This is a genomic window from Mesorhizobium sp. AA22, assembly GCF_001672375.2.
In the GTDB taxonomy this organism is placed as follows: Bacteria; Pseudomonadota; Alphaproteobacteria; order Rhizobiales; family Rhizobiaceae; genus Mesorhizobium; species Mesorhizobium wenxiniae.
Map to the genome: position 1 here is coordinate 3,818,790 of NZ_CP048406.1, position 227,660 is coordinate 4,046,449.

The window sequence follows — 227,660 nt, forward strand, 5'->3', positions numbered from 1 at the left end:
CGCCCTTTCGGGGTGTTCGCGCAGCGTCGGGAATCCGTTCCCGCGCGGCCAAACGCATACGTCAAGCTTCAGGTCTACAATGAAAATCGCAAGCTCCGCGATGCTCGCATCGCTGTTAGTTGCCGGATGTGCGGCAACCACGCCGCCGGACATCCTTCCCGCCTTCAATCCGGCCGATCCCGCAATGGGCATCCGTGATGCACGCTACCACCCGGTCGTGGTCGACTATCGCCACCGGGAGCCGGTGGATCCGCAGAATTGGCGGCGTCTCAATGAAGACCGCTCCTCTGCGAATCCGGGAGAGGGATCATGAAGCGCCGACCCCTGACCATAGCTGTGGTGGTAACCATCCCGCTGATCGCAGCCGGATGCACGACCAGCGGGCCCCTTGATGGCATTTCAGCCCCGATGGCCGGCTTCACGACGGTCGCGGCGCGCGCGGAATCCGTGATCGGCAAGAAAACCGTGTGGGTGCAATCCAGCGAGGAAGCGCGGGCAATTTCAGAGCGCCTGAAGCGCCTCGTCCAGAAGAAGACGATCGGCCCGGACACCGCGGTGCAGGTCGCCTTGCTCAACAACAAGGGCCTGCAGGCCGCCTACGCCGAGATCGGTCTGTCGGCGGCCGACATGTGGCAGGAATCGATGCTCGTCAATCCGACGATCTCTGTCGGCATCATCGGCGTCGATCCTGTGCGGACGATTGAAGGAGCGGTGGTCAGCAACATCCTTGCGCTGGCGACCCATAAGCGGCGCGTCGCAGTCGCGGATGCACGTTTCCGTCAGGCCCAGCTCCGCGCCGCCGAAGAGACACTACGACTGGCCGCGGACACGCGGCGGGCCTGGATCAATGCTGTCTCGGCCTGGGAGAGCGTTTCGTATCTGAACAAGGCGCAAGCCGCCGCCGATGCTGCCTCCGAACTCGCTCAAAAACTTGGCGAGACGGGCGCGTTCACAAAGACCGGCCAAGCCCGCGAACACGTCTTTTATGCCGAGATCACCGGTCAGGCGGCGGAGGCGCGGCTCGCTGCGCGAACCGCCAAGGAAGAGCTCACCCGGCTGATGGGTCTATGGGGACCGGATGTCGATTATTCAGTCCCCAACATGCTTCCAGCCTTGCCGAAAGGAGCCAAGGCCAAACGCGCGATCGAGGCGGAGGCGCTAAAAAATCGCGTTGACCTTGAGATCGCGAAACTTGAGCTGGAAGCGCTGGCGAAATCCTACAGTCTGACCGAGGCGACCCGCTACGTCAGCGATCTGGAACTACTTTCCGGCGTGGAGGTGGAACGAGAGGAGGCGGAGGAGGGCGGAACGGAGACGAGTGTCTCACCCACTCTGGAGGTCGAGTTCGTCATTCCGATTTTCGATACCGGCAAGGCACGCATGCGCAAGGCCGAGCTTGCCTACATGCAAGCCGCAAACCGGATCGCGGAAAAGGCCGTCAACATCCGGTCGGAGGCCAGATCCGCCTATGACAGCTACCGTTCGACCTACGACATTGCCCGGCACTATCGGAACAATGTTGTGCCGCTGCGAACAAAGATCGAGGCGGAGTCGGTCCTCACCTACAACGGCATGATCACCAACACGTTCGAGCTGCTGGCGGACACACGCGCGAAAATCAGCTCGATCATGCTTTCCCTCAATGCCAAGCGCAATTTTTGGCTGGCCGACGTCAACCTCGGAACCGCCATCCACGGTGGCGGCGCAAGCTCGTCCGGAGGCGGCGATGCACCGGCCGCGGTCGAAGCGGGCGCCGAAAGCCACTGAACTCAAGGAGAAGAGATATGCTTTCAAGACGTCAGTTGCTAGGCGCGGGAGCCCTGCTCGCCGGCGCCACTGCATGGACCAAAACGTCCGCGATGGGGCTGCCCGACGCTCCAATCATGGAGTCCCCCGACATGCAGCCTCCGATCTTCCCGACAAGCGGACCGGACTACCAGCCGGTCGTGACGCTCAACGGCTGGACCCTTCCGCATCGCATGAACAACGGCGTGAAGGAGTTCCACCTCGTGGCCGAGCCGGTCGAGCGCGAGATGTCGCCCGGCATGACGGCCTATCTCTGGGGCTACAACGGTCAATCTCCCGGTCCGACGATCGAGGCGGTCGAAGGCGACCGTGTGCGCATCTTCGTGACCAACAAGCTTCCCGAGCACACCACCATCCACTGGCACGGCATGATCCTGCCAAACGGCATGGACGGCGTGACCGGACTGACGCAGCCGGGAATTCCGTCGGGCAAGACCTTCGTCTACGAGTTTGACCTCGTGAAGAGCGGAACCTTCATGTACCACCCGCACGCCGACGAAATGGTCCAGATGGCCATGGGTATGATGGGCTTCTTCGTCATTCATCCGAAAGACCCGAAATTCATGCGGGTGGACCGCGATTTCGTGTTCCTGCTGAACGCTTTCGACATTGAACCGGGGTCGTACGTCCCGCGCATCATGGAGATGACGGATTTCAATCTCTGGGCATGGAACAGCCGGGTCTTTCCAGGGATCAGCCATCTTCCCGTAGCAAAGAATGATCGGGTCAGGGTCCGGGTGGGCAATCTGACGATGACCAACCATCCGATCCACATGCATGGCTACGACTTCGAGGTGACCTGCACCGATGGCGGCTGGGTCCGCCCGGAGGCGCGTTGGCCCGAGGTGTCGATCGACATTCCGGTCGGTGCGATGCGGGCGTACGAGTTCGATGCCAAATACGAGGGCGACTGGGCGATCCATTGCCATAAGTCGCATCACACAATGAACGCCATGGGCCACGAGGTGCCCACGTTCATTGGCGTCGACAACTCGAAGCTCACCGATAAAATCCGCCGGGTCCAGCCCGAATACATGGCCATGGGTGACCGCGGCATGGCCGACATGGGCGAGATGGAGATGCCGCTTCCCGACAACACGATCCCGATGATGACCGGCTGGGGCCAATTCGGCGCCATCGAGATGGGCGGGATGTTCTCGGTCGTGAAGGTTCGCGAGGGCCTTGCCTCGAACGATTACGCCGATCCGGGCTGGTACCAGCACCCGGAGGGAACCGTGGCTTACGAATGGAAGGGCGATGTCCCCGCTCCGACGAAATCAGGCGACGCAAAAATGATGGCCCCGGCAGCGCACGGCGGTCACGGCAAACAGGGATGAGAAACCGAAACCCCTCAACCTCAACAATGAGAGAAAGTGCAGCATGAAACGTATAATCGCAGCGGCCGTCTTAATGGCGGTCAGTTCGGGTACAGCACTTGCCGGTGGAACCCATGCCGGAGGCCATGGCGACAAAGCCGCTACGATGCCGATCGGCAACCCTGGTGAAGCTGGCAAGGCAAAGCGGACTGTCAAAATCTCGATGTCGGAGAAGGGCGACGGGACGATGTTGTTCCAACCGGCCGTCCTCAGGGTGAAGAAGGGCGAGACCGTTCGCCTGAAATTCGTCAACAAGGGCCAAGTCGACCACGAATTCGTCATGGACGTCCATGAGGGGATCATGGAGCACAAGGCGCTGATGGAGAAGTTCCCCGAGATGGAGCACGCCGATCCCAACTCAATCCGGCTGGCGCCCGGCGCCAGAGGCGAGATCATCTGGACGTTCGCCAACGCCGGCGAATTCGGCTTCGCCTGCCTGATCCCGGGTCACTTCGATTCCGGCATGAAGGGCAATATCACCGTCGCCCACTAACCCCCAAAATCGCAAAGGAAGCAGATCATGACACTATTGGTAAAGGCACTCTCGACACTCGCGCTCATGCTCGCCATCGGCGGAAGCGCGCTCGCGCAGGAATACGTGAAGGGCGAAGTCATCAAGGTCGACGCCAAACAGAAGAAACTGACGATCAAGCATGAGCCGCTGACCAATCTCGATATGCCCGCCATGACGATGGTGTTCGTCGTCGCGGAGGGCGGTATGCTCGAGAAGGTCAAGGCGGGGCAGGCGATCGAGTTTACAGCCGACCGTGTCAACGGACGCATAACGGTCACCGGCATCAAGTGATCCGGGACCAGCGCCGCGGGTTGAAAAATAAATCCGATGTCGGAAAGTTCGCAGGCAGCCTATGTGGCCGATGTCCGAACTAGGCGGCGTAACACCGGCGGCGCAATTGCGCGGCCCAGTTCCGCGGCCCAGCGCCGCGTCGGTCAGACGGCGGGCTGGGCTGCGCAGACTTGTCGGATGCACCGCAATCCCGGTCCTGATATCATGCCCGTCATGACGCTTAGGGCGAAGTTGGAGGCGACGAGATGAAACAACTCCTGGGAATTCTCGTCGCGAGTCTGATTGCGGCCACCTCGACCGGATCGGCTGCAGGAGCCGAGGCCGTCTCCGTTTCGCAACTGAAGGAGCGTACGCACATCCACGGGCTGGCCGTAGATAGGGATAATTCCGGCAAGCTCCTGATAGCAACGCACCATGGTCTCTTTCGTGCCGGGCCGGACGGGAAGGCAGAGCTCATTTCGCCGGTGCAGGATTTCATGGGATTCACTCCCGACCCATCCGACCCGAGGTCGCTTTACGCCAGCGGCCACCCCGCAGGCGGCGGTAATCTCGGATTCATCGCCTCGACCGACAACGGCGCGACATGGACGCAGATCGCGCCGGGTGCAGACGGGCCGGTCGACTTTCACCAGATGACGGTCAGCTCGGCCGATCCTCAGGTTCTCTACGGCGCCTACGGCGGCCTACAGGTGAGCCGCGATGCCGGGAAGACATGGTCGGTGGTTGGACTGCTGCCCGAAAAGGTGATCGACCTCGCCGCATCGGCAAAGGACGCCGACACCATTTACGCCGCGACTGAAGGAGGTCTGTCGGTCAGTAGGAATGGAGGCCTGATCTGGGAAACGGTCGTCGATGGCGCGCCCGTCAGTCTCGTTGAGGTGACGGCCGACGGTTCCGTCTACGCGTTCGTGGTGGGACGAGGACTTGTCCGATCCGCGGAGGCTGCTCTGAACTTCGCGCCTCTTTCCAGCGGCTTGAGTGACCGAATCCTGCTGCATCTCGCGGTCGATCCGGCCGACAAGGATCGGATATTCGTGGCGTCTCACCAAGGTGATATCCTGGCCAGCACCGACGGCGGCGTCAACTGGACCGAACTCGGTCGTTGATGCGGTGACACAGTGGATCGTAGGGTGACTGGAAAGCTGGCGCTGGCGCTTGCTCTCGCCGCCTTGGTGGCGGTCTGCGTGGTTCTAGTTTTCGGGGGCAAGTCGGGCGGGATCCTCAAGGCCGACGATGCCCGTGTCATTGCGCGCGGCGAGGCCGTTTACGTGGCGCATTGCGCCTCTTGCCATGGCAAGAACCTCGAAGGTCAAACGGGCTGGAAAGCGCAGGACAAGGATGGATTCCTTCCGGCCCCGCCCCACGACGAAAGCGGTCACACCTGGCACCACCCGGACACACTGCTGTTCAGGATAACGAAACTCGGCGTCGCCGAAGCCGCCAACCTCAAGGATTACAAAACGCGGATGCCAGCTTTCGGGGGACTCCTGACCGACGCCGATATCATCGCGGCCTTGTCCTATATCAAGTCGCGCTGGCCGGACGACATGCGCCGTCGCCACGACAAACTGAACCGCCTCTTTGCTCGGCGAGAATCATCCGCACGATGAGCCGCATTGTGGCGGCACATCATCGCCGACGGGCAAGCTCCCGATAAAACGCCTCCGGCGTAACGGCGATCTCCGACGCAACGTGATGCCAGCGTCCCTTGGGCGGCAAGACGCCGCCGTTGCATTCCATCCAGGCACTAACTTTCGCCGCGACGGATTTCAGGGATAATATCTCGGCTCGCGTTCGCGTCCGGTGGACCTCGCCCGCCAAGTGTCGCAGCAGTGAGGAGGCCAGCGCGCGATCGCTTTCGAGCACCGCCTTGGCCCTGGTGATCGATACAGCGCGCACCGTCGATTCCTCGGTCGCCAAGGCGTCGCAATGGTATCGATCCGCAAACAGCGAAGCCTCGGCCAGGATCGAAGCCGAGCCGGCACGCTGCAACGTCAGCTGGAACCCGTCAGGAAGTGCCCGGACAAGGCGCAGTTCTCCCGCGGTGACCAGGAAGAGCGACAAGACCGGGTCGTCCATACGAAACAGGACGCTGCCGGCAGGGAGAGATTGCTCGCGTTCCGCGAGTTCAAGGAATCGCTCGAAGAGGAGTTCAGACATGATCGCAATCATGTTTCAGTTCCCGCGGCCGTGTCAAACCCCGCAAGAAGAAACGCCGGAGATCGCTCGATGAACCGCATCCCCATTGCCGTGCTGTCTCTCATGCTGACTTTTCTTGCCGTCCCTCACGGGCTGGCACAGCAGCATGGCAGCATCAACCATCACAAGGCCGCTGAAGGAAAGGATCCAGCCACATCTTCTTATTCCGGGATGGAGAAACGCCGCGTGAAAGCGCTCTCGGGCGAGCAGATGGCTGATCTTTTGGCCGGGCGAGGGATGGGTCTGGCGCTGGCGGCCGAACTCAACTCCTATCCGGGTCCGTCACATGTCCTCGAACTGCGGGATGCCCTTGGCGTCACCGATGAACAGGCGTCGCGGACCAAGGCCCTGCTGGATCGGATGAAGGCAGAAACCATCCCGCTCGGACTACGCATCATCGAGAAAGAGACCGAACTTGACCGCTTGTTTTCCGAACGAAAGATAATTTCGGCACAACTCGCTGAACTGACAAAGACCATCGCCGACGTGCAAGGCGTGCTACGGGCAGCGCACCTGCGCTATCATCTCGAGATGGCCGAATTGCTTACCCCTGAGCAGATCCGCCGGTACTCACAGCTTCGCGGATACTCTGGGCAGGTCGATTGAACAGGGCTACGCCTTGGTTTCATCAGCGGACACTATTGTGCGACCGCACCTTCCAGATAGCCGATGATCGCGGCGCGCTGAGCGGGGTTGGGAACGCCCACTGTCATCGACGTGCCCGGAACCATCCGGCGTGGCGCCGCGAGGAAGGTATCGAGGGTGCGGCCTTCCCAGATGATGGCCGATTCTCGCAGCGCGGCCGAATAGCGGGCGCCCTCGACACTGCCGGCCTTGCGGCCGATAACACCCGACAGATGCGGACCGGTTCTGTTCTGGCCTGGCTCCAAGCTGTGGCAGCTGCCGCAGCGTTGCCGGAACAGCCGCTCGCCGTCGGCCTGCTGCGCGGAAGCGGCGCCAGGCAACAGCAGGCCGCCGGCAACCAAGAGCGCGGCCAGGGACGGACGCGCTCGCGTGATGAACGTCGCCGGAGATGCGGTGGCAACTCCGACGGAAATAACGTGGTTGCGTGTCGTGGCTTGTGAATGGCTCATCGGATGACCTCTGCGGAACGTTGAAGAGAGGGGCTTTGCTGGTGGCCGGAAGCTTCCGGCAGGACCAGCCGCTCAGCAGCGAGAGCGGCGGCTGGGTTAAGAAAGGCACTGGGGAGCATGCGGGTTGCGACGACATTGATCGAACCGTGGCGCGACAGCGCGGGAGTTCCGATCGCGGGACAGGTTTCGGTCAAACCGGCAAGGATCGCAGTCCGGTCGGAGGGTGCGTTTCAGGTACAGGCGCCGGGGCCAGCTGCTTGGCCATGTCGATGAGCGGCAGCCTGATGACCGCGCGAAGACCGTTGCTCCGGTTTTCCAGCACGATGTCGCCGCCGTGGTGACGGGCGATGGCGCGGGCAATTGACAGGCCGAGCCCGACGCCGCCAGTCTCCCGGTTGCGCGACTGCTCCAGGCGGAAGAAGGGGGCGAACACCTGTTCCATATCGCCTGGCGGTATGCCAGGTCCGGCGTCCTCGACCACGATGTCCAGGCTGTCGGCACTCCTGACCAGGCTCACCTTGGCCTGCTCGCCATAGCGGACGGCATTTTCGACGAGATTGCGGATCGCCCGGCGAAGGGAGTCCGGCCGGCAGCGATACAGCACCTTTGGCCCGTCGCTGACAGTGATGTTTTGGCCCAGCTCTGCCAGATCGTCGCAGAGGCTGCCGACCAGCGCCGAAAGATCGACGGTTCGCGTCTCCTCCACGGCGGCGTCCTCGCGCGCGAAGGCGAGCGCTGCTTCCGTCATCGACTGGATCTCCTCGATGGTCTTCAACATCTTTTCCTGGAGATCGTGATCCTGGACAAACTCCGCGCGCAGCCTGAGCGAGGTCAGCGGCGTGCGCAGGTCGTGGCTGATCGCCGCCAGCATGCGCGTGCGGTCCTCGACGAAACGCTGCAGGCGCTCCTGCATGCGATTGAACGCCTCGGCGGTCTGGCGGATGTCGGCCGGCCCTGATTCCGGCAGCCGCGGCACAGCCTCGCCGCGGCCGAACAGTTCAGCGGCATTGGCGAGCCGTCGCAGCGGACGCGCGATTGCCTGCGCCCCGAAAATCGCGATGGCGGAGAGGATGAGTGCAGTGAGCGCCAGCGATATCGCCGATTGCGTCGTCCAGAAGGCGTTCGGCATTGCCTTGGCGTAGGCCGCATTCAGCCAGGTGCTGTCATCGAGGCGGACGGAAAGGCCCATGCCGTTTGGGGCGGCGTCCATATAAAGAAACTTGGCCGGCCGAGAGAAAGGCCTGCCATTGCCGGACAAATCCACCATGCGCGGCGGCACGGAAGGGTCGGCGGCATCGACTGCGCTCGAGGCCTGTCCGTTCACGTAGGCGGCATACTTCCCGGCAATCCCGGGCAGCGGCTTGGCGAGCTGGGTCAAGGCTTCCTGTTGCCAGGCGAGGGGATTGTTCGGTCCGCCGTCCGAGGTCCAGAAACGCGTATAGGCCGTGCCGCTGACGTTGAGGATGTCGGGCCGAAGCGAGGGCGGCGTGGTGTCCAGCAGAAGCGCAAGCGAGGACGTGCGACTGACGAACTCGCCTTTGGCCGCCGCGTGCAGGGCCTGTCCGCGCTCGTCCCACGAGATCAGGAATGTGATTGCCTGCGACAGGGCGAGCGCAAGCAGCACCAGCATGAGGAAGCGGGCCGCCAGGCTGCGTCTCCACAACAGCATCATGCCGGAGCCACCTCGGCGGTGAAGCAGTAGCCGCCGCCCCAGTGCGTCTTGATCAGCATCGGACTCTTCGGGTCCGCCTCGATTTTCTTGCGCAGCCGGCTCACCTGGTTGTCGACGGCCCGGTCGAACCCGTCGGCCGAGCGCCCAACCGTGAGGTCGAGCAGCTGATCCCGGCTGAGTACGATGCCGACATGCTCGATAAAGGCGGTGAGAAGGCGGAATTCAGCCGTGCTGAGCGCGACCGCCACGCCGTCGAGCCCGACCAGCTCGCGGCGGCCTACATTCAGCGTCCAGCGGTCGAACCGCAGCGCGTTCGATTTGAGACGACCGCGCTGCGGCGGCAGGCTGTGGACTCGCCTGAGCACGGCCTTAATCCGCGCCAGCAGTTCTCGCGGATTGAACGGCTTCGTCAGGTAGTCGTCGGCCCCGATCTCGAGGCCGACGATCCGGTCGATCTCCTCGGCCATGGCGGTAAGAAAGATGATCGGAACGTCCACCGTCCCGCGCACGTGCCGGCAGGCGGCAATGCCGTCCTCGCCAGGCATCATGACGTCGAGGACGATAAGATCGGGCAGGCTGCGGTCGAGCAGCCGCTTGAGCGCGGCCGTGCTGTCGGCGACGCTGACGCGATAACCTTGCTGGGTGAGGTATTTCCCGACGAGGTCGCGGATGTCCCTGTGGTCGTCGACGACCGCGATGTGCTGCGCCGCTTCCATACAATGCTCCAAAGCCGCCGCTGAATAGTCGGCCAGTATCGACGATATTTGGTTTGCGTCTACACGGATGATCACCTTCTGCGCCACGGCGGCAATCTCGTGCGGCATCAACAAAGCGTGAGAAGTGTAACGAGATGTATCAGAGCGCAGCGCCTGCGACAGCTTGCGATGAACTGCCGGTCGTCGGGACAAGGTTCTGCGACAGCTTCCGCCTAACTTGGCCTCGTCGCTAGCCCGGACTTCCGGTCTTTGCCGCCAGGCCATGCCGCGCGGCATCCAGACGGCGGTCCTCGCCAGCCTTTGATCGAAAGGATTGCACAATGGCCAGATTGATCATCAACGGCACGCCCCGTGACATCGAGGTCGATCCGGATACGCCGCTGCTGTGGGTGATCCGCGAGCAGATCGGGCTTACCGGCACGAAGTACGGTTGCGGCGTTGCCGCCTGCGGCGCCTGCACCGTCCATATAGACGGCGTCGCCACGCGCTCCTGCGTACTTCCGGTGAGCGCGGTCGAGCCGGACCAGCAAATCACCACCATCGAAGGGCTTTCGCCAGACAGTTCACATCCGGTCCAGCAGGCTTGGCTTGCGCTCGATGTGCCGCAATGCGGCTACTGCCAGGCCGGCATGATCATGGCTGCGGCGGGCCTGCTCATGCAGAACCCGAACCCCGCGGACGAGGACATCAACGCCGAGATCACAAATATCTGCCGCTGCGGCACCTACAACCGGGTGCGCGCCGCGATCAAGCTGGCCGCCAAAAGCGGCGAAGCCACGCAGCGCGGTTGAGGAGATCAGTCATGAACGCCATAATTTCCATCTCCCGCCGCAGCTTCATCATCGGCGTGGCCTCCACGGCCGGCGGCCTGTCCCTCGGATTCAACGTGCCGTTCATCAAGCCGGCACTTGCCGAGGGCGCCGAGACCGCGCCGGAGATCAATGCCTGGGTGGTGATCAGGCCCGACGAAACGGTTGTCATCCGCATCGCCCGTTCCGAGATGGGGCAGGGGACGTTGACCGGCCTGGCGCAACTCGTCGCCGAGGAGCTGAATTGCGACTGGTCAAAGGTCACGACCGAATATCCGTCGCCGGCCCAGAACCTCGCACGCGACCGCGTGTGGGGCAATTTCTCGACCGGGGGCAGCCGCGGTATCCGCGAGTCGCACGAGTATGTGCGCATTGGTGGCGCCGTTGCGCGCGAGATGCTGATTGCCGCAGCGGCCGCCGAATGGGGCGTGCCGGCCAGCGAATGCACTGCAAGGATGGGCATGGTCACGCATGCAGCATCAGATCGCGCCACCTTTTATGGTCAGTTGGCCGCCGCCGCCGCGCGGATGAGGCCGCCCGCCAACATCACGCTGAAGGACCCCAAGGATTGGACCATAGCCGGCAAGCCGCTGCCGCGGCTCGACACGGCCGACAAGCTCAACGGCAGCCAGGTTTACGGTGTTGATCTCAAGCTGCCGAACATGCTCAACGCGGCGATCCGGGCCTGTCCGTATTTCGGCGGCAAGGTGGAGAGCTTCGACGCGGCGGCGGTCGCAGGCATGCCCGGCGTGCGCACCGTCGTTCAGGTCGACGAAACCGCCGTTGCCGTTGTCGCCGACACGTGGTGGCGGGCGAAGACCGCACTCGATGCCCTGCCGGTCGTCTGGGACGAAGGTCCCAACAGGCAGGTCACCAGCGCCTCGATCGCGGCGATGCTCGAAGAGGGCCTCGCCGCAAATGATGCCTTCATTGGCGCCGAGCAAGGTGACGCGGGTGCCGCCCTGTCCGCCGCCGGCCGGACGGTCACGGCGACCTATGCCTACCCCTATCAGAACCACGCGACCATGGAGCCCATGAACGCGACGGCGCTCTACACGCCGGAGCGCTGCGAGGTATGGGTGCCGACCCAAAATGGCGAGGCGAGCCTTGCTGCAGCGGCCGAGGCCGCAGGCCTGCCGGTGCAGCAATGCGAGGTGCACAAGATCCATCTCGGCGGCGGCTTCGGCCGGCGCGGCAACTTCCAGGACTATGTGCGCCAGGCGGTCAGCATTGCCAAGCAGGTGCCAGGAACGCCCGTAAAGCTTATGTGGTCGCGCGAAGAGGATATGCTGCACGGCGCCTATCACCCGACCACGCGATGCCGACTGACGGGCTCGCTTGACGCGGACGGCAACCTGACCGCTCTGCACATGCGCATATCCGGCCAGTCGATCCTTGCCGCAGTGCGGCCGGAAGGCATGCAGAACGGTATGGACCCGGTGGTCTTTCAGGGCCTCGTGCTCGCCGGCACGGAAGGCACGCTAGGATATACGGTGGACAATCTGCTTGTCGACCATGCGATGCGCAACCCGCCGATCCCGCCAGGATTCTGGCGCGGCGTGAACCTCAACCAGAACGCGCTCTACGTCGAGTGTTTCATGGACGAACTCGCCCATGCGGCCGGCGTCGACCCGCTCGCCTTCCGCCGCAAGCTGATGGCCAAACATCCGAAGCATCTCGCTGTGCTGGAGGCGGTTGCCGAACGGATCGGCTGGGACACCCCGGCCGCAGCGGGTGTTCACCGCGGGCTCGCGCAGATCATGGGTTTCGGCAGTTATGTCGCGGCGGCAGCGGAGGTTTCGGTCACCGACGGGCAGCTCAGGATCCACCGCATTGTGGCGGCCACCGATCCGGGTCATGTCGTCAATCCCGCACAGGTGGAACGGCAGGTCGAGGGCTCCTTCGTCTACGGCCTTTCCGCCTGCATTTACGGCGAGTGCACGGTCAATGGCGGCCGCATGGAGCAGGAGAACTTCGACAGCTACGAGGTTCTGCGCATGGCCGAGATGCCGGAGGTGGAGACGATCATACTGCCGTCCGGCGGCTTCTGGGGCGGCGTCGGCGAGCCGACCATAGCGGTCGCCGCGCCGGCCGTCCTCAATGCGATCTTCGCCGCCACCGGAAAGCGCATCCGCACGCTGCCGTTGAAAAACCATGACCTCGCATGACATGAGGCGCTCGAAGAACAGGCGCGGCAGACGATCGTTCGTGCCCGTTCTGCTTGCGGGGCTCGTGGCCAGCGCGTCGGCGCGGGCCGACGCGGCGGCTGGTGCGACGGCGTGCACCGGCTGTCACGGGCCGGCGGCGCTCGGCTCAGCCATCCCCTCGCTCGACGGCCATGCGGCCGACGACATCATTGCCCAGATGCAAGCCTTCCGTTCCGGTGAGCGCAAGGCGACGGTCATGGACCGCATCGCCAGGGGATTTACCGAGGAGGAGACGCGCGCCATCGCCGAATGGCTCGCTAAACCGGAGGCGGCACGCCATGCCCAGCCGTAGAGCCCTGATCGGTGGCGCGGCGGCCAGCGTCGCCGCGGCCGTCCTTGCCGCGCCGCAGGTGCGCGCACAGGCGCAGCCCCGCGTGATCGTCGTCGGCGGCGGCTTTGCCGGGGCGAGCTGCGCCCGCGCGCTGAAACGGCTGGATCGCGACCTTGCCGTGACGCTGATCGAGCCAGAGACAGCCTATCTGGCCTGCCCGTTCAGCAATGCCGTTGTTGCAGGGCTGCGTGGCATCGAGGCGCAGACCTTCGGTTATGACCGGTTCGGCGACATCGGCCCCATCCGCAAGCGCGCTGTCGCCGTTGATGCTGAGCGCCGGCGCGTTCGGCTGGAGGATGGTACGGACATCGGCTATGTCAGACTGGTGCTGGCGCCCGGCGTCGACCTGCGCTTCGACGCTTTGCCGGGCTACGACGAGGCGGCAGGGGCGATCATGCCGCATGCCTGGAAGGCGGGGCCGCAGACGCTGCTGCTGCGCGACCAGCTCGCGGCGATGCCGGACGGTGGGGTCGTCGTTCTCTCCGCGCCAGCCAATCCGTTCCGCTGCCCGCCCGGTCCCTACGAGCGGGCAAGCCTGATCGCGCATTACCTCAAGACCAGCAAGCCACGCTCCAAGCTGATCATCCTCGACGCCAAGGACGCTTTTTCGAAGCAGCGCCTGTTCGAAGCGGCCTGGCAAGAACTCTATCCCGGCTTGATCGAATGGGTGCCACTGTCCTCGGGCGGCAGAGTGACGGAAGTCGACCCAGCGACAAGGACGCTGGTGACCGAGTTCGGCAATCACAAGGCAGATGTCGCCAACGTGATCCCGCCGCAGCGTGCGGGCGGGATCGCGCAGTCGGCCGGCGTCGCCGATCAGACGGGCTGGTGTCCGATCGACCCGGTCACCTTCGAGTCCCGCCTGCAGCCGGCGATCCACGTCGTCGGCGACGCGGCGATCGGCGGGGCTATGCCGAAATCCGCCTTCAGCGCCAACGCCCAGGCAAAAGCCTGCGCTGCGGCGGTCAGCGCGCTGGTCAGGGAGCGGCAGCCGGGGCAGCCGAAGCTCATCAACACCTGCTACAGCCTGGTCGCGCCCGACTACGGCATTTCGATCGCAGGCGTCTACCAGCCGCGCGACGGCCTGCTTGCCGAGGTGGAGGGTGCGGGCGGCACCAGCCCGCTCGAAACACCGCCCTCCGATCGCGAACTGGAAGCGGCCTATGCGGAGGACTGGTTCCGAACGATCACCAGTGAAGTGTTCGGATGATGAGGGTGGCTTGCCTCGCTCTTATGGGATTGCAGCTTGCGGCCTCGCCCGGTGCCGGCGAGGAGATGGGGTCTTATGTCGTGACCGGCGATGCGATCAGGGAGCCTCTGGTCGGCGGCACGGGTGATCCGGCGCGCGGCGCCACGCTGATCTCGGACCGGCAGCGCGGCCTCTGCACGCTCTGCCACAGCGGCCCGTTTCCCGACGCGCATCTGCACGGCACGCTGGCGCCCGACCTGACCGGCGTCGGGGCAAGGCTTTCGGATGGCCAGATCCGGCTGCGCGTGGTCGACATGAAGCGGCTCGTGCCGAACACGATCATGCCTTCCTACTATCGGGTCGCGGATGAGCAAGGCCGGCGTGTCGCCACCGTCTGGCGCAGCAAGCCGATCCTGAGCGGCGCCGATATCGAGGATATCGTCGCCTATCTCACCACGCTGAAGGGGTGATTATGCACGAAGACCCGCTTCGAGTTTACGGAGGCTTGGCCGGACGGCGGCAGTTTCTTCGGGCCGGCATGACTGGTCTGCTGGTGATCAGTCTGCCGCGCTGGGCTGTTGCCCGTCCGAGCCTCGAGGACGCGATCCGGACCTTCACCGGGGGAGCCGACGTCCTCGACGGCCGCATCCGGCTCGATCTGCCACCCTTGGTCGAGAACGGCAACGCGGTCGGGATCACGGTCGCCGCCGAGAGCCCGATGACCGCGGACGACCATGTCCGGCGCATCGCGGTCTTCAACGAGAAGAACCCGGAGGCGAATGTCGCGGTTTTCCACCTCGGGCCGCGCACGGGCCGCGCCACCGTCTCGACGCGGATCCGCCTCGCGACCACTCAGGTGGTGGTGGCCGTTGCGGAGATGAGCGACGGCAGCTTCTGGTCGAGCCGGGCGAGCGCCATCGTCACGCTGGCCGCCTGCATCGAGGATCTCTCATAATGGCGCGCGCGCTCGTCAATGTGCCGAAAACGGCCAGGCAGGGCGAGGTCGTCGAGATCAAGGCGATGATCGCCCATCCGATGGAAACCGGCTATCGTATCGGCCCGAACGGCTCCAACATCCCCCGCGACATCATCCGCCGCTTCGCCTGCGCCTACAACGGCGAGGAGGTGTTTTCGGCCGATCTCTTTCCAGCGGTGTCGGCCAATCCGTTCATTGCTTTCACCTTCGTCGCCACGACGAGCGGCACGATCGACTTCACCTGGACGGACGACACAGGAAGGACGCAGACGGCGTCCGCCATGATAACGGTGAACTAATGCATACGCTCTGGCGGCTAGCAGCCCTCGGTGTTGCCGCTATTTGCGGCATCGTCTCTGCAGCCGGCATCGAAGACAGCGCGAAGCGCTCCGGTTTCGACTTTATGACGCCGGAGACGCAGGCGCTGCAGGCCGACGACACGAGCAACCCCGGCATGCTGTGGGTGCTGCAGGGCGAGCAGCTCTGGCAACAGGCGGGGGGCAGGGCGGATGTCGCCTGCGCCGGCTGCCATGGCGATGCTTCCCAGACGATGCGCGGCGTTGCCGCGCGCTACCCGGCCTTTGACGAGGCGATAGGACGGCCGATCGACCTTGCCTGGCGTATCAACTCCTGCCGAGCGGAGCGGCAGCAGGCCGAGCCGTTAGCGCCGGAGTCTGACGCTTTGCTCGCCCTGACGGCCTATGTGGCGCATCAGTCGCGCGGCATGCCAATCATACCGGCGACCGACGCCCGGCTCGCGCCGTTTCGCGACAACGGACGGCGCCTGTTCCAGAGCCGCATCGGCAGCTCAACCTCTCCTGCGCCTCCTGCCACGACGACAATTGGGGCAAACGGCTCGGCGGCAGTGTCATCCCGCAGGCCCATCCGACCGGCTATCCGCTCTACCGACTGGAGTGGCAGACGGTCGGTTCGCTGCAGCGGCGCCTGCGCAACTGCATGATCGGGGTGAGGGCCGAGCCCTTCGCCTTCAGCGCACCCGAACTCGTCGAGCTGGAGCTCCATCTGATGGAGCGGGCCCGCGGCCTGCTGGTCGAGACGCCGGCGGTCCGGCCGTGATGCCGGCCGGCGGGCCGGTCTTCACCTGTCGCGGACGGACAGTTGATCGCAACTTCGGTCGTCTTATTCTCTGAAGCGCAGACGTTCCAGAAGGAGGCTGAAAGCTGGCGATGGCTGCCGCCGGCTCGGGTCGAAGGCGTGGAGCCGTTCCGAAATGAGGTCGTGATCGCAACCAAGTTTGGCTGGAACATCGATCAGGAGACCGGCGAGCGGCGCCCGGCCTGAACAGCCGTTCGGACCACATCAAGATTGTGGTCGAGGGCATGTTGAAGCGCCTGCGCACCGACCGCATCGATCTGCTCTACCAGCACCGCGTCGACCCGACAGTGCCGATCGAAGACGTAGCAGGCGCGGTCAAGGACCTGATGGCGGAAGGCAAGGTCCTGCACTGGGGCCTGTCGGAGATGGGGCTGGGAACGCTTCGCCGCGCGCATGGCGCACTGCCTGTCACCGCCGTCCAGAACGAATACTCGATGCTATGGCGTGGGCCGGAAGAAGAGGTGATCCCGCTCTGCGAGGAACTTGGCCATCGGCTCGTGCCGTGGAGCCCGCTCGGGGCGGGTTCCTGGCGGGTGCTATCGATGCCAGGACACGGTTCGCCGAAGGCGACATTCGCGGGATCGAGTCCCGGTTCTCGCCGGACAACCTGCCGCATAAGCGTTGGTGGATCTGGTGAAGGCCTGGGCCGAACGGAAGCGGGCCACGCCCGCGCAGATCGCGCCGGCCTGGCTGCTGGCGCACAAGCCCTGGATAGACCGATCCCCGGTACGACCCAGATGCCGCACGTGCTCGAGAACATTGGCGCGGCCGACGTCCAGTTCATGTCCGGCCGAAGTCGCCGAACTCAATGCGGCCGTGGCCGCGATCGAGTTCAGGGCGGACGCCTTCCTGACGCCGTGCTGGTCTATTCGGGCTTAGAAGCGCCTCCGAAAGCCTGATCGCCATGGCTAGCCGTGACGGGAGGCCCCCGATGAATTCGACTGCCTTCATCTCGCGTCGGCAGGCCCTGCAACGCTCGTTCCTGCTGGCTTTGGTGGCGGGAGTGAGTTTTGCGGCAACAAGCGCTGAACCGACCGCGGCCGGTCGCAGTGTCTCGGTCCTAGTGATTGTCCGCGCGCTTGATGCAACCCTGTTTCAGATCGTGCCGGCGGCGGCCTATCCGGAAGACTACGAGGCACAGGTCGCACAGGCAGAGGAGCGGCAGCGGGGTTACGAACCGCCGCTGCAGGCGAGGGTACCGGATCAGAGCTCCTATGAAACCGTGTTCCTGGGCTTTCCGATCTGGGGAATGACCGCGCCTTCCGTCATACGCTCGTTGCTGTCGCAGCACGACCTGTCGGGCAAGACACTGGTGCCGTTCATCGCGCATGGCGGCTATGGGCTCGGCAACAGCCTGGCCGTAATCGCCGAACATGCACCAGGTGCCCGTCTGATCAATGGGTTTTCCAAACAATGCGACTAGGAGCGCGAGACGCTTCGAGAGGTCACTCGGTGGCTCGCGAGCGTCGAGATAGGCCGTTAGCCTGAGTTGTACACCCCTAGCTCGTGTGCGTTCTGTGCTGTGGGTCTTCGATCGATCTGCGCCTACTTCAGGTCTTCCTCCAATTTTGCAGAAGCGGGCCTTTGCTCCCATAGGCGGGATCCTTGCGTGGACGACCTACCTTCTGGATTGTCGCGAGCGCGCGATCATGCTCCTGGGCAGTCGTGCATTCATCATAGGTCCCAAATGGAGGATAGGCGCCGACCACTAGAAAATCGGCGGATGCCGAAAGGCATTGGTGCCCGGTGCCGGCCGGAAGAACCGCGACGTCGCCGGCCTTCACGGACAGGGTTCGTCCCTTTTTGCCTCCAAACCGGACTTTGGCCGCCCCGGCCGCAACCCCGAGCACCTCATGTATTCGCGAATGGTAGTGAACGTAGTCGTAGATGCCATTCCGCCAGCTGTCTCCCCATCCATTGGCCTCGAAAAGCTCCTCGAAGACGGCTGCGGGATCAAATTCCTCAGGCAGCCTCACGGCGCCTCGATAGACGACAAGCGGCCAAAACGGATGATTGGGCACCAGGCCATCATCCTTGAACCAAAACTCATTCGCTTTTCGCCGCCTTACAAGACCGGTTACTTCTTGCCTGCCCGGTCTTGCGACACCGGTAGCCTGCTCGACAGCTTTCTTGGCACTCTGCAGAATGCTCATGATGTAGCCTGCATTGCTGGCTGTCAGAAGACGAGCCTTCATGCCGATTCAACTGTCTTCATGCCGGTCGGTTCCGCTGCCTGTTCGGTAGGGATCTACGCCGTGTCTATCTCTGCCCCTGCGCTTCAGCGACCAGATGATGGTCATCGCGGATGGCCGGCTGGTCGCATGCGGGTCATCTCCGGACATCATCACATCCGATTTGCTGCGGACATTAATCATGTCAACGCGCGCATCGAGCCGTGCTCGCGCGGCATCGGCCACGTTATCGTGGATGGCGTGGCGGATGGGTGTCGGACGGTCTCTATGTCGGCAGCGGTAACTGAATCCGGGATTCGGAGGAGATCAGGAGCGTTGTCCGTCCCGACGTCGTGACGGCAACCTTCGCCTGCTTTCGCAGTGTCGGTGACGAATGTGTCTTTGGCGGAGCACTAGCGGTCTGCGCTAGCAAGCTTTACCGCGAGTCCCACAAACACCACACCCGCAAGTCGATTAAGCACAAGCTGCGCCTTTTCCGATCGCAGCAGTCGCTGCCTGATCGCGCTAGCAATTATGACGATGAGGGCGAAGGCTACAAAGGCTGAGGCGATGAACAGTAGCCCAAGTATCATCACCTGCCACAAGATGGAGCCTCGGTCGGGATTTGCAAACTGCGGCAAGAAGGCGAGAAAGAAAATCGCAACCTTGGGATTCGTGACGTTCATGACGATCCCGCGGACAAACATGGTGCCGAAAGGCTGAGCGTCATTTCCTTCCGTTTTAAACTCGGCGGGGTCCGCCTTGTACGCGCAATAGGCGAGGTAAAGCAGGTATGCCGCGCCGACCAACTTTAGTGCGACGAAGGCCGCATCGGACTTCTGGAAGATAACGGCCACCCCGAACGCCACAGCCAGGGTGTGCACGATAAGACCGGCGCAAAGGCCCAATGTCACGACGATACCCTGTCGCCAGCCGTTGATGGCCGATTGGGTCACGACGAAAATGTTGTCAGGACCCGGGGCAAACGCCAAAACCAGCGATGCCGCCACGAACGGGATGATTGTATCGAACTGCATTTCGCCGGTTCTCCTGGGGTTTTCGTTGCATTGGCAAACGCTCTGATCCACCTGCAGCCTCTGACCGCCGCTTGAGCGGACAAGACTTGCATTCAGCTCAACGCGTGGCCGGCTAATCCATAAACCCACGGACCAGTGTTTTCCCGGTTCAGGAACCGGCGGCCTTTGGACATTGTCGTCACGGTCTCGGCAATGCCGAGGCCGCTCTGCTGAAGGAACTCGGCAAACACGCCATCCCTCTCGCGCGTATCGACGCGCGCGAATCGACCTGCCAGCTTCTTCAGATGGACGGCGGTAAGATGGACCGCGTCCTGGTCGCTTCGAGCCACAATGGGGCCAATCACATGGCCGCGCCCGAACTCGCGACACATGGAATAGCCAACGACCTCGCCAGCGCGGCTCAGAGTGGCTATCGAGGCATCCTCTGCGAGCAACGCAAGTAGCCCCGCACGATTTGTCCCAAACGCACGCGCGTCAAGCTCGGTGATCTCGCGAAGCCTGCCGCTGGACAGCTCACTTAGTTCACCATCCAAAACCGGCAATGGCGGGAGTTTTTGTGGGACCTCGCCCTGGCGCATGTAGACGGTCGCTTCGCTGGTGAAGCCGAGTGAAATATATAGCGGATAGGCGGGATGGGTTGCGTTGAGGGCCAGATTGCGATCCCCGCATTGCTCGAGGACCTGGTCCATGAGCCATCGGCCACCTCCCTGCGCCTGTGCGCGAGGCGTCGTGATCACCAGGCCAATGGTGGCAAAATCGTCCCCGTGGGGAAACCACATCGCGCTTCCGAAGACGCGCCCAATTCCGTCAACGGCGGCGATGCCGTGGCCGGCGCGGCGCAACAAATCCCAATCCTTGGGGCGATGCGGCCAGCGGACCGAAATCGATAGCGCATGCAGCAGATCAACGTCGACATCATTGATGTCGCGCGCGACCAGTTCAAAGGATTTCAGGCGTACTGATCTCTGCATCTCAGTCGATCGGCTCCTTCAAACCAAAGCCCAGCGTCGCAGGCATGTGGTGTTTCCGTCGTCGACGCCATGTCGCGACAGGCCTCATTTGCCGCAGCTTTACACGGGAAAGCCAGCAGGTTTCGCTGCTTCGAGGCGTTTTTTCGCAATCTTCAGCCAAAGCACGACGCGATTCGGCAGGGAACACTGCTGCCTACAGATAGGCTGGTCGCACCCGGTGACAATGTGCAAGCAGAGCGGACCGCCATGAACGTGGAAGAAATCCTCGCGACCTTGATCGCATTTCCCTCCGTTGTGGGCACGCCAAACGGCGAGATCGTCGATTGGATCCGCGACTACTGTCAGGCAGCCGGAGCCGAGGTGACGGTTCTGCCCGGTCCCGAGGGCGACCGGTCCAACCTGTTCGTCACGGTCGGCCCGCGTGCCGGTCGGGGTTACATCATCTCCGGCCATATGGATGTGGTGCCGGCCGGCGAGCCGGAATGGAGCTCGGATCCGTTCGTCCTGCGTCGCGAGGGCGGCAGGCTTTACGGCCGCGGCACCACCGACATGAAGGGCTTTCTCGCCTGCGCATTGGCTGCGCTGCCAGGACTTGCGGCAATGAACCTGCGGCAGCCAGTCCATCTCGCATTCTCCTACGATGAAGAGGCGGGGTGCCGTGGTGTGCCGCATCTCCTGGTTGCATTGCCGAGCCTATGCGAGAGGCCGCTTGGCGCGATTGTCGGCGAGCCGAGTCGGATGCAACCTGTGCGTGCACACAAAGGGAAGGCCGCGGCGCGGCTCGAAGTGATCGGGCGATCCGGCCATTCGTCACGCCCCGATCTCGGACTAAACGCCGTGCACGCCATGGCCGGCGTCATCACGCACGCCGTCGCCTACGGCCAATCGCTCGCCGGCGGGCCGCTCGATCAAAATTTCGAGCCCCCATATTCATCCTTGCAAGTGGGCGTGATCGCCGGTGGACAGGCGGTCAATATCATCGCTGGCCACTGCACAGCCGATATCGAAGTGCGTGCCGTCCCGGGCGTTTTTCCAGCCTCCCTGCTCGAGCCGGTCAAAGCCCGGCTTTTCGATCTGCGCGACGGCGGCTTCGAGGTAATTTGGCACGAGTTGAGTTCCTATCCCGCCCTTGCGCCGGCGGATGGGAGCAAGCTGGCGGCCGTTCTGACAGAGCTGACGGGGCAGGAGCCGCTCACGGCGGTCAGCTACGGCACGGAGGCCGGGCTTTATCAGCAGGCCGGCATCGATGCGATCATTTGCGGCCCCGGCGAAATATCCCGCGCGCATCGCCCCAATGAATACATCGAGATCGGTGAGCTTGCTGCCTGCCAGAGCATGATCGACGATCTCGGCGCGCTTCTCGCGGCCTGAGGAAGGGCGGGTTCCATGGCATTCCTTTTCAATTCCGGTGCGGCGCGTGCTGTGGTGTTCCGCGAGGTCTTCGCGCGCGAACTCCCGGATTTGGAATTCTTCCATTCCGGCGAGGAGATGGACCCGGACAGGGTGCGCTACCTCATCACCTGGACGGTGCCGGACGAGATCTCACGCTACCGCAATCTGGAAGTGCTGTTTTCGATCGGAGCCGGCGTCGACCAGTTCAAGCAGGACGTGGTGCCGGGCCATGTGAAGCTTGTGCGCATGGTCGAGGATGGCATCATCCGCATGATGCAGGAATACGTCGCGCTTGGCGTGTTGGCGCTGCACCGGGAGATGCCCGCCTATTTCGAGCAGCAGAAAAGGTGCCTCTGGCAACCGATTGCCGCTCGACAGGCGTCCGAACGCCGGGTCGGTTTTCTTGGGCTTGGCATGCTGGCGCAGGCGGCAATCGAGCGCCTGAAGCCGTTCCAGTTTCCGCTTGCCGGGTGGAGCCGCAGCGAAAAGCGGATAGAGGGCGTCGCCTGTTTTCACGACGCCGATCAGTTGCCCGGCTTTCTGAAGCAGACGGATATTCTCGTCTGCCTGCTACCGCTGACGCAGGAAACCAGCGGCATTCTCGATGCAAAATTCTTCTCCTTGCTACCAGCCGGGGTGCGGCTGCTGCATGTCGGCAGGGGTCCGCAACTCGACCAGGCCGCGCTGATCGACGCGCTCGATACCGGTCACGTAGCTGCGGCGATGCTTGATGTCACCGATCCAGAACCGCTCCCGGAAGACCATCCGCTGTGGACGCATCCGAAAGTGATGATAACGCCGCACATTGCCTCGGTGACACAACCGCATACGGCGGCGCAAGCCGCCGTGGACAACGTCCGGCGCCACCGCGCCGGCGAAGAACTGATCGGCCTCGTCGATCGGACGCTCGGCTACTAACCAGGGAACCTCACATGTCACTGCTGACCACGATTGACACAAATCCCGCCTTCCCGCCGAAGGAGGCATTGCCGCTGCCGGAGCGGCTCATTTCCGGCACTCCATCCTTCAAGACCTGGGCGCAGGATGCCTCGAAAGGTGAGAAGGTTCTGACCGGCCTCTGGGAGGCGACCCCCGGCGAGACGCATTCGATCAAGGGCACCACCTACGAGTTCTGCCACATCATTTCGGGTGTGATCGAAATCGAGGAGAAGGGCGGTGAGACCAAGACTTACCGCGCCGGCGACAGTTTCGTGATGAAGCCCGGTTTCGTCGGCGTCTGGCGCACGATCGAGACCGTGCGCAAGATCTACGTCTGCGTTTATGACTGACTTCAGTGCTCAATGTACGGCCGAGTAGAGCGCGCGACGGATTCCGGAACAATCGACTTTCCAAGCCCCGCCTGACGCGATTCGACGCCGTCCGGCGGCTCATCCTCGACGAAAAATGCGGCGCGCGGTCCGCTATTGTTCCGATGAAACGCTAGTGCAAATGAGGACCGCCATCAATGAAGACCTACGACATAGCGCTCATCCCCGGCGATGGCATCGGCAAGGAGGTGACAGGGGCGGCATGGCAGGTGATGCAGGCCGCGGCCAAACGGGGCGGTTTCGCCCTTGATGGCACACGCTTCCCATGGTCCTGCGCCTACTACCTGGAAACCGGCGCAATGATGCCGCCAGACGGCATCGAGTCGCTTCGAAAATTCGATGCGATCTATCTCGGCGCTGTCGGCTGGTCCGCGGAAGTGCCCGACTCAGTATCGCTTCACGGACTGCTCCTGCCGATCCGGAAAGGGTTCACGCAGTACGCCAACATACGGCCGCACCGGCTGTTGCCGGGCGTTCAGGGCCCGCTCCGCTCCGATGGTTTCGACATCCTGTGCATCCGCGAGAATACGGAAGGCGAATATTCCGGCGCCGGTGGGCGCATTCATTCCGGCACGACCAATGAGGTCGCGGTTGAGACAGCAATCTTCACGCGCACGGGTGTGGAACGGATCATCCGGTTCGGTTTCGAACAAGCGCGGGCGCGCCGCAAAAAGCTCGCCTCCGTCACCAAATCCAACGCACAGAAACATTCCATGGTTTTCTGGGATGAGGTCACCCGCGAAGTGGCGAAGGACTATGCCGATGTCGAGGTCTCGCACTACCACATCGACGCCATTGCCGCCCGCATGGTGCTGGCGCCGGAAAGCCTCGACGTGATCGTCGCCTCGAACCTTTTTGGCGACATCCTCACGGATATTGGTGCGGCCATTCAGGGCGGGCTGGGTTACGCCGCCTCTGCCAACATCAATCCCGATCGCAGCGCGCCTTCCATGTTCGAGCCGGTCCATGGTTCGGCGCCCGACATCGCGCATCTCGGGGTCGCCAATCCGATCGCTGCGATCTGGTCCGGTGCGATGATGCTCGAGCATCTGGGCGAGGGGCATGCTGCGGCAGAAGTGATCTCGGCGATCGAGTCCGTAACCGCGCAGGGGATAGGCACGATCGCAGGCAAGGACCGGACTGAAACAATCACGCAAGCCGTGCTTGCAGCGTTGAGCTGAAAGGGCAGAGGAAAAGACCATGAATGCGATAACGAAGATAGGCACGTTTGACGATGCGGACCTGTTGCGCCAGCAGGCGTTGATTGGCGGTGTGTGGCGGGAGGCGGATAAAAAGGTCGTCGTCGATGTCACCAACCCTGCCACCCTGAATGTTCTTGGCAGCGTTCCCGACATGGGCGGCGACGAGACCAGGGCCGCGATCGGTGCTGCGGCCGAGGCATTCAAAAGCTGGAAGAAGACGACCCATGCCGAGCGTGCGAGACTGCTGGAGCGCTGGCACGACCTCATTCGCCAGCACGAACAGGATCTGGCGCTTCTGCTGACGCTGGAACAGGGTAAGCCGCTTGCCGAGGCGTCGGCGGAAATCCGATACGGCGCATCCTTTGTAAAATGGTTCGCCGAAGAGGCGCGCCGGATCGGTGGCTCGACCATTCCGTCACCCACCGCCGATCGCCGCATTCTGGTTCTCAAGGAAGCAGTCGGCGTCTGTGCCGTCATCACCCCGTGGAATTTTCCGAACGCGATGATCACGCGCAAAGTAGCACCGGCGCTGGCCGCAGGTTGTACGGTTGTCATCAAGCCGTCGGAGTTCACACCGTTTTCGGCGCTCGCGCTCGGCGTCCTGGCGGAGCGGGCGGGCATCCCGGCAGGCGTTATCAATATCGTGACCGGCATGCCGGGAGAGATCGGCAAAGAGCTGATGGCCAATGAAACGGTGCGCAAGATCTCGTTCACCGGTTCGACCCGCGTCGGTGCGCTGCTCATGCGTGGCGCGGCCGATAGCATCAAGCGGCTGAGCCTGGAGCTTGGCGGCAACGCGCCCTTTATCGTCTTTGACGACGCCGATCTGGATAACGCAGTTGAAGGGGTGATCCTATCCAAGTTCCGCAATGGCGGTCAAACCTGCGTTTGCGCGAACCGGATTCTCGTGCAGGAAGGCGTTTACGACGCCTTCGCCGAAAAGCTGAGCCAGCGCGTCACCCAGATGAAGGTTGGCGCAGGAACCGACGAGGGCACTGAGATCGGCCCGATGATCAACACGGCCGCGATCGACAAGATCGAGCGTCACATCGCGGATGCGAAGACGAAAGGCGCGCAGATCCTCGCCCAAAGCGAGGCAGTGCCCGATGGCAGGCAATATGCACGGCCCGTCGTCCTGGGGGAGGCTACGACCGAGATGCTCCTGGCATCGGAAGAGACATTCGGTCCGGTGGCGCCGCTTTTTCGCTTCGAGACGGAGGAAGAGGCCATCACGATCGCAAACGGCACGCCGTTCGGCCTTGCCGCCTACTTCTACACGGAAAATCTCAAACGATCGTGGCGTGTCGCCGAGGCGCTGGAGTTCGGCATGGTCGGGCTCAATACCGGCCTGATCTCGACCGAGGTTGCGCCATTCGGCGGCGTGAAGCAGTCGGGGCTGGGCCGCGAAGGATCGCAGCTCGGGATCGAGGAATATCTGGAGGTCAAGACGCTTCACGTCGGCGGGTTGAACCAGTAGGCCTTGCCGGAGTCGCAACAGCGGCACCAGAATCAGAAAGGGGCGGTCGAACCGCCCCTTTTTCATTTAGATACGTCGGATGCCGCGATGCCGGAGGCGCGCCAGCCTCAGGCAACTTCGCGAACGGGCTCCAGGCCGACGGCGGCGGCCAGCCCGCCGATATCCTTGATCTCGGTATATTCGTAGAAGGGGTTTGCGGGCTCGTGGCCGCGGTTCACCCAGACCTTGCTCTTGATGCCGAGATCGTAGGCGGTCATCAGATCGTAGCGGAAGGAGGACGACACATGAGTGATGTCCTCCGGGCCGCAGCCGAGCTTGTCGAGCATGTATTCAAAGCCCTTCATCAGCGGCTTATAGGCGCCAACCTGTTCGGCGGTGATGACGGTGTGAAAGGGCGCGCCGAGCTTTTCCACATTCGACATGATCAGGCTGTTCATGGAGTTGGACAGGATCACCAGTGGGATTTCCTTGGCCACTCTGGACAGGCCAGCCGGGACGTCGGGGTGCGGACCCCAGGTCGGCACTTCGTCATAGATGCGTTGGGCGTCTTCGGGTTTGAACTGGATACCGATGCGCTTGCAACTGCGTTCGATGGAATTCTGCACCACCTCGAGGAAGGGTTTCCATGGCCCCAGCACCTCGTCAAGGCGATAGCCTCTAAAAGCCTCGACGAAGCTGGCCATTGCCTCTGGGGAGAGGCGCTCGCCGTAGACGCGCCGCGCCGCGCCGGCCATATCGAAATTGGTGAGCGTACCGTAGCAGTCGAAGGTGATGTATTTCGGTCTGAACGTCGACATGGCGACAATCCTCCTGGTTTTCTCGGCACAGCGTGCCTGTACCACAATCACCATAGTCGGAGATCTGGAAGACTAACGGCCGCATTCGCGGCGACCTGAAGCAGATCGTTTCGTATTGCATCGCCGGTTTGGCAGAGTGTTGCGCCAGGTGTCTTTTCGAGCTTTGGGAGCAGCGCGGCCTGTCGGCCATGCTTCGGCAGAAGATGCGGCGCGAGCGGCGAAGGATAGTGAAAACGCGTCGCGCATGGCTGCCGGTCGGGAGGAACTGCTGTCTTTGGTGGTCTACCGTAAGCACCTGAAGATGAAGGCCGGAAATTCATCATGACCACACGACAGATCATCCTTGAAGAGATGACAGCGGGGCACCTGGAAGGCGCTGTCGAGTTGTCTCGCCAAGTTGAATGGCCGCATCGTCGCGAGGATTGGGAGCTGGCCCAGTCGGTCAGCCGGGGGATCGTCGCTCTGGAACAAGAACGCGTGGTGGCGACCATCATGATGACCCCCTACGGCGACAATGCCGCCGCCATCAACATGGTGATCGTCGATGCGGCCATGCGCGGCCGCGGACTCGGCCGAAAGATGATGGAAGAGGCGCTTGCCAAGGCGGGTGAGCGCACCTGTTGCCTGACGGCGACACGGGAAGGCCTGCCGCTCTATGAGAAGCTGGGCTTCGTCACGACTGGCGAGATCGTGCAGCATCAGGGCGAGGCGTTGGCAGTTTCGGCGCCGGCCCGTGTATCCTGGGCAGAGAGCGGCGATCTTGCTCGCCTCGAGGTGCTGGATCGCGAGGCATTTGGCCATGACCGTTCGGCGCTGATGAAGCGGCTTTTCGAGCGCGCGAAGTTCGCTGTCATTCGCGATGAAGGCGATATCCAGGCCTTTTCCGCCATCCGGCCATTCGGCCGGGGGCTGGTCATCGGGCCGGTGGTGGCGAGAAACGGTGCCGAGGCCAAGGCACTGATCGACTTTCTGCTCGCCCATCATCAGGGCAAGTTTGTTCGTGTCGATACCCGACGTCTCGACGGATCTTGCTGAATGGCTCACCGCGCGCGGCCTCGCGCACGTCGGCGGTGGGATCACGATGCGACGCTCCATGGGCACGCATAAGGAAAGCAAGCCCGCGCATCACCGCACATATGCGTTGGTCAGTCAGGCACTTGGTTAAATCAGGCACTCGGTTGAATCGGAGGAAGAAATGCTGGCAAATTCACTGATCGAACTCGATCGCGCACATCTGGTTCACCCGTTTTCGTGCTATCGGAGCCACGAGGAGACGGGCGTGCGGGTGCTCAAATCCGCCAAGGGCGCAACGGTGACCGATGCAAGCGGGAAAACCCTGCTCGACGGATTCGCCGGTCTATGGTGTGTAAACATCGGATACGGCCAGGAAAGTGTCGTTGAAGCAGCCGCAAAGCAGCTTAGAGAGCTTCCCTATGCGACTGGATATTTCGGGCTGGGATCCGAGCCTGCCATTCGCCTTGCTGCCAGGCTTGCCGAACTGGCGCCCGGCGATTTGAACCATGTCTATTTCACGCTTGGCGGCTCCGACGCAATCGACAGCACGATCCGCTTCATTCGCTATTACTACCATGCCAAGGGCACGCCGCAGAAGGACCAGTTCATCTCGGTCGAGCATGGCTACCATGGCTCCTCGACGGCAGGGTCAGGCCTGACCGCGATCCCGGCTTTCCATGCAGGTTTCGGCGTGCCATACGACTGGCAGCACAAAATTCCTTCGCACTACGCCTATCGCAATCCTGTCGGTTCCGACCCGCAGGCGATCATCGATGCATCAGTCGCGGCCCTGCGGGCCAAAATCGCGGAACTCGGCGCGGGCCGCGTGGCGGCCTTCTACGCCGAACCCATCCAGGGTTCGGGCGGTGTCCTCGTTCCACCGACAGGTTGGCTGAAGGCTCTGCACGCCGTGTGCAAGGAACATGACATTCTGTTCGTTGTCGACGAAGTCATCACTGCCTTTGGCCGTACCGGCCCGCTCTTCGCCTGTGAGGAAGACGAGGTCGTGCCGGATCTCATGACAACGGCAAAGGGACTGACCTCGGGCTACGTGCCGATGGGTGCCGTCTTCATCTCGGACCGAGTGTACAATTCGATCGCGGACGGAGCCGGCAAAGCGCCTGTCGGCCATGGCTATACTTATTCGGCCCATCCCGTGAGCGCGGCGGTCGGGCTCGAATGCCTGCGTCTCTATGAAGACAGCTTGCTCGACAATGGGCGCAAGGCTGGCAAGCGCCTGATGGAAGGGCTTCGCTCGCTCGCCGACCACCCGCTGGTTGGCGACATTCGCGGCCGCGGCATGCTGGCAGCAATCGAGTTGGTCACCGACAAGGAGCGCAAAACGCCGCTGCCGGCGGCGGCCGATCCGGGGCGCCGTATCTTCGAGCGCGCGTGGGCGAACGGCCTTGTCATCCGCGCCTTCAACAGCGGCATCCTTGGCTTTGCGCCGCCGCTCTGCTGCACCGAGGACGATATCGATGGAATCCTCGAACGTACCCGGATGACGTTGGATCAAACCCTCGAAGACCAGGACGTGCGGTCGGCGATGAAGGCATGACCATTGCCATCGCCGAAGCGACCTCGGTCAATGCGGCAAACGCCTAAAGCGCGTCGCGTTCGAATGCATTCATGCAACGCGCTTTAAGGTCTCGTCTTCATGCATGTCGAATCGCAGCGAAGTCAAGGCCGCGGAGCGCGCCTTACCTGTCGAATATAGCGTCAAGAGGCAAATGGGATTTGACGATCGGTGACTTCAGCACGACGAAGCTGAAATATTTGTCGATTCCGATATCCAGTTCGATCATGCGCTCCATGATCGTCTGGTACTCGCTGATGCCCGCTGTGACAAACTTCACAAGATAGTCGTAACCGCCTGAAACCAGGTGGCATTCGATAACAGAATCGACTTTCTGAATTGCGGTGAGAAATCTCGCGAAGTCGTTCTGCTGGTGGTGCTTGAGCGTGACTTCGGTGAAGATCGTCAGAGTCTGCCCTAGCTTGGAGACGTCGATCTGGGCGGAATAACCGGTGATGAAGCCTTCCGCCTGAAGCTTCTTGACCCGCATCAGGCAGGGGCTCGGTGACAGATACACCAGCTCGGCAAGCTCGACGTTGGATATGCGCCCGTTCTTTTGCAGCTCGGAGAGAATTTTGATGTCGATCTTGTCGAGCTTCATCAGAAACCTGTCACACGTTCGAACCGCGGATCGTCCGGCAAACGGCGTCCGTTACTTCCTGCGTGGTCGCGGTGCCACCAACGTCCGGCGTCAGCACGCCTTCACTCGTCACCGTTTCCACCGCGCGCATCAACCGGGCAGCCGCGTCGTTCTCGCCCAGATGTTCGAGCATCTGGGCAGCGGTCCAGAAGGTGGCGACAGGGTTGGCGATCCCTTTGCCGGCAATGTCGAATGCCGAGCCGTGGATAGGCTCGAACATCGAGGGATAGCGCCGCTCGGGATCAATATTGGCGGTCGGTGCTACACCGAGGCTGCCGGCGAGCGCGCCTGCAAGGTCCGACAATATATCGGCGTGAAGATTGGTGGCGACGATCGTATCGAGGCTCCGAGGTTTCAGCGTCATACGCACTGTCATAGCATCGACCAGCATCTTGTCCCAGGCGACGTCCGGGAATTCCGGCGCCACCTCGGCTGCGATTTCGTCCCACATTACCATGCCGTGACGCTGCGCGTTGGATTTTGTAACGACTGTCAGGAGCTTTCGCGGCCGTGACTGCGCCAGCCGGAACGCGTAGCGCATGATGCGGGTGACGCCGACGCGCGTGAAGATCGCGACCTCGGTTCCGACCTCTTCGGGGAGGCCGCGATGGGCTCGGCCGCCGTGGCCCGAATACTCGCCCTCGGAATTCTCCCGCACGATGACCCAATCCAAATCGCCAGGGCCAACGCCCGCCAGCGGCGAAGCAATACCGGACAAAATCCTGGTCGGCCGCACGTTCGCGTATTGATCAAAGCCTTGGCAAATCGGCAGCCGGAGCCCCCAGAGCGTGATGTCGTCGGGCACATCGGGAGCGCCTACCGCGCCAAAAAAGATAGCGTCGAAGCGCTTCAGTTGCGCCACCCCATCTTCGGGCATCATCCGACCATTCGCCTTGTAATAGTCCGAGCCCCAGTCGAAGTGCTGGACGTGCAGCTTGAAATCGCCGCAGCGCTGCTGCAGCGCCTCAAGCGCCTGGAGACCGGCAGCAATGACCTCTGGGCCGATCCCGTCGGCAGGAATGGCGGCAATCTCATATTCGCGCATCGTCACTTCCCCATTGTTTTCAGTGCTGGCCGCCTCGCGGCCTCGATCTCATGTGCGACCGGTTGGACGTTGGCAAATCGGTCTTCTCAGAATTCAGCGACCTTGCCCCACGCAGCGGTCTTCAGACGCTCCGGCCTATAAGGACGCGGATCGACGATCGGCTCGCTGCCGGTGATGATGTCGGCGATCATATGCCCGGCGCCGGGGCCGATCCCGAAGCCGTGGCCGCTAAATCCCGCGGCGAGAAGGAAGCCCGGAATCCCCTCCACTTCACCGATTGCCGGGATGCCATCGGGCGTGCTGTCGACATAGCCCGCCCAAGCATGAGAAATCGCGACTCGCTGGAATTCGGGCAGCAATTCGCAGGCTCTTTGATATGTCAGCCGAATCTGCCTCATGTCCGGCTTCGGGTCGAGAATCCGATTCCGTTCCATTGGCGTGACGTCGTCGAGGGCCCATTTCCCCAGGCTTTCATGACCTTGACGCCAGCCCTCGAACGCTCCCGGGGCCAGACTGCGCCAGCGGCGGGCGAACATCGGCACGAACTCGCGGCTGAACCTGAGCTGCTGCGGCGTTGGATCGACTCGTGCCCTCCCGCTGATCGCCAGCGCGTATCCACAGTTGCTGCGCCGCGTCAGCGAGACGCGCGCCGTATGCAGGGCATCCGGCAGGCCTTCTGCGCCCGGCGCTACGGCTAGAATGGACTGACGCACGGCAGCTTGCGGGAAACGAATGCCAAGCTGGTTGCAGAAGGAAGAAGCCCACGCGCCTCCGGCCATGACCACGGTCGTTGTCCGGATGGTTCCCGCTTCTGTAACGACGCCGCTGACCCGGCCGGCGCTCAACTCCAGCCCGCGCGCCGCGCAGTTCTGATGTACGGTGCCGCCGGCCGCCATGATGCCGCGCGCGGCGACGGGCACCGCCTTTGAAGGATCCGCCGTTCCGTCAGTTGGCGAGAACACGCCGCCTTTCCATTTGCGGCCGGTCGCCTTGCCCCGTTCGGTGGCTTCTTCCTCGCTCAGCACATGCGTCGTGACGCCAACCGTCCTGGCGAAATCGCGCCACTTTGCCCAGCCTGCCAACTCGTTTTCGTCCTGCGAGAGATAGAGCAGGCCGCAGCGGCGGAATCCGGTGTCCTCGCCGGTCTCCTGCGCCACTTTTTCCCAGAGATCGAGGCTCTTGGTTGCCATCGGCAACTCGCGCGCGTCACGGTTCTGCTGGCGGCACCAGCCCCAGTTGCGGCTGGACTGTTCGGCGGCAACGCGTCCTTTCTCCAGCAGGGCAACGCTGACGCCGCGGCGTGCGAGATAATATGCCGTGAATACGCCTACTACGCCGCCGCCGATGACGACGACGTCCGCCTCACGAGGCAGGGAAGGGCTGGAATCGATGTGCATGAGCGGCGCGGGCATGGATGGGGACTCCGGTAATTTGAAGCATCCTAACCTGCCGCCTGCGGAGGCAGGCTGCGAAGTTTGTACCTGGACAGAATATCGTGCGGCCGGCGGCCCCGAGGACAGTCTATTGTTGGGCGAAAAGCTCGCTGTCGCCGGGGCAAGCAGGAGTACACTTCATGCAGTCGCGTCATCTACGGCATGGCTATTCAGGGCGCGCGGCGCACAGTTGCCGACCCTGATCGGCAGTGCCTTGGCCTACATTGCGACGGGCCGCACGGACACCGTTCCGCTCGACCGCATTGCGTGGCACACGGTGTCGATGCACGCCGGAAGCCCTGGTTCCTGCCCGTTGTGGGCGCGTACTACCGCATGAAGGATATGATTGCCGGATCATGTCGCGGGCCCCGAACAGCTGCAGAGTGAAATGCCGAACTGGACGTTCTTTTCAGAAGTTCCTGCCGCCCGAGGGCCAAGTTTCGACGACTCTGCGGAAACAAAACAGTCAAACTGGCTGAAAGAACGGAGCAACCTTTCCTTATGGCAGGCAAGCTCCAGAGGACTTCCGATAGGCAGGGCTTACGCCTTCGGAGAGTTCTCCAACAAAAGGAACAGTGTCCGGTACACGGACCGAATTTGATCAAGGGAGCCGCCAGGATGAGCAGAATCCGTTTCTCGCAGCCTCAATGCGCGAAGCGCCGAGATGGCCAGACGACGGCCGCTCCGGTGCGGCGCTTCTGCTCAAAGGGCGATGATGCGGTCCGCAACAGCCTGGACCCGTTCGGTTTAAAGGGGAGGTGATCTCGATGGTCGCAAGCATCCAGGCTGTAGCCCCCCACGATGTGGCGCTTTCGATACGCGACCTCACGGTGAATTTGCCGGAAGGCATGGAACGGACCCATGCCGTCGAGAACATCTCCTTTGATCTGAAGCGCGGTCAGATCCTGTGCATCATCGGCGAATCCGGATCGGGAAAGTCTGTCACAGCCAATGCGATCATGGGGCTTCTGCCCAAGGTGATCCGCGTCTCCTCGGGCGCCATCCAGCTGGATGGGGTGAACATCATAGGCCTGTCGCCCGACAAACTGCGCAGCCTACGCGGTCAGGTTGTGTCGATGATTTTCCAGGATCCGCTCTCGGCACTCAACCCGCTGATGACGGTGGGCGCGCAGATCGACGAAGTGATGGCGGCACATGGCGTCGGCACCCCGAAATCCCGTCGCGGCCTCGCTGTCGAGTTGCTGACCGAGGTGGGGCTGCCCGACCCCGAACTCATGTATCATCAGTATCCGTTCCGGCTTTCTGGCGGGCAGCGGCAGCGGGTTATGATCGCCATGGCGCTGGCGCTTGAACCCACGATCCTGATCGCGGATGAACCGACGACCGCGCTCGACGTGACCACCCAGGCACAGATTCTGGAGCTGATCCGCGACATTCAGCGCCGCAAGGGAATGAGCGTCATGTTCATCACCCACGACTTCGGGGTGGTGGCCGAGATCGCAGACAGTGTCGTCGTGATGGAGAAGGGCCACATCGTCGAACAGGGTAGCGCTCAACAGGTCCTGACGTCGCCCAGCCATCCCTACACCCGGCGCCTTATCGCAGCCGTCCCCCACCTGACCGGCGAGGACCGCATTCCTCTGGAGACGGCCAACAAAGCACCGATCCTGAAGGTCGAGGGCCTGGTGAAGACCTACCGCAGCGGCAGTGCGCTGTTCGGCAAGGAGCGCGTCGTGCCCGCCGTTAACGAGGTCTCGTTCGATCTGGCGCCCGGGCGCACGCTGGGCGTCGTTGGCGAGAGCGGTTCGGGCAAATCATCGCTGGGCCGGCTTCTGATCAAGCTGCTGGACTGCGACGGCGGCGGGATTCTGTTCGAGGGGCAGGACATCGCGAAGCTTTCCGAAGCCGAGTTCCGCCCACTGCGGCCCCGGGTTCAGATGATTTTCCAGGATCCCTTCGCCTCGCTCAACCCGCGTTCGACTGTCGGCCACATCCTGACTGTTGGCCCGGTCGCGCACGGGATGCCGTATGCCCAAGCGCGTGAAGAGGCGAAGGTGCTACTGGCTCATGTCGGTCTCGATACCGGCGCCTTCGGCCGCTATCCGCACGAATTTTCCGGTGGGCAACGCCAGCGCATAGGCATCGCCCGGGCGCTGATGTTCAAGCCGAAGCTGCTGATCGCCGACGAGGCCGTGTCGGCGCTCGACGTTTCGATCCAGGCGCAGATCCTGAAGCTGCTGGACCAAATCCAGCGAGAGACCGGCGTATCGATGATCTTCATCACCCACGACCTGCGCGTCGCCAGCCAGATCTGCGACGAAATCGCGGTGATGCAGAAAGGGCGGATCGTTGAACGCGGACCACCCTCGCAGATCTTCCTCGACCCGCAATCAGCCTACACGCGTGAGCTGGTGGCGGCGATTCCGGGAGAGCAGCCGGGAGCTAACCGCCCGGTTGCAGCAAACGGGTAAGAGCCACGGCGGACACCGCCAGAACAAGGGGAATTCCAATGAGTGAACGTACGAACTCCAAATCGAACTACTCGCGGCGCGACGCCCTTCGATTGATGGCGATAGGCGGGGCCGCAGGCCTCATTGCGCCCAATCTTTTGGGCAAACCCGCCTTCGCCCAGAACCCTCCAGCGAGCCCGACCGGCCGCGTCGTCGTCGGATTTTCGCAGGAACCCACCGTCTTCAATCCACTGATGCCGCATACCGAGTGCGACGACGCCGTGCACTTCTCGGTGTTTGATGCACTCGTTCGCATGGACCCCAAGGGCGTTCTTCAGCCCAATCTTGTCGCCGAAGTGCCCAGCCAAAAGAACGGCGGCATTTCGGAGGATGGACTTTTGTGGCGCATCCGCCTGCGTGATGATGTTCGCTGGCACGACGGCCAACCCTTCACGGCCGAGGATGTGAAGTTCACGCTTGAGCTCATCACCAATCCGAAATTCCGCGCGTGGCGCACGGCGGGTCATTCGCTGGTGCGCGACATCAAGGTGGTCTCGCCGACCGAGCTCACCTGGCGGATGGAGGAGGCTTTCGCCCCCTACCTGTCGTTTCTCGCCGAAACCTTCATGGTTCCCAAGCACATCCTCGAAAAAGAGGCCGACCCGAACGCCGCCGCCTTCAATCAGGCGCCTGTCGGCACTGGCGCATTCAAGTGGGCGCAGCGCATCGCCGGCGATCACATCGAACTCGTCGCGAACACGGACTATGCCGGGGAGGGGCCCTATTTGGAGCGGCTCGTCTTCAAATACATCCCCGACATGACGGTGCTCTACACCCAGTTCAAGAGCGGCGACATTGATCTTGTCGACCAGGCATTCATAACCGCCGACAACTATGCGGAAGCCAGCACACTACCGGATCGCGTGGTCATGTTGGAGCGCGGAGCATCGGTCGAGTCGATCTATCTCAATCTTGAGAAGCCGCAATTCAAGGACCCTGCGGTTCGCCAGGCGCTCTACGCCGCAATAGATAGGAAAGCGATCCTCGAAGGACTTTATTACGGGGTCCACAACCCCACCGAGACCTTCATGCCGCAGAATTCCTACTACTACAATCCTAACCTGCCGGCGCAGGAGTTCAACATCGAGCGCGCGCGCCAGATCCTCGACGAGGCCGGCTGGGTACCCGGATCCGACGGAATACGAGTGAAGGACGGGGTGCGTCTGTCGTTCGCAAACTCCACCACCTCCGGCAACCACCTGCGCGAGCAGACGCAGCAGTTCTTGCAGCAGACGTTCGCCGAGATCGGGGTGGAGATGACCATTTCGAACCTGCCGGCCGCCGTCATGTGGGGTGATTTCTGGCTCAAATCGCAGTTTGAATCAGCTATCTCCGGTGTAACCAATGTCATCGCGGGCGACCCCGACGTTACCAACCGCCTGCACACAAAGGCGATCGTCGCGAAGGGCGGAAAGGGCTCGAACACCGGCCAATACTCCAACCCGGAGGTTGATGCGCTGCTCGACAAGGGTACCCGCACCTTCGATCGGGAAGAGCGGCGCGCCATCTATCTGCGTGTTCAGGAAATTGTTCGTCAGGATCTGCCGTTCCTGCCTCTGTTTGCCTACGCCAATGTGTTCGGCCGCAAGGCAGGGCTGGAGGGTTTCGAGGCAAATTCCAACACCCGCGTCGCATCCTGGCATGCCGCCGGATGGCATTGGAAGGACTGACATACTTACGCCGCCGCCTTAGGGCGGCGGCGTGTCACCGGCGTCTTGAAAGGGGAGAGTTGAATGCGTGGCTTCCTGCTCAACCGGCTCTCGCAGAGCCTCATCCTGCTCCTGATCGTGTCGGTCATCGGGTTCGTTGTCCTGAACTTGTTACCGGGGGGGCCACTGGCGCAATTCGGGCTCGATCCCGGCATGACGCAGGACGATCTCGATCGCCTGAAAGAGCAACTAGGGCTCAATCGGCCGCTGTGGATGCAATATCTCGATTGGGCCTGGCGGCTTCTCCAGGGCGACTGGGGCAACTCCTTCCGCGATGGGGCGCCGGTGCTTTCGGTGATCGGCCGGCACGTCTTTGCCACGTTGCTGCTGATGGGCACATCCACCGCGATCGCAATCGCCATTGGCACTTGGATCGGCATCCGCGGCGCTACGCACCGCTACTCGCTGTTTGACCATCTGGCGACGGTTGGCGCCATGGTCGCGCTGTCGATCCCGACCTTCTGGTTCGGGCTCGTCGGCATCTACATCTTTTCGCTCAAGCTGGGCTGGGTGCCTGCGGGCAACATGTACACCATCGGCGACGGCTCGGTGCTGAACTATCTGCACCACCTTATCCTGCCCAGCCTCGTGCTGTCGCTGGTGCATGTGGCGATCTGGAGCCGCTACATGCGCACCTCCACCCTCGACGCGATCAGCCAGGATTTCGTCAAGACTGCCCGCGCCAAGGGCCTGACCGAGCGCCGAGTCATAATGAAACACGTCGTTGGCAATGCACTGTTGCCGATGATCACGCTGGCAGGGGTGCAGCTTCCCAGCATCCTGACCGGCGCACTGGTGACGGAGACCGTGTTTACCTGGCCAGGCATGGGGCGGCTGTTCCTCGACAGCCTCGGCTACAGCGACTACCCGGTCGTGATGGGGCTGCTGATGTTCTCGGCCATCCTCGTCATCCTGGGCAATTTGATCGCAGACATCGCGGTGGCGATCGTCGACCCGCGCATTCGCCTGGGTTGAGCGCGCAATCTCACCCCTGACAGGAGGCAGCCACATGACCGCTCTCGTCGCAAATGCAGGACAAGGCCGCTGGTGGCGCAGCCGCACGGTGCGCCGTTTCACGAGTCATCATCTGGCGCTGCTGGGGGTGGCGATGATCACGCTCCTCACGCTGGCATGCGTCTTCGGCCCTCATCTTCTGCCCTATGATTCGCTCTACATCGATTTGCGCGCCCGGTTTTCCCCGCCGCTGACCGGCCACCATTATCTGGGGACGGACCCGCTGGGGCGCGATCTGGCAGCGCGATTGCTCATGGCGGGAAGGATCTCGCTGGCGGTGGCCTTCTTCGCCATGTTGCTGTCCACGCTGATCGGAACGCTCGTCGGCGTAATCGCGGGCTATCGCGGCGGCTGGATCGGCGCGGCGCTGATGCGCACGGTCGATGGCTTCCTGTCCTTCCCGTCGATCTTCCTGCTGCTCGCTTTGGCCGCGGCACTGAAGCCGAGCCCGGCCATGGTCACGGTGATCATCGCGGTCACCAGTTGGATGGAAGTGGCTCGAATTGTCGAGGCCGAGGTCCGCTCTCTGCGCGAGCGCGAGTTCGTCCTGGCTGGGCGCATGCTGGGATTGAGCGGCGCCCACATCATGTTCCGGGAGATCCTGCCCAACGCCATGGGACCGATCATTGTGGCAGCCACATTGACAGTTGCGCACGCGATCCTTCTGGAAGCCTATATCAGCTTCCTGGGCTATGGCATTCAGCCGCCGCTGGCCAGCTGGGGTAACATGCTGGAGGGCGCCCAGCAGTATCTGGCGAGCGCGCCTTGGCTGGCGATCATCCCGGGCGCCGCCATCACCATCGCCGTAACCAGCTTCAACTTCATCGGTGACGGACTGCGCGATGCGCTCGACGTGCGAGATGACCGTGTCTGATTTCGTCAGCAAACGCGACCCACTGCAGATCCTAAAAACGCAACGGGAAGTAGCGCACGTGCATGAGGAGAAAATCGCCGATAAGAACACGCCCTACTGGTGGGAAGCCGCACCTGTCAGGCCGCTGCCGTCGCAGCCACTGGCAAAGCGGCTCGATGTGGCAATCGTCGGCGCTGGCTATGCCGGGCTGTCCGCCGGGCTGGTGCTGGCGCGTGAAGGACGGTCAGTTGCGGCCTTCGATGCGATGAACCCCGGGGAAGGAGCTTCGTCGCGCAACGGCGGGATCACCAGCGGAAGCATCCGACCGGACTATGCGACGATCACCAGGCGCTTCGGCGAGGCAAAGGCGATCGCGATCGAGGCCGAGGGCAAGATCGCCCGCGAGTTCCTTTACGACTTCATCGAGACGGAAGGGATCGACTGCGATTTCCAGCTGGTCGGCCGGTTCATGGGTGCTCTCGGATACGACCAGTACGAGAAGATGGCCCGCGGCGCCGAGGCGCTGGCGAAGCGGCTGGGGATCGAATCCTACGCTGTTCCGCATGCCGAGCAGTGCAACTACATCGGCACCGACTTCTACCGCGGCGGCACGGTTCGGATGGACATTGGCGGTTTGCACCCGGCCAAGTTGCACGCCGAGCTCCTGCGGGTGGCCTTGGCTTCCGGGCTGACGGTCCACTCACGAACGCCCGTGATTTCCATCGAGAAAGATGTGTCCGGGTTCCGTGTCGCGACATCGGCCGGGACTGTGCAGGCTCGGCAGGTGCTGGTCTGCACCAACGGATATACCGATGGCGGCGCGCCCTTCCTGCGTCGCCGCCTGGTTCCCGTCCGCAGCCGGATCATCGTCACCGAGGAGCTTCCGCCTGAATTGATGGCGCGGCTGATGCCCAAGCTGATGATGATGGGCGAGAACCGGGAGCTGGGCTTCTACTATCGTCCTTCACCCGACGGCAGGCGCATTCTGCTCGGTGGGCGAGACAGCTCCCGCGGCAACAGCGATCCGACAGCCCCGACGCTCCGCCTGCGTAACGGTCTGATAGAAATTTTCCCGGAGCTGGAGAAGGTTCGCCTTTCGTACAGCTGGTTCGGCAACGTGGCCATGAACCGCGACATGCTGCCCCGCATCTTTGAAAAGGATGACATCGTCTATGCCACCGGCTTTTGCGGTTCGGGCGTGGTCTGGGCACCGTGGGTCGGCACGCGTGCCGCCTACAAGCTGATGGGTCGCGCGCAAGACGCCGGCACGGCTTTCGACTTCCGACCGCCAGCTTCCATCCCTTTCTATAGGGGCGATCCCTGGTTCTTGCCGGCGATCATCAAGGGCTATGCGCTGCAGGACAAGATCGCCTGGTGGCGTGCCCGCCGCTGACGCCTAAAGCCCGGCTGCCCATTGACCACGCGGCGCGGCGGCGACGGCTGAGTGTCGCGGCTACAAGGAAGAGTATCACATGTACTACATCTCCACGCGCGGTCATCCCGAACGCAGGAAGTTCTGCGAGATCCTGCTTGAAGGTCTGGCGCCGGATGGCGGGCTCTATGTGCCCGAGACCTACCCGCCTGTGGATGACGCCATGCTGGATCGGTGGCGGGGCCTGTCCTACCCGGACCTCGCCTTCGAAATCCTGTCCCTCTACATCGACGATATTCCGCCCGCCGATCTCAAGGCCATTTGCGCGAGCACCTACACGCCCGAGGTTTTCAGGACTGACCGGATCGTGCCGGTGCGCGCGCTTGAAACGGGTCTTCACGTCGCAGAACTGTCGAATGGCCCAACGCTCGCGTTCAAGGACATGGCCATGCAGTTGCTTGGTAATCTCCTTGAATATGAACTGGCCCGCCAGGGTGAGGAACTGAACATCCTCGGCGCCACCAGTGGCGATACGGGCAGCGCGGCGGAACATGCGATGCGCGGCAAGACGGGCATTCGCGTCTTCATGATGTCGCCGCATGGGCGCATGAGCGCTTTTCAGCAGGCCCAGATGTTCAGCCTGCAGGACGAGAACATCCACAACCTCGCCATCGAAGGGGTGTTCGACGATTGCCAGGACATCGTCAAAGCCGTGTCCGGCGATGCTGACTTCAAGCGGCGCCACCGGATCGGCACCGTCAATTCGATCAACTGGGCCCGACTCGTGGCTCAGGTGGTGTATTACTTCTCGGCCTTTTTTCAGGTGACGGAAGAGAATTCGTCACAGGTCGACTTCGCCGTTCCCTCGGGCAATTTCGGGAACGTCTGCGCCGGTCATGTCGCGCGCATGATGGGGCTTCCGATATCCCGTCTGATCGTCGCGACCAACGAGAACGACGTGCTCGATGAGTTCTTCCGCACCGGTCTGTATCGCGTGCGGGGCCGCGCGGATACCCATGAAACCTCAAGCCCTTCCATGGACATCTCTAAGGCCTCGAATTTCGAGCGTTTCGTGTTTGACATGATCGGGCGCGATGCAGGTCGGACGAGTTCCCTGTTCGACGGCCAACTCAGGGAACAAGGGTTTTTCAATCTCAGTAGTGATCCCGCCTTCGCGCACGCGGCAGATCGTTTCGGCTTCCGCAGCGGCAAGAGCACCCACGCCGACCGGTTGGAGACGATCCGTGACACCTGGCAGCGTTCCAACACGCTGATCGATCCGCATACGGCAGATGGGGTGAAGGTCGCGCGCAAGCACTCCGTTCCGGAGACCCCAATGCTCGTGCTGGAGACGGCCCTGCCGGTCAAATTTGCGGGAACGATCAGGGAGGCGTTGGACCGCGAGCCGGATCGACCGCGGCAGTTCGATGGCATAGAGGATTTGCCGAAACGGTTCAAAGTCCTTCCCGCCGATGCACAAACCGTGAGGAGCTACATCGCCGAAATCGTGCAGCGTGCCGCCGGCTGAAGAACTGCGTATCGGGACCGATTCTCGCCATGGCTGTCTATACAGAGCTGTCCGTTGACGAAGTCGCAGCGTTCTCGCGAGCGCTGGGTCTGGGCGGGCCGCATTCCGTTCGCGGCATCTCGACCCGGCATCGAGAACACGAACTACTTCGTAGATACCGAAGCCGGCGCGTATGTGCTGACATTGTTCGAGCGGCTCACATTCGAGCAATTGCCATTCTACCTCCATTTCATGAAGCACCTTGCGGCGCGGCGATTGCCGGTCCCTGATCCTGTTGCCAATCGCAATGGCGAAATCCTTCACGTGCTGAAAGGCCGGCCCGCTGTGGTCGTCAACAGGCTTTCTGGCGAGAGCGTGATGGTGCCGGCAGAGCCGCATTGTCGCGCGGTAGGCGAGATGCTGGCGCGCATCCACGTCGCCGGGAGCGACTACCCGCGACACCAGCCCAATCCGCGCGGCCTCGAATGGTGGGACGAGGTGGCGCCGGTGGTCAGCCGCTGCATTTCCGACGCACAACGGTCGCTGCTCTCAAGTGAGCTGGCCTTCCAGAAGGAGATCGCGGCGTCCTTCACCTACGAGCAACTCCCCAAAGGGCCGGTGCACGCGGATCTGTTTCGCGACAACGTCCTGTTTCATGGCGAGCACCTGACGGGCGTCTTCGATTTCTACTTCGCGGGATGCGACGCCTTGCTGTTCGACATCGCCGTGTGCCTCAACGACTGGTGCGTCGATGACTGCATCGGCCGTCAAAACAACGAGCGGGCCGCCGCTTTCCTCGGCGGCTATAAGTCCGTCCGCGCGCTTACTCCGGCCGAATGCGCATTGCTTCCCGCAATGCAGCTGGCGGGAGCATTTCGTTTTTGGTTATCGCGTCTCTGGGATCTGCACCTGCCTCGCGAAGCTGCGCTCCTCAACGCGCACGATCCCAGCCACTCCGAGCGCATCTTGCGGGTGCTTCGAGGAGAGATCGCTTGAGCAAGACCACAACAATGGTAGTGATATCATGGCGTCAACTCTAGAAAGTCACCTTGGCGAGCTTCTTTCACAGATAGAAGCGGAAGGCCTCAACAAGTCGGAGCGCGTGATCACGTCGACGCAGTCGGCGCAGATCGAGGTCGGCGGCGAGGCTGTGCTGAACTTCTGCGCCAACAACTATCTGGGGCTCGCCGACAGCGAGGAACTGCGGGATGCCGCCAAGGCAGGCCTCGACCGCTATGGCTATGGCATGGCCTCGGTGCGTTTCATCTGCGGCACGCAGGAGGAGCACACGCAGCTCGAGGCGCGGATCTCGGGTTTCCTCGGCATGGAGGACACGATCCTCTACGGATCCTGTTTCGACGCCAATGGCGGGCTGTTCGAGACGCTGCTCGGTGAGGAAGACGCGATCATCTCCGACGCGCTCAACCACGCCTCGATCATCGACGGCGTACGGCTCTCGAAGGCGCGGCGCTACCGCTACGCCAACAACGACATGGTCGAACTGCGCGCCCGACTGGAGGACGCCAAGGACGCCCGCTTCCGCCTGATCGCCACCGACGGCGTATTCTCGATGGACGGCATTATCGCCAATCTGCGGGGCGTCTGCGATCTGGCGCAAGAGTACGACGCGATGGTGATGGTCGACGACAGCCACGCCGTAGGCTTCGTCGGGGAGCACGGCCGCGGCTCGGCCGAGCATTGCGGTGTCGAGGGCAGGGTGGATATCATCACCGGCACGCTCGGCAAGGCGCTGGGCGGAGCCTCCGGCGGCTACACGGCGGCGAGCAGGCCGGTCGTCGACTGGCTGCGCCAGCGCTCGCGGCCCTATCTGTTCTCCAACACGCTGATGCCGGCCATCGCGGCCGCCTCGCTGAAGGTGTTCGACATCGTCGAGAAGGGCGACGCGCTGCGACAAAAGCTCTACACGAACGCCGGACGCTTCCGCTCGTCAATGACGAAACTCGGCTTCACGCTTGCCGGCGCCGACCACCCGATCATCCCGGTCATGCTGGGCGATGCGACCCTAGCGCAGCAGATGGCCGAGCGGATGCTCAAGCGGGGCATCTACGTCATCGGCTTCTCGTTCCCGGTGGTCCCGAAGGGCCAGGCGCGCATCCGCACCCAGATGTCGGCGGCGCATTCCACCGCCGACATTGATCGCGCGGTGATAGCGTTCGGCGAGGTAGGCAAGGAACTCGGCGTTATTTCCTGAGGAATAGTAGAATGTCCAATATGATGCGTGCCCTTGTTAAGGCAAAGGCTGAACCCGGAATCTGGATGGAGCACGTGCCGATCCCCGAGATCGGTCTCAACGACGTGCTGATTGAGGTGAAGAAGACAGCGATCTGCGGTACCGACGTCCACATCTACAATTGGGACCAGTGGGCGCAAAAGACCGTGCCGGTGCCGATGGTGACCGGTCACGAGTTCGTCGGCACGGTCGCCGACTTGGGCGCGGCGGTCACCGAATACAAGATCGGCCAGCGTGTTTCGGGCGAGGGCCACATCGTCTGCGGCCACTGCCGCAACTGCCGCGCGGGCAGGGGGCATCTGTGCCGCAACACACTCGGCGTCGGCGTCAACCGGCCGGGCGCCTTCGGCGAATATCTGGCGATCCCACAGCACAACGTCGTGCCGATCCCCGACGATGTGCCCGACGAGATCGCCGCAATCTTCGATCCCTTAGGCAATGCGGTTCACACCGCATTGTCCTTCGATCTCGTCGGCGAGGACGTCCTGGTCACCGGCGCCGGCCCCATCGGCATCATGGGCGCGCTGGTCGCTCAGTGCGTCGGCGCCCGCAAAGTCGTCATCACCGACATCAATCCGGTCCGCCTCGACCTTGCCCGCAAGATGGGCATCCATCACGTCGTCGACGCTTCCAAGGAGAAGCTGCGCGACGTCATGCGCGAGGAGGGGATGACCGAGGGCTTTGACGTCGGCCTCGAAATGTCCGGCTCGGCGCATGCCTTCCGCGACATGATCGACACCATGAACAATGGCGGCAAGATCGCCATCCTCGGCATCGCGCCGACCGGCTTCGAGATCGACTGGAACAAGGTCATCTTCAAGATGCTGACCTTGAAAGGCATCTACGGCCGCGAGATGTTCGAGACCTGGCATAAGATGATCGCGCTGGTGCAGGGGCCGCTCGACGTGAGCGGCGTGATCACCCACCGCATAGGCATCGACGACTACCAGGCTGGCTTCGACGCCATGCGCATCGGCAATTCCGGCAAGGTGGTAATGGACTGGTGAGGGCGAGGCGGCCTCCAAGGTTGCCAGCGATGGTATGAATAGCAGGCAGAGTAGAGCGATCTACCCAAGCTGAGGGCGACGATGACGCTGATTTTGGGGCTGTCGAATCCAAAGCTTGATCGTGCCCGCCACCGACAGGCGGGTAGTCGCGTTGAGGCATTCCACTGCGGACTGGGTAAGGAAATGAAAACACTTAGTCGTCGTTGGCGGTGGAGCTGGAGGTCTTGAGCTTGTTCGCCGGCTCGGCGCACGGCTCGGCCGCAAGGATTTCGACATTATTCTTGTGGAGCGGAACCACACCCACGTCTGGAAGCCGCTCCTCCAATAGGTTGCGGCCGGGTCACTTGATACAAATCTTGACAAGGTCGGCTATCGCAGGCTGGACGTCCTTGGGCGCCGCTTCGTCCACGGGTCGCCGGAGGCGAGCAAGACGCCGCAGGTCATAGGGCGCTGACGCGCTTGCCAATTTCGTGTGTTCGGGCAAAGCGAAACCCTGGAACCTGAGGACCGGCGCAGGCTGGAAATATCATTCGGCGTGATGGTGGCTACTATAAGGCGCTCTGCCATGTCCATCTCCAAGGTTCTCGATTACGGAATCGACCTCCAGGAGGCGATCGATCTGCCGCGCTTGATGCTGACATCCAGGGTGCCGAGTTCCTTGACGGTGATCACTGCGCGATCGAGCTTGCGTTTCTCGGCAGGGTTGCCGCCTCGTTCGACCTGGCCAAGTCGGACTTTTGCTTCGCGCCTGCCTCCTCAGGTAACACCTCGCCGACTTCGTTGCCGCTCACAACTTCGCTCGCAGGCTCAAGACCCTCAAGCGCGATCCCGACGCACTCGCGAGCAGGTTGCGCCGCCCTGCGCCGAACTGGAACTCGGATTGGGCTTGAGCAGCTCGTATCGATCAAGCGATCAAAAACCCGCATATCTGGCGAAGTCCTGGATGATTTCGGCACATTCTTTCGAACGCCCGATGCGATGAAGGGCTGATCGGAACTTTGCTTCCGCATTCTTGGCAGCCGAGGTTGGTTGGAACATGTCGCCCCGAGTCGAACGCATTCACAGCGATGAGCGTCTCCCGTCCGAGGTCGACGTCGTCATCGTCGGCGGCGGCATCCTCGGCTCTACGGCCGCCTATTTCTTGGCGAAGCGTGGCCTCTCTGTGGCTCTGCTCGAGAAGGGCCACGTCGCCTGTGAACAATCGAGCCGAAACTGGGGTTGGTGCCGCCAGCAGAACCGCGATCGGCGCGAACTGCCGCTCTCGGTGATCTCCATGCGACTGTGGGACGAGCTCACGCGCGATATCAATCGGGACCTTGGATTTCGACGCTGCGGTCTCGTCTATGCAACCCAGGACGAGGCTGTGCTCGCCGGCTGGGAAAGGTGGCGCGAGGTCGCCAGGGAGTACGAAGTCGACACCCGCGTGCTGAGCCGGGCGGAAGTGGCCGAGCGCGTCCCCGAAGCGCGCGACAAATGGGTCGGCGGGACCTATTCGGACCGGGACGGTAAGGCCGAACCTGCGCTCGCCGCGCCGGCTATCGCCGATGGGGCCAGAGCTCTGGGCGCCACGATCCACCAGGGATGCGCCGCGCGGGCGCTCGACTTGGCCAATGGCAAGATTGCTGGCGTGCACACGGAGAAGGGCTACATCAGAACCAGGGCGGTGCTGTGCGCCGCTGGCGCTTGGTCCTCGCGCTTCCTGAGGCCGCTCGGAATCAGTTTCCCCCAAGCGAGCATCCGGCAGACCGCGCTGCGTTCCACCCCGACAATCAACATAGGCGAGGCGGTCTCCACACCCTACTGCACGATCACGCGCCGACTGGACGGCAGCTATACGCTTGCGATCAGCGGCAAGGCGAACCTCGAAATCACGCCCCAGGCTATTCGGTATAGCCGGGAGTTCATGCCGCAGTTCTTGCGTCGCCTGAAGAACGTCAGGCTCGGCATCGGCCAATCGTTCGTTTCGGGGCCGGATTCATTGCCGGCGCTCCTGACCAGCGACGATCGGATCTTCGAAAAGAATCGCGTGTTGGATCCTCCACCCTTGAAATGGCTGGTAAGCCAAGTGGTAGAGAGTGTCCGGAAAACCTTCCCTCAACTCGGCGATATAGAGATCGATAGTGCCTGGGGCGGCTTCGTCGATTGCACGCCGGACGCAGTGCCTGTGGTGTCGCAGGTGGACGGGGTGAAAGGCCTCGTCCTCGCGGCGGGCTGCTCGGGCCACGGCTTCGGTTTGGGCCCGGGGCTTGGCCATCTCGCCGCAGAGCTCGTCGTAAACGACACGCCTTGCGTCGATCCTACACCGTTCCGCCTGTCGCGTCTGGTCGACGGCTCGAAGCTGGACATTGCCGCTATCTGAAGGTCAGCCGGAAGTCAGGCCTGACGCGTACCAACCCTCCACCCCTCGGTGCTGCGCCCAACGGAAATTCGCTTCTACGACCATCACTTTCTGATCGTTGAAGCCGCATCGGCGGGCTTGGGCGTTGCCCTCAGTCCCGTGGTCCTCGCAACCGACGACATAGATAGAGAGCGGCTCATCGCACCGGTCGGCTTCGATCCCGAAGGAAGCCACTACGGGCTCATATGGATAGGACAAACTGAACTGTCTGGGAAAGCTCACGATCTTGCTCGATGGCTGGAAGCAGAATGCAAGATTTGGTTTGGCTAAGCAGGTATGCAGTAGATGCCGGTCAAATCCCTCGTGCGCTAGATCAGTGGTGGGACGCCTCAGCGCGGATCAGCGCCTCGGCCATGTAGAGATCCTGTAGGGAGATGCCGGAGCTGTCGAAGACGGTAATCTCTTCGTCGGAGCGGCGTCCCGGCGCGCGGCCTTCGATCACATCGCCGATTGCCGTTAGGGCGAGCATGCCGGCGTCGATTTCGTCGCGCATGTGCTGAAAGTCGCCGATCTGGACGGACTGTGAAGGCAAGTCGCAGAAGAGGCTTGCCCTCGAGAGCAATTCTGTCGGCAATTCCTGCTTGCCGGGCGCATCCGATCCCATGCTGACGACGTGCGCGCCGTCACGCACCCAATGGGCCTGAAACAGTGGCTCGCGCGAGGGGGTTGCAGTGACCACGATGTCCGCCTGACGCACGGCGTCTTCGGCCGAGACGGCGCGCGCCGCGAGGTCTTTGGCGCGGATACGCTCGACAAAAGCGTCGCGTCGCGGTGAAGGTCCGGCCACGACCAATACCGTCTCGACCGGACGGATGCGAGCCAGCGCCGCGACCTCGAAACCCGCCTGGTTGCCGGCGCCGAATATCGCCAGCACCTTGGCGTCCTTCCGGGCAAGAAGGTCGGCCGCCACCGCGTCGGCGGCGGCTGTTCGATAGGCATTGACCTTGCCCGCCTCGATCACGGCGCCGAGGCGTCCGGTGTCCTGGTCGAGCAGGACGACGGTGGAGTTGTGGCGGGGCAGGCCGCGCGCGGGATTGCCCGACCAGAAGGAGCCGATCTTGACTCCGGTCAGCTCGTCCGACGAACCGGATTTGATTGAGAAGGTATTGGTCGCCTCCTGTGCACGCCCGAGAACCGCGGGAAAGACCAGGCTCTGTTTCGAAGCGGCAGCAACGAGAGCTCTCCGCACGGCGTCGAAAGCCAGTTCATGGGTGACCAGGGCGGCTGAGTCCTCTTCGCTGATGTAGATCATCCCGAATACCTCCTGAGCAACAAGCTGTTCATCGTTGGGGCGTGTTGCGACTGTGCGATTGCGGGGCTTGGATCGCGTCCGTTGTGAACCGTGCGGGCGCAACACGGATCGCCAAACGATGAAAGCGAGGCGATACGAGGCGCCGGATATACTTCGCCCGCTTTGCGCAGTTTGGTATGCCGAGGAATGGCTCAAAACGAATAGTCTCGCTGATCTGAACGGGCAAAACAGCAGCGAAATCTGTGCTCCGGACGGCACCTTGAGGTTCGATCTCTGGGTAAATCGAAGGCGTCTTGCGCATGGCCGTTGGGCTTAACAATGACATCGTCGGCGATCCGACCGAGCTGACCGCGTTCGAGATCAGCCATGTGCCGGGCGCGCTGAAGCTGTCGCAGGAAATGGGCTGGCCTTACCGCAGCGAGGACTGGGAGTTTGCTGCCAGGGTGGGCGAGGGCCTTGTTCTTGAGCGTTCAGGCGAGGTGATCGGGTCGGCAATGTGGTGGAACTACGGGCAGGCTTATGCCTCGGCCGGGATGATCATCGTCACCCGCTCCGCGCAAGGCGGCGGCAATGGCTCGCGGCTCTTCAACGCGTTGCTTGAGGCGACGGAAGGCCGCAACGTGCTGCTCAATTCGACCGAAGATGGGCTGACGCTCTACAGGCGACGCGGCTTCACCGTTTGGGGCACCGTGCTTCAGCACCAGGGCCAACTGAACGTCCCCGTACCCGCGAAGGCCTGCGCCGACATCAGGCCGGCGACGGTATCAGACCTGCCGGCACTCCGCGCCTTCGATGAACGGGCCACCGGAATGCCTCGTGGGCCGATGGTCGCTGCGCTTGCCGATGTGGGCGACGTGGTGGTGATCGACCGCCGTGGACGGGTCACCGGTTACGTGATCGCCAGGAAGTTCGGGCGCGGCTACGTTGTCGGCCCAGTGGCCGCCGAAAGCGCCGAAGACGCGCAACGCCTGATCCTAGACCAGCTTTCGAGGCTCCACGGCCAGTTCGTGCGCATCGACGTCTATGCCGAGCATGGATTGGGCGACTGGCTGGAAAGCCTGGGCCTTGTCAGGGTCGGCGGAGCCACCGCCATGGTCAAGGGGCGGCGACCAATGCCCGACGGTGCGGCCTGCATGTACGCCCTGGCGAACCAGTCCTTCGGTTAGTGATGAGGAACATCGAGAACATGGAAACGAACGCGAAATCGCTGGAACCGGTCCAAAAGATCGATGGCCTTGTCACACCGTCGCTGCTGCTGGATCGCGGGAAGCTCGAGCGCAACATAAACCGTCTCGCCGACCACGCCAGGAAGCTTGGCGTTGTGCTGCGCCCGCACATGAAGACGGCCAAGAGCATTGACGTCGCCCGACAGGTCTTCCCCACAGAACCCGGCCCGATCACGGTCTCTACCATCGCCGAGGCGGAATATTTCGCTGACCACGGCTATCGCGACATGATTTATGCGGTCGGTCTGTCGCCGGCCTCGGCTCGGCGTGCCTCGGAGCTCTGCCGCCGCACCGGCGTCGACCTGAAGCTGCTGCTTGATACCGTAGAACAGGCCGATGCCCTAGCCGATGTGCGCAAGGCCACGGGCGTTACTCCATCCGTGTTCATCGAACTGGATTGCGACGACCATCGCGGTGGACTGAAGCCGGACGATCCCAAGCTCATCGAGGTCGCCGACCGGGTGGTCGCGGCGGGCGCCCACCTCGTCGGCGTCCTCGCCCATGCGGGCGAGTCCTATGGTTTGAGCACGCCCGATGCTCTGGTGAGGGCAGCCGAGAACGAGCGTTCGGCCACCGTGCGAGCCGCCGAAATTCTGCGCGCTCGAGGCCATGCCTGCCCGATCGTCAGCCTCGGCTCGACGCCCACCGCACACTTCGCCGAGAATCTCGATGGCGTCACCGAACTGCGCGCCGGTGTCTACATGTTCTTCGACCTCGTCCAGCATGGAGTCGGGGTCTGTGCCGTCGACGACATCGCGATTTCAGTGCTGGCCACGGTGGTCGGCGTTAAGCCGGAGAAGGGCTGGGTGCTCATCGACGCGGGGTGGATGGCGCTCTCGCGCGATCGCGGCACCGCGAGCCAGCGGGTGGATCAGGGTTACGGACTGGTATGCGACGAGGCGGGTCACGTGCTCGAAGACGTGATCGTGTCACAGGCCAGCCAGGAACACGGCATCCTGGCGATCCGCAGCGGCTCGGCCAAGAGCATGCCAGACCTTCGGGTCGGTGCCCGGGTGCGGATCCTGCCAAACCACGCCTGCGCGATGGCCGGCCAGCACGATTTCTACAGCGTCGTCAACGGAGGAAGTCCGGAGATCGACGCGCGGTGGGAGCGGATCCGCGGCTGGTAGAAGTTCCGATCTCCACGCTTTGCATGGCGTCGATGCAAGCTGACGTTCAGGTGGTGTAAAGATGAAACTGACGTCCTACTGGCTTGATACGTCCCAGCCGTTCGATCGAGGTTCGCCCAAGCCCCTCGAAGGCCATTACGACGTGACCGTGGTGGATCGAGCGCCCCAGTCTCTCAACCCTGGAATGATTTCGACTGGCCGGCGATCCCCGGATATTTCGGGCGTCCATGGTTCCTGCCGATCCTCGGCGCCTACTATCGGATGAAGGACCTCGTGACATGACCACGCCCCTCGATCACCTGTCTCGCAACGGCCGCCTCGACACGTTCTTCATCGACGGCGAATGGCGCGCGCCCAGGGGCACTGGCCAGGCCGCCGTCACGAATCCGGCGACGGAAGAAGTGGTGACGCAATTTCCGCTCGGAAGTGGCGAGGACGTGGACGCGGCCGTTTCCGCGGCTCGCCGGGCATTCGCCACCTGGAGCCGGACCGCGCCGGAATATCGAGCGCGGTTGCTCGATCGTCTGCAGGAGGTGCTCGAAACGCGCGGCGACCTCATTGCACAATGCCTGACCCTCGAAATTGGCGCGGCGATCGGCTATGCGCGGACGGCGCAGGTTCCGCTGGCAATCGCCCATGTGAAGACCGCTCGCGATGTCCTAACGGCCTTCACCTTCGTCGAGCAGCGCGGCCACACCGCCGTCACCCGCGAACCGGTCGGTGTCTGCGCGCTGATCACGCCGTGGAACTGGCCGCTCTACCAGATCACTGCCAAGGTGGCGCCGGCGCTCGCCGCAGGCTGCACGATCGTCTTGAAGCCAAGCGAGCTTTCGCCCTTGAGCGCCCTTCTGTTCGCCGAGGCTATCGAGGAAGCCGGCTTTCCTGCCGGTGTCTTCAACCTGGTGAATGGCGACGGCCCAGGCGTTGGTATGGGACTTGCCTCCCATCCGGATGTGGACATGATCTCCATCACAGGTTCGACCCGCGCAGGCATCGCGGTGGCCCACGCGGCGGCGCCGACGGTCAAGCGCGTCGCGCAGGAACTCGGCGGCAAGTCGCCGAACGTGATCCTGCCCGACGCCGATCTCGATCGCGCCGTCTCGCTGGGCGTAGCCGCCGGCTTCCGCAATCTCGGCCAGTCGTGCAGCGCGCCGACGCGCATGATCGTGCCGCGGGCGCGGCTTGCCGAGATCGAGTTGATCGCCGAGCGCGCCGCGGACGAGATCGTCGTCGGTGATCCTCTCTCGGAGACCACCACCCATGGTGCAATCGCCAACCGTGCCCAGTTCGACCGCATCCAGACTATGATCGGCGTGGGGATTTCGGAAGGCGCGAAGCTTCTCACCGGCGGAGAGGGCCGTCCAGGCGGCCTAAATGTCGGGCTCTACGTCAAGCCGACGATTTTTTCGGAGGTGCGCACTGACATGCGCATTGCCCAGGAGGAAATCTTCGGTCCGGTTCTCTGCATCATCCCTTACGACACCCTGGACGAGGCCGTCGCCATCGCCAACGACACCGTCTATGGCCTTGGGGCGCATGTACAGGGCAGAGATATGGACCGCGCTAAGGACGTCGCGTCGCGGATCCGCGCCGGTCAGGTGCATCTCAACTATCCGGCCTGGGATCCCCACGCGCCGTTTGGCGGCTTCAAGCAATCCGGAAACGGACGCGAGTACGGTCTCGAGGGCATGCTGGAGTATCTCGAGGTCAAATCCATCCTCGGCTATTTCTAGGCGTCATCTCGCCAGGCGCAGGGACGCGCGCCGGTGGCGCCATCTATTCCAATAGGCTGCCTTCGGTGAGCGCTTCCGCACATTGCGGTATGCGGTCTAGCCTGCGACCTTGATGAGCGCTTGCTCCATGGATGCAAGGAAGAGGTCCACATGCTCGGCTTGGCAAACGAGCGGAGGGCGCACTTTAAGTGTATCCTCATTGGCCCCTGTCGTGCTGATAAGTACGCCGTCATTCCGCATCGCATTGACCACATCCAAAGCCATTGCACGCCGGCCCGCGGCCGGTGTGTCCTCAGGCCCCATGTCGATGCCAAAGAAAAGACCGGCGTTTCGGATCGCACGAACTCCATGATGCTGCTTTGCGATCTTTTCCAGTCCGGCTCGGAGGCGCTGGCTCATGGCAAGCGCCTTTTGGGGAATTTGGTCACGCTGCAGGATCATTAGCACGGCGTCCGCGGTAGCTATTCCAACTGTGTTTCCGGCGAACGTGTTCGAGTAGCGCGCGGTGGCGCCAAACTGCTCCATCGGGGCTCTGCGACCAACGACGGCGCCAATTGGAAATCCGTTGCCCATCGGCTTGCCGAGGGTAACAAGATCCGGAACGGTCCGGTGCCGCTCGAAGCCCCACATATGGGCGCCAGTTCGCCCAAAGCCCGGCTGAACTTCGTCGGCAATGACGAGGCCACCTGCCTCCCGCACCGCCGTAGCTCCGCCGGCAATAAAACCAGGAGGATCTGCCCATACGCCATCGCTGGAAAAAATACTGTCGATGAGCAGGGCCGCAACGCCTATGCCACGACGGTTCAGATCCATAATGGTTGAACGAATCTGTGCCTCGAAAAAGTCCGCAGCCTGGGCTTCCGGCACGCCCGCCGGCCCGGGTAAGGTTACCATGCGCACGAATGGGCTGAGCTTGACTGCGTCGCCCAGGTTCGGCGAAACCGCGGCGGTAGCCGCACTCGTGCCGTGATACGCATAGGTGGACACGATCACACCTTCTTTGCCGCTCGCAAATCGCGCGATACGCAGGGCCAGATCGTTGGATTCACTCCCCGTGCAAGTAAAAACCACACGGTCGAGCTCGTTTGGGAAAGTATCAACCAACCGCTCGGCATAGTCGACAAGTTTCGGCTCGAGATAGCGCGTGTTGGCGCTTATTCGGCCCGCCTGCTCAGCCATTGCGGCGATTACTTCCGGGTGGCAATGGCCGAGAGACGGCACGTTATTATAGAAGTCGAGATAGGCCCGCCCGTCAGGATCGTAGAGCCACATGCCTTCGCCGCGAACGAAGTGCACGGGCCGGCGGTACTGGAGCCGATAGGAGGCCCCCAGAACGTCGTCACGGCGAGCAATTAGCTCGGACTCGCGCCTGGGAAGATCGGATTCGCCAGGTCTGTAGCGATTCGGCATGAGATCGGTGGACATGTGCTGCTGCCTATCTGAACGAGTATCTTGATCAATTCGCGGTTCGGCGACCCTGCCTGTCGGGCGAACCGAAACGGCGTTGCAGCGGGACGACGACATTGCCGCCTGGACTGCCGCCTCGCCCGAGGCGCCACCAAGAGGCGTCAGGATGGAGAGGCCATGCTCGGCACGCGCGACGTTCTTTTTGATGTACTGGGCGTCGCCCGGAAAAAGGTGGGAGCGCCAGTAATTGACCAGGATCAAAGCGCTTTGTCGCGCCCGCATCAATCCGACGAGCAGTCTTGCTTCCAGCGCCGAAATTGCAATGACCGAGGCATAGCCGGCGATAAGATGTTCGGCCCCACCCAAAGGAAGGTTCGGATCCGTCACGGCGTGACTTGCCGCGATCGCCAGATCCTGCATCCTGGGGCTCCAGCAGCCATCGCCAAAATCGATGAAACCCGTTCCCTGGGCAGTCGTCATCATATTGAATGGGCTGGGATCATTATGGGTGACCTGCCACGCCACGTTCGAGATTTGTGGCTCAACAAACTCCACATAGTCCGCCATCGCGACGCGAACGCTGTCGGCAATGCTCCCGGATGGGAGGTATTGCTCTAGTTCCATCAACCGCGACCAGCACCCGACATGCCAAAGAACGGGACGGTGGGCCGCGGGCACATTGACTTGCGCAAGGGCCAAGTCCAGCCGGGCCAGAGCGCTGCCAGTTCGAAAAAGCAGGTCCGGAGTGGGCACCGCCTTGTGCAGCGGAACGCCTTCGATCCGGGTCTGCAAGTACCCGCATACCCCTTCTTCCTCAAACATCAACGCGCCGCTGCTGGTGCGGAGCACTTCGGGTGCAACGAAGCCCGCGGCCCCTTGCAATCCCGCCATGGTGGCGCTTTGGAAACGAAAGCTGTCGACCGCCTCCGGTCTTGTCGACGTCTTCAGGATCAGTCGGTGGCCGTCCGACAGGTTGACCTCAACGGTGCGCTCGACCTCGGAGGATAATGTGGCGATCGATCCCGCCAATCCGTAGTGACGCTTAAGCAATGCCGACATGTCTGGTTCCGCGGAAGCCGGCCGCATGGCCAGGATTGCGGCGGCAGTGCGAAAACAGGCTTCGGTTGAGGCTGCCGCGTAAGGCAGATGGTCCCGTCCCGCAGCCATGGAGCCATTGGGCTGGCCTGCTTCTTCATCGGAGACCAGATGACTACAAGCACCCAACTCGAAAGATCCTCGCCTGCTGGATATGGTGTTCTTCTTGCTGCGAGAGGTGGAGCGGTCCAGCCAATAAACCCGCGCCCCACATCCTCGCCTTCAGATCCCGAAAACGCCCGGTAGCTCCGTCACATCGCGGATTTCGGTGTACTCGTAATAAGGGTTGGCCGGCTCATGGCCGCGATTAACCCAGACCTTGCTCTTGATCCCTAGGTCATAGGCAGACATCAGGTCGTGGCGGAAAGACGAGGAAACGTGAGTTATGTCCTTCGGGCCGCATCCCAGCATGTCGAACATATATTCGAACGCCTTGAAGTGCGGCTTGTAAGCCCCCGCCTGTTCAGCGGTGTAGACGGCATGAAATGGCGCGCCGAGTTTTGCCACGTTCGACGGAATTTGGGCCATCATGGAGTTCGAAAGGATAACCAGCGGAATTTCCTTGGCTAGTTTAGCCAAGCCCTCGGGAACGTCCCGATGCGGTCCCCAGGTCGGGATGCGGTTGTAGATCGTTTCAGCGTCTTCGGCACGGAATGCGACGTTGTTGCGGCGGCACGTGCGCTCCAGTGCGTTGTGAACGACATCGGCATAGGGCTTCCAGTCCTGCAACACCTCATCGAGGCGGTAGGCTTGGAAGTTTCTGATGAATTCGTCCATACGCGGCCCATCCAGAAGATAACCGAACAGATCCCGAGCCGCTCCCGCCATTTGGAAATTGATCAGCGTGCCGTGGCAATCAAAAGTCACGTATTTCGGCCGGAAGCGATCCATGTCCTTGGTTCCTGTCAATCTGCCGTGTTAGTAGAGCATAGCCGCAGGCGTTTGGCAGAATGTGCCGCAATACATGGTCGTTCGGCAGAAGGGCCCTCCGGTCTACCGCAAACCCAGCACGATCTTCCGCAGTACTGTTTCTTTCGCACCTCCTGAGCCGAGCCGAATAGATCAGGGTCGTAGTCAGTTCGGCCCGCGTCCGATTATCGCTCGATAGGCACGCCAACCCCTGGCCAAGGCCATCCTTTGTGTTCGCGGGCGACGGCTGTACTCCATGACCGATATTAGGCGCACAGCTGACCAATCGGGCGGTCCTTTGGCCCAAAGCCACACTGCTCATCAATGATGGGAATGCCGCCTCGAACCCATCCGTTGCACTAGACGGGACATACTCGAAGCGCCGACACGGCAAACCAAACCTTGGTGATTGTGCGGTGAGACGCGTGAAGCCCCGCCGACCGTTCCCCAACGTAATCCGGTCGCGATCGAACGTGCGCCGTTCAGCGGGATACCGCCTCGGGTGACCGTGCACACGCAGGTGGCCAAATGCGGGCTCTAATTCCGCGTCGGAGACGTTGTGTGGCTGTTCAGCGTGCTCTTGGATATGATATGGCAATTACCTTAACAGTCGGTCCAACGGGGCATTGGGCCGACTGAGAGCAAAAAAGTGTAACGGAATGAAGTACTTAGACAGGCGATTTGCCGTGGCGCCCATGATGGATTGGACAGACATCGCGAGAAGCGACGTGTATTCAGTGGTTTAAGTGGCAGCACCTCCTCGAAGTTGTACTGCCGTCGTACTCGTCAGCTGCTCTGGGAAAAATGGGTCGCGTTTCGGAGTTGCTTGACGGGTGCAGAGTTTCTGGGGCTAGCCTGCCAATGTGCGGGGCTCTACCCACGTCCCCCTCGAGCGGCGGTGTTGTTCCTCAATGGTCGATATGGGGCCGGGACCTGTCGGTCAGTTTCCGGCACACAATTGACCGGAGCGGACATTCCACGCGACCTGCCAAAGCAGAGTCTTTCTCGACTAGTGTTGGAACGGCACTATCGCGTATTGGTGAGCCGGTACCCGGTTCTGGCGGTGCCCACCGGCTCTGTCGGCGCACGACGCAAGGAATTTGACAGGAGGATAGAATTGTCGACCACTCTTGCGCCAGGAGCAGCCTATAGGGCGGACCGGACGCGCGTCGCAGAGTTGAACCAGCGTGAACTGGAGCGCTTCGCGGCGCGCACCGGGAGGTCGAAGGCATTACTCGACCGCGCGCGCAACGTGATGCCGGCTGGAACGCCGATGTCCTGGATGGCCGGCTATTACATGCATCCCCAGCTCTACGTTGCGGGCGGCGAAGGCGCGCGATTTTTCGATGTGGACGGGAATGCCTATGTCGACATGAACGTGGCGGATCTTTCGGCCACGCTTGGCTACGGCATTCCGGCGGTGGAAGAGCCGATGGTGCGCCAGTTCCGTAACGGTGCCCATTATCTGCTGCCCACCGAGGATGCCGTGGTGGCGGCACATTCGCTCGGGCGACTGATGGGGCTACCCTTCTGGCAGTTCACGCTGGCGGCATCGGGCGCCAACACTGAAATCATGCGCATCGCCCGGCACATCACTGGCCGGCGCAAGCTGATCGTCTTCGAAGGCAAGTACCACGGCCATATCGAGGAAACGCTGGTCAAGTTCGACGGCGAACGGGTCGTTCCCGAATATCAGGGCCTGTCAGGCCGCCGGTCTGAAGATACCATCATCCTGCCCTTCAACGATCTCGATGCCGTGGCGGCGACGCTGGAATCGCGCGAAGTCGCGCTGGTCCTTACCGAACCGGCGCTGACCAATTGCAGCCTTGTGCTGCCCGATCCTGGTTATCTGGAGGGCCTGCGCCGGATTACCGCCGAAACCGGCACGATGCTGTGCATCGATGAATCGCACACCTTTTCGTTCGCCTATGGCGGCCTGACGCGGCTCTGGAATCTCCAGTCCGACTTCATCACGCTCGGCAAGGGGCTCGGATCGGGGCTGGCCTTTGCCGCCTATGGGATGACCGACACGATAGGCGATCATGTCGAGAAGCACCTCGACATCCTGCACCGTACGCCCGGCATCGGCCTTGGCGGCACGCTTTATGGCAATGCCCTGTCGATGGCCTGCGCGCGCGCCGTGCTGGAACATGTGCTGACCGAAGACGCCTTCAACCGGATTTCCGCACTCGGATCGCGCATGGCCGACGGTATCGACGCCATCTGCCGGGATCTGGACCTGCCATGCCGCGCGTTCCGGATCGGGCCGCGTTCGGGCCTGTGCCTGACGCCCGAGCTGCCGCGCAATTATGCCGAAGCGCGTCTGTCCATGGACTTCGACATGCTCGACGCCCGCCGCGTCTTCATGGCGAACCGGGGGTACTGGGATTGCATCGTCAGCGCCGGACCACAGGCATCCTTTGCGCATGGCAAAGAGGACATCGATGGCTATGTAGATCTTATGCACGAATTCATGAAGAATATTAAATAACTATAACGATCTGCTACCTAAAATCACGATCCTGCACCGTCGAGGCCGCAATCTTAGGCCGGGTCGATCCTATTGCTGATGCAGGATTATCGAGGCCTGTCGCCGAATGCGCCTTTAGGGGTGACGAGCGAAAGGTGCTCGATGGATCGGTTTACCTGTTCCGAAAATGCGCAACGGCGCTTGTCAGCGCCTTAGGATCAACTGGTTTCGATAGACGAGGAGCTTGCGCAAATTCATCTGGAATGATTGTCGCGCTGTCATAGCCAGACAAGAATAGAAAGGGAACGCCACGTGAAGCGAGCAACTCAGCAATCGGGAAACTCCGCTCGCCAGCGAGGTTGATATCGAGCACCGCTCCGTCGAGTGAAACGCCGTCGATCTGTTCCAGCGCCTGCTTCACCGATGAAGCGGGGCCGATCACCTCACAGCCCGCGTCGGCCAACTGATCGGATAGATCCAGCGCGATCAGAAAAGCATCCTCAACGACCAGGACATGCAGGCCAGACAGAGGAAATTGCTCATTCATCCCTTACCGGACCATCCGTCGCGCCTGCGAGGGAGAGGGGGATTTGCAAGGAGCACTCCAAGCCCGACTCCTTGAATTTCAAGTCCACGCTTCCTCCCAACTCGTAATTCAAACTCTGCTGAATGAAAGTGGTTCCGAAACTCTTCTTCAACGGCTCCTCTACGACCGGCCCGTCGATTTCCTTCCAGACGATCGACAGGGAACCGCCGGGCTCTCCGATGCGCCATTTGACTTCCACGCGCCCGTTCTCGGTTTCCAGCGCTCCGTATTTAGCGGCATTGCTCGCAAGTTCGAAAAACACCATCCCTAAGGTCGCCGCGGCGCTTGCATTCAATTGGACTGGACCGCCTTCCAAGACCACATTCTGCCGGTCCCTGGCTTCATACGGAGCAAGTGTCATCCGCAACAACTCCTTAAGACCCGCGCGTTCCCAGTTGTGCTGCGAGAGCAATTCATGGGTGCGCGCCATTCCCTGAAGGCGCTCCTGAAAGGCAGTCGAGAAATCCGCCATGGAATGCGAGGAACGAATCATACGGGAGGTCAGGGCCGTAATCGTCGACAAAATGTTCTTCACGCGATGTTGCAACTCGTGCAGCAATCTTTCCTGACTGCGCTCGGCCTCCTTGTGGCGCGATATGTCGACCAGGGTGCTGATAGCCCCGCGAACTTTTCCTGATTCGTCGAACAGCGGCGTCGCGGAAACCATGACATCGACGCCGGTGCTGCCCGGTTTCTCGATGCGCGCTTCGTATTGTGGCACCGCCTCGCCCGTTCGTATCGCCATCGCCAGCGGCTGATCCACGGCATCCAAGGCCTTTCCTTCCCTGACCACGTCGAGCGCGGTCGGCATGGACGTCAACTTGGCACCGCTCAGGGGTTCGCCGGCCAGTTCAGCGGCGCGCCGATTGGCCCGAAATTCCTGGCTGTCGCCAACCTCGGCGATGACGATGCCGACAGGGACGAGATCCAGTAGCGTTTCCAGGCTTTCGATGCGGTTGCGCAAATCGTGCGTCAGCGAGCCGATTCTTTCCTCGGCGCGAGCGATCCTGGTGATGTCGACAAAGGTGACGACCACGCCGGCGATGACGTTGTCGATCGTCCGGTAAGGCAACACGCGCATGATGTAGCGCGTGTCGCTCTCGGCGCTTTGTATCTGACGCTCGATCGTACCGAGCCGCTGCAACACCTGCTCGATATCAGCCTGGAGGCCGTCGGCAGCAAAGCGGGGGCGAACGTGAGCAAGCGGGCGCCCGACGTCGCTCTCGACCAGTCGGAACAGATCCCGTGTCGCCGGGGTGAAGCTCTTGATGCAAAGATCCCGGTCCAGGAAGATGGTGGCGATCTGCGTGCTCTCCAGCAGATTCGCCATGTCGTTGTTGGCGCGGCTGAGCTCGTCGACTCGAAGGTTGAGCTCTGCATTGACGGTTTGCAGTTCCTCGTTGATCGATTGCAACTCTTCCTTCGAAGTCTCCAGTTCCTCGTTGGACGACTGAAGTTCCTCGTTGATTGAGGATAGTTCTTCGTTGGAGGACTTCAGTTCCTCGTTCGAGGATTCCAGCTCTTCCGTGGTGATCTGCAGCCGCTCCTTGGTCTCCCGCAGTTCTTTTTCGAGCTGGCTGACGTTTGCGCTTTCAACATCGTCGGAAGTCGCTTCGCTTTCAAGCTCCGGCTTGATGCCGCCAACATCCCTGAAGACGAGCATATAGAGAGGGTCGGCCGCGCCATCCGGCGGCAGCGGCTGCACGACAAGGCTGATGGTCTGCCGCCCGCCGTTGGTGCCAACGCTGATCTCGTTCTGGATCGACACTTGCCCGGTGTTGACAGTCTTGTGGAGACCAGCCCGCAAATCCATTCGCAGGCCCCGCCGCGCCATTGCGAAGACGTTGTTGTCGGGAGCGCCGGCCGCCAATTCGAGGTATTTTCCGGTGCCTTCCGAACTATGCACCAAGTCGCCGGCTGCGTTGACGACCACGTATGCGGGACAATACCGATTAAGAAGAAGGCGTTCTGCGCTCTCCTGCGCGCCTCCTCCCGTCGCCCTCGGGCGCGCATGCTGGGTTGCCCGCCTGGGCGCGGCGGCAAGCGGAAACTCTGGCAGCTTTTGAACCGTCCCGCTACGCCTCTGGAAAATGCGGCTTGCCTTGTCAATCGTAGCAAACAGCCCCCCGTGGCGGGTGACGTTTTCCGAAGAGCCAAGGAAGAGATAGCCATCCTTTCGCAGGGCATAGTGGAAGATGGGAATGATCTTCTCCTGCAAGTCAGGCCCCATGTAGATGAGGAGATTGCGACAGGAGATCAGGTCGAGCTTGGAAAAGGGCGGGTCGCGCAACAGATTGTGCGCTGAAAACAGACACATTTCACGCAGATCGGTGGCGACCCGGTAGGTTCCGTCCTCGCGCGAGAAGAACTCCTTCAGCCGCTTTGGGGTGACATCTGTAGCGATGGCAGCCGGATAGCGGCCGGCTCGCGCGACTTCCAAAGCGCGCTCATCGATGTCGGTCGCGAAGATCTGCAATTTCGGCGACGCCTCGCCCCTCGGCGCATTTTCCCTGAGGAGCATGGCTATCGTATAGGCTTCCTCTCCCGTGGCGCAACCTGGTACCCATACCCTTATAGTTTCGTCTCCCTTGCGGTTCTCGAATAGCTTCGGAATGACGAGGCGTTCCAATGTATCGAACGCTTGTGGATCCCGGAACAGATTCGTCACGCCGATCAGCAGGTCCTGGAACAGCAGATCCACCTGCTGCGGCTCCTCCTTCAACCGTTCATAGAATGCGACCGGATCGTCGATCTGCAATACCTGCATCCGGCGCTGTATGCGTCTGAGGATGGTGTTATCCTTGTAGCCGCTGAAATCGTGCCCGGTGCGCGTGCGAAGCAGGGCAGCGATGCGGGAAAGCTGTTCGGAGACATCGCGCTTGCGGCGGTCCGCTTCGCCGTCGCTTGCAATGCGGTTTGCGTGTCGGAAGTAGTCCGCCAGCGCTGCTGCCATTTCTTCCGCCGGGAGCACCATGTCGACGAGGCCGGTCTGAACGGCGCTGCGCATCATGCCGTCATATTCGGCGCTCTCCTGCGCGAGCGTAAGTCCACCATGCTCCTTGATGGCTCGCAGTCCGATGGTGCCGTCGCTGCCCGTGCCAGAGAGAATGACAGCGGCCGCGTTTTCCCCCTGCTCCATCGCGAGCGAGATGAAAAAGTCATCGATCGGCGTGCGCTTGGTGCGGGTGGTCGTCATCTTCTCAATATGAAAGCTGCGGTCCTTCACCGTCACCGAGACGCCTGGGGGGACTACGTAAATCCTGTTCGGCTCGATGCCGGACGCCTCGCTTGCCGTCTGAGTCGCAATGGAGGTACAGCGCTGGACTATACTTGCCAACACGCTCTCGTGTTCGGCGTCCAGATGCTGGATCACCACATAGGCGAGCCCACTGTCTGGCGGAACGTTGGGAAAGAATTTTTGTAGAGCCGCTATGCCTCCAGCAGACGCGCCGATGCCGACGATTGCGCAGGGCTCACCTGCCGGCGACCCGGGATCACTGTTCACCTCAGTCTGCGGCTCCGCTTTCGTTGCTTTCTTCTGCCGTTGCGCCATTTCCCGCCACCGTTGCCCGCCTGCTCTCGAGAATTCGCTCGATCACCTCGGCATCCGCTTGATACTCTCTGGCCCGATCTCGCAACTGCGTGGCGAGTTCGGGACGGTTCTTCGTTTTTTCCCGCTCAGCCATTCGTCTGGTAAACTCAGCTCGCTGCTGGTGCGCCCGCAGCAGGCTCCACAGTATCTCGTCTGCCTCCGCCGACTGTGCCTCCATCATCGCTTCCGAGGTGAAGGCATGCCCAGTATGGCATCGATACCTGAGCATGTCGCCGTCCTCGATCTCCCACAGAGGCCCGTGGCATTCCGGGCATGTAAACACTGACAGTTCGCCGAGTCGATCTTCCTTTTTCATCGTGGAATGCTCCTGTGCCGCGACCGCCGCTTCCAGCCTGACCCCGGGAGGAGCAGGCAACGTTTCGCCCGCCGGTGCGGCCGCCAGTCTTCCCAGCAGACTGCCCAATTCAGACGCCGGCACGCAATGGTCCACCTCCACATAGCGCAGCGCGCTTTTCACCATGTCCGGCACGGCTGCGTCGTTCGGGTGCTGGAGGATCGCCAGTCCGCCCACGGCTTTGATCGCCCGCAAGCCGGCCGTTCCGTCGGAAAGGGCCCCCGACAGGAGAACGCCGATGACCGTCGCGCCGTAACTCAGCGCGGCCGAGCGGAAAAGGGGGTCTATCGCCGGCCGGGCGAGGTTTTCGCGCGGCCCGCGCCGAAGCATCATGTGGTCGTCGTGAAGCAGAAGGTGGAAACCAGGCGGAGCGACATAGATGGTGGCGGCCTGGAATGTCGCACCGTTCCCGGCCTTGCGGGCAGGAAGAGGGCCGGCCCGATCGAGGATTTCCGGCAGATAGCTGGTCGGACCAACATGGAGTACGACGAAAACCGTCGCCGCCAGATCGGACGGCAGGTCGCTGACGATGCGCTTTAACGCGTCGACACCGCCGGCTGACGCCCCGATCACGATGATGGAACGGTTGTTGAGGGGGGCTTCCTCGGGCCGCTTTAGGTTTGTTTTTCCCTCAGGAGCTACACGCGGAAGGCGGATACGTCGTTCGGCGGCCATGGCTGAATCCCGGGCAGTAATATTCCATGTTGGTTCCTACGATCGGCAGACGGAACGCTGATACGATAATGGATGGTTGAACACTATGTTCCCGTAAAGGAACCGTATGGCGTGGCGTTCACGCCAAGCAATGTCTGCTTCTGATCGACGGAGCGACCAACGGAATGACCGAGATGGGCGGCGCGAAGCGGACACCTCGTTACACTAGAGCGGGATGAGATTTGTAAGAGTCGTGGGATTCCCAAATCATCGCAGTTCTGATTCAACATTCATGCTGGGAGGAGGCCAGTTTGGATGGCAGGATATTCGATGGACCTTCGCGAGCGGGTTGTAGCCGCGGTCAAGACCGATGGGCTCTCGCGACGTGCGGCGGCGGCTCGATTTGGCGTTAGCTATAGCGCGGCCATTGAGTGGCTCAAGCGTGTCGAAGAGACTGGCAGTGCTGCGCCTCGCCAGGTCGGCGGCTACAACCCGAAGAAGCTCTCGGGAGCGTGGCGCGACTGGCTGATCGAACGCTGTCACGACAGGGACTTCACCTTGCGCGGCCTTGTGGCCGAACTTGGCGAGCGTGGCCTGAAGGTCGACTACCGTTCGGTGTGGGAATTCGTGCATGCCGAGAAGCTCAGTCACAAAAAAAGACGCTGATCGCCGTCGAGCAGGATCGTCCCGATATCGCGCGACGGCGGATGCAGTGGACGAAGTATCGGGGCCGGATTGATCCCACGCGCCTGGTCTTCATTGACGAGACCTGGACCAAGACCAACATGTCGCCGCTAAGCGGCTGGGCGCCGGTGGGACAGCGGCTCAAAGCGAAAGTGCCGCACGGCCACTGGAAGACCATGACCTTCCTGGCCGCGCTGCGCCGCGATCGCGTCGACGCGCCTTGGTTGATCGACGGACCGATCAACGGCGAGAGATTTCTCCTCTACGTCGAGAAGGTTCTCGCGCCGACCCTCCAGCCGGGGGATATAGTCATCATGGACAATCTCGGCTCGCACAAAGGCAAGGCGGTGCGTCGCGCCATACGCGCCGCCGGCGCAAGGCTCTTCTTCCTGCCGAAATACTCGCCCGATCTCAATCCGATCGAACAGCTCTTCTCAAAACTCAAGCACTGGCTGAGAAAGCCAGCAAGCCGCACCGTCCAAACCGTCTGCGACGCGATCGGCCAAATCTCAACCGCATCACATCCGCCGAGTGCTCACACTACTTCAAAAACTCCGGCTATGACCGAAACTAATCTCATCCCGCTCTAGCACGCCACTTTCCGACCGCTCATCTGAGCAAACTCCCTCTGGGCCGCCTGTCTACGCCTATCAAGGTAGTCGGCCAGATCCCGCAGATGGATGCCCTTGGCACATTTCTGACTTGTTTCTATTCGCATGAGCGGCAAGGCGATGTCGCCCGAACTGAGCTTGCGCAGAAATCTCGGCAGCGTCAGGTGCGAAAAGAAGTCGCGACGAACCTCATCAAGTGGGATGCTGGCCTTGCCATTGTATTGTGCCATCAGCAGAAAAGCGGTGTTGAGTGACATGGCGATTGCGCGTTGAAGTAGAGTGAAACGAGTCCGCATAACCATAGATACCGACAATGCCAGTCCGCCCAATCTCAGAGTTGTTTAAAACCGGTCGCCAAATGATTGAAAAGGATAGGAAATTCGCCATTGCACCGATGATGGATTGGACGGATCGGCATTGCCGGTTCCTCCATCGCCAGTTGACGCGCCGGGCATTGCTCTACACCGAGATGGTCGTCGCCGACGCGGTCATCCACGGCGAGCGCGAGCGCTTGCTCGGCTTCGATGGTACGGAACATCCGGTCGCGTTGCAGCTCGGCGGCTCCGATCCGCAGAAGCTTGCCGAGGCGGCCCGCATCGGCGAAGCCTTCGGCTATGACGAGATCAACCTCAATGTCGGCTGCCCATCCGACCGCGTCCAGTCGGGTACGTTCGGCGCCTGCCTGATGAAAGCACCCGTTCTGGTCGCCGATTGCGTGGCGGCGATGAAAGCCTCTGTCGGCATCCCCGTCACCGTCAAATGCCGCATCGGCGTCGACGAGCAGGATCCTGAGCCGGCGCTCGATGCACTGGCGGACGGCGTTTTCGCGGCCGGCGCAGATGCGCTGTGGGTGCATGCCCGCAAAGCGTGGCTGGAAGGACTGAGCCCGAAGGAAAACCGCGACATCCCGCCGCTCGACTACAACAGGGTGTATCGGCTGAAGGCCAAAAATCCGAACAAATTCATCGGCATCAACGGCGGCATTCAGTCGGTAGACGAAGCGCTTCGCCATCTTGATCATGTCGATGGTGCCATGCTTGGACGCAGCGCCTATCACACGCCGGGCATTCTGGCAGGCGTCGACGCCACTTTTTACGGTGACAAACCCAACCCGTTCGATTTTGCCGCGCTGATCGATGCCATGGCGGATTATGCGGCGCGCCATATTGAGCGGGGCGGGCGGCTTGGCCATGTCACCCGTCACATGGTCGGCCTGTTCCACGGTCTGCCCGGTGCGCGCCGTTACCGGCAGATCCTTTCGACCGATGCGACAAGGCCCGGCGCCGGACCGGATGTGCTGAAGGCGGCTTTCGCTGCAGTCGATTTTAGCGGGACGGACGCAGAAGCAGCGTGACAGTCCCATTGCGCAAGATCATGCGGTCGCTTGCGTGTCTTCCGCGGTCTGTTCAGCAAACCAGAGGACCCTCGATAGCTCGGGCAAACCTAGTCAAGCTAAGCAGCGCTCGCCCGCTCGGCGTCCTGAATTTCTTCTTTGATCGCGTGCGACATGGATCGAGTGCGCAGCGCATCGCGCTTCGGCGGCGCCTGGAATGTGCGGCGATATTCGTGGGTGAATTGCGAGATGCTCTCGTAGCCCACCTCGAACCCGGCGCTGGTTGCCGAAAAGCCTTCATCGAGCATGAGGCGGCGTGCTTCGATCAGACGAAGCCGCTTCTGGTATTGTCCCGGCGTCAGCGATGTCATGTGCTTGAAGTGCTTGTGGAAGGCGGTGAGGCTCATCGCCGCTGCCGCCGCCAAGCGCTCGACGGGAATACGCGATCGATACTCGGCTCTAAGAATCGCGATGGCCGCAGCGAGACGGCTCGCGTGGCCGTCCGGATCCGCAAGCGACCGCAGAGCAGCGCCATGCTGACCGGAGAGGAGCCAATAATGCAGCTCGTGCATAATGCCGGGGCGCAGGAGCGAGGTAGCATCCGGTCGGTCCAGCAAGCGCATCAGCCGCACTGCGCAATCCAGAATTGCGGCATTGGTGTCTTCAGCGAACAAGGTGCGTGTCTCTGACGGGCGCTGCGCACGCACGCTGCCCAACTGCGCCGCGACCTCGCGCAGGAGCGTCATCTCGAGTTCGACCGCGACGGCCAGATAGGGCTCGCGTTGGCTTGCCTGCACAATCCGTCCGACGACCGGCATGTCCGCGCTCACGATCAAGGATTGCCCGGCGGTGAAGACTTGCTGTTCCCTGCCAACAGTCATGAGCTTAGCGCCCTGCAGAACCAGACAAACCAGCGGCCGATAGACCGAATGCAAGTCGCGATGTGGTGACTCGACGCACATCATCCGCAGACCCGGCACTGGCGTCAGCGCCAGGCCATCTCGGTTTGCATGGCGGGCGGCATAGGTGTGAACGGCATGTTTGAGGATGTCCATGCAATGTCTCCTGCAGCGGGTCAATCCTAGCATAGGGGCGGGCAAACATCACGTGGGCTGCAGGATCGAGCAAGTTTTGCGCATGCGTTGGCAAGCCGTCGACCGCATCGCCCTGTAGGAAATGTCCCAACCGAATAAGCCCGCAGACGGTATTCACTAACGGCGGGATCGTTTGACCCGATTGGCTGGAATAGATGGAGCACAGAACGATGAAAATGACCGGAAACACGATACTCATCACCGGCGGCGGATCCGGGATCGGGCGGGAACTGGCGCTACGCTTCAATGCGCTTGGAAACACTGTGATCGTCGCGGGACGGCGCAAGGAGGCGCTCGTGCAGACGATCGCCGGGCGTGAAGGCATGCACGCGATGGTCGGCAATGTCGAAGATCCGGAAGCAATTATGGCATTTGCCAAGCGCGTAGTCGCCGAGCACCCGGCGCTCAACGTGCTCATCAACAATGCCGGCATCATGCGCCGCGAAGATCTGACCAGAACCCGCGATCTGCGCGACGCGGAGGAGACGATCGTCACCAATCTGTTCGGGCCGATCCGCCTCACCAACGCGCTGATCGAGCATCTGGCGGCCCGGCAAAATGCTGTGATCGTCAACGTCTCGTCAGGCCTGGCCTTCGTGCCGCTGAGTGGCACGCCGACCTATAATGCCACCAAGGCGGCGATCCATTCCTATACGGTGTCGTTGCGCGAGCAACTCAGGGGCAGGGTCGAAGTGATCGAGCTTGCGCCGCCCGCGGTTCGCACCGAACTCACGCCCGGCCAGTCGACGCGCGACGAGTATATGCCGCTCAATGCGTTCATCGATGAGACGATGGCGTTGCTCAGCCGGGAGCCGACGCCCAAGGAGATCCTGGTGGAGCGCGTGGGCTTCCTGCGCTGGGCGGAGCGGGACGGCCGGTTTGATCAAGCGGTCGAGATGCTCAATGCTCACTGAGCGGCGCCGAAGCAGCCTGACTGTTCAATCGCGCAAGATCATGCGGTCGCCGCGCACGTCGAAACCGGACAGTGAGCCGATGAAATTCATGCCGAGCAGGCTCTGGCCAAGCATGCCGGGCGCGGCGATCATGACCGGCATGTCCTTGCGTATGATCCCGCCGATCGCCAATTCCTCGGTTCTCACGGCGGCGGCGCGCGCCATGCCGTTGGCGGTGGAAACCGGGATGGTGAAATTGAGAGCGGCTGGATTGAACCCGGCCGCTTGCGCGTCCTGCGCGGTCAGCACGGTGCTGGTTGCGCCGGTATCGACCACGGCCCGGACCGGCGTGCCGTTGACCATGATGCGCGCTTCGAAATGGCCATTGCCGGCCTTGTCCAGGGTCACCGTGGCATGGCCGTCCTCAAGGCCCAATGCCAGCGGACTGCCGGGAACAAGTCCGGCCGTTACCCGGCTGGCGAAATCCTGCAATTCATAACGATATTGGTAGCCGGCGATCAGTGCGAGCACGATGGCGGCCCAGGTGCCCAGGTTGCGGCCCATCGCGCCCAAGGGTCTGCCTGATCTGAGCAGGCTGGCGCCGATGAGCGCGACCAACGCGCCAAGCCAGATCAGCCGGCTGAAGTCGTAATTCTCGACGCCGAATGTGCTGCCGGCGGAATCGTTGAGCATGAGCAGGGCCACACCTACCCCGATCAGGATCATCAAAACCCAGAAAAACCGGTTCATATGTGGCTCACGAGAAAGCGTCGCGTTCGCGCGCGAGGCGGGTTCGGCGGGTTTCCCGGCGCGGTCTGCGTTCAACCGTTTCCAGGCGGGCCGGCAGTTCGGCCATCACGCTGCGGCGGATTTCAGGGGTCATGTCGATCCAGGCGCCGATTTCCTCCCGCGTGCGGCCGCAACCGAAGCAGAAGCCGGTTTTCATATCGATCGAACAGACCAGGATGCATGGGGATTCGATGGCCGTCATAATATTCTCTCAGGATTCCCCAAGGAATCCCTTGTCTCGCTTCCACATGGTGTAACGGCAGGGCCAATGCAAGCCCTCCGGAATGCGCCGTCGGCAACCGCTTTCGCGTCAATGCAGGCAGTTGTGCTGGCCGAGCAAGGCGGCTATGCCGCTGACCAACTCTGGGAACGATCACCAACGACATGACCAGCGCGCTGCCCTTCGACGATTTTCGCAATCTTCTGGCGACCCTGCCGCCGGCCGACGCGGCGGCCGCAGCCCGCGTCCGTGCGCTGTTTGCCAAGGCCGACAAACCCAAAGGTTCGCTCGGCCGCATCGAGGACATCGCCGCGTGGCTCGCCGCCTGGAGCGGCCGTGCGCCGCCGGCGGTGAACAGGCCCTTGGTGGCGATCTTCGCCGGCAATCACGGCGTCGCTCGCCACGGCATTTCGCCACGGCCTGTCGCTGCCACGGCGAACGCCGTCGAGCTTTGCGCGGCCGGGGGTGCGGCGGTCAATCAGATCTGCATCGCCAATGATCTCGGGCTGAAAGTGTTCGATCTGGCGCTGCACATTCCGACCGCCGACATCACCGAGGACGCAGCACTTGACGAGCGCGGCTGCGCCGCCACCATGGCCTTCGGCATGGAGGCGATCGCCGGCGGCACCGATCTGCTTTGCCTTGGCGACCTCGGCGTCGGCAATTCCACCGTTGCAGCGACTTTGTTTGCCGTACTGTTTGGCGGCAAGGGCGCCGAGTGGGTCGGATCCGGATCGGGCGCCGATGCATCGATGCGGACGCGCAAGGCGGAAGTGGTCGATGCCGCGCTAGCCTTCCACGGCACAGGTCTCAGGGACCCACTGGAAGCGTTGCGCCGGGTTGGCGGCCGTGAATTCGCGGCGATCGCCGGCGCCATCCTCGCCGCCCGGATGCAGAGGACCCCCGTCCTGCTCGATGGATTGGTTGCGACTGCCGCCGCCGCGACGCTGCATGCTGCCAACCCCGCCGCGCTCGACCATTGCCTGCTTGCCAGCCTGTCGCCAGAGCCTGCGCATGCTCTGGCCGCCGAGCGGCTCGGCTTGCGCCCGCTGCTTGATCTCGGCGTGAGCCACGGCGAGGGGGCAGGGGCGGCACTTGTCGCGGGCCTGGTCAAAGCCGCTGCGCTCACCAGCTCGGGCATGGCGGCGGCGTTTCGCGACCAGTAATGGCACCGCATGACTTCCATTACGCGACGCACTTTAAGGGCTGGCACCGCGCCGCAAGCAGCCACAGGTTTGTTTCGTCTCGGCCGTCACGTTCCAGTGTCAGGTCAATCTCGTGAAGCCATCATCGCTCCAGCGCTCGCTGCCTACTCCGTGGTGCACGAAGAAGAGGCCGTCCGGATCGTATCGGTCCTTCACCGCGAGAAGCTTGACGTAATTCGAACCCCAAAAGGCGTCTCGCCACCTCTCGTCGAAGAAATCGCTTTCCGCCACATATGAGCCGACGGCCGGTATCAGTTTGCGCACTTCGTTCATGGCCTTGTCGATTGCACTCGCATCTCGACGGGCAGCCGCCAAGTCGGGTTCGCGACCGGCAATGCCGGGGTATGCCGGCGGCCCCTCGGCGCCGCTGATGGCCAGCGCGAAAGCATCCAGCACCACCGGATTGGTCGCCGTCTGGCGTGCGGCATCAACCACCTCGGCAGGAGCGCCCGCAAGGCCCTTGTTGATATGCAGGGAGATTGTCCAGTGACGAGTAGCCGCGAACAGGGCGTCGGCAAGGTTCTGCTGCCGGTTCTCCTGGAGAAGGGATGACGGAATCCATGCAGACTGGTAGCCATGTAGAACCTGTCCCGTCTCCTCCAGATTGCTTGCCCAGAACACGTTGGCCTTGCCGGCATCGGGGCGGTCGTCGGCGAGCACCAGTCCGGGTATTTTCTTGAGAAATTCGGGATCCCAGAAATTTCGAGCCGGAGCGGCAATGATCACCGGCTCCGCTTCGAGGCTGAAATCCTGCGGCGAGCCGGCCACCCAGTCGAAGAACGGCCGCCAGATTGTCTCGGCCTGCTGTTGATCCAGACCCTGGAATACCATGGCGATCGCGAGAACGTTGCCCGGCCGGAAGGCAATCTGCTCCCCCCAACGCGGATTGAGCAGCGCCTTGCTGTAGAATTCCACGATCTTGACAATCAGTCGGTGGAAGGCAGCGTCCGACGTCGCGTTGATCGTGGTGAACACGGCGCCGAAGAACTCCGGCAACTCGTGCGTCCGCAGCGTAAGCCGCGTCACGACCCCGAGGCTACCGCCACCGCCACCCTTGATCCCCCAGAACAGGTCTGGATTTGTGCAGGCGTTGGCGATTGTGACGGCGCCATTGGCAGTGACGATCTCCGCTTCCAGCAGGCTCGCCGCCGCCATTCCATAGGCCTTCGAGAAACTTCCGAAGCCGCCACTTTGGATCAGGCCCGCGACGCCGACGGTCAGGCAACCGCCGCCTTGAACATAGCGCCCCGCTTTCGTGGTGACGGCGTCATAGACCTGCCCCCAGATTGCGCCCGCCTCGATCGTGACCGCCGGCTGCGGCGGTTGTCGTCCGGCGCATCCAACACCGACGAACGCATCGTGCACGGTGACGGCGTTCATCTTCCGGGTCCAGATCAACAAGGAATCCGCGGCATTGGATGTGCCTTGGTAGCTGTGGCCGCCGCCCTTCACCACGAGCCGCAGATTGTTGTCACGGGCGAAATTGACCGCAGCCACGACATCATCGTTCGTTCGGGCGACGACTGCATATTCGCTGGGTTGCGATGTCCAGCCATCGACCCAGCCAAGCGTCTGTGTCAATCCGACCTCGTCGCCAAGGTAATAGGGGTTCTTCAGTTCCTTGAAGATATCCGTACAGCGGGGGGCTGACGGGGCGTTTATGCATGCGGCGAGCGGCGGCTGAACCTTTACGAGTTGCCCCCCGACTTGCCGACCAAGCCGGTCCCAACTTCCTTCTGCTGGCCATTCCGGGTCGGCCGGACGGACGCGCGAGGTCGGACGGGCCGCGGCCTGTGCCGGCACGAGCATCCACGGCCGCAAGAACGGGATCGCTGCTGCTGTGTGCAATAGACGTCTTCTGTTCATTTGATTGCCTTGGCCCCTGATTGCCTTGGCTCGGAAGACACGTTGGATGGCGGGCAAGGCTATTGCCAAATCGCCTTATCCGCAATGATTCAGGCACCCGGCGCCGGATTTTCGTGAGCCAGTGCTCAGCGCCGGCGCGCAGCAACGGCTTTGGTCGGCAGCGCCGGCAATTCCTCCATCACCCGGCTCAATGGGAAGATGGCGATCGCCTCGGTGCCTTCGCGCAGTTTGGAATGGAGTTCGAACTCGCCGCCATGCATGGCAAGCAGGCTTTGGACGATCGGCAGGCCAAGCCCGGTGCCTTGTTCGGCGCTCTTGATAGCGATGGAGCCCTGACCGAAGGCGGACAGCACGACCGGAATCTCGTCCTCCGGTATGCCAGGCCCATTGTCTTTGACGGAAAGGTATTGGCCGCCGCCCGCCGTCCAGCCGACGCGCACGCGGATCTCGCCGCCAGTTCCGGTGAACTTGATGGCGTTCGACAAAAGATTGAGCGCGATTTGTCGCACCGCGCGTTCGTCGGCGAACAGGCGCGGCAAGGCGCTTTCGAAATCCTGGACGATACGGATGTCCTTGTTGCGCGCCTTCAGCTCCATCATGTGACAGCAATCCTCGACGACGGAAAGCAGCATCATCGGCTCTTCGTTGAGTTGGTAGCGGCCCGCTTCGATGCGCGACAGGTCGAGGATTTCGTTGATCAGGTCGAGTAGGTGCTGGCCAGAGCCATGGACGTCGCGAGCATAGTCGCGATAGGTCGGGTTGCTCATAGGGCCGAGCACCTCGTTGGCCATCACCTCGGAAAAACCGAGAATGGCATTGAGCGGCGTCCGCAACTCGTGGCTCATCGAGGCCAGAAACCGCGACTTTGCCAGATTGGCGTCTTCCGCCCGTCGCCGCGCTTCGTCCGACATCGATTTCGCCGTGTCCAATTCGGCGATCAGCGCATCCTTTTCGGAGCGGAACGAGAGCAACATCAAGGACGAGCGATTGAGGCGGCGCGCCACATAGGCGAAGAAGGGCAGCGAGACGATCAGCAACCCGGCCATGATCAGTTCTGCCGGCATCCACTGGCTGGCGCCGGCATAGGCATAGGCCGCCACCGGAACGGCGAAGGTCGCCAGCAACGCACCGCGCAGCGATGACGCCGTGATCGCGGTCGCCGCCATGGCCAGCAGCAGCACCACCGCCTTGATCAGCTGGAACTGCTCGACCTGGCAAGCATCGCAACCGAGCCAGGCGAACCAGGCCCAGCCCAAGCCGCAAAGGAAATGGCCTATCAGGAAATCACCGTGCGTTTGCAGCGGGTTGAGTTCGGCAGCTTCCGTTCGGTCGACGCGGCTCGCCATGAACACGACGATGGCGTAGCAGATGAGTGTAAAAAGGGCCCAGACGCCAATTTCCTTACCCGCTCCAGCAAACAGACCCGTCGCGGCGGTCGCGAGGACGAGAAGCGGAACGATAACCGCACCTCCTACCATGGCACGGGCGTGGAGTTTCAAAAGCTCGCGGTCGAAATCGGGATTTCCGACCTGCTGCGAAAGACGGTCGCGCGTCTTGCGCACCGCCCGCGCCACATCGCTGTTGCGATGGGGTTTCCGGCGGTCCACTATAAACTTGTCCGCTGTGGTCGAGCGTTGCGAGGGCATGAAGACTTCAATTTATGCGGGCAGCGGTTTCAAATTGTTAAGCTACGTTCGAATGATTAACCAACGGTTTGCCATATGAGCCGTTCGTGGCCGCGGCGGCCGCGACAGCGATACGTCCCGCCGCGGCCGCGAAGCCTTTGGCGCCGGCTGGTGGACTACGCACTGGCCGTGCTTGTCCTCGGTCTGCTGATCCTTCTGGCAGCGCGCCTTGACCGGATCGAGATGCGCAAGACTGAGGGTGCCGCCGTTGTCAATGACGGCGATACGATCACGCTCGGTTCCGAGCGCATCCGCATGCGCGGTATTGATGCGCCGGAATATTCCCAATTTTGCCGCAAGGACGGCGCCGACTATCCCTGCGGCAAGCTGGCGCGGCAGTCGCTGGTTCGCCTGATATCAGACAAATCCGTCTCCTGCACCGGCTGGCAGCGCGACCGCTACCGCCGGCTGCTCGGCGACTGCAACGCCGGCGGCAAGGATCTCAACCGCGCCCAGGTCGAGGCCGGCTGGGCGGTTGCCTATGGAGATTTCGAAACTGAGGAAGCCGCTGCCCGCTCCGGCAAGGCCGGCATCTGGGCCGGCACTTTCGACGAGCCGCACGATTGGCGCGAGAGCCGCGATCACGAAGTGGTCGAAAGAAAGCACGGTCGTTTGGCTTCGATTGGCGATGCCTTGCGAGAAATTTTTCGCTTCCGGTGATGGTCAACCTTATAGTTTGTCGCAACAGACCTGATCAGATTCGCATCGTGCTTTCCGGAAATCGATCCCGTTTTTGGGCCGATCCGATAGGAGAAATGGAATGAAACTCTTCGACGGCGGCCGGGCGCCCAATCCACGGCGGGTTCGCGTCTTCCTTGCGGAAAAGGGGCTTGAGGTTCCTCTGGTGCCCGTCGACATGGGCGCGCTGGAGCACAGAAAGCAGCCAGTCAGTTCGCGCAACCCGCTGCAGCGCCTGCCGGTGCTCGAACTCGACGACGGCACCGTCATCACCGAATCGGTCGCCATCTGCCGCTATTTCGAGGAGTTGCACCCGGAACCAGCGTTGTTCGGACGCGGCGCGCTCGGCAAGGCGCTAGTCGAGATGTGGCAAAGACGCATGGAGCTCAACCTGCTCGGTTGCGTCGCTGCCGCGTTCCGGCACATCCATCCGGCGATGAAGGAATGGGAGGTTCCACAAATCCCCGAATGGGGCGAGGCCAACAAGCCGAAAGCCGTCGGATTCCTGAAACTCCTCGACGACGAGTTGGCGAACCGGGAATTTGTCGCCGGCGATGCCTACTCCGTCGCCGACATCACCGGGCTGATCGCCATCGACTTCATGAAGCCGGCGCGCATCAAGGTGCCGGAAGACTGCGGCAACGTGCTGAGATGGCATCAGGCGATCTCCAGCCGGCCGAGCGCCGCCGCATGAGAATGAGTCCCCGAGATTGAGCGAAGAGCTGGAAAACTTCGCTGCGAGGGTACGCGCCTGCCGTATCTGCGTCGAAAATCCGGTCGGCCGCCCGTTGCCGCACGAGCCGCGCCCGGTGCTCAGACCGTCGTCAAGCGCCAGAATCCTGATTGCCAGCCAGGCACCGGGCACCAAGGTGCATATGTCAGGCATGCCGTTCACCGACGCCTCCGGCGATCGGTTGCGGAACTGGCTGGGCGTCAGCAACGAAGAATTCTACGACACGACAAAATTCGCCATCGTGCCGATGGGCTTTTGCTTTCCCGGTCAGGATGCCAAGGGCGGCGACCTGCCGCCGCGCCGCGAATGTGCAGCGGCCTGGCGTGCGCCGCTGATGGCACTGATGCCGCGCATCGACCTGGTGCTGACGATTGGCAGCTATGCGCAATCCTGGCACATGGGCGCCGCGCGCCGGCCCTCGCTGACGGAGACGGTGATGGATTGGCGCACCATCTGGGGTGCGCCCAGCAACCCGAAAGTGCTGCCGCTGCCGCATCCGTCGTGGCGCAACACCGGCTGGTTGAAGCGCAATCCGTGGTTTGAAATGGATTTGCTGCCGTTTCTGAGATCGGAAATCCGCTATCGCCTCGGCTGAGGCGTGAGCAAGAAATCACTTGCTTTTGTGCCATTTGGCAGAAATGCTTTCTTGTGAATGGCCATAATAAGAAGGACTATAGCCAATCTATTCCTAGTCTATCCCCGTGGGAGCACCAAATGGACCGCCTTGATAGAAAAATCCTCCGTCTCTTGCAGGAGGACGCGACGCTCGCGGTCGCCGATGTCGCCAAGAAAGTCGGCCTGTCGACCACGCCGTGCTGGCGTCGCATCCAGAAGCTCGAGGAGGAGGGCGTCATCAAGCGGCGCGTCGCCATCCTCGATCATGAAAAGGTCAATGTGCGCGTCACCGTATTCGTGTCGATCCGCACCAATTCGCACAGCCATGAATGGCTGCGGCGCTTTTCGGAGGTCATCCAGGAATTTCCGGAAGTGGTCGAGTTCTACCGCATGAGCGGCGACGTCGACTATCTCTTGCGCGTGGTGGTGCCCGACATCGCTGCTTACGACGCCTTCTACAAGCGGCTGATCGCCAAGATCGAGATTCGTGATGTCTCGTCGTCGTTTGCCATGGAGCAGATCAAGTACACGACCGAAATGCCGCTGGACTACATGGTGCTGGACAAGGAATCGGGCGCCAACGCTGCCTGAGGATTTTTTGCTTAGTTCTTCTTTTTGTTGAGAAAATCCCACGGCGAGTTTGCCGGCTGCGTGATGGTGTCCGGCACCACATCGATATCCACCACTTCCGCCTTGCGCAGCGCGTAGCCCGACTGGATGACGCTGGCGCCGTCGAGAATGAAGAGCTGACTTTTCTCCATGCCCGGCTTCAGGGCACCGGTAACGGAAACCGGCTGGTAAGCCTTCGACATCCTGTAGGGATGCGCAGGCGTGACGAGGACGATCTGATTGGGCGGCGGCGTCGGCATGTGGCTGCACGCACCCGTCCACGGTACCAGCAGGAACTGGTAGACGAGATCGCCCTCGCGATCGACCGGCAGCGCGTACCCCGCCAGTTGGACGGTCTTGTCCCGCAGATTGAGAGACAGCGTCTCGCCATGATCAGGCATTTTTGCCGCGATCATCGGCAAACCGACACTTTCTGCAGCGGGCTGGGTCGCCGGACGCAGATCCTTCCAGAATATCCGCGCGGCTTCGGCGGAAGCGCTGCCCGCCGCGATGGAAATCAGCACGGCCCCCAGCGCCGCTGTCGATTTGAGTCGATTGCTCATCGTGTGCTCTCCATTTGACAGGAGTAAAGCTGCCGTCGCCGTCAGCGTCAACGTTCGAGCCGCATCACATGCCGGCGCGAGCCGGCCATGCCGATCTCGTGGAATCCGCGGGCCACGAAAATGTCTCGGAAGCCCATGAAACGGTAACTCGGCGATGCCTGGTCGACCGGATAGGCCTCGATCGTCCTGGCGCCTTTGGCGAAGGCGTGATCGATGGCCGCGTCGAGCAGTGCGGTTGCCAGCCCTCGGCTGCGCAATGCCCTCGGCACATAGAAGCAGACGATCGACCAGACGCCCGCCTGGCTGTCGTCCTGTTGCGGCGACAGCTTGCGGTAGGTCTCGCGCGGCGCCACCGAGCACCAGCCTATTGTCTTGCCTTCCGCATGAGCGACAATGCCGACCGGTGTGCCGGCCGCGATGAGCGCCATCATGGCGCGTTTCCTCTCATCGTTGCCCAGGTGCTCACGGTTATCGAGATTGCGCCAGGCCATGCACCAGCAATATTTCGGGCCGCCCGCCTGTTCGAACAGATTTTCGAAATCGGCGCGCGTCGATCGCGTCACCTCAGTAAAGAGGATTTCGCCCCAATCAGCCTTTCCTGGCGAGCCGCTCGAGCGTTTTGGCATCGGAAAGTTCCCTTGCAGCATCCTTGCCGATCCAGCGCGCCGTCTTGTCGGTCGAAACAGCCAGCTTTTGTGCCAGGGCAAGGGCAGCGCCGTGCAAATTCATCGATCGCTTGCCGATCGAACGAAGCGCCCAGTTCACCGCCTTCTTCACAAAATTGCGGCCGTCGGTGGCGTGCACTTCGATGATCGACAGGAAGTCGAGAAAGGTCGCCTCTGGTTCATTCTTCCGGTGGACCACCGACCAGGCCATCATGGCAAAAGCCGTGCGTCGAACGAATTCCCGTTCGTCGACTGCGAATTCGGCGATCAGTTCCCTCCAGCAATCAGTATCGACAAAGAGATCGGAGACGCCGTCGACGATATCCCAGGAGTCGAAAGTCGCCGCCCATCGTCTTGCATCCGCGGCAGTGAACCGCTTCGGATCGGCCGTGACGGAAGCGATGAACTGCGCTTCCACGATGCCTGTCTGCCATAGCTCGAAGGCACGCTCATGGTTGCGCTTGATTTTCTTGGCAATCTGCCGCTGCACGCCATGCGAGATACCGAGCGCACGTTCGATCTTGATGCCGTAGCGCAGCATGCCAAGGCGGTTCTCCTCGGAGCCGACCGAGCGCAGGTGGTCGACAATTTCCTCGGCGCTGGCTTGAGGCGACAGCTCGGCCACGACAATACCTACTTTTCCAATCGCGCCAGCAAAGAGGACGTGTCCCAGCGTTTGCCGCCCATCCCCTGCACATCCTTGTAGAATTGGTCGACAAGTGCCGTCACCGGCAGCTTGGCGCCATTGCGGTCGGCCTCCGCCAGGCAGATGCCGAGGTCCTTGCGCATCCAGTCGACAGCGAAGCCGAAATCATATTTGCCGGCATTCATCGTCTTGTGGCGGTTCTCCATCTGCCATGAGCCGGCCGCTCCCTTCGAGATCACCTCGATGACTATCTCGATGTCGAGCCCGGCCTTCTTGCCGAAATGGATGCCTTCGGCCAGCCCTTGGAGAAGACCGGCGATACAGATTTGGTTGATCATCTTGGTGAGCTGGCCCGAGCCGGCCGGGCCCATCAGCCCGACCATACGGGCATAGGCATCGATGACAAGCTTCGCCTGTTCGAAAGCTTTCTGTTCGCCGCCGACCATGACGGTCAGCACGCCATTTTCGGCGCCGGCCTGACCGCCGGACACTGGTGCGTCGAGGAACGAGAAACCGCCCAATACCGCCTTCTCGGCCAGTTCGCGCGCGACTTCAGCGGAGGCCGTGGTGTTGTCGATGAAGACGGCCCCCTTCTTCATCGTCTGGAACGCACCCTCGGCTCCAATCGTCACCGCACGCAGGTCGTCGTCATTGCCAACGCAGGAAAAGACAAAATCCTTGCCGTCGGCCGCTTCTGCCGGCGTGTTGGCGGCACTCCCGCCATGCTGGGCAACCCATTGCTCCGCCTTTGCCTTGGTGCGGTTGTAGACGGTGACGTCGTGGCCGCCCTTGTTCCTGAGATGTCCGGCCATTGGATAGCCCATGACGCCAAGACCGAGAAATGCCACGGATGCCATATTCGAATCCCTTCAAGCCGTGTTTTCCGGCCTTCTTAGCGGATCGGGCAAAGCTATGGGAGTCAGCGGTGCAGGTGGATGGTAATACGCCGTTCTATCCACTCGACCGCGTGGCGGAGTATCTCGACAATGATCAGATAGATGATCGCCGCCCAGATATAGGACTGGAAGTCGAAAGTGCGCGAATAGGTGAGCTTCGTAATGCCCATCAGATCATAGACGGTGATGAGGGCCACGATGGCAGAGCCTTTGATCATCAGGATGATCTCATTGCCATAGGGACGCAGCGCCACGATCAGCGCCTGTGGCAGGATGATCTTGCGCAGTGTTTGCAGTTTGTGCAGGCCAAGCGAGGCAGCGCCTTCCCACTGACCCCTGGGGACGCTCTCGATTGCGCCACGCAGGATCTCTGCCTGATAGGCTGCCGTATTGAGGGTGAACGAGAAAATGGCGCAGTACCAGGCTTCGCGAAAAAAGCCCCACAGGCCGACAGCTTCAAGTGCCGGTCGAAACGAACCCACTCCATAGTAGATAAGAAAGACTTGTGTCAAAAGCGGAGTGCCGCGGAAGAAGTAGACATAAGCGTAGGCAAAGCTGGACAGGATCCGGTTCCTGGACATCCGCGCGTAGGCGACAGGAACTGAAAGGACGGCTCCCAACACGATCGACACAGCGACAAGCGTGAGAGTCACGCCCAGGCCAGAGATGTAGCCCGGGACGTATTTTTGGAAGAGTTCGGAATTCCAAGCCTCGACCAAGTATACAATCATGCCGATGCCGAGCACGATCCAGAGACCGACCAACGCATACCCCAATACACGTTGCCGAGACCAGCCGCGCGGTATTGCTGGCGGTTTTTCGACCTTGGTCGCCACGTCGGCTGCTGCCGCGCTCATCGCTGCACCTGTTGTCGGCCAACCCTGCGTTCAATGGCATTGATGCCGAAGGACGAGATGATGGCGAGGAGCAGATAGATAAGAGCAGCGACCCCAAAAAACAGGAATGCGTGCTTGGTGACGCGGGCGGCAACGCCCGCTTGCCGCAATATGTCGGCAAGACCGATGGCGGAAACCAGCGCTGTATCCTTGAGCAGGATGAGCCACAGATTGGCAAGGCCCGGCAGGGCAATACGAATAAGCTGCGGCAGCACCACCAGTCGCATCGTCTGCCAGCCCGACAGGCCAACCGAATAGCCGCCCTCATACTGTCCCTTCGGGATGGCGCGGAACGCGGAGAGGAAGACCTCGCTGGCGTAGGACGAGAAGACGACGCCGAGCGCGATCATGCCGGAAACAAATGCGTTCACTTCGACCGCAGCGGTCGGGTCATACAGGCGCATCAACTGCTGGATGCCGATTTGCGCGCCGTAAAAGATCATGAACAAGGTCAGCAGCTCGGGCAATCCACGAAAGATCGTGGTGTAGATATTGCCGGCCAGCCGCAGCGACGGCTCATTGGACTGCTTGGCCAGTGCGACCAGAAAGCCGATCATCAGACCGACAGGCAGGGTCGCGGCAGCAAGCGAAACGGTGATGAAAACGCCGTAGGCAATGTCGTCGAGCCAGCCCTCGGGTCCCCAACTGAGCAGCGTCCAAACGCTTTGCATCCGCCTGCCTGTTCTCCTCTATGGGTTCTTTGAGAGCAGCGCGGCGTCACTCCTCCCGCGCCGCTCCTTGTGCGAACGGCGGGAATGTCCCGCCGTTCGCTGTCAATCCGGAAGGATTAGGACTCGCCGCCGTAGACATCGTACTTGAAGTACTTGTCGTTGATTTCCTTGTACTTTCCGTTGGCGCGGATGGCGTCGATCGCCTTATTGAACTGATTGACCAACTCGGTATCGCCCTTGCGTACCGCGATGCCGGCGCCCGGACCATGGATCTCGATATCGGGCGTGATCGCACCGATCAGCTTGCAGCAGGCGCCGTCCGGCGTGGCAAGCCAGCCTTCGAGAACAGTGATATCGTCGTTGACCGCATCAACGCGGCCATTAGCGAGATCGAGCTGGTATTCCTGCGCGGTCGGGTACGGCTTGATTGTACTATCGGTATAAACCTTGGTTGAATAATTGAAGTGGGTGGTGGACGCCTGCACGCCGATCGTCTTGCCGGCCAGGTCCTCCTTAGTCACGCCCTTGATGTCGCTGTCCTTGGGCGCGGCGATCGCCGGCGGCGTGTTGTAGTATTTGTTGGTGAAGTCGACCTTCTCGGCACGCTCCGGCGTGATCGACATCGAGGCGACGATGGCGTCGAACTTGCCGGCCTGAAGCGCCGGGATGATGCCGTCCCAGTCCTGCGCGACGAAAGTGCACTTCACCTTCATCTCGTCGCAAAGTGCCTTGGCGATATCGATATCGAAGCCCACGAGCTGGCCATCAGCGGTCAGGTTGTTGAACGGCGGATAGGCGCCCTCGGTGCCGATCCTCAAAGTTTTCTCCTGAGCCTGGGCAACGCCCAATGTCAGCAGCGCGGCCGATGCGGCGAGCGCTATTCGCAGTGCAGTACGCATGATGGTCCTCTCTGTATGTTCCCGGCCGTCGTTCCAAACGGCTCTGTGGGCGGTTCTTTTGACCGCCCGCTGACGCGATACTCCCATTCTTTCCCAAGAAAAAGCAACTGTAAAACCGCTGCTTGCGGGGTTTCGCATTCCCAGACAATGCTGACGTTGGGGCAGGCATACCAACGAGGAAATAGGGGGCGGCCGAATGCTCTTTCGGCAGACCCTCAGCGCGTCAAACCTGTCGCGCGCTCGATGAAGTCGGCTATCGATTTCGTGTCGTCTAGATCGAAGACAGGCACGCTTTCGTCCGCTATGGCGAAGTCGGCGGCGATGGCGACGATATGCGAATCATGTGCCGAAAGCAGTGCCCGGTCCTTAGTCTCCAGCCGCCGCGTTTCGATCTTGCTGTGCGCCTCGCGCTTGTAGCCTTCGACCAGAACGATGTCGGAGGTGCCGAGCCGCGACAGGATCGCCTCAAGCGTCGGCTCGTCCTCGCCGCGCAATTCGTGCATCAGCGCCCAGCGCCTGTCAGACACGATGGCGACTTCAGTGGCTCCGGCCTGCCGGTGGCGAAAACTGTCCGCCCCCGGTTTATCGATGTCGAAATCATGATGGGCGTGTTTCACCGTCGAGACTTTCCAGCCACGCCGAACGAGTTCGGCGACCAGCTTTTCGGTCAGTGTCGTCTTGCCGGAATTCTTCCAGCCGGTGATACCGAAGACGCGTCTCATCATGGCTTCATGCTCTGCAACAGACGTTCGGCCCGGGCAAGGTCGTCTGACGTGTTGATGTTGAAGAAAGGGTCGTGCAGATGGCCTCCCGAGATCAGCATCGGGAATTCCACATCGACAAAGTCATGCCGGTCGATGAAAGCGGAAACCCGCCTGACATCTTCATCGACCAGAAAACGCCTCAAGGCGTCGTGGAGCCCCAGCGGCCAGAGCGCGAATGTCGGATGCCGTTTGCCGCCGGAACAGGCGACGGCGATCGCGCCGGGACGTTCGTCGACTGCCGCGGCCAGCCGCTCGACCAGATTTTCGGGCAGGAACGGTGTATCGCCCGCAGCCGTGACAACTGCCTCACAGGCCGTGTTCGCGGCAGCCCATTCGAGGCCGGTCAGGATCCCGGCGAGCGGTCCGGCGAACCCTTTCACCGTATCGGCAACCACCGGAAGCCCAACCCCGGCAAACCGTGCCGGGTCGCCATTGGCGCTGAGCACCAGCGGACCGACCTGCACAGCAAAGCGCGCAACGACATGGTCCAGCAGGCTGCCGCCGCCGAGCGCAAGCAGGCCCTTGTCGCCGCCGCCCATCCGCCGCGACTGACCACCGGCCAGAATGACGCCGGCAATGTCTTTAGTCATCGTCTTTCGTCCAAGCGGTCACTCGCCGCGATCGGCAAGCTATATGCCGTCAGGCGCCATGTCGGGTCCAGCGCTTTCGGCGGCTGTCTTTCGCCGGCCGACGATCCGTTCGCGGTAGAGAGCGTAGAGGCCGGAACCGACAATGACGCCGGCGCCGAAGATCATCGGCAGGTCGGGGACGTCGCCGAAGATGAACAGGCCAAGCAGGATCGACCAGAGCAGGGCTGTGTAGCGGAATGGCGCGATGAACGAGATGTCGCCCTCCCGCATCGCCATGATGATGAACTGGTAACCGATGACCACTAGCACTGCCGCCAATGCCAGCAACGCCGTGCTTTCTCCCGACATCGGTGTCCACCCACCCATTGGCGAAAGCAGCGCCGCGCCGAGCACTGTCATGGCAAGTGCCGTGGCAGTCGACACCAGCAATGTCGGAATGGCTTGCGGTATCCGCTTGGTGGCGAGGTCACGCACCGCACAACAGGCGACACAGGCCAGCGCCAGCAGCGAATAGACACTGAATCCCTCGAAGCCGGGCCGCACGATAATCAGCACCCCGGCAAAGCCGATGGCGATGGCCAGCCAGCGCCGCCAGCCGACGCGTTCGTTGAACACAAGTGCTGCGCCCATCGTCACCGCCAGCGGCAGCGCCTGCAGCACGGCCGAGACGTTGGCGATCGGCAGATGCGCCAAAGCAACCAGGAACGACACAGTAGCGCCGGCTTCGCCGGCGACGCGCACCGCAACCATCGGCTGCAGCATCGAGCCGGGCAGGGCAAGCGCACCGCGTTGCCAGGCAAGCAGGCCTACGAAAAGCGAAGCGAAGGCGCCGCGGATCAGCATGACCTGCGCCATGTTGATGGATTCCGACGAGACTTTGGTGATCGCATCATTGAGGGTGAAACCAATCATGGCCACCACCATGAACAGCGCGCCGCGAACATTTGGGGAAAGAAGCAAAGGCGTTACCGATTGTGGCTTTGCATCAAGCCTGTAGCAGCCGGTCACAAGACAGCAACGTTAAAGAGCTGAGCCACAGCCTTTCGCGTGGCCCGCTACATCCTCCTCACAAGAGCGGCAGGATTTTTTCGGCGTTGTGACCGAGAAGATCAGCCGCCGGTGACGCTCATGTGCCGCGACACCGAGGGACGGTTGGTACGGCGGTCGATGATGAAATCATGGCCCTTCGGCTTGCGGCCAATGGCTTCATCGATGGCGTCGGCGACCAGCTCATTGCCTTCGGATGCACGCAACGGCGCGCGCAGATCGGCGGCATCCTCCTGGCCGAGGCACATATAGAGCGTGCCGGTGCAGGTCAGCCGGACGCGGTTGCAGCTTTCGCAGAAATTATGCGTCATCGGCGTGATGAAGCCGAGCCTGCCACCGGTCTCGGCGACATGGACGTAGCGGGCCGGACCACCGGTCTTGTAGGGGATGTCGGACAGCGTGAACTGCCGCTCCAGCGCTGCACGCAGCAGCGACAGCGGCAGATACTGGTCGGTACGGTCGGCGTCGATCTCGCCCATTGGCATGGTTTCGATGACCGTCAACTCCATGCCGCGGCCATGCGCCCAGTGCAGCATCTCCGGCAGCTCGGCGTCGTTGAAATCCTTCAGCGCCACCGCATTGAGCTTTACCTTCAGCCCCGCTGCCTGCGCAGCGTCGATGCCCTCCATGACCTTGTCGAGATTGCCCCAGCGGGTAATCTGGCGGAATTTTTCCGGGTCCAAGGTGTCCAGTGAGACGTTGATCCGCTTGACCCCGCAATCGGCGAGTTCAGCGGCAAAGCGCGAAAGCTGCGAGCCGTTGGTGGTCAGCGTCAGTTCTTCCAGAGCGCCGCTTTCGAGATGACGCGAAATCTGACGCACTAGATGCATGATGTTCTTGCGCACCAGCGGCTCGCCGCCGGTAAGACGCAGTTTCCTGACACCCTTTTCGATGAAAACCGTGCACAGCCGGTCGAGCTCTTCCAGCGACAGCAGATCCTTCTTTGGAAGGAACGCCATGTCCTCGGCCATGCAATAGGTGCAGCGGAAGTCGCAGCGGTCGGTGACCGACACCCTGAGATAGCTGATCGTGCGACCAAAAGGATCGATCATGTCCATGCTAGTGCATTTCCCGTGGCTGCGAACGGCATCGTTATATATGGCTATGTGATACGATCCAACCTGCCATTCAAGATAAGAAGTTTCGATCCTAGGTCACATCGCGCCACCGACAGATTGTGTCGGAAGTTTCGAAGCGGCCTTTTCCCGCTGCGCGAAGCGGAGTAGGGAAAGGACAGATGATGCGGGACCTATCACCATGACGGCGCCGAAGGAACTGAGGGTCTCGAAGGACCGCAGGCTGCTTACCGTGACGTTCCCTGACCATCAGCCGTTCGAGTTGCCGGCGGAGTTTCTGCGCGTTGCCTCGCCATCGGCCGAAGTGCAGGGCCATTCGCCCGAACAGCGTGTGACCGTTCCCGGCAAGCGCAACGTTGCGATCCTGAAGATCGAAGCAGTCGGCAACTATGCCGTCCGCATCACCTTCGACGATTTCCACGATACCGGCATCTTCACCTGGAATTACCTGCATACGCTGGGTCATGAGCAGGAGGCCCGCTGGAATGCCTACTTAGCCGAGCTGGCGGAAAAGGGCCTCAGCCGCGATCGTTAGCTGGCGGCCATCCTGTCGTCAGAACATCATGGATCGGGAGTAACGGCGGCTGGACTATCCGGAGGCAAGAATGTCCATCATAACCAGGGTCGAACAGCTCGAAGCGCTCTATGGCCTGCCCGGCGAGACCTCGCTGGTCAAGGAACTCGACCATGTGATTCCCGAGTACGCCGCCTTCATCGAGGCCTCGCCTTTTGCCGCGCTCGCGACCAGCGGGCCGGAAGGGCTGGATTGCTCGCCGCGCGGCGATCTCGCCGGCTTCGTTCGCATCCATGATCCGAAAACCCTGATGATGCCGGACCGGCGCGGCAACAACCGTGCCGATTCGCTAAAAAACATCATTCGCGATCCGCGCGTCGGCCTGTTGTTCCTGGTCCCAGGCTCCGGCACGACGCTGCGCGTCAACGGCCGCGCCCACATCACCACGGATGCCGCGCTCTGTGCCTCGTTCAGCGTCGACGGCAAGCCGGCGCGCTCGGTCACGGTCATCAAGGTCGATTCGGTCTATTTCCAGTGCGCTCGCGCCATTGTCCGGTCGGAACTGTGGAACCCGGCGAGGCATGTCGACCCAAAATCACTGCCGACACCCGGAAAGATCCTGGAAATCACCAGCCGGAAAGGCATCGACGGCGAGGCTTACGACAAGGAATGGCCGGAGCGCGCGAAAAAGTCTATGTGGTGAGCGGATCGTTCCGCGAGCTCCATCCTTTTGTTGAGCATCGGATTTTCCCAAAACCGGTTTCCCAGTTTGGGCCCGATGCTCCAGTCACGCTTCCTTGAGGACGTCGGCAATCTTGCGCATCTGCTCGCCGATCATGTCGCATTGCTCCGGCGTCGACTGGCTCATCGCTTTCTCGATCAGCGCCATATGGACCTTCAGCGCCTGCATCAGCAATTCCGTGCCGGCTTCGGTCAAGGTCAGCCGCAGCACCCGCTTGTCTTTCTGATCGCCTTCGCGGCGCAGCAGGCCGCGTGTTTCGAGTTGCGGCAGCAGCATGGTGATGTTGGAGCGGCCGACCAGCAGCCGGCGGGCGAGATCGTGCTGCGACATGCCGGGATGGCGGTAAAGGTTCATCAGCACGTCGAGCTGCGCCGGCTTCAGGTCCAGCGGCGCGAGCTTCGCCGCCAGCGTGCGCTCCAGCACATGGCAAGCGCGCGCCACCGCGACCCAGTTGCGAAAACGCGGGTTGTCCCAGGGCAGCTCTTGTTTAATGTTCATGTTTGAACTATTATGTTCATGCTTGAACGAATGGATGGATCGCCACTATGGCATCATTTGGGTTGAAGGTCATCCGGGGCGTGTTTGCCGCTGCCGAACACGTGGCTCCCCGCCTCACCGGGCGCGCGGCATTCGAACTGTTCTGCCGCACGCCGAACGCCAAGGTTCTCACCGACGGCGAGCGGCGCGCCGTCGACCGTGCCGCCGGCTTCATGGCCGAGGCGCGCCATCATCGGCTGAAGGCCAAAAACGGGTGCGTCATGGTGCATGAATTCAGGCCCGAGCCGGGCAGGCGGGCCGCCGGCACGGTGCTCGTCATCCATGGCTGGCGTTCGCGCACCGAATATATGCGCACGCTGATCGAAGGGTATCGCGACGCCGGTTACAAGGTTGTCTCGCTCGACTTGCCGGGCCATGGCCAATCGCAGGGCCGCCGGCTCACATTGGTCAGCGCTGTCGAAGCTGCACGCCTCACCGGCGAATGGTTTGGCCCGTTCGTGGCGGTCGTCGGCCATTCCTTCGGCGGTGCCGTCGCCGCCAATGCCGTAGTCGGTTCGGTCAAGAACATTCCGCCGCTGGCGGCCGAGCGGCTGGTGTTGATCGCGGCGCCGAGTTCCCTGCCGGCGATCTTCGATGATTTCAGCCGCATGCTCAGTGTCGGCCGACGCTCGCAGGCCGCCATGGCCGACCGGGTCGAACGTATCGCTGGCCGACCGCTGCACGAATTCGTCGGCGACCGCCAGCTTGCCAGCACGCCGGTGCCAACGCTGGTCATCCATGCGCCGGACGACCGCGAAGTGTCCGCCGACCATGCAAGGCTCTATGCTGGCGCCGGCGACCATGTGCGGCTTTACTGGGCCGATGGGCTCGGCCATCGCCGCATTCTCGCCGATAGGGGCGTAGTCGAGCGTGCGATCGGTTTTGTTGCCGAACACCGGGAACCGTCGCTGCTGCATTGACCTGATATCTTGTTTCTTCCTGTCCGAACACGAGTTCGGCCGCCATCATTTGTCACACCGTGTCGGTGCCAGCCAGGACCTTCCACGCCGCCATGGCCCCGGTCACCGTCGCAAGAAGGGCGGCGCGCGATGCGCCGTCGCGCGCCTGGATCGACATGCCGTGCTGCACCGTCGCATAGAAGGTCGCGGCAGTGCGGCAGTCGAAATTTTCCGGCAATTCGCCTTCCGCTACGCCACGTTCCAGCCGTCTCAGCAAAGCTGCGCGGCTTTCAGCGCGACGGCGGCGGAGGTCATCGCAAATGGCGCCGCGGCTTGAATCCTGGTGCAGCGCGCCGAGTGCGATCAGGCAGCCTTGCGGACGATCGGTCTGCGAATAGGCCTTGGCCGTCTGGCGCAGGAAGCGCTCGACCGCCTCGCGCGCTGTCGGCGCTTTTTCCAGTGCGGACCAGATATCGGTGCCTTCGACCTGCGTGTAGAGCTCGACCGCTTCGAGGAAGAGCGCTTCCTTGCTGCCGAAGGCGGCGTAGAGGCTGGGCGAGTTGATGCCCATCGCCGCGGTCAGCTCGCTCATCGATGCGCCCTCGTAACCCTTTGCCCAAAACACCTCCATTGCACGCCGCAAGGCAGCGGTTCGATCGAAGGTGCGGGGGCGGCCTCGTTCGGGCATGGCATCCTTTCTGTGTTGATTGATACATAAATCTGTTGACGCGCTCGGGCAAGCCTGGCAGACATTTATGTATCGATCATTACAAAAAAAGGAGAAACAAATGTCGTCGCAACACTTGAACGGCAAGGTCGCGCTCGTCACCGGCGGCAGCCGCGGCATCGGCGCAGCGATTGCGCGAAGGCTCGCGGCCGACGGCGCCAGCGTCGCACTCACTTACGTGACCGGTCAGGAGCAGGCCCGTGCTGTCGCCGAGGATATTCAGGCAGCCGGCGGCCGCGCCATTGCCCTCAAGGCCGACAATCGCGACGCCGCCGCAATCCAAGAGGCGGTCAGCGAGGCAGTGAGAGTTTTCGGGCGGCTCGACATCCTCGTCAACAGCGCCGGTATCTGGCGCGTCGCGCCGATCGACACGTTGGCGCTCGCCGACTTTGATGAAACTATGGAGGTCAATGTCAGAGCTCCGTTCGTGGCCTCCAAGGCGGCAGCCGCGCACATGGGCGAGGGTGGCAGGATCATCTCGATCGGCAGCAATCTGGCGGAGCGTGTCACCGACACCAGCCTCAGCGCCTACTCGGCCAGCAAGGCGGCGTTGGTCGGCTTGACCAAGGCATTGGCGCGCGACCTCGGTTCGCGCGGCATCACCGCCAACGTCGTTCATCCTGGCTCGACCGATACCGATATGAACCCCGCCAGTGGCCCGCACGCCGAGCACCAGCGACAGAAGATGGCGACGCCCCGCTTCGGCAAGGCTGAAGAAATCGCCGGCATGGTCGCCTGGCTGGCAGGTCCCGAAGGGCGCTTCGTGACAGGCGCCGCACTGACTATCGACGGCGGCGCCAACGCCTGACCCGTGCACTATTTCCCTGGAACCGGAGCGGACCCAATTCGCTTTAGTTGTCACGGTTTGTGAAACTGTTCTGCAACAGGAGAGCCGAAATTTATGGAAGCTTAACGAAATCGGTATGAATCGATGTGGTCGCGTCTTACATCCCGCCGTGCGGTGGGCGAGACCGTCAAGCGATGCGGAACGGGAGCCGGTTGCAGCCGGAGCGGGTGATCCATGAAATTCCTCGGAAACAAAGCAACCGTGATGCCGCTTGCGGTTGTAACGGTAATGCTGACCTTCGGCGTGCCGCAGGCGGACGCGCAAGGGCTTTTCGAGAGGCTTTTCGGCGGTGGTATCAGGCGCGCGCCCCAAGGTGATTTCCCTCCGCCGCCGAAGCACAGACCGAAGCCGAAAGAATTCGCTGGTGGTGGCACCAGGATCAACAGCCCGTCCTACTACACTTATAAGGCCGACCGGCTGGTGCGTGTCGATTTTGCGACACTGATGGCAGCACCACAGCCGGTGGCACCACAGGACGCTGCCTTTGTACCGTCGCTCACCAGCGACGCCTTCCGCGAAGCGATTGCCGGGCTCGGCGACTACGAGCTCTATGCCGAACCTGACATTGCCAAGGCGTTGATCGCTTATTACTCGGCCAATCCGGATTTCATCTGGGTGACCGGGACCGGCCCAAACGGTCGCGCGCAGGATGCGGTGCGGGTGCTTGGCGAGGCGACGAGCTATGGCCTCACGCCGGCCGACTATTCGGTTGAAGTGCCTGCCGCTGGCGCATCGACCGGCGGCGCCGATGCGCGGCTGAAGGGGTTCGTCCGCTTTGAGATGGCACTGTCGGCGCGCGTCTTGCGCTATGTCCACGACGCGCAAAGCGGCCGCGTCGATCCCAATCGCATCACCGGCTACTATGATTTCCCGGCCAAGCCGCTCGACATGGAAGCCGTGCTGAAAACGCTGGCGCGCACTCAGCAAGTGCGCACCTATCTCGAATCACGGCATCCGCAGAACGCCGAATATCAGGCGCTGCGCGTCGAACTGGAATCACTTCAGGCCAGCGCCGAAGACGAGATCGTCGTTGACCCCAAGCTGTTGCTGAAACCGGGGCAGACCAGCCCCGAACTGCCGAAGCTTCTGGCGAAGATCGCGCGCAATCTCGACGACGAGATTGGCGGCGCCTATGGCGAGACATTGGCCAGGCTCGCCACCAGCGAGGTCTATGATCCGGAACTGGTGCCGGTTATCAAGGCGGTGCAGAAAAAGGCTGGCATGAAGGGCGACGGCGTCATCGGTCCGCGCACGGTCGCAGCGCTGGTCGGGACGTCTAAGGCCGACAAGATTCAAAAGGTGCAGGTCGCGCTGGAAGAGTTGCGCTGGTTGCCATCCGATCTCGGCAGTCCGCGCGTCTTCATCAACCAGCCGGCCTTTACGGCGAGCTATATCGAAAATGGCGAGGAGAAGCTGAAGACCCGCGCCGTCATCGGCAAGACCACGAACCAGACTTCCTTCTTCTACGACCAGGTTGAGCAGGTCGACTTCCATCCCTATTGGGGTGTGCCGCAGTCGATCCTCGTCAACGAGATGCTGCCCCGGCTGCGCAGGGATCCCGGCTATCTCGACCGCGCCGGCTACGAAGTGGTCAACGCCCGCGGCAAACGCATTCCCTCCTCCTCGGTCAACTGGGGCGCCTATGGCGCGAAAATACCTTATGGCGTGCGCCAGCTGCCGAGCGAGGCCAATGCGCTGGGCGAACTGAAGATCCTGTTCCCCAACAAGCACGCAATCTACATGCACGATACGCCGCAAAAGTCGTTTTTCCAGCGTGACATGCGCGCGCTCAGCCATGGCTGCGTTCGTCTGCAGGATCCGCGCGGCATGGCGGCGGCCGTGCTCGGCACCTCGGTCGACTATGTCGCGGAGAAGCTGAAGCACGGCCATTCGACCGAAAAGGTCACGCGCACGATCCAGGTCTATGTCGCCTATTTCACCGCCTGGCCGGACATGTCCGGCAAAGTCGAATATTTCAGCGACGTCTACGACCGCGACACGCGGCTGCAGCAGGCACTCGACAGCACGGAAGCGGTGCGCTCGCCGGCGAGCTGAGGACGCTAACGCAGGGAGAGCGGGCGCCGGAACCCGGCTTCGCGCCCGGCGATCAGCCAGTAGACCAGACCGGCGACAAGGCCGGCGGTGGCGATGATGCCGATATCGGCCCAGCGCTCGGGGCTCAGGTCTTCCGGCGCGCTCGGCCAGATCAGGACGAAGCCGGCAGCCGCTGCTGCGGCGCCGAAGGCCATATGCAGCCAAAAACTGCGCAGCGAAAACAATTCGGCGATCAGCGCGAAGATCAGCGTCTGCAGGCCGGTTAGTACGATCGTCAGGAAATAGATGAACATGCCGAGCGGTGGCACGACCAGCGCCGCGATGGGGGAGAGCCCCATGAAATCGAAATACGCCGGTGCATCAGGCAGCGAACTCAATGCACCATAGATCGTCACTACTGCAATCAGTCCAACCAGCACCGCAACGAAATAGCCGGCGAGCATCATCAGAACGCGTTTCGCCACATGCTTTGCCGTCGCCATGCCCACCCCCGTGCGGCTCAATGATCACGCCGCAGTCAGCCATCAAAGCCGCATCGGCGCAAGGGGATGCCGAAAAGGGTGCAGGCCCCGCTCTTGGTGAAGCCACGCCGCCGCCCGCTTCCGAGGGGTCGTCGCCAGGCCGCGCTGTAACCTGGTTGCCGGAATAGTTCCGGCGCACGTATCGCCTGGAGGAAGGGTGGCCGCGATCTATTTCGGCTCGGCTGTCACCGGATCGTAGGTGATTTCAACCTTGGCCTTATCGGTCGTGTAATAGGTGACGGTGTAGGCGCCGCTGTCCCAGCCGACCTCGTCGACGTAGCGAAAGTCGTCGCGCTGCTCGACCTTGGCGATTATTTCCGACAGTTTCCTAGCATTCTGCGGCGGCAACGGGCTGCCGTCTGCGGCAAAGGCCGGTCCGCCGAGAAGGAGGACTGCGACACCTGTCGCCAAAACAAGTCTGGACATGGCTTTCCCTCACTCTTCGAGGAGTAGAAACTCGCGGCCATGCAGGTTTGTTCCGGATTGGGCAAGGGGCGTGACAATCTAGCGCCGTGCCGACGCGCCGCATTGTTGTCCCTGAACGGAATCGGATGCAGCTTCGAAAGCTGTGGGGTTGGTGGGCGATGCAGGGATTGAACCTGCGACCCCACCCGTGTGAAGGGTGTGCTCTCCCGCTGAGCTAATCGCCCGCTCTTGCCCGAAGGCCAAGCGCGCCGCGATATAAGGGAGGCCGGCCGGGGAAGTCAAGGCGATGCCCTGGCGTTCCGACGAAGACCGAATGCAATCCCGCCGGGAGCGACACGGTCGCCTCGCTCAGCGCCCCGCAGCGGCGATCAGGCGTTCGGCCAGACCAAGCGTCAGTGCGTCGAAATGCGAGATCACCGCCGACGGTTCGAATTCGCGCACATGGCGGTCGGTGTAACCGAAATCGACCGCGACCACGGGAATGCCGGCGGCTTTCGCCGTATCGATGTCGGTCTGCGAATCACCGACCATCAGCGCGCGGTGCGGATCGCCGCCGGCCAGCACGATGGTTTGGGTCAGATGGCGCGGATCGGGCTTGCGGAACGCAAACGTGTCCTGGCCGCAAATCGCCGCGAAATGCTTCGCCAGGCCGAGCGCCTCGATCAGCGCCACCGAGTTGGCTGCGTATTTGTTCGTGCAGACGGCCAGGAGATAACCGGCTGCTTCGAATCGGGCGATCGTCTCGACGACGCCGGGGTAGGGGCGCGATTTACCCGGGATGTTGTCGGTGTAATGATCGAGAAACAGTTTCAGCAAGCGATCATGCTCCTGGCTTTCCAGCGACCTCTGCTGCGCGGCATGCGCGCGCTCGATCATCACCCGTCCACCATGGCCGACGAAGCGCTTGAAGCCGGCCTCATCGACGGCTGCGAGTTCGCTGGCGGCAAGGCTGTGGTTGAGGCTGTCGAGCAGGTCCGGCGCTGTATCGATCAGCGTCCCGTCGAGGTCGAACACGATGATCGGTCGGGTCATGGCCTGTCCTGTGACGATTACGCTGCCGGCAGGCGATAGCCGCTGCAGCCCATCCAGGCAAGCGGTGCTTGGTCAATCCACAGGGCAAAGCCTTTGACCGGACGGGCAAAGATGCTAGGAGCGCCGAAACAAGCGAAATCCGGGGCAGGCATGGATGCGAGGCAACTGAAGGTCGAAGCCGCACGGGCGGCACTTGCCCATGTGACTGATGGCATGCGGCTCGGCATCGGCACCGGCTCGACGGCCGAGGAGTTCGTTCGGCTGCTTGCCGAGAAGGTCGCCAACGGCCTCACCATTATCGGCGTGCCGACCTCGGAGCGCACCGCCATCCTTTGCGGCGAGCTTGGCGTGCCGCTGTCGACGCTGGAGGAAACGCCGGAACTCGACCTTACCGTCGACGGCGCCGACGAGATCGATCCGGCGCTGACATTGATCAAGGGCGGCGGCGGCGCGCTGCTGCGCGAAAAGATCGTGGCGGCGGCTTCCGCCCGCATGATCGTCATTGCCGACCGTTCGAAGATGGTCGAGACGCTCGGCCGTTTTCCACTGCCCATCGAGGTCAACCCGTTCGGTCTGCGTGCCACGGAAATCGCCGTCGCCGCGGCGGCCGGAAGGCTCGGTCTTTCCGGTCCCGTCACATTGAGGATGACGGGGGGCCAGCCTTTTGTTACAGACGGCGGCCATTTTATCCTCGATGCATCTTTTGGCCGCATTCCGGATACAAGAGCGCTTTCGAATGCTCTCCATGCCATTCCGGGCGTGGTCGAGCATGGTCTTTTCATCGGGCTGGCATCAGCGGCCATCATAGCCGGCGACGGCGTCCAAACCGTCCATGCCGCCCGAAAACCAGGGAGTTCTACCGATCATGACGTTGCATAACCGGGTTCGCCGTTTTTCTGCCGTTCTGGCAGCTTCAGCCGTCTTTGCGTTTTCATCGCCGGCGTTCTCGCAGGACGTCACCGACGGGCATCTGAAGGCGGCCCGCGCTGCGGTCGCGGCGATCCACGCAACGGACCCGTTCGACAACATCCTGCCGCAGGCCGCCGCCGCGCTTCAGCAGCAGCTTATCCAAAAGAACCCGGACATGCAGGAGCTGATCGGCAGAACGGTTAGCGAAAAGGCTCTGGCGCTGGCCTCGCGCCGCGCCGATCTCGAGAAGGAAGCGGCCTTAGCCTATGCCAAGGTATTTTCCGAAAAAGAGCTTACCGAAATCGCCGCTTTCTACAATTCCGATTCCGGCAAGAAGCTGCTCGACAGCGGCCCGGCCGTGACGCGTGACCTGCTCAAGGCCGCCGACATCTGGCAGAACGGCGTCGCTCGCGATCTCGCACAACAGGTCGGCGAAACGCTGGCCGCGGCAGCGAAGGCTACAGCGCCGGCGGCACCGGCGAATGCCGCGGCTCCTGCGGCTGGCACGGAACCGGAAGCACCGAAGAACTGAGAATATTGTCCGGCGGCGTTATCGCTGCGGACCGGAAAGCCCGGCCTCCATTGCGCGTCCCACAGCGTGCGCGGCGTGATGGTCCGGGCTTTTCTTTTGGCGGTTTGCAGCCTACCTGTCTCAGACATTTGAAGGGCAAGGAGCCGCATCATGGCCGTCTATGACTACGATCTTTTCGTCATCGGCGGCGGCTCCGGCGGGGTGAGGGCGGCGCGCATGGCGGCGGCACTCGGCAAGCGCGTCGGCATTGCCGAGGAATACCGCTATGGCGGCACCTGCGTCATTCGCGGCTGCGTGCCGAAGAAGCTCTATGTCTATGCGTCGCAATTTCCCGAACATTTTGCCGACGCCGCAGGTTATGGCTGGACCGTGCCGCAGGCGAGCTTCGACTGGCAGACATTGGTTGCCAACAAGGATCGCGAGATCAGTCGGCTGGAAGCCATCTACAGGAAGAATGTCCAAGGCGTCGGCGGCGAGACGTTCCAGTCGCGCGCCATGCTGGTCGATCCGCATGTGGTGCATCTTCTCGGCAACGACCGCACCGTCACCGCCGACCAGATTCTCATCGCCACCGGCGGCCGCCCAGCGCCGCACCCGGCTCTGCCCGGCCACGAGCACTGCATGTTTTCCAACGAGGCCTTCGACCTCAAGGAATTACCGAAGGCGATCATGATCGAGGGCGGCGGCTATATTGCCGTCGAATTCGCCAACATCTTTCACGGCCTCGGCGTCGACACAACGCTGGTCTATCGCGGCAAGGAGATTCTCTCGCGCTTCGACATGGATCTCCGGCGTATGCTGCACGAAACGATGGAAAAGAAGGGGATAAAAATCCTCTGCCATGCCGTATCCGAATGGGTCAGGAAGCGCCCAGACGGGCGGCTCGACGCTGTCGTCACTGGCGACAAGATTCTGACTGTCGATCAGGTCATGCTCGCCATCGGGCGTCTCCCCAACACCGAAAACATGGGTCTTGAGGGCGTCGGCATCGAGATGACCAAGACCGGCGCTATCAATGTCGACCAATATTCGCGCACCAACATCGACAACATCTGGGCGATCGGCGACGTCACCAACCGCGTGCAATTGACGCCGGTGGCGATCCACGAGGCGATGTGTTTCGTCGAGACCGCCTTCAAGGGCAACCCGACCGCGCCCGACCATGATACGATCGCCACCGCAGTGTTTTCGCAGCCCGAGATCGGCACAGTCGGCCTGTCGGAAGATGAGGCGATAAAGCGTTTTTCCGACGTTGAGATCTACCGCGCCACCTTCCGGCCGATGCGGCACACACTGTCCGGCCGCGACGAAAAGATGCTGATTAAGCTGGTGGTCGACGGCACCTCGAAAAAAGTGCTCGGTGTCCATATCCTCGGGCCGGATGCCGGCGAGATGGCGCAGCTTCTCGGCATTCCGCTGAAGGCGGGGCTGACCAAGGATGATTTCGATCGCACGATGGCCGTGCATCCGACCGCGGCGGAAGAACTCGTCACCATGTACAAGCCGACCTACCGGGTGAAGGACGGCGAGCGCGTCTGACGTTTGCTTTCGCCCGGACGGAACAGCCGCCGATGTCCTTAAGCTCCTCGAAACACTGCTAACCGGGGCGAGCCGGTGATCGCCCCGACACTGCCGGCTTCAGCGGGCAGGGCAGGATCACCAGCGACACTGGGCAGCGCTGTTGTTTCGCCGCTATTTCTGCCTCATGCGGCGAGGGAAGCGCAGCCATCTTTCCTCGACCGGCCTTGGGTGCTCGAGGATGGTGGTGAGCTCGACCGGCAGGCTCGGCGCCAGCGGCTTTTTGGTCGCGACGCCATCGGCGATGGCAACGATGCTGTGATAGAATTCGGCGCCTGAAAGCGACCTTGGCGGCACGGCCTCGTGCATGATCGAGATCACCGTGACGTCTGGACAATTGTCCTTGATCGCTTGATGGAAGGCGATCTTCGCTTCGGGGTCGAGCGCGCCGGTCGCTTCATCGAGAAACAGCAGCCCCGGCTGCTGCAGCACGATGCGAGCGACAACCAGCTTCTGTTTCTGGCCGCCCGAAAGCACCTGGTCCCAGCTCATTCCGTCGCGGCTTTCATCGGCCATGTGTCCGATGAAATCGCCAAGGCCCGCTCTGTGCAGAGCCGATGCAACCTGCGCGTCGGTGTGGTCGTGCTCTGAGGCGGGCAGACAGACCAGTTGCTTCAGCGAGACCTGCTGCAGCTTGACCTCCTGGGCGGCATAGAAACTTTCAACCCCTTCCGGGAAGACGATGGTACCGCGGCCATAGGGCCACAGACCGTTAATCGCCTTGATCAGCGAGGTTTTGCCGCAGCCCGATTCGCCCTTCAGGAACGTCCACTCGCCACGCCGGAAGCGCAAATTCGCAGCACTCAGGAATGGCGTTGCGTCCTCGCCTCCATGCGCCAGTTCCAGCTTCTGGATCGTCAGGCCGAACACCGGGTTCTGGCGGTCGTAGCGGAACTCGGAGCGGCCGGTCAGGCTGTAGAATTCTTGCGGGTGCTGGACGTTCTCGATTGCCTGCGCAAGTTCGATGACGCGCTGGCTGTTGGCGCGCAAGGTGGCGATCTCCGGCATCACATGAATGAACCATGAACACTTGCTAATCAGCGCATTGACCTGTTCGGAAGCTGTTAAATAACCCTTGAGGTCGAGGCCGTTGTAAATGAAGGGCACTAGTCCAGGGCCGTAAGCGACAATCTTGGCGCCGATGAAATTGTAGATCAGCTCGAACGAAGCGTAGCCGGTGTTGACGACGTTCAATCTTGCCCAGGTACGGTCAATGTCGGCATAGCGCTGGCTGTGCACAGTCTTCTGTACATTCTCGCCTTGCGATGCGGCCACGTGAAAACTGCGGCGCAGGAACGTGATCAACTCGCCGCGGTAGTTGCCTTCAGCCTGCTGCATTCTGACGTTGAGCCACTCCAGCATTCGGCCGAGTTTCACCGCGATCCAGGTGTTGAACGGCACGTAGATAGCGATTGCCAAGAGAGCAAGGATGGCGCTGCCGTAGCTACCGAGAAACTCCAGCCCTTTCACCTCCACGGAGTTTCTCAGCAATTCTCCGCCGACAAAGTAGAGCGAAGTGAAGACGCCGAGCACACCCATAGCAAGCCCGATGGCTCCGCCGGTCATGGCCTTGATGGATTCCTGCACGCGCTGGTCAATGTTATCGGGAGCTGCGTTCCCGGAAGACCCATGCTGGGCATGGAAATGCGTATGATTGGTGTCGAGCAGGGACTCATTGAAGCGGCCGTCCAACCAGCCACGCCATTTGCGATGCAATGTTTTAGAAACAAGGTTGCGAACGCCGGCAATAACCAGGTCCTTGAGCACGACCAGCAACACGAGCAAACCGGCGTTGGTCAGCACTGTCTTGATTGGCGTGGTATTCGCGGCATTGTGGAAAAAGGCGATCGACGTCGCCAGCTCTGCTGCAGCCACTGTAAACCAGACGTCGGCTTTGCTGGACAGCGCGGTGACCAGGGCAATCACCAGGGTCAGCGTCCAGGCCTCCACCCAGCGTTCTGAAAACCAGTAGGCCCGCATCAGTCCCCAGAAGCTGCGCATCGAGGAAACCGGTGTCAGGAGCGGCGGCCTTGCGGCACCGCGGAGCCATTTTTCCGATATTGAATGTCGCTCTGGTCTACCGACCCGAATCACTATCCCGCCCAAACCTCTTTTAGTTTTGTTACAGAGAGTAACACCAATTGATCATTTTCCATTATCTTTTCTCTGCCTGCGGAGAATTGATCCGCTCGCCGTTGCCATCAAGCAACAGAATTCAGGACTGCAATGTCATGCCCTGTCGTTCCCAAAGGAATATTGTTTGCGTAAATTCAATGGGTTGCTGATCCACGCATGCGAAGGCCGGCATCTTCCCTTAGGGAAGCTCTTTCCACAGTTTTGTGAAGGCAAGAGCGTGGTCGATCAGCCGACTTTGTGCTGGGGAAGACGGATGCGCTCAAGAACGTGCCGTCTTCGACACGTCTTTGTTGGCCATGTCGGACCTGGCGGCGCCCGGAAAGTAACCGGAATCGCGTTGGCTGCAGCGCAATGCATCGATGCCGCCAAGCTTGCCTATGGAACAGCTGCAGCAAGGGGTCGCTTTCTTGCGAGCCGCAAGCCGCCAAGCAAGGGGAAGTCGTCAACCAAGGGATTGACCCGCACCAGCAGCAACGGGCACTGATTTTTCGTCAGCCGCGCGAAGGTAACGGTGGAGTATCGCCTATTCAGTTCGCTTTCTCCAACTCGCCCCGCGCCTTGGCCGCCGCAACCTGGCGAATGGCGTCGGTGAGCGTGTCGGCGTCTTGTGCGCCCATCACTGCATACCTGCCCTCAAGCAGGAAGCACGGCACGCCCGTGATTCCCATGCGCGAAGCAGTGGCGATTTCTGTGCGCACCGCCTCGACATCGGCGTCCGTCGGCAAAAGCGTCTCGACCACGGATGCATCCATGCCGGCCTCGCGGGCGGCGTTGATCAGCACCACATGATCGCCGAGATTGGCGCCTTCCTCGAAATTCAACTGGAACAGACGTCGCACCAGCCGGTTCTGCACGACCTCGCCGGCGGTACCAGCCCAGCGGATGACGCGGTGCGCGTCAAGCGTGTTGGGCGCGACCTTGATGGCGGCGAAGGCAAAGTTGATCCCTTCGGCCTCTCCCAGCGGCTCGATGCGGGCGTGGATCTCGCGGATGCGTTCGTCACTGCCGAATTTGGCCACCAGGTATTCGCGGCGATCTTTGCCTTCGGGCGGGATGGTCGGATCGAGCTGGAACGGCCGCCAGCGAATGTGCACCTCGACATCGGTTGCCGCGGCGATCGCCTTGTCGAGCCGCTTCTGGCCGATGAAGCACCAGGGGCAGACGACGTCGGAGACCACATCGACGGTAATCGACTTCTCGTCGCTCATCTTGATCTCCTGTTCCGAAGAGGTCATTTCGGCTTGCGCCACCATGTCGGCAGCCGATAACCTGATATGGGCGTCTTTTGCGGATGTTCCAGATAGCTCCAGTAGGCGAGCCATTGCTGCGTGTTGTGCTGCATCGGAACCATGTAGTTGCCGGAGATCAACAACCTGTCGAGGACGCGGACGGCGGCAACATAATCTTCGCGGCTGCGGGCATCGAGCATCGCCTCTAGTGCGGCATCTATCGCCGGATCGGCGACGCCGGCAAGGTTGAATGACCCTTCGGCATTGGCGGCAGCTGATCCCCAGCGCCCGAGCTGCTCGATGCCCGGCGACAGCGAGTTCTCGAAGCCGCTGGTGCCGATCAGCACATCGAAATCGAAACGTTGCTTGCGCGACTGGATCTGGTCGCCGTCAAGGCTGCGGATGGTGACAGCGATGCCGATCTTCGCCAGCGTGCGCTGGTAGATGGCGGCAAGGCGCTCCTCGTTCTGCGAGGCGGTCAGGATCTCGAAGCCGAAGGGTTTCCCCTCGGGATCGAGCATCACTCCATCCTGCAAGGCATAGCCCGCGCCCTTCAATATGTCGAAGGCAGCTTTCAGCACCTTGCGGTCCTGGCCCGAGCCGTCGGTGACGGGTGGCCGCCAGGTGCCGTCCATGACATCGGCTGGCACACGGCCGGGGTAAGGTGCCAGAAGCGCTTTTTCCCTGTCGTCGGCCGGATGGCCGAGCGCGGAAAGCTCGGAATTCTGCCAATAGCTCATGGTGCGCATGTACTTGCCGCCAAACAAGTTCTTGTTGGCCCATTCGAAGTCGTAGAGCATGCCGAGCGCGCGTCGAACCACCGGATTGGAAAACTTCTCCAGTCTTGTGTTGAACAGGAACCCGGTCACCACTGGCGGGATGCCGGTGTCGAACGTTTCGGCGATCACGTCGCCCTTGTGGAAGGCCGGGAAGTCGAGATCGCGCTCGCGCTTGACCGGATCGCTGTCGTCAGCGATGGCGCAGATGCCTTTCTTGAAAGCTTCCAGCTTGGCGTTGGCATTGAGGAAATATTCGATGGTGATCTGGTCGTAATTGTCGAAACCGCGCTTGGCGGGGATGTCCTTGCCCCAATAATTTGGGTTGCGCTTGAACACGATGCGCTGGCCAGGCGCCACGTGCGCCACGGTGTACGGGCCGCTGCCGATCACAGGTTTCAGCGTGGTTCGGTCGAAGGTCTCCTTGTCGAAAGCGTGCTTCGGTACGATTGGCGTCATCGCGATAACCAACGGAGTCTCGCGGTTCGCCTTGTCATTGAATGTAAAGCGCACGCTGCGGTCGCCGATTTTTTCGAGTTTGGCGACCATGCTCATTCGGGCGCTGTAGGGTGGCCGGCCTTTCTCGGTAAAGACGTCGTAAGTGAACAGCACGTCTTCCGCAGTCATCGGTTGGCCATCAGACCACTTGGCCCTCGGATCGAGGTGGAATTCGATGCTCCTGCGCTCCGGATCCATGTCCGCGGTCTCGGCAAGCAGGCCATAAAGACTGAAGGCTTCATCGTCATTGCGCTGCATCAACGGCTCGAAGACGAGATTGCCGAAGATCCTATCGATCATGCCGCGTGCCGTCGTGCGCAGGCTTTTCAGGATGAACGGGTTGAGATTGTCGAAGCTACCGACGACGCAATAGGTTATGCTGCCGCCCTTCGGCGCATCGGGATTGACGTAGTTGAAATGCGTATAGTCGGCCGGCAGCGCCGGCTTGCCTTGCATGGCGATCGCGTGTTTCGGCTCCGATACAGCTGGCTGAAGCGAAAGTGTGATAGACGAGATCGCGGCGATCAGCCAAACAAGAACGCGGCCCATGACCGTCTCCTTACTGGGTCGGCTTGATGATTCGGAGCGCACCCTAACATGAGCCGGCCGCCTCCCGGTCAATCGCGCGTTCAAGAATTGCGAGTATCGGGCTGGATTCGGCACCGCTTGCAGTGTAACACGCCGTCCGAGTCATTCTGTTGCCTCATTTCGGCAACAGGTAGCTGGACCACACGGCGCGAAGAAGCCGGTCCTGGGATCATTTGAGAGGAAGTTCACGATGACGAGCCTGAACAGCAACGCGTACCGCCTGTCGGTCCTGGCCGCTGGCGTGGTCGGCTTTCTGGGCGCACAACTTCCAGCAGCTCTTGCGCAGCAGCAACAGCAGATTCCGCAGGGCTGGTTCAAAGCCTGCACCAAGCAGGAAGACGTCGACATCTGCAATGTCCAGAACATCACCACTGCCGGTAACGGCCAGCTCGTTACCGGCGTCAGCCTGATCGAATTGAAGGGCAAGATAAACCGCAAGGTGTTCCAGGTGACGGTTCCGACCGGTCGCCTGGTTCCTCCCGGCATTGGCCTTCAAATCGATACGGGGAAGGCGCAGAAGCTCGATTATGTGATCTGCTTCCCCGACCGCTGCGTGGCGGAAGTGCCGCTGACCGACCAGCTCGTCGCCTCCTTCAAGAAGGGTTCGAACCTGACGCTGACCTCGGTCAATTTCCAGAACCAGCCGAACCCGATCAAGATCGCGCTGACCGGCTTCAGCGGCGCCTTCGACGGGCCGCCGCTGCAGCAGTCGGACATCGAGGATCGGCAGAAGAAGCTTCAGGATTTCGTAGCCAAGAACAATCAGGACTTCGCCAAGAAGCTCAAGGAAGAGCAGGACAAGGCGAAGACCTCAAACTGATTGCCCCTCAGGGCAAATAAGACAATTTCTTGAGCCAAGGAAAAAGCGGGGTCATGCCCCGCTTTTTTGTTCCGGCCGGCCATTTCTTGATCCTAGCAGGCCCGCAATCCCGTCAGGTCAATGTCTTGACTGGCGTCTTGGCTCGTAGCGGCCGTCCGGCCTCTTGTCGAACATCTCGCCGATCTCCGGATGCCGCACCGGTTCGCCAGACTGATCCTCGAGGAGGTTCTGCTCAGACACATAGGCGATGTATTCCGTTTCCGAATTCTCGGCGAGCAAATGGTAGAAGGGCTGGTCCTTGGCCGGCCGCACGTCCGCAGGGATCGCCTCGTACCATTCGTCGGTGTTGGCGAATTGCGGGTCGACATCGAAAATGATGCCGCGGAACGGAAACAGCCGGTGGCGAACCACCTGTCCGATCGAGAATTTGGCTGTTTTCATCATCGTACTCACCACTAAGTCCTAGGAGTGCCGCGTCCTTGGACTGCGCAAAGACTCTCTAAGACTTTGAATTTACGCATTACGCTTCAAAAAATCGAGCCCGACTTATGGCTGATGCCTGACCCTCCTTGACGCAGACGCCGCATCAATTCAATACCGAAGTGCCTGATCAATGCCGAAGCGCTTGACGCCACGTCAAGCTACGGGCCAGCCCGCCCGTGGGGCGTGCTACTGCCGGACTCGTTTCCTTAAGCCACCGGCGAGCGCCGCAAAACCACTGCCGGGCCGCAGCCCCTCGCGCATGAAAAAGGCGCGAAGCGGCGCGAAGCCGCCGAGCACGCCGAGACCAGCGCTGCGCGCCATCTGTGCTGGCAGCATGTCCGAGAGCAGCGACTTGTTGAGCAGGTTGACCGCACTGCTGCGCGCCAGGATGTCGGGCCGGCGCTTGAAATCATAGGCTGCGAGTGCCTTGACCGCGCCGGGGTCAACCCTGTTTTCGCAAGTAATTCCAATCAGATCATCGATATCCCTGATACCAAGATTGAGACCTTGCGCGCCGATCGGCGGAAACACATGGGCGGCTTCGCCGACAAGTGCCACCCGTTTGCGCGCGAAGCACCGCGGCGTCACACCCGAAAGCGCGTAGATCTGCCGGCCGGGCTCGACAGACACCCGGCCCAGCATCGATTGCATCCGCTGTTCGACCCGCATTGAAAGCGTCGCATCGTTCAGCGCCACAAGTTCCTTCGCCGTTTCCGGCTCTACCACCCAGACAAGGCTGGACCGGTTGCCGGGCAGGGGAACCTGGGTGAACGGGCCGGTCTCGGTGTGGAATTCGGTCGAGGTGAAAGCGTGGTCGCTGCGGTGGCCGAAATTGAGAATCAGTGCCGCCTGCCGATAGGACCGGGCGGATGTCGAGATGCCGGCAGCCTCGCGGGCCGGCGACAGACGGCCATCGGCAGCGACCGCCAGCGATGCTGCAACCTCGCTGCCGTCAGACAGGATCGCATGGGCATGATCGGCGTCGAGGCGCCAGGTCTCCACAATCGATTTTCGCCATTCGATGCCGGAATGCGCGACTACAGCCCCGGCAAGTGCGGGGTTGAGAGCGCTGTTGGGTAAGTTCAGCCCGAACTGCTCCTCGCCGATTTCGCTGGCACGAAAAATGACCACCGGGCTGCGGATCAGCCGGCTGGTTGCATCGACGATGCGCATAACCTTCAGCGGTGCGGCTTTCGACCTCACCTCATCGAGTACGCCCAACCGTTCGAGGATATTCAGGGCTGGGTTCATCAAGGCCGTCGTTCGGCCGTCTTGGCCATTTGCCTCAGGTCCGACGAGCGTCACGGGAAAGCCGGCATCCGCAAAACCAAGCGCTGCGATCAGCCCTGCCGGGCCACTGCCGGCAACCAGTATCCGTGCTGTCTGCTGATGGTCCAAGTTCGCTTCCGGATTGTGATGCGAGGCGGTCGGTCCGACCTGAAGCATATAGGTCAGATCATACGGCTTGATCAACGCGGCGATTCGGCCCATTCGATTGCCATGATCGGCCAAGACCATGATTTCAGTCATCTCGACCGTCTCGGCCGTGCCACGGCGAGCATCTCGCGCAATCCTCGACTGGCGGTGAACATCGTTTTGGGCGCAAGCGTCCTTCTGGCCTGGCTGCTTCTCGGCGCCATGGCGATTCGCGGCGCCGAAAGCCGGGTTCCGGGCATCGATGCACCCGGCGACACATTGATCAGATATCTGCCGCAGCTGCCGCTGCCGGATTTTCTTGAGCGCTTCTTCACCCTTTGTCTTGCACCTGCGCCGCTCGACGGGGGCGTCGGCGCGCAGGCCGGAGCGCTCGTTGTCATGTGGTTCCTGATGGCGGTCGCCACCATGCTGCCTTCGGCGGCGCCGATGATCCGCACCTATTGCGAGATCGCCGATACCGCGCGGATCAAGGGCGAAGCGGTCGTCCATCCGCTGGTCCTGGTCGCCGGTTACCTCAGCGTGTGGTTGGCTGCGTCGGCAGCGTTTGCGGCGCTGACGCTCATCGTTCACGCCTTCGCATCATCTGTGCAGATGCTCGATCCGATGGTCGGAGCGACAGGAGCGGCTGCACTTTTGGGTGCCGGCCTTTACCAGTTCAGCGGGCTGAAGGAAGCCTGCCTGACGAAGTGCAAAAACCCGTTCTCGATCCTGTTTTCGAACTGGAGTGCGAGGTCCAGCCGGATTTTCCGGCTCGGCATGGAGCAGGGCGTCTGGTGTCTCGGCTGCTGCTGGGCGCTGATGCTGGTGATGTTCGCCGTCGGTGTGATGAACTTGTTTTGGATGGCACTGATCGGCCTGTTCACCTTGATCGAAAAACAGACAGCAAGCAGGCTGCCAACCCGGATCGCCGGTGCGATACTGCTTGTCTGGGCAGCCGCCCTGCTAGTAGTCTCGGCATAGGGAGAGAAGTCGATGGCGGATCAAGGCTGGGCAATGAAAGGAGAGCTGGTGCTCTCCTGCAATTGCGCGGTTTTTTGTCCTTGCGTGCTGTCTCTCGGCAGTCATCCGCCCACCGAGGGCTATTGTCAGACCTGGGCGGGGTTCCACATCGATGCCGGCCATTTCGGCGAGGTCGACCTGTCCGGCCTCAACCTTGGGCTGATCATGGAAATCCCCGGCTATATGAGCCGCGGCAACTGGACCGCCGGACTGTTCATCGACAAGCGCGCCTCAGCCTACGCGGTAAAGGCGCTGACCAGGATTTTCACCGGCAAGGCTGGCGGAACCACCTCGCTGCTCTCGATCCTGGTCGGAAAGTTCCTCGGCGTCGAGCAAGCGCCGATCACCTATGAGACGCGCGACAGGACGCGGATTTTCCAGATACCGAAGATCATCGACGGAGCGGTGACGCCGATCCCAGGCAAGGACCGCGACAAGGATACGGTGATCAGCAATTCCGAATACTGGATCGCACCGGAAATCATCGTCGCCCGGTCCGACAAGAGCAAGATGCGGGCCTTCGGCCGCAACTGGAATTTTGCCGGCCGCTCGGCCGAAATCTGCAAGCTGGACTGGCGGGGCCCGTGAGCAAAAAAACTACGGCCAGGAAAATCACGGACAGGATTCCGAGGCCAAAGAAGAAAGTCACGTGGCCGCAGGCGCGCGCGTTTTCGGTCCATCTGCTGACCGCGTCGGGCTCGTTCCTGGCGTTCCTGTCGCTGGTGGCGGCGAGCGAGCAGCGCTGGACGGCGATGTTCTGGTGGCTGGGGCTGGCGCTGTTCGTCGACGGCATCGACGGGCCGATCGCCAGGAAACTCGAGGTCAAGGAAATCCTGCCGACATGGTCGGGCGAACTCCTCGACAACATCATCGACTACGTCACTTACGTGCTGATACCGGCCTTCGCGCTTTACCAGCGCGGCTTCATGGGTGAGGGCCTGTCGTTCCTGTCGGCGGCGATCATCGTCGTGTCGAGCGCGATCTACTATGCCGATACCGGCATGAAGACCAAGGAGAATTTCTTCAAGGGGTTTCCGGTAGTCTGGAACATGGTGGTGTTCACGCTTTTCGTCATCGATCCGGGACAATGGGTTTCCTTCGCCGTCGTCGTGGTGGCCGGCATTCTGACCTTTGTGCCAATCAATTTCATCCACCCGGTGCGGGTGGTGCGGCTGCGTCCCATCAACCTTGGCATGACGCTGCTATGGTGCGCTTTTGGAGCGCTGGCGCTGGCGCAGGCAGCTCTTGCCGCCTTCTACGACCAGATCGGCGTCTTGGGCGAGCAGGTGAGTGTCTTCACCAAGATCGGCATCACGGTCACCGGACTTTACCTCGCATGCATCGGCGGTATCATGCAGCTCTTTCCAACGCTCGGCACCAAGAAAACCTGATCCCAAGAGAGTCTGGTCCCAAGAGAGCCTCATCAATGTCCAAAGCAATACGCATCCACGCCAATGGCGGTCCGGAGGTTCTGACCTATGAGGACGCCGATCCGGGCCAACCCGGCTCGGGACAAATCCTGGTCAGACACACGGCGATCGGCCTCAATTTCATCGACGTCTATCATCGCTCCGGCCTTTATCCGCCGCCAGGCGGTTTCCCGCTGATACCCGGCAGCGAGGCGGCGGGGGTGGTGGTGGAAGTCGGCGCGGATCTCGACTGGCTGATGCCGGGCGATCGCATCGCCTACGCCGTGACGACTGGCGCCTATGCCGAGCAGCGCGTGATCGCCGCCGACCGCGTGGTCAAGGTGCCGGACGGCATCAGCGACGAACAGGCGGCCGCCATGATGCTGAAAGGGATGACGGCGGAATATCTGCTGCGCCGTACCTTCAAGGTGAAGGCGGGCGACACGATTCTGTTTCACGCCGCGGCCGGCGGCGTCGGGCTGATCCTTGGCCAATGGGCCAAGCATCTTGGCGCAACCGTGATCGGCACCGCCAGCTCCGCCGACAAGATCGAGCTCGCCAAGGCGCATGGCTTCGACCACGTCATCAACTACCGCGAGCAGGACTTCGTCGCCGGCGTTCTCGCCATCACCGGTGGCAAGAAGTGCGACGTCGTCTATGATTCGGTAGGCAACGACACCTTTCCGGCCTCGCTCGACTGCCTGAAGCCGCTCGGCATGTTCGCGAGCTTCGGTCAATCGTCGGGGCCGGTCCCGCCGTTCAGCATGTCGTTGCTGGCGCAGAAAGGTTCGCTGTTCGCAACCCGTCCGACGCTGTTCGTCTACAACGCCAAGCGCGAAGACCTGGAGGCGTCCGCCGCCGCATTGTTCGAAATCGTGCTCAGCGGCGCGGTCAAGATCAAGATCAACCAGCGCTACGCGCTCAAGGATGCCGGCAAGGCGCATTCCGACCTTGAAGGCCGCAGGACGACCGGGACAACCATTCTTATCCCCTGAGCCTTGCTATCCCTTGAGTTTCCGCTGAAATTCTTGAAGCTCTTTCAAGACGGGTGCCGCTTTGCGATGACAGCAGGCCGCGCATACGATGCCTGCGGGAACACAGAACATATCTGGCAAACCAGATGGGAGGCACTGTGAGTGCAAATCAGGACGACGCAGACCTGCTTGAGGTTCGTGGCCTTTTCAAGACGTTCGGCACGCTGACAGCGTGCGACCATATCGATCTCAACGTCGCAAAAGGCGAAATCCACGCATTGCTCGGCGAGAACGGCGCCGGCAAGTCGACGCTCGTCAAAATGCTGTTCGGAACATTGGAGCCCAATTCGGGCGAGATTTTCTGGAACGGTCAGGCGGTCACGATCAGCAATCCCGGCTTCGCGAAGAAGCTCGGCATCGGCATGGTGTTCCAGCATTTTTCGTTGTTCGAGGCACTGACGGCGGCCGAGAACATCGCGCTGTCGCTGGATGACGGTTCGCCGATCAGCACGATCGCCGCGAAGGCGAGGGCGCTTTCCTACAGCTACGGCCTGCCGCTCGACCCGCAATCGCTGGTCGGCGACCTGTCGGTCGGTGAGCGCCAGCGTATAGAGATTATCCGTTGTCTTCTGCAGACGCCGCAGCTCATCATTCTCGACGAGCCGACTTCGGTGCTGACGCCGCAGGAAGCCGACAAGCTGTTCGAGACGCTCGAACGGTTGCGCTCGGAAGGAAAGTCCATCCTCTACATTTCGCACCGGCTGGAAGAGGTCAAGCGCATCTGCGACCGCGCCACCGTGCTGCGCCACGGCAAGGTGGTTGGCCATTGCAACCCGCGCAAGGAAACCGCGGCATCGCTGGCACGCATGATGGTCGGCAACGACGTTCAGGCCGTGGTGCGCGCGCCGGTTCAGGGTATTGAGACCGCGCAGTCGCTGCTTGAAATCCGCGCACTCAGCCGCAGGCCGGCAACGCCGTTCTCGATCCCGCTCAGGAATATCAACCTGACGGTACGCGCCGGCGAAGTGATCGGCATTGCAGGCGTTGCCGGCAACGGCCAGGGCGAGTTCTTCGAATCCGTTTCCGGCGAGGTCCCGCAGCAGGATGCCGCCTCGGTGCGCATCCGCGGCAAGGATGCCGGCGGCCTCAGCATCACCGGCAGGCGGCTGATGGGCGCTGCCTTCGTGCCGGAAGAGCGGCTCGGCCACGGTGCAGCACCCCGCATGAAGCTTTCGGAAAACCTGCTGCTGTCGCGCCATGCCACCGACGGCAAGGTGTTTGTCGGCGCCGGCGGAATGGTCAAAAGCGATGCGATCTATGCCGCTGCCCAGCGCATCATCAACACGATGGATGTGCGCAAGAGCGCCCTGGATCCGGAGGCGGCAGCGCTTTCAGGCGGCAATCTGCAGAAATTCATTGTCGGCCGCGAACTCGACCGCAGGCCAAGCGTCATGGTCGTCAATCAGCCGACATGGGGCGTCGACGCCGGTGCCGCCGCCCACATTCGCCAGACGCTGATCGAATTGGCGCGCAGCGGCTCGGCAGTGCTGGTCATCAGTCAGGACCTCGACGAACTGTTCGAGATATCCGACGCGATCGCGGTGATGCACAATGGCGAATTGTCGAAGCCTTTGCCGATCGCTGAGGCCACGTTCGAAAAGATAGGACTGCTGATGGGCGGGGCCGAGCCAGGCCACGCCGAACACGCTCTGGAGACGTCATGATGCGCCTCGAACTCGTCAAACGGCCGCAGCGCTCTATGCTGTTCTCGGCGCTGTCGCCCTTCATTGCATTCGTGTTGACGATCATCGCCGGCGCCATCCTGTTCGCACTGCTTGGCGTCAATCCTTTGAAGGCGTTCCAAATTTACTTCCTCGAGCCGGTCAGTCAGGTCTGGCAGCTGCATGAGCTGGCGATCAAGGCGGCACCGCTCATCCTGATCGGGGTCGGCCTGTCGGTTTGCTACAGGGCCAACATCTGGAACATCGGCGCGGAAGGCCAATTCATCCTGGGCGGCATCGTCGGCTCGAGCATTCCGGTGCTGTTTCCCCAGTTTGAAGGCCCGCTGGTGCTGCCGCTGATGCTGCTGTTCGGCATGGTCGGCGGTGCCGCCTACGCCGCCATTCCCGCCTTGCTCAAGACGCGCTTCAACACCAACGAGATCCTGACCAGCCTAATGCTGGTCTATGTCGCGCAGCTGTTCCTCGACTGGCTGGTGCGTGGGCCGTGGCGCGATCCGAAGGGTTTCAATTTCCCGCAGACGATACAGTTCAACGACTCGGCCATATTGCCGGAACTGATGCCGGCCTCCGGCCGTGCCAATTGGGGTTTCGTGTTCGCGCTGGTCGCGGCGGTGCTGGTCTGGATCTTGATGAGCCGCATGCTGAAAGGCTTTGAGGTTCGCGTGCTCGGCTCAAGCCCCAGGGCAGGGCGCTTCGCCGGCTTCGGTATCAACCGGATGGTGTTCTTCGCCTTCATGCTTTCGGGTGCACTGGCCGGGCTTGCCGGCATCTCGGAAGTCTCCGGAGCCATCGGCCAGCTGCAACCGGTGATCTCGCCCGGCTACGGCTTTGCCGCCATCATCGTGGCGTTCCTCGGCCGGCTCAATCCGCTCGGCATCGTCGCTGCTGGCCTGGTGCTGGCACTGACCTATCTCGGCGGCGAGGCGGTGCAAAGCGCGCTGGGCATCTCCGACAAGGTGGCGCGCGTGTTCCAGGGCATGCTCCTGTTCTTCGTGCTCGGCTGCGACACGCTCATTCACTACCGCATTCGCTTGATCGGTTTTGCCGCGCCGAAGCTTGAATCCGCGCCGAAGCTGGAGGAGGCCCGCTGATGGACATCACCGTCAACATTCTTTTGACCATCGCAACCGCGGCGACGCCGTTGCTGATCGCGGCGATCGGCGAGTTGGTGGTCGAACGTTCCGGCGTGCTCAATCTCGGTGTCGAAGGCATGATGATCATGGGGGCGGTCGGCGGTTTCGGCGCCGGCTATCTCACCGGATCGCCGTGGATCGGGTTGTTGACGGCGATCGCCTTGGGTGCGGTGTTTTCGCTGCTGTTCGCTGTCATGACGTTGTCGCTGGCCACAAACCAGGTGGCGACCGGCCTGTCGCTGACATTGCTCGGCCTGGGGCTTTCCGGCATGATGGGCACCAGCTTTGTCGGCCAGCCCGGCGCGAGGCTGCCAAACCTCGACATTCCCGGCCTGACAGCGATCCCCGTCATCGGCAGGTTGTTGTTCGGCCAGGACCCGATCTTCTACATCTCGATTGCATTGACCGCCGCCGTCATGTGGTTCCTGTTCAAGACCCGCACCGGGCTCACGCTGCGCTCGATCGGCGACAGCCACACATCGGCCCATGCCCTTGGCATCCAGGTGATCCGCTACCGCTATCTGGCGGTGATCTTCGGCGGCGCCTGTGCAGGCCTTGCCGGGGGCCACCTGTCGCTGGTCTATACGCCGCAATGGGTGGAGAACATGACCGCCGGGCGCGGCTGGATCGCACTGGCGCTGGTCGTGTTCGCATCATGGCGGCCATGGCGGGTGCTGGCTGGCGCCTATATCTTCGGCGCGGTATGGATCGGCCAACTTCATGCACAGGCTTTTGGCATTCCGGTCCCCTCGCAACTGCTTTCTTCGTTGCCCTATCTGGCAACCATCATGGTTCTCGTTCTAATCTCGCGCAACAAGCGTTTGACGATGATGAACACACCGGCTTCCTTGGGGCAGCCATTCGTTCCAGATCGTTGACAATAAAAGACAAACGGGAAGCTCCAAGGCTTAACTCAGAGAGGTAACACGATGAAAAAACTGCTTATTGCGCTGATGGCCGCGGCGGCAGCATTGTCGCTGGCAGCGACCGCCGAAGCGCAGGAAAAACTGAAAGCCTGTTGGGTCTATACCGGCCCGATCGGCGATTTCGGCTATTCGTACCAGCATGACCAGGGCCGCCTGGACGTAGAGAAGGCACTCGGCGACAAGGTCGAGACCGCATATCTGGAGAACGTCTCCGAGGGTCCCGATGCCGATCGTGCCTTCGAGCGCCTGGCGCGCGAAGGATGCAAGATCATTTTCGGCACGTCCTTCGGCTTCATGGACCCCGAAGTAAAGGTCGCCAAGAAGTTCCCCGACGTGATGTTCGAGCACGCGACCGGCTACAAGACGGCCGAAAACCTCGGCATCTACAACGCACGTTTCTACGAAGGCCGCTACATCCTCGGCCAGATCGCCGCCAAGCAATCGAAGTCGGGCGTCGCGGGCTACATCGTTTCGTTCCCGATTCCCGAGGTGGTGATGGGCATTAATTCCTTCATGCTCGGTGCCCAGTCAATCAAGCCAGATTTCAAGGCGAAAATCGTCTGGGTAAATTCATGGTTCGATCCGGGCAAGGAAGCCGATGCCGCCAAGGCTCTGTTCGACCAGGGCGCCGACATCATCGTCCAGCACACCGACTCGACCGCTCCCCTGCAAGTCGCCGAAGAGCGCGGCCTACAGGGCTTCGGCCAGTCTTCGGACATGATCAAGTTCGCTCCCAAGGCACAGTTGACCTCGATCGTCGACGATTGGGGGCCGTATTATATCGGCCGGGTGAAGGCTGCACTCGACGGCACCTGGAAGCCCGGCAATGTCTGGCTGGGCATCAAGGACGGCGCCGTTAAGATGGCCCCTTACACCAACATGCCCGACGACGTGAAGGCGATGGCGGAAGCCACCGAGAAGAAGATTATCGACGGATGGAATCCTTTCAGCGGGCCGATTGCCAAGCAGGACGGAACGCCGTGGCTGAAGGACGGCGAAGTCGCCGATGACGCCACGCTGCTCGGCATGAACTTCTACGTCAAGGGCGTCGACGACAAGCTGCCGCAGTAAGCGCAAGCCTTGGCTCGGCCGGCTTTCGCCGGAACAGGAGAGGGCGCCTTTGGGCGCCCTCTTTTCATCTGCAGAGCTTCGAAGGTTTACCTGCCCGGCTTGCGAATCCCACTCACGAAAGTTCAGCGGGCGACTATCGTGTGAACGCCCGTAGGCAGCCTGATACGATCCGATGTGGGAGCGAGCGCCGGGCGCCCATCCGTAGTGATCTGCCATATCTCGACGGCGCCGCCAAGCGGCGCTTCCTCATTGCGGTAACGGTTCACGCCAACGAAGAGCTTTTGTCCCGTGCGATCAAAAGCGAGTCCTTGCGGCAGCACGCCTGCGAGCGGCCATTCGCCGTGCGGCGATAGCCGTCCTGTTTCAGAGTCCAGCTGATAGAGGCTGAGCGACGCGTGCTCCGTCCAGTCGCGCGAGCCATCTGGCTTACCGGTGCCGCGAAGATTGGACGTGACAAGAAAGCGGCCGTCGGGGCTGAAGGCGATCGTCTCGGCGCCCCAGCCACCAAGCGCGATGTGAGGCACGGTGTGCCTTGCTGCGTCGCCCGTCGTCCCGACATCGGCAAGCCGGACTGTGGTGAGGATGCCCTCCTGAACGCCATAGAAACCAGCCGTATCGATTCCCCATTGAACATCGGAGGTGATGTAGTAGCGGCCGTCCGGCGAAAAGCGGCCAACAAACGGGAACTTGTTCGTCTGGATGCGATTGCCCCAGGGACGAATAGCAGAAACTGCTCCGTCCTCTCCGCGCAGCACCTCGTAGAAGGCAACCTGACCACGGTCGACGAGATTGACCCCGACATACCGGCCGCTTGGATGCCACTGCACCCAGGTCGCTTTCAATGGAATGAAACCCGTTGACGGCTCAAGACCGAGACCGAAGCTGGATGCTTGGCCGAACCGACCCTCTCTGACCGGAACGAAAGTGAGTTCGTGTTCGGCGTCGGCAGTAATTGCGGCGATGAGATCGCCAGCAGGATTGAGATGGATCGCCTGCGGCTGGATTCCGATCCTCACGCTGTCGACCACCGCCGAGTGGCCGCCATCGAACTGGAGCGATCGGATCGTGTCGCCTTGCTGCAACTCGTCGAGGCGGGTCGCCCGTTCGGAGCGTTGACGGAAGGTTTCGGCGACGAAAACGAACTGGCCATCCAGGGAGACGTCTAGTGCTCCGGGCGGCCCATAGGTCGAATTCGAAACCTCCGTCATCGCAACAGGGCGAGACCGCTCTGTCGGCGAGGTGATGATGGACAGCGTATCCCGATTGTGAGGATCTGGAGGCCCGAGCTCGCCCGTCTCGTAGACGGTCGGCACCATATCGACATCCGACAACGCAAAGACGATCCCTCCGCGACTTTCGGCCGGCTGAGCGCTTGAGAGGTCCGGCATCAGGAATAGAAGAATAGCAGCGAGAGAACAGCGTCGCATGGATGTCTCCATATCGATTGAAGGCGCCTATTTTCGGGGTTCGCTTTCAGTCGTCAAATCGATATTTGACATCTCAATATTCCACTCAGTAATAAGAGTTCGGAGGTCCAGCATGAATCTGGCTTCGATCGATCTGAACCTGCTTGTCGCCTTCGACGCTCTGCTCAGTGAAGGCAGCGTGAGCGCGGCGGCAGCCCGTATCGGGCTCAGCCAGCCAGCGATGAGCAAGCGCCTCGCCCATCTGCGTCGGCTCTTCGCCGATGATCTCTTCGTCCGTCATGCCGATGGCGTGCGGCCGACCGAAAAGGCGCTCGACCTCGCCGATCCGATCCGGGCCGCGCTACGGCAGATCCAGGATGCGCTGGGAGGATTCGGCCAGTTCTCGCCGGAGCGATCGGGTCGCATCTTCAGGATCGCGACCACCGATCACATCGCGGCGACTTTAATGCCCAGACTGATGCCGATGCTCCGTTCAGCGGCGCCGAGAATTTCGATCGTCCTGCGCAGCCTACACCGACAGGAAATCGTCGATTGTCTCGAGAAGGGCTCGATAGACCTTGCGATCACTATCCTGCCCGATGCGCCGACAACGATCAAACGTGCATCACTCTTCCACGTGAACTGGCTATCGATCGTCTCGGCAGAGCATCCTGAGATCCGCGACGCGATGACGCTCGAACTCTTTCTGAAGTATCCGCACTTGCTGGTCACTCATGTCGGCGATCTGAAGGGCTACATTGATCGCCTTCTGGACGACCGCGGCCTGAAACGGACCGTCGCAATGAGCCTGCCTTATGCGCTCGCCGTGCCGGCGATCATCGCCCAGACGGACATGATCTGCACCTTGTCGGCAAACGTGATCCGGCTGACGAATTGGCCGCGCGTGCGCTCTTTTCCGCTGCCCTTCGACTACTTCGGTTATCAGGAAACTCTGCTATGGCATCGGAGGAACGACAGCGACTCTGGTCACGCGTGGCTCAGGCGGATGCTTATCCGTGCAAGCGAAACAGTCACGTCCTAGAGCGCTTTGCGTTTTGGTCGAACCAAAACCGCGCTCTAACTCTCTATTTTAAAGCATTTTGTCGGACGCCAAACGAAGACGTTTGGCTGCAAAATGCTCTAGCAGAAAGGGTCTTCGCCCGCCGGCGATCAGACCGCCGAACCGTAGAGATCGTAGGCGTCGGCGCGGTCGATCTTGACGGTGACGATGTCGCCGGCGCGCAACGGGCGGCGCGACTGGATATGCACCGAGCCGTCGATTTCGGGCGCGTCGTATTTGGTCCGGCCCTTCGCCGAGGTGCCATGCGCCTCGTCGATCAGGACAGGCAGGCGTTTGCCGACTTTCCTGGCGAGCTGCGTCGCCGAGATCTTCTGCTGGCGCTGCATGAAGCGGTGCCAACGCGCTTCCTTGATCTCCCGCGGTATCTGTTCGAGGCCGAGATCATTGGAGCGGGCGCCCCTGACAGGCTCGTATTTGAAACAGCCGGCGCGATCGATCTTCGCTTCGTCCAGCCAGTCGAGCAGCATTTCGAAATCGTCGTCGGTCTCGCCGGGGAAGCCGACGATGAAGGTGGAGCGGATCGCCAGATCCGGACAGATTTCGCGCCAGCCGCGAATGCGGTCGAGCGTCTTTTCGCCATGAGCCGGCCGGCGCATGTTCTTCAGCACCTGCGGCGAGGCGTGCTGGAACGGGATGTCCAGATAGGGAAGGATTTTTCCTTCGGCCATCAGCGGGATGACATCGGCGACGTGCGGGTAGGGGTAGACATAGTGCATGCGTACCCAAACGCCGAGCTTGCCGAGTTCCTCCGACAGATCGAGGAATTTCGCCCGCACTTCGCGATCGCCGAACATGCTCGTCTGGTATTTGATGTCGATGCCGTAGGCGCTGGTGTCCTGCGAAATGACCAGTATCTCCTTAACGCCGGCCTTGGCCAATTTCTCGGCTTCGCGCAAAACGTCGGCCGCCGGTCGCGAGACGAGGTCCCCGCGCAGCGCCGGAATGATGCAGAAGGTGCAGCGGTTGTTGCAGCCTTCCGAAATCTTGAGATAGGCATAGTGGCGCGGCGTGAGCTTGACGCCTTGCGGCGGCAAAAGGTCGATGTAGGGATCGTGGCTCGGGGGTGCTGCCTCATGCACTGCAGCCATCACGCTCTCGTAGGCCTGCGGACCGGTGATGGCGAGAACGTTGGGGTGTTTCTCGCGGATTACGTCAGGTTCGGCGCCTAGACAGCCGGTGACGATGACCCTGCCGTTCTCAGAAAGGGCGGAGCCGATGGCATTGAGCGATTCATCACGAGCCGAATCGAGAAAGCCGCAGGTGTTGACGACGACCAGATCGGCGCCGTCATGTTTGCGCGCGATCTCGTAGCCTTCGGCGCGCAGGCGCGTGATGATGCGCTCCGAGTCCACGAGGGCTTTCGGGCATCCAAGGCTTACGAAACTGACGCGAGGGGCAGACATGTGCGGTTTCCAATGGACGCGGGCCGGAAACCCTGAGGCCCGGCCCGGAAGTCTCGATACATGTTGATCTTTAGAACTTCGCAAAAGCTCAATTTGCGCGGCGCAATAGCATAGTTCCGCAATCAAGCAAACCGGGGAATGGCTTGGCGCCGCTCGGCGGGCCTGAGCTGCTAAAGGGTCAGGTTCAATGACCGCCCGGTCCGAACCACGGCGCCAGGAACGCAAACTGTTCGGGGAACTGCTGCACGGCACCATCCAGAAGCATCTTCACGGCGACGTAGAGAATGATCACGAGGCCGATATAGGCAATCCAGCGGTACTTATGCAGGAGGCGTGCGACAAACGAAGCGGCGAAGCCCATCAGCGCAATCGACAGCGCCAAGCCGATGATCAGGACCGTCGGATGGTCCATTGCCGCGCCTGCGACTGCAAGGACGTTATCGAGAGACATCGAAACGTCGGCAATGACGATCTGCCAGGCTGCCTGAGCGAAGGTCTTGCGCGGCCCTTTGCCGCCGATCGTCCCGCTCTTGTCGTAATCGACATTCGACAACGATTCCGTCGCGTCATGTTCCTGCTCGTGGCTGACACGGAGTTCGCGCCACATCTTCCAGCACACCCAAAGCAGCAGCAGGCCGCCGGCTATAAGAAGAATGGGGCCGATTGTAAGGAGCCACTGGGTGATTAGTGCGAAGAAGATGCGGAGCACGGTGGCCGCCGCAATGCCGACGAGAATCGCCTTCTTGCGCTGGTCCGACGGCAGGCCTGCCGCGGCAAGGCCGATGACGATGGCATTGTCGCCGGCAAGCACAAGGTCGATGGCGATGACCTGGAGCAGAGCCGCGAGGCCAGCGGCGGTAAAAATTTCCATCAGCCGGAATTTCCTTGCTTGGTCGCCAATCGTTCGCGTGGGGTGCCCGAACGCCTAACGTGTATGGTTCCCGCGCGTCAAGAGAGGGCTTGAGAACAAGGCCGGCAACCGCCTGAGCTGCCGTGATCAAGATGACCCCGAAACCAGAACGCAAATGGCGCCCCTGCAAGGAAAATCTGTCGAAACTGCTCATGCCAAGCAGCCCTCTGCAGGCATCGGGATAGTAAAAAATGATGTCATGCGGCAATCGGTGCGAAATCGTCGGCTGGATGGCGCGAGCCGCGCATGCGCCAAGGTCGCGACTCCGCTCACGACCGCTCTACGATTGGTGGAATCCTCGACACTTGCCCAGTTCCGCCTGGCGTCGCAACCATGCGATGCAGGGTTTGATCGAGAACGACAGCACCGGTTGAAGCACGCCGCCACCGCGATAGATTTCGGGGACCGAAGAGTACGATGCCTTAGAAAGTGTTCCTCACAGGAGAGGCTCGTGACGTCTGACGACAACAGACCCGTCCTTTCCGGGGCGATCGGGGAGTACCGCGAGTTCGATCCTCCGGCCGCACTCGAAAGGCATTTCCTGTGTGTCTGGTCCAATACATTGCGCCCGGACGCGGGGAGCTTATCGGCCGTGGTCCCCGACGGTTGCGTCGACATCACCTGGATCGACGGCGATCTGGTCGTAGCGGGCCCCGACGTGGCCGTTGCCCTCTCTACGCTGACACCCGGCTCTACTGTGATCGGCACCCGCTTCCGACCGGGTGCGGCAAGCCGGTGGCTCGGGCTGCCGATGTCGGAGATCGTCGGCGGCCGGATAGGGCTCAGCCAGTTCTGGGGGGCGCTGGCGCGCGAAATCGCCCAGAGAATTGGCGATGCATCCTCCACGGCGGAGCGGATGCGGGCGATGCAAGCGGCGCTCTCCAGGCTTGCGCCCGATGTCAAGCCGCCGCCTCCGGACATGGGATTTGCTTTCAACGCGCTGAAAACGGAATCCGCCGGTCCGGGCATGGCGGTGATCCTCGATCGGCTCGACGTCAGCCCGCGAACACTTCGCCGCCGCTGCCAGGAGGCTTTCGGCTATGGTCCGAAGACGCTCGACCGCATTCTCCGCTTCCAGCGGTTTTTGAACCTGGCGCGGCAGTCCGCCGAGCCGCGCCTTGTCGATCTTGCGTTCGAGGCGGGCTATTCGGACCAGGCGCATCTCACGCGCGAGGTGCGGCGCCTGTCGGGGTTCTCGCCCGCGACGGTTCTGCGACAGCTCGGCGCCTGAACTGGCCGTTTCGTTCAATACGCCACCGCCAACTCCCCCTAGTCTGCCTTCGTTGAAAGGAGGCAGATATGACGATCTACAAATCCCGCATCATCACCAGTCCATCGACCGGGACTGGCGCGAAGTCTACGACTTCGCCTCCACCCCGGAGAATTTCCAGCGCTGGGCGGCAGGCCTCGGCCGGCGCTTCGAAAGATCGGGCGAGGAATGGACCGCGGAGGACCCCGACGGCCGGCCCATCCGCATCCGTTTCTCCCGGCCCAATGAATTCGGTGTCCTCGATCACATCGTCTTTGCCGATGGCAAGGAAACCCGCAATGCAGTGCGCGTGGTTCCCAACGGAACCGGCGCGGAGGTCATGTTCGTGCTCCTGAGGATGCCGGACATGACGGAGGAGATCTTCGCTGCCGACGCCGCGGCGGTAGAGCGCGACCTCAACACCCTTAAGGCAATGCTCGAACGCTGAGCTTCCCAAGATCAGGAAAGGAGAAGATCATGGCCAAATCCAGCAACGACAAGCGCATCGACTATGTCGAGTTTTCCGTCGGTGACATCGCGCGCTCGCGCGACTTCTATGGCAAGGCCTTCGGCTGGTCCTTTAACGACTACGGGCCGAGCTATTGCGAGTTCAACGACGGCCGCCTGACCGGCGGCTTCGCCCTCGGTGGCCAGAGCAAGGCGGCAGGCGGGCCGCTGGTGATCCTCTATGCCGACGACCTTGACGAGACCCAGCGCCACGTCGAGGAGGCCGGTGGGAAGATTGTCAAGCCCGCCTATTCCTTCCCCGGCGGCCGCCGCTTTCACTTTTCCGACCCGGACGGCTACGAGCTGGCCGTGTGGTCGGGCAAGTGAGAAAGCGGAAGCGGGCGCCGAGCCGAGCCCGGCGCCTCTTCGAATGGTTTTGGGCGGGCCGTCGGGGCTTAATGCCGCTCTTGGCGCCAAGAGCGGATAGTGAATACTGACTGGGCGAGCTACCAAGGATTCGACTGCGCGGCTGGTATGAACCACCTTAGAGAGGCCAGCGCTGCTGTTGTAAAAATTATTGTCCGATGGCGTAGCTCGCATCGTATAAGGCTGGCCTGAGGACCATCGCATACCGCACGAAGCATGACGGAACGAACACGAACGACAGTACGGCAAAGGCTGTATGCTTTTTTGATTGCAGGCCTGGGCGGGCTGGCCGCATCGGCAATCTCGTTTTCGATGACGCTCTACGAAGCTGCCCATCCGCCAGAGGTGCCCGTCGTGCAGGCAGGCCAGCAGATCGATACCGGTCGCTGGTTCGTAACCTTGCGAACGGCACGTGTCGGAACAGTGCCGCCGACAGGCGTTCCTCCGTCGCAGCCGGTGCAGCTTCTGATGGTGGATCTGGACGTGGTGAACCGTTCCGCCACTCCAAACAACGTGCTCTATCGCACCGTGACGCTCAGCGCGCCGGCGCAAAAGCTGCCGATGCCAACGGTTTATCTCGATCGCGACAAGTATCTGGCGGGATATTTCAATCCCAACATGCCGGAACGCCTGACCATGGCCTGGGAGTGGCCGGCCGATGTGCCCGTGCCGGACAAGGTGACGATCACCGTTACCGGCCAAATCTACAAGCTGCGCGACAATCTCTACGGCGCAAGCGGGTGGTACGACCGAGATCCCGTTGCGACGGTCGATCTGCCGGTGGAAAAGGCGCTATGATGCGCATGGTGCGTTCGGTGCTTGCGCTGCTGTTCGCTGCCGCCGTGCTCTACGGCATGCAGCATACGCGTCCGCTCTACAGCGACATTACATCGCCGATAGTCTCTTCGGGCGGCATGAACAAGCGTGTCCAGGCTGGCGCGTTCGCGCTTTCGCTGGACAGCGCCAGGGTCGCGCGTATCCTCAACGTCGAGACCTTCGGGAAGTCAAAGACCTACACGAGTTCCGGCGTATGGGTTGTGGTCGAAGGCGAGGCGGAGGCGAAATTCGAGACCTTGCGTCTCACATCGGGTGAGTGGCTGAGCGGCAGCGGCATCCGTTATGTCCTCACCGACCGGCTGCCGGCGACGATCGAAATGATGCCGGGCGATGCCTATCAGCCCGGCCTGCCACGCCGCGTCCTTCTGGTGTTCGAAGTGCCGGAAGAAGCCGTCGCCGGCGGGACCGTAGTGGTCGCACGCACAAAATTGCTGCCGCTCGACGATGAGATCCGCATCACCACGGATGTTTCCGGCAAAGACATCGAGCCCGCAATTACTATCCGCCGCAACGAAGAAAGGCCGCCATGGACAGTTCTCCCGCAAAGGTGATGTCAACGCGGCGAGGTTATCGGCTGAGCATGACGGCGCTGGTGGTTGCGCTGCCTGCCGCGCTAGTCGTGCAGACGTGGGGAAGCATCAAGGACTGGCGCTCCCAATTTTTGCGCCAGCCGCTATCTGCGACCTTGGGGCAACCGATCGACTATGCCGGCGCAAGCTGGACCGTGACGCGCATCACCAGACTGGCAGGCAGTGAGGGAAACGCCGTCGTCCTCGCCGAATTCGAAGCTCTCGCAGCTGACCCGAAGGCGCTCGGCGCCGTTCCATGCAAGGTGCGGCTTTCCGACGGAAGCGGTCGCGAATGGCAGCCAACCCTATTTGCCGATCCGATGGTCAGGAAGCAATATCCGGAGGCCCAGCAACGGTCCCTGTGTGGCGGCATGGCGTTCGCGGCGGCCGAGCCCGGCAAGCCGGCACGGATGGCTGCCAGCTTTTCGATTCCGCCTGCGGCGAGCAGCCTCACGCTATCGATTGGCCTCTACTCGGCGCTACCGAATCATCTCAGCGTCAGCGAGCCGCGGACCTGACGCCACGTGCTTCGCCAGCCATGACGACTGCAGTCTCGAGCACGGTTGCAAGCAGCGCGACTCGGACTGCGTCGAGCAGGATTCCTCCGTCGAGTTCGCTTGGGCTGCCGATGAACAGGCTGATGGTGTCGGCGAAGATCTGCCAAGTTGCGAGATCATGCGCTCCGATCAGTCTTGTCAGGCCATACCACATCCAGGCGCCGATCCAGGAGATGGCCCGATAGGCGATGACGAAGGTGACAAGCGTCGCAAGGCCGGCACTGAGCGTCAGCTTGAGACAAGTCCAGACCGGCGAATAGCGGCTGCGGTAGCCGCCAACGAAGTGCGTCGCGAAATCCTTCAGCCAATTTTGCCATGAGGCCGTGCGCGATAGCGCAGGACCGGGAGCGGCCGGCGCGGAAAGCTCATAGCCGTTGATGATCGCCGCCATCACCAGCCAGACAATCGGCAGCAACGCGAAAAAGAAAAGATTCTGAAGCTGCTCTCCGAAGGGAAGCGGCCGGAATTCCACCGGAACGAACTGGCCGGCGGCAGCCGCCGAAGTTACCGGCGCAAACAAATCGAGGCTGAGCTGCAGCGCCGCGCCTGCGCCAAGCCAGCGGATGAACTGGTCTTTCCATACGCCGAGCGCGTAGAGACCGATGAAGACCCAAGCTGCGTCCGTCGCCACGATCAGCAGCCGCCAGTAGGGGTGAGAGGCGCGCGCATTCAGTCGCTTGGCGGCAAAACGCACCAGCCAGCAAATGACGATCGACAGTACCACGCCGCTTGACTGAAGAATGGCGAAGATGTCGACGCTCTTGCCGAGTTCGGCTTGGGCCAGCGCCATGCGCGAATATTCGCGAACCGTATCGCCAAGAAAGCCCCAGGCGGCGTAATAGGCGAAGAAAGGCAGGATCGCAGCGGCGGTAATCGCCAGGATCGGCTCGCGTTTTGTTTCGTCCGCTCCCTTTTTTGCTTGTTTCCTCAGTGCCGCCACCGCCGGCATATGCGGCCGGAGCACCACGAACATCATGACCAGCACCGTCAGCTTGGCGAGAATCACCAGCGACAGCATGACCATTCCGCCCAGCGGGAATTGGAGGCCGATTGTCACGGCGCCCTGTAGCAGCAGATCATGAGCGATCACACCGAGGCAGCCGACCAGCAATAGCTGCGGCCAGCACTGGACAAGCAACCGCGTGGTTACTGCAAGAGGCCGGTATATGTCGTCAATCGTCGTGGTCATCGCCTCGGGTGACTTTTGTGCTCCGGTCCGGACTTAAGATGTTGTTTCGCCAGACGATCCCCCAAATCCAAAAGGAGGGGTTGCATTGGCGGAGGGACTGCCGGCTCCGGCGCTTCTTCGTGGTTAGGCGGATCAAGCTCATCCTCAGCGCATCCTACTAGTCACATCGCCCCGGCATTAGTTCCGAGGCAGATAGCGTCCTCGTAGGATTTTGGGGACGCGGAGTACTGGTTTGCTCGCTCCAATGTCGCGTAGATAGCGCGAACTTGAGGGAGCTACCAGTCCTCCTAGGTCCGCTCGCCGAACTCTGCGCCGTTTCCGGGCGTCGGACGCCAATCGTCGGGTGGAATCTGGATGACCTCCGCCTCTGTGCGGCCAAACTCCCGGCCGATTTGAAATGCCGCATACAGCGCGCCAAGACCGATTAGGAATCGAAGCATTTGAGATCTCCGTCGGCGGTAGAACTACACGGCCGGCAGTCAGTTCCACAGGGGCGGAACCACAACGTTCAACATTCGTTGCCACTGACAGTGGGCCAAGGAGGACGCCACAGATGGCGGACAAGAGGACGAGCGACACGAGCCGAGTTAAGAAGGGTGCAGAACTTGAAGTTGAGCACCTGGCGGAGATGACAGACGTAACGCCCAAACAGGCACGGGCATTGCTTCGCAAGCACGGCGCGGACTGGCAGCGGCTGAGGGCCGAAGCTGAAGATTTGAAGAAAGATGATTAGTAGCAGCGGTTCGCCAAGATGGCCCTCATCTCGAATGCACGGACAAGGCGCTGATCGAGCTTATCGTGACGGCAGCTCCGGCGTTCGGACGCGCGGTAGCATTCGACCTCCACGAATGATGCTGCAGCAAACACGTCGTCCCTTGCGGAACTCTTCAGCAATCAAAGAGTTGCGCACCAAAGGTGATCGTTATGGCAACTCACGACAAAGACCGTGCCTTCCGAGAGTTGATCAGATCGGAAGACTACCGACGCAAGCTTCGAGATCTGCTAAGATTGGACGGCGAACAGACTTTGCCACCGAGGCTTCTTGCGTTGGCGGTGGAGCTTCAGGAGGAGCTTGAGCGGGGAGGGATAGACTTCGCTGACGAGAACCCCTAGTCCACCAGCTACCAATCTCAGCCGTCCATATCCAGTGGCTCATGTTCCGGCTGCGCGTGCCACGTTGCCTGGCGCCAATCGCGCATGTCGAAAACTTGGCCACAGACCGGACAGGGGTTGAAATGATCAGCCTCGCATTTGCCCTGCCGCTTGCCGATTACGGGCGGCAGGTCAATATCCGAGAGTGCCACTGCCGGACTTCGTCTTCGAAGCGCCGCAATGACCTCCGTTAGCACCGCACGGCTGGCCCCATGCCGCCGGATCAGCTCGCGCACTTGGTCGGACCGGACGCCGTTTTCCTTGGCGAAGCGGTGAATTTCTAGATCATTCCCAGGCGACAGTTGACCACGGTCTCGATCGGGCATCCTCGTCATAGTCGGACAACACTCGTTCATGACTGCATTCCCTTGGCCTCACGCTCCAGCGTGGCCCGTTCCTCCTGTTGGCCAAGCGAAACCGCGGAATTGGCCAGAAGGTTCCCGTAATTCGGGTTGCTTTAAAGAAACATTCGGCCTCGCTCTGCGTTCGGCTCTATGGAGCTGCCCTATGAGCGAGGATGATAGTAAGGGAAGGCCGGATAGCGGGTCTGCCGTCGAGACTTTGGCCCGGCAATTGGCCAGGCAAACAGGCATCTCGGAGTCTGATGCTCGGGTGCTGATCGAACTGATCGGCACCAATTGGAATTCATTGTTGCGTGAGGCCCGGCTGTTGAAATCGCGGCGTTGACACTAGGTGCCGAACGGACACGCTTGTGGCCGGCGTCCCTTGGGGGCGTTGGGGTAGATTGCCTGGTAGAGACACCGGCCGAGCGGATTGGGGTCCGCCGCAAGAGACAATTTCAGCAAGAGCTTCCATTCGGCAACCAGGATCGCGGAGCACGCTAAACAATTCGTTGATCAACGGCTTGCGATTAGCCTTGCACTGCGCAATTTTCGCGGCAGGGGCCATGATTACCGAGACTGACGCACCCTAGGCGCGGGCTCGTGCACTACTGTTTCGACATCTGCCGTGACTAGGCCGGCTCCTTCGATCCGGACCGTCACCTTGCCGTTCTCGTCATCGACCCGAGTGACAAAGCCGGTGATCTCGACCTTCTGGCCGGCCCTTGTTCTCTTCGGTGTGTCGATCGAAAAGGGAAAGTTGTAAGAGGGTATGCTCACGCTCGACATGCCGTTGTCCAGCACCTTCAGGATTGTCACGGTGAGCGTGACTTCGTCGCCGATCTTTACCGCCATGGCCTAGGGCTCCATTTCCAGCCGATCGTGCACGTCGGATAGTTTCGTCATGCTACTAAACATTCAATTTTGCTAAAATGTTCCGGAACCGATTGCCCGCCCTGCGGCTTGAGTCGCGGTTCGGGGAGTCACAAGTGCATGAGTAGCGCCGCAGACCGGCTATCATTCATTGAGTTTCAATCGCCAACGTTGGTCGCGAAAGCTCCCGCGGGCAGCGACTGGCTGCACGAGGTCAAATACGATGGCTACCGCACGCAGCTAGTTGTCGATGGCCGCACAGCACGAGCTTTCACGCGCCGCGGCTACGACTGGTCGCATCGATACAAAGGAATTGTCCAGGCAGCGGCGAACCTACCGGTTAAAGCAGCAATCATCGACGGGGAGGCCGTCGTCCTGGGCGAGACCGGGTTGCCGGACTACCAAGCCCTCGAGCGGGAATTGGGCAATCCAAACTCGCCGAAGGTCATCTTCTATGCGTTCGACCTGCTGCACCTCAACGGTCGGGATCTCCGGCAACAGCCGCTGGTGAAACGCAAGGCCGCGCTAGAAAAGCTGGTGAAGGACAGGGCGCCGACACTGACCTATGCCGAGCATCTGGAGGTGAGCGGCAGCGACGTGTTTGAACATGCATGCCGGATGGGCTTGGAGGGGATCGTATCCAAGCGAGCGGATGCCCCCTATCGCTCAGGTGTGCAGACGAGCTGGCTCAAGGTGAAATGCATCAAGAGCGACACCTTTCCCATTGTTGCTTTCGTCGAGAAGCTCGGCGCCCATCCACGCCGCATTGCGTCCCTTTACATAGGCCGCTGGGAAGGCGATCGCCTAATCTACGCTGGCAAGGCCCAAAGCGGCTACAGCTTGACGACAGCGCGGCATGTTAGAGAGCGGCTTGATCCACTGATCATCGGCAAGTCGCCTTTATCAGAGCCCATCGTGAAGCCGAAGGCGACCTGGATCAGACCAGAGGTCCTGGCCGAGGTGCAATTCAGCGGCGTCACCGATCGTGGCATCCTGCGCGAGGCAGTGTTCAAGGGCCTGCGCGAGGACCTCGTGACGATCCCGGCGAAGTCGCCCGCTCCTTCAAAGAGACGAGAGGCAGTCGGGCAACATGGGGTTCCTCGCGAGAACATGCAATTGCTTCCGGATGCGGTTTCGCCCTCCAAGGAAGAGCTTGTGCGCTACTGGGAGCGGGTTGCTGATGAAGCGCTGGTCCATCTCCGCCGGCGACCGCTGAAGCTGGTCCGCCATGCTTTTGGGGCGACCTTCTACCACAAAGGCAAGCTGCCCGAGATTCCCGCGGCGGTACATCAGTTGCGCGTCCAGAAACGCGAGGGGGGCGAAGGCGTTCGCGTGTGGGTGGACGACCTTGCCGGTTTGCTCGGGCTGGTCGAGATGGATGCCGTAGAGGTGCATCCCTGGAACGCCACCGTTGACGATATCGAGCATGCTGATCGCGTCGTGCTGGACCTCGATCCGGGGGAGGGCATCGAGTGGGCGGAAGTGATCGAGACCGCGTTGGCGCTCCGCGACATCATGGAAGCGGCAGGTCTGGAGAGTTGGCCGAAGGTGACGGGCGGCAAGGGCATTCACTTAATGGGACCGCTTGAGACAAAGATGACCCACGACAGCGCCCGGCAATTGGCCAAGTCGCTCGCCCAGTGCCTTGTTGAGGCACGCCCCGGTCGTTATCTACTCTCTGCCGCTCCGGCAGCCCGAAGAGGTCGCATCTTTCTTGACTACCTTCGCAACGGACGTGGCAACACCGCGGTGGGAGCCTTCTCCCCACGAGCCCGACCGGGCTTCCCAATCGCCCATCCTGTAACGTGGAGCCAAGTTGAGCGGGGTATTCGGCCCGACGGTTTCACCATCGACCATCCGTTCCGAGCGGCTGCCCGAAGGGCGGCGTAGCCGCTCGCATTCGAAGCTTTTATGCTGCTTACCGGCGCCGAAGCGAATGAAGCGGCCGGCGACGCAATGGGTCAAACCGGGGATCAAAGCCCGCGTGAAGCATCCCAGGGGCGAGGAGGACCTTCGGCACGCCTCGCTGCAGGATTTTTGGGATGAAGACTAGAACGCCGTTTGTGTCTCGAAAACGCGACACGCAAAGTTCACCGGCCCGGCCAAGCGCCGACTATTTGACAAGCGCGCAAATGGCGTATGCTGTCAGCGTCCAAGCTGTTGGGGGCGTAGCGGCTACATGCGCTTGTGCTACCCACCCTGGAGCTGGGGAAGTAACCGGCAAGCTCCTAGAAATCAGAGCATTTGAATTTGACGCGCTGGCACCGCCACCTATGACGACTTTTGGCTTGGGACACCAAGCCTGGGCGGATTTGTCTGCGGATTCCGACGTGAAGCCGGCCGCCATTCCGATCAAAGACCGGCCACCGTTCCGATTTGAAGCCGGCCACCATTCCAATCAAAAGCCGGCCAGTTTTCGGCACTGAAGATTACCTCCTGGGTCAGCAACTTTGGCATCAATCACCTCGCCATGAACGGGGACATTTTGATGCCGGCAAAGAGAAGGCTGACCATGAGACAATTGAGACAAATGCTGCGGCTTGCCGGAAGCGGGACGAGCTCCCGCGAGATTGCGGTCGTGTTGGGGATAGCGCGCAGTACGGTGCAGGATAATTTGCAGCGTGCAGCCGCGGTTGGATTGAGCTGGCCCTTGCCGGGCGAGCTGACCGACGATGCGCTTGAGCACAAGCTCTTCAGTCGCAACGGCGTCAAACAGGGCACGCGGCGACGCACGGAACCGAACTGGGCCGATCTTGCGGTCGAGCTCAAGAAGCCCGGCGTCACATTGCTCATCCTGTGGGAGGAGTATCGTGGGTCGCATCCCGACGGTTACGGCTATAGTCGCTTCTGCGAACTCTTTCGCAGTTTCGAGCAGCGGCTTTCGCCGACGATGCGCCAGGAGCATGCGGCCGGCGACAAGGTCTTCGTCGATTATTCCGGCAAGAAGATCCCGATTGTCGATCGCAAGACCGGCGAGATCCGCGAGGCGGAGATCTTCGTGGCGGTGCTGGGTGCGTCCAGCTACACCTTTGCCGAGGCCACCTGGACGCAAACGCTTCCCGACTGGATTGGCTCGCATGTCCGGATGTTTCGTTTTTTTCACGGCGTTCCCAGACTCGTCATTCCCGACAATCTGAAGTCTGGCGTCAGTCGCGCTAGTTTCTACGATCCCGAGATCAATCGCAGCTACGGCATGATGGCTTCCCACTATGGCGTCGGCGTTCTTCCGGCACGGCCAAGAAAGCCTCGGGATAAATCGAAAGTGGAGAATGGAGTGCGTTTCGCCCAGTCCTGCATTCTGGGGCGCCTGCGCAACCAGACTTTCTTCTCGCTGGCTGAGGCCAATGCCGCCATTGCCCAGGCGCTCGATCGCATCAACGACCACGTCATGCGCCGGCTGGGCGTCAGTCGCCGGCAGCTCTTCGAGACCGTCGAGAGCCCGGCTTTGGCCAGTCTTCCACTGGAGGATTACGAGTTTGCCGAATGGCGTTTGGCCCGCGTCTCGACGGATTATCACGTCGAGTTCAAGACCTTCTTTTATTCCGTGCCCCACAGCCTCATTCGTCAGCAGGTCGATCTGAGAGCAACGGCGCGCACCATCGAGATCTTCCACCGCGGCAAGCGCGTCGCGGTGCATCAGCGCCGCCATGGAGGTCCTCGCCATGGAACCGATCCGGATCACATGCCCAGTTCCCACCGGCGCTATGCCGAATGGACGCCGGAGCGCTTTCGGCGTTGGGCCACGTCGATCGGGCCACAGACCGAAGGCCTGGTCATCGCAATTCTCGCCAGCCGTCCGCATCCAGAGCAGGGCTTTCGAACATGTCTGGGCATCCTGCGCCTGTTTCGCGACATCGATCGCAATCGGGCAGAAGCCGTGTCAGCCCGCGCTGTCGAGATCGGTGGCTTGAACTGCAAGAGCATTGCTTCGCTCATCGCCAATCACAAGGCCGCACGCCATTCCACCGAACCAACCGCCATCGTCGATCACGCCAATCTGCGTGGCCCTGATTACTTTCATTGAGGAGATCCACCCATGCTGATCAATCCCACCATCGACATGCTGCGAGAGCTCGGCCTCTACGGCATGGCAACCGCTTTCCAGGAACTCGACACGCAGCCCGAAGTGCGCGGCCTCGAGCACGGCGAATGGCTTGCCATGCTGCTCGAACGCGAGGCGACCATGCGCCGCCAGAAGCGTTTCGAGGCTCGCGCCAGGGCTGCCAAGCTTCGCCATGACGCGCAGATCGAGGATGCCGACTTCCGCGCCGCACGCGGCCTCGACCGCAATATGTTCATGGCGCTTGCCGGCTGCGACTGGATCAGAAAGCATCACGGTCTTCTTGTCACCGGACCAGCCGGCGTCGGCAAAAGCTGGCTTGCCTGCGCTCTTGGCCACCAGGCCTGCCGCGAAGACTTCTCAGTCGCCTACCACCGGGTTCCCAGGCTGTTCGCCGCCCTCGCGCTTGCAAGAGGCGACGGGCGATACGGCAGGATCCTCAAATCTCTTGCCAGGACCGACCTGCTGATCCTCGATGACTGGGGACCGGAAAAACTCAATGATGACCAACGCCGCGATCTCCTGGAGATCATTGAGGATCGCTACGAACGACGCTCAACCATCGTCACAAGTCAGGTGCCCGTGGATCGCTGGTGGGAGATTATTGCAAACCCAACTTTGGCCGACGCCATCCTGGATCGCCTCGTTCACAACGCCTATCGCATCGATCTCACCGGTGAAAGCATGCGAAAACAGCGCCCGCCAATCGTCCCCGAAAACACCGAAGCTTGACCTGAAACAAAACCCAACCCAAACATCAACGAGACCCAGGATCAGTCCGAAAAATGGCCGCCTTCAAATCGGAATGGCGGCCGGAATGAAATCGGAATGACTGGCCGGCTTCAAATCGGAATCGGTGGCCGGCTTCATCGGAACACGCATTTGTCTGGGCTAGTATCATTCGCACTTGCATATTGGGTGATTTCCCAACCGCTGACGCCGTCCTTCCCCGCTGGACCCGCAGCTCCCATTGCACCTTTAGGTCCCTGCTTGCCGGGCAGACCTTGTGGACCGACAGGCCCTTGGGGCCCTGGGGGGCCCGCCGTTGCGCAACCTGCAATCAAGGCGACACATGCTAGAGCGGTAATAACTCTCATGACCACCTCCCCGGTTTCCCGGTGAGTCCCAAAGCCTAGCAGCACGCGCCCGCCATCGGGAGCGGCCAATGAGGCGGAGGAAGGATCCGCGCTCCTTCGAGCGCGGCCGACCGGCTGCTCCCGATCTGCAGTGGGCTGGGCGGGGCAGGGGCTGACCCACTGGTTCCCCGATAACAGTTAGTGCCTGCTAATGTTCCAGGCTCGGCGTAGGCCGACTTGGCCATGACCGGAAATGAGGCCGGTCAGAGAAATCGGCCGAACCCCCGCTGTGATCTACCAAACATGTGAGCATCCCCCAATTTACCCCTCATGAGTCTTCTCTGCTTCTCCCCCGGTCTACGTGAAAGCGAACCGTTTGGGCCTTCGCCATCGGGGCAGCCACGTCGAGGGAGCCGCCGAGGAACTCATGCTGTGGGACATAAAGGGGCCGAAGTGGACGAAAGCGGTCCAATCATGCGTTGACGCGTTCGAGGGCAGAGTGTCCCCCAAGAGATCCGTGAGGCCTTTGAGGCGGCGGCCAAGGAGGCGAGCGTGTATCTCTCGCCTGAGTAGGAGGTGCTCTCCATTGGTTTCACCCTCCGGTCCAAACCGACAAACCTGGGCTCACCTACAGTCTGCACCGAGGGTGCGACTGCGCAACTCATGAAGTGGACCAAGCGGGGACCTAAGTGGAAGGAGGCCGTCGAGGTCTGCATGGCTCTCATTGAGGCGAGCGCACGCCCGACGACGGTTAAGAAGGCCTTCGAGGCTGCTGCCGAGGAGGAGGGGTTGCTACGCTCCTCTACTAGCGCTCGATCCCTCCAACCGCCGGTTGGTAGACGCGACGCAGTCGGCGTGCGAAAGATTCCTACGATCCGGGCACACCCGCCCCCGCCCACCCTGTGCCTGGTGAACGACTGATCGCCCGCCGTGCCGAAGGTGCGGCGGGCTTTTTTTGACGTCCGTACGGAACACCAGCTCCGGGAGGGGGTTCGGCTCCTGCAGCATCTTCTCCTGTGAACCAATGCTGCGAGATCGGTGTCCCTCCCGATCAGCCCGCGTCCTTTCCCTCCGTGGGGCGCAGGCAACTTCAGATGGACTCTCTCCCTGATCGGAGTAGTCACGTCATGCCGTCCACCTCGATACACAAAACGGAATACGATCCGAAGCGCAAAGTCCTCTCGGTGTGGTTCGTGGCCAGCGGTAAATGCTACCAGTTTGAGGACGTGCCGCCGGAGACCTTCGCCGAGTTCCGAGCCGCCTTCGCCAAGGGCCGCTTCTTCAACGAACAGATCCGCAATCACTTCCGCTACCGTCTGGTTGGACCCGCGGTCGACTGAGCACCATCAGCGGACGATCTCTCTTTTGGCAGGGATGCGGCTCATTCGTCGCGGCGTCCGGCCAGCCTTTGCGAGGGTAAGGTCGGACATCGGAACGAAAGGCGGATTCGCGAATTCTACTGCTAGATAATCGGAATCGTCGCCCATGAGGCTCGCGACCCTCCACCTTGAAACTGCGAGATACGGCGACGTATATCGCGCCGAAAGGCTCGCGCGGCTGAGGCAGCAAATGATCCGGCACATCAAGCGCACTGACGCCTCGGCTCAAAAAGTCGAGCAAGCGCTGGCTAGTTTGGCCGAAGCAAACGCACCCATGCACCGGCTCGCGCGGCATCAGTAGGGCCGCGCTCATGCGCGCCTCCGCACCGGCACGATGTGCGGCGGGTTGTTCGGTTGCTGTATGTGGCGTTCTCTCCACATCCGTTTCGCGATGCCTGTCCTTACCCCCGTGGGGGCGCGGGCTTCATTCGACCATGGTGGCTAAGACCAGAACGGCCCGAGGACGAACACGGCCACTAGCGCAACAAAAAGGAAAGCGGCGATCACGGCGCCCCACATGAGGATCCTTCCGGTGCCGCGTTTCTCTTCCTCGCGAGATCGCCGCAAGTGCGGTCACGCCCTGTTTCAATTGGTTGGTCGGTCGGTTCTTCCCGCTCTGAAGTTCCTGCCTATCGCTGTGTTGCGCCCCAGCACCGCACCCAATTCGGTACGTTTTCGCGCATTTCCAGAATCAGACGTTAAAAAGCGGCGGGCTTGCTTCGGATGGTTAAGGCCAGGAGCGCCTCCGAAAGTCGTTTCTTCGCCCGCTCGACCCCGTTCTCGTCGAACAAGTCGAGCGACGTTGTAGGATAACATCACACGACGTCCCTGCTGCCAAAGACATCCAACACAGTTTATGACTAAGTAGAACTAATTAGAGCATCGCTCGTAAAAGAGGTCACCGGTTTTTCGAACAAAGCGATCGCAAACTAGAAGTTACAGCGGTGCGCGCGCCGCTGTAGGCGCCGGATCAGATCACGAAAAAATCGTCGGCCAGCAGCGTCGGCCTGTTCGTCAGCGTCGCGAGCTGTGTCACGCCGCCTGCGACGTTTCCGTTGGAATCGTAAAACAACGCACCCGTAACCTTGTCATAGACGATGTGGTCGTCGGCGTCGTGCGCGCTAGTCCCAGCGAAGAAGTACCTTGGCTCGAGGGCTCCGGTGGCTCCCAGCCCCTGCATTACCGAATTCTGGAGCCTGAATGTATCGGCCGTATGGTTGAAATCCGTGATGATGTCGCGGTTGGCCACTGAGAGCGGCGCACTGAAAACGAAGGAATCGTTGCCGGCTCCGCCAGTAAGCCGGTCAATGCCAAGGCCGCCCATTAGTGCATCGTTGCCACCGTGCCCGAGCACGGTATCATTGCCTCGGCCGCCGTCCAGTTTGTTGTCGCTGTCGTTGCCGTCGAGCACGTTGTCGAGGGAATTTCCCGTGGCTCCGACGTTGGCGTTTCCGGTCAGACGCAGATTTTCTACCAGCCTGCGATCGACCGCCAGTGAGTACGTGACCAAGCTGAAAATCTGGTCGAGGCCCGCTTCGTCGATGACGTTGTCCAGTACATTGTCCACGTAATAGGTATCGTTGCCGGCACCGCCATTCATCAGGTCGGCCCCGGTCCCGCCATCGAGAAGGTCGGTGCCATCATAGCCCGCCAACCGATCGCTACCCGCCCCGCCCCTTATGGTGTCGTTGCCGGCAAGGCCGTCCAGCGTGTTGTTCCCATTGTTCCCGGTCAGCTCATTGTCGGAAGAATTGCCGCGACCATTGATAGCGCCAAGGCCGATGAGGGTCAGATTTTCGACATAGGATGGCAGTGAATAGGTGCTCGAGCTGAACACCCAATCGTTGCCCGCCGCATCGCCCTCGACCACGCGGTCGAGCGCATTGTCGACATAGTAGGTATCGTCGCCCGCGCCGCCCTCCATCTTGTCGATTCCGACCCCGCCGTCGAGCAGGTTGCTGCCAGCGTTGCCGACCAGCGTGTTGTCGAGTTCGTTACCCATCGCGTCGATGTCGGCAACGCCGGTGAGTGTGAGCTGCTCTATTTGCTGGCCGGACAGCGAATACGTCATCGAGGTGATGACCACATCGATGCCGGCGCCCTCAGCCTCGATGACTACGTCGAATGCGTTGTCGACGCGGTAGGTGTCGTTGCCCAAACCGCCGGACATTTTGTCAGCACCGGCTCCGCCGTCCAGAACGTCATCAAAGCTGCCGCCGTTCAGGATATCCGCCGCATCCGTCCCGGTCAGGTGCTGCTCCGTCACGTCCGGCGCGGCATAGGCGCGCACGTAGTCGATGACCATCTTGTAGGTGCCGGACGCCCGCTCGACTTCAAGGGGATTCATGGCAAGCGAGGCCAGCATATAGAGCGGCGTGCGGAAGGACTCGCTCATTGGAAAGCGGCTCAGCTCCTTGCCGTCATAGTACACGGTGATCCAATCCGTCGTGATCCTCGCGCCGTAGGTGTGAAACGTCCCGTCGAACATCGAACCGGCGAGGCCCGTATAGTTGCCTTTCCAAGCGTGGCTTTCCTTATTGCTCAAGTGCACCGCCTGGTGATGACCGTCGGGATCGCCCCCATACGCTTCAACGATGTCGATCTCGACGCGTGGCACAGTCTGATCGGGCGACAGCATCCAGAAAGCCGGCCAGGCTCCCGCCCCGCCGTGAAAGGCCGCGCGCATCTCGAAGTATCCGTACTCTTGCGCGAAACCCCGGCCGGTGCTGTTAACCGTTTGCATCGTTCCCGACTGCCAGACGCCGTCCACCTGCTTCATGGTAATGGTCAGCTGCCCGTCAGAGACGGAGAACGGATTCGTCGCCCCCACCGGCGACATGAACGTGGCGGCCCCATAGGGGGCGTGTACCGGCGCGAACCACTTGCCGGTGCCGGTGTTCGGCACGACATCAAGCGTGTTGAACTCGTCGGAAAAGGAGAGCTTGAAACCTGAGAGGTTCAGCTCCGATCCTTTGTACTGTCCGGTCCAATCGCCAGGGAGAGCAATCGCAGCCATTGATGGGCTCCTCGTTCTCGCAACATTTTCGCGGTTGATCCCCCACCAAGATCTAATCATCCATTTGTTAACGGAACGGTAATGGACACCGATTCCGCCGCAAATGGGCTCAGTGCGGTTATCCCCAACGCTTCACGAGAAATTTGGGAGAAGTCGCAAATCGGTTGAAGTAGCCGGCACACGAAACTGCGAATCCTCCATGGCGCATGATCCGATCGACACGCTGGGCAAGGCGACCCGGCACAACATGCTCGTCAAAGCCGAGTGCAGCTGGGGAACGTGCGCTACTGCCGTTCCGCCGATCTGATAATGGTCTATGGCGGAGGCGCCGACGAGCAACGCCGGGAATGAGCTGCATTGCGTTCTGCAACCGCTCGCTGGATAGTCCTGGCGATGTTGCAGACCTTTATGACTCATTGGCCCCAGATCCTCGCGACCATTCCGGTGGTGATGGCGGCAATCGGCATCGTCCACGCCATAATGACGAAGGAAGACGTCCGCGCCGCCACAGGTTGGGTCGGCGTGATGTTCCTGTCGCCATTCCTTGGCGCGATCATCTACGCCGTTGCCGGCATAAACCGCATCCGTCGTGCAACGATCAGCGCCATGCGGCCCCTTTCCAGCGAGGCGGCTTCCGCAAAACATGAGCGCAACATTGCCGCCGAGGAATTGATTGCCGAGCGGTACGGCCAACGCTTCACCGGCCTGAAGACATTGGGCGACAGGGTGGCCCGGCGTGCCCTGACCTCGGGAAACGCGATTGCGATATTGGAGACAGGTGACGAGGCCTATGGCGCAATGTGCCGAGCGATTGATGGCGCTCAACGCACTATCCTTCTCGAGACCTACATCTTCGACAATGACGATGTCGGGCGGCTTTTCGTGGAATCTCTCGCCGGAGCCGTCCAGCGGGGTGTCAGCGTTCGCGTGCTGATCGATGCCGTCGGGGCGCGTTACTCCGTCCCCAGCATTCTTGGGCGTCTGCGAGAGGCAGGAATCACCGCAGACCTCTTCAACGGCAACATTGTCATGGGCCTGCGTCTTCCCTACGCCAACCTCAGAACGCACCGGAAGATCCTGGTCGTCGATGGCACGATTGCGTTCACCGGAGGGATGAACATCCGAAAGGGATTCTCAGCCGAGTTCGCCGGCTCCTCCAGCGCGAGGGACACGCATTTTCAGGTCACCGGGCCGGTCGTGGCCGACCTTTTTTCGGTTGCCGCCGCAGATTGGCGCTTCGTGAGCGGCGAGCTCCTGAAAGGCGACACCTGGCAAGTGGCCACGCCTCCCGCGGCTCCCGGTCAACCGATGCTGGCGCGGGCGGTTGCATCGGGGCCGGATGCCAGCATCGAAACGAACCACAACTTGCTGATCGGAGCATTTTCCGTCGCCCGCAAATCGATCCGCATCATGTCGCCTTATTTCCTGCCGGATCGGGAACTGATCAGCGCGCTGACGACAGCGGCCAGGCGAGGCGTGGAGATCGACATCGTGGTACCGGCGATGAACAATCTTTTCCTTGTCGACCGGGCGATGACGGCGCAATTCGATCAGGTCCTGAAGCACTATTGCCGCGTATGGCGCACGGAGGGCTCGTTCGATCATTCGAAGCTGCTGTCGGTCGATGGAGTTTGGGCTTATATAGGATCCTCCAATCTTGATGCCCGGTCCCTGCGGCTGAATTTTGAGATTGATATAGAGGTTCTTGATGCAGGCTTTGCCGCGGAGATTGAAGCGCGGATCGGATCGGCAATCGCCTCCGCCGCGTCTGTAACGATCGAAACCTTGAGGGCCCGGCCATTTATCGTCCGCCTGTTCGACCGAGTGTTGTGGCTGGGATCGCCCTACCTTTAGAGGCTTTCTCGTTCTGCCGGGGGAAATTCGGGCGACGCAGCCATCGCTCTTTTAAGCGCCGCATCTCGTCAGGGCAGGGGAAGCAGCGATTGCAGATCCTATTTGAGTGAGACAAAGCTAAGTCTTGAAGGTAGTGAGGACGAGCAGCAGATTCATGCAAAGAATTGGACATAGCTTTCCTGCAAGTGTGCTCAAATCCATTCGCGACAGAAAAAAGCAGAAGGCGAAGGCTGCGCCGTCCGAAGGGACACGCCCCGCGGGGACTCTGGTCGCATCTTACAACGTTCACAAATGCGTGGGCGTCGACAGAAAGTTCGATCCCGAACGAATCGGTCGCGTCATCCGGGAAATCGCCCCGGATGTCATTGCGTTGCAGGAAGCGGACAATCGCTTTGGAGATCGTGCCGGCCTTCTGGATCTGCTGCGTCTCGAATTGGAAACGGGCCTGGTGCCGGTGCCGGTGTCCGGAAACGGCAAAGGGCACGGCTGGCACGGCAACGTTCTGCTTTTCAAACGGGGCATCGTTCGCAATGTCCATCAGATAAAGCTCCCGGGGCTGGAGCCGCGCGGAGCCTTGGTTGCCGAAATCGATCTGGACGAGAAACGAACTCTGCGCATTATCGCAGCCCATCTCGGCTTGCTACGCCGATCGCGCTCCGAACAGGCCCGTGTCGTGCTCGAAATCATGAACAAACCGGACGAAAAACCAACACTGCTGCTCGGCGATTTGAACGAATGGCGACTCGGAAACCGTTCCGCGCTGAACACGCTGCACACGACTTTCGGTCCCGCGCCGCCGGCGGTCCCCACCTTTCCATCGCGTCTGCCGCTGCTGTCGCTCGACCGGATCATGGCAAATCGACACGGAATGATCTCAACCGTCGAAGCCCATGACACGCCGCTTTCGCGGGTCGCCTCCGATCATCTACCGCTTATAGGATTCGTTCGCCTATGATGTAGCTGCCCAGTCCCATGGATGGAGATCGGTTCAATGGGAAGCTCTCGTATGACTAGCGGAGCCGAGCGGGGCGGCCCAGCAGCTTTGGTTGCGGGGGAGGCCGCTGGGCCTGACCAGCGAGGTTTCGGGGGGTGGAGGCCCGTCGCTTCGCAAATGTAGCGGCGGGTCTTCTGCAGTCGCGTCCCAGCCTACGCGCTGCCGTCTCGCTTTCCTCATCGATCGTTCGAACTGGCAGATAGGCGTTGGTTTCCAGCCACTCGCGCGGCACGATCTGAATGAGGTCCGACCGGCCAATTTCATTTTGGCCGCGATGGAGTTTAGAGCGTCCTCCGTCGAGGGCTCCAGCGGCACGCCGGCAACGTTTCTGAGCATCAATGCGGCGCGGCGCAGGATGATCTGCAGATCCGCCCCGCGACATAGCTGCGATGCGGTCGGCGGCGCTTTCAAGCTCTCCCGCAAAAGACAGGCGGGTCATTAGAGGGCCGAAGATCAGTGGCGGTGCGGCGCAAATTGCGACAATGCGGACCATCAAAGGCCAAGCACGGCTGTTAGCGGTGTTGATTTGGGCCTTCATCGTTTGTGGACGTTAGGAACGGAGTTAGGAACTAGCCCCGATAAAAATGGAAAAGGTAACTTAAATCAGACACATAGCTTAATATCTGGCGGAGGGAGTGTCCGTCCGCCGCACTCACGACTAGTTCCGAAGAGTTCCTAAAACTCAACAAATACATTGTAAATACAGCATAAATTGGTACGAAGAGTTCTGCCCAATTCCGGCCAAATCCAATGCTTGTTTGTGGGTTGGATTGTAGGTATATTTTGCCTATAATAAAACAATAGTGTTGGGCAAGCATATGGCCAGATCGATCAACAAGTTAAGCGCCGTCGAGGTGGCGAAGAAATCAAAGCCGGGCAGCTACGGCGACGGCGGCGGGCTCTATCTGCAAGTGGCGAAGAGTACCGCGAAGGGGGCGGAGGAGGGCGACGTCACCAAGTCCTGGCTCTTCCGCTTCATGATCGCTGGCAAGGCCCGGTACATGGGGCTCGGAGATGTTCAGACATTCAACTTGAAAGAGGCGCGCGAACGGGCGAGAGGGGCGCGGCAACTCGTCTCGGACGGCAAAGACCCCATCGAGGAACGCCGCGAGCGTACCGCCGCTCTACGTGCCGACGACGCCAAGCGGATCACGTTCAAGCAGGCGTCCGAGCGCTATATCGCCGCGCAGAAGGCTGGCTGGAAGAACGCGAAACATGCGGAGCAGTGGCGCAATACGCTCGCAACGTACGCGTGGCCGGTAATCGGGGACTTACCGGTGGCGAAGGTGGACACCGCGCACGTCATGCAAATCCTAGAGCCGATCTGGACTACGAAAACCGAAACAGCCACCCGGGTGAGGGGCCGCGTCGAATTGGTGCTCGATTGGGCGAAGGCCCGACACTATCGCAGCGGCGACAACCCGGCTCGGTGGCGCGGCCATCTCGACAAGCTTCTTCCGGCGCGGTCGAAAGTCGCCAAGGTCGAGCACCACGCGGCTATGCTGTACGCAGACCTTCCCGCATTCATGTCTCAGCTCCGGTCAATGGACAGCATCTCCGCCCGCGCACTTGAGTTCACGATCCTGACCGCCGTTCGCACTGGCGAGGCCATCGGTGCGAGCGAGGGCGAGTTCGACTTCGCGAAGAAGCTCTGGACCATCCCCGCCGAGCGCATGAAGGCCGATCGACCGCACCGAGTCCCGCTTTCTGATCGCGCGATCGCCATCCTAAAAAGTGTCCCGCGAGAGGCCGACAGTCCCTATGTCTTCCCCGGCGCCCGCAAGGGGAAGCCGCTCAGCAACATGGCGATGCTGGAGCTATTGCGTGGCATGGATGGGATGGAGGGCTTAACCGTCCACGGCTTCCGCTCCACCTTCCGCGATTGGGCAGCGGAGCGGTCGAACTTCCCGCGCGAAATCGCGGAGGCGGCGTTGGCGCACGTTCTTTCCGACAAGACGGAGGCCGCGTACCAGCGCGGCGACATGCTGGAGAAGCGCCGTCGCCTGATGGCAGCGTGGGCGGGCTTTGCTGCGACGGCGAAATAGCGTCGCAGCGGATGGCTAGGCGCAAAATTTCTACTTGGAGGAGGCTGAACCCTTGGCCCTGACTATAAAAGTGGAAGCCAGGTCTTTGCATATCGATTCGAATTTCTGGAAATTCCTCTTATGCTCCTCCAGCCCTGTCGGGTCGGTGTCGAAGATTTTCTTCAGGGTGACCTTGTTCTGGCGCGCAGCATCCTCGTAGCCGTGCCGGTCAAGTTTGCCTTCGATTAACCGCTGGGTAGCGTCGGTCTCAGCCTCATAGTAGGCTTGCATATCCGGCCAACCTACCGCCTTAGCCAACTCGGCCATTTGCAAACTTTCGAATCCGCTAATCTTCAAAGCCCAGGCAGTGGCGTTTCCGCCTTTCTGGAAGCTTTGGGCGACAGTGTCGCGATAGTTTATGCTGATGGCTCCTCGGACGCAGAGGAGTACGGATCTCTTCTGCGTCGCGGAAAGCCCAACCAGCTCGGCTTCCACTTGTTTTTTCCAACCCTCTGAGTTTGCGGAGAATGCCTGTCCTTGCGTCAGAAGAAGGCCTGTCAGCGCAAATAAACCGGCTCTTGTCAGACGCGATTGCAAGCTCATGCCTCTTCGTCTCGATACGAATACTCGTCTTATATGACGTGGTTTCATAGAGTGCCAGATGTTGCTCTGACTAAATGGATGTCAGAGAACGGGTGGGCTGGAATGTCCGGCGCTTACGGGTCGAGAAGGGCATGTCGCAGGACCACCTTGCGTATGCCGCTGAGATCGAGCGCGCCTATGTCGGCTACCTAGAGCGCGGGAAACGGAACTCGACGATCAGCACACTCGAAAAGCTTGCTAAAGTGCTCGGACACGACGTCTCCGAGTTGTTCGCCATGCCCCCGAAAGACGCCGACCCGATTGCCCCGCTAAATCCGGGGAGAAGGAAGAGCTGAGGCAGCGGCTTGTGCCGCGAGTGGGATGATGATTGGGTGCCGCTCGACGAGGGAGCGCGCCAATGAGGATCGATCGTTTTCAGCTTTCTAATTACAGCAGCTTTTCAGACACTGGCCCAGTCGATCTAAAGCCGGGGATTAACATCATTGTCGGCGAGAATAACGCCGGCAAGAGCGCCATTCTACGCTCGCTGTACCACCTCGAAAATACACCTCACAGAAGCCCGCGCGAATTTCGAGCTGAACGGCTGGGATATTCGCATCTGGATTTGGACGTATCAATCAGCGGAGACGAGATCAAGAGCGCGTGGCTGAAAAGTATAACTGAAATAAATTGGACTCTTGCGAGTTCTGATTTACCTGCTGCGCAGCGAATGATGGATGAATTCCTGTCTTCATCATCGCTTAACATGAAAGTTGAAAAGCAAGGAAACACTCATCCTATCCTCAATATACCATTTAGGAATAGACCTAACTCGGCTGAATCAATAGCTTTATTCAAGAAAGATGCTGGAAGAATTTTGTATATACCGGGTCGATTCCACGATGATAACACATACGAGTTGGTTAATTCAATTTGGCACAATTACGTGTTTATGTTTGACGCTCAGCGTTTTGGACTAGGACGGTCGAGTTTTGGCTATCCTGAGCGTCTTAATAGCAGGGCTGACAATTTGGCGGCAGTCCTTAATAGAATTCAGGGAGAGCGTGCTACACTCTTCGCGAAATTAGTCGATCACATCCGAGAGATATTCTCGACCATACGAAATCTGAGTGTAAGACCTACTCAGCAAGGCGATATGGAGGTTTTGGTTTGGCCAGTCGATGAACAATTGCACCCAGAACTCAGCGTAGGCCTAAATGATTCTGGTACTGGAGTGGCACAAGCAATATCAATTCTGACCGTCGCTATGACGCTCGATGAGGCGGTCATTATAATTGATGAGATCAGCAGCTTTCTCCATCCGGCAGCTGCGAAAACTCTCTTGCGAATTCTCCAGACAAACTATCCGCAGCACCAATACATTGTTTCCACCCACTCATCTGAGGTTCTCAGCGCGAGTTCGCCATCGGTAGTCCATTTTGTTCGCAAATCGGGTTTTGAGTCCTCAATATCATCCGTCGATCTCGGCAATTTGGAGGATTTGCGACAGGTTACAGGGCAGCTCGGGATTTCTATGACCGACGTATTCGCGGTCGACCGGATCATCTGGGTTGAAGGACCAACGGAGGAGCTTTGCTTTCCCTATATCTATACGCAAGCTGCTGGCCCTATGCCGCGCTCAACCATGTTCGTGCCAGTGATCGCTACGGGAGACTTTAGTAAAACAGGGACGCGGCTCGAGTTGGTACTGGAAATCTATAGGCGCCTTGGCAGCGCGGCTGCGCCTCTTGTCACGTCCGTGACCTTCGGCTTCGATTCCGAAGATCTCTCACAGCGCGAGAAAGAAGATTTGCTTCGTAGATCAGATGGACGCGTGCGCTTGCTCCCGCGCCGACATTTCGAGTGTTATCTGTTAGATCCCGCTGCAATTGCCGCGCTGGTGGTTGCACACGTTCCAGACCTACAGTTTGACGAATTGCGCGAGGTAATCAACAAATGCCTCATATCGCTCGGCGGCGACGCAGCATTCAAAGCTGCCGACGTTTTCAAGGGCGATATATTCGATCCGCAGTGGCTTGCCAAAGTTGACGCGGCGAAACTTATCAAGCGGGTATGCTCGGACGTAAGCAGCCAACGCTTTGCATTTGCAAAAAAAGTCCACTCGCTGGAACTCCTAAAAGTTCGAATGGCAAGCGACGCGGCCAAGGAAGAGCTTGCGGAACTGATTGCTTACGTGACCGACCTTGTTGATGGCTCGAAAGAACGACCCGCTCCTGACCCGAGATCCTAGAAAATTCGTGCAAAATTTGCGAGGGACCAGGTAGGGGCGGGGCAGGGGACCGGCATCAGCCAAAGGCCCCCAGCGTGGGAATAAAAACAAGGGGGGTGGGGGGCAAAAGCCATACGCATTCAATCGCCCGCAAATGCCCGACAACGCGCGCCGGGATTGGCCCGGTCATCCCGGTCGCCCATGACGATGAACGCGCACCACGGGCCACGCCACGCCAACGCCACGCCACGTACGGCCCCATCCCCGGCACCCCGCCATGATCCGCGCGGTGCGCCATGCGCCATATCCCAGGCCTCCGGGCCGTTCAAAAAACCCCGATAAAATTCCCGCTCCGCGAGCCCGGATTTCCGGGCATTTCAGCCTCCCAATTTTGCGTTCAAAAACCATTTGTTTTTCGCACAAAGCGCTTGACTGCCGCGCATAGCGGAGCGACATTTTTCGAGTAAATTCAGTCACTTAAAGCGGCCCAGCCGCACCATTGAACGGAGATACACCTATGCAAGTCATGCGCACGTTTTCACACCGCGAGTTTGGCAATTTGGGCGAGGCAACCTTGGCCGTCGAAAAGGGCAAATGGACACTCGACGGCCAAGCCCTTCCAGACGCCTCGGTCGAGTACCTCATGGGCTTCGCCCTCCAGTCCCTGCAGGACGCATACGCGGGCGCGAAGAGCCAGGAGGCGGCTAGCGCCGCTTTCGACGCCAAGCGCAAACGGCTGATCGAGGGGGCCATTGGGCGAACGGCTGGCTCAGCCGAAGAGCCGCATGTCCGGTTTATCCGCCAGATGGTCCGCAACGCGCTCAGCCCCGACAATAAGGCCCGCTACGAGGCGACCGACGCGAAAGACCGGAACAAGTTCCTCATGGGGCTTTTCACGGGGCTTCCCACCACGAAACGCGACCGTCTCGACGCCCAAGCCCGGACTGCCCATGAGGCATCGCTTGCCGCGAAGGCCGCGACTGAGTTTGAACTGACCATCTAACGGCGCATCGCTAACGTTCTGCTGGGCGGCTCGCGAAAGCGCGCCGTCTAGTTGAACGCAAAGCCTAGCAACATCGAAAGGGCGAACACCATGCGCGCCGCAGTCTACCTCCGCGTATCCACCGACCAGCAAACCACCGATCGCCAAGAGCGCGAGCTTCGAGAAGTCGCGGACCGTACGAGGTGGGAAATTGTCCAAGTCTACCGCGATCACGGCGTTAGCGGGGCGAAGGGGAGGGACAAGCGCCCCGCCTTCGACGCCCTTTGTAAGGATGCCGCCCGCCGCCGCTTCGACGTTGTGATGGCATGGAGCGTCGACCGGCTGGGCCGTTCGCTTCAGGGCCTCGTCGCCTTCCTCTCCGACCTCCACGCCCTCCGCGTTGACCTATTCCTCCACCAGCAGGGCATTGACACAACCACCCCGGCGGGCAAGGCCATGTTTCAGATGATGGGCGTTTTCGCTGAGTTCGAGCGCGCGATGATCAGCGAGCGCGTCAAATCGGGCCTCAATATGGCTCGGGCGAAGGGCAGGAAGCTAGGACGCCCCCGCGTCTCCAAGGTGACGGAGGAGGCGATTGCCCGCGACCACGGAAGCGTCCGCGCTCTCGCAGCTAAGCATCACGTGAGCGTCGGCACTATCCAACGGATCAAGCACCAAGCCTCAGGCAATCCCTCTCGAATTGCGGAGTGATGCTTGAGCGCAAGCGCGAGGGGGGCGCTAAGGCGAAAGTCCACGGGGGAAATATAAGGGCAGGGCACCTACCGCGAGGGCGAAAGCGCAGGAGGTGCTGCGGCTTAAGGCAGATGGGGCTGACAGGGGATGCAATCGCTGAGAAGCTGGGGATTGGAAGGTGTTTCGCATTCTGAGGGATGCGGCGTAAGCTGTGGCATGGGGAATGAGGGTGGAGGAAGCATGGACCCCGACGAAGCGCCGGCTCGCCCGCAAAAAATGTCCGGCTGGGTGTTGTTCGGGGGAATAGCGACGGCAATCTATGTCGCCTTCATTGCATTTGTGCTGATTGACAGCCGGACCGAAGGCTTCTTTAACATCACCAAGAGCAACCTCTCCCTGAACACATTTGGCGATTTCCTGGCGGGCGTTTGCGCGCCACTTGCGTTTCTATGGCTATTCATAGCGACGATGGTTCAGTCTCAGGAGTTGGCACTGCAGCGCGAGGAATTGCGCCTGACGAGAGAGGAATTTCGACTAAACCGGGAGGTCGCCAAACAGCAGGCCGAAGAGGCTCGGAGCCAGGCGCGATTTATCGGGACGCAAACTGCGATTATCCAAGCCAGCGAAATCGACAAGCTCATTGAAATACAAATGCAAGCGGTTGTGCGGCGCGTGAACGACATCAAAGGGTATGAAATCTTTGTTGGCGAGGGAGGCGAGCGAACAAAGATCCCCTTATCGAGCTCCTATTCAGAGCCGTACGTTGATTTTGTCGACGCCGTGAGGGCCTTGATTAAGGCCGCCGAGGACCTCCGGAGGATCAGGTCCCTATTCCCCGAGCGGCCGGTCCACTTCAAGAAGGTAGGAGAGATGCAGGCTATTCATCAGCTTTTTATCGTGATTGAAGAGAACACAGGAAATGCGTCGCAAAAGATTGCTGCAACGCTAAAGAACAGTGACTTTTCAGACGCGGTGACTGCGTCAGAATACTTAGTCACACAATGTGGCGGTTGAGTTCGGCTAGGGGTAGTGATCGCCCCGGCACGGCGAAAGAAAAGTCCGGTTGTGTTGTCTGCCTTATCGGCGCCGAGAGCAGCTCAACAAGGCGACATGCCGACTGGCTTTTGCATGAAATCACTGCCGGCATAGAATAGAAAGAGCGGTATGTCGGGTCAAATGCTTAAGCCTGAGGCTGATTGGAAGAGTGAAGCCTACTGCGGAGAGGGGGCTTACGCTCACGGTTCACTTCAGGACTTTCGGAAGAAGTACTAGCGTCGCAATTTTCGACTCGCTAAGCACCTGATGGCAGAGTAGCAATAGTGGATCAGGGTGGGGTTCTGGCATGACGATGAGTGAATGTTCCCGCTGCTTTGCGCCGCTGATTGTCGCCATCGCATTAAGCTCATCAGCCTCTGCTCAGCAGAACACTTGTGATTGCACCAAAAATCAGAAGGCATCTGCTACTGCAGAGGGGACGTGCTCAGTCGCGGACCTAATGAGTAAGTGCTCGATTACTTTCGAGATTGGCAAGGCGAAGGACCTTGCGCTGCAAGAGATCGAAAAGCAGGGCCTGCTTCAAAATCTTCAATATCTAAAACGGGGTGATGGCTCCAGCGATCCCATTACCGAGGGTATGCGGTTCCTCCAGGACCCCAAAGAATTGACTGGACCCGCGGCAGACGATCCGGCAGCGCTGTCAGGCACAATCTTTCTGGCGCTTTCGCCTTCGGTCGCTGAGGCAGATTCCTCGGCTCTAAAATCCATTCTGGATGGGCTCCAAACCAACGCCAAAGAACTTGCCGCGACGTTTTTAGATTCTGATGCCAATTCGCCCAGCCGAATTGACGACATTGGTGGTCATGCACTGTTTGTTCAACATGGCTGTGTTGCAGTCGTGAATCAGGCTTGGCAGGTTTTCATGAAAACGTTTTGGTCGTCGGCTTCGCCGGCAGGCTGCATATCTAAATGAAAATGTTCGATATGCTCTCTCTGATTTGGGACGCGGTACCGAAGGTACAATCGTCCATCACGCTGATTACGTTTCTGGTAGCTGCAGCCTTAACCGGCTTTTATTTCTACCTTGGGCATCGAGAGCGGGTGCTGAAGGGAGCGCCGCCCGAGCAACGACGTGAAATGGTGGATGCCCTCAACAAGTTTTTCCATGTTGACACGAGCAATCTATCTCCGGAGCAAAAACTGCAACTTGCCCTCGCGCAAGTTCGAACAGGGAATGCGCGCCTACTTATGTGGCTAGTTTTTTTCTTGCTGATGTCCCTAGTCTTCGCCGGATGGACTGTCTATTCCACTGTGCAAAACTTGGTATCGTTTGAGGGAAAACTTGGCTCATTAGTCTCGTCCATGAAGGACGATCCGAACTCTCCGGCAGTGACTAACTCATCCGACGTTTCCGATTTCTGGGTTTCCAGCACGACGGCAGCTTCGTCGCGAGCGCTGATCCTGCGCCTATGCGAGACGAACGTTTGCTTAGCATGCAAGCAAGAAGGCGCTACCATACAAGTGTCTGCTGATGGTCGGCTCAAAACCTACAAGGACAAGAATGGAACTGCCTTAAAACGCTGCCAGTGACATTGCTCACGGCATTTCCGTCCGGCGCACATTCCTCATCCAAAGCATGCGGCACCGGCAGCTAGGTATCGGCAATCAGCCGGTCGTCCAGGATTGTCTCGGTCAGATCGCGCTTCCTCTTTCCCATCTCCTTCGCCAACAAAGGCCCGCTGCGAAAAATGCGGCGGGAAGGAATCGATGAGAGCGGAGTCATTTCATCCTGTCGGGCAGGAACTGGAGATCATCCGTTTTCGGCGGCTGGTCGAGATCAGATGGGAGAGGCGGGACTTCCGCCCACTTCGGCCACGCCTTAGTCGATGATGCTAGGACTGTTTATCGCCCTTGCCTTTTTCAACCGCTTCCCAATCCCATCCAGCTCAATCACCGTGCCGCTGGTCGGCGCAAGTCCTACGGCCCAATCCTTCTCGGCAGGCCACTCTCCCTTCCGAAACATCTCCACCCGCCGCTGCGCCTTCGCAAGCCGCAACGAAAGCTCCGCCTGGGCGTGCGAGTCCACCGCCTTCGCGGTCCCCGGCACCACCCGCCGCGCCTCAACCTTGCGGATCAGCTTCAGCGCCTCCAGCTTCAGCCCAATATCTTGCCGAGGGTCTTCCGCCACGCCCATAAGGAACTGGTAAGTGAGGTCGAACACCTCGGGCGGGGCCTCGTACTCAATGATCGCCTTGGCGGCGTCGATGGAGCGCGCGGTCGGCACCTCCGGCGATGTCATGATAAGCAGCAGCTTCCGCAGCGCCGGGCTGATTTCAGGGTCGGTCATTGCTTGCTCCTTGGAGGAACACCATAGTGTGTTACTAATGTAAATCCGGTGTTACCGAATATCGATGGATTTTCATCATTGTAACACTAGTAACATCTGTAACATGCCCAATTAATTCGGTCGTACCGTGATATATCAGATCGGGGAAAGCCCTAGCACGCACCCCGTTACACCCGTTACACCGTTACGCCATACATTCCGCTCATCCCAATGACTTCCAATAGCCCCTAGCCGGCCCGGCATCGAACCGGATCAACTTAGGCCCCTCCCACCCCAGCCGCCTCATGCAATCGGCCAAGCGCTGCGTCGCACTATTTCGCGCCTCGGCCAAGTCGATCTTAAGTACCTGCTCAAAGACAGCTTGCGTGGATATCCGCAACTCGCCCCCCGCAAGCTGAGCCGCCGCGTCCAAGCGCCCCACCAGCAATTCCTCCCACGGATCACCCGCCACGCGCTCGGCCTGCCTTTCCGCCGCGAGCGACCAAAGGCTTTCGGGAATGGTGATCGGGTCAGCTGCATCCACCTCGGCCGCCGCAGCCTCGGCCCAAAGCTGGTCCCGCACCCCGGCCAGTCCCGCCAAGTCAATCTTGCCGGTGGCGACCGGCCAGAACCTTCGGTTCCCGGTCGGGTCTTGCAGATACTGCGCGTCGTTTGTCGTCCCGATAAAGATGCAGCGGCGAGGCGCATCCTCCCGGTCCCGTTGGAACGCCCCCCGCGCTCGGTCGTAGGTCTTCGAAATGAACTGCTTGACGCCCCTAATGTCAGCTCTGCGTAGCCCGACCAACTCGGGCAGTTCCACAATCCACTTTCCCTGCAGCAGTTCCTGCTGCTCCTTGTAGCTCACGCCGATCGCGATCTCGTCGGAGAAGAAGTCCTCGCCCCCCGCCAGCACCTTCAGCGCCGTCGATTTCCCTTGGCCTTGCGGCCCCTCCAGCACCATCACGAAATCGAACTTGCAGCCCGGTTTCCGCACTCGCCGCACAGCGGCGATCAGCACCGCCTGGCCAATGGCGCTGGTCAGTTCATCCGGCTCCGCCCCCAGGTATCGGGTAATCCACGAGTCGAGCCTCGGCTGGCCATCCCACTTCAATCCATCGAGATATTCGCGGACGGGGTCGAACGCATTCTCTAGCGCCATGATGCGGATTGCATCCCGAGTGTGGCTCGGTTCCGGATCAAATTGTAACCTTTCCGTTATGACGTCCCGCACCTTCAGAACGATGTCCTCCATCGTCACGCCGAGGTGTCCACCGTAGCCCTCGATGGTAATCCGCTGCCGGAACAGGTCGAACCGAAACACAATGCCGAGCTGCTGGATCGCCCGCTTCGCATTCTCCAGCGACGGCACGATTCCGCTGGGATTTCGGACCTTGCTAAGTTCAGACGCTGTGACGACAACAGCGCCACCATTGCCGGCCTGCTTTTTCGCCAAGTTTTCCGTGACCAGACTTAGGAACGGCAGTGGACCGTCGCCCTTCTTCACCAAATCATCCATCAGTAAAACAACCTCTGTTCGCGCTCGATGAGCTTCTGGCAGGCGTCCAACACTGCCTTTCGGGCGGCGCGGCTTGCCTTGCAGGGCAGAGCGACCGCATCAATCAGGTCCACCGCCTCCATTAGCCGCTCGAACACCTCGGCAAACTCTTCCTCCCTGCGGCTTAACGGCCGCCCCGCCACCTTCGCCATCTGCCGGCTTCGCCGCTTCGCTCGCACCTGTTCAAATGAAATCACCGTTCCCATTTCCGAACTCCCTCACGTTGCCAGCACGATCCACACGATCACGACCACGGAAAAAGCGAACGCTGCGAACGCGGGGAGGTCTCGCAGCGTTCTCATCATCACAGCAGCCGCAGGGCGACGAGGTCACCCATCCCACGGCGTTCCATCTCGCGCTCGGCCAATTCGACCAAGTCGCTAAGGATTTCCTGTAGTTCGTGACTTGGCGACATGCCACACGCCTCCATCCTCGCCAGCGCTAGCCTTAGGCGTTCGTCCTCAGGCAGTGCCGCGAGTTGGGCGAGCCAGTCGTCTCCAAGCCGAAGGCCCCAGAGGATGCGCTGGACTTGGCGCTCGGTTTTCTTCGTGCCCACGGCGTCATTCCTCCTCGGGGATCAGGCTGACAAGAAAATCTCTCACGTCGGCAAACTCGCCTGCGAGGGCTATGATGCTGCGGGGAGCGTCGGGGAAGGCGGCTTTGATCCGTTGTTGCTTTGCCTGTGTTTCTCGCTGGAGTTCCAGATCGCGCTTATGGCTTTCCTGCAGCTCGGTTCGCCAAGGCTCGTTGGCGAGCGGCATTTCGCTCGGATGCGTCTTCTTGGCGAAGTCGGGATCGCGCATCAGGGCGGTAAAGGATGTGTCGTCGGCCATGTTCATTCCTCCTTACGCTGCTGCCGAAGAGTCGCGCTGGGCGAGGCAGCGTTCTTGCCAGGCCGTGATCTCCTCGGCGTCCCATGCCACGGCCTTTGGGCCGATGCGGATGGGTTTCGGGAACATCCCTGCCTTCATCACCTCGTACATGCTTGACGTGCTGAGGCCGGTTAGACGTTGAACTTCTGGGCGTCTGAGGAAGGTTTTCATATGTATATCTCTCCGTGTTTACAGTATTTGCGTCCATGATCGGCCCGCAATTTACAATTTACCGCCGGGTGTTAATGGTTGCAATGACGCGTTCGTGCACATTCGGTTCCATGATCTCTGAGGATACCTATGGTATCGTGTATCATCACGAAAATGTGATCGAAATTTCAAAAAGCCATACTTTAAAGCTGTAAACTAAGCGAATTAACTGCCGATATCTTGCGTGGGCCCTGCGATTTGCTGACGGCCTAGACGGTCAGGCGCAAAAGCTGAACTGGGACTCATGACGGGAGATGAAGAGGGGGGAGTCCTGGGCTGGGCTTTGCCCCACGTGCATAAGCCATACTTTCCGCCGGCCCGCGCGGGCGTCGTTGGGCCCGTCAACGGTTGTGGGTAGAAACGTTGGCAGAAATTAGTTTGCTCTATAAGTCTTTGTTTTTATTGCTTATTTTGTACAATATGGCGGAGGGAGTGGGATTCGAACCCACGGTGGGCTTGCACCCACGCCGGTTTTCAAGACCGGTGCCTTAAACCGCTCGGCCATCCCTCCAAGTACTGGACTTCAAAGAGCTTTCCGGCCCGTTGCGGTCTGCTAAAAAGGCCGTTTGCTACGCACTTTGCAACTATATGGTCTTTCGACTTGCGCTTATAGCTACCTGCAGCGCCGCGTCAACTTGCTCTGCGCGTCCGCCTGCATGCCGGGCATGACATGGGAATAAAGATCCAATGTAATCCCGATGGTCGAGTGCCTAAGGCGTTCGCTGGCGACCTTTGGATGAACGCCGGGCCGATAGCATCTGTGTGGCGTGGGTGTGCCGAGGTCATGAAAGCGGATACGGGGCAGGGCGGTCTTTCCCAAGACGCGCACCCACTCATGCGTAAGCGACTTGGCTGCAACGGTGAGCCGTCGACCTGGGCAACGACGAAGCTGTCACCGTTCGGCCTAAGCCCCAAACGGAGCTGTTCCTCGGCTGGCCGGGTTCGATGGGCTTTCAGCTCTGCAACGGTGCTGGCCGAAAGTGCTACTGTTCGCGCTCTGCCAGACTTCGGTTCTTTGTACCGCACTCCGTCATCCGTCTGCTCGGCGCTTTCTTCGATAGACATCTGCCGGCGGTTGTCCCCGAGGTCCAGATGGCGCCAGCGCAACGCCAGGATCTCGCCACGGCGCAGGCCGCACGTCACCGCCAGCAAGACCGGGATGAACAAGTGCGTCGGTCGGAGCGTTTCGAGCAATGTGGCCGTCTGGTCCTCGTCGTAGGCAAGCATTTTCTTCCGCTCGACCTTCGGCGGTGTCGTCGCCAGCGCCGGATTGCGCGACAGCCTTTCCCATGTCACCGCCTGGCCCAACATTCCCGCGCTCAGAATATCTACCAAGACGATCCTCGACGCCATTGTGCATTACGACGCCGGTTTAGCTGACGTTGCGCACCAGGGTGATGACGCTGCGGCTCCAGGCTTCGCGATCGGGAGCGAAAAGCCCGTAATCCAGTATCGCGCCGTTCAGGCACGCGCGAATGCGATGACAATCGATCGTTCTAGCGCGCCTAGTGCAGATTGAGGCGCAAAGCGGGTGATCGCAGAGATCTGGTTCTGACCGAGTAGCTGCCATTCCATTTACGCATCTGAATGGACCGCTTCTGGCGCAAGATGCTCGTTCGTGCTGGTCAGAAGGGGCGACCGCCCACCACCCTCTGGCGACGATGTCACCGTGCAGCGGCATCGACTGCTTCGGGTCAAGAGCTTGAATATGAGAAATGCGCTAACTGTGACGGCGGTGGTCACGGTGGCTCGAGTGTCAGCAGATGTGGTAAGGTTGAGTGTCGGCGAGTAGCAGAGGTCCAGCAACAATGACTTTGAGGCGAACCAGAGCTTACGGCCCATCCGGCTTGGTTCTAGCGGTTTGCGCTGTGTTTGCTTGGCAGAACGCCACTGCTGCTCAAAATTGCCACGCAGCCCCGACGCCTGGCGTCAATTGGCACGAGTGTGACAAGAAGCTTCTCATCCTAGAAGGACAGGACCTGAGCGGGGCGAACCTGTTCGGTGTTGATTTCACTTCGACCGACCTCAGGAACAGCAATCTCCTTGCGGCAAATCTTGAAAAGGCAACGCTTGTGCGTGCTTCCCTGGCCGACTCGACCGCCAAAGGCGCCCGGTTCGACAGAATCGAGGCCTACAGGACCGACTTCAGCCGTATGGACGCGCAGGGCGCTGTGTTTGCGAGCGCGGAAATGCAGCGCTCGAATTTCCAGGACGCCAATCTGACCAATGTTGATTTCACAAAGGCAGAATTGGGGCGTGCGCAGTTCCATGACGCCGATATCAGCGGCAGCCGCTTCTCGTTTGCCAATCTCGCACGGGCGGACTTCCGAGGAGCGACGTTCACCGCGCCGATAGACTTTGACCGCGCCTTTTTCTTTCTGACCCGTATCGAGGGCGTCGACCTTTCCAATTCGGCGGGTCTGTCCCAATGGCAGATCAACATGGCTTGCGGAGACGCCCGGACCGAGTTGCCTTCTGGCTTGACGAGGCCTGCAGATTGGCCCTGTCAATTCCAGCAGGAATAGTTGAACTTCCTTCTTCGTCGCCTTCGCGATAGAGCATCAGCTCCAATAGAGTTCTCAGCGGAAAAGTCTTCCCTACGCAGCCCTTTGGCGATCAATGATCCAGCACAAACCCGACGGTTTGGTAGTGATAGTCGAGTGACATGTCTCAAGCCCCACAGCGAACGTTGATAGAACATGCTGCTACGTTTTTTGCAACGCAGCGCTACGGTATTGGATGGGAAGACGTGGCATGAAATGCGCTACCGCACCCGCAAACCGTTGACAGTGAAGGCCTTGGCAAGACGTGGCAGGATAGAGCGGGATGCCGTCAACCGAATTTCAAGACCGGTGCCTTAAACCGCTCGGCCATCCCTCCATCGTGATTTTTCAACCACTTGGATGCTCGTCCTGATCTCAACTCATACCTGTTGGCACTGCTGCGCCGCCTGGAGATCGTTCGCGCTTCATTGCTCTAGTGCGCCTAGCGTTGCCCGTTCCGGCCAAGGGCAGGGCATGGGCGCCTGACGGCAGGGCTGAAAGCAAGCCGAACAGCGCAGCGCCGAAGGTCGAAAAGCGGTGATTTTCACAGCGATCACCGGGAAGATTTGTGCCACAATCTCGCCCGGTTCCGACCACAATCGGTTAATACGGTGATAAACAATTCCTGTGCACAAGGGACTGCGAATCAAGGTGGCGCTAGCGTTTGTCGAGTGGGTTTGGCCCCGCCGACGATCAAGTTGCGGTGCCTTTGTTGAGAGGGGACAACCAAAAAATGCAAAGCACGGCGCGCCCGCGTCTTCGTCGCGCTTCCGCGTTCGCCTTGTTTGCCCTGTCGGCTGCCTTGCTGGCGGCTTGCGCCGCGCCGCCACAGCCGAAGGCGATGGTCAACAAGAAACCCCGCTCGAAGGAATACTTTTCCGAATCCGAATACGGCGTGAAGGCCAGCCCGCGCGTCACCTTCAAGATGTCGGGCCTGCAGCGTGGCGGCGGACGCGACCAGCTCGGCAAGCCCTATCAGGTGCGCGGTAAGTGGTATTATCCGAAGGAAGACAAGCGCTACGCCAAGATGGGTCTCGCCTCCTGGTATGGCGAAGCCTTCCACGGCAGGCTGACCGCTAACGGCGAAGTCTACGACATGACACATCTGACCGGCGCGCATCCGACAATGCCGCTGCCGAGCTACGCGCGCGTCACCAATCTGAAGACCGGCAGCTCGATCATCGTGCGCGTCAACGATCGCGGTCCTTACCATGACGGGCGGATCATCGATGTGTCGAAGCGCGCCGCCGAAATGCTCGACTATGCCAATATCGGCACGGCCAAGGTGAAGGTCGAATATGTCGGGCGGGCGCCGCTTGACGGCAATGACGATCGGTACCTGATGGCCTCCTATAATCCAGGCAACAGGGTGCCGGATCCGTCGGACGGCTTGCCCTCCGGTGTCATGATCGCCATGGATGGACCATCGCCGAGTACGGCGTTGGTCGCCGCCGCTCCATTTCCCGGCCAGTTGACGAATTCCGCATCGGCACAGCCTGTCATTGCGGCGCAGGCGCCGGCCTCCGGCAATGTGACGCTGCCCGATTTCGGGCCGATCGTGCCGGAACGCCCGCAGATCAATCTGCCGGCGCAATCGCCGTTCAGCGTAGCGTCGCTGTCTTACGCGGACGAACGCGTGCAGCGCGCCTCCAATGTCTTTGCCGCGCTGGATGGCGCCGGAATGTCGCCTGCCGAAATCCTTCGATCGTGGAAGCGGCAAACTCCTCCGGCCGCTTCGGCCACGTCCTACATCGCGGCTGGCTCGTTCGAGGAGGCCGCCGAGGCACAACGTGTGGCAGCCCGGCTTTCCAGCTTCTGCAAGACCGAAATCGAGCGCTCCGAATTCGAGGGCAAGGACTGGTATTCGGTCAACCTCTATCCGGACGGCCATGGCAGCCTGGACGAGATGCTGCAGGCGGCATGGTCGCATGGCGCACCGGACGCGCTCGTGGTTCGGAACTGACCGGCAAAACCTGAAGTTTTGCCCTGTTGTCCATCGCGCGGTTGATCGGCCGGGACAAAGGCTGATAGGCTAGAGCTTGCCCAGAAATACCGGCTGACAGGTCGAACTTCTCATGAAATCTCGCTTCGCCGCGCCTCTCGCCGGGCTTCTGGGTTTTGGCCTCCTGCTGCTTTCGCTGGCTCCGGCCGCGGCGCAGCTTTTCGAGACCAAGGCCGCGCAGGCCTTCATGATCGATGCCGAAACCGGAACGGTGCTATTTTCAAAGGATGCCGACAGGCCGATTCAGCCGGCGTCGCTGGCCAAGCTGATGACGATGGAGGTGGTGTTCAACGCCATCAAATCGGGCCGCGTGACGCTCGACGACACATTCGTGGTGAGTGAAAACGCATGGCGTACGGGCGGGGCGCCATCCGGGACGTCGACAATGTTTGCCAAACTGAAGTCAACGATCCGGCTGGAAGACCTGATCCAGGGCGTGACGGTCCAGGCAGCCAATGACGGCTGCATCATCATCGCCGAAGGTTTTGCGGGATCGGAGGCGAATTTCGCGACTGAGATGACCGAGCGCGCAAGGCAGATTGGCCTCGAGAAATCGACATTCGTCAATTCAACCGGTCTGCCGGCCGACGGTCAGCAAACAACGATTCGGGAGCTTGCGCTTCTGGCCCTGCATATCTGGCGCTCGTACCCGGACCTCTATCGCTATTACGGCCAGAAGGATTTCACCTGGAACAAGATCACCCAGAGGAACCGCAACCCGCTGCTGGCGATGGATATCGGCGCCGACGGCCTGGCGATCGGCAGGAGCGAGGCATCAGGCTTCGGCGTCGTCGGCTCGGTCAGCCACAGTGGCAGGCGGGTCATTGCGGCGATGAGCGGCCTGGCAAGCGACCGCGAGCGCGCCGAGGAAGCGCGAAAGCTGCTCGACTGGGGCCTTCGTTCCTTCCAGAAGACCGAGATTTTCGCCAAGGACGAGGTGGTCGGCGAGGCCCAGGTTTTCGGCGGTGCGAAATCCGGCGTGGCGCTGAAGGCAAAAGCGCCCGTGGTCATCTTCCTGCCCATCGCCAACCGCGACAAGCTGACCGCCAAGATCGTCTATGACGGGCCGGTTGCAGCCCCGGTGGAGGAGGGGCAACCAGTGGGTGCGCTGCGGGTCTGGATCGGTGATACGCTGAGCCAGGAGACGCCGCTTTTCGCGGGCGAATCGGTTGGCGTGGGCTCGCTGCCGCAACGCGCGCTCGATGCCGCCAAGGAACTGGCCGTCGGCTGGTTGCGTTAATGTACGTCCCAAAAGTGCGCAGCGGTTCTGGGGCAACGACATGCGTGAAAAGGGCCTAAGGCGCGTCGCACATCTTCAGACGCGACGCGCTGTAGCCACGGCGTGGACCTTTTCTCAAGTCAGGACTATTACGGTCCCGCAGCATGGATATAGGCTTTGGTGCACGGATTTTTCATCACCTTCGAAGGCGGAGAAGGGGCAGGCAAGTCGACGCAAATCGAGCGGCTGGCCAGTAAGATGCGCGCCAAGAAATACGATGTCCTTGTCACGCGTGAACCGGGGGGCTCGCCAGGCGCGGAGGCGGTCCGGCATGTCCTGCTTTCCGGCGCTGCCGAGCCATTCGGTCCCAGGATGGAGGCGCTGCTTTTCGCCGCCGCGCGGTCCGACCATGTCGAGCAGGTCATCCGGCCGGCCGTCGAACGCGGCTCGATCGTGCTTTGTGATCGCTTCATGGACTCCTCGCGCGTCTACCAGGGCGTCACCGGCGGCCTCGATCCGGCGTTCATGGGCGCGCTCGAAAAGGTCGCCATCAACGGCATGGTGCCCGACATGACGCTGATCTTCGATATCGACCCGGTCGAAGGGCTGCGGCGCGCCACGGCACGGCGGGGCACCGATACCGGCGCCGATCGTTTCGAAAAGGAAACGCTTGATATCCATCAGCGCCGCCGCGAAGCCTTTCTGGCGATCGCCGCGGCAGAGCCCGAGCGCTGCATCGTCGTCGACGCGTCCGCCGACCCCGACACGGTGGAGAACGTCGTCACCGCCGCCGTGTTCGCGGCCCTGGAGACGATGACACCGGCGCACAGGAAGCAGGCGCCGGGATGATTTTCGAACGGATCGCACCAGAACAGCACGACACATTGGACGGCGTTCCGGAGCCGTCCGAGACCCCGCGCCTGGTTGGACATGGCCAGGCAGCGACCATGCTGGCGTCAGCCTATCGCTCCGGGAAGCTGCCGCATGCGCTGATCTTTGTCGGACCGGTCGGCATCGGCAAGGCGACGCTCGCCTTTCACCTTGCGCATCATCTGTTGAAGCATCCGGCGTTCGAACAGGCGCCGGAAGTCCTTGCCGTTCCTGATCCGGCGTCATCGCTGTTTCGCCAGATCGCCACCGGCGCACATCCTTCGGTGCTGCATCTGACCCGCCCGACGAACGACAAGACGAAGAGCTTCAAGACGGTCGTCACCGTCGATGAGATCCGCAAGGTCAGCCGCTTCCTGTCGCTGACCTCGCATGACGGTAGCTACCGGGTGGTGATCGTCGATCCGGCCGACGACATGAATACCAATGCGGCCAACGCTTTGTTGAAGAATCTTGAAGAACCACCGGCACGCACACTGTTCATCTTGATCGTCCATGCGCCGGGCAGCCTGCTGCCGACGATCCGCTCGCGCTGCCAGATGGTGCGGCTGACGCCGCTCGACGCCGAGAGCCTGATGACGGTTCTGGAGAGCGTCGAACCACCGCCGCCGGACGATCCCGCGGCGCGCGCGGCACTGGCCAAGCGGGCAGAGGGCAGCGCGCGCACCGCAATCCTGTTGACGCAGTATGGCGGGCTGGAGATCGCCGAGACGCTCGACGCCCTGGCGACAGCGGGAATGAGCGATGTTGCCGGCGCCTATCGCCTCGCCGAGGCGGTCGCCGGGCGCGACCAGGCGATCCAGTTCGATATCTTCAATCGCCGTGCGCTTGACCTGCTCTCGACCGGGGCAAGCCAGGCCGCGCTGGCGGGCGATCTGGCGCGGGCCAAAACGCTGTCGGATACTTGGCACGAGGCTTTGAACGCAATATCTGAAACCGACACCTACAATCTCGACAAAAAGCAGCACGCCTTGACGATGATCGACCGCTTGAATTCTGCAATGCGAATGTGACGGCCCATCGGGATGGCAATCGCCGTTTCGATGCGATATCTCACCGGCATCTTTCATTCAGACATTCATGACGGCTCATCCATGGCACGCGATAAATACTACCTCACGACGCCGATTTTTTATCCGAACGGCAAGCCGCATATCGGTCATGCCTACAATGTCATCGCCAGCGACACGCTTGCCCGCTTCCAGCGGCTCGACGGCAAGGACGTCTTCTTCGTCTCGGGGACCGACGAGCACGGCTTGAAGATGCAGCAAACGGCGGACGCTGAAAGCCTGACGCCGAAAGCGCTTGCCGATCGCAATTCGGCGATCTTCCGCTCGATGCTCGAAGCGACCGGCTGCTCTAACGACGTTTTCATCCGCACCACCGAGGAGCGCCACTACAAGGCCTGCCAGGCGATCTGGACGCGCATGGCGGAGAATGGCGACATCTACCTCGACCGCTATAGCGGCTGGTATTCGGTGCGGCAGGAAGCCTATTTCGACGAGGCCGAAACCAAGGTCGGTGACGACGGCATACGCCGCGAACCGCTCGGCTCGCCCGTCGAATGGACCGAGGAAGAGAGCTATTTCTTCCGCCTTTCCGCCTATCAGGACAGGCTACTCGCGCTCTATGAGAGCAGCCCCGAATTCATCGGTCCGGCGGAGCGGCGCAACGAAATCGTCAGCTTCGTCAAATCCGGGCTGAAGGATCTGTCGATCTCGCGCACCACGTTCAAATGGGGCGTGCCGGTGCCGGGCGACGACAAGCATGTGATGTATGTCTGGGTCGACGCACTGACCAACTACATCACGGCTGCCGGTTATCCGGATACGGCCAATGACAGATGGTCCTTCTGGCCGGCGAACGTCCACGTCATCGGCAAAGACATCGTGCGCTTCCACGCCGTCTACTGGCCGGCCTTCCTGCTGTCGGCAGGAATCGAACTGCCGAAGCGCGTGTTCGCGCATGGCTTTTTGTTCAACCGCGGCGAGAAAATGTCGAAGTCGGTCGGCAATGTCGTCGATCCGTTCGCGATGATCGAGCATTACGGCCTCGATCAGGTGCGCTATTTCTTCATGCGCGAAGTGCCGTTCGGCCAGGACGGCAGCTACAGCCACGAGGCCATCGTCAACCGCACCAATGCCGACCTCGCCAACGATCTCGGCAATCTGGCGCAGCGCTCGCTGTCAATGATCGCCAAGAACTGCGGCGGCATGGTGCCGAAGCGCGGTGAACCGAACGATGCCGACAAGGCGATCCTCCACCAGGCAAGTGCTGCCCTTGTCACCGCGCGCAGGACGATGGCCGAACAGGGCATCCATCTGGCGCTGGCGGCGATCTTTGGCGTGGTGGCCGAAGCCAACCGCTATTTCGCGGGGCAGGAGCCGTGGGCGCTGAAGAAGACCGATCGCGCGCGCATGGAAACGGTGCTGTGGACGACAGCCGAGGTGATCCGGCGTATCGCGATCCTTTGCCAGCCCGTCGTCCCGACCTCGGCGGCAAAGCTGCTCGACCTGCTGGCGGTGCCGGCGGACAGCCGCGATTTCGCGCATGTCGCCGAGGGTCACGCGCTGGTTTCAGGTACGGCTCTGCCGGCGCCGGAACCGGTTTTTCCACGCTATGTCGAGCAGCCGGACGCGAACATCTGATGTTGGTCGACAGTCACTGCCATCTCGACTTTCCGGATTTCGCAGAGGAGCGGGCGGCCATCGTCGCCCGCGCCTTGGCCGCCGGAATCGGTCGCATGGTGACGATCTCGACGCGTGTGAAGCGGTTCCAACAAGTGCTTGAGATCGCTGAATCTTTCGACGAAGTGTATTGCTCGGTCGGCACCCATCCGCACAATGCCGCCGAGGAGATGGACGTGACTGTCGAGGAGCTTGTCCGGCTATCCGCTCATCGCAAAGTGGTGGCGATCGGCGAGGCCGGGCTCGACTATTTCTACGATCATGCGCCGCGCGATGCGCAGGCGCAGGGCTTTCGCATCCATATCGCCGCCGCGCGTCAAACGGGCCTGCCGCTGGTCATCCATGCGCGCGATGCAGACAGCGACATGGCTGATATCCTCGAGGACGAAACAGGGAAGGGCGCCTTCCCCTTCATCCTGCACTGTTTTTCGTCCGGGCGTAGGTTGGCCGAAGTCGGCGTGGCGCTCGGCGGCTACGTTTCGTTTTCCGGCATCGTGACCTTCAAGAATTCGGCCGAGCTACGCGCCATCGCCGCCGATGTGCCGCGGGACCGCCTGCTGGTCGAAACCGACGCGCCATACCTCGCGCCGATACCGTTTCGCGGGAAGCGCAACGAGCCTGCCTATGTCGCGCATACAGCCAAGGTGCTGGCCGAAACGATCGGCGTCAGCGACGCCGAGATCGCTGACGTCACCACGGACAATTTCTTCCGGCTGTTCAGGAAGATGCCGCGCCCAAGCGCGCTGAGCACCTGACGCATGAGCGACCGGCTGCGCCTCACCATTCTCGGCTGCGGCTCATCGCCGGGCACGCCCCGCATTACCGGCGATTGGGGCAATTGCGATCCGGCCAATTCGAGGAACCGGCGCATGCGCACCGCAGCGCTCGTCGAGCGGATCGCGGCAAACGGCGACAAGACCACCGTCGTAATCGACACCGGGCCGGATTTCCGCGAGCAGATGCTGCTGGCAGCGGTCAGGCGCATCGATGCGGTCGTCTATACGCATCCGCATGCCGACCATATCCACGGTATCGACGATTTGCGCGGCTTCGTGCTCGAGCAGCGTCATCTGATCGATATCCACGCCGACCAGCCCACCATGCTGCGGTTACGGGAAGCGTTCGGCTATTGTTTCGAAACACCGCTAGGCAGTTCCTACCCGCCCATCGTCGAGCCCCATATCATCGACCACGCCAGGCCGGTGATGATCGAAGGCGAGGGGGGTGCCCTCACCCTCGAGCCGCTGCCGCAAATCCATGGCGACATCATATCGCTTGGTTTTCGTATCGGCGGGCTCGCCTATTGCCCCGATATCAGCGATTTCCCCGACGCTACCGCCGAACGGCTGCGCGGTCTGGACATGCTGGTCATCGACGCGCTGCAATACAGGACGCATCCGAGCCATCTTTCGCTCGGCCAAGCACTCGACTGGATCGAAAAACTTGCGCCGAAAAAGGCCGTGCTGACGCATATGCATGTGCCGCTCGACTACGCCACGGTGATGGCGGAGACGCCGGCCGATGTCGAGCCAGCCTATGATGGTATGATGATCGAAATCAATTTTGAAACAGCATGATAGGTTCGGTTCTTCATGGCTGGCAGCATCGATCGCGTGACCAAGGCAGCAGCCGATGCTGGCCTCGACATCGAAATCAGACGCATGGGCGCCTCGACACGCACCGCCGAGGAAGCCGCCGCGCAATGCGGCTGCACCGTCGCACAGATTGTCAAATCGTTGGTTTTCCAAGGACAAGCTAGCGGAAAGCTGTTTCTCTTCCTGGTTTCCGGCTCCAATCAGCTGGATCTAGCCAAGGCTGCCGCACTGACCGGCGAGCCGCTGGAGCGCGCCGACCCGCGGCAGATCCGCGACGAAACCGGCTTTGCCATTGGCGGCGTAACGCCGATCGGCCACCTGATCGCGATCCCGGCGTTCGCCGACAAAACGCTGCTCGATTTCGACCGGGTATGGGCAGCGGCCGGCGCGCACGACGCGGTGTTCGCCGCCGAGCCACATGCAATGGTCAAAGCAGCGCAAGCCGTCGTAGCGACCCTGGCAGCCTGACTCGAACGTGCCGGACCCTATTCGGCGGCGATGGCGGTGGGGGCGGTTGGCAGCATGATGTCGGGCGCAGCCGGCGCAAACAGCATCTTTACGACGCTTCGGAAGGCGAGGATCTGGCGTCCGAGGACACGGGGATCGCCGAGTCCCCGCGACATGATGATACCGCCATCGATCACACAGGAGAACATGATGGCCACGTCGTCGAGATCCATGCCTTTGCGGGCAGGATAAACGGTCGCGATCTCGTTCAGCGCATCGCGAAAACGCCCGTTCCAGGAACGTACGGCGTGGGCGGCGATGTCGCGAACGTTGCGGTCGAAGAGGCGCTCCTGATAGGTGAACGTCGCGATCAGGCAGCCGGGGTGGCCGTTCGGCAGGTCACCCATCAGCTCGGCAAGCAGCTTGAGCGTGATCAGGAAGGACTGCAACGGATCATCGGACAGTTGCCGGCCGCGGTGAAACACCTCATCGAAGATGCGGTCATTCTCCTCGACGTAGCGCAGCATCAAGGCGCGGGCGAGTTCGTTCTTGTCCTTGAAATGATAGAAGAAGCCGCTCTTGGTGATGCCGGCTTCGGCGATCACCTCCTCGATGGAAGTCGCACCGAACCCCTTGGCGCTCGGCGAGGCGATCGACAGGGTCGACGACGCGACGGATGGTGCGCCGGCCTACTATATGATCAACTGCGCCCATCCGACGCATTTCATGCAGGCGCTGAAAAAGGGCGAGCGCTGGGTCGATCGCGTCTATGGCGTAAAGGCGAATGCTTCGGCCAAAAGCCATGCCGAACTGGACGAATCGGAAACGCTCGACCCGGGCGATCCGGACGATCTCGGGCGGCGCTACAGCAGGCTGACAGCCTCGTTTCCGACGATGCGCATCCTGGGCGGCTGTTGCGGCACCGACCACCGGCACATCGCGGCGATCTGCGAGGCCTGCGTGCCGCAAGCAGCGTAGGAACCTGTGTGCGTCCCAGGAGACGCAACGCGACCAGCCGCAGTTCCGCTTAGGGAACAAGGAACTGCGGTTGGGCCGAAAGCACGCAATCAAAACCGCATCTCAGTTCCATAATCTATCTTATGCGACTTTCGGATGGTGGAAAGTAACAGCGTGAACCGAACGAAAGCTCTTGAATTTTGGATCGATTGGCTTCGCTAGGATTTCGCCCCTACCCGCAAACGACCCCATCCTACCACCCAACACGGAAATTCAGCTAACCATCATTAAGACCATCAAGAAATGACCGCATCTCCTCCTTTTCTCGGCTTTCCCGAACGCCTCGCCGATGGTCGCATGCCCCGTGCGGTGATCTTCGGAGCCGGTCACGGCAGCACCTATCCGGGCAAGGACAGCAGCGGCTATGCCTTGGCCGCCAACGCCATCCGCGCTGCGAGCCAGGGCGATGCCGAGCTCGTCGAGCACTGGGATTTCGATCTCGGCGGCCCGCTGTTCGACGGCAAGCCGGTCTGCTGCATCGACGCCGGCGACATCCCGACCACCATGCATGACAATGCCGGCAACCGGGCCAGAACCGAGGCGAAGACGCGCGAGATCCTGGCATTGCCGGCCGTACCGATCCTGCTCGGTGGCGACGATTCCGTGCCCATTCCCTTCCTCGCCGGCTTTGCGGATCACGGGCCGATCTGGATCCTGCAGATCGACGCCCATATCGACTGGCGCGGCGAGTTGCATGGCGAGCGCTACGGCTATTCGAACCCGATGCGCCGGGCGAGCGAGATGCCGCATGTCGCCGGCATCGTGCAGGTCGGCATCCGTGGCGTCGGCAGCGCACGCCTTAGCGAAATCGAAGCAGCGCGGCACTACGGCAGCCGCTTCGTAACCGCCCGCGAAGTTCACGCCGAGGGCGTCGACGCTGCTCTCCGGCATATTCCGGAAGGAGCGCCGATCGTCGTCACCTTCGACTGCGACGGCCTCGATCCCAGCATCATGCCGGGCGTGGCGGCGCGTACGCCCGGCGGCCTCACATACACGCAGGTGATCGATCTGATCGCCGGCCTCGGCAAGCGGGCCAGGATCGCAGGATTCGACCTTGTCGAGCTCTATCCTCCGGCCGACATTGACGGCCTGTCGGCCCTGACCGCCGCGCGTCTTCTCGTCAATGTGATCGGCACCATCGTCCGGCAGATTTGAACCCGGCTTCTCGGGCGATCCGGTCAGTGACAGGAAGGCTCGTCATCGCCTGATGCGACATTTCTGGTCGCAGGGGATGTGACTGTCCCTTGCGTGCGAAGGCCGATTTCCTGGTCAGACCGCCCTCCGCGCTTTCCATTCGTGTCAAAATTCGATATCGCCAAAGTCACCGCCGCCATCGGAGCCGGCGTCGCCTGCCCGGTCGGCAGCGGCTTCGTCTGGCTGTGACGCCGCCGGCTCGGTTGCCTGCGCTTTCGCTTCCGCCAAACATGCCTGCGATGGCGTTGCCGAGAAGCACACCCCCAGCCACGCCCATCGCAGTCTGCGCGGCTCCTGCGAGGAACCCGCCGCGTGCCCTCTGCCGATCATTGCCCAAAAGCGGCTCCTGCGGCACAGCGGCAGCGGTGCGCCCGACCCGCGGGACCGAACCCGAGCGCCTGGCGCCGCCGCCGAAGAGCCCGCCAAGCAATCCGCCGCCGGCAGACTGCTGTGCCTGTTGTTCCAGTTCCTCGATGCGGGACTGTGCCGCTTTCAGGGCCTGCTCTTGCACGACGATGGTCTGCGCCATGTAGTATGGCGCGCCGGGCTGCCGGGCAATCTGATCGTTGATGAAGCGTTCCGCTTCGGTATCGCGCGGCGGCGCCTGTCGCTCGACATTTGCAAGTTTCTCGAAAAGATTGCCGATCGCCTGCTGGTCGTTCCTGTCCATCGGGAAGCAACTCCGGTTATCCGGGCGCCCCGCGTCCAAGAGATTCTCGCGACGCGCTCTAAGTCCCTGTTTTATGCATGTCGCGGCTCCAAAACCGCTGCCGCGACATGCAGTTGATTGACGGGCCTATTCGCGCTCGCCAGTGAAGTTCAGCAGCAGCTGGAAGATGTTGATGAGGTTCAGATAGAGTGAGAATGCACCGAAGACGGCGAGCTTCTGCTGCGATTCCGCACCGAAATTTTCCGCAAACTGCTCCTTGATCGTCTGCGTATCCCAGGCGGTGAGACCGATGAAGACGGCGATGCCGATCACCGAGATCGCGAACTGGAGTGCGGTCGAGCCGAGGAAAATATTGACGATGCTGGCAATCACCACGCCGATCAGGCCCATGATCAGGAAGGACGAGAACTGGGTCAGGTCGCGTTTGGTTGTGTAGCCATAAAGGCTGGTCGCGCCGAACATGGTGGCGGCGATGAAGAAGGTGCGCGCGATGCTGGTCCCGGTGAACACCAGGAACACGGACGCCAGCGACAGGCCCATGACCGCACAGAATGCCCAGAACATCGCCTGAGCGCCGGCCGCAGACATCGTCTGGATCCGGAACGAGAACAGCAGCACGAAGGCGAGCGGTGCCAGCATCACCACCCACTTCAACGGGCTGGAAAAGATCGGCACGTAGAGGGCTGGCGTGGAAGCCACCACGAAGGCGATCACGCCGGTAACGACGAGGCCAACTCCCATGTAGTTGTAGACGCGCAGCATGTGCTGGCGGAGGCCTTCGTCATAGACGGCGCCGGTTTGGGCCCCGACGCCGGTGCGGTATCCTAGATTGGGGGTATTCATGCGGGTTCTCCTTTGTGAGGTCAGTAAAGCGTGTTGGCGAGCGTCTCTGCGGTGCGATCGAGATCGCGGACACCGCGTCGGGCGACGACTGCGTAAGCAACTTCGCCGATCTGGAAATAGGCCGAGGAAATTTCGCCCGAGGGGGCGACGGTCGGCTGGACCACGTCGAACGTTCCGGGCCTGATCGCGAACAGCGAGACCAGTCCCAGGTCCCTTGTTTCGACAGCCATCTCGACGCTCGGGCCGAACTGCGATGGATAGATCTGCACGTCACGGACTTTCCAGTCCTTCGGCAGCGACGGCATGACGATCGCCGTGGCGGCGCGGATTTCGTCCGCATCGTAATCCGGCGCTTCGGGCTGGGATGACATGTCCTCGCGCATGATCGTCGTCCTATGTGCCCGGATCGCCTCCTCCAGATAGACAGGCGGCTGGGTCGAGGCGACGACTTTCGTCACCGATATCGGCCCGACGATCCCGTTCGCAAACCAGCCCGCGGCCACCAACACTGCGACCGCCGAAGCCCGCTGCAACGTGCGTAAGGCCCGACCCCGGGCCAGTCCCCGCTCCAGCCGCCGTGCTGCGTCGGCCGTTGCCGGCCGCGCCATGCCCTTGGATCCGGCAAGCGCCACCCGCAGTTCGTCGCGCGTCCTGAGATCGGACATCACGCGAGCGGCCGCCTCCGGACGGGCGGAAAGAAACGCCTCGACCTCGATGCGGCGGGCAACGTCCAGCTGGTCGTCGACATAGGCGTCGAGGTCGGCATCGGTCACCGGGTCGCGCAGTTCGCTCATCATGGACATCACGGGCCTCCCACGATCTTGAGGTGGCTTTTCGCACGTGCCGGCAATTTGTCCTCCATCTCGCGGAGCGCCGCGCGCGCCCTGCCGATGCGCGACATCAGCGTTCCCAGCGGTACGCCGCTGGCCTCGGCCGCCTGGCTGTAGGTAAGTCCCTCGATGGCGACGAGATGCAGCGCCGAACGCTGCTCATCCGGTAATTTGAAAAAAGCTTCGCGCACCTGTGCCAGCCGGACGGAATGCTCCTGGGGAGCCTGCACGCTGGCGTCGATAAGATATCCGGCCTGCTCGACACGCGCCGCTTCGGACTTGCGGGACCGCAAACCGTCAATGAAAGCATTGTGAACGATCGACAGCAGCCATGGGCGCAGGTTCCCGCCGGAGCGGAAGGTGCCGCGCCGCTCATAGGCACGCACCAGCGCGTCATGCACCAGATCCTCTGCTTCTGCGCTGTCGCGCGTCAGCGAACGCGCGTAGCGCCTCAGAGAACCAAGCTGTCCTATGATATCGAAGCGTGGCATCGACCCTCTCATGTCCCGTTTACGGAGCATGGCAGGTTTTTAATCCCGCTCTTTGAGTTTTTTGCGATCCGGAAAGGTCTGGCATCAACGGTACAACGCCACCATCGCGCGTACGGCTTCTTTGTCCGCGAACGAGCAGCCCTCCCCTCAGCCGCCACAATTCGCCGCGCGGTTTTGGCCCCACCGGGGATTTCGATGTTTATACCTGAATTAATTTGTGACGCGGAAAACCGGGAAGTTGTCATCTTTCTCGGGCACTTGCCAGTTAAAGGCAGGAAACATTCACTGCCGAATCTTCGCTTCACCGACGGCCGTTTGGGCCTGCCTTGTTCAACGAATTACCGACCCAACATGACAAGCAATGTGCCAACCCAGCGGGATACCCGCATCGATGTCTTCCGCGCGCTAGCGCTACTGACGATCTTCATCAACCATGTGCCGGGGACGGTCTTCGAGTATTTCACGCACAAGAATTTCGGCTTTTCCGATTCGGCCGAAGCCTTCGTGCTGATTTCGGGGATTGCCGTTGGGCTCGCCTACGGACTGAAGTTCCGGCCGGGAAACCGGTTGCTCGTTACCCTGAAGGCCTGGCGGCGCGCCGGTGTCCTCTATTTCACCCACGTCATGACCACGGTGGCGACGCTGGCGATCTTCTCGGCGGCTGCACTGCATTTCTCGCGGCCCGATCTTTTAAAGCTGATCAACATTCAGATGATCATCGAGGACACGCCGGAAGCGCTGCTCGGCATCGCCGCGCTCGGTCATCAGATCGGCTATAACAACATTCTTTCCATGTATGCCGTCGTACTTCTGATGATGCCGCTTTTCCTGTGGATCGGCACTTTCAGCCTGCGCCTGATGCTTGCTGCGTCCGCTCTTCTCTGGCTCATCGTCGGCATTTTCCAGATCGCGCCTTCGAATTTTCCCGGCGACGGCTTCTGGTTCCTGAACCCGCTCTCCTGGCAGTTTCTGTTCGTTATCGGGATCGCCGGCATGCTGCACGTCAAGCGCGGCGGCGAAATCCGCTTCAACTGGATGATGGCGAGCGCGGCCCTCGGGTATCTGGTCGGCGCGCTGATTTGGGTGCGGCTGCCGCTGTGGGGCATCGAAACGGCCTCCGGCCTGCCTACCGTGCTGACCGGCTTCGACAAGACATTCCTTTCGCTGTCGCGGCTCATGCACATTCTGGCAATCGCCTATCTGATCGTGGCGATCCCGGCGCTTTCCAACCTGGCGAAGACCGGGCCCGGACACCCGTTCGCGGTTCTCGGCAAGCATTCGCTGCCGGTCTTCATCGCCGGAACGATCCTCGCCATGATCGCGCAGGTCATGAAGGTCGTCAGCCCGGGCGGGCTCCTCTACGACGCGATCCTGATCTCGACAGGCATCGCGCTGCAGTTCGGCTTTGCCTATTACCTCGAATGGCTGCCGCGGATCGGTTGGGGAGGCAAGAAGCAGCAACCTGTCGCCGCCTTACCGTCTGCTGCCCTCAAGCTGGCGTCATAGAACGGCGTCGACGAGCCGTGCCGTCAAGCTTTCGCCGCGTGCGAGCCTTTCCTCAAGGCATGCTATGGGTTTCTGCGTCCTGTCTCCTGGTTTGGGGGTTTTCAGCCTGGTGCAAATGAAACCGCTGGCGCAGCACAGCCGATTTGCGTATCACTCCGCCGCCAACGGAAACCGCGCCGATGTTCGAAGACCTCCAGCCTGCCCCAGCCGACAAGATCCTTGCCTTGATCGGCCTCTATCGCGCCGATCCCCGCCCCGGCAAGGTCGACCTCGGCGTCGGCGTCTACAAGGATCGCGATGGCAAGACGCCGGTGATGCGCGCCGTGCGCGAAGCCGAAAAGCGACTGCTGCAGAGCCGGGACACCAAGACCTATCTCGGCCTTGCGGGCGATACCGGCTTCAACACAGGGATGGCGGGGCTGGTCTTTGGCCCTGCGGCCGAGTTTTCGCGCATCCGCGCGGCGCAGGCACCCGGCGGCTCCGGCGCGCTGCGGCTGGTGGCCGAACTGCTCAAGAGGACGCGATCCGACGCGACGATCTGGCTGTCGGACCCGACATGGCCGAACCACATGCCGGTGATGCGCGCCGCCGGCTTGGAGATACGCGAACATCCCTACTTCGACGCTGCATCAGGTGCTGTTCGCTTCGCCGACATGATGAGCGCGCTGGCGACCGCCAAGAGCGGCGACGTGCTGCTGCTGCATGGTTGCTGCCACAACCCGACAGGCGCCAATCTGGACACCGCGCAGTGGGCCGAAATAGCCGACCTGGTTATCGAGCGCGGCCTGCTGCCTTTTGTCGACATTGCCTATCAAGGCTTTGGCGAGGGGCTGGACGCGGACGCCACCGGCTTGCGCCTGCTGGCTGAAAAAGTTCCGGAAATGGTGGTTGCCTCGAGCTGCTCCAAGAATTTCGCCGTGTATCGTGACCGCGTCGGCGCGGCCATGATCCTGGCTAAAGACAGCGCGCAGGCGGATGTCGCGATGAGCCAGATGCTGTCGGCGGCGCGCGCTATGTATTCGATGCCGCCGGACCACGGCGCGGCCGCGGTGCGCATCGTGCTTGAAGACGCCACACTGCGCGCCGACTGGGAAGCGGAGCTAGAGGAGATGCGCCTGCGCATGCTGCGGCTTCGGGTGCAGTTCGCCGAAGCGCTGCGGCGGCAGTCCAATTCCGATCGCTTCGATTTCGTCGCCAGCCATCGCGGCATGTTTTCCCGGCTTGGCCTGTCCGAAGTGCAGGTCGAGCGGCTGCGTGCCGAGCACGGTGTCTATATGGTCGGCGACAGCCGCATCAACGTCGCCGGCCTGCCGGAGGACGGCATGGACGCGCTCGCCAAGGCGATCGTCTCAGTGCTCGATTGAGCCGACCGTCGCTGGCAACTGTGGACAATGCGCCCTTGCCGGGTGACAGCATTGGCTGAGTGATCGCTGCACGATAGCGTCGACAGATGAAACCTTCGAAAGACATTTCCCGGCTGATCGAGATTATGGCGGCGCTGCGTGCGCCGGAAACCGGCTGCCCGTGGGATATCGAGCAGGATTTCTCGACCATCGCGCCCTACACGATCGAGGAAGCCTACGAGGTGGCGGACGCGATCGCGCGCGGCGACCTGGACGATCTGCGCGATGAGCTTGGCGACCTCCTGCTGCAGGTCGTCTACCATGCGCAGATGGCCGAGGAGGCCGGTGAATTCGCCTTTGGCGACGTGGTCCAGGCCATTACCACAAAAATGATCCGCCGCCATCCGCATGTCTTCGGCGATGAGAAGGCGCGCAGCGCCGGCATGGCCAAGGGCATGTGGGAGAAGATCAAGACCGAGGAAAAAGCGGAAAAGCGAAACGCCCGCCTCGCCCGCGGGCACGATCCTGAGGATCATGGCAATGGTTTTCTGGACAGCGTACCGGTCGCCCTGCCCGCTTTGACCCGGGCGCTCAAGCTGCAGGAGAAAGCGGCCCGCGTTGGCTTCGACTGGAGCGAGGCCACGCCGATCCTCGACAAGATCGAGGAAGAGATAGGCGAGTTGCGCCAGGCCCTTGCCAAGGGCGATACAGCTTCGATCAAGGACGAGTTCGGCGACATGCTGTTTGCCGTCGTCAATCTCGGGCGTCATCTCAAGGTTGATTCCGAAGCGGCGCTCAGCGGCACCAACGAGAAATTCCGGTCGCGGTTCAGCTATGTCGAGCAAGCGCTGGAAGCGTCCGGAAACACGCTGGAAAGGGCGACGCTCGACGAGATGGAGGCGCTTTGGCAGCAAGCCAAAAGCGCGAAGTAACAGAAATTATCCGTTGTTTTTACGATGCAATCTGGTTTCTATCTCTTCGTGTGCGCTTCGCGTCGCTTTGAGCGACACGGTTATACCGCCATCGTCATTGTCGGTGCGCGAGACGACGTCGCCATTGCGGTAGAGCCAGTCGACGAACCCAAGCTGGTCAGGCTTGAGCGTGACGGTCAGCGTTTCCAGTTCGCCTGAAACTCTTGTCTCCATAATCGCCTTCAGCACATCGATGCCCTCGCCGGTGGCGGCCGATATGGCAATCGGCGGCGCCTTGTTGCCGTCGATGCCGTCGGCGAGCAACCGCGCCCGGTTGCCTTCATCGAGCCGGTCGATCTTGTTCCACACTTCGATGACGCGCTTGCTGTCGCCGGCATCGACGCCGAGATCGGCGAGGATGCGCTCGACATCCTCGGCCTGGGCGGCCGTGTCGGGGTCCGAAATATCGCGCAGATGGATGACGAGATCGGCCTCGACCACCTCTTCCAGCGTTGCCCGGAAGGCCGCGATCAGATGCGTCGGCAGGTCCGAAATGAAACCGACGGTGTCCGAAAGGATGACCGGCGTGCCGTGCGGCAGTCGCACCCGACGCAGTGTCGGGTCGAGCGTGGCAAACAGCATGTCCTCGGCCAGCACCTCTGCTCCGGTCAGCCTGTTGAACAGCGTCGACTTGCCGGCGTTGGTATAGCCGACGATCGCCACAACCGGGAACGGCACCTTCTTGCGCTTGGCGCGGTGCAGATCGCGGGTCCGCCGCACTGTTTCCAGCTCGTGCTTCAGCTTGTTGATCTTGTCCTGCAGGACACGGCGGTCCGACTCGATCTGCGTTTCGCCAGGACCGCCAAGGAAACCGGCGCCGCCGCGCTGGCGCTCGAGGTGGGTCCAGCTTCGCACGAGCCGGCCCTTCTGATAGTTGAGGTGCGCAAGATCGACCTGGAGCGTACCTTCCTTGGTGCGCGCGCGCTCGCCGAAAATCTCCAGGATCAGCCCGGTGCGATCCAGCACCTTGGCGTTCAATTCTTTTTCCAGATTGCGTTGCTGCACCGGCGTCAACGGATGGTCGACAATAACCAGTTCGGCACGGCCCTCTTTGACGATCTCGGCGAACTCCGCGACCTTGCCGCTGCCGAGCAAGGTTGCAGGCCGCGGATCATTGACGGTCACCACCGCGGTATGGATCGGGTCGAGCTCAATGGCTTGGGCAAGACCAATCGCTTCGTCGTGGCGGGCCTCGGCGGAACGCATCAGGCGCGGACGATTGGTGTCTTCGTCGCCGCGCGGCTGGCGGGTAAGCACCGGCACGATGACCACGGCCCGGGTCGGGCCTTCGGCTTCCGTCCCCGGCTGATATGCTGGTTTTTCGCGAACGCTGCGGTCCGCGTCTTTCTTACGTGCCAATCAGGCGCCCTGGCTTTCCTCGCCATCGAACATCTGAACCGGCTGGCTCGGCATGATCGTGGAAATGGCGTGCTTGTAGACGAGTTGGGAATGGCCGTCTCGACGCAGCAGAACACAGAAATTGTCGAACGAAGTAACCACGCCGGTCAGCTTCACGCCGTTGATGAGAAAGATGGTGAGTGGGTTTTTGCTTTTGCGAACTGAATTCAGGAACAGGTCCTGAAGATTTTGCGATCGTTCCGCCATTGTTCTTGTCTTTCGCCGATCCCCTTCGGTTTGCACCTCAATGCGCCAAATTACCCGGCACGTGTCAAGCGCGCAAACACCATCTTGCCGTCAATAACGACAAGCAGAACGAGATATATTGATATTCACTCCACCTGTGCGGTTATCAGGCTGGACTTTTTTCCGCAACGTCAAAAAAGGCTTGCCGCAAGGAAAGTGTTATCGAGCCCGGATGGCCATTGGCGACGGGAGCGCCGTCGATCGCCACGATCGGCATCGCGATGGTGGTCGCGGAGCTGATGAAAACCTCGCGCGCAGCCTTGGCCTCGGCGACCGAAAAGCCGCGCTCCTCGATCTTGAGGCCGAGCTTGGCGGCCACTTCGAACAGCGTGGTGCGGGTGATGCCGCGCAGGATGCCGTGCTCGGCCGGACGCGTCACCAGCACACCATCCCTGGTGATGATCCAGGCGTTCGATGATCCACCTTCCTTGACGGTGCCGTCGGCATCGACGAACCAGGCTTCCTGGGCGCCGGCTTCCTTGGCCTTCTGCTTGGCGAGCACATTTGGCAGCAGGCCGACCGACTTGATATCGACCCGATCCCAACGATTCTCCGGCACGGTGATAACCTTGATTCCGCTTTCGGCTCTCTTCGCGGCAGCAGCGGGGTCGGCTTTCCTGGCGGTCACCACCAGCGACGGCTTCGTGCCCGCCGCCGGGAAAATAAAGTCACGACTGGCGACGCCACGCGTCACCTGAAGATAGACCAGGCCATCGGTGACATGGTTGCGGCGAACCACCTCACGCATAATAATCGGCAACACGCCCCGCGTGACCGGCCAGTCGATCGACAATTCGGTCAGCGAGCGGTTTAGCCGTCCGAGATGGCGAGGCATATCAACGATGAAGCCGCGCGCTACCTCGCAGACCTCGTAGACGCCATCGGCGAACTGATAACCACGGTCCTCGACATGCACGAAGGCATCGGCGTGAGCGACATAGCGCCCGTTCACATAGGCAATGCGCGGCATGAGGTCACCCTGGAGAAGTCAGCGCATGAGCCCGAAAATCGGAATCGATTTTCGGGGTCATGCGCAAAAATCAAATTGCTACAGCGTCCTTTGAGCGTCCCAAAAGACCCGCGGCGCTGCAGCGCTTTCTTATGCGATTCCGCCGGCGCCGTAACCGATAATTGCGTAGGCCATGATGGAAATCAGACGCCCAGCGACTTCAGCTTGCGGTGAAGCGCCGAGCGTTCCATGCCGATGAACTCGGCCGTTTTTGAGATGTTGCCGCCAAAACGATTGATCTGGGCGATCAGATAGTCCTTCTCGAATTGTTCGCGCGCTTCACGCAACGGCAGCGCCATGATGTGCTGATCGGATTGGTTTGGCGTGCGCGGCATGACATCGCCGATCTCGGCAGGCAGAAGATCGGCGGTGATCGGTGCATCGATATCGTCGCCGCGCGCCAGGATCATCAGTCGCTCGACGTTGTTGCGCAACTGGCGGACGTTGCCTGGCCAGTTGTGCGCCTGCAGCACCGCCAGCGCGTCGTCGCCGATGCGCCGCGGCCGGATACCGGCCTGGCGGGCGATCTGTTTCATGAAATTGTCGACAAGATAGGGGATGTCCTCCCGCCGCTCGGCCAATCCCGGCACCATGACCGGAACCACCGCCAGACGGTGATAGAGGTCCTCCCGGAAACGACCGTCGGCGATCATCGCCTCCAGGTTCTGCGAGGTCGACGAAATGATTCGGACATCGACCTTGACCCGTTTGGTGCCTCCTACCCGCTCGAACTGCTGTTCGACCAGCACGCGCAGAATCTTGTTTTGCGTTTCTCGCGGCATGTCGGCCACTTCGTCGATGTAGAGAATGCCCCGATGGGCTTCCTCAAGCGCGCCGACCTTGCGTTCGACACCGTTGGATTCGGTACCGAACAGCTCGACCTCCATGCGTTCGGGCGTGATGTTGGCAGCGCTCAGCGTGACAAATGGTGCGCTCTTGCGCGCCGACAGCGTGTGGATGGCGCGAGCCGCGAGTTCCTTGCCCGACCCGGACGGGCCGATGATCATGACGCGGCTGTTGGTCGGCGCAACGCGCTCGATGGTCTGGCGCAACTGGCTCATCGCCGACGACATGCCGATCAGGTCGAAGGTTTCGCCGCTGCGCAGCTTGAGATCAGAAACCTCGCGTCTGAGTTTCGAGGTTTCAATCGCACGTTCGGCGATGAGAATCAGCCTGTCGGCCTTGAACGGTTTCTCGATAAAGTCATAGGCGCCGCGGCGGATGGCCGAGACCGCCGTCTCGATGTTGCCGTGGCCCGAGATCATCACCACAGGCAAGCTCGGATGCATCGTCTTGATCTCGTCCAGCAACGCCAGTCCGTCCAGACGTGAGCCTTGCAGCCAGATATCAAGGAAAATCAGCCTCGGCGCCCGGTCGGCTACCGCCGCCAGGGCGCTGTCGGCATCGAATGCCGTGCGGGTTTCGTGACCTTCGTCGCTTAGGATACCGGCGACGAGTTCACGGATGTCTTCCTCGTCATCGACGATGAGAATGTCAGACGCCATTACCGACCTTTTCAGTTTCTCTTTCGTTTTCCGTCTTGCCTTCGCCGCGCGACGGCACGGTGGCGGCGAGCGGCAGAATGATGCTGATCATCGCGCCTCGCCCGTCGTGGAAATCCGCCGGCGCGTCATGCAGTTCGAGCCGGCCGCCATGGTCCTCCACTATCTTCTTGACGATAGCGAGGCCGAGCCCCGTGCCTTTCTCGCGTGTCGTCATGTAAGGCTCGAGCAATCGCTGGCGATTCTCGCGCGGCAAGCCCTTGCCGTTGTCGATGACATCGATGCGAATCGCACCATTCTGGCGCCCGGCTTGAATCCGGATTATGCCGTGCGAGCGGTCCTTTTGATCAAGTCCGTCAATTGCCTCGGCCGCGTTCTTGATAACATTGCCAAAAGCCTGCGCCATCAGGCGGCTGTCGAAAGTGCCTTTGAGCGGTTCGTTGCCGAACACGCGCTCGAAGGTGATATCGGATCGGCTCACTTCGACGAGGAACGAGGCTTCACGCAACGATTCGCGCAAATCGAGGGCCTTCATTTCGGGCTTGGGCATGCGTGCGAAAGCGGAGAACTCGTCGACCATCCGGCCGATGTCCTCTACTTGCCTGATGATCGTATCGGTGCACTGATCGAAAACCTCGCGGTCTTCGGTGATGACCTTGCCGTAGCGGCGCTTGATGCGCTCGGCGGAAAGCTGGATCGGTGTCAGCGGGTTCTTGATCTCGTGGGCGATGCGCCGCGCCACATCCGCCCAGGCCGAGGAACGCTGCGCCTGGACCAGATCGGTGATGTCATCGACCGTTACGACATAGGATTTCTCCTCCGAACCGTCGTCGCCGGCCTCGACCGTGATCTGCACGTTGAAGGTCCGCTCCGTACCGGCGCGATAGAAGGTCACCTGCTCGCGGTGGACAGGCTTGCCCGACGTGCGGCCGATCTCGAAGACGCGGCCGACATGCGGCAGCACGGCGGAGAGGTTTTGCCCGAGTGCGGCGGTAGCAGATATGGCCAGCATCGTTTCAGCCGACCGGTTGACGATGGTGACGATGCCATATGGATCGACGCCGATGACGCCGGCTGTGACACCGGCAAGCACGGCTTCCGAAAAACGCCGCCGCTCGTCGATCAAATCCTTGGCGGACAGTATCTCGTTACGCTGCGATTTCAGTTCCAGCAGCATCTTGTTGAAGGTGTCGCCGAGCGAGGCGACGTCGCCGTCGGAGGGCCGAACCGGCACGGCAACGTCGAGATTGCCGGTCGCGACCTCGTCGGCCGCGCCGATGAGCTGGCGGATCGGCCGCACCAGGCGGTCTGCCACGGCGATTCCGGTCCAGATGGCGGACAGAATGATGATCAGCGTTAGCGACAGGTAGGGAAGTGCGAACGCCACCTGCGAAGTGCGGCGATTGTCTTCCAGGCCGCGATATTCGTCGGTGTTGGATCTGACAATCTGCCGCGCCTTGATCACCTCGGGATCGACGAGCCGAATGGTGTAGAGATAGAGCCCTTCGATCTCGCGCAGTTTGACGATGGCGCCCATGATGTTGCGCGTCTTCGGCTCGATCAGCACCGGCCTGCCGTCGGCGGCACTGCTCATGGCGCCTTCCGGCGGCTCCGGCATGGCAAAATCGGCGTCGGTCTTGGCGCTCATGACGAACGAACCGTCGGGCCTGACCAGTGCGGCATGGGCCAGCGAGCGTCCGACGGCTTCCTTGTTCATGAGATCGAGGAAGCCGGTTCGATCGAGGCCGTAGAGCGTACGGGAGGCGTCGAGATCGTAAGCCATCGACAGGGTCGTTCCCTGGAGATTGCGCGCGTTCTCCTGCACATAGGCATCGGCGATCGACAGCGAAGAATTGACGATCGTCTTGGTACGGATCTCGAACCAGCGATCAAGGCCGATATCGAGCGTGATCGAGGCGATGATCGCCACCATGATGGCGGGAATCGCGGCGACCAGCGCGAACATTGCCACGATCCGCACATGCAGCCGCGACGCCGCCTTGCCGCGCCGGCGCGCCATCACGATACGATGCACTTCGCGGCCGACCAGCGCGATCAGGAACAGGATGAACGCCGCATTGAGGGCGATAAGCGCCAGCGTCGTCCTCTCGTCCGGCGTGATCGGCGTGGCGCCGACGAGGATGGCGAAGGAGATCGCCGCCGTAACCAGCGCACCGGCAATTGCCACCACGCCCGGCAGCGCAAGCAGCCGGCGCCCGTCCCGTGTGCCAGGTTCGCTGAAAAGCGTTTCGCTCGGTTTCGGTGCCTGTGGAGCCATGTCGCCGTCTAGAGCCAGTGATTGCGTCGGATGTATGCAACGCATTGTGGCGATTATGCAACAAGTGTGACCTGGACGGAAATGTTTCGGCGATCGATCCCCGGAAAAGCTTCGCTCTGACGCACGGCCCGAAAACGGAACCGATTTTTCGGAAAGCACGATGCGCAAGCCCAAAGTGTTAGAGAGAACTTTGTACGTCCGAACGGACGCACGTCGCTCTAAGCCTGCCTGGTGGATTTGTAGACGTTGACGCCGAGTTCGCGAATTTTCTTGCGCAGCGTGTTGCGGTTGAGGCCCAGGAGTTCCGCAGCCTTGATCTGGTTGCCGCGGGTTGCCGTCATCGACGCGAGCACCAGCGGATATTCGACCTCGGAGAGAATGCGCTGATAGAGGCCGGCGGGCGGCAAATCGCCTGCAAAGGAAGCAAAATAGCGCTGCAGGAAATGTTCCACCGCCTGGCCGATGGAGAGATCGTCGGGGATGAGGTTGCCGCCACCGGGAACGACCGGCCTCTCGCCGGTCTTCAGTTCCGCCTCGATGATTTCGGCGGAAATCTCATCCTGCGAATAGAGTGCGGCAAGCCTGCGGACAAGATTTTCGAGCTCGCGCACGTTGCCTGGCCACGGATAGCGTTTCATCAGCTCGATGCCGCCGGTGGAAATGCGCTTTGTCTGCAGGCCTTCGCTGACGCCGAGCTTGAAGAAGTGCCGGACGAGATCCGGAACGTCCTCAGACCGCTCGCGCAGCGCCGGCAGCCTTAGCGGCACGACATTCAGGCGATAGAACAGATCCTCGCGGAAAAGCCCCTGATTGATTAGCGTGCGCAGATCCTTGTTGGTGGCGGCGACGATGCGGACGTCGGTTTTGATCGGCGTACGTCCGCCGACAGTGGTGTACTCGCCCTGCTGCAGGACACGCAGCAGGCGCGTCTGCGCTTCCATCGGCATGTCGCCGATCTCATCGAGGAAGAGCGTGCCGCCTTCGGCCTGCTCGAAACGGCCGGTGGAGCGGTTCTGCGCACCGGTGAAGGCGCCTTTCTCATGCCCGAACAGTTCCGATTCGATCAGGTCGCGCGGGATCGCCGCCATGTTGATCGCGACGAAGGGGCCGCCGCGCCGGCGGCCATATTCGTGCAGCGCGCGCGCCACCAGTTCCTTGCCGGTGCCTGATTCGCCTGAAATCATCACCGTTAGGTCGGTCTGCATCATACGCGCCAGCATGCGGTAGATGTCCTGCATGGCGGCCGAGCGGCCGACCAGCGGCATCGTTTCCGGCGGCTCGTCGGCCCGTGCATCGATCTTCGGTCGTCGGGGCTCGGAAAGCGCCCGGTTGACGATGTTGAGAAGCTCGGTCAGGTCGAACGGTTTCGGCAGATATTCGTAGGCGCCGGTTTCGGAGGCACGAATCGCGGTCATGAACGTGTTCTGGGCGCTCATGACGATGACGGGCAGTTCCGGTCGCGCCTTCTTGATGCGCGGCAGCATGTCGAAAGCGTTCTCGTCCGGCATGACCACGTCGGTGATGACGAGATCGCCCTCGCCGGCCGCCACCCAGCGCCATAGCGTCGAGGCGTTGGACGTCACGCGCACCTCGTGGCCGACGCGCGAAAGCGCCTGATTGAGGACCGTGCGGATCGCCGCATCGTCGTCGGCGACGAGAATATTGCCGCGAACCATCATTTGCGGTCTCCTTCGCCATCATCGTCTGTGCCGAACGGCGTTTCTTTCCAGGCTGGCATCAGGATGCGGAAGGTGGTTGCGCGCGGCGTCGAATCGCATTCGATGATGCCGCCATGCTCGCCGACGATTTTCGCGACCAGCGCCAGACCAAGCCCCGACCCGTTCGGCTTGGTGGTGATGAAGGGATCGAACAGGATCGGCAGGATATCTTCGGAAACGCCAGAACCGTTGTCGCGCACGCAGAATTCCAGCGGCAGCGACACGCGGCCCTGCGTTCCGGGAACGGAAACACGGATGCCCGGCCGGAATGCGGTCGACAGAGTGATCTCGCCTTGCGGATCGCCGCCAATGGCCTCGGCCGCATTCTTGACCAGGTTGAGGAACACTTGGATGAGCTGGTCGCGGTTGGCGAAAACCGGAGGCAATGATGGATCATAATCCTCCAATATCTTGATCCGCTTGGCAAAACCGTTCTTGGCAATCGCCTTCACATGGTCGAGCACGACATGGATGTTGACCGGATAGCGATCGATGGGCCGCTCGTCGGAAAACACCTCCATGCGATCGACCAGCGAGACGATGCGGTCGGTCTCGTCGGTGATCAGCCGGGTCAGCGCGCGATCCTCGTCGGAAGCCGACAGTTCGAGCAGCTGGGCAGCACCCCGGATGCCGGATAGCGGGTTCTTGATCTCGTGGGCGAGCATCGCGGCAAGGCCGGTTACCGAGCGTGCCGCACCGCGGTGCGTCATCTGCCGGTCGATCTTGTCGGCCATCGATCGCTCCTGGAACATCACCACGACGGAGCCCGGGAATTCCGACACCGGCGCGACATAGAGATCGACGACCTTCTCGATGCCGAGGCGCGGCGACGATACGTCGACCCGGTATTCGTTGACGGGTGCCCGGCGCTCGCGCACCTGGTCGACAAGCGTCAGCAGCGGACTGCCGAAGGGAATGAGCTTGGGTAGTGTATTGCGGGCGAGCATGGTCGCGCTCGAGCGGAAGAAATCCTCGGCATCGGCATTGGCGAAGGTGATGAACCCGTCCGCATCGACCATGATCACTGGGCGGCGGATGGTGTTGAGCACAATGTGGGCGGCGTCCGCCATATCCAGGCTCTGTGGAACGGTGGCGTTCATGCTGCGCTCCGCAGGTTCATCGCCTCGGCAGCGCGTGAAAACACCTCGCGCAACGCGGCAACGACGCGGACGGGCTCGAAGGAGGTGAGGATCGCCTTTCGCTGCTCATCAACGACGCCAACAGCGTGGCGGTCGAGATACCAGCCAAGATGCTTGCGCGCCTGGCGCACGCCGCTTTCGATGCCGTAGAGCGTTAGCATGTCCTCGTAGTGGGCAACGATGTAGTCGGCCAGCGCTTGCGGACTTTCGGGCACGCCGGGCGCCGCATCTTTTGCCGCGGCTGCCGCGATGCTGCCTGCCGTCCAGGGCGCGCCATAATGCGCGCGGCCGATCATCACCGCGTCGGCGCCCGACTGGTCGAGGATCATTGCCGCCTCCGCCGGCGATCCGACATCGCCATTGGCAACGACCGGGATCGACACGGCCTGTTTTGTTCGTGCGATGGCGCGCCAGTCGGCCTTGCCCTGGTAGAACTGGCAGCGCGTGCGGCCATGCACCGTCACCATCTGGACGCCCGCCTGCTCGGCGCGGCGCGCCAGCAGCGGCGCGTTGAGCGCGCTTTCGTCCCAGCCGAGCCGCATTTTGACCGTGACCGGCACCTCGACGGCGCCGACCACCGCCTCAATCAACGACAAAGCGTGATCGAGATCGCGCATCAGCGCCGAACCGGCATAGCCGCCCGTCACCTTCTTGGCCGGGCAGCCCATGTTGATGTCGATGATGTCGGCGCCCTCGCCCGCGGCGATTCGAGCGCCCTCGGCCATATGCGCCGCCTCATGGCCGGCAAGCTGGACCATGTGCAAAGGCAGCCCGGAATGGCGGATGCGAAGGCCACAACCGGCCCTGCCCCTGGCAAGCTCGCCGCTCGCCACCATCTCCGACACAACCAATCCGGCGCCATGCCCATAGGCGCGGTGCCGGAACGGCTCATCGGTTATGCCCGACATCGGCGCAAGAAAAGCGCGATTGCGGATTCTCACACTACCCACGTCCAGCGGCGAAGCCAATTTGGTGAGGTCAAACATGCACAAAAACCAAGCATCTTTAGTTGCTGCACAATCTCTAGCCAGAATGGCAGCAATGTGCAACGCGCAATGACGTCACATTAAGGCGCATTTGGGAAAAATGCTGGCCTTCGGCCCATACCCGCGGCCTAAGCGGCGTACGTCTTTAGGAAAGGACCCTTTGCACTTTGCATCTGCGCATGATCTCTTCCGAAAAGCGATTCCACTTTTCGGGATCATGCGCTAAGCGTCTCGGCATGACAGATGCAAGCGAAATGCCAGCTTTGGCTACGGACTCTAGGGTTGCCGTGGTTATCGTCGCCGCCGGCCGCGGCGCGCGCGCCGGTCAGGCCGACGGCCCGAAGCAATACCAGAGGATCGGTGGCCATGCCGTTATCGCGCGCACATTGGATATGTTTTTGGCGCATCCGAGAATCGGTCCTGTCGTCGTCGCCATCCACGCCGACGACAGCGCGCTTTTTCGCAGCGCCGCCGGAGCCAACGCCGATCGAGTCATCACGGTGACCGGTGGCGCGTCCAGGCAGGACTCCGTCCGGCTCGGGCTGCTTGCGCTGAGAGGCCATGCACCGAGCCAGGTTCTGGTCCATGATGCCGTTCGCCCGTTCGTCGACGCCGAATTGATAGACCGTACGATCGCCGCTATCGGCGAGCGCCAGGGAGCGCTGCCTGCCTTACCCGTCGCCGACACGCTGAAACGTGAGTCGGCCGCCGGCATGATCGGCGAGACGGTTTCCAGGAACGGGCTTCATGCCGCCCAGACGCCGCAAGGCTTCCCGTTCTGGCCGATCCTGGCCGCCCACGAAAAGGCCCATCGCTTGGGCAAGGCGGACTTCACCGACGATGCCGCGATTGCCGAATGGGCGCATATTCCGGTGAAAATCGTTCCGGGCTCGCCGGACAATGTCAAGCTCACCTGGGCAAGAGATATTTCGATGGCGGATCAGCGGCTTTCCGGCGAGCGGCTGCGTTTTCCGGACATCCGCACCGGCAATGGCTACGACGTCCATGCCTTCCAGCCCGGTGACCATGTCGTCCTGTGCGGCGTCTCCATCCCGCACGACAAGAAACTGGCCGGCCATTCGGACGCCGATGTCGGCCTGCACGCGTTGACCGACGCGCTGCTCGCCACCTGCGGCGCCGGCGACATCGGCACGCATTTCCCGCCGTCGGATCCGCAGTGGAAAGGCGTGGCCTCGCGGATCTTCGTCGAACATGCGGCAAGACTGGTGCGTGCGCGCGGCGGGCGCATCGCCAATGCCGACATCACGCTGATCTGCGAGGCGCCCCGGGTCGGCCCACATCGCGAAGCAATGACCGAAACCCTTTCGGAAATGCTGGCAATTTCCCGGGACCGTATCTCTATCAAGGCAACAACCAACGAAAAGCTCGGCTTTGTCGGACGCGAGGAAGGCATAGCGGCTATCGCGACCGCCAGCGTCGTGTTTCCGGGGGATGTCCCCGAATGAGCAACAGCGATCTCGCAGATGCCCTGCTTCAGGCCTGCCGACAGCGTGGCATCATGCTAGCGACGGCCGAAAGCTGCACAGGCGGCATGATCATCGCCGCCCTTACCGACATCGCCGGCTCTTCCACGGTGGTCGACCGGGGTTTCATCACCTATTCCAACCAGGCCAAGACTGAGATGCTCGGCGTTTCCGCCGCCACGCTTGAGACGCACGGCGCGGTCTCGCGGGAAACCGCAGTCGAGATGGCGGCCGGCGCGTTGGCCCATTCGCGCGCCGGACTCACCCTTGCCGTTACCGGCATTGCCGGTCCGGGCGGCGGCTCGGCGGAAAAGCCCGTCGGCCTGGTCTGGTTCGGTATCGCCTTGACTGGCCGGCCGGTCGTCAGCGAATGTCAGTTGTTCGCCGACAAAGGCCGCAATTTCATCCGCCGGGAGACGGTCAGGCATGCGCTTGAACTGGGGTTGCGCGCACTCGCTGCGGATCAGGCTGCCGGCGTTGCGCCATAGATGACGTCGGCGCGCTTCTCGAACGCCTCGGAAAACATGCGGAAGGCGCGATCGAACATCGCTCCCATCACCGCACCCAGAATACGGCTCTTGAATTCGTAGTCGATGAAGAAGCAGACATTGCAACCGCCGTCGGCCGGCTCGAAACGCCAGGCGTTGCTCAGATATTTGAATGGACCGTCGATGTATTTGACGTCGATGGCGTTCTCGCCAGGTTTTAACAGCACTTGCGTGGTGAAAGTCTCGCGGATCGCCTTGTAGCCGATGCTCATGTCGGCGACGAGCAGGGTGCGTCCGTCGCGTTCCTTGCGCGAGCGAACCGTCAGCGCCTCGCAAAGCGGCAGGAATTGCGGATAGGATTCGACATCAGCGACCAGAGCGAACATCTGTTCCGGCGTATGCGCAACGCGGCGGTGGGCTTCGAATTGTGGCATGAAACCAGAGTGTTAGGCGGACTTCCTGAGAAACGCTTCCCGTGCCGCGTGCAGCTTGGCGAAATCGTCGCCGGCGTGATGCGACGAACGCGTTAGCGGGCTCGATGCCACCAGCAGGAAGCCCTTGGTCTTGCCGATCGTCTCGAAGGACTTGAATTCCTCCGGCGTGACGAAACGGATCACAGGGTGGTGTTTCTTCGACGGCTGCAGATACTGGCCGATGGTCATGAAGTCGACATTGGCCGAACGCAGATCATCCATCAACTGCAGTATCTCGTTCCGCTCCTCGCCGAGGCCAACCATGATGCCGGATTTGGTAAAGATCGACGGGTCGAGTTCCTTGACCCGCTGCAGGAGCCTAATCGAATGAAAATAGCGGGCGCCGGGCCGGACCGTCAGATAGTTCGACGGTACGGTCTCCAGATTGTGGTTGAACACGTCCGGCTTCGCCGCCACCACGATCTCCAGCGCACCTTCCTTGCGCAGGAAGTCGGGCGTCAGGATTTCGATCGTCGTCGAAGGCGTTGCCGCCCTGATGGCGCGGATGACCTCGGCAAAGTGCTGAGCTCCGCCATCGGCGAGATCGTCGCGGTCGACTGAGGTGATGACGACATGGCTCAGACCCATTTGCTTGACCGCATGGGCGATGCGCGCCGGTTCATCGGGATCGAGCGCTGTCGGAATGCCGGTGGCGACGTTGCAGAAGGCACAGGCGCGCGTGCAGATCTCACCCATGATCATGAAGGTGGCGTGCTTCTTTTCCCAGCACTCACCGATATTGGGGCAACCGGCCTCTTCGCACACCGTCACCAGTCTGTGCGACTTCACGATTTCGCGCGTCTCGGCATAGCCTTTTGACATCGGCGCCTTGACGCGGATCCAGTCGGGCTTGCGCAGCACATCCTGGTCAGGCTTGTGCGCCTTTTCAGGATGCCTCAGGCGCGGCGCATTGGCGATCGTGTCGAGGACGGTGACCATCAGAAATCCAGTTCATTCGCGATCGCCTTCCGGCGGTCGCTTTCACAAGTCATCTAGGACTTTTCGCTGCAAAGAAAAAGGCCGCGGCGGCGCATGCCGCCACAGCCGTTTTCGCATGGCAAGAGTTCAGCAGCTAACGGCGCACCATGCGCCCTACCCAGATCAGCAGGCAGGCGCCGATGAAACCGGTGATCAGATAAGCGATCCAGCCAGCCCCGAAGGCGCCGATGTTGAGCGCCTGCAGGATGGCATTCAGCACGATCGCGCCGACGATGCCAAGAATGATGTTCATCAAGATGCCCATGTTGCTTTTCATGAACATCTCGGCAAGCCACCCTGCCAAACCGCCGATGATGATGGCTGCGATCCAGCCCACGCCATTCACGTCCATATGCCCTCTCCTTGTGTGATGAATGCATCCGGAAACGAATTACCTTGCCGTTGAGTTCCTTGGCTTTCACGTGTCGAGTCTCACGCGGTCAATTTATCACGCGTTCAGCGCGCGGCCATAGGCGTCGAGGACGCTTTCCTTCATCATCTCCGATAGCGTCGGATGCGGGAAGATGGTGTGCATAAGTTCTTCCTCGGTGGTCTCCAGGTTCATCGCCACAACAAAGCCCTGGATCAGCTCGGTCACTTCGGCGCCGACCATATGCGCGCCGAGCAACTGGCCGGTCTTCTTGTCGAAGATGGTCTTGACGAAACCCTGGTCTTCGCCGAGCGCAATGGCTTTGCCGTTGGCGGCGAACTGAAAGCGGCCGACGCGGATGTCCTTGCCCTCGGCCTTCGCTTTCGCTTCGGTCAAGCCGACGGAGGCAACCTGCGGGTTGCAATAGGTGCAGCCCGGAATCTTCAGCTTGTCAGTGGCATGCACGCCGGGGAAATTGGCGATCTTCTCCACGCACACCACGCCTTCATGTTCGGCCTTGTGGGCGAGCATAGGCGGGCCGGCAACGTCGCCGATGGCATAGATTCCGGGCACATTGGTGTTGCCGTAGCCGTCAACGACGACGCAGCCGCGTTCGGTCTTCACGCCGAGCGCTTCGAGGCCGAGATTCTCGATATTGCCCTGCACACCGACGGCCGAGATCATCCGGTCGGCGGTGATCTTCTCAACCTTGCCGTCCTTCATCTCGACATGCGCGGTGACCGAGTTCGCACCCTTCTCGACCTTGGTCACCTTGGCCTCGAGGATGATCTTCATGCCTTGCTTCTCGAACTGCTTTTGCGCGAATCTCGAGACCTCGGCGTCCTCGACCGGCATTACCGCCGGCAACAACTCGACCACAGTCACCTCCGCGCCCATGGTGCGGTAGAATGAGGCGAACTCGATGCCGATTGCGCCCGAACCCATCACCAGCAGCGATTTAGGCATCTCCTTCGGGACCATCGCTTCGAAATAGGTCCAGATCAGCTTGCCGTCGGGCTCGATGCCAGGCAGCGCCCGCGGCCTAGCGCCGGTCGCCAGGATTATGTGCTTGGCGGTATAAGTGCCCTCACCCTTGACGCCCTTAGGCGCCGGCGGCTGCGGCTCCATCGGCTTCTTCGACGAGTTCGACACGACGATCTCGCCCGGTTTATCGCCGGAAGCCGCCTTGGAGAGCTTGGCTTCGCCCCAGATGACGTCGACCTTATTCTTCTTCATCAGGAAGGCGACGCCGCCGTTGAGCCGCAGCGAGACCTTTCGCGAGCGGTCGACCACGGCGGCGGTATCGACGCTGACCTTGCCGTCGATCTTCAAGCCGTAGTCCTTCAGATGATCGGAATAGTGCATGATCTCGGCCGAACGCAGCAGCGCCTTGGTCGGGATGCAGCCCCAGTTGAGGCAGATGCCGCCGAGATGCTCACGCTCGACGATCGCCGTCTTGAAGCCGAGTTGGGCGGAACGCACCGCCGTGACGTAGCCGCCGGGGCCGGAGCCGATGATGATGACGTCGTAGTTCTCAGCCATTTTGTGGTCCTTATTGAAGCGAGGCTTCCCCGAAAGAAGGCTTCGGGATCGAAATTGGCTCGTACCTCAGTATTGGAGGCGCGAAAGCTGGCTCGTGCATCAGTATCGAAAGGGAGTCGGATACCCAGAGCCCCAGAAATGCGTAACCTGCAAGAAGCCGACTTCGACGGCCTTGCCAATGCACAGCCAACCAGAGGCCATGATCAGACTTGCATCGACTATCATGTCGCTAACATCACGCGCACCAGCGGTGCCAGCGCCTCGCCAATGTTGCGCGTGTTTTCTGCATCAAGATGGACGCCGTCGAGCGGCGTGGTCGTTGCCACCGTGCCGGCATCGAAAAAGCCGCAGCCGGCCTCGTCGGCAAGGGCGGAATATTGCGGCGCCAGTCGCTTCGAAGCTTCGTCGCCGCCGGCGAACATTTCCTTGAACTCAGCGTTGTCGGTACGGCTGACCGCGGGCGGCGCGACGAGCAGGATCTGCGGCGCCGGCCAGTCGAACGGGTAGTCGTGGCCGCGCACGATATCGATCAGGCGCTGGATGCCTTGCTTGGCCGCCACCGGATTGCCGTGGATCCACGGCTTCATGTCGTTGGAGCCGAGCATGATGACGATCAGGTCGAGCGGCGCATGTGTCATCAGCACCGTCGGCAGCACTCTAGCGCCGTTACGGTCGGCGCCGGCCAGATGGTCGTCGAAAGCCGTTGTGCGGCCGTTCAAGCCTTCGGCAATGACCTGGATATCGCCTCCCAACGTCGCCTGCAGCACACTCGGCCAGCGGTCCTTGAGCGGGTGGCGATCCAGACTTGCCGCATCATAGCCCCAGGTCAGCGAGTCGCCGTAGCAAAGGACTGTTTTCATGCGTTTGCCCCCTCCTGCTGAAATCTGCCCGCGCGCGCCTCACCCGCCAGCGCACCAACAGCCATTGCACATGATCGTTGCGACGCCGGAAGGGCTGAAGGCAACAAGGCTGGTGAAGAATTTCCGCACCGCCTTCTTCCTTCTAGACCAGCATGCCCATCGGATTTTCGATCATGCGCTTGAAGGCGACGAGCAGTTCGGCGCCGAGCGCGCCGTCGACGGCGCGGTGATCGGTCGACAGCGTCACCGACATGATGGTCGCTATTCTGATCTCACCGTTCTTGACCACCGCGCGCTCTTCGCCGGCGCCGACCGCCAGGATCGTCGCATGCGGCGGGTTGATGACGGCGGCAAAGTCCTTGATGCCGAACATGCCGAGATTGGACACCGCCGTGGTGCCGCCCTGGTATTCCTCCGGTTTCAGCTTGCGGCTGCGGGCGCGGCTGGCGAGATCCTTCATCTCGTTGGAGATGACCGACAGCGTCTTTTCATCGGCGCGCCGGATGATCGGCGTGATCAGCCCGCCAGGGATCGACACGGCGACACCGACATCGGCATGCTTGTGCTTGACCATTGCGCTCTCGGTCCATGACGCATTGGCATCCGGCACCGCCATCAGCGCCATTGCCATCGCTTTGATGACCATGTCGTTGACCGACAGCTTGTAGGTCGGCGCCTCCCCCTTGTCGGTCTTCTTCATCGGGGCGGCCGCGTTGATCTGCGTGCGCAGCGCCAGAAGCGTGTCGAGCTCGCAGTCGAGCGTCAGGTAGAAATGCGGGATGGTGGTCGTGGCCTCGACCAGCCGGCGCGCAATGGTCTTGCGCATATTGTCATGCGGGACAAGCTCGTAGGAGCCTTCGGCAAACAGTTTTAGCACCTGGTCGTCCGACATTGGCTTTAGCGCGACAGCCGGAGCCGGAGCGCCGGCAGGTGCGGCTTTCGCGGCTGGTGCCGCCTTGGCGCCGCCACCGGAAATCGCTGCATCGACATCGGCCTTGACCACGCGGCCATGCGGACCGGAGCCGCTCACCGCGGAGACATCGACACCGGCTTCCCGGGCGATGCGACGGGCAAGCGGCGAGGCGAAGACACGTTCGCCGCTAGCATGACCATTGGCAATCGGAGCCGCCTGGGGCTCCGGTGCGGCCGCAGGTTTCGGCGCTTCCGGCTTTGGGGTTTCCGCCTTTGGTGCTTCAGTTTTGGGGGCTTCTGTTTTTGGTGCCTCGGCTTTTGCCGGAGCGGCAGCGCCGTCACCGCTTTTGGCGGCAGCCGCCGCATCCTCGCCCTCGGCCGCGAGCACGGCGATCAGCGCATTGACCTTGACGCCTTCGGTGCCGGCCGGAACCACCAGCTTGGCCACCGTGCCCTCATCGACGGCTTCGACTTCCATCGTCGCCTTGTCGGTCTCGATCTCGGCGATCACATCGCCCGGCGAAACCTTGTCGCCCTCCTTGACCAGCCACTTGGCAAGATTGCCTTCTTCCATCGTGGGCGACAGGGCCGGCATGGTGATGTTGATCGGCATTTTTCCTCCTCAGTTCCGCCCGGTTAGCGAACGGTGCTGGATATTGAACTGCTCCGACATTCTGCCTCGATAGCCTTCTTCCAATGCCTGAAGCGTCTCGATTTCAGGGATGCCATCTTGTTCCAGTCTCATCCTGGCTATGTGCATGCCGACATCAGCGAGCACCATGCCCCAGTTGTGAGCGTTTGGTCCAAAGAGGTCTTGCATCGTGACGACCGCGTCCGAACCAATCCAGACGCGGAGTATTTCATCGAATTCGCTATTCTCGACGACCACCGCGGGAACTTCTAGTTCGCGCGACATCTCATTAACCCCGGTACGTCACGGCTTTCACCGCCTCGATGACTTCCGCGACATTGGGCAATGCCAGCTTTTCGAGGTTTGCCGCGTAGGGCATCGGCACGTCCTTGCCGGCAATGGTGATGACCGGCGCATCGAGGAAATCGAAGGCGCGCTGCGACACCTGGCTGGCGATATGGTCGCCGACCGAGCTCTGCGGGAATCCTTCCTCCACCACCACCAGCCGATTGGTCTTCTTGACCGAGGCGATGATGGTGTCGAAATCGAGGGGGCGGATGGTCCTGAGGTCGATGATCTCGGCATCGATGCCCATGCCGCGCAATTCGGCCTCGGCCTTCACCGTGTAGGTCATGCCGATGCCGAAAGAGACGATGGTGACATCCTTGCCCGGTTTGTGGATGCGCGCCTTGCCGATCGGCAGCACGAAATCGTCCATCTTCGGCACGTCGAAGGACTGGCCGTAAAGGATCTCGTTCTCGAGGAAGATGACCGGGTTCGCGTCGCGGATCGCGGCCTTCAGCAACCCCTTGGCGTCGGCGGCGGTGTAGGGCATCACCACTTTCAGCCCGGGAATGTGGCTGTACCAGGCGGCATAGCACTGCGAATGCTGGGCGGCGACACGGGCGGCCGCGCCGTTCGGCCCGCGAAAGACGATAGGCGCGCCCATCTGGCCGCCGGACATATAGAGCGTCTTGGCGGCGGAGTTGATGATCTGGTCGATCGCCTGCATGGCGAAGTTGAAGGTCATGAACTCGACGATCGGTTTCAGGCCGGCCATCGCCGCGCCGACGCCGACGCCGGCAAAACCGTGCTCGGTGATCGGCGTGTCGACGACGCGCCTCGGCCCGAATTCCTGCAGCAGCCCTTGCGTGATCTTGTAAGCGCCCTGGTACTCGGCGACCTCCTCGCCCATCACGAAGACGTCGCCGTCTCGACGCATCTCCTCGGCCATCGCGTCACGCAACGCCTCGCGCACAGTAGTCGAGACCATTGCTGTGCCGGCCGGGATGTCAGGATCGGCGGCGGCCTTCATGGCGGGGGCAGCGGGAACGGACGCCTTCGGCGCCTCGCCGGCATCCTGCGGCGCGGACTTCGAGCCTTCCTCGGCTGCGTCGGTGCGCTGCCCGCCGTCTGAAATCGCATCCTGGGTGGAAGCCGGTGCAGCCTTGGCATCCTTGCCGATATCGGCGGCGCTCTCGCCGTCCTGCAGCAGCACCGCTATCGGCGTGTTGACCTTCACGCCTTCGGTGCCCTCGGCGACCAGGATCTTGCCGAGCGTGCCTTCGTCGACCGCTTCGACTTCCATCGTCGCCTTGTCGGTTTCGATCTCGGCAATGACGTCACCGGCGGCGACCTTGTCGCCCTCGTTCTTCAACCATTTGGAAACATTGCCCTCTTCCATGGTCGGCGAGAGTGCGGGCATGAGAATTTCGATCGGCATGTCCTTGCCCTCTCGTTACAATACGATGTCGGTCCAGAGCTCGGACGGATCCGGCTCTGCGTCGTTCTGGGCAAATTCGGCGGCGTCGGCGACAATGTCGCGGACCTCCTTGTCGACGGCCTTGAGCTCGTCCTCATCAGCCCACTTCTTGTCGAGCAGGCGCGCCTTGACCTGCTCGATCGGGTCACGCTCGGAGCGCATCTTCTGCACTTCTTCCTTGGAGCGGTACTTTGCCGGATCGGACATCGAGTGGCCGCGATAGCGGTAGGTCTGCATTTCGAGAATCAGCGGCCCCTTGCCGGCGCGGCACCATTCAGTTGCGAGATCGCCGGCTGCCTTGACCGCGCGAACGTCCATGCCGTCGACCTGGATACCGGGGATCTTGAAGGAGGCGCCGCGCTGCGAAAAATCCGTCTCGGCCGACGAACGCGATACCGAGGTGCCCATGGCATAGCGGTTGTTCTCGATGATGTAGATCACCGGCAGCTTCCACAGCGAGGCCATGTTGAAGCTTTCATAGACCTGGCCCTGATTGGCGGCGCCGTCGCCGAAATATGTCAGCGTTACATTGTTGTTGCCGCGATAGCGATTGGCGAAGGCGAGGCCGGTGCCGAGCGAAACCTGCGCGCCGACAATGCCGTGGCCGCCGTAAAAATGCCTTTCCTTCGAGAACATGTGCATGGAGCCGCCCTTGCCCCTGGACAAGCCGCCGCGGCGCCCGGTCAACTCGGCCATGACGCCGCGCGGCGACAGTTCCATCGCCAGCATGTGACCATGGTCGCGGTAGGCGGTGATCATCTGATCGCCATCGACCAGCGCCATCTTCATGCCGGTGACAACTGCTTCCTGGCCGATATAGAGATGGCAGAAGCCGCCGATGAAGCCCATGCCGTAGAGCTGGCCGGCCTTTTCCTCGAAGCGGCGGATAAGCAGCATGCGCCGGTAGGCGTCAAGCTCCTCGTCTTTGGTGAAGTCGACAGGTTTGGGGGCCGAAACCCCCGCCGATTTGCCGTCGGATCTGGACTTGGATTTGGCAGGCGCTTTTCTGGCGGCGGTGGCCATGCATCACTCCCTGTTGGCGTCTCTTGCGGACACTGAGGGAGATCAGTTCTCCCCACCGATTTGGGGAGGCTAACACGCGGGAAAGCGTTTCGCCATGCTGAAAAATGCATGGCTGACATGCATCTAAGCGATTAAAATCATTGGAAATATCGCCGATTAACTTGAATGTGGTTATCTTGCCGCAGCTGGCAACATGATGGTGATTTCGTCGGCATGGGACATATTGAGCGCCTTGCGCGCCTGCTCGTCGAGCATGTCCTTCTCCAGCGTGCCCTGATGCATCAGCTGAACGCGCCGCTGCAGGTCGACCCGGCGCGCCTTGACGGCATCGAGCTCACTTTGCAGATCGACGGCTTCGACTTCCAACCGGTACTTGGAATAGATGCCGAATTCGCCATGATAGGCGTGGAACCCGAAATAGGCCAGGAATGCCACGCAGAGCGAGGGAATGATCAGCCGACCGGTGTTTCTCTGCTTGTGCTGACGTGTCCACATGATCCAAATCCCCTAGAGCGCCGCGCGTCGGCTTGGACGCGCAAAGGACGCTCTAACACTCTGCGACCTAGCCCTTTCTCGCCCGATTGTGCTTAATGGACGGTTACGGATGACCGGATTTGGCGGTGTTGAAACAAAAAGGGCGAGGAATGCCCCCGCCCTTTTCATTCCGGATATCTTCTGTGGGCTCAGCCTTTCACGATCGACTTGCCGGCGTAGAGCGCCTGCTTGCCAAGCTCTTCCTCGATGCGGATGAGCTGGTTGTACTTGGCCATGCGATCCGAGCGCGACAGAGAGCCCGTCTTGATTTGCCCGCAATTGGTGGCGACGGCGAGATCGGCGATGGTCGAATCTTCGGTTTCGCCCGAGCGGTGCGACATTACCGCGGTGTAGCCGGCCTTGTGCGCGGTCTCGACGGCGTCGAGCGTTTCGGTCAATGAGCCGATCTGGTTGACCTTGACCAGGATAGAATTGGCGACGCCCATGCGGATGCCGTCGCGCAGCCGCGCCGTATTGGTGACGAACAGATCGTCGCCGACCAGCTGGGTCTTCTTGCCGATGAGGTCGGTCAGCGTTTTCCAGCCGTCCCAGTCGTCCTCGGCCAGCCCATCCTCGATCGTGATGATCGGATAATCCGCTGCAAGCTTGGCCAGATATTTGGCCTGGGTCTTCGGATCGCGGGTCTTCTTCTCGCCTTCGTAGACGTAGTTGCCGTCCTTGAAGAATTCGGTCGCGGCGCAATCGAGGCCCAGCGCAACCTCTTCGCCCGGCTTGAAGCCAGCCTTCTCGATCGATTCCATGATGAAATCGAGCGCGGCGGGCGCGCTTTTCAAGTTAGGAGCGAAGCCGCCCTCGTCACCTACATTGGTGTTGTGGCCGGCGCCCTTCAGCTTCTTCCTCAACGTATGGAAGATTTCCGAGCCCCAGCGCACGCCGTCACGCAATGTCGGCGCACCGATCGGCAGGATCATGAATTCCTGGAAATCGATCGGGTTGTCGGCATGGGCGCCACCGTTGATGATGTTCATCATCGGCACCGGAAGCACGTGCGCCTTGGTGCCGCCGACATAGCGGTAGAGCGGCAGGCCGGCCGCTTCCGCCGCAGCCTTGGCCACAGCCAGCGAGACGCCGAGGATAGCGTTGGCGCCGAGCCGGCTCTTGTTGGGCGTGCCGTCGAGTTCGATCATGGTCTGGTCGATGTGGATCTGGTTTTCGGCTTCCGTACCGCCGATCGCCTCGAACAGCTCGCCATTGACGGCCTCTACCGCCCGCAGGACCCCCTTGCCGAGGTAGCGGGCGCCGCCGTCGCGCAGTTCGACCGCCTCATGCGCGCCGGTCGAGGCGCCGGAGGGCACCGCAGCGCGGCCCATCGAGCCATCTTCGAGGACGACGTCGACCTCAACGGTCGGGTTTCCGCGGCTGTCCAGGATTTCACGCCCGACAATGTCGATGATGGCAGTCATTGCGATGTCCCCGATTGATCTGACGAAGCGTCGGGCACGTCTTAGCCAAAGTGCTGCAAAACGCAATCGGGGCGTCCGCAAATATTGCCGCCACCTCCGCCACATCGATTCACGAAGCACAAATTGCTGTCATCATAAGTCATGTCCCTCATAAGTCTTGGCGGCATGCGGCTTTCTGGTTTATGCTCGCGCTGCGCGGGGCGAAACAGGAGGAGTTTCGCCATGTCTCAGTTGAGCGGTATTGTGAGTTTGTTCCTGATCGCGGCGGCGTTTTTGACGTCGTGTGACACTCAGCAGCCTCAACAGGGCGCGGTAGAGTTGTCCACCCTTGCGGCGGAGTAATATCCTGCAAAAAGGCCCCCGGTCCAGCCGGGGGCCTTTTTGATTCCGGTAGAGCAAGGTCAATGCCAATAAGGCTCGACCTTGTAGTAACTGTATGAAGCATCACGCGCGGCCTCGCCGTCAGCGCCCGTCAATTCGTTGATCGAATAGGCGGGAGCCGCCTTCAGTTGCTCCTTCGTGAACGGCACGACGTAGCCGCCCTTGTCCTCGTCATAGTCGAGGCTCGCCCACGGAATGGCGTGGTACTTCTCGCCGATGCCGAGAAATCCGCCAAAGCCGATCACGGCAAACATGATTCCGTTCGACAACTTGTCGAGCATGACATCCTCGATGTCGCCGATGTGCGTGCCTTCCGTGTTATAAACCGATGTGCCGATAACCCGCGAAGCCGCGATGGCTTCGGTGTGTCCTGTCTGGGTTGTCATGGTGTGCTCCTCTTGTCGTTCACTTCAGGTTGGACAATGAGGAGAGGGCTGCGAAGGTTCCCGACTTTTATCCATGCGGCATGATCACTCAGCGAGGATAAAGGTAACCTTCATGTTGACGCGGTAGGCGGAGATCTTGCCGTCCTCGACGACGACTTTCTGATCCTGGATCCAGGCGCCTTCGACGTTCTTTAGGGTTTTTGCGGCGCGCGCAATCCCCACTTCGATGGCGTCCTGAAAGCTCTTATTCGACGATGATGTGATTTCGGTGACGCGGGCGACGGACATGGCTTCCTCCTCCAGGCACTCGGTTGCCTAAGCAGCGTACAACCGGCACCTGTTGACTACAAGTTTAGGGGTCGGGACTTAGGGCCGGAGCCCTAAAACTGCTCAGCCCTTGGCCACACGATCGAATGCCATCAGCCTTTCAAGCAGCGCCCGAAGGTCCTTCAGCGGCACCATGTTGGGACCATCGGAGGGGGCATTGTCGGGATCCTGATGCGTCTCGATGAAGACGCCGGCGACACCGACCGCAACCGCAGCGCGCGCCAGCGTCTCGACGAAGCGCCGATCGCCACCCGAGGAGCCGCCCTGCCCGCCCGGCTGCTGCACCGAATGCGTGGCGTCGAAAATCACCGGCGCGCCGATCTCGGCCATGATCGGCAGGGCGCGCATATCGGACACCAGCGTGTTGTAGCCGAAAGACACGCCGCGCTCGGTGACCAGCACGTTGGCGTTTCCGGAACCGGTGATCTTGGCGACAACGTTCTTCATGTCCCACGGTGCGAGGAACTGGCCCTTCTTCACGTTGACGACCTTGCCGGTTCTTGCCGCCGCGATCAGCAGATCGGTCTGGCGGCTGAGGAAAGCCGGGATCTGCAGGATATCGACGTGCGGCGCCACAAGCGCGCACTGTTCCTCGGTGTGGATATCGGTCAGGATCGGCAGCGAAAACGCCTTGCGCAAATCGTCGAAGACGGGCAGCGCCGCGTCGAGCCCGGCGCCGCGCGTGCCGCCAAGCGAGGTGCGGTTGGCCTTGTCGTAACTGGTCTTGTAGACGAGGCCCAGCCCTAGCTTCCCGCTCAGCTCCTTCAGTGCGCCAGCCATGTCGAAGGCGTGCTGGCGCGACTCAAGCTGGCACGGGCCGGCAATCAGCGACAGCGGCTCGGTGTTGCCGAAGACGACGTTGCCGACGGCTACGGACGAATTGGGCTTGCCCATGCTTTCTCCCGGAAAATGAAGGCCGCACCCTGCCCGGATGCCGGCCGGACGACAATATCATCGCCGCGTATTTCGTGTTTGACGGAACTGGCTGCAAACAGCTTGGCGACCGTGTCAGCGAAACGAACCGAAAAGACGATCCCCGCAAAGCGGAGTTCCGATGGCGCCCCGGCAGGTATGCCGAAGCGCGTCTCGAAAGCGACGGGGTCAAGCAGGGCCAAGGTTGCGTTCGGCAGGCCAAACGCAGTGCTGCTCCCCTGTCCGGTCGCCGGACTGCGCGTCGCGATCGAAATCAATCGGTGCTGTTTGGGTGGCTCGTTGCTGACCGCCACGACTTCGATGATGCCGGTTGCGCCATTGGGGTGGATCTGCAACGCGGTGCGGTCTACTTTCGGCGCATTGATCCGCTCACAGGCGAACAGGAATGCGTCCGTCGCCCCGGTGCCGGAGGCGAAGGCCAGTTTGAACGATGCCGTGTCGCTCTTTCCCGCCGCGTCGGTGAAGGCGCGCGAAAAGCCCAGCATGTCTCCGGCAGACAGACCGGCTTCGATGTAGCGCGCGTGATCGGCATCCGCATTTTCGGTGCCCAAGACAAGGGCAGAAAATCCCTCACTGCCGTACCTGTCGCGATAGGCACGATCGCGCGCGACGAAGACGTTGCGGTCCGCGATCGCTTTCGCCACCGCTTGCCCGTTGCCCACCGCCAGCGGCTCGAGATAGGTGCCGTCCTCAAGGAAGACGCAGCAGTTTTCCGTCCCGAAAGGATGGATGCCGGTCGGCGCCACGACAAAGCCAAGCGAAACCAGCCGCGCCCGCGCCACGTCGAGGCTCGCGGTCGGCAGCACAAGATGGTCAAGCGGATAAGGGCCTAGCGGACAAGGGCCTTCTGTCATCGTCTCGGTCATGCCGGCGCGGTGTGCATCATTCCGGAATTTGGTTCAAGAGCCTCACCTGACGCCGCGAAGATCCGGCGGCCTATCGTGGCCGCATGCCTCTGGAATACTTGCCGCTGCCGGAAACCAACTACGTCACCCAAATGAGAAAGATCCTGTTCATAACGGCAGCGGTCGTAGCGATGGCTGTTCTCGCCATGCTGGTCTGGGATGCGCCAAAGCGGCCGGGCGCCGATCCGACCGAACCGACCGCCGCTCAGGCAGAGTAATTTAGCTCCTGCTTCGGTCAATTTCTCTTCAGGTGCAGCCAACAACATCCGCCGAATATCGCAATTCGCGCAGCGGTTTGACCTGGCTGGTCGTCTCGGCATAGAGCGGATGCGCCTTATAGGCGGCCAGAGCGGCATCATCCTCGAACTCGGCATAAACGACCACGTCGATCTCGTCCGAAAGCGGGTCAACCTTGGTGTTGAGCGTCACCTCGAAAAGGCGGGAATGGGGAATGTTGCCCAGCGCCAGCAAGCCCCTGCGTACGGCCTCGACATCCTCTTTGTGCCGCGCGCTGAAGAAAACGATATGCCGGATCAACCCAGCCTCCTCGATCACTATGTGCAAGCGTGTTTTGTGTGGGCAAAACGCTCGCGTCAACCGGCAACGATGTCGCGGCGACAACGCGTTGGGCGGGGAAAAGAAACCTAGACGATACTGGTGATGTAGCGCACGACGCGCGTTATCTCCCCGACCGTGGTGTCGAGATAGCGGCCCTGATTGTAGAGTCCGTCCCAGATCAGGAAGAACGTGACGGCGCAGATGACGATGACATAACGCATGCGTGAAACTACTGCATCTGGGTGGCTGCAACCATAGTGATTCCAGCGTTGAGCAGCGCCCTCCCCCAGAATCTATCCATTGATCCGTGTTCGCCCGCCTTGGCTCTTGAAGTTCCCTTTGATGGCATGAAAGATTGCTGCGGGGATTCATCGGGAGGCGGCGTTCGCGTTCTGGCGAATGAACTGCAAGAGTGTGTGGAAACCGGCCATTTTTCGCCGGCGCCGCAGAAGTCCCGGGGGCGTGACATGGCTCACAAGGAAGACACCGGCGTTGCATCGGGCGACGGGGTCAGGTTGGACGAATTCAATTTCACCGAAACCGCTAAAGGCCTGCCGGCCAAGGCGCGGATGGTGCTGTCGGCGGCGATGAACCTGCCGCGTGGCTCGCTGGGTCCGGACGCCGAACTGGTGCTCAAGAACTGGCGCTTGCCCGGCCGCGCCTTCAACGGCGGCACCATCGGCATCGCCGAATCCTACATGGACGGCGATTGGGACAGTCCCGACGTGACCAGTTTCCTGGACTGTTAGTGGTCAATTCTGAAATCAGAGAGAGCATCGCCGGCGGCGCCAGTTGGCTGGTCAACGCCGTCCAGCGGGTCCGCCACTGGTTCAACCAAAACACCCGCACCGGCTCGAAGCGCAACATTTCGGCGCATCACGATCTCGGCAACGCCTTTTACAAGGAATGGCTGGATCCGAGCATGACCTATTCGTCCGGCGCTCTATGCGGCTGGCGCCAACGATCTTCAAAAGCGCGCAAGCCGCCAAATATCGCGCGCTGGCCAAGGACACGGGCATCGGCGCGAAAGACCACGTGCTGGAAATCGGTTGCGGCTGGGGCGGCTTTGCCGAATTCGCCGCACGCGAGATCGGCTGCCGCGTCACCGGGCTGACGATCAGCCGCGAGCAGCATGATTTCGCCAGAGAACGCGTCCATAAGGCTGGACTTGCCGACAAGATCGAGATCAAGCTGCAGGACTACCGCGACGAAACCGGATCCTACGACCGCATCGCCTCGATCGAGATGTTCGAGGCGGTCGGTGAAAAATACTGGCCTGTGCTTTTCCGCAATATGAAGGATTGCCTGCGGCCTGGCGGCACCGCCGGCCTGCAGATCATCACCATCAACGAAAAGCCTACGACACCTATCGCGCCCGGCCGGATTTCATCCAGCGTTACGTCTTTCCCGGCGGCATGCTGCCGACGTCGTCGATCCTGAAAGCGCCCGGCAAAGACCATGGACTTGCTCATCTGGGCGAGCGCATTTTCCCGGACGACTATACCGGCACACGCGCCGAATGGCGCCACCGCTTCTGGGCGTCCTGGGAAAAGATCGTCCCGCTCGGTTTCGACGACCGCTTCTAGAAGCTCCGGGAATTTTACCTGCACTACTGCGAAGCCGGCTTCCGCGCCAGCTAGATCGATGTCCGGCAGGTGGTTTACACGGCTTGGGGTTTTCTCCTGTTCGACATATCAGGCTTCAACGACGTGCCAGCCTTCAACAGCGCGTGCCAAGTCCTGCCTGAAGCAAGCGATCCATCAGGAACAGATGACGTGGATGAATGTGCGGGGCGGAGACATCAGCTCCTGTCGTCGCCTTGGGTGATCAGCCGCGCGCTGCGCTGACCGGTCACGTAGATCCATAGCCAGCTCAGCGAAACCGCAAGCCGGTTACGGAAGCCGATCAGGAAATAGATGTGCGCGAGGCCCCACAGCCACCAGGCCAGCCGGCCGGTGAGCTTGATCCAGCCGAAATCGATCGCGGCAGCGCGCTTACCGATCGTCGCCAGATCGCCGTCATGCTTGTAGCGGAAAGGGCGCGGGGTTGCGTCGCCGGCCAGCCGGGCCTTGATCGTCGCGGCGACATGCCGGCCCTGCTGCTTGGCGGCGGGTGCTACGCCGGGCACCATGCGGCCATCTGGCCGCAGGACGTGTGCAGCGTCGCCGACGACGAAAATCTCCGGGCTGCCCGGCACGGTCAGACCGGGCTCGACCAGCACCCTGCCCGCACGGTCCGCTGCCGCCCCCAGCCATTCGGCGGCCGGCGAAGCGGCGACGCCTGCTGCCCACAGGATAGTCCTGGCCGGCAGCTGCGTGTCGCCGAAGACGACACCCTCGGCGTCGCAGCGTGTAACGGGCCGACCGAGTTCGACCGTCACCCCGAGCCGCTCGAGCGCCTTGCTGGCATAGTCGGAAAGTTCCGGCGCGAAATTGGGAAGGATGCGGTCACCGGCCTCAATCAGCACCACGCGCGTCAGCCGCGTATCGAAGTTGCGGAACTCGCCGCGCAGCATGTCGTGCGCCAGTTCAACAATGGTCCCGGCCAGTTCCACGCCGGTTGGTCCGCCACCAACGATCGCCAGCGTCAACAGCGCTTGGCGCTTGGCGGGATCGGTCTCCCGCTCGGCCTGCTCGAAGGCGAGCAGAATGCGCCGCCGAATGGTGGTGGCGTCCTCCAGCGTCTTCAGCCCCGGTGCGAAAGGCTCCCATTCGTCATGGCCGAAATAGGCGTGGCGGGCGCCGGTGGCCAGCAGCAGCGTATCGTAGGCGACCGCGCCGCCATCATCGAACAGCACGCGTTTGCCGATGCGGTCGACGCCGGCGACGGTGGCGAGCAGCGTCGTCACGTCCTTGCGCTTGCGCAGGAGATGGCGGATTGGCCAGGCGACTTCCGAGGTCGCCAGCGCTGTGGTCGCCACCTGGTAGAGCAGCGGCTGGAAGAGATGATGGTTGCGCTTGTCTATCATGGTGATGCGCACCGGCGCACCGTCAAGCGCGCGGGTAAATTCGAGCCCCCCAAAGCCCGCCCCGACGACGACGACATGGTGACTGGATTCCTTCATCTCATTCACTCCGGGAGAGCAGGTTGGCCGGGAGAGCAGGCTGGCCGGGAGAGCAGGCTTGAGAGCAATTTCACCAAGGCTGATGTAGATACTTTTGTGCACCGCAACAACATCCGACTTGCTGACTGCCCGCCGTAAGATGTCGCGAATGTACATGCTCTATCCTGCCGCCGAGTATAATTTCATTGAAAACTGACGACGGAGTGGAGTTTGAATAGCGATCATGACGACTGTCCGGGTCAATATTCCTCGCCGCCTTGCTTCATGCATGAGCTCGACCCGGAATTCCGGACGCCCGTATCCGATTGGACCGACGTGAAACGATGGCGCAAGGCCGAGCGCGAGCGGCTGATTGCGGCGCGCCTCGCTATCTCGGCTGACGCGCGGGCGGCAATGTCGCAGCGCATCGGCGAAAGCCTCGACACGTTGATCGGCGACATCGCCGGCCGCATGGTCAGCCTCTACTGGCCGTTCCGGGGCGAGCCGGATCTGCGCCCATGGATGGCTTCCGTCAATGAGCGCGGCGGCCGGACCGCACTGCCTGTTGTCGTCGAGAAAGGCCAGCCTCTTGTCTTTCGCGCTTACGCACCGGGTGACCGGCTGGAGAAGGGCGTCTGGAACATTCCGATCCCTGCTGAAGGCGACCCGGTGCTGCCCGAGGTCGTCATTTCACCGATCGTCGGCATCGATCCGAGACAGTACCGGCTGGGATATGGCGGTGGCTTCTTCGACCGCACACTGGCGGCGATGCCGTTCAAGCCGCTGGTCATCGGTGTCGGCTACGAACTGCAGCGCATCGCTACCATCTACCCGCAGCCGCATGACATCCCGATGGACCGGGTGGTGACGGAGGCGTTCAAGGCCTAGGCCAGTTCCGGCTTCATCCCCACCGCCGTCCGGTCGACGATCTCACGCAAGGCGAAGGATGAATTGATCTTCGTCACATGCGGCATCGCCGACAGCCATTCCTTATGGATGCGCTCATAGTCGACGAGGTCTTTTGCCGCGATGCGCAGGATATAATCGTATTCGCCCGACATCAGGTGGCAGGACAGGACATTCGGGCAGCGCTTTATCGCCGCCTCGAAATCCGACAGCGTCTTCTCGAATTGCCCCGACAGCGATATATGCACGATCGCCGTCATCTGGTGGCCAAGAGCGGCATTGGAAAGCCGGGCGTGATAGCCGCGGATGGTTCCGGATTTCTCCAGGTTGTCCAGTCGCCGCGAGCAGGCCGACTGCGACAGGCCGACTTTCTCGGCAAGCGCCGCGTTGGGTATCCGTCCATCCTTCTGCAACGTTTCGAGAATGGCGATATCGATCCTGTCGAGCGGCATTTTCCGGGTTTCCTGCGACAATCCAGCTATTTCGCGCAACGATTATCGAGCCGTGCCCTTCTGCGCAAGCGCATTCGCAAACACTTACGGGACGATTCGTGGTTCACTATCTCTAAACAGGGAACGTGCCTCAAAAGGGCCGGATCAGGAGGAGAAGAAGATGCGCGTCGGCTGCCCCCGGGAAATCAAGAACCACGAATACCGCGTCGGCCTGACGCCGGGCTCGGTCCGCGAATATGTCGCGCATGGCCACGAAGTGCTGGTCGAGACCGGCGCCGGCGCCGGCATCGGCGCCGACGACAACGCCTATCGCGCAGCCGGCGCCACCATCGCCAAGACGGCCGCCGACGTGTTTGCCAAGTCCGACATGATCGTCAAGGTCAAGGAGCCGCAACCCGACGAATGGGTTCAGCTCCGTGACGGCCAGATCCTCTACACCTATCTCCATCTCGCGCCGGATCCGGAGCAGACCAAGGGCCTGCTGGCCTCGGGCGTGACCGCCATCGCCTACGAGACCGTCACCGACGACCGCGGCGGCCTGCCGCTGCTTGCGCCGATGTCGGAAGTCGCCGGCCGCCTGTCGATCCAGGCCGGCGCCACCGCGCTGCAGAAGGCCAATGGCGGTCGCGGCGTGCTGCTCGGCGGCGTGCCCGGCGTGCTGCCCGGCAAGGTCACTGTGCTCGGCGGCGGCGTCGTCGGTCTGCATGCCGCCCGGATGGCGGTCGGCCTTGGCGCCGACGTCACCATCATCGACCGCTCGATCCCGCGCCTGCGCCAGCTCGACGACATCTTCGGCGGCCGCGTCCACACCCGCTACTCGACTGTCGAGGCGCTGGAAGAGGAATGTTTTTCGGCCGACATCGTCGTCGGCGCCGTGCTGATTCCAGGTGCCGCCGCGCCGAAGCTCGTTTCCCGCGAGATGCTGTCGGGCATGAAGAAAGGTTCGGTGCTGGTCGACGTCGCCATCGACCAGGGCGGCTGCTTCGAGACCTCGCACGCCACAACTCATGCCGTGCCGACCTATGAGGTCGACGGCGTCATTCACTATTGCGTCGCCAATATGCCGGGTGCAGTGCCGGTCACTTCGGCCCACGCGCTCAACAACGCAACGCTGCATTACGGCCTGCAGCTCGCCGACAAGGGCCTGAAGGCGCTGATCGACGATCATCATTTGCGCAACGGCCTGAATGTCCACAAGGGCAAGATCACCAACCGCGCGGTGGCCGAAGCACTCGGCTATGAGTTGGTCGAGCCAAAGGCCGTTCTCGCCGCCTGAACCCGCCGCTCAATCCTCTCCGACCGAGCCGCCGACGCCCTCGGCGGCTCTTTTTCCACAAGCAAATTTCACGGTTTGCGATTAGCTGACCGGCTTTGCCCGTCCTGCTTGCAATGTGTCTTTCCTGTGGCTTTTTTGTTACAGCCGCCAGCATGGGCGGGTGCTAGACGGCTGGTGGGTTTTTCAAAAAAGGTAGGGGCAATGACCAGCAAACGATTAGCAAAATCTCTTCTTCTTGGCGCAGTTTCCGTCCTGGCGCTCGGATCGGTTGCTCATGCCGCCGACGCGGTTGTGCCGGTCGTCGAGTCGTCGGCCTTCAACTGGAGTGGCATCTATGTCGGATTTGGCGTTGGCGCCGGCGCCAATGTCCACGAGCTCAGCAGCGATCTGGTTCCTGGCTTCTCGTTCAACGGCATTGGTGGTGAAGGCGTATACGGTGAACTGACCGTTGGGTACGACTATATGGTGTCGCCGCGCTTCCTGATCGGCGGACTGCTGGATGCCCATGCCGGCAACATTGAAACCACGCTCGATGTTGCTGGTTTCGATGCTTCGGTCCGCGAGACCTACGGTTTCGACGCTGGTTTGCGGCTTGGTTACCTCTTCACGCCAAACACTTTGGGCTATGTGCTCGGCGGCTATTCCTGGCAAAAATATAAATTCGACACGAACGCTGGTTTTGATTTCGATTGGGACCAGAGCGGCTACTTCGTCGGAGCTGGCGTTGAAACGGCCATCAACAGTAACTGGACCATCAAGTCAGAATATCGCTATACCCGCTTCGGTACTGAAAACATTCTTTCCGAGTTCGATATACCGGACGGCGTCCTCGACACGGATACGTCGCGGCATACGTTCCAGGTTGCGGCCAACTATCGCTTTGGCGCCCAGAATGGTGGCGTCGCCTCTTTTGAGGCTCCTGCCTATAATTGGACAGGCTTCTACGTCGGCGGCGCCGCCGGCGCGGGTGCGTCGGTGCATCAGATCGACGTTCCGCCGGCTGGCGACCTCGAGTTCAACGGGATCGGTGGCGAAGGCGTGTTCGGCGAATTGAACGTCGGCTACGACCATGATTTCGGCAGCTGGGTCGCAGGCGTCATGGTGGATGCCCGCTACTCCGGCATGACTTCGGAGTTGGAAGTTCCGGGCGGATCGATCAATCTGGATACAGATTACGGTTTCGATGTACTTGCCCGTGTCGGTATGAAAGTCAACGAATCAACCCTCGCCTACGTGCTCGGTGGTTACAGCTGGCAGCACTTCGATCTTAACGCGTCTTCACCCATCGGCGATATCCTCGATTGGGACTCCAGCGGCTTCTCGGTGGGTGGTGGTCTGGAAACGGCCATGTCCAGCAACGTGACCGTCGGCCTCGAGTACCGCTATTCGCAGTTCTCCGAGAAGGATTTTTCGTCGGATCTTGGGCTGCCGGACGATACTCTCACGTCCACGCCTTCGTTCCATACCGTCCGCATCGGTGCGAAGTACAAGTTCAACTAGAACCGCCCAAGCAACAGTCAAAGCCCGCCGGTCATTCCGGCGGGCTTTTTTCTTTGGGCGGAAGAAATGCGGGGCGGACAGCGCGGGCAACAAAAAAGCGGAGCCAAGGCCCCGCTTCCTCTGATGTCGAGACTTCCCGCCGGTTCATCCGCGGTCGGCAAATCGATCGACAATCAATTCCGTAACGCGACAATGCGACAGGCGTACGACAGCTGCGATCGATGAATACCGCCCGAATCGTCACGCGCGGTCGATACGGCACTGGTAGCAATTGTTGCGCGCCGAGCGGACATGCACATAGGCGATCTCGTCGCGTTCGAACAGGGTCTCGGCCCGCGCCGCGATGGCGCCCGTCGGAATGACGCCGCCGCTGCCATAGACGATGCGGTCGTCCCTGCCGTAGCCGCGCACAATGTACTCGGCGCTTTCGAGCATTTCTGGAAGCGCCTCGGCTTCGGCAGCGCGCTCGCATTCTTCGGCATGCAGAAAGACCGGACCGGTCTCGGCGTAGGGCTGCAATTCCGAGAATGGCCGGTAAGCCAGGACGAGATAGGCTTCTCCAGTGGCCACGTTCTTCAGGCAGTGGCGGCAAGGCACGCCGTCACCGTCGGATATTTTCCGCTCTGGTGTCAGGCCATAGGCGTCGGGCGCGCCGCGCTGCAAGGCTCTGACATCTTCCGTGGGCAAGCCTTTGAACTGGATGGTCATGGCGAAATCTCCGGTGTCGTCGACCGAAAATTACGCAGCTGCGCCAGCGTCTCCCACCCGATTCCTGCCAATTTGGATCAGTCCATCAAGGCGTCGAGACCGCGCACCAGTCCTGTGATCTCCTGTACCCGCCTGATAGCGAGCAGAGTGCCGGCCACGTACGGAGCAGCGGACGAGCCGGCGTCGTGACGAATGGTCAGCCGCTCGTCGGGCAGGCCGAACAGCGCCTCACAGGACAGGATGTAGGAAGGCAGACGCAGCGCATGCACCTGCACCCCCTCGCCCGTACCGACCGCCGCACCGCGGGTTCCCGGCACACCCGAGACCTCCGAGACCGGCCGCGCGGTCGAAGCCTTGCGGACATCGGCCAGCGCTTCGGCAAGCTCGCGCGCGGTGCCGGACGGCGCGTCGGGTTTCTTGGCGCTCGCATAGTCGATCACCTCGACATCCGGCACGTATTTTGCCGCCATCAGTGCAAACCGCTTCATCAGCGTGGCGGTGATTGAAAAATTGCCGGCTGCAATGACGCCGACACGATTGGCGCGTGCTGCAGCGTCGAGCTCGCCGAAATCGGTCGCACCCAGCCCCGACGTGCCTATCACAACGTGCCGTCCTTTTTCTATGGCCAGCAGCGCATGGTCTTTCACCAGATGCGGCTTGGTGTAGTCGACCAGCACGTCCGACGGCACCTCCAGCGCCTCGGCCAAAGAGGCGGAAACGGTGATGCCGTTGGCCGGCATGCCAACCAGGAGGCCGGAATCCTGCCCCGCGCTGCTGCGTGACACAGCCCCGGCCAGTGCCATGTCGCCTTGCGCCCCGATCGCCGGAACCAGCGCCTTGCCGACCCAGCCGGTCGCACCGGCCATCACCACCCGTAGCGTCATCGTTTGGTCCTCCATCACCATCGAGCTTTGACCGACAGCGATATGTAAAGAGCGCGGCTCATTCAAGCCAGGCTCGTTTCCGGGTGTTGATCCAGACCGCAGTGACTGAGCCTGTTCGAACATCGCAGTGGCAAGTCAGATGATGGTGTCTTCGAGAACCGGAGCGGAGCGGAGATTCAGGTCCGTGAGCACCGGAAGCGCAGAAGACGCCTTCAGATGGCCGCCAATGCGGATTTCGGACAGGCTCAGCGGATGAAGTCGTCGAAGCGGCGGAGCGTCACCCGGCGATTGCGCCAATTCTCGTCCTGCGTCTGCACGAGCAGGAATTCCTCGCCGTAGCCGACGGTTTCCAGCGTATAGCCCGGCACGCCGAATTCGCGAACCAAGGTGCGCTTCAGCGAGGCGGCGCGCTGTTCGGACAGGATCTGGTTCCATTGGAAGGAGCCAACCGCGTCGGTATGGCCTTCGATCAGCACGCGGGCGCCGGGGTCGCGCCGCAGGATGCGCATCGGCGATGTTTTCGATCTTGCCATATTGCGATTCGGAGATGGCCGCCGAGCCAAAGGCGAAATTGATCGACTGGATATCGATCGAACGGGCCATGCGCCGCAGGTCCGGCCGCCTCTTGAATTCGCGGATGGTGACGCGCTGGTTCGGGCGCAGCTTAACGCGGGGCGCGGCCTCGAGCTGACGCTCGATCGTCGCCGCCGAAGGCGTGGTTGCCTGAGCGGCGGCAAGGGTCGGCATGGCGGGGGCCGCAACCAGCGCGGCGGCAAATGTGCGTCGGGTCAGCATGTCTTTTCTCCTTCGGCCTCGGCCGCATTGATGGTGCCGGCAAGATGGCGAAGACAAGCTGAAGCATTGATGAACAATAGGTTCAGTTTGCGGAGAAAATCATGGCCGCATGACACTGGCCGCACGCTCGGCGAAAGTTATTGGATGCACGATCTCTTTCTTTTGCGCGACCGGTGCAAAGCCGAGCTTCTGGTAGAGCGGCAATGCCGCCGGATGGTCGAGCGTGCAGGTCTGCACCGTCACCCGCCTTGGACCGTGCGACCAGGCGGCAGCGATCGCCGCACCCAGGAACCAGCGGCCGATGCCTTGGCCGGTCGCGTGCTCCATCATGCCGAAATAGGCAAGTTCCACTTCTTCCGGCAGATGCGGCTTTAGGTCAAAGAAACCGGCCGGCGAGCCATCGAGATACAGCACCCTGATGTCGCGGTCCTCGCGATGGATGCCCGCAGAAAGCTCCTCGTCGCTGAGCCTCAGCACGTTGACCCAGTGCCATTTGCGGCCTACCCGATCCATCAGGTAGCGGTAGAAATGCAGCGGAATGTCCTTGGTCTTCAGCAATGCGATCTGGCGGTTGTACGGCACCGGCGGCGAGTAGGCCGGCGGCACATGCATTTCGAGAAACGTCACCGTGACCTCGATGTCTTCAAGCGCTCCGTTTTCCATCACTGTCGATCCTTGCCCGTCACGACGGGCGTATCGCTAAGCCCACCCCATTCCGTCCATGAACCGTCGTAGAGCCTGTTGTCGGTATGGCCAAGCGTCTCGAGCGCCAGCGTGATCGCCGCCGCAGTGACGCCTGAGCCGCAAGAGGTGACGACCGGCTTCGACAGGTCGATGCCGGCGTCCTCGATCACCTTGCGCAGTCGGTCTTTCGACAGCAGCTCGCCGTTCTCGGCAAGCGCCGAAAACGGCACGTTGTGCGCGCCGGGCATATGGCCTGAGCGGACGCCGGCGCGAGGCTCCGGCTCAGTACCGGCAAACCGGCCAGGCGAGCGCGCATCGGCGATCTGGCTTTTCCCGGTCTCGACGATACGGCGCATGTCGGCCAGGCTGGCGACGCGGGCGGCATCGAAGTCGGCATGAAACACGCAAGGCGCGATCTTCGTCGGCTCCGCCGTCACCGGCCGTCCAGCCGCTTTCCAGCGGTCGAAGCCGCCGTCCAACACGTAGACCTGGAACACCCCCATGACACGGAACATCCACCAGGCGCGCGGCGCCGAGAAGAAGCCCGGACCGTCATAGACCACGATGGTGTCGTCGGCCGAAATGCCCATGGCGCCGACATATTGGGCGAAATGCTGCGGCGACGGCAGCGTGTGCGGCAGTGCGGAATCGGGATCCGAGATCGCATCCTGATCCAGGAAACGGGCGCCTGGAATGTGCGCTGCGTCATATTCGGCGCGCGCGTCGCGCTTCTGCGCCGGCAGATACCAGGACGCGTCGACGATGGTCAGGCCAGGCTCGCCGAGGCGCTTCTGCAACCAGTCCGCATCGACGGTGAAAGGGCTGTCTTCGGCCATTCTTCTTCTCCTGCCCGCCTTTGACAATCTGTTTATCAGGCCGGCGGCATCGGTCCAAAGCGTATTCGGAAGCGTCGGTTCTCGCGACCCTTCTTCTCGATCTTGCCGATATGGATCTCGCCGACTTCTCCAGTGCTCTTCACATGGGTGCCGCCGCAAGGCTGGCTGTCGATCGAGGCGTTCTCGCCAATGCAGACCAGGCGGATCTTGCCCGTGCCGGCGGGTGGCCGAACATTCTTGGATTTCACCAGCGCCGGATTGGCCGCCAGTTCCTCGTCGGTGATCAGCCTGACAAAGACCGGATGGTCGGCCCGCACCAGTTCCATCAACCTGGTCGTCACGTCTTCCCTGGTGAAGCCGGCATCCGGGATGTCGAAGTCGACACGGCTGTCGTCCTCGGAAACCGAGGCGCCGGTGATCGGGAACGGGCAGACAACGGTGAGCAAATGGCAGGCTGTGTGCATGCGCATCAGCAAATGCCGCCTCTCCCAATCGACGGCGAGCTTTATCGGTTCGCCGACCTCAAGCACCGCCTGCTCAGGCTGCGGCACATGAATGATCTCATCTTTGGTCTGACCGGTGATGGTGGCGGCAACAGCGATCAGGCTGCCGTCGTCGCGTTCGAGGGTGCCCGTATCGCCCGGCTGCCCGCCCGACGTGGCATAGAAGATCGTCCGGTCCAGTATTATGCCGCCACGATCGTTGACGGCTACAATCGTGGCGTCAGCCGTCCTGAGATAGGCGTCGTCGCGAAACAGCGCTTCCGTCCTGTAAGCCATCACGCGACCTTTTCGAACGGCACCGAAATTGTGCTCCGCTGTTCCATCCAGCCCGGTACCGGCAGCTTCTTTTGGCGCAGGAATTCCGGGTTGAACAATTTCGACTGATAGCGCGTGCCGTAGTCGCAAAGCACGGTCACGATGGTGTGGCCGGGACCCATCTCACGCGCTAACCGGATCGCGCCGGCAATGTTGATGCCGGTCGAGCCACCGACGCACAGACCCTCCTCCTGGATAAGGTCGAAGACGATCGGCAGTGCATCCTCGTCCGGAATCTGGAAGGAGAAATCCGGCGTGAACCCTTCCAGATTGGCGGTGACCCGCCCCTGCCCGATGCCTTCGGTGATCGAGCTGCCTTCGGATTTCAGCTCTCCGCTGGTGTAGAAACTATAGAGCGCCGCACCCAGCGGATCGGCGAGCGCGATCTTGACGTCCTTGCTCTTGGACTTAAGCCCGAAAGCGATGCCGGCCAGTGTTCCGCCGGAGCCGACCGCCGAGACGAAACCGTCGACCTTGCCGCCGGTCTGGGCCCAGATTTCTTCCGCTGTGGTGCGGGTATGGCCGTCACGGTTGGCGACGTTGTCAAACTGATTGGCCCAGATCGCGCCGTTCGGCTCGGACCGGGCCATCTGCTCGGCCAGACGGCCCGACAGTTTCACATAATTGTTGGGGTTCTTGTAGGGAACGGCAGGCACCTCGATCAGCTCGGCGCCGAGCAATTTGATCGTGTCCTTCTTCTCCTGGCTTTGCGTCTCGGGGATGACGATCACGGTGCGGTAGCCAAGCGCTTTGGCAACCAGCGTCAATCCGATGCCGGTGTTGCCGGCCGTCCCCTCGACGATGACCCCACCCGGCCTCAAGAGCCCGCGCTGCTCGGCATCGCGGATGATGAACAGCGCGGCACGGTCCTTGACCGATTGGCCAGGATTCATGAATTCGGCTTTGCCCAGGATCTCGCAGCCGGTTTCTTCCGAGGCTTTGTTGAGGCGGATCAGAGGCGTGTTGCCGATCGCTTCGATCACAGAACGGGGCATGGAGATTCCTTTATGCTTGCGGCGGAACCCTAGAAACCCGAAGCTTCGGTTTCAAGGCAAGAATTTGTCTGGTCCAGCGGCATTTCTGGGCTGCAATTCCGAAAATAGACGTCGCCTTCCGCTTTTCGTTGAAGCTCCCACTGAAAAGCGCTCTTTTCATTCGATTTCTTCGTCGCTAGAGCACAGGCTAAGAAAAAGTCGCAGGGCATAGTATGACTCTCTACCGGGCCAACCCGAAAGACGGCGTCGCCTGGATCACGGGCGGCAGCAGCGGCATCGGCCGTTCATTGGCCAAGGACCTGGCGGAGCAAGGCTATGCCGTCGCGGTGACGGCGCTCGACGACGATTCGATCGATACGCTTGTTGTCGAGACGGCGCAGATGCCGGGCCATGTCACGGCCTATCCTTGCGACGTCACCGACGAGAGACGCATGGCAAAGACGGTGGCGGCGATCGAGAAGGATCTCGGCCCGATCGTCTTGGCCGTCTTCAATGCCGGGAGCTATATTGCGACCGCCGGCGAAGACCTTGCCGTCCGTGAATTTCGCCAGTCTTTCGATGTCAATTATTTCGGCACCATCAACGGCCTGGTGCCGGTCATCGAACGCATGCGCGTCCGCGCGCGCGGCCATATCGTCCTGGTCGGTTCGGTCACCGCCTATTTCGGCTGGCCGACCACGGCCGCCTATGGCGGCACCAAGGCGGCGGTCAATATCCTCGCAGAGTCGCTGAAATACGATTTCGACAAGATGAACGTCCGCATCCAGGTGATAAACCCGGGCTTCGTCGACACCCCGCTGACCGAGAAGAATTTGCTGCCGATGCCCGGTCTGATGCCCGTCAATCGCGCCTCGCGCCGCATGGCGCGCGGCATCAAGTCCGGCGGCTTCGAAGTCACCTTCCCGCGCCGCTTGAGCTGGGGCCTGAAGCTGCTCAGAATCCTGCCGAGACCGTTCTGCCGGTGGGTCATCAGCACCGCGACCCGCTGGAAGGCGCGTCCGCTGAATTTCGACCGCAAGCCGCCGAGCGAATAGACCGGCCATCGAAGTCGGCGATCCCGCAGCCGGCGGGACGCCGTTGCCTGTCTGCCATCGCGGCCATAGGTTGCGGATTATTTGGACGGAGTCTGCGATGGGGCGACGAATCGTGCTTGCAATGCTGGCTTTCACCCTCATTCTTGTCCTCGCCTTCGCGCTTGGCCCGCGCGTCCACGTCGACACCACGGTTCGCTTCGATTCTTCCCTGATCGGCGATGATCCGCAAGCCTATCTGGCACGCCGGGAGGCGGCCGTGCCTGATATCCGCGACGGACTTGAAAAGGAAATCATTTGGGCCAATCCGATGATTCATGCCAGGACGCCGCTGTCGATCGTCTACGTCCACGGCTTTTCGGCGTCGAAGGGCGAGGTTCGTCCGCTGCCCGACGAGGTGGCCGACCAGCTCGACGCCAACCTCTTCTACACCCGCCTCACCGGCCACGGACAGGGCGGTGCCGCGATGGCGGATGGCAGCGTCAACGCCTGGATCAACGACTATGCGGAAGCGCTCGCCATCGGCCGGGCGATCGGCGACAAGGTGATCGTCATCGCTACCTCGACCGGCGGCTCGCTGGCGGCCTGGGCTGCGACGCAGCCGGGCGCTTCAGACGGTGTTGCCGCAATCGCGTTCATCTCGCCGAATTTCGGCGTTAGGGCTTCGGGCGCCGAACTCCTGACCATGCCTTGGGGCAGAGGAATCGCCCAACTCTTCGCCGGCAAGGAGCGCAGCTTCCCGCCGCGCAACCCGCTGCACGAGAAATTCTGGACCTACCGCTATCCGATCGCCGCGACGCAACCGATGGCGGCGCTGACCGAGCTTGCCTATCGCGCGCCGGTGAAGAAGGCGAACATCCCCGCCCTGTTCATCTTTTCGGATTCGGACAGGATCGTGCGGTCAGACCGCACCCGCGAAATCGCCGGGCGCTGGGGCGCGGCGCACGAACTGGTGCCGGTCGACGATGCCGGCGATCGGGACAACCACGTCATTGCAGGTGACGCACTGTCGCCAGCAACAACGGCTTTCCTCGCGCAGCGCATTGTCGTCTGGATACAGGCGGTGGTGAAGTAGATCTCAGGGGAAAAAGGCGACCGAAGCATCGCTCCGATCGCCTTTTCAGATCCCGCAAACCAAGCCGAGCCCGACAGGCCAGCCAGATGCAACTATAGGCTTACGCAGCTCGCGCCGCTGGCCGCTTGCCGCCGAAACGACGCTTGTTGTTGCCCTTGAAGGGCTTGGCGCCTTCCGGCTTGCGCTCGCCGACAAAGGCTGGCTTGTCGCCAAAACGCTTCTTGCCGAAGCCGTTGTTCTGGCCACCGGGACGCCTGCCGTCGCGACGGCTACTGCGGTCGTTGGCCGGCTCGAAGCTGCGCTCGTTCTTTTCGGCTGGATTGCGCTGCGGGTCGGGACTGCCGAGATGGTCGGCAACGACCGGCAGCTTGGTGCGGATAATGCGCTCGACCTGGCGCAGCTTGCTGTTCTCGGACGGGTCGCAAAGCGTGATGGCGATGCCGTCCATGCCGTTGCGGCCGGTGCGGCCGATGCGGTGGACATAGCTCTCCGCCTCGTCCGGCAGGTCGAAATTCACCACGTGGCTGATACCGGGCACGTCGATGCCGCGCGCCGCGATATCGGTCGCCACAAGAATGCGCACCGAACCCTCGCGGAAATCGTTGAGCGCCTTCTGGCGGGCGTTCTGCGACTTGTTGCCGTGGATGACGGCGGCCTTGAAGCCGTCGCGCTCGAGGTCCTTGGTCACCCTGTCGGCGCCATGCTTGGTGCGCGAAAAAATGATGACGGACTTCATCGCCTCGTCTGCGAGCATCGTCGACAGCACCTGGCGCTTCTGCTTGGTGCGGGCAAAGACGACGCCCTGCACGATCTCGGCCGCCGCTGTGCTCTGCGGCGCGACCTCGACGCGGATCGGATTCTTCAGCAGGCCTTTCGCCAGCTCGGCGATTTCATTCGGCATGGTCGCCGAGAACAGCACCGTCTGACGGTCCGGCGCGGTTGCCCTGGCGATGCGCTTGACGTCGTTGATGAAGCCCATGTCGAGCATGCGGTCGCCCTCGTCGAGCACCAGCCATTTGGTGTCGGCAAGCACGAGGTCGCCCTCGCGCACCAGGTCGGTCAACCGGCCAGGCGTGGCGATCAGGATGTCGACGCCGGGGGCAACCTTCTTCACCTGGCTGAAGCGCGAGACGCCGCCCAGCACCAGCGCGGTCGAGACATGCGCGCCCTTGGCCAGGATCTTGATGGTATCTTCGATCTGCACCGCCAGTTCGCGCGTCGGCGCGAGAATCAGCGCACGAGCGGTCTTCGGCCGGCGCTTGGTGCCGAGCGCGATGATCTTCGACAAGATCGGCAGCGCGAACGCCGCGGTCTTGCCCGAACCGGTCTGGGCGATGCCGAAAATGTCACGGCCTTCCAGCTGCGGCGGGATCGCCTGGGCCTGGATCGGCTTGGGATCAGTGAAGCCGGCGCCGTGGGTGGCCTTGAGCAGCGCGCCGGTAATTCCAAGTGCTGCGAAACCCGAAAGTTCCCCAGTGTCCTTACCGGCCAAAGTGTTTTCGTTGGTCAAAATATTCTTCTTTCACGCGGCTCCTGGCCGCAAACATCAGTGGCGGCAGGGCGCAACCTGCCGTCGAAAAATTCTCATGGAACGACAAGGCGGCGGACATAATCGTCCGCGCGGCTGCGCTGTCGTGCCCGCATGCATCATGCCGCGGGGCTTTTTCGCCGCCTTGCCGATCTCGGAAAGAGGGAAAACAGACGCAACCAGTCTCATTCGTCGAGAAGGCCGGATACTCCCGGCCCAAGCGCCTATGTCGCCGCATATGGCCCAGTTCGCCGCGAAATGCAAGGGGCGTTATGTTGCAGCGCAGCGAAAGCCATGGCGAAGCGGCGCTTGCGCTGCCCTGCTGCCATGATTACCACAAATCAGGCTTTCCGTTTTGGGGATCGAGCGATGAAGGACGTGCTGAAGGAACTCGAGCGCCGCCGCGACATGGCGCGCATGGGCGGCGGCCGGGCCCGCATCGACGCTCAGCACAAGAAGGGCAAGCTCACCGCGCGCGAACGCATCGACGTCTTTCTCGACGAGGGCTCGTTCGAGGAGTTCGACATGTATGTCGAGCACCGCTCGACCGATTTCGGCATGGAGAAGACCAAAATCGCCGGCGACGGCGTTGTCACCGGCTGGGGCACCGTCAATGGCCGCCCGGTCTATGTCTTCGCCAAGGACTTTACCGTGTTCGGCGGCTCGCTGTCCGAGGCCCACGCCGAAAAGGTGGTCAAGGTGCAGGAGATGGCGCTGCGCAACCGCGCACCGATCATCGGCCTCTACGACGCCGGCGGCGCCCGCATCCAGGAAGGCGTGGCAGCACTTGGCGGTTATGCCGAGATATTCCAGCGCAATGTGCTCGCCTCCGGCGTTATCCCGCAGATTTCACTGATCATGGGCCCTTGCGCCGGCGGCGACGTCTATTCGCCTGCCATGACCGACTTCATCTTCATGGTGCGCGACACGTCCTACATGTTCGTCACCGGGCCGGACGTGGTGAAGACGGTCACCAACGAGACAGTCACCGCCGAGAGCCTCGGCGGCGCCTCCGTCCACACGACCAAGTCCTCGATTGCCGATGGCGCCTACGACAATGACGTCGAGGCGTTGCTGCAGATGCGCCGGCTGGTCGATCTGCTGCCTGCCTCCAATACGGCTGATATCCCCGAGATCGAATGCTACCAGTCGGTCACCGATCACGATCTGTCGCTCGACCGGCTGATCCCCGACAACGCCAATAAACCCTACGACATTAAGGAGTTGATCCTTAAAGTTGCCGACGAGGGTGACTTCTTCGAGATCCAGCAGAGTTTTGCGAAAAACATCGTCACCGGCTTCGGCCGCGTCGAAGGCCGCACGGTGGGCTTCGTCGCCAACCAGCCGATGGTGCTGGCCGGCGTGCTCGATTCCGACGCCAGCCGCAAGGCGGCGCGATTCGTGCGCTTCTGCGACTGTTTCTCGATTCCGATCGTCACCTTTGTCGACGTTCCAGGCTTTCTGCCTGGCACCGCGCAGGAATATGGCGGGCTGATCAAGCACGGCGCCAAGCTTTTGTTCGCCTATGCCGAAGCGACCGTCCCGAAGATCACCGTCATCACCCGAAAGGCCTATGGCGGCGCTTATGACGTGATGGCGTCAAAGCATCTGCGCGGCGACATGAACTATGCCTGGCCGACGGCGCAGATCGCGGTGATGGGCGCCAAGGGCGCGGTCGAGATCATCTATCGCAAGGACATCGGCGATGCGAAGAAGATCGCAGCGCATACAAAGGCTTACGAGGATCGCTTCCTGTCGCCCTTCGTCGCCGCCGAGCGCGGCTATGTCGATGAGGTGATCATGCCGCATTCGACCCGCCGCCGCATTGCGCGCGCGCTCCGCATGCTGCGCAACAAGGATATGCAGAACCCCTGGAAGAAGCACGACAACATTCCGTTGTGAGACGCTGATGTCGCGCCTGGTCCTCTACACGGGAGAGCACTTCGGCAGGTTTGCCGTCCTGCTTTTTGTTCTGCCGCTTTTCTGCCCGGTGCTCCTCTGGCTGCTGCTCCTTGACCGGCATCCGCTCGCGGCTATCGCGGGCGGTGTTATTGCCGTACCGGCTGCAATGCTGGCTTTCGTTCTGTTAATTGGAGCATTGTTTGCCGGGTTTCGGCCTAGCAGGGTGGAAGGTATTACTCGGGACTCGGCGCCAAAATTGTGGGCAGTGTGGGAAAGCGTGGCTGGCAAACATGCGCCAGCCAGACGACGATTGTGCTAAGCAGTGATCTGAACGCCAGCATTGGGGAAGAGCGCCCGTTTCTGGGTCTGCTTGGCCGTCGGGCGATCTTGACCGTCGGTATCCCGTTGCTTGCCGTGACCGACGAAAAGGCATTTTCGGCAATCCTTGCTCACGAAAACGCTCATCTGAAAAACAGGGACACAAACGGCGGTCTCAATCTTGCCGAGCTCGACAAAAGCTTCGATTTGATTTCCGAATATGCTCGTCCCGGAAAAACAGTTTCCGGCAGCCTGTTTTACTGGATGCTGGCTCCGCTGTCGTACTCTCTGGAACGCGAAGGAATACGGCTATCGCGACGAGCGGAAATCGATGCCGATCGTCATGCGGCAATGTCAGGCGATTCGCACGAAGCGGCGCGCGCCCTGCTCCTGATCGCCGCAGCCGATAAGTTCTTCGATGATCGGGTTTACAATCCGCTCAAGCGTGAGTTGCTTGGCGCGATGGCACCGCCTCGCCCGCCGCTCGATAGAGTTCTGGCGGTGTGCAGCGACTTGTCGAGCACGAGCCTTCTGCAGGAATATGCACTGAAGGCCTGGGACGCACCCGATAACGAGAGGGCGGACCATCCACCATGGTCGGAACGTCTGACTGCTCTTGAATATAGCTCCGTTCCAACGGTAGAGCCGGTTTTGGTTCCTGCCCTGTCGAGCCTGCTGAGCAATGAAATGGTCGCAGAGCGGGTTCGCCATTTCGACAGTGAATGGACATCGAAAATCGCCGATTATCTCGATCGGTAGGCAATCCATTTGGATTTTTGCGACGAGGTACCGGTCACTCCGCTTCCGCCGCGCCGAACCCCGCGCCCATCGTCGCGCGGACGGCGCCCAACCACGGCGTGGCATGATTGTCGATGCGCATCTGGAAGATAAAATAGGTCGGCGAGCAGAAGCCGATACCTTTCACCTTGGCGATACCAGGCGTATCGGGCGGTAGCGACTGGCACATATAATCCTCACGGCAGAAATGATCGGCCGAGCAGGCCGGCCGGTTGCCGCGGTTGACCGCGCCGCCTAGGCACTGGTCGAAATTGTTGGTCGCCACGCAAATGTCGAATTTTTTCCCGCCAACCAGCCCGCAGATCTCGTTCGGCATCGGCTTGCCCGGCTTGAAGGCGGCAAAGGCACGATCCTTGTCGTCGCAGCCGCGATAGGCAATGCCGGCCGGCACGCCGATCTTCGGCGGCCGGCAGGTGTAGGCGGCGCGCGAAATGTCGGTCGCGAAGGCCGCGAACTGGCCTGATATGCTGTAGCGGTCATTGAAAGGCTGCCCCGGGTTGCTGGTGATCGAGCCGGTCAGACATGGATGGCCGGAAAACATCTTTTCGCTGTCCTTGGGCAACAAGCATTGCGCCTGCTTCGTCCGCACGCCGGATGCAGTCGCCAGCGCCGTGCAGACGGTGCCGCCGTCGCATTGCCAGGTCGTGCCGAAGCCGGCCGCATCCTCCGGCATCAGACACGGCATCGCCACCTCGGCCGGCAGATAGGCTACCTCGCCGGCATCCTGCCATGCGGCCGGGGGCGCGAAGGACAATGGGCGGAATCGGTTCGGCTCCTTGCCCTCTGCGGTCGCGCGCAGCCAGGCCTCGCGTCGCGGCATCTCGGCATGAAGATGCGGCGAGATACCGACCTCGATGCGGTTCAGCGGCGAGGTCGTCTTGTCATCGAGGCCGATGAAATGGAAACCAGCGGTCGAACCAGCTTGATGACATCCCTGGCAGGCGCCATTGTCGAGCCGCTCGACCAGCGCTTCCGGCGTGCGCACCAGCTTCAGCGCGGAATAGTCGAGCCCAGAAAAATCCGCGGGCTGGAATAGCGGCGTGAACGGGTGATTGGCCTGCCTTGCGCTGCCGAAAGTCGACCACGAGATGACCTTCTTCGCCAGGAAGTCATGCGGGATTTCGTAGACACCGAGATCGATCGCCGCGAGATTGGCGCTGATATAGTCGGCAAGTTTTGCTTTCAGAGCGGCGTCTTCCGAGAGCAGCGCCACATCCGGCGTGTTTTCCAGCGGCTTTTCGCTGACCATCTCTCCATCGATACCGAAAATCCGCATGAGATACGCGGCCTGCCCGCCGAATTCGGTCTCTTGGCCGGAGGGAAAGCGCACCACCTGGGCGTTCAGCTCGAGCTGCTTGAAGCTCAGCCCGGCCTTCTCCAGCGGCCCGCCGATGAGCCAGCCGGTATCGACGGTCTCGTCGAGTTGCGGCGTCCAGCGCCCGGCAACGCCGACGCAGCCGCCGGCGGCGTCCGGCGCGGCGCTGTAGATGGCATTGAAGTTGAACGGCAGGCGCGAGGCCAGGAGCTTGCCTTTTTTCTTGAAACTGTAGGCAAGGCGATAAATGAAACGCACCTCGCCGCAGCTTCCGTCGCCGCGCATCTCGGCGAAATCGCGCCGATCGAGCCGGTTGACGACGCCGACCAGCCGGAAACGGGCGGCGTCGGTCTTCAGCCAGCGCATGTCCATGATGCGGCCGACATTGCCGTCGGTGACTTCGTAGAGCGGCCGCCCGCCAGCCTTCATTTCGGCGCGCAGCGCGGCGACATCGCCGGCGATCGTTTCGACGATCTGATGATAGGCCGGCGCCTTGTCATAGAGCGTCTTCAGGTCGCCCTTGCCATCGACGCCGAAAATGCCGGCGAAACCAAAACCCTTGGCATCGAGGGCGGCGAGCACGGCTGGATCGTCGACGATCATCACCGGACCTTCGGCGCGCGCGAGGTTGGCTAGGAAAAAATTGGCGAAAATCACAGCGATCAAGGCGAGCCGATGGTTCATTCAGCGGTCATCCCGTGGCGATCTTCGGCAAGCTCGCGCAGCACCGGCACCAGCGCCAGCGGCAGGTCTTCGGCGATCAGCCCAGGTCCGAAACGGCTGCCGGCCTCGGCATGAATCCAGACCGCCGCGCAGGCGGCTTCGAAAGCCTGCATGCCTTGTGCCAGGAAGCCGGCAATGATGCCCGACAGCACGTCGCCCGACCCGGCTGTGGCCAGCCATGGCGCGCCGTTGCCGTTGATCGCTGCTCTGCTATCGGGCGCCGCGATCACCGTGTCCGCGCCCTTGTAGACGACGATGGCGCCGGCACGCTCGGCGGCAGTGCGCGCCTTGGCCAGCTTGGATAGATTCTTGTCTCCAGCGATGTCCGGAAACAGCCTGACGAATTCGCCCTCATGCGGCGTCACCACCAGCGCCGGCGCGTTCGGACGACAGGCGGCTTCAAACAAAGCGTTGGGCGTATCGCGAAATGCGGTGATGCCATCGGCATCGAGCACCAGCCCGTCGACCCTGCCGTCTGGCCGTTGTCCGGCGGCCAGTACGCCGAGGGCAAAATCGCGTGTTTTTTCGCCGACGCCAAATCCGGGTCCGAGGACGAAAGCCGACGGCCGGCGGCCGGCGATGAATTCCTGTACGTCCGTGATGCTGTCGGCCTTGCGCAGCATGATCGAAGTCAGATGCGCGGCATTCACCTGCAGCCCGTTCGCCGGCGACAGCACGGTCACCGCCCCTGCCCCGCTTCTGGCCGCGGCAAGCGCCGACAGCCGTGCCGCACCCGTCGCCGATGGCCCGCCGGAAAAGACACCGACATGGCCGCGCCTGTATTTATGCGCGTCGACGGCTGGGACCGGGAAACTTTCTAACCAAAGCGGCGGGGTGTTCTCGAAGGTTCGCGGTTCAAGCTGCGCAACGATGCCGTCGGTGATGCCGATGTCGGCGAGCACCAGATCGCCGCACATCTCGCGCCCTGGCAATAGCAGATGGCCGGGCTTTTTTCGCGCGAACGTCACCGTGATTCGGGCGCGGAATGCCTGGCCGAGAATCTGGCCGCTCTCGCCTGACACGCCTGAGGGCAGATCGACCGCGACGACCGGCAGGTTCAGTTCTGTCGCAACCTCGACCGCCCTGGCGGCATCGCCGGACAGCGGCTTGGACAGTCCTGCCCCATAAAGCGCGTCGACCAGGATCTCACCTGTCTCGGCAGCAAATTCCGATAGCGGCCGAGGCCTGACCGGGCACTCCGAAACAGCGAGCGCAGCGTCGCTGCCGGCTTTGGGCGAACCGGATGCCCACACCAAGACATCGACGGCGCTGTCCTGAAGAATGCGGGCGACGACGTATCCGTCGCCGCCATTGTTGCCGGGTCCGCACAGTACGTGGACGCGCCTGGCAGCCGGAAAATGAGCGAGCACCACCGCAGCGACCGCGGCACCTGCATTGCGCATCAGGCCAATGCCGTCGCGTGGTCCGGCGGAAATCGTCAACCGGTCGGCCTCAGCCATTTCGGCCGGAGACAAAATTTCATTGTTCATGGATGCCGATCCGCATTGGCTCAAACCACGATCCCTGTGGTCAAACATTGTCCAGTTTTCGGTTCGAAGCAAACGGTGATGAAATGGCACGATCATAAGCACATCGTTGGCGACAATGGCTTCGTCGAAGCACAAATGCTCACGAAATGCTCTGTCTGCCCAATTATTGTGCGGACGGAAGCACCGACAATGTGTAGGTTCCCAGTATCCATGACGCAGCCAATGCAGCGAATGATGCGAATTTACCCCTCAACGCGGCATGGCATCGAAATCGCGTGATACCGCTTCGAATCCCCTCAAATTGGCACAGTTCGTGCTTGAAGGAGGCGCAAGCGGGGCTCACAACCCGTCTTTTTGGCAGTGGAGGCCACTTTTTACATGAAAAAGATCGAAGCGATCATCAAACCGTTCAAACTAGACGAAGTGAAGGAAGCGCTTCAGGAAGCCGGGCTGCAAGGCATCACCGTTACGGAGGCAAAGGGTTTTGGCCGCCAGAAGGGCCATACCGAACTCTATCGCGGCGCCGAATATGTCGTGGATTTTCTGCCCAAGGTGAAAATCGAGGTCGTGCTCGGCGACGACGCGGTCGAAGCCGCGATCGAAGCCATCCGCAAGGCCGCCCAGACCGGCCGCATCGGTGACGGCAAGATCTTCGTCTCCAACATCGAGGAAGTTGTACGCATCCGCACCGGGGAAACAGGGATGGACGCGGTCTGAGCTTTCTGATTTCAGATCATCTCCTCGAAACGTCATCACACAGGGAAACATGACATGACGACAGCCAAAGACATCATGAAGCAGATCAAGGACAACGACGTAAAATTCGTTGACCTGCGCTTCACAGATCCGAAGGGCAAGCTGCAGCACGTGACGATGGATGTCGTTGAGGTCGAGGAAGACATGTTTGCCGACGGCGTCATGTTCGACGGATCTTCCATCGCCGGCTGGAAGGCGATCAACGAGTCCGACATGGTGCTGATGCCCGATACCGAGACAGTGCATATGGATCCGTTCTTCGCACAGTCGACCATGGTTATCCTGTGCGACATCCTCGATCCGATCTCCGGAGAATCCTACAACCGCGACCCGCGCGGCACCGCCAAGAAGGCAGAAGCCTACATGAAGGCGGAAGGCATCGGCGATCAGATCTTCGTCGGCCCGGAAGCCGAGTTCTTCGTGTTCGACGACGTCAAGTACAAGGCTGATCCGTACAACACTGGCTTCAAGCTCGACTCCACCGAACTGCCCTCCAACGACGACACCGACTACGAGACGGGCAATCTCGGTCATCGTCCGCGCATCAAGGGCGGCTATTTCCCGGTGCCGCCGATCGACTCGGCGCAGGACATGCGCTCGGAGATGCTGACCGTGCTCGCCGAAATGGGCGTGCGCGTCGAGAAGCATCACCACGAAGTCGCCGCTGCCCAGCACGAACTCGGCATCAAGTTCGACACTCTGGTCCGCAACGCCGACAAAATGCTGATCTACAAATATGTCGTGCACCAGGTCGCTAACGCCTACGGCAAGACGGCCACCTTCATGCCGAAGCCAGTCTTTGGCGACAACGGCTCGGGCATGCACGTCCACCAGTCGATCTGGAAGGAGGGCAAGCCGACCTTCGCCGGCAATGAATATGCCGGTCTCTCGGAGAGCTGCCTGTTTTATATCGGCGGTGTCATCAAGCACGCCAAGGCCATCAACGCCTTCACCAACCCGCTGACCAATTCCTACAAGCGCCTGGTGCCGGGCTATGAAGCGCCGGTGCTGCTCGCCTATTCGGCCCGCAACCGCTCTGCCTCCTGCCGTATCCCGTTCGGCTCGTCGCCAAAGTCCAAGCGCGTCGAGGTCCGCTTCCCCGATCCGGGCGCGAACCCCTATCTCGCCTTTGCCGCCATGCTGATGGCCGGCCTCGACGGCATCAAGAACAAGATCCATCCGGGACAGCCGATGGACAAGGATCTCTATGACCTGCCGCCGAAGGAGCTGAAGAAGATCCCGACCGTCTGCGGCTCGCTGCGCGAAGCGCTGCAGAGCCTCGACAAGGACCGCGGCTTCCTGAAGGCCGGCGGCGTCTTCGACGACGACCAGATCGACAGCTATATCGAGCTCAAGATGGCCGAAGTGATGCGCTTCGAAATGACCCCCCATCCGGTCGAGTACGACATGTATTATTCGATCTGATATTATTCGATCTGACCCGGATCGGCTAAGCGACAAACAAAACCCCGCCGGAGCGATCCGGCGGGGGTTTTGTTTTGGGATTGAGAATACTCAATCGAGCAGTTGGTGTCGTCGCCCTGGCAAAAAGCCGGCGTGGCGGAGAACTGTCACGGCGCAGACCTCTCAGATCTGCGCCGTGACTGAATGCTCAAGCGGCAGCCGAAACCTCTGCGCTGGCCGGGACGGAGGCGATCGTCTTCAGGATTTGCGAGGCGATCTGGTAGGGGTCGCCCTGCGAGTTCGGGCGGCGATCCTCGAGATAACCCTTATAGCCATTGTTGATGAAGGAATGCGGCACTCGGATCGAGGCGCCGCGGTCGGCGATGCCATAGCTGAACCTGTTCCATGGCGCGGTCTCATGTTTGCCGGTCAAACGCTTGTCGTTGTCCGGCCCGTAGACGGCGATGTGATCCATCAGGTTTTTGTCGAAGGCAGCCATCAGCGCCTCGAAATAGTCCTTTCCGCCGACTTCGCGCATATAAGCGGTCGAGAAGTTGGCGTGCATGCCGGAACCGTTCCAGTCGGTGTCGCCGAGCGGCTTGCAGTGGTATTCGATATCGATGCCGTATTTCTCGGTGAGGCGCTGCATCAGGTAGCGGGCCATCCACATCTGGTCGGCGGCCTTCTTGGAGCCTTTGCCAAAAATCTGGAATTCCCACTGGCCCTTGGCCACCTCGGCGTTGATGCCTTCATGGTTGATGCCGGCGGCAAGGCAGAGGTCGAGATGCTCCTCGACGATCTGCCTGGCGACGCTGCCGACGTTGCTGTAGCCGACGCCGGTGTAGTACGGGCCTTGCGGCGCCGGGTAGCCGCTCTCCGGGAAGCCGAGCGGGCGGCCGTCCTTGTAGAAGAAATACTCCTGCTCGAAGCCGAACCAGGCGCCCTCGTCGTCGAGGATGGTGGCGCGCTTGTTGGATGCATGCGGCGTCACGCCGTCCGGCATCATCACTTCGCACATGACGAGCACGCCATTGGTGCGCGCGGGATCCGGATAGATCGCGACCGGCTTCAGGACGCAGTCGGACGAGTGGCCTTCGGCCTGCATGGTCGAGGAACCGTCGAAGCCCCACAGCGGAAGCTGGTCGAGCGTCGGGAACTCGGCATATTCCTTGATCTGCGTCTTTCCACGAAGGTTGGGAACCGGGGTGTATCCATCGAGCCAAATGTACTCGAGCTTGTATTTCGTCATTCTAGCCTCTCGTTGCTTTGATCACCGAATCTTGGACGGCGCCGGCGTGCCAGCCACCCTGCAGCCGACCTGCCGGATTATTAAAAAGCAATTCGTGTGCCATTCTCGCCGGCAAAGGATGCGGCAGAATCGACGCTGCATCCCGACAAATTCGTTGTGCCGTTACCGCAATGCGTCCGGAACAATCACAGGCGAGTTTCGCACAAATAATAGGCAACTACTGATCTTTTCGTAATCATATTGCCTAACTCGATTGCAGAACCTATCTTGGGGAAAGATTGAATCGGCAAGGTTCTGCAGAGAAGGGAGACCGACAATGGAAATCACTTCCACCCGTCAGTCGGCCAAAATCCTGATGTTCCCGGTGGCAGCGCGTGTGTCTGCCTCAAATTTAAGCGGAAAGGCTAAGTTCGCGGCAGAACTTGCCTCATTGCGCAACCGCACGGATTTCGGAAGCGGCTGGTATCACGAAGCGGCCATCGAGGAAGCTAAACAGGAGCGGAAGAGCTAAGCCCATCCTTCCGCATCGCTTTGGCGAATTGAAAAGCCCGGCGCGATCACTCGCGCCGGGCTTTTCATTTTTGCTTTCTGTCAGGCCAGGATCAGGTCTTGGCGTGCAAGTTCGTTCCCAGCGTATCCCTGACGAAGATCATACCAATGATCAGCGACATCGCCGCGATCACCACCGGATACCAGAGGCCGTAATAGATATCGCCCTTGTAGGCGCTGAGCGCGAACACCGTCGCCGGCAGCAGGCCGCCGAACCAGCCATTGCCGATGTGATAGGGCAACGACATGCCGGTATAGCGGATGCGTGTCGGGAACATCTCGACCAGGATCGCGGCGATCGGTCCGTAGACCATGGTCACGTAAAGGACCAGGATGAACAGGATGCCGATGACCTTTGCCCAGCTGACCTGTTCAGGGTCGGCAAACATCGCAAAGGCGCCTGCTTCCGGGACGTTGTAGACGGTGACCTCAGGCGCTCCCGCCTTGGCCTCTTCGGCCGTAAGCAGCTTGTCCTTGATCGCCTGGTCGGCCGCAACCGTCGTCTTGTCGCCGGCGCGGATTGCGGCGGCGTCGAGCTTCAGTTCCGGATTGGCCGCGACGAAGGCGTCAAGCTTCTGGTCGGCGACCTTGGCCGCAGCACGCTTCAGCGGATAGCCGCCGTCCTGCAACGCAATGTTGATTGCCTTCTTGAACGCAGCGTCGCTTGAAGCTGCCTTGTCTGCGGCTGCCACGGCATCATAGGACGTCACCGTTTCGTTGCCGATCTTGACACTGGCCGCGGTGCCCGCTGCCGCTGTCGTGACAATGTCATAGGGCACGGAGCTCTTTGCAAGGAAATCCGTCGCAATATCGCACGACGTGAGAGGCTTGCGCGTTCCGGTCGGATTGAACTGGAACTTGCAGTCGCCAGGCGCAGCGGTAATCGTGGCACGGGTGTTTTGCTGCGCAGTGGCGAGCGCCGGGTTGGCTGCCCAGGTCAGCGCCTTGAACAGCGGGAAAGTGGTGACGATCGCCAGCGCCAGGCCAGCCATGATGATCGGCTTGCGGCCAATCTTGTCGGAGAGCCAGCCGAACACGACGAAAAAGATCGTGCCGAGTGCCAGCGCGATGGCGATCATGATGTTGACCGACTGACCGTCGACCTTGAGCACGTTCTGCAGGAAGAACAGCGCGTAGAATTGCCCGTTATACCAGACCACGGCCTGGCCGGCAGTAAGGCCGAGAAGCGCCAAAATGGCGATCTTGGCATTTTTCCATTGGCCGAACGCTTCCGTCAGTGGTGCCTTGGAGCCCTTACCTTCGTCCTTCATCCGCTGGAATGTCGGCGATTCGGCGAGCGACAGGCGAATCCAGACCGAAATGCCCAGCAGGATCGCTGAGACCAGGAACGGAATACGCCAGCCCCACTCCGCGAAGTCTTCCTTGCTCAGCGAATTCTGCACCGTCAGGATGACGATCAGCGACAGGAACAGGCCGAGCGTGGCCGTCGTCTGGATCCATGACGTGTAGAAGCCACGACGATCGTCGGGCGCGTGCTCGGCGACGTAGGTCGCGGCACCGCCATACTCGCCACCGAGCGCCAGTCCCTGCAGCATGCGCAGCGCAACCAGGATGATCGGCGCCGCGATGCCCCAACTGGCCGCGCCAGGAAGTATGCCGACCAGGAAGGTCGACAGACCCATGATCAGGATGGTGACGAGAAAAGTGTATTTGCGGCCGACGAGATCGCCGATGCGGCCGAATACCAGCGCACCGAACGGGCGCACGAGGAAGCCTGCGGCGAAAGCCAGCAGCGTGAAGATGTTGCGCGTTGTTTCAGGATACTGAGTGAAGAACGCAGCGCCGATCGAGGCCGCCAAAGTGCCGTAGAGATAAAAATCATACCATTCGAAAACGGTGCCGAGTGAGGAAGCGAAGATGACTTTCTTCTCTTCCCGCGTCATGCCGCGGCTTGCTCTGCCGGCGGTCGCTGCCATTACCATGAATTCGTCCTCCCGTGACATCTCGCTGTGCTTGATGCTGCGCGGTGTCGTGCCTAGACACGAACTCGGGCAACAATCGCCGCGAGAAATGACAGAAAGCGCCGCCCAGAGGCAGCCCGCCTTTGGGATTATGACTTTGGTCCAATGCATCGGCCCGAAGATCGGAATCGATCTACGGAAAGCACGATGCATAGATTTCAAAGTGTTAGAGCGTACTTCGCACGTCCAACTGGAACGCAGTCGCTCCAATGTGCTACGCGAAACGAATGAGGGCGGCGATTGCGGTCAGCCCTTGAGCGCCTCGAGAAGACCGACCGCCGCCATGAAATCGCGTTTGCGGTGGGCACGGCGGGCGACAGCCTCCGCGTCATGTCCCCAGTGCTCGGCCTGCCAGTCCTCGTCGACATGGCCGGCAGTCCATGCGGCGTCGCCGTCGATCTCGCCGAACTCGACGGCCAGCGCCAGCAGCGCCGATCCCGTCAGCGACGTCATGACGTGGATGGCTACCAGCCGTAGCGGGTCGGCACGCTGGGCAAGATGAACGCCGAGCAACGCAAGGCTCTCGCGCGGCTGCTCGACATGGATCACCCCTTCGGCGAGGTGAAAGCGGGCGCCAAGCGCGCTCCGCGCCCAGTCGATGACAGGATCCCAATGTTCGTTCTGACGGTCGACCAGCCCTTGCGGGGTCTCGGCGCGATAGCAGAGCAGATCGGACGAGGCGAAGCGCAGGACATCCTCCAGTACCGCCTGCGGGTCGCTGGCGACGCCGTCGACGGCTGTATTGACCAGACGCATGACCGGCATTGTCACCGGGTCGATGGTTTCACCCTGCGCGGCGAACTCGTCAGCGACCAGAGCGGCGGCTTTTTCGGTCGGCAGCACCAGCGGCGCTTTGCCTGGCGTGCGAACCGGCTTGCCATCGAGATGAACGGCAAAACCATTTTCGGCCGGTGCGACCGAGACGGCTTTGTAGAAGCGTTTCGGCAGGTGCGTCTTCATCTGGATCTGGGCACGGCGTACCGGATCCGGATCGGAGAGCTGCTTTCCCGCTTCGAGGTCGTTGAGAATATCGCGCATGCCGGAGCCTTTCATCCGGGGATCTGTTTTCGGGCCGGCCGATTCACAATGATCAGACCGGCTGCGATGAGGCCGAGTGCCAGGAAAATACGAATGGTCAGCGGCTCGTTCAAGAAGATGGCGCCGCACAGCACGCCGAACACCGGCGACAGGAAGGTGAAACTCGACAGGCCCGATGCCGGATAGCGCCGCAGCAGCCAGAACCAGAGCACATAGGTGAAGGCGACGATGTAGACGGCCTGAAAAAGCAGAGCCAAGGTCGGCAAAGCGGCGAAGTCGCGGACAGGCGGCCCGGCGAAAGGCAGCACCAAGGCGCCTACCACGGCAGCGCCGGCCAGTTGATAAAGCAGCAATTTCTCGGCGCTCGTTTCCGCCAATTTCGTCCGCTTGATGACGATGTAGGTCATGGCCCAGAGTATGCCGGCGCCGAGACTGAGCAGATCACCGGTCAGTGTCGCGCCATTATCGGCGCTCAACTGGTCGGAGAACACCGCGACCAATCCAGCGAATGCGAGCAGAAGGCCGACGAGTCGGCGCACGGTGATGCGTTCGTTCAGCAGGAAATGCCCGCCGACCAGCACCCAGAACGGCATGGTGTTGACCAGCAAGGTGTTGCGCGCGACGGTCGTCTGTTCGAGCCCGACATAGAGAAACAGGAACTCGAGACCAAAAAGCGCGCCTGCCAGAATGCCGGCGACAAAGGTTCCGTCGCGGGTAAAAAGCTCAATGCCGCGCCAGCGGCACCAGGCGAGAACGCACAGCCCGCCAACGACCGACCGTGCGATCGACAGGAAAACGGGATCATAGCCGGCATAGGAGATCTTGGCGGCGACGTAGTTCAGCCCCCAGGAAAAGGTCAGCCCAACCATAATGGCGGCCGCCGCCATGTCGACCCTGTCGCGGCGGTCAAGTGTATCGGTAGCGATACCCACTGGACCTAGTCCTCGGCGCTGGCGTCGTCGAAGCCGATCAGGTTCCAGCTCTGGCGCATATGCGGCGGCATCGGTGCGGTGAAGTCGATAAGACCCTTGTCGGGATGCGGGATGACGATGCGGCGCGCGTGCAGATGCAAGCGGTTCTGCATGCCGCCGGGGAAATCCCAATTGGTGTCGGCCTCGAAATATTTGGGATCGCCGATGATCGGGCAGCCGATGTGAGCGGCATGGACGCGAAGCTGGTGGGTAC

General features: G+C 61.4%; 217 protein-coding genes, 2 tRNA genes and 8 pseudogenes (1 of these 227 only partly in view). 118 read left to right on the forward strand and 109 right to left on the reverse strand.

The annotated features are described in order from the left end of the window. Positions 1-79 precede the first annotated feature (79 nt). From A9K68_RS18345 to A9K68_RS18375, 7 genes are all read left to right on the forward strand, one after another. Positions 80-313 carry a hypothetical protein gene (locus A9K68_RS18345; RefSeq protein WP_065009389.1) on the forward strand — a complete coding sequence of 78 codons (234 nt, stop codon included), beginning with the start codon at positions 80-82 and terminating at the stop codon, positions 311-313. Next, complete coding sequence (locus A9K68_RS18350) at positions 307-1,767, forward strand: TolC family protein (RefSeq protein WP_163603115.1); 1,461 nt, start codon at positions 307-309, stop codon at positions 1,765-1,767. Before A9K68_RS18345 ends, A9K68_RS18350 begins: the two co-directional genes overlap by 7 nt. A gap of 17 nt (positions 1,768-1,784) precedes the next feature. Continuing rightward, positions 1,785-3,143, forward strand: a complete 1,359-nt coding sequence (locus A9K68_RS18355; protein WP_065009387.1) for a copper oxidase — start codon at positions 1,785-1,787, stop codon at positions 3,141-3,143. 43 nt (positions 3,144-3,186) lie between these two features. Then, positions 3,187-3,675, forward strand: coding sequence for a cupredoxin family protein (locus tag A9K68_RS18360; RefSeq protein ID WP_065009386.1), 489 nt, complete (start codon positions 3,187-3,189; stop codon positions 3,673-3,675). 27 nt (positions 3,676-3,702) lie between these two features. Beyond that, positions 3,703-3,987, forward strand: a complete 285-nt coding sequence (locus A9K68_RS18365; protein WP_065009385.1) for a copper-binding protein — start codon at positions 3,703-3,705, stop codon at positions 3,985-3,987. Between the two features lie 245 nt (positions 3,988-4,232). After that, positions 4,233-5,093: a hypothetical protein gene (locus A9K68_RS18370; RefSeq protein ID WP_065009384.1), complete on the forward strand. Its 861-nt coding sequence runs from the start codon at positions 4,233-4,235 to the stop codon at positions 5,091-5,093. Between the two features lie 24 nt (positions 5,094-5,117). After that, positions 5,118-5,597, forward strand: coding sequence for a c-type cytochrome (locus A9K68_RS18375; protein WP_246811181.1), 480 nt, complete (start codon positions 5,118-5,120; stop codon positions 5,595-5,597). 19 nt (positions 5,598-5,616) lie between these two features. Here the strand turns inward: A9K68_RS18375 and A9K68_RS18380 are convergent, their stop codons facing one another. After that, complete coding sequence (locus A9K68_RS18380; RefSeq protein WP_163603046.1) at positions 5,617-6,147, reverse strand: Crp/Fnr family transcriptional regulator; 531 nt, start codon at positions 6,145-6,147, stop codon at positions 5,617-5,619. 69 nt (positions 6,148-6,216) lie between these two features. On the opposite strand from A9K68_RS18380, the gene A9K68_RS18385 reads away from it, so the two are divergent. Then, complete coding sequence (locus A9K68_RS18385) at positions 6,217-6,792, forward strand: periplasmic heavy metal sensor (RefSeq protein ID WP_082982492.1); 576 nt, start codon at positions 6,217-6,219, stop codon at positions 6,790-6,792. 32 nt (positions 6,793-6,824) lie between these two features. Here the strand turns inward: A9K68_RS18385 and A9K68_RS18390 are convergent, their stop codons facing one another. From A9K68_RS18390 to A9K68_RS18400, 3 genes are all read right to left on the reverse strand, one after another. Further along, positions 6,825-7,280: a c-type cytochrome gene (locus tag A9K68_RS18390; RefSeq protein ID WP_082982491.1), complete on the reverse strand. Its 456-nt coding sequence runs from the start codon at positions 7,278-7,280 to the stop codon at positions 6,825-6,827. A 190-nt stretch (positions 7,281-7,470) separates the two neighbouring features. Continuing rightward, positions 7,471-8,952, reverse strand: coding sequence for an ATP-binding protein (locus A9K68_RS18395; RefSeq protein WP_029352626.1), 1,482 nt, complete (start codon positions 8,950-8,952; stop codon positions 7,471-7,473). Then, positions 8,949-9,668 (reverse strand): response regulator, encoded by a 720-nt coding sequence (locus tag A9K68_RS18400; protein WP_065009610.1) that lies wholly within the window; start codon positions 9,666-9,668, stop codon positions 8,949-8,951. The genes A9K68_RS18395 and A9K68_RS18400 overlap by 4 nt, the downstream gene beginning before the upstream one ends. A 320-nt stretch (positions 9,669-9,988) precedes the next feature. Between A9K68_RS18400 and A9K68_RS18405 the strand changes: the two genes are divergently transcribed. The 11 genes and pseudogenes from A9K68_RS18405 to A9K68_RS18450 all read left to right on the forward strand — a co-directional run bounded on the left by A9K68_RS18405 (position 9,989) and on the right by A9K68_RS18450 (position 17,719). Continuing rightward, on the forward strand, positions 9,989-10,459 hold the full coding sequence (locus A9K68_RS18405) for a (2Fe-2S)-binding protein (protein ID WP_029352620.1): 471 nt from the start codon (positions 9,989-9,991) through the stop codon (positions 10,457-10,459). An 11-nt stretch (positions 10,460-10,470) separates the two neighbouring features. Beyond that, positions 10,471-12,645, forward strand: a complete 2,175-nt coding sequence (locus A9K68_RS18410; RefSeq protein WP_065009381.1) for a molybdopterin cofactor-binding domain-containing protein — start codon at positions 10,471-10,473, stop codon at positions 12,643-12,645. Further along, positions 12,632-12,976: a c-type cytochrome gene (locus A9K68_RS18415; RefSeq protein WP_246811182.1), complete on the forward strand. Its 345-nt coding sequence runs from the start codon at positions 12,632-12,634 to the stop codon at positions 12,974-12,976. The genes A9K68_RS18410 and A9K68_RS18415 overlap by 14 nt, the downstream gene beginning before the upstream one ends. Beyond that, the gene (locus A9K68_RS18420) at positions 12,963-14,225 is read left to right on the forward strand and encodes an NAD(P)/FAD-dependent oxidoreductase (protein WP_203546850.1); all 1,263 of its coding nucleotides are present in this window, start codon (positions 12,963-12,965) and stop codon (positions 14,223-14,225) included. The genes A9K68_RS18415 and A9K68_RS18420 overlap by 14 nt, the downstream gene beginning before the upstream one ends. Next, complete coding sequence (soxX, locus tag A9K68_RS18425; RefSeq protein ID WP_348640687.1) at positions 14,222-14,674, forward strand: sulfur oxidation c-type cytochrome SoxX; 453 nt, start codon at positions 14,222-14,224, stop codon at positions 14,672-14,674. Before A9K68_RS18420 ends, soxX begins: the two co-directional genes overlap by 4 nt. A gap of 68 nt (positions 14,675-14,742) precedes the next feature. After that, positions 14,743-15,159 (forward strand): SoxY-related AACIE arm protein, encoded by a 417-nt coding sequence (locus tag A9K68_RS18430; protein ID WP_246811183.1) that lies wholly within the window; start codon positions 14,743-14,745, stop codon positions 15,157-15,159. Then, on the forward strand, positions 15,159-15,479 hold the full coding sequence (soxZ, locus tag A9K68_RS18435; RefSeq protein ID WP_065009378.1) for a thiosulfate oxidation carrier complex protein SoxZ: 321 nt from the start codon (positions 15,159-15,161) through the stop codon (positions 15,477-15,479). Before A9K68_RS18430 ends, soxZ begins: the two co-directional genes overlap by 1 nt. Continuing rightward, a pseudogene (gene soxA / locus A9K68_RS18440) lies at positions 15,479-16,257 on the forward strand (sulfur oxidation c-type cytochrome SoxA). The gene soxZ and the pseudogene soxA overlap by 1 nt, the downstream one beginning before the upstream one ends. 42 nt (positions 16,258-16,299) lie before the next feature. After that, the gene (locus A9K68_RS31775) at positions 16,300-16,482 is read left to right on the forward strand and encodes a hypothetical protein (protein WP_246811184.1); all 183 of its coding nucleotides are present in this window, start codon (positions 16,300-16,302) and stop codon (positions 16,480-16,482) included. A gap of 41 nt (positions 16,483-16,523) precedes the next feature. After that, a complete protein-coding gene (locus A9K68_RS18445; RefSeq protein WP_246811185.1) occupies positions 16,524-17,195 on the forward strand; it encodes an aldo/keto reductase in 672 nt (223 codons plus the stop codon). A gap of 32 nt (positions 17,196-17,227) precedes the next feature. After that, positions 17,228-17,719, forward strand: a complete 492-nt coding sequence (locus tag A9K68_RS18450; protein WP_065009377.1) for a flavodoxin — start codon at positions 17,228-17,230, stop codon at positions 17,717-17,719. A gap of 127 nt (positions 17,720-17,846) precedes the next feature. Here the strand turns inward: A9K68_RS18450 and A9K68_RS18455 are convergent, their stop codons facing one another. The 3 genes from A9K68_RS18455 to A9K68_RS18465 all read right to left on the reverse strand — a co-directional run bounded on the left by A9K68_RS18455 (position 17,847) and on the right by A9K68_RS18465 (position 20,475). Then, positions 17,847-18,449, reverse strand: coding sequence for a cupin domain-containing protein (locus A9K68_RS18455; protein WP_065009607.1), 603 nt, complete (start codon positions 18,447-18,449; stop codon positions 17,847-17,849). Between the two features lie 431 nt (positions 18,450-18,880). Next, a complete protein-coding gene (locus A9K68_RS18460; protein ID WP_065009376.1) occupies positions 18,881-19,504 on the reverse strand; it encodes a LysE family translocator in 624 nt (207 codons plus the stop codon). Between the two features lie 92 nt (positions 19,505-19,596). Beyond that, entirely contained in the window at positions 19,597-20,475 is an 879-nt protein-coding gene (locus A9K68_RS18465; RefSeq protein WP_065009375.1) for a GNAT family N-acetyltransferase, read from the reverse strand. Positions 20,476-20,721: 246 nt separating this feature from the next. Here A9K68_RS18465 and argE point away from each other — a divergent pair, with 246 nt between their 5' ends. The 5 genes from argE to A9K68_RS18490 all read left to right on the forward strand — a co-directional run bounded on the left by argE (position 20,722) and on the right by A9K68_RS18490 (position 25,874). Continuing rightward, positions 20,722-21,846, forward strand: a complete 1,125-nt coding sequence (argE, locus tag A9K68_RS18470) for an acetylornithine deacetylase (RefSeq protein WP_065009606.1) — start codon at positions 20,722-20,724, stop codon at positions 21,844-21,846. A 15-nt stretch (positions 21,847-21,861) separates the two neighbouring features. Beyond that, positions 21,862-22,785, forward strand: a complete 924-nt coding sequence (locus A9K68_RS18475; RefSeq protein WP_065009374.1) for a glyoxylate/hydroxypyruvate reductase A — start codon at positions 21,862-21,864, stop codon at positions 22,783-22,785. A 14-nt stretch (positions 22,786-22,799) separates the two neighbouring features. Then, on the forward strand, positions 22,800-23,156 hold the full coding sequence (locus A9K68_RS18480) for a cupin domain-containing protein (RefSeq protein ID WP_065009373.1): 357 nt from the start codon (positions 22,800-22,802) through the stop codon (positions 23,154-23,156). A gap of 176 nt (positions 23,157-23,332) precedes the next feature. Continuing rightward, positions 23,333-24,376, forward strand: a complete 1,044-nt coding sequence (locus A9K68_RS18485) for a tartrate dehydrogenase (RefSeq protein ID WP_065009372.1) — start codon at positions 23,333-23,335, stop codon at positions 24,374-24,376. Positions 24,377-24,395: 19 nt separating this feature from the next. Further along, on the forward strand, positions 24,396-25,874 hold the full coding sequence (locus tag A9K68_RS18490) for an NAD-dependent succinate-semialdehyde dehydrogenase (protein WP_065009371.1): 1,479 nt from the start codon (positions 24,396-24,398) through the stop codon (positions 25,872-25,874). 107 nt (positions 25,875-25,981) lie between these two features. Here the strand turns inward: A9K68_RS18490 and A9K68_RS18495 are convergent, their stop codons facing one another. Beyond that, on the reverse strand, positions 25,982-26,671 hold the full coding sequence (locus A9K68_RS18495; protein ID WP_065009370.1) for a haloacid dehalogenase type II: 690 nt from the start codon (positions 26,669-26,671) through the stop codon (positions 25,982-25,984). A 321-nt stretch (positions 26,672-26,992) separates the two neighbouring features. On the opposite strand from A9K68_RS18495, the pseudogene A9K68_RS18500 reads away from it, so the two are divergent. Next, positions 26,993-27,836, forward strand: a pseudogene (locus A9K68_RS18500) (GNAT family N-acetyltransferase). Positions 27,837-27,866: 30 nt separating this feature from the next. Continuing rightward, positions 27,867-29,243 carry an aspartate aminotransferase family protein gene (locus A9K68_RS18505; RefSeq protein WP_065009369.1) on the forward strand — a complete coding sequence of 459 codons (1,377 nt, stop codon included), beginning with the start codon at positions 27,867-27,869 and terminating at the stop codon, positions 29,241-29,243. 142 nt (positions 29,244-29,385) lie between these two features. Here the strand turns inward: A9K68_RS18505 and A9K68_RS18510 are convergent, their stop codons facing one another. The 3 genes from A9K68_RS18510 to A9K68_RS18520 form a co-directional block, all read right to left on the reverse strand. Then, positions 29,386-29,862 carry an Lrp/AsnC family transcriptional regulator gene (locus A9K68_RS18510; protein ID WP_065009368.1) on the reverse strand — a complete coding sequence of 159 codons (477 nt, stop codon included), beginning with the start codon at positions 29,860-29,862 and terminating at the stop codon, positions 29,386-29,388. Positions 29,863-29,872: 10 nt separating this feature from the next. Then, positions 29,873-30,946 (reverse strand): tartrate dehydrogenase, encoded by a 1,074-nt coding sequence (locus A9K68_RS18515; RefSeq protein ID WP_065009367.1) that lies wholly within the window; start codon positions 30,944-30,946, stop codon positions 29,873-29,875. An 86-nt stretch (positions 30,947-31,032) separates the two neighbouring features. Next, complete coding sequence (locus A9K68_RS18520; RefSeq protein ID WP_065009366.1) at positions 31,033-32,358, reverse strand: FAD-binding oxidoreductase; 1,326 nt, start codon at positions 32,356-32,358, stop codon at positions 31,033-31,035. A gap of 788 nt (positions 32,359-33,146) precedes the next feature. On the opposite strand from A9K68_RS18520, the gene A9K68_RS18525 reads away from it, so the two are divergent. The 11 genes from A9K68_RS18525 (at position 33,147) to A9K68_RS18575 (ending at position 47,231) form a co-directional block, all read left to right on the forward strand. Continuing rightward, entirely contained in the window at positions 33,147-34,811 is a 1,665-nt protein-coding gene (locus A9K68_RS18525; RefSeq protein ID WP_065009365.1) for an ABC transporter ATP-binding protein, read from the forward strand. 38 nt (positions 34,812-34,849) lie between these two features. Beyond that, entirely contained in the window at positions 34,850-36,520 is a 1,671-nt protein-coding gene (locus A9K68_RS18530; protein ID WP_065009364.1) for a peptide ABC transporter substrate-binding protein, read from the forward strand. Between the two features lie 63 nt (positions 36,521-36,583). Beyond that, positions 36,584-37,534, forward strand: a complete 951-nt coding sequence (locus tag A9K68_RS18535; protein WP_065009363.1) for an ABC transporter permease — start codon at positions 36,584-36,586, stop codon at positions 37,532-37,534. A 34-nt stretch (positions 37,535-37,568) separates the two neighbouring features. Further along, complete coding sequence (locus A9K68_RS18540) at positions 37,569-38,447, forward strand: ABC transporter permease (RefSeq protein ID WP_065009362.1); 879 nt, start codon at positions 37,569-37,571, stop codon at positions 38,445-38,447. 58 nt (positions 38,448-38,505) lie between these two features. Then, positions 38,506-39,819 carry an FAD-binding oxidoreductase gene (locus A9K68_RS18545; protein WP_065009605.1) on the forward strand — a complete coding sequence of 438 codons (1,314 nt, stop codon included), beginning with the start codon at positions 38,506-38,508 and terminating at the stop codon, positions 39,817-39,819. A gap of 79 nt (positions 39,820-39,898) precedes the next feature. Further along, positions 39,899-41,326, forward strand: coding sequence for a threonine synthase (gene thrC, locus A9K68_RS18550; RefSeq protein WP_065009361.1), 1,428 nt, complete (start codon positions 39,899-39,901; stop codon positions 41,324-41,326). A gap of 54 nt (positions 41,327-41,380) precedes the next feature. Beyond that, positions 41,381-42,301, forward strand: a complete 921-nt coding sequence (locus A9K68_RS18555; protein WP_203546851.1) for a homoserine kinase — start codon at positions 41,381-41,383, stop codon at positions 42,299-42,301. 28 nt (positions 42,302-42,329) lie between these two features. Beyond that, a complete protein-coding gene (locus A9K68_RS18560) occupies positions 42,330-43,517 on the forward strand; it encodes a glycine C-acetyltransferase (RefSeq protein ID WP_163603047.1) in 1,188 nt (395 codons plus the stop codon). An 11-nt stretch (positions 43,518-43,528) separates the two neighbouring features. Then, on the forward strand, positions 43,529-44,563 hold the full coding sequence (gene tdh / locus A9K68_RS18565; RefSeq protein WP_163603048.1) for an L-threonine 3-dehydrogenase: 1,035 nt from the start codon (positions 43,529-43,531) through the stop codon (positions 44,561-44,563). Between the two features lie 1,036 nt (positions 44,564-45,599). Next, positions 45,600-46,922: an FAD-binding oxidoreductase gene (locus tag A9K68_RS18570; RefSeq protein ID WP_065006825.1), complete on the forward strand. Its 1,323-nt coding sequence runs from the start codon at positions 45,600-45,602 to the stop codon at positions 46,920-46,922. Positions 46,923-46,970: 48 nt separating this feature from the next. After that, positions 46,971-47,231: a LysR substrate-binding domain-containing protein gene (locus A9K68_RS18575; RefSeq protein WP_082982198.1), complete on the forward strand. Its 261-nt coding sequence runs from the start codon at positions 46,971-46,973 to the stop codon at positions 47,229-47,231. A 43-nt stretch (positions 47,232-47,274) separates the two neighbouring features. On the opposite strand, the gene A9K68_RS18580 is transcribed toward A9K68_RS18575, so the two are convergent. Beyond that, complete coding sequence (locus A9K68_RS18580) at positions 47,275-48,213, reverse strand: ornithine cyclodeaminase family protein (RefSeq protein ID WP_065006827.1); 939 nt, start codon at positions 48,211-48,213, stop codon at positions 47,275-47,277. A 299-nt stretch (positions 48,214-48,512) separates the two neighbouring features. Between A9K68_RS18580 and A9K68_RS18585 the strand changes: the two genes are divergently transcribed. The 3 genes from A9K68_RS18585 (at position 48,513) to A9K68_RS18595 (ending at position 52,302) form a co-directional block, all read left to right on the forward strand. After that, positions 48,513-49,379 (forward strand): GNAT family N-acetyltransferase, encoded by an 867-nt coding sequence (locus A9K68_RS18585; protein ID WP_065006828.1) that lies wholly within the window; start codon positions 48,513-48,515, stop codon positions 49,377-49,379. A 20-nt stretch (positions 49,380-49,399) separates the two neighbouring features. Further along, a complete protein-coding gene (locus A9K68_RS18590) occupies positions 49,400-50,569 on the forward strand; it encodes an alanine racemase (protein WP_065006829.1) in 1,170 nt (389 codons plus the stop codon). Between the two features lie 278 nt (positions 50,570-50,847). Further along, positions 50,848-52,302, forward strand: coding sequence for an aldehyde dehydrogenase family protein (locus A9K68_RS18595; RefSeq protein ID WP_065012415.1), 1,455 nt, complete (start codon positions 50,848-50,850; stop codon positions 52,300-52,302). Positions 52,303-52,398: 96 nt separating this feature from the next. On the opposite strand, the gene A9K68_RS18600 is transcribed toward A9K68_RS18595, so the two are convergent. The 3 genes and pseudogenes from A9K68_RS18600 to A9K68_RS18610 form a co-directional block, all read right to left on the reverse strand. Beyond that, positions 52,399-53,727 carry an aspartate aminotransferase family protein gene (locus A9K68_RS18600; RefSeq protein WP_065012419.1) on the reverse strand — a complete coding sequence of 443 codons (1,329 nt, stop codon included), beginning with the start codon at positions 53,725-53,727 and terminating at the stop codon, positions 52,399-52,401. A gap of 417 nt (positions 53,728-54,144) precedes the next feature. After that, a pseudogene (locus A9K68_RS31780) lies at positions 54,145-54,876 on the reverse strand (phosphotransferase); the annotation flags it as partial. Between the two features lie 150 nt (positions 54,877-55,026). Further along, positions 55,027-55,695, reverse strand: coding sequence for a haloacid dehalogenase type II (locus tag A9K68_RS18610; protein ID WP_065012416.1), 669 nt, complete (start codon positions 55,693-55,695; stop codon positions 55,027-55,029). A gap of 721 nt (positions 55,696-56,416) precedes the next feature. Here A9K68_RS18610 and A9K68_RS18615 point away from each other — a divergent pair. Next, positions 56,417-58,204 carry an aminotransferase class III-fold pyridoxal phosphate-dependent enzyme gene (locus tag A9K68_RS18615; protein ID WP_156768607.1) on the forward strand — a complete coding sequence of 596 codons (1,788 nt, stop codon included), beginning with the start codon at positions 56,417-56,419 and terminating at the stop codon, positions 58,202-58,204. Between the two features lie 151 nt (positions 58,205-58,355). On the opposite strand, the gene A9K68_RS18620 is transcribed toward A9K68_RS18615, so the two are convergent. Genes A9K68_RS18620 through A9K68_RS18630 form a run of 3 tightly spaced genes read right to left on the reverse strand, consistent with a single transcriptional unit; the run spans position 58,356 to position 63,391 of the window. Beyond that, complete coding sequence (locus A9K68_RS18620) at positions 58,356-58,730, reverse strand: response regulator (RefSeq protein WP_065012418.1); 375 nt, start codon at positions 58,728-58,730, stop codon at positions 58,356-58,358. After that, positions 58,723-62,322 (reverse strand): CheR family methyltransferase, encoded by a 3,600-nt coding sequence (locus A9K68_RS18625; protein ID WP_082982809.1) that lies wholly within the window; start codon positions 62,320-62,322, stop codon positions 58,723-58,725. The genes A9K68_RS18620 and A9K68_RS18625 overlap by 8 nt, the downstream gene beginning before the upstream one ends. Then, the gene (locus A9K68_RS18630) at positions 62,276-63,391 is read right to left on the reverse strand and encodes a chemotaxis protein CheB (RefSeq protein ID WP_082982810.1); all 1,116 of its coding nucleotides are present in this window, start codon (positions 63,389-63,391) and stop codon (positions 62,276-62,278) included. The genes A9K68_RS18625 and A9K68_RS18630 overlap by 47 nt, the downstream gene beginning before the upstream one ends. A 294-nt stretch (positions 63,392-63,685) precedes the next feature. Here A9K68_RS18630 and A9K68_RS18635 point away from each other — a divergent pair. Next, positions 63,686-64,628: pseudogene (locus A9K68_RS18635) on the forward strand (IS630 family transposase). A 12-nt stretch (positions 64,629-64,640) separates the two neighbouring features. Here the strand turns inward: A9K68_RS18635 and A9K68_RS18640 are convergent. Further along, positions 64,641-64,922: a pyocin activator PrtN family protein gene (locus A9K68_RS18640; RefSeq protein WP_156768438.1), complete on the reverse strand. Its 282-nt coding sequence runs from the start codon at positions 64,920-64,922 to the stop codon at positions 64,641-64,643. Positions 64,923-65,023: 101 nt separating this feature from the next. Here A9K68_RS18640 and dusA point away from each other — a divergent pair, with 101 nt between their 5' ends. Then, a complete protein-coding gene (gene dusA / locus A9K68_RS18645; RefSeq protein WP_065010001.1) occupies positions 65,024-66,019 on the forward strand; it encodes a tRNA dihydrouridine(20/20a) synthase DusA in 996 nt (331 codons plus the stop codon). Positions 66,020-66,117: 98 nt separating this feature from the next. On the opposite strand, the gene A9K68_RS18650 is transcribed toward dusA, so the two are convergent. Continuing rightward, positions 66,118-67,053 carry an AraC family transcriptional regulator gene (locus A9K68_RS18650; protein WP_065010002.1) on the reverse strand — a complete coding sequence of 312 codons (936 nt, stop codon included), beginning with the start codon at positions 67,051-67,053 and terminating at the stop codon, positions 66,118-66,120. Positions 67,054-67,262: 209 nt separating this feature from the next. Between A9K68_RS18650 and A9K68_RS18655 the strand changes: the two genes are divergently transcribed. Beyond that, positions 67,263-68,006, forward strand: a complete 744-nt coding sequence (locus A9K68_RS18655; protein WP_065010003.1) for an SDR family oxidoreductase — start codon at positions 67,263-67,265, stop codon at positions 68,004-68,006. A 24-nt stretch (positions 68,007-68,030) separates the two neighbouring features. Here the strand turns inward: A9K68_RS18655 and A9K68_RS18660 are convergent, their stop codons facing one another. Together A9K68_RS18660 and A9K68_RS18665 are read right to left on the reverse strand one after the other, a co-directional pair. Continuing rightward, entirely contained in the window at positions 68,031-68,735 is a 705-nt protein-coding gene (locus A9K68_RS18660) for a TIGR02281 family clan AA aspartic protease (RefSeq protein ID WP_065010004.1), read from the reverse strand. Between the two features lie 7 nt (positions 68,736-68,742). Further along, the gene (locus A9K68_RS18665; protein ID WP_065010005.1) at positions 68,743-68,976 is read right to left on the reverse strand and encodes a DUF1289 domain-containing protein; all 234 of its coding nucleotides are present in this window, start codon (positions 68,974-68,976) and stop codon (positions 68,743-68,745) included. A gap of 182 nt (positions 68,977-69,158) precedes the next feature. On the opposite strand from A9K68_RS18665, the gene A9K68_RS18670 reads away from it, so the two are divergent. Further along, positions 69,159-70,160, forward strand: coding sequence for a nicotinate-nucleotide--dimethylbenzimidazole phosphoribosyltransferase (locus A9K68_RS18670; RefSeq protein ID WP_065010006.1), 1,002 nt, complete (start codon positions 69,159-69,161; stop codon positions 70,158-70,160). A gap of 99 nt (positions 70,161-70,259) precedes the next feature. Here A9K68_RS18670 and A9K68_RS18675 read toward each other — a convergent pair whose 3' ends face one another. Continuing rightward, positions 70,260-72,065 (reverse strand): FAD-binding oxidoreductase, encoded by a 1,806-nt coding sequence (locus A9K68_RS18675; protein ID WP_065010057.1) that lies wholly within the window; start codon positions 72,063-72,065, stop codon positions 70,260-70,262. A 125-nt stretch (positions 72,066-72,190) separates the two neighbouring features. After that, positions 72,191-73,711, reverse strand: a complete 1,521-nt coding sequence (locus tag A9K68_RS18680) for a HAMP domain-containing sensor histidine kinase (RefSeq protein ID WP_065010007.1) — start codon at positions 73,709-73,711, stop codon at positions 72,191-72,193. Positions 73,712-73,786: 75 nt separating this feature from the next. On the opposite strand from A9K68_RS18680, the gene A9K68_RS18685 reads away from it, so the two are divergent. From A9K68_RS18685 to A9K68_RS18700, 4 genes are all read left to right on the forward strand, one after another. Then, positions 73,787-74,410: a thermonuclease family protein gene (locus A9K68_RS18685; RefSeq protein ID WP_065010008.1), complete on the forward strand. Its 624-nt coding sequence runs from the start codon at positions 73,787-73,789 to the stop codon at positions 74,408-74,410. Between the two features lie 100 nt (positions 74,411-74,510). After that, the gene (locus tag A9K68_RS18690; RefSeq protein ID WP_065010009.1) at positions 74,511-75,122 is read left to right on the forward strand and encodes a glutathione S-transferase; all 612 of its coding nucleotides are present in this window, start codon (positions 74,511-74,513) and stop codon (positions 75,120-75,122) included. Between the two features lie 16 nt (positions 75,123-75,138). Then, complete coding sequence (locus A9K68_RS18695; protein ID WP_065010010.1) at positions 75,139-75,756, forward strand: uracil-DNA glycosylase family protein; 618 nt, start codon at positions 75,139-75,141, stop codon at positions 75,754-75,756. Between the two features lie 119 nt (positions 75,757-75,875). Then, positions 75,876-76,367 carry an Lrp/AsnC family transcriptional regulator gene (locus A9K68_RS18700; protein ID WP_006333679.1) on the forward strand — a complete coding sequence of 164 codons (492 nt, stop codon included), beginning with the start codon at positions 75,876-75,878 and terminating at the stop codon, positions 76,365-76,367. Between the two features lie 11 nt (positions 76,368-76,378). Here the strand turns inward: A9K68_RS18700 and A9K68_RS18705 are convergent, their stop codons facing one another. From A9K68_RS18705 to moaA, 11 genes are all read right to left on the reverse strand, one after another. Beyond that, positions 76,379-76,999, reverse strand: a complete 621-nt coding sequence (locus A9K68_RS18705; RefSeq protein WP_246811186.1) for a DUF3299 domain-containing protein — start codon at positions 76,997-76,999, stop codon at positions 76,379-76,381. Then, positions 76,996-77,574: a GNAT family N-acetyltransferase gene (locus A9K68_RS18710; protein WP_065010012.1), complete on the reverse strand. Its 579-nt coding sequence runs from the start codon at positions 77,572-77,574 to the stop codon at positions 76,996-76,998. Before A9K68_RS18710 ends, A9K68_RS18705 begins: the two co-directional genes overlap by 4 nt. Beyond that, positions 77,537-78,238 carry a DNA alkylation repair protein gene (locus A9K68_RS18715; protein WP_065010013.1) on the reverse strand — a complete coding sequence of 234 codons (702 nt, stop codon included), beginning with the start codon at positions 78,236-78,238 and terminating at the stop codon, positions 77,537-77,539. The genes A9K68_RS18710 and A9K68_RS18715 overlap by 38 nt, the downstream gene beginning before the upstream one ends. An 8-nt stretch (positions 78,239-78,246) precedes the next feature. Beyond that, positions 78,247-79,116, reverse strand: coding sequence for an NAD(P)-dependent oxidoreductase (locus tag A9K68_RS18720; protein WP_065010014.1), 870 nt, complete (start codon positions 79,114-79,116; stop codon positions 78,247-78,249). A gap of 62 nt (positions 79,117-79,178) precedes the next feature. Then, the gene (locus tag A9K68_RS18725; RefSeq protein WP_065010015.1) at positions 79,179-80,012 is read right to left on the reverse strand and encodes an ABC transporter permease; all 834 of its coding nucleotides are present in this window, start codon (positions 80,010-80,012) and stop codon (positions 79,179-79,181) included. Further along, the gene (locus tag A9K68_RS18730; protein ID WP_065010016.1) at positions 80,009-80,722 is read right to left on the reverse strand and encodes an ABC transporter permease; all 714 of its coding nucleotides are present in this window, start codon (positions 80,720-80,722) and stop codon (positions 80,009-80,011) included. Before A9K68_RS18730 ends, A9K68_RS18725 begins: the two co-directional genes overlap by 4 nt. A gap of 116 nt (positions 80,723-80,838) precedes the next feature. Next, on the reverse strand, positions 80,839-81,621 hold the full coding sequence (locus A9K68_RS18735) for an ABC transporter substrate-binding protein (protein WP_029352520.1): 783 nt from the start codon (positions 81,619-81,621) through the stop codon (positions 80,839-80,841). Positions 81,622-81,836: 215 nt separating this feature from the next. Beyond that, positions 81,837-82,346 (reverse strand): molybdopterin-guanine dinucleotide biosynthesis protein B, encoded by a 510-nt coding sequence (gene mobB, locus A9K68_RS18740; protein WP_065010017.1) that lies wholly within the window; start codon positions 82,344-82,346, stop codon positions 81,837-81,839. Further along, positions 82,343-82,975: a molybdenum cofactor guanylyltransferase MobA gene (gene mobA / locus A9K68_RS18745; protein WP_065010018.1), complete on the reverse strand. Its 633-nt coding sequence runs from the start codon at positions 82,973-82,975 to the stop codon at positions 82,343-82,345. The genes mobB and mobA overlap by 4 nt, the downstream gene beginning before the upstream one ends. Positions 82,976-83,014: 39 nt before the next feature. Then, entirely contained in the window at positions 83,015-83,935 is a 921-nt protein-coding gene (locus A9K68_RS18750; protein ID WP_065010058.1) for a DMT family transporter, read from the reverse strand. Between the two features lie 149 nt (positions 83,936-84,084). Beyond that, entirely contained in the window at positions 84,085-85,080 is a 996-nt protein-coding gene (gene moaA, locus A9K68_RS18755; protein ID WP_065010019.1) for a GTP 3',8-cyclase MoaA, read from the reverse strand. 193 nt (positions 85,081-85,273) lie between these two features. On the opposite strand from moaA, the gene A9K68_RS18760 reads away from it, so the two are divergent. Together A9K68_RS18760 and A9K68_RS18765 are read left to right on the forward strand one after the other, a co-directional pair. Continuing rightward, on the forward strand, positions 85,274-85,633 hold the full coding sequence (locus A9K68_RS18760; RefSeq protein WP_203546933.1) for a DUF971 domain-containing protein: 360 nt from the start codon (positions 85,274-85,276) through the stop codon (positions 85,631-85,633). Positions 85,634-85,703: 70 nt separating this feature from the next. Further along, the gene (locus tag A9K68_RS18765; protein ID WP_065010021.1) at positions 85,704-86,315 is read left to right on the forward strand and encodes a pyridoxamine 5'-phosphate oxidase family protein; all 612 of its coding nucleotides are present in this window, start codon (positions 85,704-85,706) and stop codon (positions 86,313-86,315) included. 84 nt (positions 86,316-86,399) lie between these two features. On the opposite strand, the gene A9K68_RS18770 is transcribed toward A9K68_RS18765, so the two are convergent. Next, complete coding sequence (locus tag A9K68_RS18770) at positions 86,400-86,852, reverse strand: MarR family transcriptional regulator (RefSeq protein WP_029352506.1); 453 nt, start codon at positions 86,850-86,852, stop codon at positions 86,400-86,402. A gap of 47 nt (positions 86,853-86,899) precedes the next feature. Between A9K68_RS18770 and A9K68_RS18775 the strand changes: the two genes are divergently transcribed. Beyond that, positions 86,900-87,811, forward strand: coding sequence for an alpha/beta fold hydrolase (locus tag A9K68_RS18775; RefSeq protein WP_065010022.1), 912 nt, complete (start codon positions 86,900-86,902; stop codon positions 87,809-87,811). A gap of 52 nt (positions 87,812-87,863) precedes the next feature. On the opposite strand, the gene A9K68_RS18780 is transcribed toward A9K68_RS18775, so the two are convergent. Beyond that, entirely contained in the window at positions 87,864-88,478 is a 615-nt protein-coding gene (locus A9K68_RS18780; protein ID WP_029352501.1) for a TetR/AcrR family transcriptional regulator, read from the reverse strand. Positions 88,479-88,578: 100 nt separating this feature from the next. On the opposite strand from A9K68_RS18780, the gene A9K68_RS18785 reads away from it, so the two are divergent. Both A9K68_RS18785 and A9K68_RS18790 read left to right on the forward strand, forming a co-directional pair. Beyond that, positions 88,579-89,325 carry a 3-oxoacyl-ACP reductase family protein gene (locus A9K68_RS18785; protein WP_065010023.1) on the forward strand — a complete coding sequence of 249 codons (747 nt, stop codon included), beginning with the start codon at positions 88,579-88,581 and terminating at the stop codon, positions 89,323-89,325. 213 nt (positions 89,326-89,538) lie between these two features. Beyond that, on the forward strand, positions 89,539-91,419 hold the full coding sequence (locus A9K68_RS18790) for a murein L,D-transpeptidase (protein ID WP_065010024.1): 1,881 nt from the start codon (positions 89,539-89,541) through the stop codon (positions 91,417-91,419). A gap of 5 nt (positions 91,420-91,424) precedes the next feature. On the opposite strand, the gene A9K68_RS18795 is transcribed toward A9K68_RS18790, so the two are convergent. The 4 genes from A9K68_RS18795 to A9K68_RS18810 form a co-directional block, all read right to left on the reverse strand. Next, on the reverse strand, positions 91,425-91,901 hold the full coding sequence (locus A9K68_RS18795) for a hypothetical protein (RefSeq protein WP_082982549.1): 477 nt from the start codon (positions 91,899-91,901) through the stop codon (positions 91,425-91,427). A 207-nt stretch (positions 91,902-92,108) separates the two neighbouring features. Further along, entirely contained in the window at positions 92,109-92,366 is a 258-nt protein-coding gene (locus A9K68_RS18800) for a PepSY domain-containing protein (RefSeq protein ID WP_065010026.1), read from the reverse strand. A gap of 149 nt (positions 92,367-92,515) precedes the next feature. After that, positions 92,516-92,590: transfer RNA gene (locus tag A9K68_RS18805), tRNA-Val, on the reverse strand. Positions 92,591-92,714: 124 nt separating this feature from the next. Then, positions 92,715-93,398: a phosphoglycolate phosphatase gene (locus A9K68_RS18810; protein ID WP_029352490.1), complete on the reverse strand. Its 684-nt coding sequence runs from the start codon at positions 93,396-93,398 to the stop codon at positions 92,715-92,717. Between the two features lie 150 nt (positions 93,399-93,548). On the opposite strand from A9K68_RS18810, the gene rpiA reads away from it, so the two are divergent. The 3 genes from rpiA to gor all read left to right on the forward strand — a co-directional run bounded on the left by rpiA (position 93,549) and on the right by gor (position 96,378). After that, a complete protein-coding gene (rpiA, locus tag A9K68_RS18815; protein WP_065010027.1) occupies positions 93,549-94,277 on the forward strand; it encodes a ribose-5-phosphate isomerase RpiA in 729 nt (242 codons plus the stop codon). After that, positions 94,264-94,839 (forward strand): DUF2059 domain-containing protein, encoded by a 576-nt coding sequence (locus A9K68_RS18820; protein ID WP_036267331.1) that lies wholly within the window; start codon positions 94,264-94,266, stop codon positions 94,837-94,839. The genes rpiA and A9K68_RS18820 overlap by 14 nt, the downstream gene beginning before the upstream one ends. Before the next feature lie 150 nt (positions 94,840-94,989). Then, positions 94,990-96,378 (forward strand): glutathione-disulfide reductase, encoded by a 1,389-nt coding sequence (gor, locus tag A9K68_RS18825; RefSeq protein ID WP_065010028.1) that lies wholly within the window; start codon positions 94,990-94,992, stop codon positions 96,376-96,378. 153 nt (positions 96,379-96,531) lie between these two features. Here gor and A9K68_RS18830 read toward each other — a convergent pair whose 3' ends face one another. The 3 genes from A9K68_RS18830 to A9K68_RS18840 form a co-directional block, all read right to left on the reverse strand. Then, positions 96,532-98,418 carry an ABC transporter ATP-binding protein/permease gene (locus tag A9K68_RS18830; protein ID WP_065010029.1) on the reverse strand — a complete coding sequence of 629 codons (1,887 nt, stop codon included), beginning with the start codon at positions 98,416-98,418 and terminating at the stop codon, positions 96,532-96,534. Positions 98,419-99,080: 662 nt separating this feature from the next. Beyond that, positions 99,081-99,761, reverse strand: coding sequence for a DsbA family protein (locus A9K68_RS18835; RefSeq protein WP_065010059.1), 681 nt, complete (start codon positions 99,759-99,761; stop codon positions 99,081-99,083). 23 nt (positions 99,762-99,784) lie between these two features. Then, on the reverse strand, positions 99,785-101,605 hold the full coding sequence (locus tag A9K68_RS18840) for an extracellular solute-binding protein (protein ID WP_065010030.1): 1,821 nt from the start codon (positions 101,603-101,605) through the stop codon (positions 99,785-99,787). 229 nt (positions 101,606-101,834) lie between these two features. On the opposite strand from A9K68_RS18840, the gene A9K68_RS18845 reads away from it, so the two are divergent. After that, positions 101,835-102,464 carry an invasion associated locus B family protein gene (locus A9K68_RS18845; RefSeq protein ID WP_065010031.1) on the forward strand — a complete coding sequence of 210 codons (630 nt, stop codon included), beginning with the start codon at positions 101,835-101,837 and terminating at the stop codon, positions 102,462-102,464. Between the two features lie 117 nt (positions 102,465-102,581). Here A9K68_RS18845 and hspQ read toward each other — a convergent pair whose 3' ends face one another. Together hspQ and A9K68_RS18855 are read right to left on the reverse strand one after the other, a co-directional pair. Next, entirely contained in the window at positions 102,582-102,905 is a 324-nt protein-coding gene (gene hspQ / locus A9K68_RS18850) for a heat shock protein HspQ (RefSeq protein ID WP_065010060.1), read from the reverse strand. Positions 102,906-103,133: 228 nt separating this feature from the next. Continuing rightward, a complete protein-coding gene (locus A9K68_RS18855; RefSeq protein WP_065010061.1) occupies positions 103,134-104,345 on the reverse strand; it encodes a UbiH/UbiF family hydroxylase in 1,212 nt (403 codons plus the stop codon). 102 nt (positions 104,346-104,447) lie between these two features. Between A9K68_RS18855 and A9K68_RS18860 the strand changes: the two genes are divergently transcribed. The 8 genes from A9K68_RS18860 to A9K68_RS18895 all read left to right on the forward strand — a co-directional run bounded on the left by A9K68_RS18860 (position 104,448) and on the right by A9K68_RS18895 (position 112,638). Continuing rightward, positions 104,448-105,344, forward strand: coding sequence for a DUF2182 domain-containing protein (locus A9K68_RS18860; protein ID WP_065010032.1), 897 nt, complete (start codon positions 104,448-104,450; stop codon positions 105,342-105,344). A 12-nt stretch (positions 105,345-105,356) separates the two neighbouring features. Then, entirely contained in the window at positions 105,357-105,971 is a 615-nt protein-coding gene (locus tag A9K68_RS18865) for a DUF1326 domain-containing protein (protein ID WP_065010033.1), read from the forward strand. After that, positions 105,968-106,774, forward strand: coding sequence for a phosphatidylcholine synthase (gene pcsA / locus A9K68_RS18870; protein ID WP_065010034.1), 807 nt, complete (start codon positions 105,968-105,970; stop codon positions 106,772-106,774). Before A9K68_RS18865 ends, pcsA begins: the two co-directional genes overlap by 4 nt. A gap of 35 nt (positions 106,775-106,809) precedes the next feature. Then, a complete protein-coding gene (locus tag A9K68_RS18875; RefSeq protein ID WP_065010035.1) occupies positions 106,810-107,787 on the forward strand; it encodes a quinone oxidoreductase in 978 nt (325 codons plus the stop codon). Between the two features lie 125 nt (positions 107,788-107,912). Further along, positions 107,913-109,490, forward strand: coding sequence for an ABC transporter ATP-binding protein (locus A9K68_RS18880; RefSeq protein ID WP_065010036.1), 1,578 nt, complete (start codon positions 107,913-107,915; stop codon positions 109,488-109,490). Then, the gene (locus A9K68_RS18885; protein ID WP_065010037.1) at positions 109,487-110,599 is read left to right on the forward strand and encodes an ABC transporter permease; all 1,113 of its coding nucleotides are present in this window, start codon (positions 109,487-109,489) and stop codon (positions 110,597-110,599) included. The genes A9K68_RS18880 and A9K68_RS18885 overlap by 4 nt, the downstream gene beginning before the upstream one ends. Beyond that, positions 110,599-111,519 carry an ABC transporter permease gene (locus tag A9K68_RS18890; protein ID WP_065010038.1) on the forward strand — a complete coding sequence of 307 codons (921 nt, stop codon included), beginning with the start codon at positions 110,599-110,601 and terminating at the stop codon, positions 111,517-111,519. The genes A9K68_RS18885 and A9K68_RS18890 overlap by 1 nt, the downstream gene beginning before the upstream one ends. A gap of 51 nt (positions 111,520-111,570) precedes the next feature. Beyond that, positions 111,571-112,638, forward strand: a complete 1,068-nt coding sequence (locus A9K68_RS18895) for a BMP family ABC transporter substrate-binding protein (protein ID WP_065010039.1) — start codon at positions 111,571-111,573, stop codon at positions 112,636-112,638. A gap of 122 nt (positions 112,639-112,760) precedes the next feature. Here A9K68_RS18895 and A9K68_RS18900 read toward each other — a convergent pair whose 3' ends face one another. Further along, positions 112,761-114,065 carry a beta-propeller fold lactonase family protein gene (locus tag A9K68_RS18900; protein WP_163603049.1) on the reverse strand — a complete coding sequence of 435 codons (1,305 nt, stop codon included), beginning with the start codon at positions 114,063-114,065 and terminating at the stop codon, positions 112,761-112,763. A 178-nt stretch (positions 114,066-114,243) separates the two neighbouring features. Between A9K68_RS18900 and A9K68_RS18905 the strand changes: the two genes are divergently transcribed. Beyond that, positions 114,244-115,086 (forward strand): LysR family transcriptional regulator, encoded by an 843-nt coding sequence (locus A9K68_RS18905; RefSeq protein ID WP_246811187.1) that lies wholly within the window; start codon positions 114,244-114,246, stop codon positions 115,084-115,086. 128 nt (positions 115,087-115,214) lie between these two features. Here the strand turns inward: A9K68_RS18905 and rimO are convergent, their stop codons facing one another. Both rimO and A9K68_RS18915 read right to left on the reverse strand, forming a co-directional pair. After that, positions 115,215-116,528, reverse strand: a complete 1,314-nt coding sequence (rimO, locus tag A9K68_RS18910) for a 30S ribosomal protein S12 methylthiotransferase RimO (protein ID WP_065010042.1) — start codon at positions 116,526-116,528, stop codon at positions 115,215-115,217. Between the two features lie 184 nt (positions 116,529-116,712). Then, on the reverse strand, positions 116,713-117,399 hold the full coding sequence (locus A9K68_RS18915; RefSeq protein WP_065010043.1) for a TerC family protein: 687 nt from the start codon (positions 117,397-117,399) through the stop codon (positions 116,713-116,715). A gap of 490 nt (positions 117,400-117,889) precedes the next feature. Between A9K68_RS18915 and A9K68_RS18920 the strand changes: the two genes are divergently transcribed. The 6 genes from A9K68_RS18920 to A9K68_RS18945 all read left to right on the forward strand — a co-directional run bounded on the left by A9K68_RS18920 (position 117,890) and on the right by A9K68_RS18945 (position 121,484). Then, positions 117,890-118,669 (forward strand): helix-turn-helix domain-containing protein, encoded by a 780-nt coding sequence (locus A9K68_RS18920; RefSeq protein ID WP_065010044.1) that lies wholly within the window; start codon positions 117,890-117,892, stop codon positions 118,667-118,669. Positions 118,670-118,721: 52 nt separating this feature from the next. Then, positions 118,722-119,135, forward strand: coding sequence for an SRPBCC family protein (locus tag A9K68_RS18925; RefSeq protein ID WP_246811188.1), 414 nt, complete (start codon positions 118,722-118,724; stop codon positions 119,133-119,135). A 29-nt stretch (positions 119,136-119,164) separates the two neighbouring features. Beyond that, positions 119,165-119,521: a VOC family protein gene (locus A9K68_RS18930; RefSeq protein ID WP_065010045.1), complete on the forward strand. Its 357-nt coding sequence runs from the start codon at positions 119,165-119,167 to the stop codon at positions 119,519-119,521. Positions 119,522-119,824: 303 nt separating this feature from the next. Next, positions 119,825-120,358, forward strand: a complete 534-nt coding sequence (locus A9K68_RS18935; RefSeq protein WP_082982553.1) for a hypothetical protein — start codon at positions 119,825-119,827, stop codon at positions 120,356-120,358. Further along, on the forward strand, positions 120,355-120,948 hold the full coding sequence (locus tag A9K68_RS18940) for a hypothetical protein (protein ID WP_065010047.1): 594 nt from the start codon (positions 120,355-120,357) through the stop codon (positions 120,946-120,948). The genes A9K68_RS18935 and A9K68_RS18940 overlap by 4 nt, the downstream gene beginning before the upstream one ends. Beyond that, on the forward strand, positions 120,924-121,484 hold the full coding sequence (locus A9K68_RS18945) for a hypothetical protein (RefSeq protein WP_156768440.1): 561 nt from the start codon (positions 120,924-120,926) through the stop codon (positions 121,482-121,484). Before A9K68_RS18940 ends, A9K68_RS18945 begins: the two co-directional genes overlap by 25 nt. Here A9K68_RS18945 and A9K68_RS18950 read toward each other — a convergent pair. Then, positions 121,465-122,712, reverse strand: a complete 1,248-nt coding sequence (locus tag A9K68_RS18950) for a hypothetical protein (RefSeq protein ID WP_065010049.1) — start codon at positions 122,710-122,712, stop codon at positions 121,465-121,467. The two genes, A9K68_RS18945 and A9K68_RS18950, sit on opposite strands and share 20 nt — an antisense overlap. A gap of 553 nt (positions 122,713-123,265) precedes the next feature. On the opposite strand from A9K68_RS18950, the gene A9K68_RS18955 reads away from it, so the two are divergent. Further along, on the forward strand, positions 123,266-123,445 hold the full coding sequence (locus A9K68_RS18955; RefSeq protein ID WP_065010050.1) for a DUF3606 domain-containing protein: 180 nt from the start codon (positions 123,266-123,268) through the stop codon (positions 123,443-123,445). Between the two features lie 397 nt (positions 123,446-123,842). On the opposite strand, the gene A9K68_RS31355 is transcribed toward A9K68_RS18955, so the two are convergent. Further along, positions 123,843-124,199, reverse strand: a complete 357-nt coding sequence (locus A9K68_RS31355; protein ID WP_203546941.1) for a hypothetical protein — start codon at positions 124,197-124,199, stop codon at positions 123,843-123,845. Between the two features lie 172 nt (positions 124,200-124,371). Between A9K68_RS31355 and A9K68_RS18965 the strand changes: the two genes are divergently transcribed. Next, positions 124,372-124,551 carry a hypothetical protein gene (locus tag A9K68_RS18965; RefSeq protein ID WP_065010053.1) on the forward strand — a complete coding sequence of 60 codons (180 nt, stop codon included), beginning with the start codon at positions 124,372-124,374 and terminating at the stop codon, positions 124,549-124,551. 224 nt (positions 124,552-124,775) lie between these two features. Here A9K68_RS18965 and A9K68_RS18970 read toward each other — a convergent pair whose 3' ends face one another. Beyond that, complete coding sequence (locus A9K68_RS18970) at positions 124,776-125,060, reverse strand: hypothetical protein (protein WP_065010054.1); 285 nt, start codon at positions 125,058-125,060, stop codon at positions 124,776-124,778. Positions 125,061-125,198: 138 nt separating this feature from the next. Here A9K68_RS18970 and ligD point away from each other — a divergent pair, with 138 nt between their 5' ends. The 4 genes from ligD (at position 125,199) to A9K68_RS19000 (ending at position 131,554) form a co-directional block, all read left to right on the forward strand. After that, positions 125,199-126,968: a DNA ligase D gene (gene ligD, locus A9K68_RS18975; RefSeq protein ID WP_065010055.1), complete on the forward strand. Its 1,770-nt coding sequence runs from the start codon at positions 125,199-125,201 to the stop codon at positions 126,966-126,968. Between the two features lie 622 nt (positions 126,969-127,590). After that, positions 127,591-129,102, forward strand: coding sequence for an IS21 family transposase (istA, locus tag A9K68_RS18980; RefSeq protein WP_141246659.1), 1,512 nt, complete (start codon positions 127,591-127,593; stop codon positions 129,100-129,102). Between the two features lie 12 nt (positions 129,103-129,114). After that, positions 129,115-129,870: an IS21-like element helper ATPase IstB gene (istB, locus tag A9K68_RS18985; RefSeq protein ID WP_065008691.1), complete on the forward strand. Its 756-nt coding sequence runs from the start codon at positions 129,115-129,117 to the stop codon at positions 129,868-129,870. A 1,471-nt stretch (positions 129,871-131,341) separates the two neighbouring features. After that, positions 131,342-131,554, forward strand: a complete 213-nt coding sequence (locus A9K68_RS19000; RefSeq protein ID WP_065008779.1) for a KTSC domain-containing protein — start codon at positions 131,342-131,344, stop codon at positions 131,552-131,554. Positions 131,555-132,563: 1,009 nt separating this feature from the next. Here A9K68_RS19000 and A9K68_RS19005 read toward each other — a convergent pair. Further along, positions 132,564-134,609 (reverse strand): family 16 glycosylhydrolase, encoded by a 2,046-nt coding sequence (locus A9K68_RS19005; protein WP_163603050.1) that lies wholly within the window; start codon positions 134,607-134,609, stop codon positions 132,564-132,566. Positions 134,610-135,002: 393 nt separating this feature from the next. Between A9K68_RS19005 and A9K68_RS19010 the strand changes: the two genes are divergently transcribed. Continuing rightward, positions 135,003-136,463, forward strand: coding sequence for a phospholipase D-like domain-containing protein (locus A9K68_RS19010; RefSeq protein WP_065008778.1), 1,461 nt, complete (start codon positions 135,003-135,005; stop codon positions 136,461-136,463). Positions 136,464-136,617: 154 nt separating this feature from the next. Beyond that, complete coding sequence (locus A9K68_RS19015; RefSeq protein ID WP_082982416.1) at positions 136,618-137,418, forward strand: endonuclease/exonuclease/phosphatase family protein; 801 nt, start codon at positions 136,618-136,620, stop codon at positions 137,416-137,418. 205 nt (positions 137,419-137,623) lie between these two features. Here the strand turns inward: A9K68_RS19015 and A9K68_RS31790 are convergent. Then, positions 137,624-137,896: pseudogene (locus A9K68_RS31790) on the reverse strand (hypothetical protein); the annotation flags it as partial. Between the two features lie 379 nt (positions 137,897-138,275). Here A9K68_RS31790 and A9K68_RS19020 point away from each other — a divergent pair. Beyond that, positions 138,276-139,502 carry a site-specific integrase gene (locus A9K68_RS19020; RefSeq protein WP_065008777.1) on the forward strand — a complete coding sequence of 409 codons (1,227 nt, stop codon included), beginning with the start codon at positions 138,276-138,278 and terminating at the stop codon, positions 139,500-139,502. A 30-nt stretch (positions 139,503-139,532) separates the two neighbouring features. On the opposite strand, the gene A9K68_RS19025 is transcribed toward A9K68_RS19020, so the two are convergent. Then, entirely contained in the window at positions 139,533-140,084 is a 552-nt protein-coding gene (locus A9K68_RS19025) for a hypothetical protein (RefSeq protein ID WP_065008776.1), read from the reverse strand. 74 nt (positions 140,085-140,158) lie between these two features. On the opposite strand from A9K68_RS19025, the gene A9K68_RS19030 reads away from it, so the two are divergent. The 7 genes from A9K68_RS19030 to A9K68_RS19065 all read left to right on the forward strand — a co-directional run bounded on the left by A9K68_RS19030 (position 140,159) and on the right by A9K68_RS19065 (position 146,554). Next, the gene (locus A9K68_RS19030; RefSeq protein WP_065008775.1) at positions 140,159-140,419 is read left to right on the forward strand and encodes a helix-turn-helix transcriptional regulator; all 261 of its coding nucleotides are present in this window, start codon (positions 140,159-140,161) and stop codon (positions 140,417-140,419) included. 62 nt (positions 140,420-140,481) lie between these two features. Continuing rightward, on the forward strand, positions 140,482-142,314 hold the full coding sequence (locus A9K68_RS19035) for an AAA family ATPase (protein WP_082982415.1): 1,833 nt from the start codon (positions 140,482-140,484) through the stop codon (positions 142,312-142,314). 496 nt (positions 142,315-142,810) lie between these two features. Next, positions 142,811-143,296 carry a hypothetical protein gene (locus A9K68_RS19040; protein WP_065008773.1) on the forward strand — a complete coding sequence of 162 codons (486 nt, stop codon included), beginning with the start codon at positions 142,811-142,813 and terminating at the stop codon, positions 143,294-143,296. A gap of 90 nt (positions 143,297-143,386) precedes the next feature. Beyond that, a complete protein-coding gene (locus A9K68_RS19045; RefSeq protein WP_065008792.1) occupies positions 143,387-143,986 on the forward strand; it encodes a recombinase family protein in 600 nt (199 codons plus the stop codon). A gap of 222 nt (positions 143,987-144,208) precedes the next feature. Beyond that, on the forward strand, positions 144,209-144,982 hold the full coding sequence (locus tag A9K68_RS19055) for a hypothetical protein (protein ID WP_156768358.1): 774 nt from the start codon (positions 144,209-144,211) through the stop codon (positions 144,980-144,982). Between the two features lie 328 nt (positions 144,983-145,310). After that, positions 145,311-145,937 carry a hypothetical protein gene (locus A9K68_RS19060; protein ID WP_156768357.1) on the forward strand — a complete coding sequence of 209 codons (627 nt, stop codon included), beginning with the start codon at positions 145,311-145,313 and terminating at the stop codon, positions 145,935-145,937. After that, positions 145,934-146,554, forward strand: a complete 621-nt coding sequence (locus A9K68_RS19065; RefSeq protein ID WP_065008770.1) for a hypothetical protein — start codon at positions 145,934-145,936, stop codon at positions 146,552-146,554. Before A9K68_RS19060 ends, A9K68_RS19065 begins: the two co-directional genes overlap by 4 nt. 289 nt (positions 146,555-146,843) lie before the next feature. Here the strand turns inward: A9K68_RS19065 and A9K68_RS19070 are convergent, their stop codons facing one another. The 7 genes from A9K68_RS19070 to A9K68_RS19100 all read right to left on the reverse strand — a co-directional run bounded on the left by A9K68_RS19070 (position 146,844) and on the right by A9K68_RS19100 (position 150,438). After that, positions 146,844-147,311, reverse strand: a complete 468-nt coding sequence (locus A9K68_RS19070; protein WP_246811189.1) for a hypothetical protein — start codon at positions 147,309-147,311, stop codon at positions 146,844-146,846. 202 nt (positions 147,312-147,513) lie between these two features. Next, positions 147,514-148,806: a virulence-associated E family protein gene (locus A9K68_RS19075; RefSeq protein ID WP_065008769.1), complete on the reverse strand. Its 1,293-nt coding sequence runs from the start codon at positions 148,804-148,806 to the stop codon at positions 147,514-147,516. Further along, entirely contained in the window at positions 148,806-149,051 is a 246-nt protein-coding gene (locus A9K68_RS19080; protein ID WP_156768356.1) for a hypothetical protein, read from the reverse strand. Before A9K68_RS19080 ends, A9K68_RS19075 begins: the two co-directional genes overlap by 1 nt. A 98-nt stretch (positions 149,052-149,149) precedes the next feature. Next, complete coding sequence (locus A9K68_RS19085; protein WP_065008767.1) at positions 149,150-149,401, reverse strand: hypothetical protein; 252 nt, start codon at positions 149,399-149,401, stop codon at positions 149,150-149,152. Positions 149,402-149,405: 4 nt separating this feature from the next. Continuing rightward, the gene (locus A9K68_RS19090) at positions 149,406-149,678 is read right to left on the reverse strand and encodes a hypothetical protein (protein WP_156768355.1); all 273 of its coding nucleotides are present in this window, start codon (positions 149,676-149,678) and stop codon (positions 149,406-149,408) included. Positions 149,679-149,690: 12 nt separating this feature from the next. After that, positions 149,691-149,888: an AlpA family transcriptional regulator gene (locus tag A9K68_RS19095; RefSeq protein WP_065008765.1), complete on the reverse strand. Its 198-nt coding sequence runs from the start codon at positions 149,886-149,888 to the stop codon at positions 149,691-149,693. A gap of 460 nt (positions 149,889-150,348) precedes the next feature. Beyond that, a tRNA-Ser gene (locus A9K68_RS19100) sits at positions 150,349-150,438 on the reverse strand. A 1,297-nt stretch (positions 150,439-151,735) separates the two neighbouring features. Here A9K68_RS19100 and A9K68_RS19110 point away from each other — a divergent pair. From A9K68_RS19110 to A9K68_RS19150, 9 genes are all read left to right on the forward strand, one after another. Then, positions 151,736-152,452, forward strand: a complete 717-nt coding sequence (locus A9K68_RS19110) for a pentapeptide repeat-containing protein (RefSeq protein ID WP_065008764.1) — start codon at positions 151,736-151,738, stop codon at positions 152,450-152,452. Positions 152,453-153,203: 751 nt separating this feature from the next. Then, positions 153,204-154,433 carry a septal ring lytic transglycosylase RlpA family protein gene (locus A9K68_RS19115; RefSeq protein WP_065008763.1) on the forward strand — a complete coding sequence of 410 codons (1,230 nt, stop codon included), beginning with the start codon at positions 153,204-153,206 and terminating at the stop codon, positions 154,431-154,433. A 112-nt stretch (positions 154,434-154,545) separates the two neighbouring features. Next, entirely contained in the window at positions 154,546-155,712 is a 1,167-nt protein-coding gene (locus tag A9K68_RS19120) for a D-alanyl-D-alanine carboxypeptidase family protein (RefSeq protein WP_065008762.1), read from the forward strand. A 156-nt stretch (positions 155,713-155,868) separates the two neighbouring features. After that, positions 155,869-156,540, forward strand: a complete 672-nt coding sequence (tmk, locus tag A9K68_RS19125; protein ID WP_065008761.1) for a dTMP kinase — start codon at positions 155,869-155,871, stop codon at positions 156,538-156,540. Continuing rightward, entirely contained in the window at positions 156,537-157,592 is a 1,056-nt protein-coding gene (locus A9K68_RS19130; protein WP_065008760.1) for a DNA polymerase III subunit delta', read from the forward strand. Before tmk ends, A9K68_RS19130 begins: the two co-directional genes overlap by 4 nt. Positions 157,593-157,673: 81 nt before the next feature. Continuing rightward, positions 157,674-159,227, forward strand: coding sequence for a methionine--tRNA ligase (gene metG, locus A9K68_RS19135; RefSeq protein ID WP_065008791.1), 1,554 nt, complete (start codon positions 157,674-157,676; stop codon positions 159,225-159,227). Continuing rightward, positions 159,227-160,021, forward strand: a complete 795-nt coding sequence (locus A9K68_RS19140) for a TatD family hydrolase (RefSeq protein ID WP_065008759.1) — start codon at positions 159,227-159,229, stop codon at positions 160,019-160,021. The genes metG and A9K68_RS19140 overlap by 1 nt, the downstream gene beginning before the upstream one ends. A 3-nt stretch (positions 160,022-160,024) precedes the next feature. Next, on the forward strand, positions 160,025-160,843 hold the full coding sequence (locus tag A9K68_RS19145) for an MBL fold metallo-hydrolase (RefSeq protein ID WP_065008758.1): 819 nt from the start codon (positions 160,025-160,027) through the stop codon (positions 160,841-160,843). A gap of 15 nt (positions 160,844-160,858) precedes the next feature. Next, the gene (locus A9K68_RS19150; protein ID WP_065008757.1) at positions 160,859-161,329 is read left to right on the forward strand and encodes a YbaK/EbsC family protein; all 471 of its coding nucleotides are present in this window, start codon (positions 160,859-160,861) and stop codon (positions 161,327-161,329) included. A 17-nt stretch (positions 161,330-161,346) separates the two neighbouring features. Here A9K68_RS19150 and A9K68_RS19155 read toward each other — a convergent pair whose 3' ends face one another. Continuing rightward, a complete protein-coding gene (locus tag A9K68_RS19155; protein WP_246811190.1) occupies positions 161,347-161,913 on the reverse strand; it encodes a TetR/AcrR family transcriptional regulator in 567 nt (188 codons plus the stop codon). A gap of 31 nt (positions 161,914-161,944) precedes the next feature. Here A9K68_RS19155 and A9K68_RS19160 point away from each other — a divergent pair. Then, positions 161,945-162,286: pseudogene (locus A9K68_RS19160) on the forward strand (homocysteine S-methyltransferase family protein); the annotation flags it as partial. A 282-nt stretch (positions 162,287-162,568) separates the two neighbouring features. Further along, the gene (locus A9K68_RS19165) at positions 162,569-163,480 is read left to right on the forward strand and encodes an agmatinase (RefSeq protein WP_065008754.1); all 912 of its coding nucleotides are present in this window, start codon (positions 162,569-162,571) and stop codon (positions 163,478-163,480) included. A gap of 166 nt (positions 163,481-163,646) precedes the next feature. Here A9K68_RS19165 and A9K68_RS19170 read toward each other — a convergent pair whose 3' ends face one another. From A9K68_RS19170 to A9K68_RS19185, 4 genes are all read right to left on the reverse strand, one after another. Then, positions 163,647-164,189 (reverse strand): DUF2076 domain-containing protein, encoded by a 543-nt coding sequence (locus A9K68_RS19170; protein ID WP_246811191.1) that lies wholly within the window; start codon positions 164,187-164,189, stop codon positions 163,647-163,649. 126 nt (positions 164,190-164,315) lie between these two features. Next, positions 164,316-165,032: a Bax inhibitor-1/YccA family protein gene (locus tag A9K68_RS19175; RefSeq protein ID WP_065008753.1), complete on the reverse strand. Its 717-nt coding sequence runs from the start codon at positions 165,030-165,032 to the stop codon at positions 164,316-164,318. A gap of 20 nt (positions 165,033-165,052) precedes the next feature. After that, a complete protein-coding gene (locus A9K68_RS19180) occupies positions 165,053-165,826 on the reverse strand; it encodes an anti-sigma factor (protein WP_065008790.1) in 774 nt (257 codons plus the stop codon). Between the two features lie 8 nt (positions 165,827-165,834). Beyond that, entirely contained in the window at positions 165,835-166,353 is a 519-nt protein-coding gene (locus A9K68_RS19185; protein WP_246811192.1) for a sigma-70 family RNA polymerase sigma factor, read from the reverse strand. A 351-nt stretch (positions 166,354-166,704) separates the two neighbouring features. Here A9K68_RS19185 and opgC point away from each other — a divergent pair, with 351 nt between their 5' ends. The 3 genes from opgC (at position 166,705) to mazG (ending at position 170,134) form a co-directional block, all read left to right on the forward strand. After that, entirely contained in the window at positions 166,705-167,859 is a 1,155-nt protein-coding gene (opgC, locus tag A9K68_RS19190) for an OpgC domain-containing protein (protein ID WP_065008751.1), read from the forward strand. 179 nt (positions 167,860-168,038) lie between these two features. After that, a complete protein-coding gene (locus tag A9K68_RS19195; RefSeq protein WP_065008750.1) occupies positions 168,039-169,223 on the forward strand; it encodes an amino acid aminotransferase in 1,185 nt (394 codons plus the stop codon). Positions 169,224-169,309: 86 nt separating this feature from the next. After that, the gene (gene mazG / locus A9K68_RS19200) at positions 169,310-170,134 is read left to right on the forward strand and encodes a nucleoside triphosphate pyrophosphohydrolase (RefSeq protein ID WP_065008749.1); all 825 of its coding nucleotides are present in this window, start codon (positions 169,310-169,312) and stop codon (positions 170,132-170,134) included. A gap of 6 nt (positions 170,135-170,140) precedes the next feature. On the opposite strand, the gene hflX is transcribed toward mazG, so the two are convergent. The 8 genes from hflX to dusB all read right to left on the reverse strand — a co-directional run bounded on the left by hflX (position 170,141) and on the right by dusB (position 180,449). After that, the gene (gene hflX / locus A9K68_RS19205; RefSeq protein WP_065008748.1) at positions 170,141-171,532 is read right to left on the reverse strand and encodes a GTPase HflX; all 1,392 of its coding nucleotides are present in this window, start codon (positions 171,530-171,532) and stop codon (positions 170,141-170,143) included. After that, positions 171,533-171,778 carry an RNA chaperone Hfq gene (gene hfq, locus A9K68_RS19210; RefSeq protein ID WP_006202172.1) on the reverse strand — a complete coding sequence of 82 codons (246 nt, stop codon included), beginning with the start codon at positions 171,776-171,778 and terminating at the stop codon, positions 171,533-171,535. Between the two features lie 145 nt (positions 171,779-171,923). After that, complete coding sequence (locus tag A9K68_RS19215; protein ID WP_065008747.1) at positions 171,924-172,787, reverse strand: D-amino-acid transaminase; 864 nt, start codon at positions 172,785-172,787, stop codon at positions 171,924-171,926. A 182-nt stretch (positions 172,788-172,969) separates the two neighbouring features. Then, positions 172,970-174,331: a sigma-54 dependent transcriptional regulator gene (locus A9K68_RS19220; protein WP_065008746.1), complete on the reverse strand. Its 1,362-nt coding sequence runs from the start codon at positions 174,329-174,331 to the stop codon at positions 172,970-172,972. Next, entirely contained in the window at positions 174,321-176,606 is a 2,286-nt protein-coding gene (locus tag A9K68_RS19225) for a PAS domain-containing sensor histidine kinase (RefSeq protein ID WP_065008789.1), read from the reverse strand. Before A9K68_RS19225 ends, A9K68_RS19220 begins: the two co-directional genes overlap by 11 nt. A gap of 218 nt (positions 176,607-176,824) precedes the next feature. Beyond that, positions 176,825-178,285, reverse strand: coding sequence for a nitrogen regulation protein NR(I) (gene ntrC / locus A9K68_RS19230; protein WP_065008745.1), 1,461 nt, complete (start codon positions 178,283-178,285; stop codon positions 176,825-176,827). Further along, positions 178,282-179,424 carry a nitrogen regulation protein NR(II) gene (locus A9K68_RS19235; RefSeq protein ID WP_065008744.1) on the reverse strand — a complete coding sequence of 381 codons (1,143 nt, stop codon included), beginning with the start codon at positions 179,422-179,424 and terminating at the stop codon, positions 178,282-178,284. Before A9K68_RS19235 ends, ntrC begins: the two co-directional genes overlap by 4 nt. Then, on the reverse strand, positions 179,421-180,449 hold the full coding sequence (gene dusB / locus A9K68_RS19240) for a tRNA dihydrouridine synthase DusB (RefSeq protein ID WP_065008743.1): 1,029 nt from the start codon (positions 180,447-180,449) through the stop codon (positions 179,421-179,423). Before dusB ends, A9K68_RS19235 begins: the two co-directional genes overlap by 4 nt. A 236-nt stretch (positions 180,450-180,685) precedes the next feature. Here dusB and A9K68_RS19245 point away from each other — a divergent pair, with 236 nt between their 5' ends. After that, on the forward strand, positions 180,686-181,915 hold the full coding sequence (locus tag A9K68_RS19245; RefSeq protein WP_065008742.1) for a bifunctional 2-C-methyl-D-erythritol 4-phosphate cytidylyltransferase/2-C-methyl-D-erythritol 2,4-cyclodiphosphate synthase: 1,230 nt from the start codon (positions 180,686-180,688) through the stop codon (positions 181,913-181,915). Beyond that, the gene (locus A9K68_RS19250) at positions 181,912-182,421 is read left to right on the forward strand and encodes a CinA family protein (protein WP_065008741.1); all 510 of its coding nucleotides are present in this window, start codon (positions 181,912-181,914) and stop codon (positions 182,419-182,421) included. Before A9K68_RS19245 ends, A9K68_RS19250 begins: the two co-directional genes overlap by 4 nt. On the opposite strand, the gene A9K68_RS19255 is transcribed toward A9K68_RS19250, so the two are convergent. The 15 genes from A9K68_RS19255 to A9K68_RS19325 all read right to left on the reverse strand — a co-directional run bounded on the left by A9K68_RS19255 (position 182,397) and on the right by A9K68_RS19325 (position 195,823). Further along, complete coding sequence (locus A9K68_RS19255) at positions 182,397-182,855, reverse strand: type II toxin-antitoxin system RatA family toxin (protein ID WP_065008740.1); 459 nt, start codon at positions 182,853-182,855, stop codon at positions 182,397-182,399. The two genes, A9K68_RS19250 and A9K68_RS19255, sit on opposite strands and share 25 nt — an antisense overlap. A gap of 12 nt (positions 182,856-182,867) precedes the next feature. Continuing rightward, positions 182,868-183,833 carry a lipoyl synthase gene (lipA, locus tag A9K68_RS19260; protein ID WP_065008739.1) on the reverse strand — a complete coding sequence of 322 codons (966 nt, stop codon included), beginning with the start codon at positions 183,831-183,833 and terminating at the stop codon, positions 182,868-182,870. A 133-nt stretch (positions 183,834-183,966) separates the two neighbouring features. Next, a complete protein-coding gene (locus A9K68_RS19265) occupies positions 183,967-184,224 on the reverse strand; it encodes a GlsB/YeaQ/YmgE family stress response membrane protein (RefSeq protein ID WP_029352334.1) in 258 nt (85 codons plus the stop codon). A gap of 96 nt (positions 184,225-184,320) precedes the next feature. Further along, complete coding sequence (gene lpdA / locus A9K68_RS19270) at positions 184,321-185,784, reverse strand: dihydrolipoyl dehydrogenase (RefSeq protein ID WP_065008738.1); 1,464 nt, start codon at positions 185,782-185,784, stop codon at positions 184,321-184,323. Positions 185,785-186,005: 221 nt separating this feature from the next. Further along, positions 186,006-186,644 carry an SGNH/GDSL hydrolase family protein gene (locus A9K68_RS19275; protein ID WP_065008737.1) on the reverse strand — a complete coding sequence of 213 codons (639 nt, stop codon included), beginning with the start codon at positions 186,642-186,644 and terminating at the stop codon, positions 186,006-186,008. 142 nt (positions 186,645-186,786) lie between these two features. Next, a complete protein-coding gene (locus A9K68_RS19280; RefSeq protein ID WP_065008736.1) occupies positions 186,787-188,169 on the reverse strand; it encodes a pyruvate dehydrogenase complex dihydrolipoamide acetyltransferase in 1,383 nt (460 codons plus the stop codon). A 9-nt stretch (positions 188,170-188,178) separates the two neighbouring features. Beyond that, the gene (locus tag A9K68_RS19285) at positions 188,179-188,472 is read right to left on the reverse strand and encodes a DUF5076 domain-containing protein (RefSeq protein ID WP_036262673.1); all 294 of its coding nucleotides are present in this window, start codon (positions 188,470-188,472) and stop codon (positions 188,179-188,181) included. Between the two features lie 4 nt (positions 188,473-188,476). Further along, the gene (locus A9K68_RS19290; protein ID WP_065008734.1) at positions 188,477-189,910 is read right to left on the reverse strand and encodes a pyruvate dehydrogenase complex E1 component subunit beta; all 1,434 of its coding nucleotides are present in this window, start codon (positions 189,908-189,910) and stop codon (positions 188,477-188,479) included. A gap of 15 nt (positions 189,911-189,925) precedes the next feature. Further along, entirely contained in the window at positions 189,926-190,972 is a 1,047-nt protein-coding gene (gene pdhA, locus A9K68_RS19295) for a pyruvate dehydrogenase (acetyl-transferring) E1 component subunit alpha (RefSeq protein WP_065008733.1), read from the reverse strand. Positions 190,973-191,143: 171 nt separating this feature from the next. After that, positions 191,144-191,467 carry a septum formation initiator family protein gene (locus A9K68_RS19300; RefSeq protein ID WP_065008732.1) on the reverse strand — a complete coding sequence of 108 codons (324 nt, stop codon included), beginning with the start codon at positions 191,465-191,467 and terminating at the stop codon, positions 191,144-191,146. Positions 191,468-191,655: 188 nt separating this feature from the next. Further along, positions 191,656-192,930 carry a phosphopyruvate hydratase gene (gene eno, locus A9K68_RS19305; protein ID WP_065008731.1) on the reverse strand — a complete coding sequence of 425 codons (1,275 nt, stop codon included), beginning with the start codon at positions 192,928-192,930 and terminating at the stop codon, positions 191,656-191,658. A gap of 401 nt (positions 192,931-193,331) precedes the next feature. Next, positions 193,332-193,697 carry a PRC-barrel domain-containing protein gene (locus A9K68_RS19310; protein ID WP_029352317.1) on the reverse strand — a complete coding sequence of 122 codons (366 nt, stop codon included), beginning with the start codon at positions 193,695-193,697 and terminating at the stop codon, positions 193,332-193,334. A gap of 84 nt (positions 193,698-193,781) precedes the next feature. Next, positions 193,782-193,985, reverse strand: coding sequence for a dodecin family protein (locus tag A9K68_RS19315; protein ID WP_029352316.1), 204 nt, complete (start codon positions 193,983-193,985; stop codon positions 193,782-193,784). Between the two features lie 102 nt (positions 193,986-194,087). Continuing rightward, entirely contained in the window at positions 194,088-194,918 is an 831-nt protein-coding gene (kdsA, locus tag A9K68_RS19320; protein ID WP_065008730.1) for a 3-deoxy-8-phosphooctulonate synthase, read from the reverse strand. Further along, positions 194,894-195,823: a VOC family protein gene (locus A9K68_RS19325; RefSeq protein ID WP_082982412.1), complete on the reverse strand. Its 930-nt coding sequence runs from the start codon at positions 195,821-195,823 to the stop codon at positions 194,894-194,896. The genes kdsA and A9K68_RS19325 overlap by 25 nt, the downstream gene beginning before the upstream one ends. Before the next feature lie 83 nt (positions 195,824-195,906). Between A9K68_RS19325 and A9K68_RS19330 the strand changes: the two genes are divergently transcribed. Beyond that, positions 195,907-196,080, forward strand: a complete 174-nt coding sequence (locus A9K68_RS19330; protein ID WP_156768354.1) for a hypothetical protein — start codon at positions 195,907-195,909, stop codon at positions 196,078-196,080. Positions 196,081-196,108: 28 nt separating this feature from the next. Here A9K68_RS19330 and A9K68_RS19335 read toward each other — a convergent pair whose 3' ends face one another. Then, positions 196,109-196,399: a Dabb family protein gene (locus A9K68_RS19335; RefSeq protein ID WP_065008787.1), complete on the reverse strand. Its 291-nt coding sequence runs from the start codon at positions 196,397-196,399 to the stop codon at positions 196,109-196,111. A 107-nt stretch (positions 196,400-196,506) separates the two neighbouring features. Further along, positions 196,507-196,641, reverse strand: coding sequence for a hypothetical protein (locus A9K68_RS32325; protein WP_281033824.1), 135 nt, complete (start codon positions 196,639-196,641; stop codon positions 196,507-196,509). A gap of 246 nt (positions 196,642-196,887) precedes the next feature. Here A9K68_RS32325 and A9K68_RS19340 point away from each other — a divergent pair. Beyond that, positions 196,888-198,060: pseudogene (locus tag A9K68_RS19340) on the forward strand (cyclopropane-fatty-acyl-phospholipid synthase family protein). Between the two features lie 161 nt (positions 198,061-198,221). On the opposite strand, the gene A9K68_RS19345 reads toward A9K68_RS19340, so the two are convergent. Continuing rightward, positions 198,222-199,484 carry an NAD(P)/FAD-dependent oxidoreductase gene (locus A9K68_RS19345; RefSeq protein ID WP_029352312.1) on the reverse strand — a complete coding sequence of 421 codons (1,263 nt, stop codon included), beginning with the start codon at positions 199,482-199,484 and terminating at the stop codon, positions 198,222-198,224. A 264-nt stretch (positions 199,485-199,748) separates the two neighbouring features. Between A9K68_RS19345 and A9K68_RS19350 the strand changes: the two genes are divergently transcribed. Further along, on the forward strand, positions 199,749-200,351 hold the full coding sequence (locus A9K68_RS19350; RefSeq protein WP_065008729.1) for a 5-formyltetrahydrofolate cyclo-ligase: 603 nt from the start codon (positions 199,749-199,751) through the stop codon (positions 200,349-200,351). On the opposite strand, the gene A9K68_RS19355 is transcribed toward A9K68_RS19350, so the two are convergent. Next, positions 200,348-200,821: an Lrp/AsnC family transcriptional regulator gene (locus A9K68_RS19355; protein WP_023675099.1), complete on the reverse strand. Its 474-nt coding sequence runs from the start codon at positions 200,819-200,821 to the stop codon at positions 200,348-200,350. The genes A9K68_RS19350 and A9K68_RS19355 overlap by 4 nt on opposite strands. Before the next feature lie 160 nt (positions 200,822-200,981). Here A9K68_RS19355 and ald point away from each other — a divergent pair, with 160 nt between their 5' ends. Together ald and A9K68_RS19365 are read left to right on the forward strand one after the other, a co-directional pair. Then, positions 200,982-202,097 (forward strand): alanine dehydrogenase, encoded by a 1,116-nt coding sequence (gene ald, locus A9K68_RS19360; protein ID WP_065008786.1) that lies wholly within the window; start codon positions 200,982-200,984, stop codon positions 202,095-202,097. 201 nt (positions 202,098-202,298) lie between these two features. Beyond that, a complete protein-coding gene (locus A9K68_RS19365; protein ID WP_065008728.1) occupies positions 202,299-203,597 on the forward strand; it encodes an outer membrane beta-barrel protein in 1,299 nt (432 codons plus the stop codon). Between the two features lie 240 nt (positions 203,598-203,837). Here the strand turns inward: A9K68_RS19365 and A9K68_RS19370 are convergent, their stop codons facing one another. The 7 genes and pseudogenes from A9K68_RS19370 to A9K68_RS19400 form a co-directional block, all read right to left on the reverse strand. Then, positions 203,838-204,305: a DUF1203 domain-containing protein gene (locus A9K68_RS19370; RefSeq protein WP_065008727.1), complete on the reverse strand. Its 468-nt coding sequence runs from the start codon at positions 204,303-204,305 to the stop codon at positions 203,838-203,840. A 77-nt stretch (positions 204,306-204,382) separates the two neighbouring features. Next, the gene (dapB, locus tag A9K68_RS19375) at positions 204,383-205,189 is read right to left on the reverse strand and encodes a 4-hydroxy-tetrahydrodipicolinate reductase (protein ID WP_065008785.1); all 807 of its coding nucleotides are present in this window, start codon (positions 205,187-205,189) and stop codon (positions 204,383-204,385) included. A 245-nt stretch (positions 205,190-205,434) separates the two neighbouring features. Continuing rightward, a pseudogene (locus tag A9K68_RS19380) lies at positions 205,435-205,984 on the reverse strand (OmpA family protein). Between the two features lie 99 nt (positions 205,985-206,083). After that, positions 206,084-206,647: a GNAT family N-acetyltransferase gene (locus A9K68_RS19385; RefSeq protein ID WP_065008726.1), complete on the reverse strand. Its 564-nt coding sequence runs from the start codon at positions 206,645-206,647 to the stop codon at positions 206,084-206,086. Continuing rightward, a complete protein-coding gene (gene sseA / locus A9K68_RS19390) occupies positions 206,647-207,504 on the reverse strand; it encodes a 3-mercaptopyruvate sulfurtransferase (protein WP_065008725.1) in 858 nt (285 codons plus the stop codon). The genes A9K68_RS19385 and sseA overlap by 1 nt, the downstream gene beginning before the upstream one ends. A gap of 35 nt (positions 207,505-207,539) precedes the next feature. Then, positions 207,540-208,283: an alanyl-tRNA editing protein gene (locus tag A9K68_RS19395; protein WP_065008724.1), complete on the reverse strand. Its 744-nt coding sequence runs from the start codon at positions 208,281-208,283 to the stop codon at positions 207,540-207,542. Continuing rightward, on the reverse strand, positions 208,283-209,317 hold the full coding sequence (locus A9K68_RS19400; RefSeq protein WP_065008723.1) for a cysteine synthase A: 1,035 nt from the start codon (positions 209,315-209,317) through the stop codon (positions 208,283-208,285). Before A9K68_RS19400 ends, A9K68_RS19395 begins: the two co-directional genes overlap by 1 nt. Before the next feature lie 212 nt (positions 209,318-209,529). Between A9K68_RS19400 and A9K68_RS19405 the strand changes: the two genes are divergently transcribed. Together A9K68_RS19405 and A9K68_RS19410 are read left to right on the forward strand one after the other, a co-directional pair. Then, on the forward strand, positions 209,530-210,351 hold the full coding sequence (locus tag A9K68_RS19405; protein ID WP_065008722.1) for an SDR family oxidoreductase: 822 nt from the start codon (positions 209,530-209,532) through the stop codon (positions 210,349-210,351). Positions 210,352-210,448: 97 nt separating this feature from the next. Further along, entirely contained in the window at positions 210,449-211,423 is a 975-nt protein-coding gene (locus tag A9K68_RS19410) for an alpha/beta fold hydrolase (RefSeq protein ID WP_065008721.1), read from the forward strand. 100 nt (positions 211,424-211,523) lie between these two features. Here the strand turns inward: A9K68_RS19410 and A9K68_RS19415 are convergent, their stop codons facing one another. Then, on the reverse strand, positions 211,524-212,933 hold the full coding sequence (locus A9K68_RS19415; protein ID WP_065008720.1) for a DEAD/DEAH box helicase: 1,410 nt from the start codon (positions 212,931-212,933) through the stop codon (positions 211,524-211,526). A 387-nt stretch (positions 212,934-213,320) separates the two neighbouring features. Between A9K68_RS19415 and A9K68_RS19420 the strand changes: the two genes are divergently transcribed. The 3 genes from A9K68_RS19420 (at position 213,321) to A9K68_RS19430 (ending at position 215,930) form a co-directional block, all read left to right on the forward strand. Further along, positions 213,321-214,853, forward strand: coding sequence for an acyl-CoA carboxylase subunit beta (locus tag A9K68_RS19420; protein WP_065008719.1), 1,533 nt, complete (start codon positions 213,321-213,323; stop codon positions 214,851-214,853). A 7-nt stretch (positions 214,854-214,860) separates the two neighbouring features. Next, positions 214,861-215,172 carry a hypothetical protein gene (locus tag A9K68_RS19425; protein ID WP_065008718.1) on the forward strand — a complete coding sequence of 104 codons (312 nt, stop codon included), beginning with the start codon at positions 214,861-214,863 and terminating at the stop codon, positions 215,170-215,172. 68 nt (positions 215,173-215,240) lie between these two features. Next, the gene (locus A9K68_RS19430) at positions 215,241-215,930 is read left to right on the forward strand and encodes a M48 family metalloprotease (protein ID WP_163603051.1); all 690 of its coding nucleotides are present in this window, start codon (positions 215,241-215,243) and stop codon (positions 215,928-215,930) included. A 34-nt stretch (positions 215,931-215,964) separates the two neighbouring features. On the opposite strand, the gene A9K68_RS19435 is transcribed toward A9K68_RS19430, so the two are convergent. Both A9K68_RS19435 and A9K68_RS19440 read right to left on the reverse strand, forming a co-directional pair. Beyond that, entirely contained in the window at positions 215,965-217,968 is a 2,004-nt protein-coding gene (locus A9K68_RS19435) for a hypothetical protein (protein WP_065008716.1), read from the reverse strand. Then, complete coding sequence (locus tag A9K68_RS19440; protein ID WP_065008784.1) at positions 217,965-219,497, reverse strand: bifunctional ADP-dependent NAD(P)H-hydrate dehydratase/NAD(P)H-hydrate epimerase; 1,533 nt, start codon at positions 219,495-219,497, stop codon at positions 217,965-217,967. The genes A9K68_RS19435 and A9K68_RS19440 overlap by 4 nt, the downstream gene beginning before the upstream one ends. Before the next feature lie 378 nt (positions 219,498-219,875). On the opposite strand from A9K68_RS19440, the gene A9K68_RS19445 reads away from it, so the two are divergent. Continuing rightward, positions 219,876-220,214, forward strand: coding sequence for a P-II family nitrogen regulator (locus A9K68_RS19445; RefSeq protein WP_019857988.1), 339 nt, complete (start codon positions 219,876-219,878; stop codon positions 220,212-220,214). 54 nt (positions 220,215-220,268) lie between these two features. Then, a complete protein-coding gene (gene glnA, locus A9K68_RS19450) occupies positions 220,269-221,678 on the forward strand; it encodes a type I glutamate--ammonia ligase (RefSeq protein WP_065008715.1) in 1,410 nt (469 codons plus the stop codon). Positions 221,679-221,865: 187 nt separating this feature from the next. Here glnA and A9K68_RS19455 read toward each other — a convergent pair whose 3' ends face one another. Next, entirely contained in the window at positions 221,866-222,906 is a 1,041-nt protein-coding gene (locus A9K68_RS19455; RefSeq protein WP_065008714.1) for a glutamine synthetase beta-grasp domain-containing protein, read from the reverse strand. Between the two features lie 316 nt (positions 222,907-223,222). Between A9K68_RS19455 and A9K68_RS19460 the strand changes: the two genes are divergently transcribed. Continuing rightward, a complete protein-coding gene (locus A9K68_RS19460; protein WP_065008713.1) occupies positions 223,223-223,417 on the forward strand; it encodes a DUF2735 domain-containing protein in 195 nt (64 codons plus the stop codon). A gap of 91 nt (positions 223,418-223,508) precedes the next feature. Here A9K68_RS19460 and A9K68_RS19465 read toward each other — a convergent pair whose 3' ends face one another. The 4 genes from A9K68_RS19465 to A9K68_RS19480 all read right to left on the reverse strand — a co-directional run. After that, positions 223,509-225,398, reverse strand: coding sequence for an MFS transporter (locus tag A9K68_RS19465; protein ID WP_065008783.1), 1,890 nt, complete (start codon positions 225,396-225,398; stop codon positions 223,509-223,511). Positions 225,399-225,683: 285 nt separating this feature from the next. Beyond that, complete coding sequence (locus A9K68_RS19470; RefSeq protein ID WP_065008782.1) at positions 225,684-226,475, reverse strand: ATP12 family chaperone protein; 792 nt, start codon at positions 226,473-226,475, stop codon at positions 225,684-225,686. 11 nt (positions 226,476-226,486) lie between these two features. After that, positions 226,487-227,362, reverse strand: coding sequence for a DMT family transporter (locus A9K68_RS19475; RefSeq protein ID WP_065008781.1), 876 nt, complete (start codon positions 227,360-227,362; stop codon positions 226,487-226,489). Positions 227,363-227,412: 50 nt separating this feature from the next. After that, on the reverse strand, positions 227,413-227,660 hold the end of the coding sequence (locus A9K68_RS19480) for an RluA family pseudouridine synthase (protein WP_065008712.1). The gene runs 733 nt beyond the window's last position; the window shows 248 of its 981 coding nt (coding positions 734-981); its start codon lies beyond the right edge, outside the window; its stop codon occupies positions 227,413-227,415.

Coding starts and splice junctions, on each gene's coding strand:
- A9K68_RS19355 (WP_023675099.1), bottom strand. CDS start 200,821: ATGCCGCTCGACAGGATCGATATCGCCATTCTCGAAACGTTGCAGAAG.
- hspQ (WP_065010060.1), bottom strand. CDS start 102,905: ATGAAAACAGCCAAATTCTCGATCGGACAGGTGGTTCGCCACCGGCTG.
- A9K68_RS18940 (WP_065010047.1), top strand. CDS start 120,355: ATGATGCGCATGGTGCGTTCGGTGCTTGCGCTGCTGTTCGCTGCCGCC.
- A9K68_RS19420 (WP_065008719.1), top strand. CDS start 213,321: ATGAAGGACGTGCTGAAGGAACTCGAGCGCCGCCGCGACATGGCGCGC.
- A9K68_RS18845 (WP_065010031.1), top strand. CDS start 101,835: ATGACGAGCCTGAACAGCAACGCGTACCGCCTGTCGGTCCTGGCCGCT.
- A9K68_RS19030 (WP_065008775.1), top strand. CDS start 140,159: ATGGATGTCAGAGAACGGGTGGGCTGGAATGTCCGGCGCTTACGGGTC.
- A9K68_RS19475 (WP_065008781.1), bottom strand. CDS start 227,362: ATGGCGGCGGCCGCCATTATGGTTGGGCTGACCTTTTCCTGGGGGCTG.
- A9K68_RS19350 (WP_065008729.1), top strand. CDS start 199,749: ATGCATGAGCTCGACCCGGAATTCCGGACGCCCGTATCCGATTGGACC.
- A9K68_RS18785 (WP_065010023.1), top strand. CDS start 88,579: ATGTCGTCGCAACACTTGAACGGCAAGGTCGCGCTCGTCACCGGCGGC.
- A9K68_RS18660 (WP_065010004.1), bottom strand. CDS start 68,735: ATGAACCGGTTTTTCTGGGTTTTGATGATCCTGATCGGGGTAGGTGTG.
- A9K68_RS19215 (WP_065008747.1), bottom strand. CDS start 172,787: ATGCCGCGCATTGCCTATGTGAACGGGCGCTATGTCGCTCACGCCGAT.
- A9K68_RS19385 (WP_065008726.1), bottom strand. CDS start 206,647: ATGGAAAACGGAGCGCTTGAAGACATCGAGGTCACGGTGACGTTTCTC.
- A9K68_RS18560 (WP_163603047.1), top strand. CDS start 42,330: ATGGCGTCAACTCTAGAAAGTCACCTTGGCGAGCTTCTTTCACAGATA.
- A9K68_RS19025 (WP_065008776.1), bottom strand. CDS start 140,084: ATGAGCTTGCAATCGCGTCTGACAAGAGCCGGTTTATTTGCGCTGACA.
- tdh (WP_163603048.1), top strand. CDS start 43,529: ATGTCCAATATGATGCGTGCCCTTGTTAAGGCAAAGGCTGAACCCGGA.
- A9K68_RS19460 (WP_065008713.1), top strand. CDS start 223,223: ATGGAAATCACTTCCACCCGTCAGTCGGCCAAAATCCTGATGTTCCCG.
- mobB (WP_065010017.1), bottom strand. CDS start 82,346: ATGATGAGACGCGTCTTCGGTATCACCGGCTGGAAGAATTCCGGCAAG.
- A9K68_RS19325 (WP_082982412.1), bottom strand. CDS start 195,823: ATGACCGAGACGATGACAGAAGGCCCTTGTCCGCTAGGCCCTTATCCG.
- A9K68_RS18915 (WP_065010043.1), bottom strand. CDS start 117,399: ATGGAAATTTTTACCGCCGCTGGCCTCGCGGCTCTGCTCCAGGTCATC.
- A9K68_RS19220 (WP_065008746.1), bottom strand. CDS start 174,331: ATGGCGTCTGACATTCTCATCGTCGATGACGAGGAAGACATCCGTGAA.
- A9K68_RS18775 (WP_065010022.1), top strand. CDS start 86,900: ATGGCATCATTTGGGTTGAAGGTCATCCGGGGCGTGTTTGCCGCTGCC.
- A9K68_RS19465 (WP_065008783.1), bottom strand. CDS start 225,398: ATGGTAATGGCAGCGACCGCCGGCAGAGCAAGCCGCGGCATGACGCGG.
- A9K68_RS18800 (WP_065010026.1), bottom strand. CDS start 92,366: ATGTCCAGACTTGTTTTGGCGACAGGTGTCGCAGTCCTCCTTCTCGGC.
- A9K68_RS18820 (WP_036267331.1), top strand. CDS start 94,264: ATGACGTTGCATAACCGGGTTCGCCGTTTTTCTGCCGTTCTGGCAGCT.
- A9K68_RS19310 (WP_029352317.1), bottom strand. CDS start 193,697: ATGACAACCCAGACAGGACACACCGAAGCCATCGCGGCTTCGCGGGTT.
- A9K68_RS18420 (WP_203546850.1), top strand. CDS start 12,963: ATGCCCAGCCGTAGAGCCCTGATCGGTGGCGCGGCGGCCAGCGTCGCC.
- A9K68_RS19395 (WP_065008724.1), bottom strand. CDS start 208,283: ATGGCTTACAGGACGGAAGCGCTGTTTCGCGACGACGCCTATCTCAGG.
- hfq (WP_006202172.1), bottom strand. CDS start 171,778: ATGGCGGAACGATCGCAAAATCTTCAGGACCTGTTCCTGAATTCAGTT.
- A9K68_RS19300 (WP_065008732.1), bottom strand. CDS start 191,467: ATGTGGACACGTCAGCACAAGCAGAGAAACACCGGTCGGCTGATCATT.
- A9K68_RS18665 (WP_065010005.1), bottom strand. CDS start 68,976: ATGACGGCCATCGAATCCCCATGCATCCTGGTCTGTTCGATCGATATG.
- A9K68_RS18790 (WP_065010024.1), top strand. CDS start 89,539: ATGAAATTCCTCGGAAACAAAGCAACCGTGATGCCGCTTGCGGTTGTA.
- A9K68_RS18365 (WP_065009385.1), top strand. CDS start 3,703: ATGACACTATTGGTAAAGGCACTCTCGACACTCGCGCTCATGCTCGCC.
- A9K68_RS18680 (WP_065010007.1), bottom strand. CDS start 73,711: ATGCCCTCGCAACGCTCGACCACAGCGGACAAGTTTATAGTGGACCGC.
- A9K68_RS18600 (WP_065012419.1), bottom strand. CDS start 53,727: ATGTCCACCGATCTCATGCCGAATCGCTACAGACCTGGCGAATCCGAT.
- dusA (WP_065010001.1), top strand. CDS start 65,024: ATGATTGAAAAGGATAGGAAATTCGCCATTGCACCGATGATGGATTGG.
- A9K68_RS19140 (WP_065008759.1), top strand. CDS start 159,227: ATGTTGGTCGACAGTCACTGCCATCTCGACTTTCCGGATTTCGCAGAG.
- A9K68_RS19045 (WP_065008792.1), top strand. CDS start 143,387: ATGCGCGCCGCAGTCTACCTCCGCGTATCCACCGACCAGCAAACCACC.
- A9K68_RS19165 (WP_065008754.1), top strand. CDS start 162,569: ATGACCGCATCTCCTCCTTTTCTCGGCTTTCCCGAACGCCTCGCCGAT.
- A9K68_RS19115 (WP_065008763.1), top strand. CDS start 153,204: ATGCAAAGCACGGCGCGCCCGCGTCTTCGTCGCGCTTCCGCGTTCGCC.
- A9K68_RS18485 (WP_065009372.1), top strand. CDS start 23,333: ATGAAGACCTACGACATAGCGCTCATCCCCGGCGATGGCATCGGCAAG.
- dusB (WP_065008743.1), bottom strand. CDS start 180,449: ATGTTTGACCTCACCAAATTGGCTTCGCCGCTGGACGTGGGTAGTGTG.
- A9K68_RS18475 (WP_065009374.1), top strand. CDS start 21,862: ATGGCATTCCTTTTCAATTCCGGTGCGGCGCGTGCTGTGGTGTTCCGC.
- gor (WP_065010028.1), top strand. CDS start 94,990: ATGGCCGTCTATGACTACGATCTTTTCGTCATCGGCGGCGGCTCCGGC.
- istB (WP_065008691.1), top strand. CDS start 129,115: ATGCTGATCAATCCCACCATCGACATGCTGCGAGAGCTCGGCCTCTAC.
- A9K68_RS19035 (WP_082982415.1), top strand. CDS start 140,482: ATGAGGATCGATCGTTTTCAGCTTTCTAATTACAGCAGCTTTTCAGAC.
- A9K68_RS18510 (WP_065009368.1), bottom strand. CDS start 29,862: ATGAAGCTCGACAAGATCGACATCAAAATTCTCTCCGAGCTGCAAAAG.
- A9K68_RS18880 (WP_065010036.1), top strand. CDS start 107,913: ATGGGAGGCACTGTGAGTGCAAATCAGGACGACGCAGACCTGCTTGAG.
- A9K68_RS19445 (WP_019857988.1), top strand. CDS start 219,876: ATGAAAAAGATCGAAGCGATCATCAAACCGTTCAAACTAGACGAAGTG.
- A9K68_RS18840 (WP_065010030.1), bottom strand. CDS start 101,605: ATGGGCCGCGTTCTTGTTTGGCTGATCGCCGCGATCTCGTCTATCACA.
- A9K68_RS19095 (WP_065008765.1), bottom strand. CDS start 149,888: ATGAAAACCTTCCTCAGACGCCCAGAAGTTCAACGTCTAACCGGCCTC.
- A9K68_RS18400 (WP_065009610.1), bottom strand. CDS start 9,668: ATGGAAGCGGCGCAGCACATCGCGGTCGTCGACGACCACAGGGACATC.
- A9K68_RS18460 (WP_065009376.1), bottom strand. CDS start 19,504: ATGCAGTTCGATACAATCATCCCGTTCGTGGCGGCATCGCTGGTTTTG.
- A9K68_RS19435 (WP_065008716.1), bottom strand. CDS start 217,968: ATGAACCATCGGCTCGCCTTGATCGCTGTGATTTTCGCCAATTTTTTC.
- A9K68_RS19250 (WP_065008741.1), top strand. CDS start 181,912: ATGAGCAACAGCGATCTCGCAGATGCCCTGCTTCAGGCCTGCCGACAG.
- A9K68_RS18585 (WP_065006828.1), top strand. CDS start 48,513: ATGGCCGTTGGGCTTAACAATGACATCGTCGGCGATCCGACCGAGCTG.
- A9K68_RS19365 (WP_065008728.1), top strand. CDS start 202,299: ATGACCAGCAAACGATTAGCAAAATCTCTTCTTCTTGGCGCAGTTTCC.
- A9K68_RS18895 (WP_065010039.1), top strand. CDS start 111,571: ATGAAAAAACTGCTTATTGCGCTGATGGCCGCGGCGGCAGCATTGTCG.
- glnA (WP_065008715.1), top strand. CDS start 220,269: ATGACGACAGCCAAAGACATCATGAAGCAGATCAAGGACAACGACGTA.
- A9K68_RS19000 (WP_065008779.1), top strand. CDS start 131,342: ATGCCGTCCACCTCGATACACAAAACGGAATACGATCCGAAGCGCAAA.
- A9K68_RS19290 (WP_065008734.1), bottom strand. CDS start 189,910: ATGCCGATCGAAATTCTCATGCCCGCACTCTCGCCGACCATGGAAGAG.
- A9K68_RS18730 (WP_065010016.1), bottom strand. CDS start 80,722: ATGCAAAGCGTTTGGACGCTGCTCAGTTGGGGACCCGAGGGCTGGCTC.
- opgC (WP_065008751.1), top strand. CDS start 166,705: ATGACAAGCAATGTGCCAACCCAGCGGGATACCCGCATCGATGTCTTC.
- A9K68_RS19075 (WP_065008769.1), bottom strand. CDS start 148,806: ATGGATGATTTGGTGAAGAAGGGCGACGGTCCACTGCCGTTCCTAAGT.
- A9K68_RS18530 (WP_065009364.1), top strand. CDS start 34,850: ATGAGTGAACGTACGAACTCCAAATCGAACTACTCGCGGCGCGACGCC.
- A9K68_RS18685 (WP_065010008.1), top strand. CDS start 73,787: ATGAGCCGTTCGTGGCCGCGGCGGCCGCGACAGCGATACGTCCCGCCG.
- A9K68_RS19060 (WP_156768357.1), top strand. CDS start 145,311: ATGACGATGAGTGAATGTTCCCGCTGCTTTGCGCCGCTGATTGTCGCC.
- A9K68_RS18395 (WP_029352626.1), bottom strand. CDS start 8,952: ATGATGCTGTTGTGGAGACGCAGCCTGGCGGCCCGCTTCCTCATGCTG.
- A9K68_RS19370 (WP_065008727.1), bottom strand. CDS start 204,305: ATGACCATCCAGTTCAAAGGCTTGCCCACGGAAGATGTCAGAGCCTTG.
- A9K68_RS18865 (WP_065010033.1), top strand. CDS start 105,357: ATGGCGGATCAAGGCTGGGCAATGAAAGGAGAGCTGGTGCTCTCCTGC.
- A9K68_RS19065 (WP_065008770.1), top strand. CDS start 145,934: ATGAAAATGTTCGATATGCTCTCTCTGATTTGGGACGCGGTACCGAAG.
- A9K68_RS19225 (WP_065008789.1), bottom strand. CDS start 176,606: ATGGCTCCACAGGCACCGAAACCGAGCGAAACGCTTTTCAGCGAACCT.
- A9K68_RS18505 (WP_065009369.1), top strand. CDS start 27,867: ATGCTGGCAAATTCACTGATCGAACTCGATCGCGCACATCTGGTTCAC.
- A9K68_RS19195 (WP_065008750.1), top strand. CDS start 168,039: ATGTTCGAAGACCTCCAGCCTGCCCCAGCCGACAAGATCCTTGCCTTG.
- A9K68_RS18525 (WP_065009365.1), top strand. CDS start 33,147: ATGGTCGCAAGCATCCAGGCTGTAGCCCCCCACGATGTGGCGCTTTCG.
- rimO (WP_065010042.1), bottom strand. CDS start 116,528: ATGTCTGCCCCTCGCGTCAGTTTCGTAAGCCTTGGATGCCCGAAAGCC.
- ald (WP_065008786.1), top strand. CDS start 200,982: ATGCGCGTCGGCTGCCCCCGGGAAATCAAGAACCACGAATACCGCGTC.
- A9K68_RS18830 (WP_065010029.1), bottom strand. CDS start 98,418: ATGCGCAGCTTCTGGGGACTGATGCGGGCCTACTGGTTTTCAGAACGC.
- A9K68_RS18720 (WP_065010014.1), bottom strand. CDS start 79,116: ATGGCATCCGTGGCATTTCTCGGTCTTGGCGTCATGGGCTATCCAATG.
- A9K68_RS19255 (WP_065008740.1), bottom strand. CDS start 182,855: ATGCCACAATTCGAAGCCCACCGCCGCGTTGCGCATACGCCGGAACAG.
- mazG (WP_065008749.1), top strand. CDS start 169,310: ATGAAACCTTCGAAAGACATTTCCCGGCTGATCGAGATTATGGCGGCG.
- A9K68_RS18885 (WP_065010037.1), top strand. CDS start 109,487: ATGATGCGCCTCGAACTCGTCAAACGGCCGCAGCGCTCTATGCTGTTC.
- A9K68_RS18455 (WP_065009607.1), bottom strand. CDS start 18,449: ATGAGCATTCTGCAGAGTGCCAAGAAAGCTGTCGAGCAGGCTACCGGT.
- A9K68_RS18390 (WP_082982491.1), bottom strand. CDS start 7,280: ATGAGCCATTCACAAGCCACGACACGCAACCACGTTATTTCCGTCGGA.
- A9K68_RS19150 (WP_065008757.1), top strand. CDS start 160,859: ATGGCTGGCAGCATCGATCGCGTGACCAAGGCAGCAGCCGATGCTGGC.
- A9K68_RS18515 (WP_065009367.1), bottom strand. CDS start 30,946: ATGCGCGAATATGAGATTGCCGCCATTCCTGCCGACGGGATCGGCCCA.
- A9K68_RS18410 (WP_065009381.1), top strand. CDS start 10,471: ATGAACGCCATAATTTCCATCTCCCGCCGCAGCTTCATCATCGGCGTG.
- lpdA (WP_065008738.1), bottom strand. CDS start 185,784: ATGGCTGAGAACTACGACGTCATCATCATCGGCTCCGGCCCCGGCGGC.
- A9K68_RS31355 (WP_203546941.1), bottom strand. CDS start 124,199: ATGACGAGGATGCCCGATCGAGACCGTGGTCAACTGTCGCCTGGGAAT.
- A9K68_RS19235 (WP_065008744.1), bottom strand. CDS start 179,424: ATGAACGCCACCGTTCCACAGAGCCTGGATATGGCGGACGCCGCCCAC.
- A9K68_RS19265 (WP_029352334.1), bottom strand. CDS start 184,224: ATGGACGTGAATGGCGTGGGCTGGATCGCAGCCATCATCATCGGCGGT.
- A9K68_RS19055 (WP_156768358.1), top strand. CDS start 144,209: ATGGACCCCGACGAAGCGCCGGCTCGCCCGCAAAAAATGTCCGGCTGG.
- A9K68_RS19245 (WP_065008742.1), top strand. CDS start 180,686: ATGACAGATGCAAGCGAAATGCCAGCTTTGGCTACGGACTCTAGGGTT.
- A9K68_RS19410 (WP_065008721.1), top strand. CDS start 210,449: ATGGGGCGACGAATCGTGCTTGCAATGCTGGCTTTCACCCTCATTCTT.
- eno (WP_065008731.1), bottom strand. CDS start 192,930: ATGACTGCCATCATCGACATTGTCGGGCGTGAAATCCTGGACAGCCGC.
- A9K68_RS18405 (WP_029352620.1), top strand. CDS start 9,989: ATGGCCAGATTGATCATCAACGGCACGCCCCGTGACATCGAGGTCGAT.
- A9K68_RS18535 (WP_065009363.1), top strand. CDS start 36,584: ATGCGTGGCTTCCTGCTCAACCGGCTCTCGCAGAGCCTCATCCTGCTC.
- A9K68_RS19120 (WP_065008762.1), top strand. CDS start 154,546: ATGAAATCTCGCTTCGCCGCGCCTCTCGCCGGGCTTCTGGGTTTTGGC.
- A9K68_RS19005 (WP_163603050.1), bottom strand. CDS start 134,609: ATGGCTGCGATTGCTCTCCCTGGCGATTGGACCGGACAGTACAAAGGA.
- A9K68_RS18700 (WP_006333679.1), top strand. CDS start 75,876: ATGGACCGCCTTGATAGAAAAATCCTCCGTCTCTTGCAGGAGGACGCG.
- A9K68_RS18735 (WP_029352520.1), bottom strand. CDS start 81,621: ATGCGTACTGCACTGCGAATAGCGCTCGCCGCATCGGCCGCGCTGCTG.
- soxZ (WP_065009378.1), top strand. CDS start 15,159: ATGGCGCGCGCGCTCGTCAATGTGCCGAAAACGGCCAGGCAGGGCGAG.
- A9K68_RS19185 (WP_246811192.1), bottom strand. CDS start 166,353: ATGCCACGCTTCGATATCATAGGACAGCTTGGTTCTCTGAGGCGCTAC.
- A9K68_RS19090 (WP_156768355.1), bottom strand. CDS start 149,678: ATGGCCGACGACACATCCTTTACCGCCCTGATGCGCGATCCCGACTTC.
- A9K68_RS19180 (WP_065008790.1), bottom strand. CDS start 165,826: ATGAGCGAACTGCGCGACCCGGTGACCGATGCCGACCTCGACGCCTAT.
- A9K68_RS19440 (WP_065008784.1), bottom strand. CDS start 219,497: ATGAACAATGAAATTTTGTCTCCGGCCGAAATGGCTGAGGCCGACCGG.
- moaA (WP_065010019.1), bottom strand. CDS start 85,080: ATGGACATGATCGATCCTTTTGGTCGCACGATCAGCTATCTCAGGGTG.
- A9K68_RS18965 (WP_065010053.1), top strand. CDS start 124,372: ATGAGCGAGGATGATAGTAAGGGAAGGCCGGATAGCGGGTCTGCCGTC.
- A9K68_RS18765 (WP_065010021.1), top strand. CDS start 85,704: ATGTCCATCATAACCAGGGTCGAACAGCTCGAAGCGCTCTATGGCCTG.
- A9K68_RS19345 (WP_029352312.1), bottom strand. CDS start 199,484: ATGAAGGAATCCAGTCACCATGTCGTCGTCGTCGGGGCGGGCTTTGGG.
- A9K68_RS18900 (WP_163603049.1), bottom strand. CDS start 114,065: ATGCGACGCTGTTCTCTCGCTGCTATTCTTCTATTCCTGATGCCGGAC.
- A9K68_RS18675 (WP_065010057.1), bottom strand. CDS start 72,065: ATGAACAGAAGACGTCTATTGCACACAGCAGCAGCGATCCCGTTCTTG.
- A9K68_RS19015 (WP_082982416.1), top strand. CDS start 136,618: ATGCAAAGAATTGGACATAGCTTTCCTGCAAGTGTGCTCAAATCCATT.
- A9K68_RS18810 (WP_029352490.1), bottom strand. CDS start 93,398: ATGACCCGACCGATCATCGTGTTCGACCTCGACGGGACGCTGATCGAT.
- A9K68_RS18835 (WP_065010059.1), bottom strand. CDS start 99,761: ATGAGCGACGAGAAGTCGATTACCGTCGATGTGGTCTCCGACGTCGTC.
- A9K68_RS18430 (WP_246811183.1), top strand. CDS start 14,743: ATGACTGGTCTGCTGGTGATCAGTCTGCCGCGCTGGGCTGTTGCCCGT.
- A9K68_RS19400 (WP_065008723.1), bottom strand. CDS start 209,317: ATGCCCCGTTCTGTGATCGAAGCGATCGGCAACACGCCTCTGATCCGC.
- kdsA (WP_065008730.1), bottom strand. CDS start 194,918: ATGGGCAAGCCCAATTCGTCCGTAGCCGTCGGCAACGTCGTCTTCGGC.
- thrC (WP_065009361.1), top strand. CDS start 39,899: ATGTACTACATCTCCACGCGCGGTCATCCCGAACGCAGGAAGTTCTGC.
- A9K68_RS18380 (WP_163603046.1), bottom strand. CDS start 6,147: ATGTCTGAACTCCTCTTCGAGCGATTCCTTGAACTCGCGGAACGCGAG.
- A9K68_RS19170 (WP_246811191.1), bottom strand. CDS start 164,189: ATGGACAGGAACGACCAGCAGGCGATCGGCAATCTTTTCGAGAAACTT.
- ligD (WP_065010055.1), top strand. CDS start 125,199: ATGAGTAGCGCCGCAGACCGGCTATCATTCATTGAGTTTCAATCGCCA.
- A9K68_RS18710 (WP_065010012.1), bottom strand. CDS start 77,574: ATGCCAAAACGCTCGAGCGGCTCGCCAGGAAAGGCTGATTGGGGCGAA.
- A9K68_RS18345 (WP_065009389.1), top strand. CDS start 80: ATGAAAATCGCAAGCTCCGCGATGCTCGCATCGCTGTTAGTTGCCGGA.
- A9K68_RS18480 (WP_065009373.1), top strand. CDS start 22,800: ATGTCACTGCTGACCACGATTGACACAAATCCCGCCTTCCCGCCGAAG.
- A9K68_RS19315 (WP_029352316.1), bottom strand. CDS start 193,985: ATGTCCGTCGCCCGCGTCACCGAAATCACATCATCGTCGAATAAGAGC.
- dapB (WP_065008785.1), bottom strand. CDS start 205,189: ATGACGCTACGGGTGGTGATGGCCGGTGCGACCGGCTGGGTCGGCAAG.
- A9K68_RS19070 (WP_246811189.1), bottom strand. CDS start 147,311: ATGACCGACCCTGAAATCAGCCCGGCGCTGCGGAAGCTGCTGCTTATC.
- A9K68_RS18540 (WP_065009362.1), top strand. CDS start 37,569: ATGACCGCTCTCGTCGCAAATGCAGGACAAGGCCGCTGGTGGCGCAGC.
- mobA (WP_065010018.1), bottom strand. CDS start 82,975: ATGACTAAAGACATTGCCGGCGTCATTCTGGCCGGTGGTCAGTCGCGG.
- A9K68_RS18890 (WP_065010038.1), top strand. CDS start 110,599: ATGGACATCACCGTCAACATTCTTTTGACCATCGCAACCGCGGCGACG.
- A9K68_RS18970 (WP_065010054.1), bottom strand. CDS start 125,060: ATGGCGGTAAAGATCGGCGACGAAGTCACGCTCACCGTGACAATCCTG.
- A9K68_RS19130 (WP_065008760.1), top strand. CDS start 156,537: ATGATTTTCGAACGGATCGCACCAGAACAGCACGACACATTGGACGGC.
- A9K68_RS18780 (WP_029352501.1), bottom strand. CDS start 88,478: ATGCCCGAACGAGGCCGCCCCCGCACCTTCGATCGAACCGCTGCCTTG.
- A9K68_RS18955 (WP_065010050.1), top strand. CDS start 123,266: ATGGCGGACAAGAGGACGAGCGACACGAGCCGAGTTAAGAAGGGTGCA.
- A9K68_RS19425 (WP_065008718.1), top strand. CDS start 214,861: ATGTCGCGCCTGGTCCTCTACACGGGAGAGCACTTCGGCAGGTTTGCC.
- A9K68_RS18360 (WP_065009386.1), top strand. CDS start 3,187: ATGAAACGTATAATCGCAGCGGCCGTCTTAATGGCGGTCAGTTCGGGT.
- A9K68_RS19145 (WP_065008758.1), top strand. CDS start 160,025: ATGAGCGACCGGCTGCGCCTCACCATTCTCGGCTGCGGCTCATCGCCG.
- A9K68_RS18450 (WP_065009377.1), top strand. CDS start 17,228: ATGAATTCGACTGCCTTCATCTCGCGTCGGCAGGCCCTGCAACGCTCG.
- istA (WP_141246659.1), top strand. CDS start 127,591: ATGAGACAATTGAGACAAATGCTGCGGCTTGCCGGAAGCGGGACGAGC.
- A9K68_RS18590 (WP_065006829.1), top strand. CDS start 49,400: ATGGAAACGAACGCGAAATCGCTGGAACCGGTCCAAAAGATCGATGGC.
- argE (WP_065009606.1), top strand. CDS start 20,722: ATGAACGTGGAAGAAATCCTCGCGACCTTGATCGCATTTCCCTCCGTT.
- A9K68_RS19040 (WP_065008773.1), top strand. CDS start 142,811: ATGCAAGTCATGCGCACGTTTTCACACCGCGAGTTTGGCAATTTGGGC.
- A9K68_RS19010 (WP_065008778.1), top strand. CDS start 135,003: ATGTTGCAGACCTTTATGACTCATTGGCCCCAGATCCTCGCGACCATT.
- A9K68_RS32325 (WP_281033824.1), bottom strand. CDS start 196,641: ATGCGTTATGTCATCGTCATCTGCGCCGTCACGTTCTTCCTGATCTGG.
- A9K68_RS18795 (WP_082982549.1), bottom strand. CDS start 91,901: ATGGCGACGGCAAAGCATGTGGCGAAACGCGTTCTGATGATGCTCGCC.
- A9K68_RS18650 (WP_065010002.1), bottom strand. CDS start 67,053: ATGGACATCCTCAAACATGCCGTTCACACCTATGCCGCCCGCCATGCA.
- A9K68_RS18670 (WP_065010006.1), top strand. CDS start 69,159: ATGACCAGCGCGCTGCCCTTCGACGATTTTCGCAATCTTCTGGCGACC.
- A9K68_RS18520 (WP_065009366.1), bottom strand. CDS start 32,358: ATGCCCGCGCCGCTCATGCACATCGATTCCAGCCCTTCCCTGCCTCGT.
- A9K68_RS19275 (WP_065008737.1), bottom strand. CDS start 186,644: ATGAAAACAGTCCTTTGCTACGGCGACTCGCTGACCTGGGGCTATGAT.
- A9K68_RS18610 (WP_065012416.1), bottom strand. CDS start 55,695: ATGGATCGCTTCCGGCCGAAATACGTGACTTTTGATTGCCACGGCACG.
- soxX (WP_348640687.1), top strand. CDS start 14,222: ATGATGAGGGTGGCTTGCCTCGCTCTTATGGGATTGCAGCTTGCGGCC.
- rpiA (WP_065010027.1), top strand. CDS start 93,549: ATGGATGCGAGGCAACTGAAGGTCGAAGCCGCACGGGCGGCACTTGCC.
- A9K68_RS18770 (WP_029352506.1), bottom strand. CDS start 86,852: ATGAACATTAAACAAGAGCTGCCCTGGGACAACCCGCGTTTTCGCAAC.
- A9K68_RS19280 (WP_065008736.1), bottom strand. CDS start 188,169: ATGCCGATCAACATCACCATGCCGGCCCTGTCGCCCACGATGGAAGAA.
- A9K68_RS18690 (WP_065010009.1), top strand. CDS start 74,511: ATGAAACTCTTCGACGGCGGCCGGGCGCCCAATCCACGGCGGGTTCGC.
- A9K68_RS18930 (WP_065010045.1), top strand. CDS start 119,165: ATGGCCAAATCCAGCAACGACAAGCGCATCGACTATGTCGAGTTTTCC.
- A9K68_RS18595 (WP_065012415.1), top strand. CDS start 50,848: ATGACCACGCCCCTCGATCACCTGTCTCGCAACGGCCGCCTCGACACG.
- A9K68_RS18465 (WP_065009375.1), bottom strand. CDS start 20,475: ATGCAGAGATCAGTACGCCTGAAATCCTTTGAACTGGTCGCGCGCGAC.
- A9K68_RS19470 (WP_065008782.1), bottom strand. CDS start 226,475: ATGCGCGATATTCTCAACGACCTCGAAGCGGGAAAGCAGCTCTCCGAT.
- A9K68_RS18655 (WP_065010003.1), top strand. CDS start 67,263: ATGAAAATGACCGGAAACACGATACTCATCACCGGCGGCGGATCCGGG.
- A9K68_RS19175 (WP_065008753.1), bottom strand. CDS start 165,032: ATGAATACCCCCAATCTAGGATACCGCACCGGCGTCGGGGCCCAAACC.
- A9K68_RS18950 (WP_065010049.1), bottom strand. CDS start 122,712: ATGACCACGACGATTGACGACATATACCGGCCTCTTGCAGTAACCACG.
- A9K68_RS18355 (WP_065009387.1), top strand. CDS start 1,785: ATGCTTTCAAGACGTCAGTTGCTAGGCGCGGGAGCCCTGCTCGCCGGC.
- A9K68_RS18495 (WP_065009370.1), bottom strand. CDS start 26,671: ATGTCGACGTTCAGACCGAAATACATCACCTTCGACTGCTACGGTACG.
- A9K68_RS19330 (WP_156768354.1), top strand. CDS start 195,907: ATGCCTCTGGAATACTTGCCGCTGCCGGAAACCAACTACGTCACCCAA.
- A9K68_RS19285 (WP_036262673.1), bottom strand. CDS start 188,472: ATGTCGCGCGAACTAGAAGTTCCCGCGGTGGTCGTCGAGAATAGCGAA.
- A9K68_RS19110 (WP_065008764.1), top strand. CDS start 151,736: ATGACTTTGAGGCGAACCAGAGCTTACGGCCCATCCGGCTTGGTTCTA.
- A9K68_RS18875 (WP_065010035.1), top strand. CDS start 106,810: ATGTCCAAAGCAATACGCATCCACGCCAATGGCGGTCCGGAGGTTCTG.
- A9K68_RS18490 (WP_065009371.1), top strand. CDS start 24,396: ATGAATGCGATAACGAAGATAGGCACGTTTGACGATGCGGACCTGTTG.
- A9K68_RS18640 (WP_156768438.1), bottom strand. CDS start 64,922: ATGTCACTCAACACCGCTTTTCTGCTGATGGCACAATACAATGGCAAG.
- sseA (WP_065008725.1), bottom strand. CDS start 207,504: ATGGCCGAAGACAGCCCTTTCACCGTCGATGCGGACTGGTTGCAGAAG.
- A9K68_RS18620 (WP_065012418.1), bottom strand. CDS start 58,730: ATGAATGAGCAATTTCCTCTGTCTGGCCTGCATGTCCTGGTCGTTGAG.
- A9K68_RS18945 (WP_156768440.1), top strand. CDS start 120,924: ATGGACAGTTCTCCCGCAAAGGTGATGTCAACGCGGCGAGGTTATCGG.
- A9K68_RS19080 (WP_156768356.1), bottom strand. CDS start 149,051: ATGGGAACGGTGATTTCATTTGAACAGGTGCGAGCGAAGCGGCGAAGC.
- A9K68_RS19405 (WP_065008722.1), top strand. CDS start 209,530: ATGACTCTCTACCGGGCCAACCCGAAAGACGGCGTCGCCTGGATCACG.
- metG (WP_065008791.1), top strand. CDS start 157,674: ATGGCACGCGATAAATACTACCTCACGACGCCGATTTTTTATCCGAAC.
- A9K68_RS18570 (WP_065006825.1), top strand. CDS start 45,600: ATGTCGCCCCGAGTCGAACGCATTCACAGCGATGAGCGTCTCCCGTCC.
- A9K68_RS18630 (WP_082982810.1), bottom strand. CDS start 63,391: ATGGCCGCCGAACGACGTATCCGCCTTCCGCGTGTAGCTCCTGAGGGA.
- A9K68_RS18725 (WP_065010015.1), bottom strand. CDS start 80,012: ATGAGCGCGGCAGCAGCCGACGTGGCGACCAAGGTCGAAAAACCGCCA.
- A9K68_RS19020 (WP_065008777.1), top strand. CDS start 138,276: ATGGCCAGATCGATCAACAAGTTAAGCGCCGTCGAGGTGGCGAAGAAA.
- A9K68_RS19455 (WP_065008714.1), bottom strand. CDS start 222,906: ATGACGAAATACAAGCTCGAGTACATTTGGCTCGATGGATACACCCCG.
- A9K68_RS18580 (WP_065006827.1), bottom strand. CDS start 48,213: ATGATCTACATCAGCGAAGAGGACTCAGCCGCCCTGGTCACCCATGAA.
- lipA (WP_065008739.1), bottom strand. CDS start 183,833: ATGGTCACCGTCCTCGACACGATCGCCAATGCGCCGCGCCTGAGGCAT.
- pdhA (WP_065008733.1), bottom strand. CDS start 190,972: ATGGCCACCGCCGCCAGAAAAGCGCCTGCCAAATCCAAGTCCAGATCC.
- A9K68_RS18415 (WP_246811182.1), top strand. CDS start 12,632: ATGACCTCGCATGACATGAGGCGCTCGAAGAACAGGCGCGGCAGACGA.
- ntrC (WP_065008745.1), bottom strand. CDS start 178,285: ATGATGGTTCGCGGCAATATTCTCGTCGCCGACGACGATGCGGCGATC.
- A9K68_RS18625 (WP_082982809.1), bottom strand. CDS start 62,322: ATGGCGCAACGGCAGAAGAAAGCAACGAAAGCGGAGCCGCAGACTGAG.
- A9K68_RS18385 (WP_082982492.1), top strand. CDS start 6,217: ATGAACCGCATCCCCATTGCCGTGCTGTCTCTCATGCTGACTTTTCTT.
- A9K68_RS18860 (WP_065010032.1), top strand. CDS start 104,448: ATGATCGGCCAAGACCATGATTTCAGTCATCTCGACCGTCTCGGCCGT.
- A9K68_RS18370 (WP_065009384.1), top strand. CDS start 4,233: ATGAAACAACTCCTGGGAATTCTCGTCGCGAGTCTGATTGCGGCCACC.